Below are 162,326 nucleotides of genomic sequence, written 5' to 3' on the forward strand. Positions count from 1 at the left end.
GCCGCGACATCCCCGTCCTGGGCACCACCCACGCCGACACCTTCAACGGACCCATCCCCATCACCCGCGACCTCACCGCACCGGAGTGCGCCAAGGACTACGAGTACAACACCGGTGCCGTCATCGTCGACCTGCTGGACAGAGACGACCAGCGGGCCGCCGAGGTCCCCGCCGCCCTCGTGGCGGGCCACGGCCCCTTCACCTGGGGCAGCACCGCCCGCACCTCCCTGAACCACGCGATCATCTGCGAGGCCGTCGCCGACATCGCCCTGCACACCCTGTCCCTCAACCCCACCGCACCCCCACCCGCCCACCTCCTGGAACGCCACTACACCCGCAAACACGGACCCCACGCCTACTACGGCAACCCGGAAGCAGTACTCCCACAACCGTGACCGGGAGCACAGGGCGGCTCCGTCGGGATCACCCGATCACCGCCGCCCGCACGCACAGCACGTCCGGCAGATGCGAGGCCAACTGCCGCCAGCTGTCGCCGTCGTCGGCCGACGCGTACACCTCGCCGTTGCGGTTGCCGAAGTAGACGCCGGCCGGGTCCGCGTCGTCCGTGCACATCGCGTCCCGCAGCACCGTGCCGTAGTGGTCGTCCTGCGGCAGACCCGCGGTGAGCGGTTCCCAGCTCCTGCCCGCGTCCGCCGTGCGGAAGACCCGGCATCGGTGACCGGCCGGGACGCGGTCCGCGTCGGCGTTGATCGGGAAGACGTACGCCGTCTCACCGCGGTGGGGATGGGCGGCCGCCGCGAAGCCGAAGGTCGACGGCAGCCCCTCGCCGATGTCCGTCCAGTGCGCGCCCGCGTCGTCGCTTCTGTACACACCCCAGTGGTTCTGGAGGTACAGCCGGTCGGGATCGGCCGCGTCCCGGGCGGCCTTGTGCACGCACTGGCCGAACTCCGGGTTCGGGTCGGGCAGGAACACCGCGGAGACACCGGAATTGGACGGCTCCCAGCTCGCGCCGCCGTCCTTGGTGCGGAAGACCCCGGCCGTGGAGACGGCCACCGTCACCGCACGCGGGTCCCGCCGATCGGTCAGGACGGTGTGCAGACCCTCACCGCCGCCGCCCGGCACCCATTTCGAACGGGTCGGATGCTCCCACAGCGGCCGGACCAGCTCGAAACTCTCCCCGCGGTCCTCGGAGCGGTACAACGCGGCCGGTTCCGTGCCCGCGTACACCACGTCCGGCTCGGCCGCCGCCGGGTGCAGCTGCCAGACCCGCTCCAGGGAGGCGCCGGTGTCCTTCGGGAACTTCACGGCGGGCTGGGCCGGCTCCGTCCAGGTGCGGCCCAGGTCGTCGGAGTGGAACACCGAAGGACCCCAGTGCGCGCTGTCCCCGCCGACCAGCAGCCGCGGGCGCTCGGCCCGGGTGTCGATCGCGACCGAGTACACGGCCTGCGCGTTGAAATACGGGCTCTCGTCGAACTGCCAGGTGCCGCCTCGCTCGCGCCCGATGAACAGGCCCTTGCGGGTCCCCACGGCAAGCAGCTTCTCAGCCATACCGATCACCTCCGTGACGTCTTTGTCCCAGACACCGGCCAGTCTGCACCCCACCACTGACAGTCACCTCTGGAAAGGGCTTCATCGCAGGTCAGGGCGGGGATGGTAACCGGCTGAGGCGATTGGCGGGCGCCTTTCGGCAAGATGCCCGCGGCGGCGGGCGGCCGGTGGGACCGTCGTGACGGAGAACTCGTCGCGAGCCGTGAGCATCGAGGGGGGCTCTCCCGTATGGGAGGTCGGTCCGGCATGTTCGTGCGCCCGTCGCTCATGAGGAGGATGCCTTCGATGGCGTTCCGTGGTCCCAAGGTCTGGCTGTGGCGCTGGCGGCGCAATCCCCTCAGACGCCGTGCGGACGCCGTCGAGGCGTGGGTCGTGCTCGGTGCCTGGCTGCTCACGGTGGTGGCCGGGGTGTTCGCCGGTCTGGGGGTGAGCCGGGCGGTCGAGCACCAGCTGGCGCTGGAGCGCGTCGAGTGGCGGCCCGTCGTGGCCCGTCTCGCCGACCAGGCGCCCGGCACGGCCGACCCGGGCACGTCGAGCGGTGAACGGGTGTGGGGCGAGGTGGCCTGGACCGGGGCCGACGGCTCGGCCCACAAGGGCCAGGTACGCGTCGATCCCGGCAGCACCCAGGGCACCCCGGTCACCGTCTGGACCGACGCTCAGGGCCGCCTCATGACCCAGCCCGCCACCGAGGGTCAGGCCCGGATCCGTGCCGCGATGATCGGCGTCCTGGTCGGTCTCAGCACCGCGGCCGTCCCCTTCGTCGGTGGCCGGGTCCTCCGCGGCCGTATGGAACGCCGCCGCCTCGACCAGTGGGACACGGACTGGGCGCACTTCGGACCGTTGTGGGGCGGGAGGCGGGCGGACGGGAGGTAGTGCCGACGGTGTCGGCGGCCCGGTGTGCGGTACACGAGCGGCACCTCGCGAACCGCACCCGGGATCGCTCCTCGTGCTCCCTACCCGGCCGCCAGCACCTCTGCGCAAGCCCGCACCAACCGCTCGTCATCCAGCACGTCATGGCTGTCGTACCCGGTGGACGGTGACGCCAGATGCCGTCGCCGGGCCGTCAGTTCCGCACGAAGAAGGTCGTGGAGTGGCTCTCCGGCGTGACCCAGGGCGGCGAGGCAGGCGGTGATGGTCCGCCGGGTGTGTGGATTGTCCGCCCAGGCCGCCCGCAGGACCGGCGCGGCGAGCTCCCCGTCGCCGGAGATCCGCCACACCGCACACGCGGCGGTCACCCGCTGCCACAGATCCTCCGTCAGGACCATCCGACGCAACCCCGGCAGCGCCGCACCGGCCTTCGGCCCGAGTCGCGCCAGTGCCTCTGTGGCGGCTCGTCGTCGCGGCCTGCCGTCCGCCAACTCGCCGGTCAACACTGGCAGTACGGCCGACGCGTCCCCCTCCACGGACCACAGCGCCCCCGCGGCGACCGCCGCGTACTCCGTCTCCAGCAGCTCGCGCAGCACGGGTACGACCAGGGAGGGCGCCGCGTTCCCGAACGCCTCCAGAGCGCGAACAGCCGCCTCCACCACGGCGTCCGGTAATCGCAGCCGCACCGGAAGACCCCGCAGAAGCCGCAGCACCTCCGGTACGGCCTCCGCGTCGCCCAGCGCGGTGAGCGCCGACAGCAGCGGCACGGCCCGTTCGAAACTCCCGGCGGAGTCCGGCGAGACCTCGCTCAGCCGTCGACGCAGCGCGGGCGCGAGCGGGGCCGCCGCCTCAGGGCCCAGGTGGCCGATCACATGGCCCAGATCGTCGGGGACGACCGGACCGGCCAGCACCTCGGCCAGCGCCGGCGTCGCCCGCGAATCCCCGCTCCTGGCCAGGGCCTTGAGTGGGCCGCCCAGTGTCGGCGCCCCGCGCTCCCGGCGCCGTACCCACAGGTCGGGCCGGGAGGTGACCAGGGCGGCCAGGGCGTCGGCGGCGGGCGCGGCCAAGCCGAACAGGTCCTCCAGGACGGACACCGCGGCATCGCGCAACCTGCCCTCCTCGGACGCCAGTTGAGCGCCGATCAAGGCGACGGGCTCGGCCCAGTCGGCGCGCCACTCCCGGAACAGCGCCGCCGCCATCCACACGGCGTTGCACCGGTCCACGGCGTCCGGGCTGGTCAACTGCCCGTGCAGAAGGGCGGTGCGCTCGTCGAGCCGGTCGCCGAGCCCTCGGTGCAGGGTCCGCAGCAACTGCGAGCCCTCCTCGTCCGAGGGCCGCAGCCGTCGTATCCGGCTCGCAAGGGTGTCGGAGTGGGGGCAGTCGACGCCCCGGCGTCTGGTGGAACGCCGCGCGGACCGCTCTCTGAGCAGTCCGACGGCGACCCTCACCAGGTCGGGCGGGAGCCGGTCGGGGGCGCAGTCGGCGAGCTGGCCGAGGGCGGCGAGGCGCAGCCCGGGGTCGCGGGGCGCGGTGCACTGTGCCGTCAGCAGCTCCAGCGCCCCGGCCGCGTGCCCGGGATGCCGCCGTACGAAGAGGCCCAGGCTCTCGGTGAGGGCGTGCAGGACCCGGTCGTCCCGCTCCAACGCGCAGCGCTCCCGCAACAGGCCGAGCACGCGGACCGGTTCGTCCAGGAACCGCACAAGGGCCTCCGGCGCGGCCCGGCGGACGGAGGGGTCGGCGTCCCCGGCCAGCCGGACGAAGACCTCGGCGCCGACGCGGATCTCGCCCCCGGCCAGCGTGCGTGGTTCGCCCTCGACGCCGTCTTCCGGGCTCGCACTCTTCGCCCCGATGCTGACGAGGAGTTCGACGATGCCGGCCCTGTCCGCGACCTCCCCGCTCGCCACGAGCGCGAGCAGAAACGGAACGCAGGCCAGCGTCGAGTCGTACACGTCTCCCTGGTGGTGCACGGCGCCGTACATCCCGTCGAGAGCCGTCTCCCGCTCGACCGGGTCCGCGGAGGCGAGCCCCCGCAGCAGTCCGGGCACGTCCTCAGCACTGCCGTACCCATGCCGCAGCGAGGCCCAGTCGACCTCGTCGATCCCCGTGAACACGTTGTCCTCCCCAGGCGAAGTACCAACTGACCGGAGTCTGCACCACGGGGCCGACAACGAAGCGGAATCAGCGTGTGACTGTGAGCGATCCGGACAGGGAGGTGGTCCGGTTCTCGCCAGGTGGCCCGGGACCGGCCTCAGTCGGCGCCGGGCATTGCCCTCCCGAGGATGGCGTCCACGTCCGCGGCGTCGGGCAGCGTGCCGAAGGCGTGCCCCCAGTCGCCGTCGAGCCTGGTCGCGCAGAACGCGTCGGCGACCGCGGGCGGGGCGTGCCGGACCAGGAGCGAGGCCTGGAGTGTCAGGGCCATGTGCTCCACCAGCCGACGGGCACTCGCCTCGGACGCGGTGGCCAGCAGGTCCTCGAGGCGGGCGACGGCCCTGTCCAGGCGGGTGTCCGCCCCCTGCGCCAGGGCGAGTTCGCCGAACAGCGCCTGAGCGGTGTCCGGCTCACGGCGCAACGCCCGCAGGACGTCGAGGGCGTTGACGTTCCCGGAGCCCTCCCAGATCGACAGCAGGGGAGCCTCGCGGTAGTGCCGGGGCATGCCCGAGTCCTCCACGTAGCCGTTGCCGCCGAGGCACTCCAGGGCTTCCGCCGTGAAGGCCGGACCCCGCTTGGTGACCCAGTACTTGCCGACCGCGGTGGCGATACGGCGGAACGCCTGCTCGCCGGTGTCCCCGCGCACGGCCCGGTCGGCGGCGCCCGCCAGCCGTAGCGTGAGGGTGGTGGCGGCCTCGGACTCCAGCGCCAGGTCGGCCAGGACGTTGCGCATCAGCGGCTGGTCGATCAGCCGGGCGCCGAACGCACTGCGGTGCCGGGCATGGTGACCGGCCTCGACGAGCGTCCTGCGCATCAGGGTCGCCGACATCATCACGCAGTCCAGCCTGGTGCAGTTGACCATCTCGATGATCGTCTTGACGCCCTGTCCCTCGGGCCCGACCAGCCAGGCCACGGTCGCGTCGAACTCGGGCTCGGAGGAGGCGTTCGACCGGTTGCCGAGCTTGTCCTTGAGGCGCTGGATGCGGAAGGTGTTGCGGCTGCCGTCCGGCAGGATCCGAGGCACCAGGAAGCACGACAGCCCGCCGGGTGCCTGCGCCAGCACCAGGAACACATCGCACATCGGCGCCGACGTGAACCACTTGTGCCCGCGCAGCGTGTACACCCCGGACTCCGTGGTGGGCGTGGCCGTCGTGGTGTTCGTCCGGACGTCGGAGCCGCCCTGCTTCTCGGTCATCCCCATGCCCGCGAGCAGGCCCCGCTTCTCGGTGGGCACCCTGAGCTCCGGCTTGTACTCCCGGCCGGTCAGCAGGGGTTCGTAGACCTTCGCCAGCTCCGGCTCCCTGCGCAGCGCCGGGATCGCCGCGTACGTCATCGACGTGGGGCAGCCGTGCCCCGCGTCCGTGTGTCCCCACACCAGGCCGCCCGCCGTGCGCGCGACATGGGCGCCGGTACGGTCCTCCGCCCACGGTGTGCCGGCCAGGCCCTCGGCCACGGCGGTCCGCATCAGGTGATGCCAGCTCGGGTGGAAGTCCACCTCGTCGACCCGGTTGCCGTACCGGTCGTGCGTGCGCAGCACCGGCTCGTGCCGATTGGCCTGATCCGCCCACTCCTGGGCCTCGGCACTGCCGGCCCGCAGACCGAGCCGCCGCAGGCTCTCCTCGGCCCAGTCGGCGCCCTCGCGGCGCAACCCTTCCAGCAGGGCGGGGTCGTCGGAGGCGTCGTACGGCACCAGGGGAGGGGGCTGGTTGGTGACGGCGTGGGTGGCGGTCTGTTCGGGCGCGCCGAGGGAGTCCATGGAATCAATGTTGCACTTCGCCTTCGATCGTAGCAATAGTGCAATAGGAAGGGGGTCGTACAGTACGTGACCATGCGCAGGAACGTGTCGGAGCAGCCCGGTGAGGTCGACCTGCGGCCACTGTCCGCCCGGTCGGTCGTGCTGAGCCTGTTGCTCGGCGCGCATCCACCCCAGATGCCGGTGAAGGACCTGGTCCGCGCGGTGGAGCCGTTCGGGGTCGGCGGCTCCACGCTGCGTGCCGCGCTCAGCCGGATGGTGAGCGCCGGTGACCTGCGGCGCGCCGACACCGTCTACGGCCTCAGCGACCGGCTGCTCGCCCGTCAGCGCCGCCAGGACGATTCCGTGCACCCCCGCACGCGCGCGTGGAGCGGCGACTGGGAGATGGTCGTGATCACTGCGACGGGCCGCAACCCGGCCGAACGTGCCGAACTGCGCGCACGGCTGACCGCCCTCCGGCTCGCCGAACTGCGCGAAGGCGTCTGGCTGCGCCCGGCCAACCTGCTCCGGCCGCTCCCGGACGACCTCGACGGGGTCGCCCAGCACTACGCGGCCCGTCCCGCGGGTTCCGGCCCCGAGCTGGCCGCCGCCCTGTGGCCCCTGGACCGCTGGGCGGCCGACTCCCGGGCGCTGCTCGCGCATGTCTCCCGCGCTGACCGGCCCGCGGACCGGCTCACCGGTTTCGCGGCGGTCGTACGCCAACTGCTGACCGACCCGGTGCTGCCGCCCGAGCTCCTGCCGCCCGACTGGCCGGGCGTCGAACTACGCTCCGCGTACGCGGCCTACCAGGGCGAGCTCGCGGACACCGTCCCGCAGGACCGGGCCCGCACATGACACGGCGGCCGTGCGAAGCGCCGTGCGGGGACGCTTCGTACGGCCGCCTTCACCTGCCGAGCGGCTACCTGTAGGTGATGTCGGAGGTGGCGTACTTGCAGTAAGTACTGTCAGGTCCGGAACCGTTGGTGGTCGGCTCCTTGCCCGTGTTGTTCCCGATGTACTTCTGGCACGGGACGATCTTCTTGCCGGAGTCCCCGACGATCGTGATCTTCTTCAGGGTGGCGCTGTCGCCGTAGTTGGTGTTGATGCCGACGAGCTTGTTGCCCGAGTAGGTCGCCTCGATGGTGTTGAGGTTGATCGTCCGCTTGTACTGCGTCGAGCAGTTGCCGCAGGAGCGGACGAAGGTGCCGAAGTTCTGCACCGCGAAGTTCGAGACATTGAGCGTGCCGGCGCCGTTGAACTGGAACACCTTGTCGCTGGCCGACCGCGCGCCACCGCCGGAGACGGTGTACACGTTCGACGACGAGGAGCCGCGGAAGGTCGCCGCGTCCTCGCCGACGTCCTCCCACCACACGTTCTGCAGCGTGCAGCTGCCCGCGCAGTGGATGCCGTCGGCCGCGGGGGCGCCGATGATGACGTTCTTCAGGACGGTGCCGGCGGCCAGGTTCAGGATGGGCCCCTGGTCCTCGTCCTGGCTGTCGCTGCCCAGGTCGCCCGTGCCGTACAGGCGCTTCATCCCGTAGTCCTTGGTGCCGGACAGCTCGATGGTCGAGGAGACCGCCTGGCTGCCGTTGGCGGTCGGCCAGGTGGCCGCGCTCGCAACCGGTGCGTTGAGTGTCATGATCATGCCAACCGAGAGGCCGAGGGCGGCCGTGGCGCCGGTCAGTGCGCGGATACGCGCGCGTGGGCGTGCCGAAGAAGTCATGTCCCGAATCCTTCTTCCTTGTCGGGGGTTGGGGGTGGTCAGATCTTTCCGGCGCCCGCGCCGCCGGTCACCGAGGCGACGACGGAGGAGGCGGGCTCGGCGGTGTAGCTGTACGGAGCGGTGGTGAACGTGCCGACCTGGGAGACCTCGGTGGCGGCTCCGCCGAGGTCGTTGCCGCGCAGGTTGGCGTATCCGTCCACGTCACTGTTCCGGTTGGTGGTGACAGCGACTTCGGTGCTCCGGAAGACGTTGTTCTCCACGAGCATCTGGGCGCCCATGCGCGAATGCACGGCGGTCTCGGCGCCGACGACGTAGTTGTCGTAGAAGTGCCCGGTACCGAAGCGCAGACTGGGGATGCGCGAGTTGACGTTGTTGAACCAGTTGTGGTGGTACGTCACCTTCAGATGGCCGGTGTCCTGGCTCGCGTTGTTGTCGCTGTGGCCGACGAGAGAGCCCTTGAAGTGGTCCTTGAAGGTGTTCCAGGACACGGTGACGTTGTCCGAGCCGTGGTTGATGTCCAGCAGCCCGTCGTAGTAGTCCTTGTCGTGATCGCGGTCCGCCGAGAAGGAGTTGTGGTCGATCCACACCTTCGTCGAGGCCTGCACCTCGATGCCGTCGGCGGGCGCGAGGGGCTTGCTGATGTTCAGGTTGCGGACCACGACGTTGGTGACCTTCTTCAGTCGCAGCCCGCCGCCGGTGAACCCGGACGACGAACCGACGCCCAGCACTGTGGTGTTGGAGCCGACGTCGACCGTGCCGCTCAGCGAGATCAGGCCGTTGACCTTGACGACCTTCGCCGTACTGCCGGTGACGGCCGTCTTGAAGGCGCTCAGTGTGGAGACGGTGACCGCGGAAGCGCTGCCTCCGCCGGTGGTTCCGGCGCCGAAACCGATGGGGGAGGTCTCGGCGGCCCCGGCCGGCTGCGGGACGGCCAGGGCGGCCGCCGTCGCGAGCGCGGCCGCACCGGCGGCCAGAGCGGATCTTTGCGCGTGTGTACGTGGGGGGCGAGTACGCATGCGGGTGCGTCCCTTCGTGGGGGCTGCGTGGTGCCAGTCCGGACATGTACGTGAAGATTGTTCGCCATGTTGAACTATGGGTGCTGTGCGGCAGGGTTATGGGGACCCATGCGCCGCAGGGGTGGTTCACACTGCTGAACGGAAGGTAGAGGGTAAGCGCTTTCTGGTCAACGCTTTGCGCAGAAGACATTCGGCCACCCAGGTGGGGAGGTGGCGATGGCTGCGAGCGAATACTTTCGAGGTGTGGGAGCGCTTCCATGGCGGCCATGTGCATGCCACGATGCTCGCCGGACGCTTCCCTTCCGAGAGATACGTTCGGTGACAGCCCCGTGCTCACCTGGCCGCCCCGGGACTCACGACGCTCGCCCCGAACCGCGGCCGTGGGGGCCGGGGCGACCCGCTGCCGGACACTCTCGTGGCACCGCGCTGTCGACCCAGGCCAGTCCGACCCATCCTGCTGATCCTTCTAGAAGAGAGGGGCAAGGACGTGTCCACCACCCCCAGGAGACCACTGCGTTCGGTGCTGCTGGCCCTGCTGTCGTTACTCGCGGCGGCGCTCGTGGCCGCCCCGACCGCAGCCGCCCGCACGGAGGCCGCCCCCACGGCGACCCTCACCGAGATCACCGGATTCGGTTCGAATCCCAGCAATCTCCAGATGTACCTGTACGTGCCGGACAACGTGACCGCACACCCGGCGGTCGTCGTGGCCGTGCACTACTGCACCGGCTCGGGACCGGCCATGTACAACGGCACCGAGTGGGCCCGACTGGCCGACACCTACGGCTTCGTGGTGATCTACCCCTCGGTCACCCGCTCCAGCAAGTGTTTCGACGTGTCCTCGCCGCAGGCGCTGAAACGGGACGGCGGCAGCGACCCCGTCGGCATCAAGTCGATGATCGACTGGACGGTGAGGACCTACTCCGCCGACACCGGCAGGATCTACGCCACGGGCATCTCATCCGGCGCGATGATGACGAACGTTTTGCTCGGCGACTACCCGGACGTGTTCGCCGCGGGCGCGGCCTTCTCCGGCGTCCCGTTCGGCTGCTTCGCGACGACGGACGGCTCCGAGTGGAACAGCGCCTGCGCGGGCGGCACCATCACCCACACCCCGCAGCAGTGGGGCGACCTGGTGCGCGCCGCTTATCCCGGCTACACCGGCACCCGGCCGCGTATGCAGGTGTGGCACGGCACCGAGGACGACGTGCTGCGCTACCCGAACTTCGGTGAGGAGATCAAGGAGTGGACGAACGTCCTCGGTGTGAGCCAGACGCCGGCCGCCACGGACGCGCCCGTCCCGGGCTGGACCCGCACCCGCTACGGCGCCACCGGTGACCGGGCCCCCGTCGAGGCGATCAGCCTCCAGGGCGTGGGCCACAACCTCTACGCCTCCGGCATGGCCGCCCGTGCCCTCACCTTCTTCGGCCTCGACAGCTCGGGTCCGGCGCCCCAGCCCCAGCCGGGCGCCTGCAAGGTGACGGCGACGACGAACGCCTGGAGCACCGGCCTGACGGCATCGTTGACGGTCACCAACACCGGCACGACCGTGATCGACGGCTGGAAACTGGCCTTCACCCTCCCCGCCGGCCAGACCGTCACCAACGGCTGGGGCGCCACGTACACCCCGGCCTCCGGCGCGGTGACGGCGACGAACGCGACGTACAACGCCACGATCGCGCCGAACGCGAGCGTCAGCATCGGCTATCAGGCGAACCACACCGGGAACAGTGCGGCGCCGAGCGGCTTCACGCTCAACGGGACCGTCTGTACCACGAGTTGAGAGCACCGGCCATCGCGGTCCTCCGGCGGGACGTTCCGGCGCAGTGCGCGGGCGTCCCGCCGGACGGCGTGCCAGGTGGAGCGGACGCCGCGGGTCAGACCGACCGGTGGTACTGCTCCGGCACATGCACGTCCCCGCCCAGCTCCCGTGCCGCATGCCGTGCCCAGGACGGGTTCCGCAGCAGTTCGCGGCCCAGCAGCACCGCGTCCGCCTCGCCGTTGGAGAGGATCTTCTCGGCCTGTTCCGCCTCCGTGATGAGGCCGACCGCGGCGACGGGCAGGGCGGTCTCCGCCTTGACGCGGGCGGCGAAGGGGACCTGGTAGCCGGGGCCGACCGGGATGCGGACGCCCGACGCGTTGCCACCGGTGGAGACGTCCAGGAGGTCGATGCCGTGCGCCCGCAGGTCGTGGGCGAAGCGGACGGTGTCGTCCGGGGTCCAGCCGCCCTCCTCCAGCCAGTCGGTCGCCGAGATGCGGAAGAAGAGGGGCTTGTCGTCGGGCCAGACCTCACGTACCGCGTCGACGACCTCCAGCGCGAAGCGGGTGCGGTTCTCGTACGAGCCGCCGTACTCGTCGGTGCGGTGATTGCTGTGCGGGGAGAGGAAGTTGCCGATCAGGTAGCCGTGGGCGCCGTGGATCTCGGCGACTTCGAAACCGGCGGCGAGGGCGCGACGGGCCGCATCGGCGAACTGGCCGACCACCTCGGTGATGTGGGCGGCCGTCAGTTCCGTCGGCACCGGGTGGTCCTCGTTGTACGCCACCGCGCTCGGTCCCAGCGGCTGCCAGCCCCGCGCCTCCGGGGCGAGCGGCGCACCGCCCTTCCATGGCTGGTCGGTCGACGCCTTGCGGCCGGCGTGCGCGAGCTGGATTCCCGGGACCGTGCCCTGGGAGGCCAGGAAACGGGTGATGCGGCGGAACGCCTCGACCTGGGTGTCGTTCCAGATGCCGAGGTCGTTGGGGGAGGTGCGGCCCTCGGGGCTGACGCCGGTGGCCTCGACGATGATCAGGCCGGTGCCGCCGGCCGCGCGAGCCGCGTAGTGCGCGAAGTGCCAGTCGTTCGGGGCGCCGGCCTCGGGGCCGTCCGGAGCGGCCGAGTACTGGCACATCGGCGGCATCCACACCCGGTTCGGGATCGTCACGTCGCGAAGGGTGAAGGGCTCGAAGAGCGCGCTCACGGCGGACTCCATTCGTCACGGGACCGGTGGGGGGTCGACTTGTACGATAGGCACCGTAGTACGTCGGATGTCAAACTACGAGAGGTCTCGTACAATGGGGATCCCGAGGGCCGGTCCCCGAGTCCGCGGAGCCCCCGGGACACCTGCAGAAGTGGAGCCGTCGTGACCTCCCCCGCCGTCAGTATCCGTGCCCTTCCGCACCCGGAGCGCGGCGAGATCCGGCTGGAGGGCATCCTGCACGCCCTCTCCGACCCGCTGCGCCTGCGGATCGTGCGAGAGCTCGCCGCGGCCGGCGACGCGCTCTCCTGTTCGCGCTTCGACCTGCCCGTCACCAAGTCGACGACCACCCACCACTTCCGGGTGCTGCGCGAGAGCGGGGTGATCCGGCAGATCTACCGGGGCACGGCCAAGATGAACGGCCTGCGCCGGGACGACCTAGACGATCTCTTCCCGGGACTTCTCGACACCCTCCTCGACGCCGCCGACCGCCAGGCCGTCCGGTTCGGGAGTAGCTGAACGGGCTTTCGCGGGCAGGTGGTTGAAGAGCAGGTTCAGCACGATCGCCGTGAGACAGCCCGCGCTGATGCCGCTGTTCATCACCGTCTGGAACCAGTCGGGGAACTTCCCGTAGATCGTCGGCACGCCGACCGGCAGCACGCCCATGGCCACCGAGACGGCCACCACCGTCAGGTTGTTGTTGCCCTTGAAGTCCACCTGGGTGAGGGTCCTCAGGCCGCTTGCCGCGACCGTCCCGAACATCACCAGGCCCGCCCCGCCCAGGACCGGCGCCGGGATCGCCGCGACCACAGCGCCCAGCTTGGGCAGCAGCCCCAGCAGCACCAGGATGCCGCCCGCCGTGGCGACGACCCAGCGGCTGCGGACCCGGGTCATGCCGACGAGGCCGACGTTCTGCGCGTACGCCGTGTAGGGGAAGGTGTTGAAGACGCCGCCGAGCACGGTCGACAGGCCGTCGGCGCGCAGGCCGTCGGAGAGGGATCGCGGCTCGACCCCGCGGTCCGTCATCTCGCCGACCGCGATCAGGTCACCGGTCGTCTCCGTCATCGTCACCAGCGCCACGACCAGCATCGACACGATCGCCGAGAACTCGAAGGTCGGCGCCCCGAAGTGGAACGGCGTGCTGATCCCCACCCAGTCCGCGTCCGCCACCCCGCCGAAGTCCGTGAACCCGAAGGGGACGGCCACCACCAGACCCACCACGATGCCGATCAGCACCGCGATCCGGCTCAGGGACGCCGGTGCGAAGCGCTGCACGCCGAGCACCACCGCCAGTACGAACACGGCCAGCGCGATGTTCTTCGGCGCGCCGAAGTCCGCGGATCCGGCCCCGCCCGCCGCCCAGTTGCCCGCGACCGGCAGCAGCGAGATGCCGATGATCAGGATCACCGTGCCCGTGACCAGTGGCGGGAAGAAGCGCAGCAACCTGCCGAAGACCGGTGCGAGCAGCATGATCGCGAGGCCCGCGACGATGACCGAGCCGTAGATCGCCGGGAGCCCGCCGCCCGTCGTGCCGATCAGGACCATCGGGGACACGGCCGCGAAGGTGCAGCCCTGCATGATCGGAAGCCGTACGCCGAAGCGCCAGAAGCCGATGCACTGGATGAGCGTGGCGATGCCGCACACCAGCAGGTCGGCCGTGATCAGATACGCCAGGTCCGCGGGCGACAGCTTCATCGCACCGCCGACGATCAGGGGAACGGCCACGGCGCCCGCGTACATCGCGAGGACGTGTTGGAGGCCGAAGGCGGCGAGCTGCCGTACCGGGGGGACTTCGTCTACGGGGTGCACAGGGGCGGTTTGGGCCATGTCCGAGACCGTAGGGGTGTTGAACAGTTTGTTGATTTCGGGTGTGTTGCCGGTTCGTTGCCCGGTGCGGGTCCCCTCTGGCCGGCAGCGCAGTCGCCCGCGCCCCTAAGCTCCGTGAGCGGCGTCGAGAAGGGACTGCCAGTCGCGGAGTTTCACCACGCCCCGGCCCAAGGAGGCGCCGAGTGCGGCCTCGGCTCGCTCGATCGCCTGCCACCCGGGCCACTCGACGGGGTCGAGCCCCTGCGCCCGCAGCGCGTCCAGCGGATCGCCGGGCAGGTTCTTGTGTGCGAGAATCTCGGCGTCCTCGACCAGCGACGTCGCCGTCTCCTTCGCGCATGGCCGGTTCGTGCCGATCACACCCGTCGGACCGCGCTTGATCCAGCCGGCCACGTACTCGCCCGGCGACACCGTGCCCTCACGCAGCACCCGCCCGGCGAGATGCGGCACGGTTCCGGTCGCCGGGTCGAACGGCAGCCCCTCCAGCGGCACTCCGAGATAGCCCACCGAGCGCAACACCAACTGGGCCTCGATCTCGTGGAGTTCACCGGTTCCGCGCACACCGCCGCGCCCGTCCGGCACCGTTCTCTCGAAGCGCACCGCACCCACGCGGCCGCCGTCGGCGAGGAGTTCGACGGGACGCAGGAAGAACCGCAACGAGATCCTGCGGGATGACGGCCGTGACGGGCCGGCCGCCCAGCCGCGCAGCACCTCCACGTTCCGGCGCTGCGGTGCCGGCAGGGGAGCGGGGTCGAGGTAGGCCGGGTCCAGTGCCAACTCCTCCGCGTGTACGGCGACTTCCGTGTCCGGAAGCGAACCCAGCTCGCGCAGCTCCTTGGTGGTGAAGCGGGCCTGGGAAGGGCCCCGCCGCCCCACCATGTGCACCTCCGTCACCCCGCTGGCGGCCAGCGCGGTGAGCGCCGGATGCGGGATGTCCGTCGCGCTGAGCTCGGTCACCCCGCGCGCCAGCATCCGTGTCACGTCGACGGCGACGTTGCCCACACCGATGACCACCGCCGAGCGGGCGCCGGCCACGAAACCGTCGGCCGTGGAGTCGGGGTGCGCGCTGTACCAGGACACGAACTCCGTCGCCGACCAGCTGCCCGGCAGTTCCTCGCCCGGGATCCCCAGATGCCGGTCGGTGGCGGCGCCCACGCAGTACACGACGGCGTGGTACAGCTCGCGCAGCCGCGCGGTCGGCACTCCGCCGGGGCCGATCGCGACACCGCCCAGGAACCTCACCCGCTCGTGCTCCAGGATCGTCCGCAGATTGTTCTGGAGCGATTTGATCTTCTCGTGGTCCGGTGCCACCCCGTAGCGCACCAGGCCGTACGGGCACGGCAGCCGGTCCAGGACGTCGACGAGCACGCCGGGATCCTGCTGCACGAGGCTCTGGGCGGTGTAGCACCCGCTGGGCCCGGAGCCGACAACGGCGACACGCAGCACGGCGGAACTCCTTACGAGAGGAGTCGCTGACACCTCCAGGATCGCACCGCCGGTGCTGCTCCGACAGAGTGCCGGAGGCACCCGGACGTGCGTGTCCGTTCTTATGGAATGTGATCATGCGGTTACGTTGCGTGCGTGCTAGAAGCATCCTTTCTGAATCTTTCTGATCGTTGTCCGACGGACGGCAGCGTGTCCGTGTGGCCCGCGTGGGAAGTGCGGGAGGACGACGGCGCGACGACGTGGTACCACGTCCGGCTGGTCTTCCCCGACGGCGCCCGGGTCGACGCGCTCGCCGTGGTGGCCCAGCAGGGCGTCTCCCTGGAGGATGTACGGGCGATGCCCGGCCTGTTGCTGGACGACCTGGGCGAGCTCGCGGACTGGATCGAGGGGCCGCTCTTCGCGGCTTGTGGACGGGAGCCCGGGGCGCGGGCCGCGGAGACCGGAGCGCGCCGTGCCCGACCGGCCTGGCCGCTGGGCCTGGAGGGGCGGTGGCTGGTGGCGAAGGAGTACCGGGCCGCCCAGGAGGACGGCGCCGACCCGGTCCTCGCCGTGATGTGCGCGACCGGGCACAGCCGCCGCAAGTCGCTCCGGCTCATCTCACAGGCGCGTGACGCGGGCTTCCTGACACCACGTCACGCGCGGCGCTGAACCGGCCGGTCGGGGCGACCTTCCTGTTCAGAGCATGTCCCGCATCCGGTTGATCTCGCTCGTCTGCTGGGCCACCACGTCGTCCGCCATCTCCTCGATCCGCACGTTGTTGCCCTGCCCTTTCACATCCGTCGCCATGGTGATCGCCCCCTCGTGGTGAGTGATCATCAGCGTGAGGAAGAGCTCGTCGAAGGCCTTGCCCTTTGCCGCGCGCAACTTCTTCAGCTGTGCCTCGGTCGCCATGCCGGGCATCGCGGTGTGCACATGGTCATCACTCTTCTCGGACTGGCCGTACTCCTTCAGCCAGGCCCTCATCGCGGCGATCTCCGGCCCCTGCGCGGCCGAGATCCGTTCGGCGAGCGCCTTGAGTTTCACCGACTCGGCGCGCTGCGGGGCCAGTTGGGTCAGTACCAGGGCCTGGGCGTGGTGCGCGATCATCATCCGCACGTACATGACGTCAGCCGAGTTGGGGGAGTCGTCGTCGGCCCGCTGCTCCTCCGCGTCCTGAGCGGACAGCGTGCGGTTCGCCTCGCCGGGCCTGCCGGGCACCAGGACGGAAGGTCCGGTCGTGGAGGCGGACTTCGGGTCCGCGTCGGAGTCACAGCCCCCTAGGGTCAGGGCGATCAGTGCGGCCAGGGCAGCCGTCGCGTACGGCGCGCGACGGAGAAGCACAGTGGTCACCCATGGTCTCTTCATTACGAGTTCGTTGCCCCCTGTTGGTCTGTGCATGGTGAAGACGATACTGCGGTGACGCGTGCACCGTTCCACATGAACGGCACAGGGAGGAAAACAGTGATCCTGTTGAAAGAGTCCCGAACCCGGCACAGACGCCTGGGAGTTGCCGCGACCGCCGCGGGGCTCCTGGCCGCGCTGCTGACCGCGGCTCCCGCCGTCGCGACCCCCGACCCCGGGGACGGCCCGACGGCGGGCAAGGGTGTCTCCAAGAGCACCGAGGCCGAGGTGAAGGCGGCGATCGCCGACGGCGAGATACCCGGCCAGGACGAGATCGTCCACTCCGACAACATCGAGCACCTCGTCAACGTCCCCAAGGACGCACTGCCCGGCACCAATTCGGATCTCGCCTTCCAGGGCCGGTACGCCTTCTCCGGCAACTACGACGGCTTCCGCGTCTTCGACATCAGCAACCCGAAGGCCCCGAAGACGATCGCCCAGGTGCTCTGCCCCGGCTCGCAGAACGACATCTCCGTCTCCGGCAACCTGCTGTTCCTGTCCACCGACTCCTCGCGCAGCGACAGCAGTTGCAGCAGCACCACCCAGCCCGCGACCGAGAAGTCGTCGTGGGAGGGCATGAAGGTCTTCGACATCAGCGACAAGCGGAACCCCAAGTACGTCGCCGCCGTGGAGACCGCCTGCGGCTCGCACACCCACACGCTGGTGCCCGAGCGCAGGAACGTGTACATCTACGTCTCCTCGTACTCACCGAGCGCCACCTACCCCGACTGCCAGCCGCCCCACGACGGCATCTCCGTCATCAAGGTGCCGCGCGACGCTCCCGAGAAGGCGGCGGTCGTCGGCTTCCCGGTGCTCTTCCCCGGCGAGGGCCCCGACGGCGGTGGCAACCCCGGTCCGCCCACCAACCCGGGCGTCTTCAAGACCACCGGCTGCCACGACATCACGGTGCTCCCGGACAAGGACCTGGCGGCGGGCGCCTGCATGGGCGACGGCATCCTGTTCTCCATCAAGGACCCGGAGAACCCGAAGGTCATCGACCGGGTGCAGGACAACGTGAACTTCGCGTTCTGGCACTCGGCGACCTTCAACCAGAAGGCGAACAAGGTCGTCTTCACGGATGAGCTGGGCGGCGGCGGTGCGGCCACCTGCAACGCGGCGATCGGTCCGAACCGCGGCGCCGACGGCATCTACGACATCGTCGGCAAGGGCGACAAGCGCAAGCTCGTCCTCCGCAGCTACTTCAAGATCCCCCGCCACCAGGCGGACGTCGAGGTGTGCGTGGCCCACAACGGCTCGCTGATCCCGGTCAAGGGCAAGGACATCATGGTCCAGGCCTGGTACCAGGGCGGTGTCTCCGTGTGGGACTTCACGGACTCCTCGCGCCCGAAGGAGATCGGCTACTTCGAGCGCGGCCCGGTGAACACCGAGCGTCTGACCACCGCCGGCCCCTGGTCGGCGTACTACTACAACGGCTACATCTACTCCAACGACATCGCCAAGGGCTTCGACGTCCTGAAGCTCGACGACAAGCGGACGGACCCGGCCAGGAAGGTGCGGCTCGGCGAGCTCAACGTCCAGACGCAGCCGGACTACTTCGACTGATCCCCGGCCTCCGGGCCCGTCGCGAAGAAACGCGACAGATCCGTGTCGTACGTCCCGTCGGGTGCCTCGGTGCCCGGCGGGACGCCCTGCTCCCAGTCGAGCCGGTAGCGCGTGAAGAGCTCGGCGCGCAGGGTCGTGATCGGCATCGGGACGTTCGGTACGACCATCGCGTAGACCGCCCCCATGAGCTGCGAGCGCAGCATCGGGTAGTCGGTCTCGACCGTCTGCGAACCGTGCCGTTCCATCGTGTCCCGCAGCAGCTCGGCGAGGCGCTGCTGCTCCGGGCACTCCACGAACCCCTCGGCGTCCAGCAGGCCCGCCATGTGCTGGCGCATCAGCACCGTACGGTCCCGGGCCAGGCCCAGGACCGCGTCGATGGCCCGGGCCATCCGCTCGCGGCCGTCCTCGGTGTGCGGCTCGCGCTCCAGTGCCTCCTCCAGCGTGCGGTGCATGAGCCGGTGCACGGCGGACTGCACGAGCTGGCGTTTGCCGGGGAAGTAGTACGACACCAGTCCGCGCGCCGAACCGGCCCGGTCCGCGATGTCGCCGAGGGTGGTGGCCTCGTATCCGCGCTCGGAGACCAGTTCGAGTGCCGCCTGCAGGAGTCGCTCCCGGGAACGGCGGCGCAGCTCTTCATTGACCGAGGCGCTGCGCGGGGACATGCTGTAACTCCTGCGTTGACTGGCTATCAGCCAACTATACTCAACGCGTCCGGACCGGCCCGCTAAAGGCCTGGTCGGGGCTGCCGCCTGCTCTGGGCGACGCGGGGGATCGTCCAGGGTGGGTGAGCATACGCCCCAAAGGTGTCCTCAGGCGACCTTCTGGGCGGGGTGACCACCCGGTTTTCGGACAAGATTCCGGGGCCGGTTCGGGCGTCCGTCCCGGGTCTCAGCCGACCAGGTCGAGCACCGGCCGCAGCGCGTCGGGCCGCAGCGCCGCCGGCAGATGATCCACGAAGTGCACCCCGCAGCCCAGGGCCGCCGCGCCGCCGTCCGCCCGCCGGTCGTCGCCGACCATCAGGACGTCCCGGGGCTCGACGCCGAGCGCCGTGCAGGCGGCCTTGAACAGGCGGGGGTCCGGTTTCTGGATGCCGTGTTCGTACGACAGCACATACGCGTCCACGTACGGATCGAGCTCGTGTGCGCGGAAGACCGGGCGCAGGTCCCAGCCGATGTTGCTGACCACGCCCACCTTGATCCCGCGCCCACGCAGCGCGCGCAGCACCTCGGCGGCATCGGGATAGGGCTGCCAGGCGGCGGGGTGCATGTGCCGTTCGTACAGTGCGTCGTGCAGGGCGGGATCCGGCAGCGTGACGAGTCGCGAGAGCCCTGTGTAGGCGGCCCGGTGCAGCTCGGCGCTCTTGTCCCGCACTCCCCACACGGCGGCGAGCTCGTCCGGCATCGGCACCCGGGGTGCCACCCCACCGGGCAGCGCCCCCACGTTCTCCAGTTCTTGTGCGGCTCGCACCAACCCGTCCTCGGCGAGGGCGATTCCCGCCTCGTCGAGGACGGCCCGCAACCAGGACTCGGTGGACTCGATCCGGAAGAGGGTTCCCGAGAAGTCGAACAGCACGGCAGCCATACGATGATCTTACGGCCCGCGTTCCAGGCGACGGGGAGCTCGCCCTCGCAGCCCTCGGGACCGCCCAGCGGCCGGTGGCCGACGCGGACCCCATCTCACCGGCGGCGAGGACCTGTGCGGCGCCCGCGCAGGCCACGAGCCGCCGCAGGCCGTCGAGGGCGACGACGAGCGTAGGGCTACTGTCGGGCCGTGCCGCCGTCGAGTGCGACTCGGGCGGGCCCACATGGCCGTAGACCCGGATCGGGCCCTCGTTCACGGCCGGTACCGCTGGTGGACCGTCACCGCCAGGGTCACGAGCATCGCGCCCAGGAGCCAGCCGCCGAGCACGTCGGAGGGCCAGTGGACGCCGAGCCAGATGCGGGTCAGGCCGACGCCCACGACGGAGAGCACGGCGAGGGCCATGGCCGTGAACCACAGGGTGCGGCCCGCGCCGTAGTGGTGCAGGAGCCACAGGAGGAGGCCGCAGACGACGGTGGCCGTCAGGGCGTGGCCCGACGGGAAGGCCGCGAAGTGCGCGGTGTCGACGGGGTCGGGCCAGACGGGGCGTTCGCGGCCGACCGCGGCCTTCAGGACCTGCTGGACCAGTGTGCCCAGCGCACATGTGGCCACCAGCCAGAGGGCGGTCCAGCGGGCGTTGCGCCGCCACACCAGCCAGATCGCCGCGACCGCGGCCAGCAGACGCATCGCCCAGGGGTCCCAGATCCAGTCGGACAGGATCCGGAAGACGTGGGTGAGTCCCGGCTCGTCGACCGCCCAGCCGTGGGTGGTGTCGGCGATGTCGCCGTCCACGGTCAGCAGGGGATGCCATTCAGCCACGACCAGCACGAGCAGCAGCACCGAGCACAGCGCGAGGACACCGGTCGCGCGGGCGGCGGTCCGGTGCTCCGGCGGACGGGGCGGGGAGTCGACGGACGTGGTGTGCATGCTGCGATCCTGGCCGACCTGTGTGGCTTGAGGCGAATTCCGGGGCGTGGATGGGCTGGACGGTGCGTTGCCGAGTTCCCTGACATGCGCGGGTGATGCACCGGGGCATGGCAGGGGAGTCCGGCTGTCCAGGCCGCGAGCGCCGCCACGGTCGCCGGCCACGTCCGCGACGCGTGCACGGCCGGCACCGGACATGGAGCGCGTCGCCGCGCAGCGCACGTCAGAGCGTCAGGAGCATGGCCACCATCGCGATGCCCATCGACAACCGGCACGCGCGCGAGAGTTCGGGACGGTCGCCCCAGCCGACGGTGGCACCACCGGCGGTCACCGGTATCAGACGGGCGCCGGACAGCAGGACGTATCCCGCGAAGTAGAGGAGCAGCGCGCCCGTCACCGCGGGGACTCCCGCACCGCTGTGGTGTCCGGGGGAGGCCGCCATCGCCACCGCCATGTAGACCATGGCCACCGCCCCCACCAGGTGGTGCAGATGATGGGTGCCCGTGCGTGCCGCCCACAGCGCGCGCAGCGCGGCCCCGCCGAACACGCCCGTGTAGAGCGGCCAGGCCCACGCCGGGGGCGTGAACACGGCGGCCGGTACGGCCATCGCGGCCATCCCGAAGCCCATCAGCGCCTCACCGCCCGCGGTCCGGCGCTGTTCCTCGACGCTGCTGCGCATCCGCAGCAGGCAGTACGCCCCGGTCGCCGCGCAGAGCGCGACCAGCAGCCAGCCGGGCGAAGCCGGTCCGTGCACGCCCACCTCCCCGCTCGACGGTCGGTCAAGGAATGCCCGGGCCATGCGGCGCGCAATCGAGCGCAAGGGTGTACGCGGGGAGCGTGCGAGGAGCACAGCAGGTCAGGACGACGCGGCTATCATTTACAGGTAAAACACCTGCTAAAGTATCGGCTCATGAGCAGTGCGACCCCCTCCACCGACACTCCGCGCGTACGCCGTCTTCCGCTGGCCGGCGTGCTGCGCCTCGGCAGGCCCTCCGACATCTGGTTCAAGCCCGCCCTGAGCGTGGTGGTCGCGGTCGCCCCGCCCAACCTGACCCTGCTGGCCCTCGGCCGCCTCGACCTGGCGATGTACACCATGGCCGGGTCCCTGTGCGCGCTGTACGCCCACAACCGGCCCTACGCCGCCCGGGCCCGCGCCCTGGCCTGGGTGGTGCTCGGCATGGTCGCCGGCCTCGGCGTCGGCCTGGTCGCCGCCTCGCTCACCGGCAGCGCGGTGGTGCTGGTCACCGTCGGGGCGTTGGTGGCCGCCGTGCAGAAGACGCTCTGTGACGCGACCCGGATCGGCCCGCCCGGCCATGTGGTCCTCACCTTCATCAGCTCCGCCTCCCTGTTCGCCCCGCAGACCCTCGCCCAGGTCCCCGGCCACCTGGCCCTCGCTCTCGCGGCGGGCGTCTGGGCCTGGCTGGTGGGTATGGCACCCGGCCTTTTCAGGCCGCACGGTCCGGAGCGAAGGGCCACCGCCCGCGCCCTGGACGCGGCAGCCGCCTACGCGGAGAGCTCGCGCTCCCACGCGAGCGGAACCGCCCACACCGCCGTACAGGCCGCCTGGCAGACCCTCCTGTCGGCCGGAGCCCGCTCCGAGACCCGGCGGGCCCTCGAACGTCTCGTCGTCCGCGCCGAGATCGCCCTCGCCGCCCCGGCCGACGCCGCCCCGGACCGCCTCCGCGCCTGGGCCCGCGCACTGCGCGGCACGGCACCGGTCCCCCGGGCGCCGGACGACGACGAACTCCTCGGCGTGGAGATCGAACTCGCCACCCCCGCGCACCCGGTGTGGCGCATGCTCGCCCCGCTCGCCGTACGCACCGCTCTGGGCTGTGCCCTCGCCGGCTACGCCTCCCTCGCGCTCGGCGTCGGCCGCCCCTACTGGGCCCTGGTCACCGCGGCCTCCCTCTATCAGGCCAACGTCACCCTCACCTGGAGCCGCGGCGTCCAGCGGGTCGTCGGCAACCTCGTAGGGGTGCTGGTGTTCGCCGCCGTCGTCCCGCTCGCCCACCTCGGGTCCGCCGCGCTCGTCCTGTGCTGCCTCGCCCTCAACTTCGGCGCAGAGGCGCTCATCGCCCGCAACTACTGGCTCGGCAGCATCTGCGTGACCCCGATGGCCCTGCTCATCACCGAGTTCGCCGGATACCAGGAGCCCGGCCGGCTGATCACCGAGCGCGTCATGGACACCCTGGTCGGCGCGCTGGTCGGGTTCGTCGCCGCCGTAGCCGTCACCAACCGGCGTGCGGGCGATGGTGTCGAGCAGTCGCTGGCCGCCGTGGAGCGCGCCCGGGAACACACCGCCCGCCTGCTGGCCGAGCCGAACCTCGCGCCCGGTGCCCTGGACTCCGCTCGCCGCGCCCTCGCCGGCGCCCTGGTCGATCTCCGGGTCGGCGTCGAGGCCGCGTCCGGCGAATGGTGGCAGCGGGCCCTGCCCCAGGAGAGGGTCGTGCGCGCCGAGCAGGCCGCACACCGTACGCTCGCCGCGACGATCCGGCACCACACAGTGGAGGGCGTACGTCCATGACGGCACCGAACGGCCGACCGGCGGACCCGACGAGGCACGACACCGTCGCCGCCGTCGTCCGGCAGTGGCAGACCGTCCACCCCGGCCTCGACACCGGCCCCATGGAGATCATCGGCCGCGTCAACCGCTGCGCCGCCCTCCTCCAGCAGGCCGAGGACGCCCCCCTGCGCCGGGCAGGCCTCAGCCGCCCCGAGTTCGACCTGCTCGGCGCGCTGCGCCGCACCGGGCACGAGCTGACCCCCGGCGACCTGGCCCGCGAGACCTTCTCCTCCGGGGCCGCCGTCACCAAGCGCCTCAAGCAGCTGACCGAGCGGGGCCTGGTGGAGCGCCGGGGCGACACCCGCGACCGCCGCGTCGCCCACGTCCGGCTCACCGACGCCGGCCGTGAGCTGGTCGACGGGATCCTGCCCGAGCAACTCGCGTACGAGACGGCCGTGCTGTCCGTTCTGACCCCCGAGGCGCGGGACGAACTCGCCGCCCGGCTCGGAGAGCTGCTCGGCCGGCTGGAGGGCAGCCTGGGCGTGCTCCGCACCTGACACCTGCCGACCTGCGGTTTCGGAAGTTTCGAAGCCCGCTGCCTGTTGACGCGGTCCACCCGCGCTTCCTACGTTCGTCCAGGTCGGTGCGGATCATCGACCGCCGTACGGAATGTCGAACGAAGGATGGATGCCGTGGCAGCCGAAGGCCCCGCCCGCGAGAAGCTCACCATCGACCTCGGCACCGAGACCGGCCCCTTCCACGGAGGAGCGAGCGGCACACTCTACGGCCTCTACGGCGACGGCGTGCCCAGCCGCGTCGTGGTCGAGGGCATGTATCCGCGGACGGTGACGACCAAGGCCCAGGACGGCGCCCAGCACCCCGGCGGCGACGCCCTGGAGATCCTGCCACCGTTCGTCGCGGCGGGCGGCAAGGACGTCTACGTCTATCTGCCCGACTTCTACCGGGGGTTTCCGTACCAGTGGCCGGGTGCCACCGGTGAGGAGCGGCTCGCCGGACACCTGGAGGTGATCCGCCGCCAGGTCGAACACGTCCTCACCGCGGGGGAGTTGCGGTCCCACGTCGTGTACGTGCCGTTCAACGAGCCCGAGGGCAACATGTTCGGCGAGGGGGAGTGGAGCTACGACGGGGTGTCCTGGCGAACCGAGCCGGACCACTACTTCGCCGCCTGGGAAGCCGCCCACCGCCTCATCAAGGACCTCGACCCGGACGCCCGCGTGGCCGGACCCAACACCTGCGTCCTGTACCCCGAGGTCAGGGACTTCCTGGAGTTCGCGAAGGCGCACGACGTGCTGCCCGACATCGTCACCTGGCACGAGCTGTCCTCGCCCGCCGAGGTTCGCACCAACATCGCCAAGTACCGTGAACTGGAGCGCGAGTTGGGCATCGGTCCGCTCCCGGTCAACATCAACGAGTACGCGCACAACTACCACGTCTCCGTTCCCGGCCAGATGATCCAGTGGATCGCCGCGATCGAGGAGTCGAAGGTCGACGCCGACCTCGCCTACTGGAACATCGCCGGGAACCTCAACGACTCGGCGGTGGAGGCGAACAAGGCCAACGGCCAGTGGTGGCTGTACAACGCCTACGGACAGCTGACCGGGAACACCGTCAGGGTCCTCGCCCCGCACCCCAACGTGCAGTACACGCTCCAGGGCGTGGCCACCCTCGACCGCGACAAACGCCAGGCCAGGGTGCTGTTCGGGGGCGCGGGCGGTACGGCGGACGTCGTGTTCGAGGGCGTGGACGCGGAGGTGTTCGGCAGTGTGGTCCACGCGCGTCTCGTGGAGATTCCCTGGACGGGCCAAGTGGGTTCCAGCGCACAGCCGTTGCGACTGCGGGACGTTGAACTCCCGGTCGTGAGCGGGCAGGTGACGCTCGGCCTGTCCGACCTCGACGCGATGTCCGCCTACCAGGTGATCCTGTCGCCGGGGGGCAACGGGGCCGTGGCCCTGCCGCCCGCGGTGCGCTGGAGACGGACGTACGAGGCCGAGGACGCGACCTACACGGGCGGTGGCTATTCGAAGAACGGGCCCGAGGGATCCCCGTCCGCCGTCGATCGCTTCGCCACCTCCGGCGGCTACCACGTGGGCGGACTGCGCACCGGCTCCGACGGCGTGCTCGCCTTCGATGTCGAGGTCCCGGAGGACGGGGCCTACGACCTGGTCGTCTTCGCCAACTCCCACAACCTCGCCGACCTGGTGCGCGAGCAGGGCCCGACCAACGTGTTCCTGCGCGTGGACGGCCAGGACCCGCGCGAACTGCGGCTGCCGCTCGGCTACAAGCCGGCGGTGTGGGGACACACCGACACCCGAGTGGAGCTGACCGCCGGCCACCACCGGATCACCCTCGCGGCCCAGGACCCCGACCTCGGGGTCACCAAGGGCGACGCGGTCGTCGACAAGCTGGACGTCGTGCTGCGGGAGAAGGACGAAACCGCGCTGTACGACGCCGAGTTCGCGGACCTCGGCGGCGGGGCCCGGGTCAGCCACGCGCACCACGGCGCCTCGGGGCCCGGAGTCGCCGTGCTCCCGCGGGGCGGCACCGTCACCTTCTGGGCGCACGCGGCCGAGGACGGCGAGGCCTCCGTGACCGTCGACGTGCTGGGGCCCGGCGAGGGCGTGCTGAGCGTCAACGGCGAGGAGATCGGACGCGTCGAGCGCGGCGCCGTGCCGCTCTTCCTCGCCGGAGGCGTCAACAAGGTCACGGTCACCGGGACCTCGGAGCGTCTGATCGTCGACCGGCTGCGGATCGCCCCTTCGCGCGGACTGCTTCCCGTGACCGCGTACGCCGCCGAGGAAGGCGCCCTGACCGGAACGGCGAGGGTGACCGGGTACCCGTACGCCACGGGCGGCAAGGCGGTCGACGGCGTCGGAGCCGGGCCCGCGAACGCGCTCACCCTGACCGTCACGGCGGACCGCGCCGGACGCCACGCGCTGACGATCCGCTACTCCAACGGCGAGCAGCCCCCGTCCACCCACTACAACCCCGACCCCGTCTGCCGCCACGCCGATGTCGCCGTCAACGGCGCCCCCGCACACCGCGTCCTGTTCCCCACGACCTTCCACTTCAACAACTTCTGGAACCTGTCCGTGCCCGTCACCCTGCGCCCGGGCCTCAACACGCTCACCTTCACCGCCGATGAACTCCCCGACTTCGCCGGCGACACCAGGAACGAGTTCGGCCGGCGCTCCGCCCACGCTCCCGTCATCGACCAGGTGACCGTGACACCGCTCGCCCCCGTGGAGGCTGACCCGCGTCTCCCGTGAAGCACGCCGGTCGCGTTGCGCCGGGACTCACGCCCGCCCGGCCGGCGCCGCCAGCTTGCGCAACCGGCGCCAGTTCAGGCGGGGTTGGGACACCGGCACACCAGGCCGTTTCCGCGGGACACGGACGCGGAGCGCGCCGGGGGCGATACGGCAGTGGACCGGGGTGGGCAGGACCAAGGCCTCGCCGTCGACGCCGACCTCGATCTGCGGATGGTCGGCGGAGACGACCACCTCCCGCGCGGACAGCACCGCGAGACCCTCCGGATCGGGGTCGAGCAGAAGCGCCGCCGCCTCGGCCGCACTGTCCACCCTGACGCCGAGGATGCCGAGCAGCCCGGAGTCGAGCCGCTCGCGGCGGCCGAGGCCCACGGGATCGCCGGTGCGGTAGGCGTTGTTGCTCACCAGCACGGCCTGCGGGCCGTCGATCGTGGTGGCGTCGATGTGCGCGGTCAGATGCGGGCCGCGCTGACGGGTGAGCAGATCGGGCAGGAGCTCCAGGGTGGTGCCGATCTTGTCGTCACGGTAGGCGGGGCTCTGGACGACCGCCGCGTACGCGCCGAAAGAGGCGTTGTTGACGAAGGGACGGTCCGCCACGAAGCCGAGGTCGACCCGGAGTTCGACACCGTCGGTGAGCGCGTCGAGGCAGGTCGCGGGGTCGGTGCGGTCGAGTCCGAGGTCCATGGCGAAGTGGTTGCGGGTACCGGCGGAGATGACGAGGAACGGCAGGTCGTGTTCCGCGGCGACGGCGGCGACCAGCGCCTGGGTGCCGTCGCCGCCCGCGACGCCGAGCAGGTCCGCGCCCTCCGCCACGGCCGCCCGTGCCAGCGCGGTCACGTCCTGGTGCTCCTCCGGGTCGAGCAGCACGACCTGCGCGCCCAGGTGTTCGGCCTCCTCCCGAAGCCGGAACTGCTCGACCTTCCCGCCTCCGGAGCGGGGGTTCATGATCAGGAAGGGCCGCCGCACGGACCGCGCCCGGTGCTCCTTCATACGCTTGGGACGGGTGCCGGTGCTGCGCAGGGCGTAGCGCCCACTCCACACGGCCACGCTCCACAGCACCGGTGACAGCAGGAGCACCCACCCGAGGGTGACCACGAAGAGGACGAGGACGAGGGCGGGGACGACGAGCGCGAGCGCCGCCGCCAGCCAGCGTTCCGGGCCGCGTCGCGTCAGCGTCCACCACACCGCAGCCGCCGTGACGGCCGCGCCCGCGAGCCCGGCCGCCAGCAGCAGAACGCCGCCGAGACCGCCGTAGGCGAGGGGGAGCAGCACCGCGAGTGCGGCCGTCGCCAGGGAGCTCCTGGCCGCCCAACGCTGCCTTCGAAAGGCCGGGGCGTTCACGTCCACGCTCATGTGCTCCTCCACTGCTCGACGCCCTCGGGCCACGGCGGTCGGCGGAGCATATCCAAGTCGTCACGACGGCCGGCACCACGCGCGCGGCCGGCCGGTGGACGCGGGGCTCAGATTCCGGGCCGGTACCGGATCGGATGGTCGGCCGGCACCTCCACCAGCACGATCGGTGTGCCGTCCGGGTCCGCCACCCACATCTCGACCAGCCCCCACGGCTCCTTGACCGGCGGGCGCACGATCTCGACACCCTTGCTCAGCAGCTCCTCGTGTGCCGCGGTCACGTCCGGGACCTGGAGCCACAGTCGGACGTCCGCCGCCGACGGGGCCTCGGAGCGTCCCGACAGCTCCAGGAACCCACCGCCGAGGAAGTAGACGGTGCCCCGCTCCGGGCCCGTACCGAACTCGCGGTACACGGCGAGGCCCATCTGGTCGCCGTAGAAGACTCGGGAACGCTCCGGATCCGTGGGCCGCAGCAGGACGCGGCCGCTCAGTACGTGCACCATGCGGGCGAGCCTAGCGGGGGCGCTACTCTCGACCGTGCCCGACTCGTGCCCCTGAAGTGGAGATGCGCCCCATGGAGACCACCGCCGGCCTCACCTTCCGCGACGCCACCGACGCCGACGTGGACACGCTGGTCGAGCTGGTCGAGTCGGCGTACCGCGGGGACGACAGCCGGGCCGGGTGGACCACCGAGGCGGACATCCTCGAAGGGCAGCGGACGGACCCGGAGGGTGTGCTCGCGGTCATCAAGTCGCCCGAGAGCCGGCTGCTGACGGTGGAGCGGGACGGGCAGGTCGTCGCCTGCTGCCAGCTCGAACACCGGGGCACCTACGCGTACTTCGGGATGTTCGCGGTCAGCCCCACGCTCCAGGGCGGCGGCCTCGGCAAGGTGATCATCGCGGAGGCGGAGCGGATCGCCCGGGAGACCTGGGGCGTCACCGAGATGCACATGACCGTGATCTCCGTGCGCGAGGACCTCATCGCCTGGTACGAGCGGCGCGGCTACCGCCGTACGGGTCGGATGACGCCCTTCCCGTACGGCGACGAGCGCTTCGGCCTTCCGCAGCGCGACGACCTGCAGTTCGAGCTGCTGGTCAAACCGCTGGTGTGACGTTCCTGCCGTGCGGCCCGCGAGGCATGCGGCTCACGCCGTGAAGCGGCCGGTGCGCTTGATCTCCGGGTAGTCGGTCGTCGCGCCGTCCAGTTCCAGGGCCCGCACCAGGCGCAGATGGTCCTGGGTGTTCACCACCCAGCCGATGATCTTCAGGTCCGCCTTGCGGGCCGCCTCCACGACCTCGAGGGTCAGTCGGCGGATGTTCAGACAGACCGTCGCCGCACCGGCCTCGACGGCTCGGTCCACGATGTCGGGGCCGAAGCGGCTGCCGATCAGCGCGGTCCGCACACCGGGCACGAGCCGGCCGATCTCGGCGATCGCCTCGTCGTGGAACGAGGACACCTCGACCCGGGAGACCAGATCCCGCCGGACCATGACCTCGGCCAGTGCACGGGCCGCCGCGATGTCCTTGATCTCGGCCTGGATCGGCGAACGTACGGCGTCCAGGACCTCCTCGAACACCGGGACGCGTTCTCCGCGGCCCGCGTCCAGGGCGCGCAGCTCGGTGAGGGTCTTCTCGGCGATGGGGCCGGTTCCGTCGGTCGTGCGGTCCACGTCGGTGTCGTGCATGACGACGAGGGCGCCGTCCTTGCTCAGATGCAGATCGAGTTCGATGACGTCGAGGCCGGCCAGCTGGGCGGCCACGAAGGAACGGAGGGTGTTCTCGGGTTCGGTACCCATGACTCCGCGATGACCGATGGTAAGGAAGTTCAAGGTTCAACTCGCTTCCGTCGACGGCGGCTCGGTGCAGAGCCGCAGCCTAACGGCTACACCGTGTGATGGACCCGCGCGTACGCGAGGGATCGCCGCGACGGGTGGGAGAAAGTCATCCTCTACCCGGAATCGCTGTGTTCATGGCACTCGACAGGAAAAAGTTCGGTGACCATTGGGATGGGCAGGATAACTTCCCGTAACCGCTCTTGCTGGGCGGAAGCTCGTATGTATACGGTCTCCATACGCGAGCTTCTCCTGTGGAGGATGGGACATGACGGAAATTCTTGTGCAGGCGGCTTCGGGGGGCCAGGTTCCTCCCATGACCAGGGTGGTGGAGCACCCGGCATGGCCCGTGCTCAAGGATGCCGTGGAGCGGATCCGGCCATGGCAGTCCAAGGACGGGTCGATCGACTTCGAGGCCGAGAGCGCGCCCGCGCGCGGTGACGCCGAGGCCGCCGTACGGCGTGTCGTCGACGCGGTGCAGGAGCTGTCGCCCCTGCTGCCGCACGACGCCGACTACCACGCCGCCCTCGTCAAGGACCTCCAGCGCTGGTCGGAGGGCGGCTTCGAGGTGCCCGACTTCCTCGACTCCCTGCTGGCGTTCCAGCCCGCCGCGAATCGCGCGGACGGCCTCCAGCACCTGGTGGTCTTCCCGATGTACACGCAGAACGGCAACCCGGACCGCAACCTGGAGGCGGTCGTGCTGCGCATGGTCTGGCCCGAGTGGCTGGCCGAACTGGAGCGCACGCGCTACGACAACCCGCTGTTCTGCGGCATCAAGTTCGAGGACTTCACGGCCGGCTACGACACCAACTCCGCCGTCCTCTTCCCGGAGACCATCGCCGTGCGCGAGGCGCCGGAACGATTCTCCTGGGGTGGCATCTTCTGCGACCGCGAGGCCGCCCGCTTCCGCCGGGTCACCGACGCGGCCGTCGACATCCTGGGCCTGGAGCTGCCCGAGGACATCGCCGCCATGGTCCACGACCAGAAGCGCTGCGAGGAGGCCTTCGTCCTGTGGGACATGGTCCACGACCGCACCCACAGCCATGGCGACCTGCCCTTCGACCCGTTCATGATCAAGCAGCGTCAGCCGTTCTGGATGTACGGCCTGGAGGAGCTGCGCTGCGACCTCACCGCCTTCAGGGAGGCCGTGAAACTGGAGGCCGACGGCGTCCCGCAGGCCCGTGACGTGCAGTACGCGGTCCTCTTCGACCGCATGTTCCGTTTCCCGGTCACCGGCGAGCGGGTGCGCAACTACGACGGCCTCGGCGGCCAGCTCCTCTTCGCCTACCTGCACAAGCACGACGTCGTCCGCTGGACCGACAACAAGCTGTTCATCGACTGGCAGCGCGCCCCCGAGGTCACCAACCAGCTGTGCGCCGACATCGAGCAGCTCTACCGCGACGGCATCGACCGCCCCAAGCTCGTCCACTGGTTCGCCGGCTACGAGCTCGTCTCCACCTACCTCGCCCCGCACCCGGGCTCCAAGTGGGCCAAGGGTCCCGACGCCCTCGACCTGTCGCTGCCGCCGCGGAAACTCGTCGATGACGTGCTTCCGGACGAGTTTCCGCTGAGCATGTTCTATGAGGCCCTCTCCAAGAAGCTTCGGAATGTGATCGCCTCGACCCGGGGCATCACGGCCACAAGCGCCGAGCGGGTCGCCGCGTGACCGAGCGCGGCACCGGGAACACTGCACAGGCCGTTCAGGCGGCTGCACAGGCCGCTCCGGCGGCAGCTCAGGAGGCGAGGAACATGGCGGGGAACGGAGCTCTCAGCGGTGCGGTGATCGCGGTGGCGGGCGCGGGCGGTCCCGCGGGCCGCGCGACACTGCTGCGGCTGGCCGAGGCGGGCGCGACCGTCGTCGGCGCGGACAACGACCCGGAGCGGCTCGCGGAGGCCGTGGACGCGGCGAGCTACGCCTCGGGCGGCGCCACCGTGACCGGTGAACCGGTCGACCTGCTCGACCTGGACTCGACCCGTGACTGGGCCGCGCACATCGAGAAGGACTTCGGCCGTGTCGACGGCCTGGTCCACCTCGTCGGCGGCTGGCGCGGCAGCGAGACCTTCATCAAGTCGAGCCTGGACGACTGGGACTTTCTGGAACTGCTGCTCATCCGCACCGTGCAGCACACCTCCCTCGCCTTCTACGAGGGCCTGCAGCGCAGCGACCGCGGCCGCTACCTCCTGATCAGCGCCGCCGGCGCGACGAAGCCCTCGGCGGGCAACGCCTCGTACGCCGCCGCCAAGGCCGCGGCCGAGGCCTGGACGCTCGCTCTCGCCGACGCCTTCCACAAGGCCGGGGGCGCCGACGGGCCCACCTCCGCGGCTGCGATCCTGGTGGTGAAGGCACTGGTGCACGAGGCCATGCGCGCCGAGCGGCCCAACGCGAAGTTCGCGGGCTTCACGGATGTCAAGGAGCTGGCCGAGGCCATCGTCGGTGTCTGGGACAAGCCCGCCGCCGAAGTGAACGGAAACCGTCTGTGGCTCACCGAGAAGCCGTGAACCCCCCGAAGACCGACGCACGTCGCCATCACGACCCGGAGATCCGCGGCTTCGCCAGCGACAACTACGCCGGGGCCCACCCGGAGGTGCTCGCCGCCCTGGCCCTGGCCAACGGCGGGCACCAGGTCGCGTACGGCGAGGACGACTACACCGAGAACCTCCAGGGCGTCATCCGCAGCCACTTCGGGGCCACGGCGGAGGCGTTCCCGGTCTTCAACGGCACCGGCGCCAACGTCGTCGCGCTCCAGGCGGTCACCGACCGCTGGGGCGCGGTGATCTGCGCCGAGAGCGCGCACATCAACGTGGACGAGGGCGGCGCCCCGGAGCGGATGGGCGGCCTGAAGCTGCTCACCGTGCCCACCCCGGACGGCAAGCTCACGCCCGAACTGATCGACAAGCAGGCCTGGGGCTGGGACGACGAGCACCGCGCCATGCCGCAGGTCGTCTCGATCACCCAGTCCACTGAGCTCGGCACCCTCTACACGCCGGACGAGATCCGCGCGATCTGCGACCACGCCCACGCGCACGGTATGAAGGTCCACCTGGACGGTTCCCGCATAGCCAACGCGGCCGCCTCCCTCGACGTCCCGATGCGGACGTTCACCAACGCGGTCGGCGTCGACATCCTCTCCCTGGGCGGGACGAAGAACGGCGCCCTGTTCGGCGAGGCGGTCGTGGTGATCAACCAGGACGCGGTCTCCCACATGAAGCACCTGCGCAAGCTGTCCATGCAGCTGGCCTCCAAGATGCGTTTCGTGTCGGTGCAGTTGGAGGCCCTGCTCGCCAAGGACCTGTGGCTGCGCAACGCCCGCCACGCCAACGAGATGGCCCAGCGCCTGGCCGAGGGCGTCCGTGCCGTCCACGGCGTCGAGATCCTCTACCCGGTCCAGGCCAACGGCGTCTTCGCCAAGCTCCCGCACGACGTGAGCGAGCGCCTCCAGAAGCGCTTCCGCTTCTACTTCTGGGACGAGGGCGCGGGTGTCGTCCGCTGGATGTGCGCCTTCGACACCACCGAGGACGACGTGGACGCGTTCGTCGCGGCGCTGAAGGAGGAGATGGCGCGCTGAGCGTGGCCGGGGCTCCCTGTGCTTGCATGCCGGTGTGGACAGGACACAGCCCCGGGTCCGGCCGAGGACCGATGACGACGTCGAAGCATGCGTACGGGCACTGGCTCAGGTGCACCGCCGTGACGGTTATCCGGTGAACTGGCCTGCCCGGCCCGGTGATTGGCTGACGCAGGCCTCGGGGCTGGGCGGCTGGGTCGCCGATCTGGACGGACGGGTGGCGGGCCACGTCAGTCTCTCCCGCAGCACAGCAGGCGACCTGGCCCCGGTCCTCTGGGGCGAGCGCAACGGCACAGGCCCTCAACAGGCGGCGGTGGTCGGCCGGTTGTTCGTCGCCCCGCAGGCGAGAGGGCACGGAATCGGCGCACTGCTGATGGGCCGGGCGGTTCGGGAAGCACGGCACCGCGGCCTGCACCCGGTGCTCGACGTCGTCGCGTCCGACACCGCCGCGGCGGCCCTGTACGAACGACTGGGCTGGACCAGGCTCGCCACGGTCGAGCAGCGGTGGAGCGTGTCCCAGGTAGTGACCGTGCACTGCTACTCTGCATAAATATACTGGTCAATGTAAATTGATTGACGCTGAGGTGATCGTCTTCCTATGCTCTGCGGGCATGGAGCTGATCCAGAACACCCCTGACCTGTCCGCGTATTTGGCCGCCGACGAGGTCATCGACCATGGCCATCCGGTCGTCCGGGAGGCTGCCGCGCGTCTCGCCAAGGAATCGGTCGACTCGTATGCCTATGCGCGGCTGGCCTTCGAGTTCGTCCGCGACACCATCCCGCACTCCCAGGACTCCGGCGACCTCCGCGTCACCTGGCGGGCCTCCGACGTGCTGGAGCAGGGCACCGGTATCTGCTACGCCAAGGCCCACGCGCTGGCCGCGCTGCTGCGCGCCGAGGACATCCCGACCGCGCTCTGCTATCAGCAGTTCGACGTGGTGCACGGTCTGGTCGCCGTGCGGTTCGACGGCGCCTGGCACCGCCAGGATCCCCGGGGCAACAAGCCCGGTGTGGACGCCGAGTTCTCGCTGGACGGCGAGCGGCTGGCCTTCACGCCCGATCCGGAGTCCGGTGAGAGGGACCACCCGGTCCTGTACGCGGAACCGCACCCCGCTGTGCTGGGCGTCCTCAAGGCCGCCCCCGACCGGCCGTACCTCTGGAGGACGCTCCCCACCGGACTCTGAGGCTCCGAGTGTCCCTCACTGCCACCGTGTCCGACGAGGTGCGTGCCCTCATGCCCGGGTCTGCACGCACCTCGCTGACGGGGGCTGCGCGACCAGCCCCCGTGTACGCGCGGCCGAACGGCTACCGCGCCTCGGCTTCCCGTACCGCTTCCGGCGTAGGCGCGGTCCCCCCGAGATGCGCCGGCATCCACCACGTGTCGTCCGGCCCCTTGGGGCGCACCGGATACGCACGCTGCGCGGCCTCGAGGAGTTCGTTGACCCGCTCCCGGACCTGCCGGGTGATGGCACCGGCGTACTTGTCCCGGGAAGCCTCGATCGCCTCCCCGACCCGGATCGTGATCGGGGTGTGGCTGCGCTTGAAGTTGCGGGGGTGCCCCTTGGTCCAGATCCGCTGTGTACCCCACAGGGCCATCGGGATCAGGGGGACGCCCGCCTCCTGGGCCATCCGCGCCGCACCCGACTTGAAGCTCTTCAGCGTGAAGGACTGCGAGATCGTCGCCTCCGGGAAGACCCCGACGATCTCGCCCGACCGCAGTGACTCCAGAGCGTGGGCGTACGCCGTCTCGCCCTGCGTGCGGTCGACCGGGATGTGCTTCATCCCGCGCATCAGCGGACCCGAGACCTTGTGGCGGAAGACGGACTCCTTCGCCATGAAACGTACGAGACGTTTCTGCGGGAGCGCGGCCAGGCCGTTGAAGACGAAGTCCAGGTAGCTGATGTGGTTGCTCACCAGCACGGCGCCGCCCGAGCGCGGGATGTTCTCCGAACCCTTGCAGTCGATCTTGAGGTCCCAGGCCTTGAACAGCGCCTGGGCGAATCCGACGACGGGACGGTAGACAAGCTCTGCCATGGGCGGGGTGAGCCCTTCCTGCTTCGCCTGGGAAGCTCCCAGCATTAAGTTACGCAGCCGTAGGTTTACGGCATCTCGCAGATCGTGCCCGAAGAACGTGCGGCGAGCCAGTCCTGGTGCCCACCCAGGGAGAGATTCTCGTCACGTCGGCTCTGTGATCCGTCCTGCTGTTTTTCAACCGCCTTTACTCCGCGCGTACCGAGACCCGCCGTACGAGCAAGTACATCTCGCATCCCAGGCAGTAACCGAACGTGGCATTGAGGAACGCTGCCGCGAGAGCGGCTCCGGTGGCGGCGAGCCCGAGCCACGCCGGCCCGATCCCGTACCCCACGAGTGCGACGGCCGCGAAGGAGAGGCCCACCGCCTGCGCGAACCGTGGCGGTTCCGGTGCCTCGAACTCGGTGGGCGGCCCGATCCGCGGCCGTACGGCCTTCCGGAACAGCCAGCCGTACGGCGAGCGGCCCACCCCGCCCGCCGCGCCCAGCGCGAACGCCAGCGTCTGCCAGGCCAGCAGCCAGACGCTGCCCGTGATCAGGACGGCCGCCAGCACGACGGTCGTCACGGCCGCGCCGAAACGCGGCCCTCTTGCGTCGATGTCCATGAATCAAGCATTCCGCAACGGATGGACCTGCGGGGGGCGGGAATCTTTGCAGTCTCGTGAATGCTGGTGCAGGTGATGACCGGACTTGTGGTGTGCGTGGCGGTGCTCGCGACGGCGAGCGCCTTTGGGGTGCTGCAACGGCGGCGGAGCGGGAGGGTGAGGGTGCGCGGGCGCGACGACGGGAAGAGGCTCGGCGCGGCCGAGTTGGGCGAGAACCTCGGTGAACGCGCCACGCTGGTCCAGTTCTCCAGCGCCTTCTGCGCGCCGTGCCGGGCGACCCGGCGCGTCCTCGGCGAGGTCGCGGAGATGGTTCCGGGCGTGGCCCACGTCGAGATCGACGCCGAGAAGAACCTCGACCTGGTCCGCGAACTCGACATCCTCAAGACGCCGACCGTGCTGGTCCTCGACGCCGACGGCAGGGTCGTACGGCGCGCCACCGGTCAGCCGCGCAAGGCGGATGTCATAGCGGCGATCGGAGAGGCGGTCTGAGGCCGGGTGCGCGCACGGTGAGGCAGCTCCCATATGTCGGTGCCTACTTGACTGCGCACCACACCTATCGTCAACCTGACCGTATGGCTACGGAACTCCTTCTGTTCGGGCGGGTCCACGTCGACCTGGCCCGCACCGCGAGCGCGCGCTGTCCGGCCTGTTGAGCAGCCACGGTCCAGCTCGGCACCCCTCGCAGAAGGAACACCGCATGACGGCCACGTCCGACCTCGGCAGCCCCCGGCTCGCCTCTCCCGACCTCCTGCGCTCCGTCTTCAGGCGGCACGCCGCGGGAGTCGCCGTGATCACCGCGAGCGGTGACGCCGGCCCGGTGGGCTTCACCGCCACCTCGCTCGCCTCCGTCTCCGCCGAACCTCCCATGCTGTCCTTCGGGATCGGCACGGGCGCCTCCAGTTGGCCCGCGATCTCCCGGGCAGACCACGTCGGCGTGCACATACTCGGCGAGCACCAGGAGGAGTTGGCCGCCACCTTCGCCCGCAGTGGCGCCGACCGCTTCGGCGCGCCCACCGCCTGGCACGAGGGGCCCGAGGGTGTCCCCGTCCTCGACGACGTGCTCGCCTGGCTGGTGTGCCGGGTGCACGCACGCGTGCCCGCCGGCGATCACCGGATCGTGCTGGCCGAGGTGCGGCTCGGCGACCCCGCGGGCGCCGGCCGGCCGCTCCTCTACCACCAGGGCCGGTTCAACGGCCTGCGCGACTGATCGGCTCCTTCCGCTGGTGCGGGGCCGTCGAGTTCCGATTACGCTGCGTTGCACAGGTCACAGTTCAAAGCGCTTGCTTAGCGGGCAGGAACTGGATGTACTGGTGAGTAATATTGCGGTCGGAGCGCAGCCGCCCCGATCGGGATCGGCCGCTTGAGGCGCCTATGCTGCCTGCAAGAGGCAGCTGAGAAAATGACGATGCAGTAGGAGAGCCGGCGTGAGCTTGAGGATCGTTGTCACTGTGAAGTACGTGCCCGACGCCACCGGCGACCGGCACTTCGCCGATGACCTGACCGTCGACCGGGACGACGTGGACGGTCTGCTCTCCGAGCTCGACGAGTACGCGGTCGAGCAGGCGCTGCAGATCTCCGAGAACTCCGACGACGACGTCGAGGTCACGGTCCTGACCGTCGGCCCCGAGGACGCCAAGGACGCGCTCCGCAAGGCCCTGTCCATGGGCGCCGACAAGGCCATCCACGTCGAGGACGACGACCTGCACGGCACCGACGTCATCGGCACCTCCCTGGTGCTCGCCAAGGCCATCGAGAAGGCCGGTTACGACCTGGTCATCTCCGGCCTGGCCTCCACCGACGGCACCATGGGCGTCGTCCCGGCCCTGCTGGCCGAGCGCCTGGGCGTCCCGCAGATCACGCTGCTCTCCGAGGTCTCCGTCGAGGACGGCACCGTCAAGGGTCGCCGTGACGGCGATGCCGCCTCGGAGCAGCTGGAGGCCTCCCTGCCGGCCGTCGTCTCGGTCACCGACCAGTCGGGCGAGGCGCGTTACCCCTCCTTCAAGGGCATCATGGCGGCCAAGAAGAAGCCGGTGGAGTCCTGGGACCTGTCCGACCTGGACCTGGAGGCCGAGCAGGTCGGCCTGGAGGGCTCCTACACCACGGTCGACTCCGCCGCGGAGCGTCCGGCCCGCACGGCCGGCACGATCGTCAAGGACGAGGGCGAGGGCGGCAAGCAGCTCGCCGAGTTCCTCGCGAGCCAGAAGTTCATCTAAGGGTTCTGGCCCGCTGAGGCTCAACCCCCTTACCGCCCCTCAAGCCTTCGCAATCCGCAGGAGAGCATTCCCATGGCTGAAGTTCTCGTCTATGTCGACCACGTGGACGGTGCCGTCCGCAAGCCCACCCTGGAGCTGCTGACCCTGGCCCGCCGCATCGGCGAGCCCGTCGCCGTCGCGCTCGGTGCCGGTGCCGCCGACACCGCCGCCGTCCTGGGCGAGCACGGCGCCGTCAAGGTCCTCACCCACGACGCCTCCGAGTACGCCGACTACCTGGTCGTACCCAAGGTCGACGCCCTCCAGGCCGCCGTGGAGGCCGTCTCCCCGGCCGCCGTGCTGGTCCCGTCCTCCGCCGAGGGCAAGGAGGTCGCCGCCCGTCTGGCGCTGCGCATCGGCTCCGGCATCATCACCGACGCCGTCGACCTGGAGGCCGGCGACGAGGGCCCGGTGGCCACCCAGTCGGTGTTCGCCGCCTCCTTCACCACCAAGTCCCGTGTCTCCAAGGGCACCCCGGTCATCACCGTCAAGCCCAACTCCACCGCCGTCGAGGCCGCCCCGGCCGCCGGCGAGGTCTCGGAGCTGAGCGTGACCTTCTCCGCGCAGGCGACCGGCACCAAGGTGACCGGCCGTACCCCGCGTGAGTCGACCGGTCGTCCGGAGCTGACCGAGGCCGCGATCGTGGTCTCCGGCGGCCGCGGTGTCAACGGCGCCGAGAACTTCGCGATCATCGAGGCCCTCGCCGACTCCCTCGGTGCGGCCGTCGGCGCCTCGCGTGCCGCGGTGGACGCGGGCTGGTACCCGCACACCAACCAGGTGGGCCAGACCGGCAAGTCCGTCTCGCCGCAGCTGTACATTGCCAACGGCATCTCTGGCGCGATCCAGCACCGCGCCGGCATGCAGACCTCGAAGACGATCGTGGCGGTCAACAAGGACGCCGAGGCCCCGATCTTCGACCTCGTCGACTACGGCGTCGTCGGCGACCTCTTCGACGTCGTCCCCGCCCTCACCGAGGAGATCAACACCCGCAAGGGCTGATCCCCGCTCCGGGCGTACGAGGCCCCCGTGACCGCCGACGCGGTCGCGGGGGCCTCGGCTCATCCCAGGGTCAGCGTGGCCTGCACCGGCAGGTGGTCGCTCGGGAACTGCCCGTCCATCGCGAAGGTGTTGATGACGGCCCGGTGGACGGTCGTGCCCGGGGTGGCGAGGATCCAGTCGATGCGGTCGCCGTCGGGGACGAGGGGTTGGTAGCCGTGGAAGGTGGCGTACAGCCTGCTGCGTTCGGCGGCCGCGTCCCAGGTGTCGACGAGACCCGTGGCGAGCAGGGTGTCGTACGCCTGGTTGTCATGGGCCTCGGCGTTGAAGTCGCCGGTGACGAGGACCGGTAACGCCCGGTCGAACCCGGCGATCGTCTGGGCGAGGAACTGTGCGGAGCGCACGCGCGCGTACTGGCCGACGTGGTCGAAGTGGGTGTTGAGGACGTAGAACTCCCGTCCGCCGACGGCCCGGTCGTGAAAGCGGACCCAGGTGACGATCCGGGGCAGTGCGGCGCCCCAGGTGTTCGAGCCGATCAGCCTGGGAGTGTCGGAGAGCCAGAGCGTGTCGTGCTCGACGGGGGCCAGGCGCCGGGTGTCGTAGAAGACCGCCGTGGACTCGTCGTGGCTGCCGCCCTCGCGGCCGGTGCCGATCCAGTCGTAGTGCGGTCCCAGGTCGGCGTGGATGTCGAGCAGCTGCTGGTAGAGGCCTTCCTGGGTGCCCATCAGGGTGGGGGCCTCCTGGCGCAGCAGTTGGCGCATCACCGGGCGGCGGGCGGCCCAGCTGTTGGGTTCGGAGGTGCTGGCGAAGCGCAGATTGAACGTCATGACATCGAGTCGGCGGTTGGACGGCTTGGCGGCGGAGGCCGGCAGCGTGCCCATCAGCGGCACGGTGACGGCGGCGGCCACGGCGGTTCTGAGACCCATACGACGCGTCATTCTGTGGGTGTCCGACATGTTGTTTCCCTCCCGACGGGACAGGATGAATGTTCGAACCGGAGTGCGGTAGACGGCGTAGGGGTTCTCGGCACCTTGTATGAACGCGGTGGTTCAAGCCGTGGACGGGGTGTTGACCGTCGGGAAGCTTCGCGGATAACTTCGCTCTACGGATTGTTGATTCCGTAGAGCGGAAAACAGGAGGGTGTGGGATGGGTCAGGGCCAGCAGGAGCAGGTGGCGACGAGCCTCGCGGGTGCCGTCAGCGAGGAGATCAGCGCCTCCCTCGCGGCGGTCGACGCCGAACTGGAGCGCCGCTACCCCGGAGACCCCGGCACCCGCCAGCCCGTGCACACCGTCTACGTCCCCGGCGACGTCTTCGCCGCCGACACGATCCGCTCCTGGGGCGACAAAGCGCTCAAGGCCCTCGACCAGCACGCGCCGGACGCCGCGTCCTTCGCAGCCGTCCTCGGGCTGTCCGACGAACTCGCCGAGCCCGTCTACGCGCGCGTGCGGGCCAAGCTGGCGCACGAGCCGATCGAGGACCTGCGTGTCGACTTCGAGGACGGCTACGGCCCGCGCCCGGACGCCGAGGAGGACGAGACGGCGGCTCGCGCGGCCCGGCTGATCGCCGAGGCGTACGAGAACGGCACGGCGGCGCCGTACATGGGCATCCGCATGAAGTGCATGGAGGCCGCCGTCCGCGACCGTGGCATCCGGACCCTCGACGTCTTCCTCACCGGCCTGATGGCGGCTGGCGGCCTGCCGGAGGGGCTGGTGCTGACTCTGCCCAAGGTGACCTACGCCGAGCAGGTCAGCGCGTTCGTCCGGCTCCTGGAGGCCTTCGAGAAGGCGCACGGCCTGGACTCCGGACGGCTCGGCTTCGAGATCCAGATCGAGACCAGCCAGTCCATCCTGGCCACCGACGGCACCGCCACGGTCGCCCGTATGATCCAGGCCGCCGAGGGCCGCGCCACCGGACTGCACTACGGCACCTTCGACTACAGCGCCTGTCTCGGCGTCTCCGCCGCCTACCAGGCGAGCGACCACCCCGCCGCCGACCACGCCAAGGCGATCATGCAGGTCGCGGCCGCGGGCACCGGCGTACGGGTCTCGGACGGCTCCACCAACATCCTGCCGGTCGGCCCCACCGCGAAGGTCCACGACGCCTGGCGGCTGCACTACGGGCTGACCCGCCGGGCGCTCGCCCGCGCCTACTACCAGGGCTGGGACATGCACCCCGGCCACATCCCCACCCGGTACGCGGCCGTGTTCGCCTTCTACCGCGAGGGCTTCGAGCAGGCCGCCGGCCGACTCGCCCGGTACGCGGGCCGGGTCGGCGGTGACGTCATGGACGAACCCGCCACCGCCAAGGCGCTCAGCGGCTATCTGCTGCGCGGTCTCGACTGCGGCGCCCTCGACATCGGCGAGGTCGCCCGGCTGACCGGCCTGACCCGGGCCGACCTGGAGGGCTACGCGGCGCCCCGGCGAGGTGATCTGACCGTCTCCACGAAATAGTCTCCACGAAATGGTCTCCACGAAGGCGGGGAAGACGTAGCGGACCTGTCACAGTCGCAACCGCCGACTGGAGTTGTCACCCCTGCCCCGTAGTCTGTACCGCACGCATTGACGTGTCACAGGAACGGGGCAGCGGTGTCTTCGGGGGAGAGCAGCGGGAAGGGCCAGGACGACCTCGGTCGGCTTCTGGCCGGGCGTTATCGAGTCGTGGCCCAGCTCGGGCGCGGCGGTATGGGTGTGGTCTGGCGGGCCGTCGACGAGGTCCTCGGCCGCGAGGTCGCCGTCAAGGAACTACGCACGTACACCGACGCCGACGGCCCGGAACTCGCCGATTTGCGGCTGCGGATGCAGCGCGAGGCCCGCGCGGCGGCCCGGGTCCGCCATCCCGGAGTCGTCGCGGTGCACGACGTGGCCGAGGTCGACGGCCGCCCCCTGATCGTCATGGAGTTGGTCGAGGGCCCCTCCCTGGACCAGGTGCTGCGCAGGCAGGGCCCCCTCGACCCGCGGGAGGCGGCCGGGATCGGCGCCAAGGTCATGGACGCCCTGGCCGCCGCCCACGAAGCCGGCGTACTGCACCGGGACGTCAAGCCCGGCAACATCCTGCTCGACCGCTCCGGCCGCGTCCTGCTCACCGACTTCGGCATCGCCACCATGGAGGACCCCGGCGACGGTTCGGCCACCAGCCTCACCCGCACCGGCCATCTCGTCGGTTCCCTGGACTACATGGCCCCCGAGCGCGCCCAGGGCGCCGATCCAGGACCGGCCTCCGACGTATGGGCTCTCGGCGCCACGCTGTACGCGGCCGTCGAGGGGGCCTCACCGTTCCGCCGTACCTCCACGTTCTCCACGCTCACCGCGATCGTCGGTGAACCGCTTCCCGAGTCCCACCGTGCCGGCCCGCTCGGCCCCGTACTCCAGCGCCTGCTGGACAAGCGGCCCGAGGGCCGCCCGGGGGCCGAGGAGGCGCGCATGCTGCTGCAGGAGGTGGCGGACGGAGGCGGGTCCGGGGCGGACAGCCCCACGACGACCTTGCGGGATACGGCCGGACCGGCGGGGCAGGCCGAGAGCGTCCCCGACGTTCCGGAGCCGTCCGGTCCGGACGCGGCGCAAGGCGCTGCGCCGGTCCAGGGCCGGGGTGAACGCGAAACGGCCGGGACCGCACAGCCGACGGGACCCGCGGCGGCCTCAGTGCCGGGGACTTCCGGGCAGGGCACGCCGGGTGTCCCGGACACCGGTGCCGTCGAGCAGCACGGTCAGGGGCAGCCTGCCGCGGGTGCTACAGGGCAGGTCGAGGCCCCGGCGGCCTGGTGGGTGAGATCCGCCGCCCAGGGTGCCGAGGGACAGTCCGGCCCGCCGGAGCACGGCTTCGGTACCCCCTCTCAAGGCGGCGCTCCGGCACACGGCTCGGGGACGTCCGCCGCCCCTGCGCAACCTTCGGCGCACAGCTACGGGATGTCTCGTGACACCACCCCCATGGCCCCCTCCCGCACCCCCCGTCGCAACAGGCGCGCCCTGCTCGCCGCCGCGGCCGTCGCGGCCGTTCTCGCGGTGGCCGGCACGGCCGTCGCGCTGATGAACAACTCGGGCAAGGCCGAGGCCGACGCCCGGCCGATCGCGTCCGGCACGAGTGAGTCTGCCTCCGTCTCCGCGTCCGCCCGTACCGACGCCGACCCTTCGGGCAGCGCCGCGCTGACGGACGGGGACGCCGAGAAGACCCCGAGCGCCAAGGAGACACCGGGCAAGGACGGGGGCGCCGAACCCACGAGCCGTGCCTCCGCATCCTCCACGGCGAAGTCTTCCGGTGGCGGCTCGGGTGGCGACGACGCGGGCGGCAGCGGTTCCGGGGACGGCGGTACGACCGGGGACGGAGACTCCGGCACCCCGGCTCCGGCCCCGGCCTGCACCGCCATCGGCGGCGGCAAGTACAACTGCACCGTCTGGAAGACCGCCAAGTCCTACACCGCCTCCGGCGCCGAGGCCGGTGTCCTCAACGCGGGCACCAACTACTTCTACTGCCAGTCGAATCTGGGCCGCCGCGAGACGTCCGGCGGGTGGACCAACGTCTGGTGGGCGAAGACGGACGACGACAGCGGCAACACCGGCGTGTACGTCAGCGACGTCTACCTCAAGGGCGGCAACAACGACGAGCCGGTGCCGGGACTCCCGGTCTGCTGAACCCTCACGTACCGCTCCAGGCCGGACTCCGTGACCCGCTTCTCGTCGGCGAACAGCCGGGTCCCCGCCTCGCACAGGTGCCGGTCGGCGCGGGCCCGGGCCACGAACTCCTTCGGCGTGACGCCGAACAGCTCCCGCAACCGGGCCGATCCCACGAGGAGTTCGGTCAGCAGCTCCCGCTGGCCGGGATGGGTGCGCGGGGCGCCGGTGCCGTCGTGCAGGACGCCGTGGCGGTTGACGTACGAGTGGACGCCCGGCAGCGTGACGCCGCCGGGCAGCTCGACCCGCACCTCGGGGGCGGGCAGCCAGGCGCGCCCGTAGTTGCCGTGCGGCAGTGGCACGCCCTCGCTCGCGTCGATCACCGCGAGCTGCTCGGTGTCCAGCCAGATGACGAACAACTCCCGTACGGCGTCCGGGGCGTGGAAGGGAGACGCCGACACGTATCCCATGCGGCTCACGTGCGCGGACACGCCCACGTCGACGCCGGTTACCCGTGCCTTCACCATCGGGACCGGTGAGGTGATCGCGAACTCGGCCATCTTGTGCCGCAGTTGCCCCGGACTGGCGTTGGAGCCGACCGCGAGGACGGGAGCGCGGTCCTCGCGCCGCCACCGGTCCAGGGGCAACGGCCGGTCGAGGGGTACCAACCGGTCACCGTCGAGCAGCGCGGAGTCCGCCGGCCAGGCACCGGGATACCGCAGCGGGTGATCGCGAGGGGCCTCGGCCAGGCCGAGTGCCTTCAGAGTGAAGCCGTCCATCGGTCGCTCAGTCCGCCGGCGGCAGCTCGCCCGAGCCCCGGGTGATCAGTCGCGTCGGAAGTTCGATCCGCTCCGGCGTCAGCAGCGTGCCGTCCAGTTGGCGGAACAGCCGCTCAGCAGCCGTACGCCCCAGCGTCGCCGCGTCCTGGGCGACGACCGTGACGCCCGGCTGGAGCAGATCGGCGAGTTCGATGTCGTCGAAGCCGACGAGGGCGACGCGGCGGGTGTGTTCGGCGAGGACCCGGATCACGGTCACTGTCACCCGGTTGTTTCCGGTGAAGATCGCGGTGACGGGGGAGGGGCCCGAGAGCATGTCCTCGGCCGCCCGGCGCACCCGCTGGGGGTCGGTCACGCCCAGCGACGTCCAGGCGTCCGTCACCTCGATGCCGGCGTCCTCCATGGCGGCCCGGTATCCGCGCAGTCGCTCCGCGGCCGTGTGGATGCGGGGCATGTCACCGATGAAGCCGATCCGCCGGTGGCCGTGCGCGATGAGGTGGGCCACGGCGTCGCGGGCACCGCCGAAGTTGTCGGAGAGGACCACGTCGGCGTCGATCCGGCCCGCCGGACGGTCCACGAACACCGTGGCGACGCCCGCCTTCAGCTCGGGCTCCAGATAACGGTGGTCGTCACCGGCCGGGATGACCACCAGGCCGTCCACCCGCCGGGCGCACAGTGCCAGTACCAGTTCCTGCTCGCGGTCCGGGTCCTCGGCGCTGGAGCCGTTGATGAGCAGCGCGCCGTTGGCCCGGGCCACCTCTTCCACCGCGCGGCTGAGCGGGCCGTAGAACGGGTCGGCGAGGTCCTCCAGGACCAGGCCGATGCTGGCGGTACGGCCCTTGCGCAGCACACGCGCGCTGTCGTTGCGGCGGAAGCCGAGGGCCTCGATGGCCTCCCGGACCCGGTGTTCCGTCTCGGGTGTGACCCCCGGTTCGCCGTTGACCACGCGGGAGACCGTCTTGAGTCCGACGCCGGCTCGCGCGGCCACGTCCTTCATGGTCGGGCGGTTGCCGTACCGGGTCGTGGCGAGGCGGTCTGCTCGGCTGTGGATGTCGGGCACGATACGGCTTCCTGTCCTGTGGTCGACGGGGATGCGGCGGGCCATGATTTTGTATGAGGATGTGGCGTCGAGCATAGAGCCTGGACAACGTTGTCAGATGCGGGAGACACTGTCCACCGCAATCTGTCGGCCGGCGCCCCACCGCGAGACCGGCCTGTCCATTCCTCAAGGTTGACCGGGGAGAACTGACACTGATGCACACCGACCTCGTGGCTGCGCTCGACATCGGCGGCACCAAGATCGCCGGAGCGCTGGTGGACGGCCACGGCCGGATCCTGCTCCGCGCCCAGCGCGCCACGCCGGCGCAGGAGGACGGCGAGAGCGTGATGCGTGCCGTCGAGGAGACCCTCGGCGAGCTCACGGCCTCGCCGCTGTGGGGGCGCGCGGGCGCCCTCGGCATCGGCAGCGCGGGCCCGGTGGACGCCTCCACCGGCACCGTGAGCCCGGTGAACGTACCGGGCTGGCGCGACTTCCCGCTGGTCCGCAGGGTCCGGGAGGCGGCCGGTGGACTCCCCGTGGAGCTGATCGGCGACGGGGTGGCCATCACGGCGGCGGAACACTGGCAGGGGGCCGCCCGCGGGCACGACAACGCGCTGTGCATGGTCGTGTCGACCGGGGTCGGCGGCGGCCTGGTGCTGAACGGTCAACTGCACGCCGGGCCCACCGGCAACGCCGGTCACATCGGGCACATCAGCGTAGAGCTCGACGGTGACCTGTGCCCGTGCGGCGGGCGCGGCTGCGTGGAGCGCATAGCCAGCGGTCCGAACATCGCCCGGCGCGCGCTGGAGAACGGCTGGCGGCCCGGTCCCGACGGCGACACGTCCGCCGCCGCGGTGGCCGACGCGGCCCGGGGCGGCGACCCGGTCGCCGTGGCCTCCTTCGCGCGGGCGGCGCAGGCACTGGCCGCCGGCATCGCGGCCACGGCGACCCTCGTGGAGATCGACATCGCGGTCATCGGCGGCGGGGTCGGCAAAGCGGGTGACGTCCTGTTCGAACCCCTGCGCAAGGCGCTGGCCGACTACGCGACCCTGTCCTTCGTCCAGCGCCTGACGATCGTGCCCGCGCAGATGGGCACGGACGCCGGGCTGGTCGGGGCGGCCGCGGCGGCCCTGGCGAAGCGGACCGACACGGCCGCGGTGGCCTGACGACCCCGCCGACAGGTGCGAGAGAAACGTTCACGCGGCGGCCGGCGGAGCCGGGTCCGGCCGCCGCGTGTGTACGGCGGCTCTCAGCAGCTCAGCTGCGCGTCGCCCCAGTCGGCGTGGTCCGAGTCGATGCCGTCACCGCCGTCGGTGACGACCAGCCGGACCAGCCGGGCGCCGGTGACGTCCGCGGTGAGCGGCTGGGCCGGCATGGCGTTGGTCAGGACGCCGGTGGATGCCACCTTCGTGCCGTCCGCCCACACCTCGAAGGCGACGGTGCCGTTCGCGCCCTTCTCGTCGTCCACGCCGACCTGTGCGGTGACCGTCTCGCAGGCCGCGCCCGTGTAGTACTCGACGGAGCTCTCCGCGTGCACCCCGAGCCCCTTGGCGTACACCACCCCGCCGATCGTGATCGGATGTCCGTCTCCCGCGGCGCTCTCCCCGTTGCTGGTGTTGCGTTCGACGGGGCCGTAGCCGTTGGCGGCCGACAGCCACGGCAGATCACCGAGGCCGGAGGTGCCCGAGGGCGGCGGTACCACCACGGTCGCGCCGAAGGGCAGGGTGCTGTCGACCCGGACACCGGTCGGTGAGCGGTAACTCGCCCTGAGCGTCAGGTCGTACGACCCCGTCGGCGTCCCCGGGGGAGCGGTGAGCGACCACTTCGTGTGCAGCGAACGGCCCGTGGGCAGGGCCGCGGCGGAGGTCGGCGAGGCCGCCTTCACGGTCCAGCCCTCGGGGCCGGACAGCCGTACGGAGACCTGCCTGGCCGGGGTACGTCCCAGGTCGGTGACCGTGGTCGTCAGTGCGGCAGGTGTGCCCGCCTGGATCAACGGGCTTCCGTCCAGGCCGAGTTCGACAGCGGGCGGGTACTGCCGCCACCTGCGGTCGGCGGTGACCCGTACGAGAACCGTGCCGTGCGCGGGGACGGTCGCCGAGATCGTGCCCGCGGTGTTGTAGCTACGGTGCTGCCACAGGTCCCGCAGGGTGTACGCGTCGGCGCCGGGCAGGCCGACGGCCGCGGCGGTGGTGGCGATGCGCTGGGGGCTGCTCGACTCGTTGAACAGGGCGACCGTACGGCTGCCGTCCTCCATCTCCTTGGCGACGACCCAGCGCCCGCCCTCGGAGGAGACCACGGCGCCCTGCCTGCCCAGCGGGTCCTGGTCGACGGCGATGACCTCCTTGTTCGCGAGGATCTCGAAGGTCGCCGCGGAGGCCGAGCGCAGGTCGCTGCCGATGAGCAGGGGCGCGGCCATGACCGACCACATCGAGAAGTGCGAGCGGTACTCGGTGTCCGTCATGCCGCCGTTGCCGACTTCCAGCATGTCGGGGTCGTTCCAGTGGCCGGGGCCGGCGTGCGGCGCCAGCGGCAGGTTCTGCTTGAGGATCGACAGCATCGAGCCCCAGCTGTCGCTGATGTCGCCGGTGGTGCGCCACAGGTGGCCGACGTCCGAGGCCCACTCCCAGGGCTTGTTCTGGCCCCATTCGCAGATGCTGTAGACGATTGGTCTGCCGGTCGCCGCGAGGGCGTCGCGCATGGTCGTGTAGCGCTGCTTGGCGTCCACGCCCTGGTTGTTGCAGTTGTCGTACTTGAGGTAGTCGACGCCCCAGTCGGCGAACTGCTGGGCGTCGCTGTACTCGTGGCCCAGGGCGCCCGGGAAACCGACGCTGTCGCAGGTCTTGGTGCCCGCGCTGGTGTAGATGCCGAGTTTGAGCCCCTTGGAGTGCACATAGTCGGCGACGGCCTTGATCCCGTTGGGGAAGCGGGCCGGGTCCGGGACGAGTTTGCCGTCGGCGTCCCGGTTCGGCAGGGCCCAGCAGTCGTCGAGGTTGACGTACTGGTACCCGGCGTCCTTGAGGCCCTTGTCGACGAAGATGTCCGCGATCCCCTTGACCATGGACTCGTTGAACTCGGCACGGCAGTGGGTGGAGTTCCAGTTGTTGAAGCCCATGGGCGGGGTGAGGGCCAGACCGTCGGCCAGGGCGGGTGAGTCCGTGCTCTCCTCGCCCGCGACGGCGGGAGCCGCCCCGGGCACCGCGAACGCCAGCACCGTGAGTGCGGCGACCATCCTTCGGCGGGTCGTGCGGGTGTGAAGGTGACGCATCGTTACGTTCCTCCGAACCAGCGGAAGGTGCGATGACGGCATGTACGCGTCATCATGTGGGCGTTTACGTTAGGACGTGTTGGACTGTGGTGGAAGGGAGTGGCACGGCGAACGGCAGCGTGACCCAAACCGTCCGGTGCCGTTGATCAGGCCATGAAGAAGCGCAGCATGCTCGCCATCGCCTCCCTCGCCACCGGCTTCGTCGTCGCGGCGATCACTCCCTCGCACGCCCTGGCTGAGGACCTCGAGCGCCCCGACGTCGACAAGACCCTCAGCACCGTCGATCACACCGTCGCCGACGAGAGCCTGGAGGGCCTGGACGGGACCGCCCTCGGGCAGGGCGGCTGACGAGGACCGCACGACTCGGCGGCGGGGACTCGGCGGCGGTCGCCTCCAGCGAGGCGGCGTGCCGGGCCAGGGAGCCGGGATCCGCACGGCACCGGCGGCACCGGGGCCCCTCCGGCGAGGGGTCCCGGTGCCGCGTTCGTGCGCCCTCATCTGCGGCTGGTTTCCGTGGCAGGGTGGAACGGGCAAGCCACAGGGGGCCAAACAGAAGAGGGGGAGTCCGTGATCGTCTGGATCAACGGCGCGTTCGGTGCGGGGAAGACCACCACCGCACGGGAACTGATCGAACTGATCCCGAACAGCACGCTCTTCGACCCCGAGGACATCGGCGCGGCGGTCGTGCGTCTGCTGCCGCCCAAACACCTCACCGAGGTCGGCGACTTCCAGGACCTGCCGATCTGGCGACGCCTGGTGATCGACACGGCGGCCGCGATGCTCGCCGAACTGGGCGGGACCCTCGTGGTCCCCATGACCCTGCTGCGCCAGGAGTACCGCGACGAGATCTTCGGCGGCCTCGCCGCCCGCCGGATCAGTGTCCGGCACATTCTCCTCGCTCCGGCGGAAACGATCCTGCGAGAACGAATAGCCGGGCGGGAGACCCCGCCGACCCTTCCGCTCGGCGCGACGGGGCAGGGGCACTGGGCGTACGACCACATCGAGCCCTACCGGGCCGCCCTCGCCTCCTGGCTCACCGCCGACGCCCATCTGATCGACAGCAGCGCGCTCACCCCGTACGAGACGGCCGCCCGCATCGCCGAGGATCTCGGTACCGGGACGGTGCCCGCATGCGACATCGTGCAGACCCCTGAGCCCACCGCCGAGACGGTGGCTGCCGGGGTCCTCCTCTTCGACGAGCAGGACCGGGTGCTGCTCGTCGACCCCACCTACAAGGCCGGCTGGGAGTTCCCCGGCGGTGTGGTCGAACAGGGCGAGGCGCCCGCGCAGGCCGGGATGCGCGAGGTCGCCGAGGAGACCGGCATCCGGCTGGAGGACGTACCCCGGCTCCTGGTCGTCGACTGGGAACCGCCCGCGCCTCCCGGATACGGCGGACTGCGCCTCCTCTTCGACGGCGGCCGCCTCGACTCCACCGAGGCGCACCAGGTCCTGCTGCCCGGCCCCGAACTGCGCGGCTGGTGTTTCGCCAGCGAGGAGGAGGCCGCGGAGCTGCTGCCGCCGGTGCGCTACGAGCGGTTGAGGTGGGCGCTGCGGGCCCGGGAGCGAGGGGCGGCGCTGTACCTGGAAGCCGGGATTCCGACCGCCTGAGACCGGGAAGGCCCCGTCGGCATGCACGGCCGACGGGGCTTCGCCGTGTCCGAGGCTGTGCGAGGCATGTTCGAGTCAGGCAAGCGGAGTGCGAGAAGCCGCCAAGGGAATCGTCGCGGTACCTCCATGCCAGAACTAACGAAACTTCCCACCCTCGTCAACTCTTGGCAAGGAGCGCAAACAATCCCTTTTTCGGTCATTTTCCGCCTTGACCGGCCTCTCGGCCCGTTGCGACAGTCCGCTCAGTCTCACGGCGCCGACAACGGCCGGCGACCGAAGCCTTTCCCCCAGGGAACAGCCCCATGACGAGACCCCGTCCTCCGGCGACGGCCACAAACCCGCGTCGGCCCCGCACATACCCAGGACGTCCGCACGATGACGACGCAACAGCAGCCGATGCCCGCCGACACCGGCACCATGCGAGCCGGTGAACCGTCGCCGGACCCACGGAGCGACGGCACGGTCATCACCGGGCGCTCGCCCGCCCGGATGGCCTGGCGGCGCATCAGACGGGACAAGGTCACCATGGCCGCGTTCGTGATCACCGTGCTCTTCATCCTGATCGCGCTGCTGGCCCCGGTCCTGACGGCGATCACCGGCTGGGGGCCGATCACCCCCGACGGCAAGGCGATCGACCCGGACACCGGCAACTTCCCGCGCGGGGCGCTGGGCGGCATCAGCCTCACCCACCTGCTGGGGGTCGAACCGGGCACGGGCTACGACCTCTGCGCCCGGATCGTCCACGGCCTGCGCACCTCGCTGTTCGTCGGCTTCGCCTCGGCCGTCCTGTCCACCGTCGTGGGGGTCGTGGCCGGCCTCGCGGCGGGGTACTCCGGCGGCTGGGTCGACTCGGTGCTGTCGCGGATCATGGACGTGATGCTGGCCTTCCCGCAGCTGCTGTTCATCATCGCGCTGACCCCGGTCATCCAGAACGCGATGCAGACCGACAGCCACGGCGGCACCGACGAGAACCTCCGGCTGCTGGTCCTCGTGCTGAACATCGCGGTGTTCGCCTGGGCCTACACCGCCCGGCTGGTGCGCGGGCAGGTCCTGTCGCTGCGCGAGCGGGAGTTCGTCGACGCCGCGCGGATCATGAGCGCCGGGCGGTGGCACATCCTCTTCCGGCAACTGCTGCCGAACCTGTGGGCGCCGGTCCTGATCTCCTTCGCGCTGGCCGTCCCGCAGAACATCACCACCGAGGCGGCCCTGTCACGGTCGGAACGATCGTCGTGACACCGATGCGGCTCAACGGCATCAACCCGCCCCAGGGCCACAAGAAGCGGGCCCAGGAACTCCTGGAGACGGTCGGCCTCAACCCCGAGCACTACAACCGCTACCCGAACGAGTTCTCCGGCGGCCGGCGCCAGCGGATCGGCATCGCCCGCGCCCTCGCGCTGCGGCCCAAACTCATCGTGGCCGACGAGCCGGTGTCGGCGCTGGACGTGTCCATCCAGGCGCAGATCGTCAACCTGCTCCAGGACCTCCAGCGGGAGTTCGGCATCGCTTTCGTCTTCATCGCCCACGACCTCGCCGTCGTACGGCACTTCTGCGAGCGGGTCGCCGTGATGTACCTCGGCAAGATCGTCGAGGTCGCCGACCGGCAGACGCTGTACACGCGGCCACGGCACCCCTACACCCACGCGCTGCTGTCCGCGGTCCCCGAGGCCGACCCGGACGGCACCCGGCGCCGCGAACGTATCCGGCTCGCCGGGGACGTGCCCTCGCCGGTGGACCCGCCGTCCGGTTGCCGCTTCCGCACTCGCTGCTGGAAGGCCCAGGACAGGTGCGCGACCGAGGAACCCCCGTTGGTGCGGGTGGCGGGGAACGCGAAGGGTCACCTGACAGCCTGTCACTTCCCGGAGGAGCCGAGTGTCGAGGCCCGCGAGGAGGACATCGTGCTCGATCCGGCCCTGACCGCGCTGGAGGACAGTGCCTCGACGTCGTCGTGAGGGTACGGGGTGAGCCTGCTCTTCTGTTCCAGTCGCCGGTTGAAGTCGCCCACCACGACTGCCAGTCGGGCGTGCCGCGAGATGAGTGCGGCCGCCGCTGCGGGGATCTCCTCGGGGCGTCTGCCGTCGGCGCATGCGCGGATGAACTCCTCGCGCTCGTCCCGGCCGAGGCCGTACTGGTCGACGACCAGCCAGTGCACCAGATAGGAGAGGGCATAGGCCCGGTCGTAGCCCTGGTGGCGGTCGTGGAAGTCGCGTTCCTGCGGGTCGAGTTGGAAGCGGCTCGACAAGGACAGCCCGTAGTCGGTCAGGTAGAGCCGGTGTCCGTCGGTGAGGATGTTGCCGAAGTGGGCGTCGAAGTGGACGAGTTGCTGCTCCCGGAGAAATCCGGTGACGGCTTCGAGGCCCTGCTCCACGAGAGCGCAGGCCGACTCGGCGTCCTCCGTGCGCAGTTGGGCGGAGAACCAGTCGTGGAGGGTGTGCGGCACGTACTCCAGGAACAGGGTCAGGCTCGTGGGCGCCGTGCGCAGGGCCTCGACGCGCTCGCGGCCACCGCCCCAGTAGGCCACGCACCGCTCCACGTCGGCGAGTTCGCGGGGGAGTGGCTGTGGGAGGCCGGGCAGGACCCGCCAGTGGTGCAGCAGCGGGAAGCCCGGAAACTTGCCCGAGCGCACCCAGCCGGTCGTCATCTCGTGCACGGCCAGCTCACGCCAGGCGCCGAAGCCGGGGCTGCCGATCGCGCCGACGCCATAGTGGAAGTGGGGAGGCAGGTCGAAGAGGTTCACGGTGGAGCGGACGTGGTCCGGCTCGAGCTCGGTGGCGGTGAGTGGCACCTGCTTCACGAAGATCCGTACGCCGTCCACTTCCAGCAGGGTCGCCCGCCCGCCGATGCCGGTACCTGCCGGTGTGCCGGATGCCGCGAGGTCGGCGAGTGCGTGGTCGCTCAGGAGGGCGAGGGAGGTGGCGGTGTCGGCGTGGGCGTTGAGACGGGTGGGGGAGACCATGGCCCCATGATCGGTCCTCCGTGGCCGAACACGCGAGGTCCGGCTTGGACCCGGTCCGTTGAACACGCCGAGCATCACGTTCCCGTCGCCAGGCGAGACGGCGACGGCGTCCCGGTGAACAGCGCTTCGTGCTCGGGGAGATGGAGCGCTTCCAGGCGGCGATCGACGAGGCGGACTGGGCAGCGATCGACGCGGCGGATCCGGCCGGGGCGGCGTCGGTGTGGACTCGTCACCGTCGCGCCGGAGAGGGGACTGGCCCGCCGGGAAGCGCAGAAGGCCCCCGTCCCGCGGACGAGGGCCTTCCGCCGACAGCAGAGCCGTCGGATCAGCTCGCCGCGTAGTTGCGCAGGAACAGGGCCTCGGCCACCGACAGTCGCTCCAGCTCCTGAGGGGAGACACTCTCGTTCACCGCGTGGATCTGGGCCTCCGGCTCGCTCAGGCCGATGAGGAGGATCTCGGCGTGCGGGTAGAGCGACGCGAGGGTGTTGCACAGGGGGATGGAACCGCCCTGGCCGGCGTACTGCATCTCCTGGCCCGGGTAGGCCACCGCCATCGCGTCGGCCATCGCCGCGTACGCCGGGCTGGTGGTGTCCGCGCGGAACGGCTGGCCCTGGCCGATCTGCTCCGTGCGCACCCGCGCGCCCCACGGCGTGTGCCTCTCCAGGTGCGCCTGGAGCAGCTTGGTCGCCTCGGCCGCGTCGATGCCCGGTGGCACCCGCAGGCTGATCAGCGCGCGGGCGCTCGCCTGCACGGACGGGGTGGCGCCGACGACCGGCGGGCAGTCGATGCCGAGGACCGTCACGGCCGGGCGGGCCCAGATGCGGTCGGCGACCGTGCCGTCACCGATCAGCTCGACGCCGTCCAGGACCTTGGCGTCCGCCCGGAACAGCTCCTCGTCGTACTGGAGGCCGTCCCAGGACGCGTCCGGCGTGAGCCCGTCGATCGTGGTCGTGCCGTCCTTCCCGCGCAGCGAGTCCAGGACGCGGATCAGCGCGGCCAGCGCGTCGGGGGCGGCGCCGCCGAACTGGCCCGAGTGGAGGTTGCCCGCGAGGGTGTCGACCTGGACGCGCATCAGGGTCATGCCGCGCAGGGTGGCGGTGACCGTCGGGAGGCCGACGCGGAAGTTGCCCGCGTCGCCGATGACGATGGTGTCCGCCTCCAGGAGCGCGGGATGCGCCTCGGCGTACCGCTCCAGGCCGCCCGTGCCCTGCTCCTCCGAGCCCTCGGCGATGAACTTGACGTGGACCGGAACCCCGCCGTTCGCCTTCAGGGCGCGCAGCGCGAGCAGGTGCATGATCACACCGCCCTTGCAGTCGGCGGCCCCGCGCCCGTACCAGCGGCCGTCGCGTTCGGTGAGCTCGAAGGGCGGGGTGGTCCAGCCGGCCTCGTCCAGCGGAGGCTGCACGTCGTAGTGGGCGTACAGGAGGACGGTCTTCGCACCCTCCGGGCCGGGCAGGTAGCCGTACACCGACTGGGTGCCGTCCGGGGTGTCGAGCAGGGCCACGTCCTGGAATCCCTCGGCGGTGAGCGCGTCCGCGACCCAGTGGGCGGCGGCCTCGCTCTCGCTCTTCGGGAACTGGTCGAAGTCCGCCACCGACTTGAACGCCACCAGTTCGGTGAGCTCCGCCCGCGCCCTCGGCATCAGCGAGGCGACGGTCTCGGCGACCGGATTCGACGACATGGGCACGCTCCTTGTGGGTGCGACGTTGTACCTGTGAGTGCCGTAGATCCTCCCACAGTGGTCTGTGGGCGGGCCCGCCGTAGGATGCGGGAGACAGGTGCGGCAACGGCTTGATCGGGAGCAGCAGACCATCGTGAGCAGCGAGAACTCTTCGGCGGACGGCACTTCGGCGGACGACGCTTCGGCGGACGGCGGGCAGGACGACGCGCAGCGGGTGTGGGACGTCGTCGTGGTGGGCGCGGGACCCGCGGGCGCCTCGGCCGCGTACGCGGCGGCGGTCGCGGGGCGGCGTGTGCTGCTGCTGGAGAAGGCCGAGCTGCCGCGGTACAAGACGTGCGGCGGCGGCATCATCGGTCCCTCACGGGACGCGTTGCCGCCCGGCTTCGAGCTGCCCTTCCGGGACCGGGTGCACGCGGTCACCTTCTCGAACAACGGCCGCTTCACACGGACCCGGCGCTCCAAGCAGATGCTGTTCGGGCTGATCAACCGACCCGAGTTCGACCAGCAGCTCGTCGAGCACGCCCAGAAGGCGGGCGCCGAGCTGCGCACCGGCGTCACCGTGCAGCGGGTCGAGCAGCACGGCTCGGCGGTGCCGGACCGGCGCACGGTCGCCGTGCTCCTCCAGGGCGGCGAGACGGTGCTCGCGCGGGCGGTCGTCGGGGCCGACGGCAGCGCCAGCCGGATAGGCGCGCATGTGGGGGTGAAGCTCGACCAGGTGGACCTCGGCCTGGAGGCGGAGATCCCGGTGCCGGAGACCGTCGCCGAGGACTGGAAAGGGCGGGTGCTCATCGACTGGGGCCCGATGCCCGGCAGTTACGGCTGGGTCTTCCCGAAGGGCGACACCCTGACGGTCGGGGTGATCTCGGCGCGTGGTGAAGGCGCGGCCACCAAGCGGTACCTGGAGGACTTCATCGGGCGGCTCGGTCTCGCCGGGTTCGAACCGAGCATCTCCTCCGGCCACCTGACCCGCTGCCGTGCGGACGACTCGCCGCTCTCGCGCGGGCGGGTGCTGGTCTGCGGTGACGCGGCGGGGCTCCTTGAGCCGTGGACCCGCGAGGGCATCTCCTTCGCGCTGCGTTCAGGGCGGCTCGCGGGGGAGTGGGCGGTCCGGATCGCGGAGGCCCACGACGCGGTGGACACCCGGCGCCAGGCGCTGAACTACGCGTTTGCCGTCAAGGCGGGCCTCGGCGTCGAGATGAGCGTCGGCAAGCGGATGCTGACCGCGTTCGAGCGCCGGCCCGGCCTGTTCCACGCGGCGCTGACGGGTTTCCGGCCCGCGTGGAACGCGTTCAAGGACATCACCCAGGGCGCGACCTCCCTGGGCGAGCTCGTCCGCGGCCGGCCGATGGCCCAGCGGGCGCTGGCTGCGCTGGACCCGCGTCCGGCCGAGCGCGCCGCGGAGGGCGAGGCCACGTCCTGACCTGTGCCTTCCTTGCGGGTCACTTCTTGACCGTGATCCGGAAGACCGGGTGGTCCGTGGCGGCCGCGATGATCTCCTCGTCGGAGGACTTGGCGGTCACGCCCTGGAAGTACTGGTTGACCTCCCAGCCCCACTTCTCCAGGTAGGTCCGCAGGATCGGGAGCTTCTCCGCGTCGGGAAGCTCCACCGCGGTGAACTCCCGCACCTTGCGGCCGACCCGCAGTTCCCCGCCGCCCGCGGCACGCATGTTGCGCACCCACTGGGAGTGGCCGCGCGCCGAGACCAGGTACTGCCCGCCCTCGTACGTGTGCGGGTTGACCGGGATCCGCTGCATCTGCCCGCTCTTGCGGCCGCGCACCGACATCTCCGCCGTCCCCGCGAAACTGAAGCCGTGCCGGGCGAGCCAGCCGATGACGCTGTTGAGGCGGACGTTGAGCGGGCTGCCCTTGAGGTAGTAAGGCGACGACATGGTGACCCCCATCGGTTGAGAGAGCGGTGCTCTCGCTTTCGGTGGGATCAGTCTGCACGGTCCGGCGTCCCAAAGCAAGAGCAGTGCTCTCGATTGTGTGCACTGCTCTTGTTCTGTGCGAGACTGCTCCGTATGAGCACAGCACAAGGCGCCCGGGCCCGCGCCCGGATCGAAGTCACCGCCGCCATCAAGGACGAGGCGCGCCGGCAGCTCGCCGCGGAGGGCGCGGCGAAGCTCTCGCTACGGGCCGTGGCGCGTGAGCTGGGGATGGTCTCCTCGGCGCTGTACCGCTACTTCCCGAGCCGCGACGACCTGCTCACCGCGCTGATCATCGACGCGTACGACTCCCTGGGGGAGAGCGCGGAGCGAGCGCACGAGGCGGTCGCCCGGGCGGCCCCGCTGGAGCGCTGGGTCGCGGTGTGCGAGGCGGTCCGCCGCTGGTCGCTCGGCCATCCGCACGAGTACGCCCTGATCTACGGCTCTCCCGTCCCCGGCTACACCGCACCGCAGACCACCGTCCCGCCCGCGGCCCGTGTCGGCCTCCTCCTGATCGGCGTCGTCCGCGACGCCCACCACGGCCCCGGGGGCCTGGGGGAGCTGCCCCCGGTCCCCGAGGAGCTCCACGCCGAGGCCGACCGCATCGCCACCGACCTCGCCCCGGACCTCCCGCCCCGGGTGGCCCCGGCCCTGGTGGTGGCCTGGGCTCAGCTCTTCGGCTTGGTCGGCTTCGAACTCTTCGGCCAGTTCAACCGGGTGGTGGAGGAACGGGAGCCGTTCTTTCGGCACGCCGTGCGGCAGCTGGGGCGGGGGGTGGGGCTCCGCTAGGAGGGTGCGGCGAGGCCGTGCCGGGCCCCGCCGCCGTACTTCCCCGGGAGTACGCGTGATCACCACGCTCGGGTGACGTCCTGGTCGGGGCGGGGCGTCTAGCGTGGCTTGCATGGACGGTGAGCGGGGCGTGCGTGGGGGAGGGGCACCGCGGTGGTGGAGGCACGGGTCCTCGTGGTGGCGGGGCGTCGGGCAGGGCGCCCGGTGGCCGTGGGCGTCCACCCTGCTGGTCATGTTCTTCGTGCTCGGGGGATCGAACTACGCGGCACACCAGCAGGCCGGTGAGCGGGCAGCGCTCGATCCGTTCGCGCGTGCGCTGCTGGTGATCGGCTCAGGGCTGCTGTTGTGGCGGCACCGCCGGCCGGTGCTCGTCGTCTTCGGTACGGCGGCTGCCGCGATGCTGTACCTCGGGGCCGGGTATCCGTACGGGCCGGTGTTCCTCACGGTGGCCCTCGCCTGCTTCAGCGCCGTCGTGGCCGGACACCGCAAGGCCGCCTGGACCGCGCTCGGGATGCTCTGGGCCGGACACGTGCTGGTGGCCCACTGGCTCTACCAGTGGCTGCCGCCGTCCGGGGACTCGGCCGCCCCCTGGGGACAGGAGGGCGTGATCGCGGCCTGGGTCGTCGCCATCATCGCCGTCTCCGAGCTGGTGCGGACCCGCCGTGAACAGTGGGCCCGGGAGCGGGCCGAGCGTGCCCGGGCCGCACAGCGCCGCGCCGACGAGGAGCGGCTGCGGATCGCCCGCGAGCTGCACGACGTCCTCGCGCACAGCATCTCCGTCATCAACGTCCAGGCCGGTGTCGGCCTCGCCCTCCTCGACACCGACCCCGAGCAGGCCCGCACCGCGCTCACCACCATCAAGGCGGCCAGCAAGGAGGCGCTCGGCGAGGTCCGCCAGGTGCTCGACACCCTGCGCACACCCGGTGACGCGCCGCGCGCTCCCGCGCCGGGTCTCGACCGGCTGCCCGAGCTGGTCTCCCAGGCGGCCGGTGCGGGCCTCACGGTCGAGGTGGAGGGAACCGCCCCGGGGCTGCCGCCCGGCGCGGACCTCGCCGCCTTCCGGATCGTCCAGGAGGCCCTCACCAATGTCGTACGGCACTCCGGATCGCGGCACGCGCGCGTGCGGCTCGATCACGACGCCGGCGCGCTACGGCTCCGTATCGACGACGACGGACCCGCGACCGGCGCCGACGCGGGTGGCAGCGGCAACGGTCTGGCCGGAATGCGGGAGCGGGCCGCCGCACTCGGTGGCACCATCGAGGCCGGGCCGGGCCCCGAGGGAGGGTTCCGGGTGCTCGCCGTACTGCCGCTCACGGTGAAGGCCAGGGAGGACGACCGGTGATCCGCGTACTGCTCGCCGACGACCAGTCACTCGTGCGGGCCGGTTTCCGGGCCCTGCTCGATGCGCAGCCGGACATCGAGGTGGCCGGCGAGGCATCCGACGGTGAGGAGGCGGTGCGCAAGGTGCGTGAAGTGCGGCCGGACATCGTCCTGATGGACATCCGGATGCCGCTGCTCGACGGCCTCGCCGCGACCCGTCGCATCACCGAGGACACCGCACTGAAGGATGTGAAGGTGGTCATGCTCACCACCTTCGAGCTCGACGAGTACGTCTTCGAGGCGATCCGCTCCGGCGCCTCGGGCTTCCTGGTCAAGGACACCGAGCCGGAGGAACTCCTGCGCGCCGTACGGGCGGTGGTCGACGGTGACGCGCTCCTCTCGCCGGGCGTGACCCGTCGCCTCATCGCCGAGTTCGCGGCCCGTTCCAAGGAGCCCGCGGCCGTAGGCGCCCTCGCCGGGCTCACTGAGCGGGAACGGGAGGTGATGGCCCTGGTCGGCATCGGCCTGTCCAACGAGGAGATCGCCCGCCGCCTGGTCGTCAGCCCCCTCACCGCCAAGACCCACGTCAGCCGCACGATGGTCAAGCTCGGCGCCCGCGACCGGGCCCAACTGGTCGTGCTGGCCTACGAGTCGGGGTTGGTCCGGCCCGGCTGGCTGGGCTGAGGGCGCTCTCGCCGGAAACGCACCAGCACACTGATCACCCGCGCCACGAAGACCGCAGGTGCGATGGTGAGCCCGATGCGCAGCAGCAACTTCTCCGCCGTGACCGGGAGTTGGAACAGCAGCGCCGGTCCCGCCACCGCCCCGAACAGCACCGCCGCCGCGAACAGCGCACTGCACAGCGCGTATCCGATCTCCACGGTGATGGCATCCCGCTCCGCCTGGTTCCGGCGACCCCCGTACGTCTCCATCCTTCGAGTCTCACAGCCGTGTGCCCGGCGGAGCAAGCAGGCTCCGCCGGGCACACGGTGTCGGAGGCGTCCCCCTAGTCGCGTACGGCGACGCGCTCCGCCTCCCGCACAGTGGACTTGGCGACCACGACGGACTGCTGCGGCCGACGCGCGGTGCGCGCTCCCGGGAGGGTGATCAGCAGCCCGGCCGCGGCGATCGCCGTGACCACGATCAGTCCGGGGCGGTAGCTGTCGAGAACGGCCTGCGGGGTGGCGTTCTCGGGTGCGCCCGCGGTCACCACGGCGGTCACGACGGCCAGGAAGATCGCGCCGCCGACCTGGACCGAGGTGTTGAGCAACCCGGAGACCATGCCCTGCTCGTGGTCCTCGACGCCGTTGGTGGCCTGGATGTTGAGCGAGGGGAAGACCAGCGCGCAGGCGGCGCCGATGAACAGCATCGACGGCAGGATCGCGGCGGCGTACCCGGGGTTCAGGTCGACACCCAGGAACAGTGCGTATCCGACGACCATCAGTGCGAAGCCCGCCGGGATCAATCGCTGGGTGCCGAACCGGTCGACGATCGAGCCGACCTTCGTCGAGGACACCGCCACCAGCGCGCCCGCGGGCAGGAAGGCGAGCGCGGTGTGCAGCGCCGACCAGCCGAGCAGTGACTGCATGTACAGGGTCACGAGGAACTGGAAGCCGACGTACGAGCCGAAGAAGGCCATGGCGCCCAGTTGGGCACGGATCTGGGTGCCGGAGCGCAGCACGCCGAGCCGGATCAGCGGGCCCGGCGAGCGCCGCTCGACCAGGACGAACACGGTCAGCAGGACGGCCACGGCGAGGAAGGACAGCAGCGTGCGGGCCGAGGTCCAGCCGGACTCGGGAGCCTGGACGACGGTGAAGACGAGCAGCAGCATCGAGGCGGTGCCGAGGACGGCGCCGGGGACGTCGTAGCCGTTGTGGTCCTTCTCGCGGGCACTGCGCGGCAGCAGCTTGAGTCCGGCGACGAGCGCGATCAGGGCGATGGGCGCGGGCAGCAGCAGGGTCAGGCGCCAGCTGGCCTCGGTGAGCAGGCCGGACAGCACCAGGCCCATGGAGAAGCCGGTGGCGGCGCAGGTGGTGTAGACGGAGAGCGCACGGTTGCGCAGCGGGCCCTCCGGGAACGTCGTGGTGATGATCGACAGGCCCGCGGGCGCGGTGAAGGCAGCACTGAGCCCCTTGATGAAACGGCTGGCGATCAGCAGCGGACCCGAGTCGACGAGGCCGCCGAGGAGTGAGGCGACCGCGAAGACGCCGAGGGCCACCAGGAAGACCTGGCGCCGGCCCAGCAGGTCGGCGGCCCGGCCGCCCAGGAGCAGGAGGCCGCCGTAGCCGAGGATGTAGCCGCTGACGATCCATTGCAGCGTCGAGGTGGAAAGGCCCAGGTCGGCGCCGATGGACGGCAGCGCGACGCCGACCATCGACACGTCCAGCGCGTCCAGGAACATCGCGGCGCACAGCACCAGCAGGGTGCCCCAGAGCCTGGGTGTCCAGCGGACCGCTGAGGACGGGTCCGCGGGGGTGGTGAGCGGAGAGGTCATGCCGGAGACACTACATGCGCATGCATCGAATGCAAACGCATTTAATTCCGATGCAATAATTCGCTTTCTCTGCTACGGTGCCGCGCATGGTGGCGACGAAGCCCGAGCAGGCGCTGGCGGAGCAGTGGCGGGACATCCTGGCGCTGCACGCGCGCACGCAGTGCGAACTCGACCGTGTTCTTCAGCAACACGGCCTGTGCGGAAGCGACTTCGAGGTGCTGGACGTCCTGGCCGACGGCGGCTGCGCCTACCGTGTGCAGGAGATCTCCGAGCGGGTCCACCTGAGTCAGAGCGCGCTGTCGCGGCTGATCGCCCGGCTGGAGAAGGACGGGCTCGTCGAGCGCGGGATGTGCGCGGAGGACCGGCGGGGCGTACGCGTCTCGCTCACGTCCAAGGGGCGCGCGCTGCACCGCGACGCCCTGCCGGTGCAACGCGCGGTCCTCACCAGGATGCTGGAGCCCACCTCCTAGCCGACGGCGGACTTCTCCCGCCACAGCTCGGCGAGCGACGCGTCCCCGGTCACCCGCGGGAACGGCAGCCGGTTCCACAGCGCCAGATACAGCCGTGCGGCGGGCCCGGACACCTCGCAGTCGGCGTCCCCCGCCTCGCCGTACTCGGTCGCGGGCGGCTCCTCGGTCAGTCGTACGGTCCACACGGCGCCGTCGGTGTCGCTCGCCCGCACCCGCAGTACCCGGGGCTCGGCGCTGCGCACCCGGCTCCTCTCGCGGGCGTGGAAGCCGCGCAGCAACTCGTCGATGCCGTCGGCAGCGAAGTCCCGCCCGGGTTCCTCGGGGGTGCCCCCGCGCGCGGCCTCCGCGTCGAAGCGGTGCACGGCCGTCTCGTGCGCCTGCCGCCGGGCCCAGAAGGCCAGCGGTGAGGGGGCGGGAAGGAAGTGCCAGCAACGGACGTCGGGCGCGGCCGAGTCCAGCGTGTCGACCAGACGGCGGTGGCCGGCGCGGAACCAGGCCAGCAACTCCTCCCCGTCGAGGGCGGGTTCGTCGCCGAAGGGGACGAACCCGGTCTGCTCCTCGGCCACGAAAGCCGTCGCCCAGCGATGCACCGTGCCCGTGTGCCGCAGCAGGTCCCGCACCTGCCATTGCGGGCAGGTCGGCACCTTGGCGCCGGGTCCGGCCTGTTCGGCGGCCGACGCCAGCAACTGGCCCTCGTGGTCCAGGATCCGGATGAACTCGGCTGTCTCCATGGGAGGAGTGTGCCTGACGACCATGCTCCGCCGGTCACTGGTTTTCCCCGGACTACCAGTCGCGGGCAGCCTGCAGGAGGTGGTCGCGGACCAGCGCCACGTGCGGATTGCCGGAGGTGCCGGGCCGCTGCACCAGGAACGCCGTGTTGATGGGCGGGTCCTCGGGGTCCTGGAGCAGGACCAGTGCCCCCGACGCCAGCTCCTCGGCGCACAGATAGCGGGGGAGCACGGTGAATCCGGTGCCCCCGACGACCGCGGCCTTGACCGCGTTCAGGTCGGGCACGGTGAGAGCGGGCTGCCGTACCAGGCGCCGGCCGAAGACGTGCCGCCAGTAGCGGCGCACGATGGGCAGGTCCTCCGCGTAGGCGACGAGTGGGACGCCGTGCAGCGCGGCTGCGAGGTGTTCCGGTGCGCCGAGCCGCTCGGCCCAGGCGGGCGAGGCGACCAGCACGAACTCCTCGTCGTTGAGCGGCAGGGCCGTGAGCGTGCGGCCGCGCGGCCGGAACGTGGCGATCACCAGATCGTGGCGCCCCGCACGCAGGTCGTCCAGGAGCGGTTCGGTCAGGCCCGGTGTGATGCGCAGCCGTACCCCCTTGTCCACCAGGGGCGCGAGACCGGGCAGAACGCACCGGGACAGCAGCTCGGCCGGGCCGGCGAGATGCACCGGCTCGGCCAGGGCGTCCTCCGCGCTCCCGGCGGGCCCCGCCACCGCGGCGAGCGAGTCCAGGGGCTGCACGATCCGGGCGGCCAGCTCGTCCGCGTACGGTGCCGGGGTCACGCCCCGCGCCCGGCGCTCGAACAGCTCGCGGTCCAGCTGCCGCTCCAGGGTGCGGATCTGGGTGGTGACCGTGGGCTGGGACAGACCGAGGAGACGGGCCGCGGCGGTGAAGGAACCGGTGCGGTACACGGTCAGGAAGGTCCGCAGCAGGTTCAGGTCCAGCGGGGCACCGACGGTCTGCCCCGTATCCTCGGAGCCATTGGTGTTCCTATCCCTCATATGCGTGAGCCTATTGGATTTCTATGGCGTGACAGGGCTACGGTTTCACCATGTCGAAGATCCTCTTTGTGATGACCGGTGCCGACCACTGGACCCTGGCCGACGGCACCCAGCACCCGACGGGCTTCTGGGCCGAGGAGGCCGCCGCCCCGTACGAGGCCTTCAAGGCCGCGGGCCACGAGATCGTCGTGGCCACCCCGGGCGGTGTCGTGCCGACCGTGGACAAGAGCAGCCTGGCGGCCGAGGCCAACGGCGGGCAGGAGAACGCCGACCGCATCGCCGGAGTGCTCGCCGCGGCCACCGAACTGCAGAACCCGGTACGGCTGGACGAGGTGAACCTCGACGACTACGCGGCCGTCTTCTACCCCGGCGGCCACGGGCCCATGGAGGACCTCGCGGTCGACGCGGACTCCGGCCGACTGCTCACCCGCGCCCTGGAGAGCGGCAGGCCCCTCGGAGTCGTCTGCCACGCCCCCGCCGCAATGCTCGCCGCCACCGGCGCCGACGGCTCCAACACGTTCGCCGGGCGCCGCGTGGCCGCCTTCACCAACGCCGAGGAGACTCAGGCGGGCCTCGCCGACAAGGCGAAGTGGCTGCTCCAGGACCGGCTCACCGAGGCCGGTGTCCAGGTCGAGGTGGCCGAGCCGTGGGCTCCGCATGTGATCGTCGACGGCAACCTGGTGACCGGGCAGAACCCGGCGTCCTCCGCCCCGCTCGCCGCCGAACTGCTGAAGAAGCTGGGCTGAGCGATGCGCGGACCGCGTGACCTGGAGGCGGGGCCGAGCCTCTGAGGCTCCTCAAGTCGCTTGTCGGAGACGGAACATGACCGTCACGATGATCCGCATGCCGGGAATCGCGGGACTGAACAAGAAACACAACTTCGTGCTGCTCGTCCGGGACGCGGATGTCGTCGGAGCGGCCCTGCGCCAGGCGTTGGCCGAGGCCTCGCCCGAGGAGCGTCCCGGTCTGGAACGTGCTGTGGCGCTCGTCGAGTCCACCGCGGCCGCCACCGAGAGCGGGCTGCGGGCTCGCTGGGTCCGCTCCCGGCTGGCCGCCGTCGGCTTCACGGGTGACATCACCTCGGTCGCGGCGGTCCGGGCACTGCGCAGGGCGGAGCCGCAGCTGAGCCTGCTGGCGGCCGTGCAGTTGCAGAAGGAGGCGGTGGCTCATCCGGAGTGATCCGGGTGGGCCCCGTCGTGTGTGGAAACCGGGGACTGCGGGGTGATGGGCCGCGCCGGCGGTTGTTCCGGGTCGGCCTCGGTGCCGTTTCCGGGCTCAACTCGCAGGGCGTGAACCGTACTTCGCGCCCCGCGGCGATCGGAGCGCCCGGGCGGGTCCGGTACCCCGCGGCGGCATCGCCCACCGAGGGACGGACGGGGTGGAGGCGTGGTCAGACCGCCGCGGCGCGCCGGGTCAGCGCCGCGATGACCGCGGCGGTGGCGGCGAGTACCGCGACGCTGGTGAGAGCGGCGGGCAGGGAGAACCAGTCGGCCATGAAACCTATGGCCGGCGGGCCGAGCAGCATGCCGCCGTAGCCGAGGGTGGAGGCGATGGCGACCCCGTCGGGCCCGGCCAGCCTGCCCGCGCGCTCGACGGCGACCGGGAACAGGTTGGCGAGGCCGAGCCCGGTGATCATGAAGCCGAGCAGTGCCGCCCAGACCGAGGGCGCGAGGGCGCCGAGCAGCATGCCGAGCGCGGCGGTGGTGCCGCCGCCCACGAGCGTGCGGGTCTGGCCGAGGCGTTCGAGCAGCCTCGTGCCGGTCAGCCGGCCGATGGTCATGGCGAGCGCGAAACACGAGTAACCGACCGCCGCGACGCCGGGCGTGGCGTCCAGGTCGTGCTCCAGGTGCAGGGCGCTCCAGTCGGCCAGGGCGCCCTCGCCGTAGGCCGTGCACAGGGCGATCAGGCCGAAGGTGATGACGAGGCCGCGGGTTCGGGTGCGGGTGTCCGGGGGGCGGGCTGCGGACTGGTGCCGCGGTGTGTCGTGGGCGGGATTCGGCGGCTGGATGCGCAGTAGGGTCCGGCCCGCGACGGCGGTGACGAGCAGACCGATCACGGTGAGACCGAACAGGTGCCGCGTGGGCGACAGGGCTCCGGCGACCAGCCCGCCGAGCCCGGCCCCGAGCATTCCGCCCAGGCTGAAGGCCGCGTGGAAGCTGGGCATGATGGGCCGCCGCAGCGCGCCCACCAGATCGACCGCGGCGCTGTTGAACGCGACGTTGATGCTGCCGTACGCGGCGCCGAAGACGAGCAGTACGGCGCCGAGCGCCGGCGCGGAGTGGGTGAGCGGCGGCAGGGCGACGCTGAGTGAGAGCAGGACGGCGCAGACGACGGTGACCCGGTGGGTGCCGTAACGGCGGCACAGCCGTCCCGTGAGCACCATGGTGATCACCGCTCCGGCCGAGACACCGAGCAGGGCGAGGCCGAGGGCGCTGGCGGAGGCCCCGGTCTGTTGCTTGATCGCGGGGATGCGGACGACCCACCCGGCGAAGACGAAGCCGTCGAGGGCGAAGAAGACGGTGAGGGCGATACGGAGCCGGGTGAGGGAGTTGTCCGGTACGGCGATGCGTGTTCGCAGTTTGTTTATTGGCGGCACAAAGTCAGCGTAGGCGCGTGCTCGATTGTGGGCAAGGGTGTTCGGGTGAGCGGGAGGCCGGCCCTGTGTTCGTGCGACGAGACGAACGCGCCCCGCCTCCGGGCGCGCATCAGTGGCCACCCCCATCGGATCTGCACGCGTCTGCATGCCAACTTCACTCCCTTACCCGTGAGTCGGCCGCCCTGGCGTTGGATGCTGGATGTCACGGAGCTGTCAGGCGGTTGGCTCAGGGCGGCTCCTGCTGGGTGGGAGGAGCGCTCCAGGTGGTTCTTGGCGCACGTGATGGCACGGTGGGGACAGGCGCGGGTACCGTCGAGATCGCGCGGCTCGGTGGGCTGTGGCGGGTGACAAGGCCTTGGCATCCGGGGCTGCGGCCGTACTTACGCAGCTACGTCGGTTACTGGGAAGCGGTGACCACGCCGTACGAGGCCCGGCTGGTGCCGACCGGGAGTGCGACCCTGTTGATCAGTCTCGCGGAGCCGTTCTCGCAGGTGCGGCGGCTGGGCGTGCGAGGCGGGGCCAGTGGGCGTATCGGGTCGCTCGTGGTGGGGCTGGAGGACCGGCCCGCGATCTGTACGCATCCCGGCGGCCAGGAGGCGATCCGGGTGGAGTTCACGCCGCTGGGCGCGTATCGGCTGTTCGGCATGCCGATGAGCGAGTTGACGAACCTGGCCGTCGAGGTACGGGACGTTCTGGGGCCCGAGGCCGACGTGCTGGTGGAGCGGATGGCGGCCACACCGGACTGGGCCGCCAGGTTCGACCTGCTGGACGCCGCGCTGCTCACCCGGCTCGAGTACGGCCCGCGGCCCACGCCCGAGGTGGCGCAGGCCTGGCAGCTGCTCTCCGGGAGCGCGGGGGCGATTCCGATCGCCCGGATCGCCGCCGAAGTGGGCTGGAGCCAGGGATACTTGACCCGCCGGTTCACCCAGCAGGTCGGCCTCGCACCCAAGGCGTCGGCCCGGGTGCTGCGCTTTTGCCACGCCGTGGCGCTGCTCGGTCGCGGGGCCACGAGTCTGACCGAGGTCTCCACGACCTGCGGCTTCTACGACCAGGCGCACCTCAACCGCGAGTTCAGGGCCATCGCCGGAACCACGCCGGGACGGATGGTTGCCGCGCGCCGGGTGGAGGGGGCGATGGCTCTGTCCGGGAGTGCGAATTCTTCCAAGACCGGGACGACGGCGGGCCGATAGCGTCCCCGCTGGCACAACCGACGGCCGGTCGGATGGCGCGGGGGACCGTCCGACCGGCCCGGACATCCGTCGAGGCCGCAGCGAGTGCCGGCCACGGCCGGGAGTCTCCACTCGCTCGGGGACCGGATCTGCCGTCAACGGCGTGTCCCCGCACAGGAGTTCGTCCGCTCGGCGCCACGCTGCCTCTCCGGAGCAACAGGCCCATGACGAGAGGGCTGCCCGGGCCGCGGGGCGGGCGCACGGTCGTCCCGTCGAGCCCCTTCCGGTGCGGGACCGCATGAGCACCTCGCCCGGTCCCAGGGCGGCCCCGCCCTCACCCTCGGCCGTGAGCAGTGCCGCCGATCCGATCTCTGAGCGCATCTCCCGCGGTGCGGCCCCGGGGGACGCCCAGCGCCTCGGGGAGTCCGCGCGACCTCGCAGGCCGTTCGCCCCGGGCGGCCGGCGGTTTGAGCGCCACGACGGTACGGACCGCTGACTTGACCTCGGGTACGCCTGGGCGCTGCCGCATGGGCCGATCGTGAGGCGATTCCTTCAGACCCATTGACCGTGGGTGATCCATGCATCTAGCCTCCGTCCTCATATGTAGACGATGTCTTTGTATGAGGACAGGGTTCAGCGGAGTGACTTCAGGTGACTTCAAGGCTGCTCCGGCGACCTCTCCTCATCGCCCTGCCAGTTCAAGGGAGAACTGACACATGCCGCTTGTTGTGGTCGGGATCAGCGTCCTCGTCCTGCTCCTGCTGATGACGAAGCTGAGACTGAACGGCTTCGCCGCCCTCCTGCTGGTCGCCGTGGGGGTCGCCCTGGTACGGGGCATCGCGCTCGAGGAGATACCCGACGTCCTCTCCGAGGGCATCGGGGACCAGATCGGCGACACGATGCTCACCATCGGGCTCGGCGCCATGGTCGGCCGTGTGATGGGGGACTCCGGCGCGGCCCAACGGATCGCCGGCAAGCTCCTCGACGTGTGCGGACCGCGCTGGGTGCAGGTCGCCATGGTGCTGTCCGCGATGCTCATCGGCGTCACCATGTTCTACGAGGTCGCCTTCGTCATCATCGTGCCGGTCGCGTTCACCCTCGTCAGGGTCACCCGGGTCAACCTGCTCTGGGTGGGGCTGCCGATGTCGATCGCCCTGTCCACCATGCACAGCTTCCTGCCGCCCCACCCGGGCCCCACGGCCGTCGCGGCCACCTTCCACGCCTCCGTCGGACTCACGCTGTTCTACGGCCTGTTCATCGCCGTGCCGGTCGGCGCGTTCATCGCGCTGCTGTGGCCGCGCCTGCCGTTCGTCCGGCGGATGAACCCCGAGATCCCCAAGGGGCTGGTCAGTGAACGGGTCTTCGAGGAGGACGAGATGCCCGGCATGGGCTGGTCGCTGGCGGTCGCCCTGCTGCCCGTCGTGCTGATCGCGGGTGCCGCGGTGACCGACCTGGCCACCTCGGGGGACAGTGCCGGACTGCACTTCGTCGCGTTCATCGGCTCGGCGCCCATCGCCCTGCTGCTCACGCTGCTCGTCGCCGTGTGGGTGTTCGGGCCGCGGATGGGGCGCAGCCTGGCGGAGGTCAGCACCTCGTGCAGGGAGGCCGCTCAGGCCATGGCGATGATCCTGCTGGTCATCGGAGCGGGCGGCGCCTTCAAGAACGTACTCGTCGAGGGCGGGATATCCGACTACATCAAGGACGCGACCGACGGCTGGTCGATTTCCCCGATCATCCTGGCCTGGCTGATCGCGGCCATTCTCCGCATCGCCCTCGGCTCCGCGACCGTCGCCGTCGTCACCGCCTCGGGCGTGGCACTGCCGTTGCTCGCGGGCGGCGGGGTCCATGCCGAAGTCATGGTGCTCGCGGTCTCCTGCGGATCGATCGCCTTCTCGCACGTCAACGACCCGGGATTCTGGATGTTCAAGGAGTACTTCAACCTGTCCGTCATCGAGGCGATCAAAGCCCGCACCACGTACACGACGGTCCTCGCGATCCTGGGACTCGGCGGTGTACTGGTCCTCGAACAGGTGCTGGACGCCCTCAAGGTCTGACCTCCTGACCTCCCCCCCCCCGCCTCATCGGAAGGACACCGCCCCGCAATGAGCCAGCCCGTCGTCACGAAGTTCTCCGTCCACCCGGTGGCCGGACGGGACTCCATGCTCCTCAACCTCTCCGGCGCCCACGCCCCCTACTTCACCCGGAACGTCGTCGTGCTGGAGGACTCCGAGGGGCGCACCGGCCTCGGGGAGGTGCCGGGAGGCGACAGCATCACCCGGACCCTCCGTGACGCCGAGAGCCTGGTCGTCGGTGCCCGCGTCGGCGACTACAAGCGCGTCCTGCGCACGATCCACGACACCTTCGCCGACCGCGACTCGGGCGGCCGTGGCGCCCAGACCTTCGATCTCCGTACGACCGTGCACGCGGTCACCGCCGTCGAGTCGGCGCTTTTGGACCTGCTCGGACAGCATCTCGACGTCCCGGTCGCCGCCCTCCTCGGCGACGGCCAACAGCGCGCTGCCGTAAGGGTTCTGGGCTACCTCTTCTACGTCGGCGACCCGGATCGCACCGAGCTCGGCTACGTCCGTGAGCCCGGCGCGGACATCGACTGGTACCGCCTGAGGCGCGAGGAGGCGCTGACCCCCGAGGCGATCGTCCGCCAGGCGGAGGCCACCTACGACCACTACGGCTTCCGCGACTTCAAGCTCAAGGGCGGTGTCCTGCCCGGCAGTGAGGAGGTGAAGGCCGTACACGCGCTCAAGGAACGGTTCCCCGAGGCCAGGATCACCCTCGATCCGAACGGCGCCTGGTCCCTGCGCGAGGCGGTCGAGCTGTGCCGTCCGCTCGTCGGCACGCTCGCCTACGCCGAGGACCCCTGCGGTGCGGAAGGCGCTTACTCCGGCCGGGAGATCCTCGCGGAGTTCCGCCGGGCCACCGGGCTGCCCACCGCGACCAACATGATCGCCACCGACTGGCGGCAGCTCACCCACGCCCTCGCCCTGCAGTCGGTGTCCATCCCGCTCGCCGACCCGCACTTCTGGACCATGCAGGGCTCGGTCCGAGTCGCCCAGTTGTGCCACGAGATGGGCCTGACCTGGGGCTGTCACTCCAACAACCATTTCGACATCTCGCTGGCGATGATGACGCACTGCGGTGCCGCGGCCCCGGGCGAGTACAACGCCCTCGACACCCACTGGATCTGGCAGGAGGGCATGGAGCGGCTCACCGTCGAACCACCGCGGATCACCGGCGGCGAGGTTGCCGTCCCGGAGACGCCGGGCCTCGGGGTCCGGCTGGACCGCGACCGGCTCCGGGCCGCCGAGGAACTGCACGAGGAGGTGGCATCGGCGGGCCGTGACGATGCCGCCGGGATGCAGTACCTGATCAAGGGTTGGACCTTCGACGCGAGGCGTCCGTGCCTGGTGCGCTGAGTTCCGCGTGCGAAGACTGCCGCGCGCGCCGAAGTCGTTGACATGGTCAAGACATCTCACTAGCATCCGGGACACCTTGGAAAGCGCTTTCCAATTCATGCCTCGACTTCCCCCCACGGGATCCACCCCCCACAAGAGGACCCCACGTGAACCCGCGAAAGACCGCCGTGGCAGCAGCGCTCGCCGCCCTGCTCCTGGCCGGCCCCGGCGTCGCCCAGGCCGTCCCGCCCGCCGCGCCCCCACCCCACGAGCAGGTCGCGGCGGCCACCATCACCTGGACCCTGGAGCGGGCCGCCGACCCCACCGCGGACCAGCAGTCGGCGTACACCCGGATCACCTCGGCCATGAACGCCGCGGTGGCCCGCTACAACAACCTCAGCGACCTGGGGAAGTCCATCACCGTCCGCTACGACACGAGCGTGCCCACCGCGGACGGCAACATCAACGGGACCATCCGCTTCGGCAGCAACCGCAGTTACATGACTGAGCGCACCGCTCTGCACGAGATCGCCCACACCATCGGCGTGGGCACGAGCTCGGGCTGGTCCTCGCTCGGCGGCAGCGGCACCTGGACAGGTGCTCAGGCGACCGCCCTCGTGCGGCAGTACGACGGTTCCTCGGCCAAGTTGTCCACCGGCGGTGGCCACTTCTGGCCGTACGGCCTCAACTACGAGAACGAGTTCTCCAGTACGGCGGCCGACCGCCACGTGCGGATCGTCGAGGCGATGGTGCGTGACGGTCTGTGAGCTGACGGGTTGATGTCCGGGGGCGAAAAACCGCTCCTGGACACGGTGTTCGGGCGCAGGGCAGGCCCCTGAGGGGAAGGGCTCTTGTCGTCCGGCACCCCACCGCGCACTGGAGGCTCTCTTGGACGTCCACGGCACACCCGACACTTCCTGGCCCGGTCCGCTCTCCCGCCGCAGATTCCTCCAGGCCGCCGGCGTCACCGCCACCGCCGTCGCGGCCGTCGGTCCACCCGCCGCGGCCGCCCCCTCCCACCCGGCCACCCTCACCCTGACCGCCGCCACCGGCGGTTCCGCGACGCTCTCCCCGGCCGGTGACCGGCTGATCGCCGAAGTGCAGAACCTGCTCTGGTCGATCCCGCGCACCGGTGGCACCGCCGTCGCGCTCACCTCGCCCGGACTCGAACCCACCCGCCCGCAGTTCTCGCCCGACGGCAGCCGTCTCGTCGTGTGCGCCTACCGCGGCGGCGGGTTCCACCTGTGGACCCTGCGGCCCGACGGCAGCGACGTACGACAGCTCACCGACGGGCCCTGGGACGACCGTGGCCCCGCCTGGTCGCCGGACGGTACCCGGATCGCGTTCGCCTCCGAGCGCGGCGGCGACACCGTGACCGGCAGCCCCTACCGCGTCTGGGTCGTCGACGTACGCTCCGGAGCGCTGACCCGGCTCACCGGACACTCCGGACAGCAGGGCCCGGCGCAGGGCGGCGCCTGGGAGGACTTCGACCCCACCTGGTCGGCGGACGGTGAGCGCGTGCTGTTCGTGCGCGCGGCCGTCGCCGCCGCGGGCACCCTGCGCGCCGACACCGTTGCCTCCGTCGCCGCCGACGGCTCGGGACCGGTCACCGTCGAGCACACCGACGACTCCGGCGCGCAGCTGATGACCCCGACTGTCTCACCGCGCGGCCGCCTCGCGTATCTGCGCACCACGCCGGCGCCCACCGCCTCCTGCACCCTCGTCGTGGACGGCGCGCCCGTCACGGTCGACGGCGACGTCCTGCCCGCCCCGCCCCGCTGGACCGACGGCGAACGGCTCCTGCTCGCGGTGGACGGCCACTTCCGCCTGCTCGACCCCACGGCGCCCGCGGCGGGGGAGGAGATCCCGTTCACGGCGGCGATGCCCGTGGAACGGCCCCGCTACCGAGGCAAGGCGTACGACTTCGAGGGCACCGGCATCCGGCCCGTGCGGTCCCTGCACCTGCCCGCTCTGTCGCCCGACGGCCGCAGTGTCGTCTTCGCCGCGCTCAACTCCCTCTGGACAGCCGGGACTTCGGGCGGGCGCGCGCCCCGCAAGGTCCTTCAGGTCCCGCACACGCGCTATGTGCTGGGACCGACCTGGACACCCGACGGCACGGGTCTCCTCTACGCGGACGACCGGGACGGACTGTTCGCCGTGCGGCGCCGCGACCTCGACTCCGGCGAGGAGACCGTACTCGCCGACGGCGGCCGGGTCTTCCCCGCGCTCTCGCCCGACGGGACCCGGCTGGCCTGCCTGGACATGTCCGGCAACCTGGTCGTGCGCGAGCTGCCCGACGGCGGGGAACGCACCCTCGTCGCCCCGCTCGGAGCGGGCGGTCTGCCCGGCCGCCCCAGCTGGTCTCCCGACGGCCGGTACATCGCCCTGTGCGACCGTAACCGGCTCAACCAGCGCTTCCGTGAGGGCTACAACCTCATCCGGGTCGTCGACACCACGACCGGCACCGCCGCCCTGCACGCCCTCGCGCCGCACACCTCCCTGTCGGACCGCTACGACTCGGGGCCGGTGTGGTCGCCGGACGGCCGCTGGATGGCCGTCGTCGCCGAGTCCGCTCTGTGGCTGCTCCCGGTCCGCCCGGACGGCACCCCCGACGGGGAGCCGCGCCGCCTCACCACCGAGCCCGCCGACCACCCCTCCTGGTCCGCCGACTCCCGCACCCTGCTCTACCTCTCCGCGGGCGCCCTGCGCCTGATCGACGTCCGCAGCGGCAAGGCCCGTACGGTCAGGGTGCCGTTGGACTACCGGCGTCCCCGTCCCGCCGACACCCTCGTGCACGCCGGCCGGTTCTGGGACGGCACCGGGCCGGACGTCCGCGAGGACGTGGACCTCCTCATCCGTGACGGCCGTATCGGGGAGGTCTCCCCGCACCGCGCCGGGCGGCCGTCCGCCCGCCGCGTCGACGCGAGCGAGCGCACCGTGCTCCCGGGACTCTGGGACGCGCACACCCACCCCTGGCAGAGCACCTACGGCGGCCGCCAGACCGCGCTCCAGCTCGCCTACGGCATCACGACCGCCGTCTCCCTGGGCGGCTTCGCCTACGAGCAGGCCCGGATCCGCGAGGCGGTCGCCGCGGGCGCCCTCGCCGGGCCGCGACTGCTGGCCACCGGTGAACTGCTCGACGGCGCCCGGGTCGCCTACAGCATGGGTCGCGCGCACCGCACCCCCGAGGGGCTGAGGCGCTCGCTGGCGCGCGGGGCGGCGCTGGACTGGGATTTCGTGAAGACGTACGTCCGTGCCCCGGGCTGGGTGATGAAGGAGGCAGCGGACTTCGCGCACGAACGGCTCGGGGTGCGCAGCGGCAGCCACCTGCTCACGCCGGGCGTGCAGCTCGGGCAGGATCTGACGACCCATCTGCAGGCCACCCAGCGGCTGGAGTTCGGGCACGCGACCACCGCGACGGGCCGTGCCTACCAGGACGTCCAGGAGATCTACTCCGAGGCGGGCTTCCATCTGATCGCCACCCCGTTCACCGCGCTCGCCCTGCTGGGCGCCGACCCCGTGCTCGCCGAGGACCGCCGTGTCACCACGCTGATGCCGCCGTGGGACACCGCACTGGTCCGTCAGCAGGCCGGACAGCCGCCCACCGACGCCCAACTCACAACGCTTGAACTCGAGTTGGCGGTCTACCGACGGATCCTGGCCGACGGCGGGCTCGTCGCGCTCGGCACCGACCAGCCGCTCGTGCCGGTCGGACTGCATCTGCATCTCGCCTTGCGGGCGCTGCACCGTGGCGGGCTCTCGCCGGCCGAGACCCTGCGCACCGCCACGCTGCTGCCCGCCCGTGTGTTCGGCGCGGACACCGACCTGGGCACGCTGGAGGAGGGCAAGCTGGCCGATCTCACGGTCGTGGACGGTGATCCCTTCACCGACTTCGACAGCCTCATCCGTACGGTGGCGGTGCTGCGCGGGGGTGTGCTCTTCGAGCAGGCGGACCTCGTGGACGCCTTCGACTCCGCGCGGCGCTCCGGGGCGTCCTTCGGCCCGTCCTTCGGCGTGTCCTCCGATGCTCCGTCCGAGGCGGAATGGCTTGAGGTGAGCCGGCAACTGCGGCGGGAGGGGTGCTGCGATCCGGGGGCCGCGCTGTGAGAGACGCGGAGAGATACGGGCCTGACGCCTGGACGCCCACCGTCCCTGGATCTGACTTGTCCGATTCCTGTGTGGCGCGCACCCTGGGTCTGTGAGGCACCTCACCGCGCGAATAGAGCAAGAATGGCCACTTTTGATCAAGGGAACGGTCACAGCGGGTGGTCATCTGATGTCGCGACGGTCACCCTCGGCCTGGACGGCCTGGTCACAGGGTGGAGCGAGGGCGCTCGACGACTGTTGGGCCACCGCGCCCCGGAGGTCGTAGGGCGCCCCGCGACCGTTCTGCTCCTCGGTGAGGGAGCGCCCGAGGCGAGCGGGCTCTCCCTCACAGGCTCCCAGGAATGGCGGGGCATGGCGGCACTGCGGCATCGGGACGGCCACCGCGTCGAGACGACCCTGCACGCCCAGCCGTCGCTGGGCGCCGACGGCACGGCCCACGCCTTCGTCGTGGCCCTCTCTCCGGGCACCGACCGGTCCATGGTGCAGTGGGCATTCGACCAGGCCTCGATCGCGCTCTCCACCCACAGCGTGGCATCCGGCTCGTGGCGCCGGAACGCGGCGGCGCAGGGCGGGGAGGCATGGGCGGGCGGGGGTGGACCGGCTGTTCAACGAGCCGGGGGAGGGATGCCTCTCGAGGCCGGATACCAGCCGGCCGCCTCCGGCTCCGCCACCGCCACCGCCACCGGTTCCGCCACCGGTTCCGCCTCCGGTTCCGCCTCCGGTTCCGCCTCCGGCTCCGGTTCCGCCTCCGGCTCCGGTTCCGCCTCCGCCACCGCCTCCGTCGACGAAGGCTTCCTCCAGTGTGTGCGCCGCGTCGCCGAGGAACGCGCCCCGATGCGCTTTGAGTGCCTGGCCCCGGAGCCGTCCTGCGCCCCCGGCGCCGCCGTCCCGCGCGGCTCCGCCCACGACCGCGCCTGGGTGATCGAGCTCTGGCCGGTCCGCGACCCCGCCACCGGTGAGGTGGTCGGTGTGGGCACCGCCGCGTTCGACAGCAGCGACCAGCACGCGGCCCGGCAGCGGCTCGCCCTGCTGCAGGAGGCCGGCACCCGCATCGGCACCACCCTGAACGTGACCCGCACCGCCCAGGAGCTCGCCGACCTCGCCGTCCCGCGCCTCGCCGACTTCGTCAGCGTGGACCTGCTCGACTCAGTGCTGCGCGGGGACGAGCCGGTACCGGGGCCGGTCGACGCGGCCGTGGTGCTGCGCAGAGTCGCCCATCAGTCCACCGGCGAAGGGGAGGACGTGCCCGAGGCCGCCATCGACCTCGGCGGCATGGACACCTACCCGCCGTTCTCGCCGCCCGCCCGCTGCCTGGCCGACGGCAAACCGGTGCTCAGCGGCGTGGACGACCCCGACTTCGCCGTGTGGATCGCTGGGCACGAGACACGTACCGCGCGTGTGGCGGAGTACGGCATGCACTCCGTCATGGCCACCCCGCTGCGCGCCCGGGGCATCACCCTCGGGGTCGCGGTCTTCACCCGTGTCGCGGGTTCCCCACCCTTCGAACCGGACGACCTGATCCTCGCCGAGGAACTCGCCGGCCGGGCCGCGGTCGGTGTCGACAACGCCCGCCGCTACACCCGCGAACGCACCAACGCCCTCACCCTCCAGCGCAGCCTCCTGCCCCGGGACCTGCCCAGACAGGCGGCAGTCGAGGTGGCGTACCGCTATCTGCCCGCCGGAACCGGCGCGGGCGTGGGCGGCGACTGGTTCGACGTCGTGCCGCTGTCGGGCACCCGCGTGGCCCTGGTCGTCGGGGACGTCGTCGGCCACGGCATCCACGCCTCCGCCACCATGGGCCGGCTGCGCACCGCCGTCCGCACGCTCGCCGACGTGGACCTGCCCCCGGACGAACTCCTCACCCACCTCGACGACCTGGTCATGCACCTCGCCACGGACAAGGAGGACATCGACCCCGACGAGCCGTACTTCGTCAGCGGCGAGATCGGCGCGACCTGTCTGTACGCCGTCTACGACCCGGTGTCCCGCGTGTGCACCTTCGCCAGCGCCGGTCACGTCCCGCCCGTCGTGCTGCTCCCCGACGGCACGGCCCGTGTGGTCGAGCTGACCCCGGGTCCGCTGCTCGGCGTCGGCGGGCTGCCCTTCGAGTGCACCGAGCTGGAGCTGCCCGAGGGAAGTCTGCTGGCGTTCTGCACGGACGGCCTGGTCGAGGCGCGGGACCGTGACGTCGGCCTCGGTCTCGACCGGCTCTGCGAGGCCCTGGCCGGCCCCGTCACCTCGCTGGAAGCCACCTGCGACACCGTCCTGAGGGCCCTGCTGCCCGCGAGCCCCTCCGACGACGTGGCGCTGCTCCTCGCCCGCACCCGCGCCCTGCATGCCGACCAGGTCGCCGCCTGGGCGCTGCCCTCCGATCCCTCGATCGTGGCCGACGCACGGGCCCAGGCCACCCGCCAGCTCACCGCGTGGGGCCTGGAGGAGGCGGCGTTCGTCACCGAGCTGGTGGTGAGCGAGCTGGTCACCAACGCCATCCGCTACGGCGCCGTACCGATCGGCCTCAGGCTCATCCGCGACCGGACCTTGATCTGCGAGGTCTCCGACGCCAGCAATACCGCCCCGCATCTGCGCCGGGCCCGCACCTACGACGAGGGCGGTCGCGGGCTGCACATGGTCGCCCAGCTCACCCAGGGTTGGGGCACCCGCCAGACCCCCGTGGGCAAGACCATCTGGGCCGAACAACCCCTTCCGGACGGCTGACCCATGGCAGAGCGAACCGGAATCGACGACCCCGGCGGTGGCACGCACACGCTCGGGCTTCTCTACCCGCCCGCCGGCCGCCGACGCGAGTACACCACCATGCAGCTCGCCTTCGTCGGAGGGGTGGCCGAGGCCGCTGCCGAGCAGGGCTACGACCTGCTGCTCGCACCCGCGGGCGCCCACGACGACCCGTCATTTCCGCGGATGGTCGACGAGCGGCGGGTGGACGGCGTCATCGTCATGGAGATCCGCCGGGAGGACGACCGTGTCGAGTACCTGGCCGAGGCGGGCTTCCCCTTCGTGGCCATCGGCCGCAACCACCGGGCCGACGTGGCCGGCTGGGTCGACCTGGACTTCGCCGGTCTGGCCGGCGGCTGTGTCCAGCACCTCGCCGACCTCGGCCACCGCAGGATCGCCTTCGTCAACCGGTCCGAGCAGCTCTTCGACAGCGGCTACGGCTTCGCCCGGCTCGGGGACGAGGGCTACACCGAGACGATGAAGAAACTGCTGCTCACCCCGCACGCCTATCTGTGCGGCGACGACCTCGCGTCAGGAGAGGAGGTCGTGGAGCGCATCCTGAGCGACGACCCGGCGACGACATCGCTGGTCACCATGAACGAGGCGGCCCTGGAGGGTGTCTACCGCGCACTCACCCGCAACGGCCGCAGCGTGCCGCGCGACTTCTCCGTCGTCGGTGTGGCGGCGAGCCCCTGGGCCGAGCAGGTGAACCCGGCCCTCACCGCCGCGGAGATACCCGCCAAGGAGATGAGCCGGGTCGCCGTCGACCTGATGACGCGGCGGCTGCGCTCACCGGACTCGCCTCCCCGGCACGTCCTGCTGAAACCGCTGATCACCCTGCGCGGGAGCACGGGACGCTGCCCGTCGGTGCCGGGTTCGGAACCCGAGACCGAACTCCCCGATTTCCCCGATATCGACCTGGATTTCTGATACGTCGGTTTCTGTGCCCGATCATCGAACCAGTGGGAGCAGACCATGTCGTACCCCGTCGACCGTCGCGGTTTCCTGCGTGTCTCCGGCGTGGCGGCGGCCTCCGCCGCCCTCGGGCTGGCCTCCTGCAGCTCGGACAAGTCGGGCCCGGTGACCCTGAGCTGGTGGGACTACTTCACCCTGGACAACTTCCAGCCCGGAATGAACCGTCTGATCAAGGACATCGAGGCCGGTGTCCCGGACGTGCGGATCGAGCGGCGGAGCTTCCCGTTCGCCGAGCTGGAACGGCAGATCACCCTGGGCGCGATCTCCGGCGACCTGCCCGACCTCGCCATCGTCGACAACGTCTCCATGAACACCCTCGGCGGCAGCCGGTTGCTGGCCGACCTCACCTCCAGGGTCGAGAAATGGGGCCAGGCCGACGAGTACTACAAGGGCCCGTGGTCCGGCTGCCAGGTGGGTGGAAAGACCCTGGGCATCCCCAACAACAGCAACTGCCTCGCCCTCTACTGCAACACCCGCATGCTCAAGTCCGCCGGTGTCGAGCCCCCCACCACCTGGGACGAACTGGCCGTTGCCGCACAGAAGCTGACCAGCGGCGACCGCTACGGCCTGGCCCTGAGCGCGATCAAGACCGAGGAGGGTGTCTTCCAGTTCCTGCCGTTCCTCTGGCAGGCGGGCGGCGACCTGGACACCTTCCGTACGTACGGCGCCACCGCGCTCACCTTCCTCGACGAACTGATCGCCAAGGGTTCCCTGTCCGAACAGTGCGTGGGCTGGACCCAGCAGGACGTCAACACCCGCTTCCTCAACCAGCGTGCCGCGATGCAGATCAACGGCCCCTGGCAGATCCCCACGCTGAAGGAGGCCGACTTCGACTGGAAAGTCGTCGCCCTGCCCCGCGACAAGGTGGCGGCCACCTGCCTGGGCGGCGAGAACTGGGTCGTGATGGCGAACAGCAAGCACGTGGACAAGGCGTGGCAGGTCCTGCAGTACACCCAACGCCCCTCGGTCCTGGTTCCGTACCTGGTGTCCTTCGGTGAACTCCCCGCCCGCAAGGACCTCGCCGACCGGGGCAGCTGGGCCTCCGACCCGGCCCTGCGGCTCTTCCTCAGCCAGCTGCCCCTCGCCCGGCCACGCCAGTACGGCGCCCACTACGCCGAGGCCTCGCAGGCCGTCGCGGAGGCGGAGCAGGCCGTGCTCGCCGGATCCACGTCCCCGTCCGCCGCGGCCAGGACCGCGGCCGGAAAGATCGACAAAGCGCTGGGCGAGCAATGAGACAGCCCCTCTCGCTCTCCGCGCGCCGCAGCCGCACCGGCTACCTGTTCTGCCTGCCGGGCCTGACCTTCCTCGCCCTCTTCCTGGCCTACCCCATCCTCTACAACGTGTGGACCTCCGTCCACGACGTCGACCTGGGCCAACTCCTCGGCGGGGCCGAGCGGTTCACCGGACTGGACAACTACCGGACCGTGGCCGACGACCCGGCCTTCTGGCACTCGGTACGCCTCTCCCTGGTCTTCACCGGGGGCTCGCTGCTGCTCCAGTTCACGATCGGTTTCGCCCTGGCCCTGCTCTTCGCGCGCCCCTTTCCCCTCAACGGCCTGCTGCGCTCCCTCCTGCTGGTCGCCTGGCTGTTGCCCCCGGTGGTCAGCGGCACCCTCTTCCGCTGGATGCTGGACGCCGAGTCCGGCGCCTACAACGCCCTGTTGAAACCCGTCGGCCTGTCCCACGACTGGCTCACCGACCCCTCCACCTCGATGGCGGGGGTCGTCTTCGCCAACGTCTGGGTCGGCGTGCCCTTCAACATGCTGCTGCTCCTGGTCGGACTGCACACCATCGACCCCGAGCTTTACGAGGCCGCCGCCATCGACGGAGCGAACACCTGGCAGCGCTTCCGCCACCTCACCCTGCCGCTGATGCGGCCCGTCTCGGTGACCGTCCTCCTCCTCGGTCTCCTCTACACCTTCAAGGTCTTCGACCTCGTCTATGTGATGACCGGCGGCGGCCCGGTCGACGCCACCCGCGTGCTGTCCCTCTACGTCTACGAGGTGTTCTTCACGTTCTTCCGGTTCGGCCAGGGCGCTGCGGCGGCCCTGCTGCTGCTCGTCGTACCCCTGCTGGCGGGTGCCTGGTACGTACGCCGGCTGCGGCGCGAGGACGAGGCGCCGGCGGGGGGTGCGGTATGAGACGACCACGTCACCCCTGGCTGCTGACCGCGCTCGCCACGGCCGTCACCGCCGTCTTCCTGCTGCCGGTGTACTGGATGGTGAAGACCAGCCTCACCCGTCCGGACCATATCCAGACCCCCGGCCCGCAGTGGGCGCCCAGCCCCGTCACCGGCGAGAACTATTCGACGGCCCTGGGCTACGAGGGTCTGACCCGGGCCCTGCTCAACAGTCTCGTCATCTCCTGCGGGGTGGTCGCGCTCACCCTGCTGCTCGGCGTCCCGCTCGCCTACTCCCTCGCCCGGATCCGGATGCGCGGCTCGGGTGCGATGGTGCTCGCGCTCCTCGTCGCCCAGCTTCCGCCCGCCATCGTGCTGGCGGCCCCCCTGTTCATCCTCGAACGCCGGGCCGGTCTCACCGACACCTACCTGGGCCTGATCGCCGCCGACACCACACTCACGCTGCCCTTCACGGTGATCGTGCTGCGTCCCGTGATGCGCAGCGTTTCGCCCGAACTGGAGGAAGCGGCCCTGGTCGACGGCTGCGGACTGCCCGGTGTGCTGCTGCGGGTCGTCCTGCCGCTCATGGTGCCCGGTGTGGTCGCGGCGGCCGGGCTGTCCTTCCTGATCGGGTGGGGGGAGTTCCTGTTCGGGCTCACGCTTGCCGAGGGGCCCGGCGTCCAGCCCGTCACCGTCCTGCTGAACGCCTTCATCGGGCAGCACGGGACGTCGTGGGGCGCTTTGATGGCCACCGCCACCCTCATCAGCATCCCGGTGGTGTGCGTCTTCGCCGTCTTCCAGCGCTTCATCGTCGGCGGGCTCACCGCGGGCAGTGTGAGGGGCTGAACGCCATGCATCCGCGCGACAGCACCCCCTGGATCGCACCGCCCCCACCCCTGGTCCCGGCCCTGCTGGATCCGCTGGCCGGTGCGTCCGTCGCCTCGGTCGGCAAGGACGGCGTGACCCTCGACGTACGCACGGCGTACGGACGTACGGGCACGCTCCGCCTGCGCCCGGCGGCGGGCAACTGCCTGCGGATCACCTTGCGCTTGGACGGCGTGGCGACGACACCGCGGCTGTCCGTCGTCACCGCGACGACGGACAGCCGTTGCACGGTCGAGCAGTCACCGGACGCCCTCACCCTGCACCTTGAGTCACTCGGTCTCGAAGTCCATCTGACGCCCCTCACCATGGAGTTGACGAGCCACCACCTGCTGCAAGCGACCGACGTGAGCGACCCCAGCGACCGCAGGACCGTCCTGCCCCTCGGCGTCACCGAACTCGCCGACGGCCGACTCGCGTACCACGACAGCTGGTTCACCGAACCCGACGAGCACTTCTACGGCCTCGGTGAACGCTTCACCGGCCCCGACCTGCGCGGCCAACGGGTCGACTGCTGGGTCGAGGACGCCCAGGGCTCGACCGGCACCCGCTCCTACAAGGCGGTCCCGTTCCTGCTCTCCAGCCGCGGCTACGCCGTCCTCGTGGACACCACCTGTGCGGCCTCCTTCGATCTCGCCCACAGCAACACCGGCGCCTGGTCGCTGACCGTCCCCGACGAGGAACTCGACTACTACCTGATCACCGGCACCCCCGCCGAGTGCCTGCGCACCTACCGCGATCTGACCGGCCCCGCCCTGCTGCCTCCGGACTGGGCCTTCGGCCCCTGGATCTCGGGCGGCTTCCGCCGGGACAGCGCGGACGAGGTACGCGAGCGAGCCCGCCGTGTCCGCGAACTCGGCTTCCCCTGCGATGTGTTGCACATCGACACCTACTGGCAGCGACCCGGCTGCTGGTCGGACCTGGAGTGGGACACCGAGGCCTTCCCGGACCCCCACGGGCTGATGACCGACCTGGCCGGGCAGGGCTTCCACGTGTCCCTGTGGATGAACCCGTACATCAGTGTCGACAGCCCGCACTTCGCCGAGATCGACGACAACGGCTGGTTCCTGCACACCACTTCGGGCGGCACGTGGACCGGGCAGGTCTGGGGTGGCGCGCACCCGGACTCGGCCGTCCTCGACCTGACCCGTCCCGGCGCCGTCGACTGGTTCCGGAGCCGGGTCCGCCAGGTACTGGCCACCGGGGTGTCGGTCCTGAAGACCGACTTCGGCGAGGCGGTCCCCGTGGCAGCGGTGGCGTACAACGGCATGACCGGCGACCGACTGCACAACCTCTACCCCCTCCTCTTCAACGACCTGGTCGCCGAGGTCACCCGGGAGGTCGCGGGCCACGGCCTGACCTGGGGCCGCTCCACCTGGACCGGCGGCCAGCGGCACGGCGCCAAGTGGACCGGCGACTCCAACGCGAGCTGGCAGGACCTGGCCTCGACCCTGCGCGCGGGCCTCTCGCTCTCCTTCTCCGGCCATCCCTTCTGGAGCCACGACATCGGCGGCTTCCACGGCACCCCGGATCCCGAACTCTTCGTCCGCTGGGCGCAGTTCGGTCTACTGTCGCCCCTCAGCCGGTTCCACGGGATGACGTCCCGGCTGCCCTGGGACTTCGGCGAGGAGGCGTACGCGGCGGTCCTGCACGCGGCCCGGCTGCGCATGCGCCTGCTGCCCTACGTCCTCCGGGCCGCCGCCGACGCGGTCCGAACCGGCGAGCCGCTCGCCCGCCCCATGGCCCTGGACCACCCCGACCGCCCGGACGCCCACGCGGCCGACCTCCAGTACCTGCTGGGCCCGGACCTGCTGGTCGCCCCGCTGTCCGCACCGGGAGGGCGGCGGCAGGTGTGGTTCCCACCCGGGGAATGGCTGCCGTACGCGGGCTCAGGCGGCCCGATCACCGGCCCCGCCTGGCGTCGGGTCCGCATCCCCCTCACCGCCGCCCCCCTCTGGCTGCGGGCCGGGGCGCACGTTCTGTGAGCGGCGGGTCGCACACCGCCCCGGGACCGGGCGCCGACTGTTTGGGCCGCCTCAGAGGTGGGACTCTGGGACGGAAGAGGTATCCGCCGAGGGGACTCGGGAGGGCCCGATGGGACGTGACGTGCCGGCCCTGGTGTTCACGCGGGAGGACCGCCGACGGTACCGGGACAAGATGCACACCTGCCTCGACGTCCTCGCGCAGATGCTGCGCGAGTCCGGCTTCGAGAGCGAGCGGCCGCAGGTCGGGCTGGAGATCGAGCTCAACCTGGTGGGCGAGGACGGGCTCCCGGTGATGCGGAACACCGAGGTGCTCCAGGCGATCGCCGACCCCGCCTGGTCGAGCGAGCTGGGCCGTTTCAACCTGGAGATCAACGTCCCGCCCCGCCGCCTGCTGTCGGGCGGCCCCGGCTCCTGGGAGCAGGAGATCCGCGACGCCCTCAACCACGCCGAGGAACGTGCCTCGGCGGTCGGCGCGCACCTGATCATGGTGGGCATCCTGCCGACGCTGGGCGAGACGGACGTCGGCGAGACCGCCCTGTCCGGCGATCCGCGCTACCGGCTGCTCAACGAGCAGATCTTCGCGGCGCGCGGCGAGGACCTGCACATCAAGGTGGACGGTGTGGAGCGGCTCGCCCTGTACGCCGACGCGATCACCCCCGAGGCCGCCTGCACCAGCACGCAGTTCCATCTCCAGGTCGCGCCCAAGGAGTTCGCGGACTACTGGAACGCGGCACAGGCCGTCGCCGGCGTACAGATCGCCCTCGCGGCCAACTCACCCTTCCTCTTCGGCAGGGAGCTGTGGCGCGAGACCCGCATCCCCCTCTTCGAGCAGGCCACCGACACCCGGCCCCAGGAGATCAAGGCCCAAGGTGTCCGGCCCCGGGTGTGGTTCGGGGAGCGGTGGATCACCAGCGTCTTCGACCTGTTCGAGGAGAACGTGCGCTATTTCCCCGCGCTCCTGCCGATCTGCGACGACGAGGACCCGCAGGAGGCTCTGGACGGCGGCGGGGTCCCGGAACTCGGCGAACTGACCCTGCACAACGGCACGATCTACCGCTGGAACCGCCCGATCTACGCCGTCACCGACAGTGGCCCCCACCTGCGCATCGAGAACCGGGTGCTGCCCGCCGGGCCCACGGTGGCCGACATCATCGCCAACGGCGCCTTCTACTACGGCCTGACACGCGCCCTGGTCGACGAGGACCGGCCGGTGTGGACGCGGATGTCCTTCTCGGTCGCCGAGGAGAACCTGCACACCGCCGCCCGTGACGGCATCGACGCCCGCCTGTACTGGCCCGGGGTGGGCGAAGTGCCGGTCACGGAACTGGTGTTGCGGCGGCTGTTGCCCCTCGCCCACCGGGGCCTGGAACTGGCCGGGATGGACGCGGAATGGCGTGAGCCGCTGCTCGGTGTCATCGAGCAGCGGTGCGTCACCGCCCGCAACGGCGCCCTGTGGCAGGCGGAGACGGTCCACCATCTGGAGAAGGCGGGCTGCGACCGCCAGGAGGCGCTGCGCCGGATGACGATGACGTACATGGACTACATGCACCTCAACGCGCCCGCGCACACCTGGCCCGTGGACTGATCACCGCCACTTCTCCTCAGGCGTCAGCGGCACCGGCGCGGGCCGCTCCACCGACGTCGACAGCTCGATCCGCCGCCCCTCGGCCGACGAACGGAGCAGCGCCGTCATCGTCTCCAGTACGTGCAGGGCGAGTTCACCGCTCGCGCGCGGTGTCCGCCGTCCGTCGGCGGCGACGAAGTCGAGCAGACCGACGCCCCGGGCTGCCCCCACATAGCCGGCCGACGCCGGAAGCGTGCGCCATCCCTTCTCGGTCTCGCCGAGTTCGAGGAGCCGTACCTCGCCGTCGAAGTTGTTCGGGTCCGGGACCGTGAGGGTTCCCCTGTCGCCGTGGACCTCGATCGGCGCGGCCGTGGTCGAGACGCCGTCGAAGCTCGTCGTGAGCGTCGTGAGGGCCCCGCCCTCGTGTTCGAGGACCCCGGAGACATGGCTGTCCACCTCGACCGGGATCCGCTCGCCGGCGCGCGGGCCGGACCCGATGACCCGCTCGGTGCGGAGCCGGCTGGACGCCCCGATCACGGCACGCACCGGGCCCAGCAGATGCACCAGGGCGGACAGGTAGTACGGCCCCATGTCCAGCAGGGGGCCGCCACCGGCCGTGTAGTAGAAGTCCGGTTGGGGATGCCACCGTTCGTGGCCCGGGGTGACCATGACGGCCGACGCGAACAGCGGGCGGCCGACGGCTCCCGCCTCCACCGCCGCTCGTGCCGTCTGCACGCCGGTGCCCAGGACGGTGTCCGGCGCGCATCCCACGCCGACCGCCGCCTTCGCCGCGGCCTCCAGGACGGTGCGGGCATCCGGGAGTTCGGCGGCCAGCGGCTTCTCGCCGTAGACGTGCTTGCCCCGGGCGATGGCACCGAGGGCGATCTCGGCGTGCGCCGCGGGCACGGTGAGGTTCAGGACCGTGTCGACGTCCGGGCTGCTCAGCAGCTCCCTGACGGACAGTGCCTGTACGCCGGGCAGTCCGGCGGCAACGGTGGCCGACCTGGAGGCGTCCAGGTCGGCCACCGCGGTGACGCGCACCGCGGAGTGGCCGACGAGCGTGTCCAGGTAGGCGCGGGAGATGACGCCGAGACCTACAACGCCTATGCGGTGCGCGTCGCCCACAGCATGCCCCTCTCGATGACGGTACGGACATCGGGGTGCTCGAGAACGTCGAGGTTGTGCCCGGGAGTCGTCACCACGACCCGTCCGGCACCCCACTGCCGGGTCCAGACCGCCGGTGAGGTGACCGGCCGGTGCCAGGGCTGCCACGGCCGGGCGGGATGGGTGGTGGTGGCGAGGACGTCGATCAGGTCGTCGTGGAGCACCCAGTACTGCTCGGTGTGCAGCTCGAAATCCTCGATGCCCGCGGTGACGGGGTGTTCCCGGCCGAGATCGGTGAGGGTGACGGTGTACGGCAGGAAGTTGTCCTCCTCGCCGCCCTGCCGCTCGCACGGTTCCTTGCCCGGGTGGGTCGCGAACTGGCCGCCCACCAGATGGAGATAGTCGGAGGAGGCACGGAACGAGTCGGCGATCCCGCCGTGCCAGCCGGTGAGGCCGGTACCGGCCACGACGGCCGCGCTCAGTCCCGACACCTGCTCGGCGGTGATCTCCGACATGGTCACGCACTGCACCACGAGGTCGGTGGCGGCCATCTCGGCGCTGTCGGCGTAGACATCGGTCGACTCCTCGATCCGGACGTCGTAGCCGTTGCTCTCCAGGAAGGGCAGGAACAGCTCCGTGGCCTTGACCGGCTGATGTCCCTCCCAACCGCCTCGGACCACCAGGGCTTTCTTACGCGTCATTTTGTTCCTTCGTGAGACAGGAAAGGGCTCCTGGGGAGTTCCCCCGGACGGGCCCGAGGAAATCCACCTTCCGGTGGACGGGATTCCGACAACCTCGCTATTGGTATGGACCTGTCAACAGTGAAGGGCTAGTCTCTGCCGAGCCACACCACTGAGAGCGCTCTCAGAGAACTCTGCTGTTCCACCCCCACCTCGTTGGAACGACGAAGGGCAATCTCCATGAGACGCAGAATCATGCGCGCGGGCCTGGCGGTGCTGCTCCTGCTCGGCGCCGGCGCGACCGCGAGCACGGTCCCGGCCACCGCCGACGAGAAGCAGCCCGCCTCCGCCGGACTCCTCACGGCGATGCAGCGGGACCTCCACCTCACGAAGACCGAAGCCGTGGCGAGGCTCGCCGCCGAGCAGCGGGCCACGGCTCTGGAGCCCAAGGTCCGCCGAGCCGCGGGCAGTTCGTACGGCGGCTCCTGGTTCGACGCGGCCAAGGGCACGCTGACCGTCGCCGTCACCCCCGACGCCTCGGTCACCGCCCTCCGCGAGATACGCGCCACCGGCGCCACGGTCCGTACCGTCGCCCACAGCGCCCGCGAACTCTCCGCCACCCAGGTCCGGCTCGACGCACTGCCCGCACCGGACGCCGTCAGCAGCTGGCATGTCGACGCGAAGGCCGGCGCGGTGGTGGTGGACATCGTCAGCGGCCGACAGGGTGACAACGATGTCCAGCGGTTCCTCGCCCGCGCCCGTGAAGCAGGTCCCGTCACGGTGCGGGAAGTGGCCGCCGCACCGACCACCTTCGCCGCCGGAACCGTCGGTGGCGACCCCTACTACACCGGCAACGTCCGCTGCTCCATCGGCTTCTCGGTCTACGGCGGGTTCGTCACCGCCGGCCACTGCGACCAGCACACCGGCAGCGTCTACGGCTGGGACCGCAGCTACGTCGGCAACTTCCAGGGCTCGTCCTTCCCCGACAACGACTACGCCTGGGTCAACGTCGGCAGCGGCTGGTGGACCGTCCCGGTCGTGCTCGGCTGGGGCACCGTCTCCGACCAGCTCGTGCGCGGCTCGAACGTAGCGCCGGTCGGCTCCTCGATCTGCCGCTCGGGCTCGACCTCCCACTGGCACTGCGGCACGGTCCTCGCCATGAACGAGACCGTCAACTACAGCCAGGGCGCGGTGCACCAGATGACCAAGACCAGTGTCTGCGCCGAACCCGGGGACTCCGGCGGCTCCTTCATCAGCGGCGACCAGGCCCAGGGTGTCACCTCCGGCGGCTGGGGCAACTGCTCCAGCGGCGGCGAGACCTGGTTCCAGCCCGTCAACGAGATCCTCAACCGGTACGGCCTGACCCTGCACACCGCCTGATCGCCGGTGTGGGCCCGGCTCTCCCGACTCCGGGCCGGGCCCGCACTCGCGTCGCCGGTCCCCCGGCTCAGGTGGCGGCGGGTCAACGGTCAGGAGACCGGCCGAACCGACGGCATCAGGGTTCTCAGGGGGAACGCCCAGGGGCCGATTCCGGCACCTGGCCCTATTCTGAGGAGGCATGAAGGGGGCTCGGGGCGGGAGTGCGTTCGGTGAAGTACCGGAATCCGAGGGATCGTTCGGTCCGCTTGTCGTCGCCGGGCCGCCGATGTATCTGAGGGCCGCGCATGTCGACCTTCCCGCGGAGAACCCCGACCCGACCGTGCTGCCCACGATCACACTGCTGGGCCGCGGCTGGGGCCCCGGCGGCGACCCCGGGGAACTGCCCCTGCCTCCCGGGCAGTTGCTCGCGGGCCAGTACCGGTTGATCCGACCGCTCGGCTACGGCGGGATGGGCGAGGTGTATCTCGCGCTGGACACCAAGGTCGACAACCGCGAGGTCGCCATCAAGATGCTGCACCCCGATCAGGCGGCGGCCGCGGCGGGCGCCCTGGCCCGGGAACGGCGGGCCCTCGTCGACCTCGGCCACGACGACATCATCCGCGTCTTCAACTACGGCCATCACCCCGAGGTCGGCGACTTCCTCGTCCTCCAGTACGTGGACGGGCTCACGCTGGAGGAGGTGCGGGCACGGGCGAAGCTGAACCCGGGGGAGTTCGGCGACCACCGCTTCCACGAGTTCGTGCTCGCCTACGGTGTGCGGATCCTGTCCGCCCTCGCGTATCTGCACGCCGACCGGCCCGGCAAGGTCTACGGCGACCTGAAGCCGGACAACGTCATGCACGACGGCACCACGACGAAGATCATCGACGTGGGCAGCGTACGCCCGGCCGGAGCCCCCGGGATGACCACGGCCGGCTTCAGCGCCCCGACCGTGGGCCCGAACGGCGAGTCCAGGCACCAGGACGACCTCTTCAGCCTGGGCGAGACGCTGCGCCGCCTGAGCGGTCTAGGCACGTCGGCGGAGGACCTGGGGCGGCTGGGGGACCTTGGCACGTTGGGTGGGCCGACGGGGGAGGGCGGCGGTGGGCCGAGGGGGGAGAGGGGCGGCGTGGCGACGGGGGCGGACGTCGGACAGCCGTCGGCCGTGGAGGTCGGCGGGGCAGCGGTCTCGGCTGCCGAAGCGGTGTCGGCTGCCGAGGAGGCCCGGGCCGCCCGGGGTGCCCTGTCCGCCGCCGAAGAGGTACGGATCGTCGAGGAGGCCCTGACCGCGCGCGAGACTCCGGCCACCCGGAAGGCTCTGTCAGCCGGGGAGACGCCGGGCGGCGGGGAGACGTCGGATGGTGCACCGGGATCGACCGGCGAGGGGCCACTGAACCTCGGCGAGGTGCCGGGCGTCGGACAGGTGTCCGGCTCCGGAGAGGCCCATGCCGACCCGGAGGAACCGAGGCCCCCCGTTCTGTCGGTGGCCGGCGAAGCGCCCGCCAAGGAACCCTGGGTGCCCGGCGACGCCACCGCGCCCGTCCCCCGCGGGCTCGGTCTCCTCTCGCTCGCGCGTGTCCTGCACCGCGCCACGCTGAGCCGGCCCGCGGGGCGGTTCGCCGACGCGCGCGAGATGGAGCAGCAACTGCGGGGCGTGTTCCGTGAGTTGAGGTCGCTGCGTACCGGTGCCGAGACCTTCGAACCCTCGCCGCTCTTCCTCCAGTCGCCCTACGCCCTCGACGGCGCACTCGGCTCCGCGCCACCCCTCGGCCACTGGGCCGCCCCCGACGCGCCGTCCCCGTTCGCCCCGCCGTCGCCCGCCGAGGTCGCCCAGCGCCTCCCCGTCCCGCTGCCCGACCCCCACGACGAACATCACGCCGAGCTGAGCAGACTCGCCGACGCCGCCCCGGAGGCCCTGCTCCAGCACATCGGTGACTGGCGCGACTCCACGGAGGTCCATCTCCTGCGCTGCCGACTGCGGTTGCGGAACCCGGCCGACGGACCGGAAGCCGCCGAACGGGAACTGCGGGCGGCCGAGGCACGGATCGGCCCCCGCCGCGCCCCCTACGACTGGCGGCTGGACTGGCACCACGGGCTCCTGGCCCTCGCACGTGACCAAGTCCCCGCGGCCTGGCGGCACTTCGACCGGGTGTACGCGGCGATCCCGGGCGAATACGCGCCCAAGCTGGCCCTCGGACACTGCGCGGAGCGCCTCGGGCGCCCGCACCAGGCCCTGACCTTCTACGAGGCCGTCCGGCTGCGCAACCCGTCCCTGGGCAGCGCGGCCTTCGGCGCCGCACGGGCCCGCCTCTCGCTGGACGGCGAAAGGGCCCGCGAGGACGCCGTACGCGAACTGGACGCCGTACCGCAGCACTCGCGGCACCGGACCGCCGCGCGCACCGCGGCCGTGCGGATCGGCATCGAGTACGTACGCAGGGCCGGCCACGACGACGAGGTGCCGCAGCGGCTGCGCGAGCTGCTGGAGCGTCTCGCTCTGCTCTTCCACGCGCACGGCCTGACCGACGAGGAGGCCAGGGTCCGGATGACCGTCGAGGTCTGGGAGGCCGTACAGGGCGCCCTCGCCCGCGGTGCCCTCGACGCGGCGGCCCTCGCGGCCCTGTCCGCCGGCGCGGACCCCCGGCTCGGCCTCCCGCCCGATGAACACGGCCTGCGTGCGGACCTGTCCCGCCGCTATGTCACCCTCGCCCACCAGGCCGCCCGCTCCGCCGCCCCCGAGGACGCGGCCGTGGCCGAAATCCTCCTGGACCGCGCCTACGAGATCCGCCCGCTCGCCTTCCGACACCACAGGGACAGCCCATGGCTCGGCAAGAGAGTCGCCGACTGGCTCCGGACGGTCGCTTATGCGCCGTCACACAGAGCACCCTCCGCCTCACGCGGGCAGTCACCGCCGTAACCGCCGAACTCGCCCGCCGCGTCCACCGCTACGCCTGGCCCGCCACCGTCGGCCACCGCAACCGCGGCTACCTGCGGGACCGGCTCGTCGCGCTGCCGCTGCTCGCCATGGTGGCCTTCGGGGCGCTCGGCTGGGCCTACGCGGGCGTGCGCGGCGACTCGGCGTACATCCGGGAGAGCGCGGCGCCCGCGCTGGTCGACCTCGCGGACGCCCGGGCCTCGCTGCTCATCGCGCAGGGCGAGGCCGAGCGGAACCTCGCCGAGGGGCGGGCGGCCGAGCTCAGCGGGCTCAGCGAGCGGTACCGGACCCGGATCGCCCGCGCCACGCAGAGCCTGAACCAGGTCACCCGCAGCGGAGCTCTCACCGTCGCCGAGGAACAGGAACTGCGGGTCGTGTCCGCCCTGGTCGTCGACTACACCGGCTGGATCGGCCGGGCCCAGGGCCACGCCACCGACCCGGTCCTGCGCGACGCCGAACTCACCTACGCCCGCAGCATGCTCTGCTCGACGGCCGCCGCTGCGACCGGCGAGAACCCCTACCCGGCCTGCCCCGCCGCGACCGGCTCGGCCGCGACCTCGATCGTCGACCGGGTGAGCGGCCTGGAGAGGCGGCTGCGCGCACGCCTCGCCGACCGGGCCGACTGGGGCGCGGACACGATCACGGCGGCGGTGATCGCCGCGCTCGCCCTCGCCCTGCTCGCCGCCGGACTGTGGCGGACGGTGTCCTTCCTGCGCCGCCGCTTCCGGATCCGGCTGAGCATCCCCCTCGCTGCCGCCGCCCTGCCGTTGCTCGCCGTGCCGTTCCTGACGGTCGACGCCCTGCTCGCCCTGGACGCCCAGCACGAGACCGTCCCCGTCGCGGACGCGCTGGCCGAGCGGACCTCGCCCGGGACGGAGACGGTCGCCGAGGAGAAGCCTTTCGCCGGACCGGAGCCGCAAGCCATCGAGACGCTCGGGGCCGGCATCGACACGGGCCTGGCGGACGGGCGGCTGGCGTTCCTCGACGGCGTCGCCCCGTTCGTGTTCCCCACGGGCCTTGCCTGCGCGGCCGTGATCGCCGGCACCCTGCACGCCTACCGCCGCGAGTACCTCGTCGTCTCACGCCCGGGAGCCGTCGCATGAGCCGTGTCCCGCGTGTCCTCCTCCGGGGCCTGCTCGTGGCGTGTCTGCTGGCCCTCGTTCCCGGCTGCGGGTCCGACACCCGCGACCCGCTGGTCGTCCTCGGCCCCTGGACCGGTGAGGAGGGCAGGGCCTTCGAAGCCGTCCTCGACAAACTGGACGACGGGACGGGACGGACGTACACCTACGAGGGCACCCGCTCACTGCGCGAGACGCTCGTCTCACAGCTGGAGGCCGATGACCCGCCCGACGTGGCGGTCCTCAACAGCATCGGCGAACTCACCGAGTACGCCCGCCGCGACAAGCTGAAGCCGCTCGCCGCGGAGACCGCCCAGCGCGCCTACCCGCCCTGGGTGCCGGCTCTGATCGTGGACAACAAACTGCGCGCGTACTGGGTGCCGCTCAAGGCCGACCTCAAGAGCCTGGTGTGGAGCAGACGGGGCGCGCCCGGCGACAAGCCCGCATGGTGCGTGGGGCTCGCCTCCCAGGCCACCTCCGGCTGGCCCGGCACCGACTGGATCGAGGACCTCCTGCTCCACCAGGCCGGCCCCACCCTCTACGACGAGTGGGCCAGGGGCCGCCTCGACTGGCGCGACCCCGCCGTCGAACGCGCCTGGACCACCTGGGCGAAGCTGCTCGGCAAGCGCTCCCCGGAGTCGGTGGAACGGTCCCTGACCACGTCGTTCGAGGGCGCGTCGGGAGCCGACGGCAAGCCGCGCGGCCTGCTGCACTCACCCGGATTCGCCTGCTCGCACGAGCATCAGAGCGCCTTCATCCGGTACGTCTACACGGGCGACGACGTGAAGGTGGAGCCGTCGGCCCGGTATCTGGACGGACAGCCCGCATACCAGGACGCCTTCGAGGTCGCGGGCGACATGGCCGCCGTCTTCAGCGACGACCCGGACGCCCAGCAACTCGTGGAGCGGCTGTCGAGCCCGGCCGGGCGCAAGCTCTGGTGGGCGGAGGCGGAGCCGGCGGTACGGCCGCTGTTCCCGGACACGGCCGGGTTGTCGCCGCCGGCCTCCGCGACACCGGTCGAGCGGAAGATCGACTCCCTGCTCACCTCCGGCGCCCGCGTCCTGTGCTTCGACGCCTCCGACGTGATGCCGCCCGAACTCCGGGACGCCTTCCACCGGGCGGTCCTGGAGTTCTTCCGCGACCCGACACAGCGTCAACTCCACTCTTTGCTCCAGCAGTTGGAGACCGTACGAGTCCAGGTGAACAGGGACTCCGGTACCGACCGCACCTTCCGGCCGCCGCAGCACATCTGCGAGTGACCGTCGCGCACCCGGCTCCCTCCGCGTCGTGGCGGAGTACCTGGTCGACGGCCTGGCCTGACATGGTGGTGTCATGTGCTGGAGTGCGACAGCGGATCTCTTGGCGGGCGCGGCGATCACGTCCGTCGGGGCGGCCTGTGTGATCCGGACCCGCCGTGCCAGGGACCTGCCCCTCGCCGCGCTGCCCCTGCTGCTCGGCGCCCACCAGCTGGTCGAGGCACGGATCTGGCACACGGGAGGCGGGACCGGGGCGGCCGCCGTCGCCTGGGCCGTCATCGCCCTGCCCGTGCTCGCCGTGTGGGTGCCGGTGGGCGTGTGGTGCGCAGCCTCACGCCGAGCCGGACGCCGACTGGCGGCGGTCGTGGCGGTGGGAGCGCTGACCGCCGCCTTTCTCGCCCATGGTCTCGCCACCCGCCCCGTCCGCGCCGAGATCCGCGGCCACACCATGGCCTACGTCATCGGACTGCCCCGGGCGGAACTGCTCGTCGCGGGCTACCTGATCGCCACGGTCGGCGCACTGCTGCTCTCCGGTGACCGTTGGCTCACCAGGCTCGGTGTCCTGGCCGGGGCGGGCGCCCTGGTGTGCTGGCTGCTGTGGCGGCTGGAGTTCGTGTCGACCTGGTGCGCGTCGGCGGCGGTCTGCTCGGTGGTCCTGTACGGATGGGTGCGTGGGCGTCCCGCCCCGAAGCGGGCCCTCCCGGCGGACATCTACCGTTCGTAGACGTGCCGTTGCCGCCGCGAGGCTCTCGAGGAACTTTCTGCCGACGGTGCGGGCGCGCGCACCCGCCCCGAGTTCTCACGCACCCGACGGTTTCCGGTGCGCGGACTCCGTCAACGGGGCCGGTACGCCCTCGGCAACGGCATGCCCCGCTCGGCCATGATCTGCCGTACGCGGTTCGGGTAGTCGGTGATCACGCCGTCGACGCCCATGTCCATGAGCGCCTCCACGGTGGCCGGGTCGTCGCAGGTCCACGGGATGACCTTCAGGCCCCGGGCGTGGGCCTTCGCGACCATCGTCCGGTCGGCGTAGAAACGGAAGTCGGGGTCACCGACCTTGCCGCTCTGCGGGAAGCCGTAGTTGGGGGAGAGGGCTCTGACGCCGGGGACGGTGGCGGCGGCCCTGACGAAGTCGCCGCCGTAGTCGTCGGCGTCGATCCCGCCGAGCCACGGTGACGCGCCCGGCTTGCCGACCTGGAGGAAGTCGTAGTTGGTGAGGGCGACGAGCGGCCACTTCGGGGCCAGTGCGTGCATCGCCTTGAGCGCGCCCCAGTCGAAGGACTGGATGGTGACCTGGTCCTCGATGCCCGAGCGGTGGATCTCCTCGTAGACGCGCCGCACGAACAGCCCACGCGGCGCGGTCTGTTCGGGTGCGCCGGCCTCGACCTTCGTCTCGATGTTCAGCTTGACCCGCTTGGCGCGATAGCTCCGGACGAGGTTCAGCACGTCCTTCAGCTCGACCATCCGGAAGCCCTTGACCACCTCCTGCTCGGGAAAGCCGGGCAGTTGCCGGTAGCCGCAGTCCATGGTCTTGATCTGAGCCAGCGTCAGATCCTTGATGTACTTGCCGACATACGGGTACATCGGGTCGCCGGCCGTCACGGGCCCGGTGTCACGGCACTTGACCGCGCTGATCTGCCGGTCGTGGTTGACGACGACCTTCCGGTCCTTGGTGACATGGGTGTCCAGCTCCAGCGTGGACACTCCGAGGCGCATCGCCTTGCCGAAGCCCTCCAGGGACTCCTCGGTGGTCATGCCGATGCCGCCACGGTGGGCCTGGAGGTCGAAGTGCGGCTTGTGCCCGGCCGGTCGGGGGCCGTCGTACGCCGTCGCGGGCGTGGCGGCCGACAGTGCGAGCACCGGCACCAGCGCCAGGCCGACGAGGACATGTCTTGAGGACATCGGCACCTCACTCGTGTGGAGTCGGGACGCCCACAGACGCTAGCGAGGTCGCCGACCGGTTCAACCCCTCGGACGTGATCCCACCGTGAATGTCCGGGGAACGCCGTCCCTGTCGGCCGTCAGGGCGTGGGGATGCCGGCCGGGCGGGCCGGGCGGCCGAGGCGGACCGGGACACCGGGGGAGTAGAGGACGCTGACCGGGGGGCCGGTCGGGGCGGGCAGACCGGCCGCGGTGAGCAGGTCCTGTTCGCAGGTGAGCAGCTCGGCGCGGTGCAGGGGCCAGCGCGGATGGTCGTTGGGCAGGTAGGCCAGTGGCTCGGCGCCGCCGAGGAAGGCGTTGTGCATACCCCAGCGGGCGGTCAGGAAGTGTTCCAGGCCGGTCGGTTCCTCGATGCGTTCGCCGGTCCGTACCGTGATCAGGCTGCGGGCGCCGCGCGGGCCGGGCCATCGGCGGGAGCCGGCGTAGGTGACGGTGTCACCGGCCGTGCGGACGCTCATCCGGGACCAGAGGTACGGCAGCCGGAAGCCGACGCGTCCCATCACCACGGGAATCAGCCGGGAGGCGTCCATGGAGCGGAACACCACGCCACGCCGTCCGTGCGCGTCCACCGAGTACAGGCGCACATTGGTCTCCGGGAAGGTTCCGAGATACGGCACCCCCGGCAGCCCCAGCCAGCCGACCCGGTGCATCCGGAACGCGACCAGTCCGACGTACGTGAGTCCGCCGTGTGTGTCCGGGACCGTGCCGCGCGGCAACAGTCCCGCCACGACCGCCGGTTCCACGGCCCAGTGGATGAAGGTGAGGTCGAGCCACTGCTGGGTGAGCAGCGGGAGGCGTACACGGGATGGTGCGTCCGGGGTGACGGGAGTGGGGTTCGGCACAAGGTCCAGGGTGGCAGAGGCCGGGTGTGTCCGGCGCGGCGGTGGTGTGCCGGGGGACGAAAGACGGCGTCCGCCGGGCCGTGCGGCCCGGCGGACGCCGTCCTGTTCCGTCGGTGTCAGTTGCGGCGACCCGCCGGATCCTGCACCGCGGTGTCCCGGTCACCACCGGAGACCGGTGCGGGGACGGACGGTGTCTCCTTGGCCCGGTCCGCGTGCCCGGGCCACCAGGCGGCGTGGCCGATCAGGGCGGTGAGGCTGGGAGTGAAGAACATCGCCATGACGAAGGCGGCGACCGCGATGCCGAAGGAGACCGCGAAGCCCATCTCCGTGAGCAGCGCGTTTCCGGCCAGCATCATCGTGGCGAAGGTCGCCGCCAGGATGAAGCCGGCCGCGGCCACCGTGGGACCTGCGTGCCGAACTGCCATACCGGCTGCCTCGCGCGGTTCCCGGCCCTCGCGGGCCTCCTCCCTCAGCCGGGCGATCATGAGGATGTTGTAGTCGGTGCCGATGGCGACCACGAAGAGATACATGATCACCGGAAGCATGAACATCAGGCCCGAGTGTCCCTGGCCCTCCTGGAAGATCCAGACCGTGGCGCCGAGCGTCGCACCGAAGCCCAGACCCACCGACGCCATCAGGTACCAGGGGGCGACCACACTGCGCAGCAGCAGCCCCAGGATGAGCATGATCAGCGCGGCGGCGACGGGGAAGACCGTCCGGTAGTCGTGGTTGACCGCCGTGTCGATGTCCTTGAAGATCGAGGACATGCCGCCGACCAGGGCCTCGGTGCCGTCCGGGGCGTCGGAGTGCGCCACGTCGCGGACCCGGCCCACCGTCTCGATGGCCTTGTCCGTCGACGCCTCGTACTTGAGGGTGACGGTGAAGTCGGCGGTGCTGCCGTCCTTGCTCGACTGCGACAGACGGGCGTTCGCCACGCCGTCCACGGCCCCGAGCTTCTTCGCGTACGCGTCGAAGACCGTGGTGTCGATCGGCTTGCCGTCGGTGCTGGACAGGTAGACGTCGGTAGGTGCGGCGGCACCCGCCGAATACGCCTTCTGCATCTCGTCCTGGACGACCATCGACTCCTTGGTCTTGGGCATGGAGCCGGACGCCAGGTCGAACGTGGCGTTGTAGCCGAACGTGCCGAGCGACAGCGCCACCAGGATCAGACCGGAGAGCCCGGCGGTGAGCGCCGGACGGTTGCGCACCCCGCGGCCCAGGGCGGCGAACCGGGCGTTCTCCGGCTCGCGTTGCCAGGACTTGGACGGCCAGAACACCTTCGGGCCGATGAGCGAGACGACGGCCGGGATCAGCGTCAGGCCCGCGATCAGGGTGACGGTCACCGCGATCGCCAGTGCCGGACCCATCTGCTTGAGGAAGCCCAGCGTCGACAGGACCAGCGCGAGGAAGGCGATGATGACCGCGCCGGCGGCGGAGGCGATGGCCTCGCCCACCCGGTCGACCGCGTTGATCATGGCCTGCTTGGGTTCGTCGCCGAGGCGCAGACGTTCGCGGTAGCGGAACATCAGGAACAGGAAGTAGTCGGTGCCCACGCCGAACAGCACGACGATCAGGATCGACGAGATCGAGCTGTTGGCCTGGAGGCCGAAGAGCTTGGTGGCGTACGCGATCAGTCCGTTGGCGATCGCGGACACCAACCCGATGGTGATCAGGGGCAGGAACGCCAGGATCGGAGCCCGGAAGATGATCAGCAGGGTCACCAGGATGATGAGGAAGGTGCCGATGCCGATCAGAGCCTCGCCGCGCTTGGACGAGTCCTGTTGGTCGAGGGCCTGAGCGGCGGAGCCGCCGAGCTTGACGTCGAGGTTCGTGCCCTTGGCGAGTTGTTTGACGTCGTCGCGCAACACCTTGGCCGCGTCGGCCTGTTCGGGCTGGCCGGCGTTCTTGCTGTCCATCTGGACCAGGGTCAGGGTGTACCTGCCGTCCGAGGACGGCTGGCCGGGGACGACCTTCTGCACCTGGTCGATCTTCTTCTTGCCCAGCTCGGAGGTGATCCGGGCGACGTCCTTCTGGTCGGCGGCGGTGAGCTTGCCGCCGTCGGTGCGCTGGTACAGCGCGATCGCGGAGGGGGTGAAGGCGCTGGGGAACGCCTTCTCCTGGAGTTCCGCCGCTTTGATGGACTCGTAACTCTTGGGGAGAAAACTGCTCTCGTCACTGTTCGAGGGCAGGCTCGGAGCGGTGGCGACGATCGCCACGGCAGCGATCAACCACGCAACGATGGTCCAGACGGGATGTCTGACGACAGCGTTGCCAATACTTCGGAACATGCGGAAGGTCCTCCTGGGAAGGAAGATCACCGCAGCCCGGGGAGCGGTCCCTGGCATCGGCGACCCCCGGCGGTCCCTCAGGGTCCCCCCGTCGGACCGGCCGGAATGGTTGTCTTGAGCTCTCATCGTAGAGATCACGGATCAAGATCGCTTGACCGGGAGTCAGTTTGGCGGGTCGGCGGGTCGGCGGGTCGGCGGGTCGGCGGGTCGGCTCGGCTGCCGGGGCGCGGGGCGGGGCCTTTGCGGGGCCGTGGACTCACCGGCTTCCCGGCTGCGGGCCGTGGACCCACTGGCTTTCGGCTGCGAGCCGTGGACCCACCGGCCTTCGGCTGTGGGAGCCGAGGGTCCGCTGGCTCTCGGCCGACCAGGGTCTTCGCTCCGGCGGCTACTGGTCCACCGGGCCCCTGGCTGCGATCAGGCCGACATCGCGAGTGCCGCACCCTCCACTCCGGGCGGCGGCCGGCACCTTCGCGGCGCGGTGCACGACGGCGAGGGAGTTCGCCGTGGAGAGCCGGTGAGAGGAGGGGTCCGAGGACGGTTGTCCGGGCATCCCCCTGTGCTTCTTCGTGCTTCTTCTCACCCCGCCCCCACAATTTTACTAGGACGTCCTACTATTTTCTCAGCTCGCGTTCTTCGACGTGTCCCGGGAAGGCTCCGCCATGAGCGATCTGTATCGCCCCGTCCACCCCGTCCGCCTGGTCACCGCTTCGGCGCTGTTCGACGGGCATGACGCCTCGATCAACATCATGCGGCGGATCTTCCAGTCGCAGGGCGCCGAGGTCATCCACCTGGGCCACAACCGGTCCGTGCGGGAGGTCGTGGACGCGGCTCTCGAAGAGGACGCGCACGGCGTGGCGGTCTCGTCCTATCAGGGCGGGCACGTGGAGTACTTCGAGTACCTGGTGGCCTCGCTCCGCAAGCAGGGCGCGGAGCACATTCGGGTGGTGGGCGGTGGTGGCGGGGTGATCGTGCCGGAGGAGATCGCCCGGCTCCGGGAGAGCGGGGTGACGATCTTCTCGCCCGAGGACGGCCAGCGACTGGGTCTCGCGGGCATGGTGAACACGGTCGTCAAGGACTGCGACTTCGACCTGTGGGACGGCAAGCCGGCCGACCTCGCCGCGGTCCTGGCCGGAGACCGGTTCGCGATCGCCCGCGCCCTGACGGGGGCCGAACTCGGCAAGCTGTCCCCGGAGTTCCGGCAGGAGCTGCGGGCCACGGCGGCGGCGCGGCGCGTACCGGTGCTCGGCATCACCGGTACCGGCGGCTCCGGGAAGTCGTCGCTGACCGACGAGCTGGTGCGCCGGTTCCGGGTCGACCAGCGGGACGCCCTGCGCATCGCGGTGATCGCGGTCGATCCGACGCGTCGTCGCGGTGGCGGTGCGCTGCTGGGTGACCGGATCCGGATGAACTCCCTGGACGGCGAGCGGGTGTTCTTCCGCAGCCTCGCCACCCGCGGCAGCCGCGAACTGCCCGAGCACCTCTCCGACGTGATCGACGTCGTGAAGGCCGCCGGCTTCGACCTGGTGATCGTGGAGACGCCGGGCATCGGCCAGGGGGACGCGGCGATCGTGCCGTTCGTCGACGCCTCGCTGTACGTGATGACGCCGGAGTTCGGCGCGGCCTCGCAGTTGGAGAAGATCGACATGCTCGACTTCGCGGACGTCGTGGCGATCAACAAGTTCGAGCGGCGCGGCGCCAAGGACGCCCTGCGGGACGTGGGCCGCCAACTGGTCCGCAACCGCGAGGCGTTCGGGCAGCGGCCCGAGGACATGCCGGTGTACGGCACCTCCGCGGCCACCTTCAACGACGACGGCGTCACCGCGCTGCACCAGCACCTCACCTCCCTGCTCGCCGACAAGGGGCTGCCGCTGCCCGAGGGCGCGCTGGCGCGGGTCGACGTGCGTCATTCCTCCGGTATCCGGCAGGTGGTCCCACCCGAGCGGGTGCGTTACCTCGCCGAGATCACCGACACCGTCCGCGGTTATCACGCGGACACCGAGCGGCTGACCGAAGCAGCGCGGCGGGTGCAGCGGCTGGAGCTGGTCGGGGCCGAGCTCGCGGAAGCCGGCTCCAACGCCGCGAACGTCCACGCACTGCTGGAGGACGCCCGCACGCGCCTCCCGCAAGGCATCGTGCGCCAGATCGAGACGTGGCCCTCCGTCATCGCCTCCTACTCCGGTGACGAGCAGGTCGTGAAGGTCCGCGACCGCGAGATCCGCACCAAGCTGACCCGTGAGTCCCTGTCGGGCAACAAGATCCCCCGCGTCGCCCTGCCCCGCTTCACCGACCACGGCGAACTCGTACGGTTCTGGCGGAACGAGAACCTGCCCGGCCACTTCCCCTTCACGGCCGGGGTGTTCCCGTTCAAGCGCGACGGCGAGGACCCGGCGCGGATGTTCGCCGGCGAGGGCGACCCGTTCCGCACCAACCGCCGCTTCAAGCTCCTCTCCGAGGGCCAGCCGGCGACGCGCCTGTCCACGGCGTTCGACTCGGTGACCTTGTACGGCCGGGACCCCGACGAGCGCCCCGACATCTACGGCAAGGTCGGCACCTCCGGCGTCTCGGTGGCCACCCTGGAGGACATGAAGGCGCTCTACGACGGCTTCGACCTGGTGGCGCCCACCACCTCCGTCTCCATGACGATCAACGGACCGGCGCCGGCAGTCCTGGCGTTCTTCCTCAACACCGCGATCGACCAGCAGACCGAGCGGTTCCGCGACCAGGAGGGCCGTGACCCCTCGCCCGAGGAGGCGGCCCACCTGCGCGCCCACGCGCTGGCGAACGTGCGCGGCACCGTGCAGGCGGACATCCTCAAGGAGGACCAGGGCCAGAACACCTGCCTGTTCTCCACCGAGTTCTCCCTGCGGATGATGGCCGACATCCAGGAGTGGTTCATCGCGCACCAGGTCCGCAACTTCTACTCGGTGTCCATCTCCGGCTACCACATCGCCGAAGCCGGCGCGAACCCCATCAGCCAGCTCGCCTTCACCCTGGCCAACGGCTTCACCTATGTCGAGGCCTACCTCGCCCGCGGCATGCGCGTCGACGACTTCGCCCCGAACCTGTCGTTCTTCTTCTCCAACGGCATGGACCCCGAATACTCCGTGCTCGGCCGGGTCGCCCGCCGTATCTGGGCCGTCGCGATGAAGGAGAAGTACGGGGCCGGGGAGCGCAGCCAGAAGCTGAAGTACCACGTCCAGACCTCCGGACGCTCCCTGCACGCCCAGGAGATGGACTTCAACGACATCCGCACCACGCTCCAGGCACTGATCGCCATCTACGACAACTGCAACAGCCTGCACACCAACGCCTACGACGAGGCGGTGACCACCCCCACCGAGGAGTCGGTGCGCCGGGCCCTGGCCATCCAGCTGATCATCAACCGGGAGTGGGGCCTCGCGATGAACGAGAACCCCCTCCAGGGGTCGTTCATCATCGACGAACTCACCGACCTGGTAGAGGAGGCCGTCCTCCAGGAGTTCGAGCGGATCAGTGAACGCGGCGGTGTGCTCGGCGCGATGGAGACCGGCTACCAGCGCGGCCGTATCCAGGACGAGTCGATGCTCTACGAACAGCGCAAGCACGACGGCACCCTGCCCCTGATCGGCGTCAACACCTTCCGCAACCCGCACGCCGACACCGCCGAGCCCGGCCTCGTCGAACTCGCCCGCGCCACCGAGGAGGAGAAGCAGTCCCAGCTGGAACGCGTCCGCACCTTCCACGCCCGCCACCACGACCAGGCCCGGGCCGCCCTGGACACCCTCAAGGACGCGGCCGTACGCGGCGACAACGTGTTCGCCGTCCTCATGGACGCCACCCGTGTCTGCTCCCTCCAGCAGATCACCGAGGCCTTCTTCGAGGTCGGCGGCCAGTACCGCCGCAACGTCTGACCCTCGCTGGTATGACAGTCGTTATAGGGAGGGGTAGGGTTGCCCCCGCTGCGGGCAGAGTGCCGTGGGCGGACCGAGGGACAGGGCGGCAACTCGCAGAGATGGACCGCCGGCAGTTTCTGACGCCACCTCACCGACCGTCGCGCACGCGCAGCGGCCCGACGTCGACCAGCGCCCGTTTCCCTCGCTCCAGGAAGCGATGCTGCGGGCTCCCCCCCTCGGGGCATGGTCAACCGATGTGGGCGAGCACCTGGTCGGCCAGTTCCCGCGGGGTCGACCCGCCGTCGAGGAACACGGTGTCACCGGGCAGGGTGTCGACCGCAGCCGTGCACGCCTCGATGCGGGCCTTGCACCAGGCCCGCACCCGTTCCTCGCGGGCCGGGTCGTCGGGGAAGAAGCTCCGATCGTCGATCCGGCGTACCAGGACCTCGGGCGCGACCTTGAGGAAGAAGTGATGGACGACGATGTCCGCGTCCTTCAGGGCGCCGAAGATCTCCTCCAGATAGCCCGGGTTCACCAGCGTCATGGGGACCAGAAGCGGACGCTGGTACTCCGCGACCAGGCCGACGGCCAGGTTCGCGACCTGCCGCCGCCACAGCGGCAGGTCCTGGAAGTCGCCGGTCGGCACGTCCACGATCTCCCGCAGCACGTAGCCGACCATCTCCGGGTCGAGGACCAGCGCCTGGGGCCACCGCGGTCGCAGTTCCTCCACGAGCGTCGTCTTGCCGCTGCCGAAAGCCCCGTTGACCCAGACGATCACAGTCGTCCTCCACGTTCGGCGTGCGTGGCGTGATGGGGTGGGGCCGTGCTCCCTCTCACGACCAGGCTGGTCGGCACCAGATCGGTACCGGGCTGTCCGCCCCCGCCGGCGCGGATCTGCTGAAGCACCTTCTGGACGCAGCGGTGCCCCACCTCCGCGAAGTCCTGGTGGACGGTGGTGAGCGGCGGCACGAAGTACGCCGCGTCGGGGAAGTCGTCGAAACCGACCACGCTGACGTCGTACGGCACGGACAGCCCCCGCTCGTGGAACGCCCGCAGCAGCCCCAGCGCCATCTGGTCGTTGGCGGCGAACACGGCCGTGCAGTCAGGTGGGTCGGCGAGCACGAGTCCGGCCGCGTAGCCGGACTCGGCCGACCAGTCCCCGTACAGCGCGGGCGGCACCGGCCGTCCCGCCTCCCGGAGCACCGCACGCCAGGCCTGGGCCCGGCGCTGCCCCGCGAAGGACGCCTGCGGACCGGTCACGTGCCAGACGGTCCGATGGCCCAGGTCGAGCAGATGCTGTACGGCCTTCCGCGCGCCGTCCGCCTGATCGGTGTCGACCACGCTGTAGCGGTCGCCCGCGTCGGAGTCGACCACGACGACATGCACCCCGGGCGGCAGCTGCACCGTCCCGGCGTCGAGGAGATGGATCTCCATGATGACGATGACGGCGTCGACGGCCAGCTCGCCCATGCGCGTGAAGGCGCCCAGGACGTTGTCCTGCGTGGGGACGTCGATGGGGATCAGGGTGATCGCGTACCCCTCGGCCGCCGCGTGCGTGGCGATCGCCTCCACCGTGCGGCTGTTGCCCGTGGAGGACAGGCTGAACAGGATCACGCCGATGGTGTTGAACTGGCCGTACCGCAGCGCCCGCGCGGCACTGTTGGGCCGGTAACCCAGTTCCCGCATCGCCGCCAGGACCTGCTCGCGCGTCGAACTGATCACCCCCGGGTGACCGTTGGAGACCCGCGAGACGGTCTGCGAGGAGACGCCCGCGAGCCTGGCCACGTCGGCCATGGACACGCGCTGCTTGCGTCTGCCTCCGGGGACACCGGATCCTCCCCGCTCCACCACTGCTGCCTCCTCCGTCCACACACGACCGTGTTGCGTGTCGCACCGGATGTTACGTGTGGGAAACCTTGACGGTCGCCGAGGCGGATGCCACGATTCCGGCGCCGCCATGTTTACGTAAACATGCTGTCATTCCGAAAGGGTTTGGTCGATGCGCAAGACCCCCGTCAGCACCCGTCGCGCCCCGAGGCTGCGTGCCTCGCTCGTCGCCGTCGCGATCGCCGCGATCAGCGGCGCCACCCTCACCGGCAGCCCCGCCTCCGCCGCCGCGCCGACCACCGACACGACCCAGTTCAAGGGCGTCAACTGGGCCGACCCGCGCGACAACTTCGCCGACGACGAGCTCCAGCTGTCGGGCCTGTCGACCTCCGACACCTACGCCCAGACGTACACCAAGGCGAGCCGCATCATCTCGGCGTTCCGCGCCAACCTCGGCGCCAACACCGTCCGGCTGCCGATCAACCCGTACACCGTCAACGGCTCCTACTGGAAGTCGTACAAGGGCGTCATAGACGCCGCGACGGCCCACGGCTTCAAGGTCATCGTGTCGTACTGGGAGGGCACAGGCGACCGCAAGGACGGCTACATCGACGACGAGGCCACCTACTGGCCGATGTGGAACACCGTCGTCAAGGCCTACAAGGGCAACTCCCGGGTCTACTTCGAGCCGATGAACGAGCCGCACGGCTACACCGACACGCAGTGGGCCGACATCGCCGCGAAGTGGCTGGACACCTACAAGTCCGTGCCCCGCAACCGCGTCTTCGTCAGCGGCGCCGGCTACAACGACCACGTCACCACGGTGTGCGCCGACCCGCGCCTGAAGGGCACCTACCTGTCGCTGCACCACTACGGCTTCTGGAAGTCGTACGCCACCTACGACGAGTGGGTGGCCGACCTGAAGGTCCGCATCGGCGACTGCGCCAACCGGACCGTGGCGGACGAGTTCGGCGCGCCGATGACGACCGGTCTGAACTACAACGTGAAGACCCCGGACGACAACTACGTCAACTTCATCCAGGCCGTCACCGACACCTTCCGCGAGCTGAAGATGGGCTCGGTGTACTGGCCGGGCCTGCGCACCGACGACATCTACTCGGTGCAGAAGCTCGTCGGTCCGGCGAGCCGTCCGTGGCTGGAGACCACCAACCAGACCGGCGCCGACCGCCTCGCCTGGGCCTGGGGACGCGGCAAGCCCGTCCAGGGCTGATCCCGCCCACTCTGTTCGGCCGCGGTGCCTTCCGGTACCGCGGCCGACCGCTGTCCACGGCAACCGTTCGGACATGGCCGACTCACGCCCTACCCACGCCTCCCTGAACTGCCCAGACTCCAGGACAGGTACATGGACAGGGACACGGACAGGCACCGGGGGAGGTCGCCATGGCCAGGCGTCGACGGGGTACGGCCGCTCGCAGAAGGCGGGCGTCGAGGATCAGGTGGGGTGCAGGAGCGGGCGCGGTGGCGCTTGCCCTTCTGGTGGTGTTCTGGACGAGCGTGTGGCCGTATCTGTTGGGTTTCCTGCTGGTCGGTGGCGCGGGGGCGATCGGATGGCGGCTGTGGCGCACGGACCGGCTGCTGCGCGGCCGGGACCGTCGTTGGCGCGAGGAGGACGCGGTCCAGGCCGGCCGACGGACCCTCGCCGAGGTGGACGTCATGACGGGCACCGAGTTCGAGGAACTGGTCGCGGGGCTGTGCCGGCGTGACGGGTGCTCGGAGGTCCGGCGGGTGGGCGGCGCGGGCGACAACGGCGCCGACGTCCTCGGGCGGCTGCCGGACGGGCGGACCATGGTCGTCCAGTGCAAGCGGTACGCACCGAGCCGGGCGATCCCGAACCGCGAACTGCGCGATCTGCTGGGCGCCCGGGTGCACTTCCGCGCCGACGTGGCCGTGTTCGTGACGACCTCACGCTTCACCGGCCCCTCCGAGAGGTTCGCGGTGGAGCACGACATCCTCGCCGTGCACCGCGACCTGCTCGGCCTGTGGAACAACGGGGCCTCCCTCATGTCGCTGACCGGGGTCAACGGCCGCGGCCAGGGCGACGCCCGGCACCGGACCCGCTGGAAGCAGGCGTACGGCGGCTGAGACACCGGTTGAGGGAGACCCAGGTCACATTCTGACGTGTCACAAACCGCCGGGCCCAACAGTCATAGGTGTGTAGCCAACGACAACAGCCGAAGGAGCACACCATGGAAGCCCGACTCAACGTCTTCACCAGCCCGCTGGCCGGCAAGCTGCTGAAGCACTTCGCCTCCGCGGGCAAGGTGGTCACGGACTCGGGACTGCCGATGACCACCCAGGAACTGGTGAAGATCCGCGCCAGCCAGATCAACGGCTGCGGGTTCTGCCTCGACATGCACACCAAGGAGGCCGCCGCGGCGGGCGAGACCGCGCAGCGCCTCCACATGGTCGCCGCGTGGCGTGAGGCCAAGGTCTTCACCGAGGCCGAGCGGGCCGCGCTGGAGCTGGCGGAGCAGGGCACCCGCATCGCGGACGGGACCGGCGTCTCGGACGAGGTCTGGGAGAACGCGGCCAAGCACTACGACGAGGAGCAGCTCCTCGCCCTGGTCTCCCTGATCGCCGTCATCAACGCCTTCAACCGGCTGAACGTCATGACCCAGCAGCCGGCCGGCGACTACGTGGTCGGTCAGTTCGGCTGAGCCTGACGGACCGGCCGGCCGGACCCGGGGGCTGCAGACCCCGGGCCCGACCGCGCAGCCTCAGCCGGCCAGCGGGTAGTGGCAGGCCACCTGACGGCCGGAGGCCTGCGGTGTGAGCCGCGCGCGTTCCACCGCACACAGGTCCCGGGCGTACGGGCAGCGGGTGCGGAAGGGGCACCCCGTCGGCTTGTCCGCCGGACTGGGCACCTCTCCCGTCAGCACGATGCGCTCCCGGGGCGGGCCGTCCTCCGCGAACGTCCCGTCGTCGATGTCCGGTACCGCCGACAGCAGGGCCTGCGTGTACGGATGGGCCGGGTCCGAGTACAACGCCTCCGTGCCGGCGAGCTCGACGATCTCACCGAGATACATGACGGCGATCCGGTCCGACACATGACGGACCACACCGAGATCGTGCGCGATGAAGACGTACGTGAGACCGAATTCCTCCTGAAGATCGGCGAAGAGGTTCAGCACCTGCGCCTGGATCGACACATCCAGCGCGGACACCGGTTCGTCGGCCACGATCAGCTTCGGATTCGTCGCCAAGGCGCGTGCGATACCGATGCGTTGGCGCTGACCGCCGGAGAACTCGTGCGGATAGCGGTCCAGATGGGCCGCCGCCAGTCCCACGACGTCGAAGAGTTCCCGGACCCTGCGGCGGACCGCGGACGCGTTGCCGTACCGGTGCACGAGCAGCGGCTCGGCCACGATGTCCCCGGCGCGACGACGGGGGTTGAGCGAGGCATGCGGGTCCTGGAAGACCAGTTGCATGCCCGGCCGTACCGGACGCAGCCGTCGCGCGGACAGCGTGGAGATGTCCTGACCGTCGAACTCCACGCGTCCGCCCGTGAGTTCGGTGAGCCGGACCAGACACCGGCCGAGGGTGGACTTGCCGCAGCCGGACTCCCCGACGACGCCGAGGGTCTCGCCGCCGCGCACCTCCAGGGAGACCCCGTCGACGGCGCGCAGCACCTGGCGTCTTCCGCGCACGGGGTAGTGCTTGGCGACGTCCGTGGCACGCAACAGGACCTCGCCGGGGGGTGCCGCCGCGTCCACTGTCACGATCTCCTGTGCTGTCACGACGCCGCCTCCGTGTTCACGTCTTCGTCGGCCGTCAGCCGCAGTCCCGCACGGTCGTCGGGCGGCAGCCAGCACGCGTCCAGATGGGCGGCGTCACCACCACCCGCCGACAGTGCGGGCCGCTCCTCGCAGAGGTCGTGGCGCAGCCGGCAACGCGGGGCGAACGCGCACCCGTCCGAAACGTCACCCGGTGCGACCGGCACACCCGCGATGGTGGGCAGTCGCCGCAGCCGGGGACCGCCCACCCGGGGCACCGAGTCGAGCAGACCCCAGGTGTACGGGTGTCGCGGGCCGTGGAACACCGCCCGCCGCGGGCCCTCCTCGACCGCCCTGCCGCCGTACATGACCAGGACCCGGTCGGCGATCTGGGAGACCACGCCCATGTCGTGGGTGATGAGCACCATCGCGGAGCCCCCTGCGTTGAGTTCCCGCATCAGATCGAGGATCTGCGCCTGGACCGTGACGTCCAGTGCCGTCGTCGGCTCGTCGGCGATCAGCAGCGAGGGGCTGCAGGAGAGCGCCATCGCGATGACCGCGCGTTGACGCATCCCGCCGGAGAACTCGTGCGGATAGGCGTTCACCCGCGTGGCCGCGTCGGGGATGCCGACGTCGGAGAGCAGCCGGACGGCACGCGCGTGTGCTTCCTTGCGGGAGACCTGTTCGTGCGCCCGGATCGCCTCGGCGATCTGCCAGCCCACGGTGTAGACCGGGGTCAGGGCGGTCATCGGGTCCTGGAAGACCATCGCGATCTCCCGGCCGCGCACCGCACGCATCTCCTTGTCGGGCAGGGTGAGCAAGTCGCGTCCGCGGAAGAGGACTTCACCCGTCACGGTCACGTTCGGGTTGGTCAGCAGGCGCAGCACAGCGAGCATGGACACACTTTTGCCGGAGCCCGACTCGCCCACCACGCCCAGGACTTCGCCGGGAGCGACGGAGAAGGAGAGACCGTCGACGGCGGTGACGAGCCCCTGGCGGGTGCGGAAGCGCACGCGCAGGTCACGTACGTCCAGCAGCGGTTCAGGCATGGCGGGCCCTCGGATCGAGTCGCGCGTACAGGATGTCCACCAGGGCGTTGGCGAGGACCACGAAGAACGCCGCGTACAGAACCGTGCCCATGATCACGGGCAGATCCAGGTTCTGCAGGGCGTCGAAGGTGAGCTTGCCGATGCCGGGCAGGCCGAAGACCACCTCGGTGAGGAGCGCGGCCCCGCCGACGAGCGCGCCGAAGTCCAGGCCGAACAGCGACACGATCGGGATCAGCGAGCAGCGCAGGGCGTGCCGGAGCAGGATCCGCCGCTCCGACAGCCCCTTGGCGCGGGCCGTACGGACGTAGTCCTCGTTCAGTGCGGTGACGACCTCGCCGCGCAGCAGCCGGGCGTAGATCCCGGCGTACAGCAGGGCGAGGGTCAGCCAGGGGAAGAGCATGTGCAGCGCCCACTGGCCGGGGTCCCGGCCGAGACCGACGTAGCCGGGCGGGGGCACCCAGGAGAAGAGCGAGTCGTGCAGCTGCTTCTGGGTGAGGAGGTTGACGACCTCGCCGAGCCAGTAGGCCGGGAGCGAGACGCCGACCACGCCTACCAGCATGATCAGCGGGTCGGCGGCCCGGCCGCGCAGGGTCGCCGCGGCCGTGCCCATGAGAATGCCGGCCGTCATCCAGATCAGGGCAGCGCCGATGACCAGGGACAGCGTCACGGGGGTGGCCTGGATGATCTGCGGGATGACCCGGGAGCCGCGGTTGACGAACGACTCCAGATCCCGGTCGACCAGCAGGTGACGCATCATCAGCAGATAGCGGATCGGCATCGGCCGGTCCAGGCCGAAGGAGTGCCGCACCTGGGCGAGGGTGGCCGGGTCGGCGTTGCGGCCCGCGATGCGTGCCGCCGGGTCGACTCCCGGGGTGGCGAAGAAGATCAGGAACACCAGCACGCTGATCGCGAACATCACCAGCAGGGCCGAGGCGAAGCGCTTGAGGGCGAAGACGAGCATGCTCACACCCCTCCGCGCAGCCGGGCGCCCGGGTCGAGCGCGTCGCGCACCCCGTCGCCGAGGACGTTGAGCGCGGCCGTGGTCAGGGCGATCAGGAGACCGGGCGCGATCGTCACGGCGGGCCGGGTGTACAGGAGCCCCAGACCGTCCTCGATGATCGTTCCCCAGCTGGCGTCGGGTGGCTGGACCCCGACGGACAGGAAGGACAGCGCGGACTCCGTGAGCATGGCCAGCGCGGTCATCAGCGGGACGAACACGATCGCCGTCGGCACCACGTTCGGCAGCACCTCCCGGCGCAGGATGCGTGGGGTGGGGGCGCCGGAGCCGATGGCCGCCTGGATGTACTCCTTGTTGCGCAGCACCAGCACCTGACCGCGCAACGGCCGGGCGATGTACGGCACATAGATCGCCGCGATGATCGTGACGGGCAGCCAGAGACTTCCCGCGTCGACCGTGACAGGGCCCAGCTTCAGACCGTTGGTGAGCAGTACCACCGACAGACAGATGGCCAGCAGATAGACCGGGAACGCCCACACGACGTCCAGGACCCGCGAGATGACGGCGTCCACGACCCCGCCCGCGTACCCGGCGACGACCCCGACGGCCGTACCGACGACGCAGGTGAGCAGCGCCGCCGTGAACCCGATGAACAGGCTCGTACGGCCGCCGTACAGCAGGCGGGCCAGCACGTCCCGGCCCTGGTTGTCCGCGCCGAGGAAGTAGTGCGCGGGGTCCCAGGTCGGGCCGATCGGGGTGACGCCGAGGCCGAGGCCGGTGCTGCTCGGGGTGAGCACCGGCACGGTCTTGCCGTCCACGACAGTGGTACCGGAGACATGGGACTGGAAAGGGTCGGTGTGGGCGATGTGGTCCGCGTAGAGCGGGGCGCACAGGGTCGCCAGCACGACGAGGAGCAGGACCGCGGCGGCGGCCAGCGCCGTCCTGTTGCGCAGCAGGTCGCCGGCGGCGGTCCGCCAGGGGCCCGGCGAGCGCCGGGCCCCTGCCGACGGGGACAGGGTCACTTCACCCACAACTGCCCGACCAGCATGTAGAACTGCTTGCTGAACCGGTAGTTGCCGACCCGCGTCGACGTGAAGTCGATCATCTTCGGGTTGATCAGCGGTACCACCGGCGACTGGGCCATCACCGCCTGGTCCACGGCACCCCACTGCTTGTCGGCGCTCGCCTTGTCGGTCCCCGAGGTCTTCAGCGCCGCCTGCATCTTCGCGTCGACACCCTTGTCGCAGAACCCGGAGATGTTGATGCTGGAGTCGCTGCCGGGGTGGTAACTCGCACAGGACAGCAGCACGTTGAGGAAGTCGGAGGCCGCGGGATAGTCCTGGTACCAGGACGTCAGGGCGAGTTGCACCTTGTTCTTGGTGTTCTGGATGTAGGTGAACTGGATGTTCCCCGACAGCGGCTTGAGCGTCGCCTTGTAGCCGAGCTGGGTGAGCAGGCTCTGCAGGTACTGGCCGATTGACTTGTTGACGTCGTCGTCCTGGACGACGATGCCGACCTCCTGCCCCGCCGTACCGGACTGCTTCACGAGCTCCTTGGCCTTGGCGAGGTCCGCGGCCTTCCAGGTCGTACCGCCGCCCTTGGTGTAGTCGCACGACTCGACGTGCCCGGGGAAGCCGGGGGGCAGGACCGTGCACGCGGGAGAGGCGAGGTTGGTGCCTCCGTACAGCCGCACCACGGCGGACCGGTCCACGGCCCAGTTGATCGCCTGACGCGCCAGCTTGTTGTTGAAGGGAGCCATGTTGACGTTGAGCGTCGCGTACCAGAACGCCGTCAGCGGGTTCACATGCGCCTGCGAGGCGTACTTGGTGCCGATCTCGTTGAGGCGGTCGGCGGGCGGCGGATCGTACATCCAGTCGGCCTGGCCGTTCTCGACGGCGGTCACCTCGGACTCCACGGTCTGGCCGAAGGTGTAGTCGACGGCGTCCGGATAGCCCTGCGGCTCGGCCTCGCGCGACCACTCCTTGAAGTGCGGGTTGCGGACCAGCTTGAGCGCCCGGTTGGGGTCGTACGACGCCGCCATGTACGGCCCGGTCGAGGGCAGCGGCTTGGTCCCGGCATCCTTCGTCGGTGAGTCCTTCGGTACGACGACGGCGTGCGGGACGGCCAGCTTGTACTCGAACTCCGGATCCGCGGCCGTCAGGTTGATGGTGATCGTGCCGGCCTTGGCGTCACCGATCACACCCTTGGACAGGGTGCAGGAGGCCGGCGTCTTCAGACAGGCGTCGGCGCCGACGATGCCGTTGTAGAAGGTCCCCGCGGTGGGGCTGGACACCTTGAAGATCCGCTGGAAGGACGCCACCACGTCGTCGGTGGTCAGGGCCTTGCCGTTGGAGAAGCTGACGCCCTTGCGGAGCGTGAAGGTGTAGGTCTTGCCGCCGTTGGTCACCTTCGGCATGGCCGTGGCCAGGTCGGGGACGACGGTGAAGGACTCCTGCCCGCCCACCTTCTTGAAGGCGAGCAGCCCGTCGTACATCGACTGGAACAACTGCCAGTACTGGAGCGTGTAGTTGACCTGCGGGTCGAAGCTGCCCGCGGCGGCGTGGGCGACGAGCTTCAGGGTGCCGCCCTTGTGCTGGGACTGGAAGGCGGAGGAGCTGGAGGAGGAGGCGTCGGGGCCGGAGGAGGAGCCCGAGTCGGAGGAGGACGAACAGGCGGCCGCGGTGAGCGTGAGGGCGACGGTGGCGGCGGCGAACGCGCCCCGTCTGGTATTGCGGGACATGGCTGGGAACTCCCGGGGTCAGTCGGTGGAGTCGAGGAACTCGCCGACGACCCGGAGGTACAGCTGCTCCTCCTCGACGTGCGGCATGTGGCTCGAATGCTCGAACATGTGCCAGCGCACATCGGGGATGCGGTCGGCGAAGGGGCGGACGGTCTCGGGGGTCGCCTCGTCGAAGCGCCCGGACACCAGCAGCGTCGGCACGTCGATCAGATGCAGCCGGTCGATGACCGACCAGTCCTTGAGGGTGCCGACCACATGGAACTCATTGGGGCCGTTCATCGTGTGGTACACGGTCGGATCGGCCGCGATGTTGTCCCAAGTGGCCTGTACCTCGGGCGGGTTGGGCGTCAGACGGCACACATGGCGGTCGTTGAAGACCTGTTCGGCCGCCCGGTAGTCGGGGTGGTCCGTGGTCCCGGCCACCTCATGGGCGTGCAGGGTGCGCTGGATCTCCTCGGGGAGTCCGGCGCGCAGTTCGGCCGCGGCCTCGAGCCACAGCCGCATGGACGCGGGGGAGTTGGCGATGACCAGTCCGCGCAGTCCGGGCGGGCGGCGGACCGCGTGCTCGGCGGCGAGCATGCCGCCCCAGGACTGACCGAGGATGTGGTAGCCGTCGGCGATGCCCAATTCCTTGAGCAGGTTGTCCAGTTCGTCGAGAAAGAGCTGGACGGTCCAGAAATCGGCGCCCTTGTCGGGCAGATGGGTGGAGAACCCGGTGCCGAGCTGGTCGTAGTGGATCACGGGGCGGCCCTGCTCGGAGATGCCCGCGATGCTGAGCGTGTAGTGGTGGCCGGCACCGGGGCCGCCGTGCAGGACCACCAGAGGTGTCCTGCCCGGTTCGCCCGTGATCCGGTACCAGGTGGAATGGCCGTTGAAGTCGACGGTTCCGGTGTGGTTCGGTTCGGGGATCGCCACGGGGAAGCCTCCCAGACCGGTCGGTACCAGCCGACCGCTGTCTGAAAATCGTTGGGATGTGACGGATGCATGCGATAGTGAGGGGGCAAAAGGTCAGTCCACAAGACCTTTTAGCGGGGTGAGGGAAAGACGTAACAGCGGGTTCACGTGGCCCGTGCGCGTTTACAGAAACGGCGACTCACAGGAGGACAACTGACATCCGCACCTGAACCCGGTGACGAGTTCTCGCGCGTTCTCGATCGGGTCCTGCTCGGCGACGGTCCGTCGTCCTCGCTGCGTCCGGTCCGGGTGAACTCGGCGGTCGACGAGGTCGCCGACCGGCTGCTCACGGCGATCGCCGTCGGAGACTTCCTGCCGGGCGAGCGGCTGCCTGCCGAACGCGAGCTCACCGCGCTTCTGCACGTCAGCCGGCCCACCGTGCGCGAGGCGGTCGCACGCCTCCTGGCGCTGGGGGTCATCGAGATCCGCCGGGGCCGCAACGGCGGAGCGTTCGTCCGCGACAGCTGGACCGAGTCCTCCGGCGCCGCGGTCCGCCGCACGCTGTTGCCCCGCTGGGAGGAGTTCGAGCAACTCTTCGATCTGCGCGGGCTGGTGGAGGGCATGGTTGCCGCGACGGCTGCCCGGCGCCGGCGCCCCGAGGACCTGGAGCCGATGCGTGAGGCGCTGGAGGCACACCTCTGCGCGAGCACACCCCGCGAGGAGCAGGCCGCCGACAGCGCGTTCCACCGGGCGATCTGCGCGGCCACCCACAATCCGCAGATCGCCCAGCTCAGCCGGGACCTGCTGACCCGGATCAGTCTGGGCTTCCCGATCGAGCCGTGGGGGAAGGGCGAGCGCTCCCACCATGAACAGGCCGGTCACGGGCACAGGTCGCTCTACGAGGCCGTCGCGGCGGGCGAGCCGGAGCGCGCGGAGGGGATCGCCCGGGAACACTTCATGATCAGCGCCGAGATGATCCGGGGCGTCCTGGCCCGGGTACGGGCGGCCGAGGCCCCCTGACCTGGGCTACACCTCCCGGTGCTCGATCCCCAGCAGACTCGCCGCGGCCCCGAAGTCGGCGCCGTGGCGACCCACCGCCAGCGACCAGTGGTGCCCGACCCCCGTCGCGCTCCACGCGTCCACCCACTCGCCGGGATCCCGGCCGAAGTCGACCCTGCTCGTGGTGTTGCCGATCTCCAGCAGCGGACCCGGCACGACCGTGCCCTCCGACGTGATGAACGACAGGCTGCCGTCGGCGTCCTGGCCCAGCCCGAGCAGGGTCACGGGCCCGTGCCGCACGTCGAACTCCACGCTGACACCCCAGCCGCGCTTGCCGTGGTAGACACCGAGGCCGCGCAGCAACGGATCGCGGGCGCTGAGCGCGAGATGGGCGGGCCCGTCGTGCCCCATCTCCACCACGCCGTCCTCGAAGTTCAGCGCCTGGATCTCGGTGAAGGAACCCCCGGCACCGACACTCTGCGAGGCCAATTGGGCGAGGCTGGTGCGCAGTTCGAACTCACCGGCCGCGGGCACCCCCCTGGCGGTGAGCAGGGAGGCGCCCAGGATCATGCCGGCGCCCAGCCGCTCGTGCTGCTCGCCGTCGAGCCCGCGGTGGTAGTAGGCGAGGGTGTCGAGACCGAAGTCGTCCACCAGCCGGTCGAGCGCCACCGACACGGTCGCCCCCCAGGCGAAGTCCTCGTCGACCACGCTTTCGTCGACGGTGAAGATCCGCCGGGCGAGCTCCACCCGCTCCCGGGTCTCCGCCTCCGTCACCTTCTCCACCCGGTGCCGCAGATCGTCGAACTCCAGCACCTCGACGTGCGAGCCGAACGTCGCCGACAGCAGCGTCGGATCGGTCTGCACATCGAGCATCCCGGGATACACGTGCCCCATGAGCCCGTGCCGGGCGTGCCGGAGCGCGGCCCGGACGTGCGCCGCCCGCACCCACCGCTCGATGCGCCGCCACGCCGACTCCTGCCGCAGCCACCCCGACACCGACCGGAAGGGGATGCCGGCCCGGCGGAAGACATTGCCGACCTCCGGCACCGAGCACTGCGAGCAGTACGCCAGCCAGTCGCCCGTGTCGAAGGAGGCGTGGTCCATCCGCTCGGACGGCTGGAGGTCGACGACCAGCACCGGGGTGTTCGTGCGCTGCGCGATCGGCAGCACCATCGACGAGGTCAGATAGGTCGTCAGGAACAGCACGATCAGATCGCAGTCCACCCGCCGCAGTCGCTCGGCGGCCGCCGCGCCCTCCTGCGCGTCGGAGACGAACCCGGCGTCGGTCACCTCCGCGTCCAACTGCCCCAGCCGGTCGGCGACATAGGCCGCCGACTCCTTCAACTGCGGCAGCAGACCGGGGAACTGCGGCCAGTAGGTGCCGAGGCCGCCGGAGACCAGCCCGATCCGCGGGCGGCGCCGGGTCACGGGCGGGAGCAACTCGCCCAGTCCTGCTTCCCGTTCACCGGCGTACGTCGGGGTGGATTCGGTCGTCGCCATGGTCGGCGCTCCTTCGGGATTCGGTTCAGGTCTGCGCGACCTTGAGGTCCGCCGGAGCGGTGGCGGCCGGGGACGCGCGGGGAACGAGGACACGCACGATGTAGACGCCCGCGACCGCCGACAGTGCCATGCAGCCGGTGATCACCCAGAGCAACAGGCTGGGACTCCGGTCGAGCAGCGCGGGCGTGACGAACGCGACGCCCGCGAAGACCCCTCGCGAGATGGCGTAGGTGATCCCCTGCGTGGTGCCCCGGGTGTCCGCGGGCAGCGTCAGCTGCGACCACACCTTGTAGTTGGCCTCACCCGCGAAGGGATAGCACAGCTGGTAGAGGAGGTAGAAGACGAGGAAGCCCACGATGGAGCCCACGGTGAGCGCGGCGATGGCGAAGGCAGCGATCTGCAGCACCGTGGTGACGTAGAACATCCGGTCGCGCCGCGGGCCGTCGGCGATCCGGACGAAGGCGAAGGTCAGCAGCAGGCCGATCGGCAGACAGGCGAGGTTGATGCCGGTCGCCACGCTCTGTGAGGCACCACTGACGGTGACCAGCAGATACGTCGTGAACTGGCCCATCGTGTTGGCGCCCAGACCCCAGGTGACGTAGAAGGCGAAGGTCGCGAGCATGGGCACCAGGGCGGCCCGGCTCCAGACGTTCCTCAGCGCGACACCCTGCTCCGCGGCCGGCTTCTCGACCGCGACCTGGTCCTGCTCCGGGTCCGGGCCGGTGGCCAGTTCCAGTTTGGAGCGCAGATGCCAGGTGACCAGGGCGGCGACCGCCAGATGGCCGGTGATGAGGCGGGCCCCGAGCATGCCGGTGTCCGAGAGGGCGAAGCCGACGAAGACCACGACGATGATGCCCATCATCCACATGACCTGCGTGAACGCGATGAGCCGCCCTCGGGCGTGATCGGGAGCCGCGTCCGAGACCACGGCCAGGGACGTCGGCAGGTCGGCACCGGCCGCGAGACCGGCGAGCAGGACACCGACCAGAAGGGTGATGTCGTCGGGCGCCAGGGTGATGACGATCGCCCCGAGGGCGTAGCAGAGGATGTCCAGGTTGTAGAGGCGGCGTCGGCCGAAGACGTCGGCGAGCCGTCCGCCGACCAGGGAGCCGACGGCGATGCAGATGGTGACGATCGCGCTGATCGCCCCCGCCATCCAGACGCCCATGTCAAAGGCGTCCCGGTAGATGGCCAGGTTGACGCCGATGCTGACTATCAGGGCGGCATCGAGATAGGACGCCATGCCGGAGAGGGCCGCGACCTTCCACAGGCGCTTCTCGATGGGCGGTTCCGGCTGGTCGGAGGCAGGCGAGGTTCGGGCCATGATGCGGCTCCGTCTGGGGAGAGGGGGTCCGAGCGGAGGGGGACGTCGCTGTTCTCGGCCGATGTCCAGCGACTATAGGAGCGTAAAAACGTTCCAACAAGACGTCATGCGGCCATCCGTGGAGACGGCCTGACGGCCCCGCAGCTCTGGTGGGTGTCGTTGAGGTGTCCTACGGTGAGGTGGACGTAAAACGTTTTTGATCCGTGAGAGTGTCCGGGCCGTAGTCGGAAGGACCCATCCGTGATCTCTCCAGCCCTGCGACAGATGTTCGACGATCCGCCCCGGGACTTCGGTCCCACCCCGCTGTGGTGGTGGTCCGGCGCGAAGGTCACCCGGGACCGGCTGGCCTGGCAGCTGCGCCGGTTCGCGGAGGGCGGCGTCCACAACCTCGTGGTGATCAACCTGGCACCGGCCGGTCCGACCTTCGGCGCCCGCACCGACGACCCGGTGTGGTTCGGCGAGGAGTGGTGGGCCCGCTTCACGGACACCTGTGAGCTCGCCGGGGACCTGGGCATGCGCCTGTGGTTCTACGACCAGATCGGCTTCTCCGGCGCCAACGTCCAGGGGAGCATCACCCGACGGCACCCCGAGGCGGCGGGCCGTGGCCTGCGCTCGCGCCGGGCGGTGGTCTCGGGCGGCACGGTCGGGCTACAGGGCATGGAGACACTGCTGGCGGCCTACGACAGCTCGGGCGCACGCCTGCCGGTCACCGGCCCGGCGCGGATCGAGGCCCCCGACGGCACCGAGGTGCGCCTGGTTTTCGCCGTCCCCACGGCCTTCGACTATCTGAACCCCGCGGCCGTCGGCCTCCTGTTCGACGCCATCCACCGCGAGTACGACAGACGCGTACCCGAGTACCTGGGCAATGTCATCGCGGGCAGCTTCCAGGACGAGCTGCCCGCCACCAACTCCTGGACCGGCCGCTTCCCCGAGGAGTTCCGGACCCGGCGCGGCTACGACCTCCTCGACCACCTCCCCGCCCTGTTCCGCGAGAGCGGGCGCGACACCACCCGGGCCCGGAAGATCCGAGCCGACTACTACGCCGTCCGTGCCGAACTCACCGAAGAAGCCCTGTTCCGCCCCCTCGCCGCCTGGCACGAGGAGCGCGGTCTGCTGCTCGGCTGCGACCAGAGCCACCCCGCCCGCTCCGGCTTCCCGGCCCAGTCGACGCAGCTCTACACGGACTACTTCCGCACCCACCGCTGGTACAGCGCCGCCGGCAGCGACCACCACGGCGACGCCAAGGTCCATTCCTCGATGGCCCACCTCTACGGCCACGAGCGCGTGTGGATCGAGTCGTTCCACTCCTCCGGCTGGGGCGGCACCCTGGAGGAGACCTACGACTGGCTGCTGCCGTTCCTGCGCAGCGGCGCCAACCTCTACAACCCGCACGCCAGTTACTTCGGCACCGCGGGCGGCTGGTTCGAGTGGGCGCCGCCGTCCACCGACTGGCGCCAGCCCTACTGGCGGCAGTACGCCGCCTTCTCCCGGGCCGTCGCCCGGATCTGCTCGATCCTGTCCTGGGGCACCTACAGCGCCGACGTCGCGGTCCTGCACCCCACCGCCACCATGCAGTCCCTCATCCCCCTGGACGTACCCGTCCAGCACTTCGGCGACGGCGGCCTCGGCGAGGCCCACGCCGACGTCGACGAGACTCAGCGCCACTACCTGGAGCTGTGCGGCACCAACAACTGGCTCCGGCCCGCTGTCGGCGCCCTCGACCGCCACCGTGTCTCCTTCGACGTCATCGACGACGCCTCCGTGCAGGGAGCCAAGGCCGGCGACGGGGCCCTGCGCATCAGGGACCTGGCGTACTCCGCGGTCCTGCTGCCCTCGGCGAGCGTTCTGGAACACGAGACGGCCCGCCGACTGGCCGAACTCCTCGACGCCGGAGGACGGGTCGTGGTCGTCGGCCGGCCGCCGACACAGGCGGCCGGGCTCGCCGGTGACGACGCCGTCGTAGCCGCACTGCTGGACCATCCCCGACTGGAGCGGGTGACCGATGCCGAGGCCGGTGCGGCGGCGGTGGCCGACGCCGCCGGATACGCGACGGGTGAGGTACCGCTGCTCGTCAGGAGGAAGGGCGACGAGGCGGTCGCACTGGTCACGGGGGCATTCCCCGACGCCCGTACGCATCCGCCCAGGGGCCACCACGAGATCGACCCCGCGCGCTACGCCCGCACCTCCTCCGTCACCGTGCGGGCCCAGGTCGGCGAGGCCGAGATCTGGAACCCGGCGACCGGCACCCGCCGCCCGGCGCGGGTCACCGTCACCGACGGCGTCTCGACCGTCGAGGTGCCCCTGGAGGGTGCCCCGGCCGCGCTCGTCGTATGGCGCGAAGGCCCGCCGGCAGACGCTGTACCCCCGTCACCCACGGAGCCGACCGAGTCGATCGACCTGTCGACCGGCTGGGAAGGACGCCTCGCGCCGACCCTGGACAACACCTGGGGCGACCTCGCCCTGCCCGCCGGAGCCCCTCTCGCCGAACCGCAGATCTGGACCATGCGGTGGACCGAGACCGAGGACGCCTGGGAGCCGGTACGGGCGACCTACGGCAACCGCGTCCGCGTCCTTGAGCCCGTGCCCTCCGCACAGGTCCCGACGCCTCTGGACCGCGCCGCTGTCGAACAAGTCCTGTCGGGTGAGCGGGAGTTGGCCCCCACGGACTGGGGCGTCTCGCTGTACTCGTCCAGTCGTGGCATCCCGGATCCCGACGGTCTGCTCGGCAACAAGGGCCTGGTGCCGGAGGAGTTCGTACGAGTGGCGGTGCCCGTGAGCGGGACGGTCGCCCGGGTCAGGGCCGTCGTGGAGACCGACCACCGAGGGCCCGCCGACCTGCATGTCGGCGCGGCTGCGGTCAAACGCGTGTGGTGGAACGGCAGTCTGCTGGAGACGGGCGGCGGCTATCTGGCGTCGGCCAGGGTGGAGGTCGAGCAGGCCCGCAACGTGCTGGAGTACGAGCTCTCCGACGCACTCGACCGCCCGCAGATCATCTCGGGTGCCGCCGGCACCCCGCTGGGCAGCTACTTCTGCCTGTCCCGCCCGGACGCCTTCACCCGGCGCCCGCAGTTCATGCGCCTGCCCGACGGCGTACGACCGGACGGCAGCGTGACCTACCGCGGCCGGATCGGCGTCCCGGGCCGGGGAGCGACGGCGGTCCTCGTCGTGGGCGCCGCGGTCGGCGTGTCCGTGCTGCTCGACGGAGCCGTCGTCGCACGGCAGGAGAAGGCCGAGTACTACGAGTCCGACTGGGGCGCGGTACCGATGTTCTTCCGGCACGAACTGACGCTGGACGGCGGCGATCACCTCCTCGACGTCGTGGCCGACAGCGTCGACGCGCGGGACGGGATCTACGTCGACCTCGTGGCGGATACGACCGCCCTGGTCAGCGGTCCGGGTTGGGAGGCCCGGACGGGGGAGTGGCACGGGCCGACTGTCGAACACACGGGCCGCTGGGGGGAGTTGCAGCACTGCGGCGCCGCCGTACGGCCGCACCCGCTGCCCGGGGCCGAATGGCTGGCCGGCGCCCCGGAGTTCGGCTCCCCCGTACTGCCGCTGCGGTCCACCGACGATCTCCGGGAGGCCGGGCAGCGCTTCCGGTTCACCGTGCCGGCGGGGACCGTGTCACTCGACCTGCCCCTGGAGCTTCCCGCCCGGGTGAGGATCGACGGCGGCCCGGAACGGGCCCTCGAAGGGCATGAGTTGACACTGGACCAACCACTCCACAAGGCGGCTGAGTGCGAGGTTGTCACCGCCCCCACTGCCGTCCTGCGCGGTGGCTCCGCCTGGCGGGGACCGGTACGGGTGCGCACGGTACCGGCGCCCCTGCCGCTGGGGGAGTGGGGTGAGCTGGGCCTGGGCGGCTGGAGCGGCGGCGTGACCTACGCGCGGACCCTGGAGGTGCCGGCCGGGCCTGATCCGGTGCTGGATCTGGGACGGGTGCGCGGCAGCGTCGAGGTGTGTGTCGACGGCGAGCTGGTCGGCGAGGCGTTCTGCGCGCCGTACCGCTTCGAACTGCGCGGCACCGCCGGACGTACCGTCCGGCTCGACGTGACCGTCCACAACACCCTGGCCCCGTATCTCGCCGAGGCCACGCCGACCGCCTGGGCCTTCCCCTCCCAGCTTCCATCGGGACTGCTGGGGCCGGTGAGGCTAGAAAGGCGCGTCTGAGGAAGTCCGGGTGGAGTCCCGCAGGACCAGCCCCGGCGCGAACACCCTTGCCTCATGGGCGTGTTCCGCGCGGGCCTCCACCTCGTCCAGCAGCATCTCCACGGCTGCCCGGCCGAGCTCCTCGACCGGCTGACGGACCGTCGTCAGCGTCGTGCCCACGAAGCTCGCGATGTCCAGGTCGCCGTACCCGACCACCTGCACGTCCTCCGGGACCTTCACACCGCGCTCGCCCAGCGCCCGGCACAGCCCCGCCGCGAGGAAGTCGTTGGTGCAGAACACCCCGTCGGGCAACTCGTCGAGGCTGTGGGCGATCTCGCTGCCGTACGCCACCGTCATCTCCTCGGCGACGACCTGGCCGAGGCGGGCCTCCCGCCGGGTGCGCACGGCCTGGCGGGCGCCCTGGTAGCGGTCGGCGCACTGCCGGATCGTGCGCTCACCGTTCACCACCAGGATGTCGCGTGCCCCCCGGTCCAGGAGGTGCTGCACGGCGATGCGGCCGCCGGCGATGTCGTCGACGGAGACCGAGCAGCCCTCCTGGGCAGGCATCGCACGGTCCGCCAGTACGAGCGGGATGCCGCGCTCGCGCAGCCGCGACAGCCGGGTGGGGTCGGCGCTGAGCGGGACCACCACCGCGCCGACCGCCCGCTGTTCGATGAGCATGGTGAAGTAGCCCTGCTCCCGCTCCGGCGCGTCGCCGCTGTCGCACAGGACGAGGGAGTAGCCGTGTTCGTACGCCGCGTCCGCGGCGCCGCGCGCGATGCGTGAGTAGAAGGAGTTGGCGACGTCCGGCAGCACCAGGCCGATCGACGACGAGTGCCCGGTGCGCAGACCGGCGGCTCCCGGATGGGGGACGTAGTCCAGTGCGGCCACCGCGTCGCGGACCCGCTCGGCCGTGCGGGCGTTGACCCGCTCGGGCCGGTTCAGGACGTTCGACACCGTGGAGACCGAGACCCCGGCGGCTGCCGCGACGTCCTGGATTCGGGCGGGGCGAAGCGAAATGGCGTCCACCCCCTCGCTGTTGCAGCGGTACGACCAGGCATGACCTGGTCCTCGGGCGCTGATCCCCTCGGGCGACGCAAGTCTACCCCGGCGGCGGATAAAACGTTTTCCGCACCGGAGGCAGAGGAGTCCTGGAAGTTCACCGACGTCGACTTCGGCTGAGCCGCATCGAAAAACCGGCGAACCTGCACAGCGTTCACTGCTCGGTCACGCGGAAACTGAACGGTGGTCATGGCCGCACCGGGGCGGGGCTCTTTGGTGGTGAAGTGTCCGTCTTCGGAAACGCACCGCGACGAAGGGTCAGGCGCCATGGCAGCACATCCTGTGAAGGAGCACCGTGGGGCGCCGCCGGCCGACTGGCCGTGTCCATGCACAGCGTGCTTCCATCCGGTGTCCCTCCCCTCCTTGAGGATTGCTCATGCGAAAGGAACCGCGCGCCATGAACGTCGCACCCCACATCGAGGCCACCGAGCTCGACGACGCCGACCTGGACAACGTCTCCGGTGGCGTCGCCGCCGCGACCACCGCCGGTCTCCACCTCCAGGTGGCGCACCTCGAGGTCTGCGCCGACGCCGGTGCCTCCGTCTCCGCCGCGGGTCTCGCGCTCGGCGCCGACGCCCACGTCGGCGTGAACTGACCGAACACCTGCCACGGGCCCCGGATCTGACGATCCGGGGCCCGTCGTGTGTCCTCGACAGCGTCAGTGGGCGAGGGAACCAGAACGCGTCCGTGCCTCCGTGCGTCCGGCGGCAACCTGGATGAGCTGCGTCGTTGGTGGGAACGGGCACGCGCACGACGAGTCCGTCGGTGAGCATGGTGGCGACCGGCCCGCCGCCAACGGGACCGTCCAGGACCTGTCCGCCTCACCGGCCGGCTCCTGACCGGCGAACCGGGTTTCGACGGCACGGTAGATGACATGCTGGCGGTCCCGGAGCGTTTCAGGAGGCCCTCATGCACGAGCAGCCGTCCCTTCTCGCCGCGCTGGTGTCCGCACTGCGGGCCGGTTCGATCGAGGTCGTCGATCTCACCTCGCCGCTGTCCTCGTCCACACCGGTGATCCAGCTCCCGCCGCAGTTCGGCCAGACGGCGATCTTCGAGCTGGAGGAGATCAGCCGGTACGACGACCGTGGACCGGCCTGGTACTGGAACAACTTCCGCAGCGGCGAGCACACCGGCACCCACTTCGACGCCCCGAACCACTGGGTCACCGGAAAGGACCTCGCCGACGTGGCGTCCGTCCCGCCGCAGCGGCTGATCGCCCCCGCCGCCGTACTGGACTTCACCGCCGAGGCGGCCAAGGACCCCGACTTCCTTGTGGAGGTGGACCACATCAAGGCATGGGAGGAGCGCAACGAACCGCTGCCGGACGGGGGTTGGCTGTTCCTGCGCACCGGCTGGGAGACCCGCTCGCACTCCCAGGAGGCCTTCCTGAACGCCGACGAGAACGGCCCGCACACGCCGGGTCTGTCGCCGGAGTGCGCCCGCTGGGTGGCCGAGGAGTCCCCCGTGATCGGCCTCGGTGTGGAGACGGTCGGTACGGACGCCGGGCGCGGGCACTCCTTCGAGCCCCCCTTCCCCTGCCACTCCTTCCTGATGGGCAGCGACAAGTACGGCCTGACCCAGCTCCAGAACCTCGCCGCACTGCCCGCCACCGGCAGCGTCGTCATCGCGGGACCGCTGCCCATCGTCGCGGGCTCCGGCTCACCCGCGCGCGTGCTGGCGCTCGTGGAGCGGTCATGAAGGTCGCTGAGGCCGTCGGACGGGCCCTGCACGCGGCGGGGGTCGAGCAGGTCTTCGGCGTCGTCGGATCCGGGAACTTCCATCTGACCAACGCCCTGGTCGCGGCGGGTGCCCGCTTCGTCGCCGCGCGCCACGAGGGCGGTGCGGCGACGATGGCCGACGCGTACGCGCGCGTGAGCGGCACGGTGGCCGCCCTCAGCGTCCACCAGGGGCCCGGGCTGACCAACGCGATGACCGGGATCGCCGAGGCGGCCAAGAGCCGCACACCGCTCGTGGTGCTCGCGGCCGAGGTCACCCGGCCGACCTCCAACTTCTACGTCGACCAGGACGCGCTGGCGGTGGCGGTGGGCGCGGTGCCGCTGCGGATCACCTCGGCCGAGGACGCCGTGGAACAGGCGTGCGCGGCGGTGCGGCGTGCTCTGCACGAGCGGCGCACGGTGCTCCTCAACCTCCCCCTGGAAGTACAGGCGTTGGACGCCCCCGACGGGGCCCTCGCCCAGGCGGCACCCCCGCCGCCGCGACCGGCCGTCGAACCGGCCGCGTCCGAAGTGGCGGCTCTGACCCGGGTGTTGGAACAGTCCCGGCGCCCGGTCTTCGTGGCCGGCCGCGGCGCACGCTCACCCGCCGCCCGGGACGCCCTCGAAGCCCTCGCCGAGCGCTGCGGCGCGCTGTTGGCGACCTCGGCCGTGGCACGCGGCCTGTTCCACGACAACCGCTGGTCGCTCGACGTGTCCGGCGGCTTCGCGTCCCCTCTGGCGGCCGAACTCATCGGCGGCGCCGACGCGATCGTCGGCTGGGGCTGCGCACTGAACATGTGGACCATGCGGCACGGCGCCCTCATCGGCGTCGGCACGACCGTGGTGCAGGTCGACGACGACCCTTCGGCGCTCGGCGCGCACCGGGAGCTGCATCTCGGCGTCACCGGCGACGTCGAACTCACCGCGCGACACGTCCTGGCGGCCTCGGGCGGGAAACGTCAGGGCCTGCGGACCCCCGACATCGCCCAGGCCCTCGCCACACGCCTGCGCTGGCGGGACGTGCCCTACGAGGACACGGGCACCCGCGACCGGATCGACCCCCGCACCCTCAGCATCGCGCTCGACGACATCCTCCCCGCGGAGCGGGTGATCGGCGTCGACTCCGGCAACTTCATGGGCCATCCGAGCATGTTCCTGTCGGTGCCCGACCAGGACGGGTTCTGCTTCACCCAGGCCTACCAGTCGATCGGCCTCGGCCTCGCCACCGCGATCGGCGCCGCCCTGGCCCGTCCGGACCGGCTGCCGGTGGCCGCGCTCGGCGACGGGGGCGCGCTGATGGGCGCCGCCGACCTCGACACCGTACGGCGGCTCGGGCTCCCGATGGTCGTCGTCGTGTACAACGACGACGGTTACGGGGCCGAGGTGCACCACTTCGGCCCCGACGGACACCCGCTCGACACGGTCGAGTTCCCGCCGACCGACATCGCGGCCGTGGCCCGCGGCTACGGCTTCGAGGCGGTGACCGTGCACACGCGGACGGATCTGAAGGCGGTGCAGGACTGGGTCGCCGGCCCGCGATCCGCGCCCCTGCTGATCGACGCCAAGGTGGTCCGGGACCGCGGGGCATGGTGGTTGGAGGAGGCGTTCCGCGGGCACTAGGGCGGCGGCGAAGGCCGAGGAAATGCAGGAGCGGGGCGCCCCGCGGTGTGCCAGCCTGGCGCACCGGACGACCCAGGGGAGCACCGATGACCGCAGGACCTCGACTCGCCCCGCTGCTGGACCAGTTCGACTGGTCCTGCGAGCGCCTGGCCGGCCGCCTCGCCGGGCCGGTCATGGACAGCGGCGACGGCTCACGGACCCCGGTCGGCGCGATGACCGACGACGAGTACCTCTGGGAGCCGGTGCCGGACTGCTGGTCCGTCCGCCGGCGTACGGACGGGCCCGGGGCGCGGGCCACCTTCCTGGCCGGGACCGGCGACTGGGGCAGGGACGCGGCGCCCCATCCGCATCCCGTTCCGCCGCCGTTCACGACCCTCGCGTGGCGCCTGAGCCATCTCGGCGAGATGCTCCTCCTGCGCGCCGACCACACGGCGGGCACCCACAGCCTCACCCGTGACGACCACCGCGTCAGCGGCACCGCCGCCGACGCGATCGCCGCCTTCGACGCGGCCGCCGACGCCTGGCGCACCGCGCTGCGCACCACCGACGACACCGACCTCGACATCGTCGGCCGCTGCACCTATCCGCACGGCAGCGATGCCGAGGAACCCTTCCTGGACATCGTGTGGTGGGTCAACCAGGAAGTCCTGCACCACGGCGCCGAGATCGCCCTGCTGCGCGACCTGTACCGGGAGCGGCACCGCCGCCCGGCCCCTTGGGGCAGCGGGGATCAGACCGCGGGCGCCGGATAGGTCGGGTACTCCACCCCGGTCACGTGCTGTACGACCCGGACCACCTGGCAGGAGTAGCCGAACTCGTTGTCGTACCAGAGGTAGAGGATCGCGTTGTCGCCGTCGACCTTGGTGGCACCGGCGTCGACGATCGAGGAGTGGCGCGAGCCGATGAAGTCGCTGGAGACCGCGTCGGGGGCCGTGGTGAAGTCGATCTGGCGCTTGAGCGGGGAGGTCAGCGAGACGTCCCGCAGGTGGTCGAGGACCTCCTCGCGGGTGGTCTCACGGCCCAGGCGCAGGCTGAGGATCGCGATGGAGACGTCCGGCACCGGCACCCGGATCGAGCTGCCGGTGATCGGGGCCTTCAGGTCGGGCAGCGCCTTGGCGACGGCGGAGGCGGCGCCCGTCTCCGTGATCACCATGTTGAGCGGCGCGGAGCGGCCCCGGCGGTCGGCCTTGTGGTAGTTGTCCAGCAGGTTCTGGTCGTTGGTGAACGAGTGGACCGTCTCCACGTGGCCGCGCAACACGCCGTACTCGTCGGCCATCGCCTTCAGCGGCGGCACGATCGCGTTGGTGGTGCAGGACGCGCAGGACAGGATCTGCTCGTCCGGCTTGATCGTGTCGTGGTTGACGCCGTGCACGATGTTGGGGACGTCGCCCTTGCCCGGCGCGGTCAGCACGACCTTGTCGATGCCGGGACGCAGATGCTGCGAGAGGCCCTCGCGGTCGCGCCACTTGCCGGTGTTGTCGATGAGGATGGCGTTCTTGATGCCGTACGCCGTGTAGTCGACCTCGGACGGGTCGTTCGCGTAGATCACCTTGATGGTGTTGCCGTTCGCGATGATCGCGCTCTCGGCCTCGTCGACGGTGATCGTGCCCTGGAACTGGCCGTGGATGGAGTCCCGGCGAAGCAGCGAGGCCCGCTTGACGAGATCCTCGGCGGCCCGCCCGCCACCGCCCCGGACGACGATCGCGCGCAGCCTGAGTCCGTTGCCGGAGCCCGCCTTCTCGATCAGCAGCCGGGCCACCAGGCGGCCGATGCGGCCGAAGCCGTAGAGGACGACGTCCCGCGGCTCCCGGCGGTCGATCTTGTTGCCGCCCGTCGCGCCGGCCACCGCCTCGGCGGTGAACTCGGCGACCGAAAGACCGCGGTCGTCGGCCTGGTAGATCTCGGCCAGCCGGCCGATGTCGATCTGCGAGGGGCCGAGGTCCAGCGCGGTGAGGGCCTGGACGAAGGGCAGGGTGTCGGTGACGGAGAGCTCCTCGCCGGCGATCTGCCGGGCGAACCGATGGGTCTTGAGGATGCTGACCACCGACTTGTTCACCAGGGAACGGCTGTGCAGGAGAACCGTTACATCACGCTCCCGGTGCAGCCTCCCGATCATCGGGATCATCGATTCCGCGATCTCCTCGCGGTTCTTCCAGTCGGTGAACGAGTCGTCCTTGACAGTCACAGAATTCTCTTTCGAGCTAGGCGGCGCTCATATGCTAACCCCCTGATGTTTTGATCGATCGCCGGGGTGTCACAGTTCACTGCCCCAGCAGCCGGGGCGGTGTGGCGTCCGGTACCGGCCGCAGCAGCGCGGGGTGCGCGTCGGCCACCCGCTCCTTCGTGAACGCGGCCATGATCCTGCGGGCCAGCAGGGGATCGGCCGGGAGCGCGTGCGCGGCGAACCAGCGGGCGGGCGCCGGGTCGGGGGAGGGCTCGACGAACTCCGCGCCCGCGTAGTCGTCCAGCGGCGGGTCGTAGAGGTATCCGCACACCACGTCGTGCCGCACCAGCCGCTGTACGAGTGCGTCGCGGTCGTGGACCAGGAGCGGCACCCGGAACAGCGGGAGGGGGCCGTCGTGCGCCGTACGGTCGCGCAGCGCCGGCGAGGCCCACGGGGTGCCCGCCAGCAGCGCGACCCCGGCCCTGCGCCGGGCCAGGTCCTCGTCGAGCCGGGCCATCCGCAGTCCCAACTGACCGCGGACCAGCGCGCCGTGCCGGGAGCGGTAGCCGTGCAGGTCGACACGGATCCACCGCTCGTAGGCGGTCAGGCTCGGGGCCTCCCGGGCGGAGGCGGCGAGCCGCGGCGCGTGCAGGGCCATCCGGAACGCGTCGCGCTCCATCAGCCCGAGGCGCTCCATGGTCCGCCACACCGGGCGCACCAGGTGGAGCGACCGGACGGCGGACCGGGCCAGCGGGCGCAGGGTGGTGGTCAGGTCCTCACGCAGCCGGCCGGGCGTCAGGAGGTCGTCCCGCAGCAGCTCCAGCTCCCGGCGCGTGCGCGCGTCCTCGACGGCGAGAAAGCCGCCCGCCATCCCCGCCACGTGCTTGGACAGGCTGAACGCCGCCGCCTTCCCGAAGGTCCCGACCGGCTGCCCGCCCATATGGCTGCCGATCGCGTGCGCCGCGTCCTCGAACAACGGAATCCCCAACTGCGCGCAGCGGCGCCCCAGTTCGAGAACCCGGTCGGGCACGCCGTAGAGGTTGGTGGTCAGGACCGCGTCCACGTCGCGCCAGGTGGACTCCGGCACGGCGGCCGGGTCGATGTTGCCGTCCCACACGGACACGGGGGCCATCACGGGGCGCAGCCCGGCCGCGAGGACCACGAACAGGATCACGTCGTCGTTCACCGGTGACATCAGCACCCGCGCGCCCGGCCGGCACCAGCGCCGGAGCGCCAGGTACAGGGCCAGCCGGGCCGAGGGCGTGTAGACGCACTCGCGTCCCAGTCGTCGGGTCATCGTCGCGGCCAGCCGCGAGCCGTACGGCATCGGCACCCCTTGTGTCGACGGGCCAGGGAAGGGCCATGGAGGAGGACACGCGTCGGCGTCCCCCACGGGAGGCGGGGGAACGGGCTCGCGTCAGCTCGCCAGCGGTCCCGCGCTGTCGGATTCCGGGCGGTGCCGGGACGTGCGCAGGGTGCCGACCGTCTTCAGGAGGCGGTCGGCGGGCTCACGCAGGGCCGGGTGGGCGTTGACCGTGTTGCGCAGTCCCCGCACCGGCCGGCGCCACAGACGGTGTGTCGTCGCGACCGGATGGGGACGGGTGGCGAATCCTTCCGCCACGCGCAGCTCACGGGTCTTGAGCCAGTCCTTCCACTCCTTGTCGCCGCGCCCCATGTCCATCAGCCGGGCTCCGCGCCGGCCCGCCGCCTCGGCCATCCGCAGGTGCATGATCAGGCCGGGGGAGTAGTAGCGCAGCTCGGGGTCGTACGCGGTGAACCAAGGGGCGAACACCGTGCGCGAGGTCGGCCCGAAGTGGGCGGCCACGGGGCGGTCACCGGCGTACACCACCGAGAGCAGACCGGTGAAGTGCTCCTCGCGGACCTGGAAGAGGTCCTCCACCAGATTCACGATCCAGGGCCGCGCGAAGCGGTCCATCCGGCCCGTCCTGCGGTACTGGGCCGACTTCCATCGCATCAGCGTGCGCAGCGCGCTCGGGTCTCGCTCGTCGAACACGAACCGCATCTCGCCCAGGTCGCGGGTGAGCCGGCGCTCCTTCTTGAGGGTTGTCTTGGCGAGCCCGGGATACGCGCCACGCAGCCACTCCGGGTAGCTGTCGCTGCCGACCTTGAGATCGATCACCGGGGAGGCGAAGGTGCCCGTGACGTAGGGGGCGAAGGGTCGCTGTTCCTCGACGAGGTGGTCGAACTCGAACACCGAGAGCCGGCACGCCTTCAGCAGCGCCTGGGTGTCCCAGGTGACCCCGGGGAGGTGCACCAGGCCCTGGCAGTCGGACAGGCCGAGCCCGATGGCCCGGCCGACGCCGAAGGAGCCGCGTTCGTACGGGAGGAAGCCCACGGCCTCGCCGCGCTGGTGCAGGACCGCCACCCGGGCGCCGCCGCGGTGTCTGCCGATCCCGGCCGCGAACTCCGGTGCCAGGAACGGGTTGGCGTAGTCGGGCGTCTCGTCCATCGCCCGGTGCCAGGCCCCCCGAAGCGAGGCACCGAGTTCCCCGGGTCTGTGGATGGTGATGTCCGTGTCACTGCTCATCGATCGCATGGGCGATCGCACCCCCCAATTCCCCCATTGCCGATCGAACTGTCGGCAAGGATCAAACGTCGCGAAACAGTACGCACGCTGTCAAGGGTGTCTGCCGTAACGGAACAACGCGGAACGCATACATATGGTTCCCGCGGGCGGTCACGGCAACAGCCGCCGTTCCTTGGCGACGGCCACCGCTCCCGCCCGCGTCTCGACGCCCAACTTGCCGTAGATCCGCCCCAGATGGGTCTTGACCGTCGCCTCGCTGATGAACAGGGCCCGGGCGATCTCCCGGTTGCCGAGGCCACGGGCGAGTTGCGCGAGGATCTCGTGCTCGCGGGTGGACAGGGCGGGGCGGGGGCTGCGCAGCCGGGTCAGCAGCCGGTCGGCCACCGGGGCGGACAGCGCGCCGCGGCCCGAGGCCGCGTCACGGATGGCCGAGAACAACTCCTCGGGCTGTTCCGCCTTGAGGAGATAACCGGCGGCGCCCGCCTCGATCGCGCGCGTGATGTCGGCGTCGGTGTCGAACATGGTGAGCACCAGCACCCGCGGGCCCCGCTCGCCCGCGGCCGTCAACTGCCGGGTGGCGGTCACCCCGTCCATGCCACCGTCGAGTTGCAGATCCATCAGTACGACCTCGGGGTGCAGGTGGGCGGCCATGGCGAGCGCCTCCTCCCCGGTCGCGGCCTCCCCGACCACGTCGATGCCGTCCGCGCTGGCCAGCAGGGCGCGCAGCCCGGCGCGTACGACGGCGTGGTCGTCGCAGATCAGGAGCCGGACGGGGGAGGAGGGCGGTGGCGTACTCACTGGGCGGGCTCCTTGACGGCGAGCGGGACGGCGGCCGACACCACGGTGCCCTCTCCCGGTGTGGACTCCACGGTGAGCGTGCCGCCGGCCTGGCGGGCCCGGATCCGCATGGCGGGCAGCCCGTGCCCCCGCGTCGACGACTCGGGCGCCCGGGTCCCGGCCTGTTCGAAGCCCCGCCCGTTGTCGGCGACGTCCAGTGAGACCTGGTCGTCCAGCCAGGTCAGGGTGAGCGCGGCCCGGGTCGCCGCCGCGTGCTCGCGTACGTTGGCCAGCGCGCCCTGGGCGATCCGCAGCAGCGCCGCCGCGACCCGCTCCGGCAGCGGTCCCTGTTCCCCGTCGAGCCGGAACTCCACGGTCAGTCCCGGTCCGCTCTCCCTCCGGGCGAGTTCACCGAGGGCCTCGGCGAGGGAGCGCTCCGCGAGGTCGGCCGGGGCCAGGTCGTGCACGAAACGGCGCGCCTCGGCAAGGCCGCGCGAGGTGATCTCCGCCGCCGCCCGGACGTGCCCCCGGGCCGCGTTCTGGTCCGTCCTCCACACCCGCTCGGCGGCCTGGAGCAGCATCCGCTGGCTGGACAGCTCCTGCGCGAGGGTGTCGTGGATCTCCGCGGCCAGCCGCTGCCGCTCGGCCAGGACACCGGCCCGCCGCTCGGTGGCGGCGAGTTCGTGCCGGGTCCGCACCAGATCCGCGATCAGCACGCGCTGCCGGGCGCCCTGCCGTTGCAGATGTACGAGTACGGCGGTGGCGACCGCGGCGACGGCCGGTGGGGCCACGACCATGTTCGGGTTGAGCGGCCCGTCGGCCACCCGTATCTCGGAGAGCACGACCAGCGCTGTCAGCACGGCCGCCGCCGGTACCGCGATCCTCGGCGGCAGCGCGTGCAACCCGGCGAACAGCAGGGGCATCACACACCACGTGGCGCTCGGCGCGAGCACGAGCAGGACGACCCAGACGGCGGTGACCGAGCCCAGCCACACCAGATGGCGCCGGGTGGGCGGAAGTCCCGGGCGGGGCGGTGGGGCCAGCAGATGCCCGAGGACGTACAGCAGACAGAAGAAGGCGAACAGCGCCACCACCGAGCCGGTGCGCGCCCCGCCCTGGTCGCGGCTCAGGAAGCGGGCGAACGACGAGCCGAGCAGCAGGAAGAACGCGCCGTGCACGATCGCGCCCAACCAGCGCTCGTCCGGATCGGTGTGGTTCATGCTCCGTGTCTAACGTGCCGGACACGGGACCGCATCAACCGATCGGCTGACATGGCGGTCGCCCGAACCTCCCCGGGGCTCGCGCCGGTTGACCGAGCCGGACCCACGGCCGCCGCACCGAGGCTGGGCAGCAGAGCGAAGACCTCCGAAAGGCCTCCCGATGCCCGCCAGGAACCTCACCGCCAACCGTGCCGCCCTCGGCCACCGTGTCGGCTACGCCCTGCGCCACCCGGACCGCGTGCCCCGCCATGCGGTCCGCGCCGCCCGCGACCTGTGGCTGCGCCGTCGTCACCCGGACCACGTCTCCTACTACCGCGCCGTGATGCGCTCCGACACCCGCACCGACCCGGACGCGGCCGTCGGCAGCCGCAGCCGGGAGCGCTGGCTGGCGCTGGGGGCGATGCAGTTCGACTACCTGCTCGGCCACGGTCTGCGCCCCGAGCACCGCATGCTGGAGATCGGCTGCGGCAACCTGCGCGGCGGCTGGCGCTTCATCCGCCACCTGGAGCCGGGCAACTACCACGGGATCGACATCTCGCCCGACATCCTCCTCGCCGCACAGGACACGATCGTCGAGATGTCCCTCCAGAAGCGGCTGCCGAACCTGACCCCGGTCCGCGACCTGACACTGCGCTTCCTGCCGGACGCCCACTTCGACGTCGTCCACGCGCACAGCGTCTTCTCGCACTCGCCGCTGCCGGTGATCGAGGAGTGCCTGGCCCATGTCGGCCGGGTGCTCGCCCCGGGCGGCTGGTTCGACTTCACCTTCGACCGCACCGAGGGCGAGGAACACCATGTGCTGCGGGAGGACTTCTACTACCGGGTGGAGACGCTCGTGGCCCTGGCCGAGAAGCACGGGCTGCGCGCCCGTTTCATGGACGACTGGGAGGAACTCCCGCACGGCCAGTCCAAGATCCGGGTGACGCACGGCGAGGCGAGCCGGTGACCCCGGCGGAAATTGCGTGTCGCCGGGTCCACTGAGGGCACAGACTCGTCCCATGGCTGACATGGGGGAGTTCCGGGACGCGGTCACGGCGTGGGCGGCCGGAGGTCCCGGCGACCAGGCACGCGAACTGGCCGCACGGGTGTCCGTCCGGACCGTCGTCCTGCTCGAAGGGCCGAGCGACGTGGCGGCGGTCGACGCGCTGGCCGAGAGCCGGGGCCGGGACCTGGCCGCCGAGGGACTCTGCGTCCTGGCGATGGGCGGGGCGATGAGCGTCGGCCGCTTCGCCGGCCTCCTCGGCCCGTCCGGCCTGGGCCTGCGTCTGACGGGACTGTGCGACGAGCGGGAGCAGCCCTTCTACGCCCGGGGCTGGGAGCGGGCCGGTGCGGCACCGGACGGGTACTTCGTCTGCGCGGCGGACCTGGAGGACGAGCTCATCCGCGCGCTGGGGGTGCCACGGGTGCAGGAGCTCGTGCGCGAGGAGGGCGAGCTGCGGCAGCTCCAGACCTTCCTGTCCCAGCCCGCACAGCGGGGCCGCACCGCTCAGCAGCAGTTGCGGCGCTTCCTCGGCACGAAGAAGGGGCGCAAGATCCACTACGGCCGTGTCCTCGTCGAGGCCCTCGCCCCGGACCGGGTGCCCGCCCCGCTCGACGACCTGTTCGCCGCACTCTCCTGAGTCAGGCAGGTGGGCGAACGGTGTGCGTGGCGTGTTCACCGATATCACCGCCCGGGGTCTTGTTAGGACAATCGCCGGGCATCTAGGGTCGCCCTCGGGAGAGCAAGCGCTTTCCCCGCACGTCAGCGTCCCCTTGCCGGACGTCCCAGGAGGACCGTATGCCCCGTCCAGCCCGCCGCCGCGTAGCCGTGGTCGGCACCGGCGCCATCGTCAGCGGCAGCCATCTGTCCGCGCTCAGGGCCCACGCCGAGCGCACAGAACTGGTCGCCGCCGTCGACGTGGACCAGGGCAGACTCGACGCCTTCCGCGAGCTCGCGGGCGGCGAGGTCGCCGGGTACACCTCGATGGCCGCGATGCTGGACGCCGTACGTCCCGACCTGGTCCTCATCGGCACCCCGCCGTCGCTGCACCGGGAGCAGACGGTGGCCGCGCTCAAGGCGGGCGCCTGGGTGCTGTGCGAGAAGCCGCTGACGCTGTCGCTCGCCGAGTACGACGAGATCGCGGCGGCCGAGGAGGCGTCCGGCGCCTACGCCTCCGTGGTCTTCCAGCACCGCTACGGCTCCGGCGCCGTCCACGCGCGCGAGCTCATCGCCGGCGGCGAGCTGGGCGCCCCCCGGGTCGCGCACTGCCAGACCACCTGGCACCGGGACGCCGCCTACTACGCCGTACCGTGGCGCGGGACCTGGGCCAGTGAGGGCGGCGGCCCCACCATGGGCCACGGCATCCACCAGTACGACCTCCTCCTGCACCTGCTCGGCCCCTGGGCGGAGATCCGCGCCATGGCCGCCCGGCTGGTCCACGACACCGAGAGCGAGGACGTCTCCACCGCCCTCGTCCGGTTCGAGAGCGGCGCCCTCGCCACCGTCGTCAACAGCGTGCTGTCCCCCGACGAGGTGAGCCGCATCCGCATCGACTGCGCCGACGCGACCGTCGAGCTCACCCACCTCTACGGCCACCGCAACGAGGACTGGACCTACACGCCCGCCCCCCATGTGGCCGCTGACCGGGCCGACGCCTGGCGCACCCCCGCCGCGGACGTGCCCAGCTCGCACACGGCCCAGCTCGCCACGCTCCTCGATGCGTACGACAACGGTGTCAGGCCGCCCGGAAGCGGCGCCGACGCGCGTGCCACCCTCGAGTTCGCCGCCGCGCTCTACAAGTCCGCGTTCACCGGGCAGCCCGTGCACGCGGGCGAGATCGCACCGGGCGACCCCTTCTACCCGGCCATGCACGGCGACCACCCCCACTGGGCCCCCAAGGAGCGCGCATGAGCATCCGCGTCAGCCACGTCCACGGCGAGCACATCGCCGTCGAGGCGGCGAACGGCACGGAGATCCTCCGCTACGTCTACCGCCCCGACCCCGAGGCCTTCGAGGCCCAGAAGCCCTACGCCCACCCGGTGCGCACCCTCGGCGGCCGCACGGTGACCGGCTACCGTCCCAACGACCACCGCTGGCACAAGGGCCTGCAGATGACGGCGAGTCATCTGTCGGGGCAGAACTTCTGGGGCGGCAACTGCTATGTCCACGGCCAGGGTTACCTGCCCCTGCCGGAACGCGTCGGCTCCATGCGGCACGACGGCTTCACCGCGTTCGCCGTCTCCGAGGCCCGGCTGGACGTCACCGAGGCGCTGACCTGGGTGGAGAACGGCGGCGAGGAGTGGGCCCGGGAAGAGCGGGGCCTGGCCGTCCACTCGGTCGACGAGACCGCAGGGTCCTGGGCGCTCGACTGGTCGATCCGGCTCACCAATCTGCGCGCCGAGCCCCTGGCCTTCGGTTCCCCCACCACCGCGGGCCGTGAGATGGCCGGTTACACCGGGCTCCAGTGGCGCGGTCCCCGTGACTTCACCGGCGGGGCCGTCTTCGCCCCGGACATCGACGGCGACGCGGACAAGCTGATGGGCAGCCAGAGCCCCTGGCTCGCCTTCACCACCGAACACGACGACGTGGACGCCCATTCCACGCTCGTCTTCGCGCACGCCCCCGAGAACCTCGACGCGGGGACCGCGATCCACGAGTCGCACTGGTTCGTGCGCTCCGAGCCCTTCCCGACGGTCGCGTTCTCCTGGGCGTTCTTCGAGGAGTTCGAGCTGCCGCCGGGGGAGTCCTTCGAGTACCGCTACCGGCTGGTCGTCGCCGACGGCGCCTGGGATTCCGAACGGGTGGGTGAGCACCTGAAGGGGCTGCCGTGGTGAGCGGCGGCCAGGGCCAGGGCGAACCGCACCCGACGGACCCGGCCTGGCCCGTGCCATGGGAACAGCAGCCCGGTGCCGTCGGCGGGTCCGCGCTGCCGCGGCCGCTGCCCGGCGTTGGCAGGGGGCCCGCGCTGCCGGGCGCTGTCGGGAGGCCCGCGTTGCCGCACCCGCTGCCCGGGGCCGTCGGGCTCTCCCACCTGAGCGCCTACGACTGGGAGGCCGCCGACGGCGTCTGCGGCGGCAGCCCGCATCTGCACCTGGTGTGCACCGAGGCGTACGTCGTCACCGGCGGCCGGGGCGCCGTGCAGACACTGAGCCCCGACGGCTACCGCGAGATCCCCCTGGAGCCCGGCTCGATCGCCTGGTTCACCCCGGGCACCGTGCACCGTATGGTTCAGGGCGGTGACCTGCGCATCACCGTGCTGATGCAGAACAGCGGCCTTCCCGAGGCCGGGGACGCCGTCTTCACCTTCCCGCCGGAGGTGCTCGCCGACCCCGAGCGGTACGCGTCTGCGGCACAGCTGCCGCCCGGCACCGGGCCGGAGACGGCCACCGCCGCCCGGCGCCGCAGGGACCTCGCCGTCGAGGGCTACCTCGTGCTGCGCGAGGCCCTGACCGACGGCGACACCGGCCCGTACCTGGAGTTCCAGCGGGCCGCCGCCCGGCTGGTGCGGGACAAGGTGCCCCACTGGCGCGAGCTGTGGCGGGCCGGGGCCCTGGCCACCGCCGAGCGCACCGGCGCCCAACTGGACGCGCTGGCGTCCGGCGAGCCGTCGTATCTGGGCGAGGCGACCGCGCACGAGGCCGCGCCGACCCGGCTCGGCGGCTTCGGGATGTGCGGCAGACGCGACGAGTACAACCTGCCGGGCACGACACTGCCGTACGGCGGCGAGTAACACCGGCCGTTCTGGGGGGAGTTCCGAGGGGGGCCGTAGAAAGTCCGAGGAAGGGATGAGGTGACCTCGGCATGCCCGGACACAGGACAAAGGGGTTCTGCGCTTCGGCCGTCGCACTCGCGCTCTGCGCGCTGGCGGCCGGCTGCGGGGGATCCGGCGAAACGGTCGGCGGCGGCAAGGCTGTGCTCCGCTACACGTGGTGGGGCAACCCCGACCGCGCGGAGCGCACCGAACAGGCCGTCGCGCTGTTCGAGAAACAGCACCCGAACATATCCGTACAGACATCGTTCTCGGGTTACGACGCCTACAAGCAGAAGCTCGCCGTCCAGGCCACGGGCGGCGACGCACCCGACGTGATGCAGCTCGACTACCGCCAGATCGACCAGTACGCCTCCGGCGGGGTCCTCCTCGACCTGGCGAAGCAGAAGGCCGTCCTGCGCACCTCCGAGATCGACTCCGGGCTGCTCGCCACCGGCCGCGTGGACGACACCCAGTACGCGATCCCGCAGGGCCGGGGCACCGAGACCGTCGTCTACGACGTCAAGGCCTGGAAGGACTCCGGAGTACCGCTCCCGCGCGCGGGCTGGACCTGGTCCCAATGGGCCGCGTCCGTCCGGGAGTTGGCCGACATGGCCGGGAAACCCGGCGCCACCGACCCCGGCCAGAGCGAGGACGCCTTCGAGGTCTGGCTGCGCGGCCGGGGCAAGGCCCTCTACAGCAGGAGCGGCCGACCGGGCTTCACCGCCGCCGACCTCACCGAGTGGTGGACCTTCACCGACGAGCTGCGGCGCGAAGGGGCGGTCTCCCCGGCCGAACAGACCACCCAGCTCGACGGCTCCGTGGAGAACACCCCGCTCGGCCGCGGCAAGGCGGTCTCCGACACCAACTGGGACGCCCCGTCGAGCGGTTACCTCGCGATCGTTCCGACGGGGATCGCCCTGGCACCCATGCCGTCCGGCTCCGACGGCACACCCGGCCAGTACTTCAAGCCGTCGATGTTCCTCGGCGTCTCCGCCCACACCGGCCACGCTAAGGAAGCTGCCCAGCTTGTCGACTTCCTCCTCAACGACCAGGGGGCGGCGAAGATCCTCGGAGCCACCCGGGGCATCCCCGTCAACGAGACCGTCCGCAAGGAGACGGCACCCCTGCTAAAGGACTTCGACAAGACGGTCGCCGACTACCAGGCCTCCCTGGAAGGGAAGTTGAAGGATCCGCCGCAGGCCCCGCCCTCCGGCGACAACGCCCTGCAGACCACCTTCCAGCGAGACTACGACCAGGTGTCCTACGAGCGCATGACGCCCCGTGAGGCGGCCGAGAACTACGTCACCGAGGCGAGGGCGGAGCTGAGGTCATGACCACCACCGCGATCCCGACGGCACGAAAGAGCGCCGAGGCCACCACCCCGAAGCGCCGCCCCAAGCGTGAACGCGAGGGCGCCGCCTGGGTGTTCCTCTCCCCATGGGTACTCGGCGCGAGCGTCCTCACCCTGCTCCCGATGGCCGTGTCGCTGTACCTGTCCTTCACCGACTACAACCTCTTCGACCCGCCCCACTGGGTGGGCCTGCGCAACTACACCCAGATGTTCACCGAGGACCCGCGCTACTGGCGTTCGGTCCTCACCACGGTGACGTACGTCGTCATAGCCGTGCCCCTGCAGCTGGCGCTCGCCCTGGTCGTCGCGCTCGCCCTGCAGTCCCTGAAGCGCGGCAAGGCCTTCTACCGGTCCGCGTTCTACGCCCCCTCGCTGCTCGGCGCCTCCATGTCGATCGCGCTGGTCTGGCGGGCGGTCTTCAACGACGGCGGCACCGTGGACAACCTGCTCGGCACCGGCGGCTGGGTCAACAAGCCCGGCTGGGCGCTGCTCGCCGTGGCACTGCTGACGGTGTGGCAGTTCGGCGCGCCGATGGTCATCTTCCTGGCGGGTCTGCAGCAGATACCCGCCGAGCTGTACGAGGCGGCGGCCGTGGACGGGGCGGGCCGGTGGCGGCAGTTCCTGTCCGTCACCGTGCCCATGCTGTCCCCGGTGCTCTTCTTCAACCTGGTCCTCCAGACCATCCAGGCCTTCCAGGTCTTCACGCCCGCCTTCGCGGTGAGCGCCGGCAAGGGCGGCCCCGCCGACTCCACCCTCGTCTACACGATGTACCTCTACGACCGCGGCTTCGTCGCCTCCCACATGGGCTATGCCTCCGCCATGGCCTGGGTGCTGCTGCTGGTCATCGGCGTCGTCACGGCGGTGCTGTTCCGCACCTCGCGTTCCTGGGTCTTCTACGCGTCCGAGGGGGACCGATGACCTCCATGTCAACTGCCGCCGCCCGCAAGCCCGTTCGCCGGAGCCGCGTCGCGCTGCACCTGGGCTGTCTGGCCGCCCTGCTCGTGATGCTCTACCCGCTGGCCTGGCTGCTGGCCACCTCACTCAAGCCCGCGAACGAGGTCATCGCCAGCCTCGACCTGCTGCCCAGCCACTTGGAGTGGTCCAACTACCGGACCGCCTTCGAGGGCGTCAACGACGTCTCCATCTGGCGGCTGCTGTCCAACTCCCTGCTGATCGCGGGCGGCGCGGTCCTCGGCAACGTCATCAGTTGCTCGCTCGCCGCCTACGCCTTCGCAAGGCTGCGCTTCCGCTTCCGCGGGCCGCTGTTCGCCTTCATGATCGCCACGATCATGCTGCCGCACCACGCGATCCTGATCCCGCAGTACATCATCTTCAACAAGCTCGGCCTGGTGAACACCTACTGGCCGCTGATCCTGCCCAAGTTCCTCGCCACGGAGGCGTTCTTCGTCTTCCTCATCGTGCAGTTCATGCGCGGTCTGCCGCGTGAGCTGGAGGAGGCCGCCCGTATCGACGGCTGCGGACCCTTCCGCAGCTTCTTCCAGATCGTGCTGCCGCTGACCAGGCCCGCGCTGATCACCACGGCGATCTTCACCTTCATCTGGACCTGGAACGACTTCTTCACCCAGCTCATCTACCTCTTCGACCCGGACAAGTTCACGCTCACCCTCGCCCTGCGGTCCTTCGTGGACGCCTCCAGCCAGTCGGCGTTCGGCCCGATGTTCGCGATGTCGGTGATCGCGCTGCTGCCGATCGTGCTGTTCTTCCTCGCCTTCCAGCGGTTCCTGGTGGAGGGCATGGCCAGTTCGGGACTCAAGGGGTGAGCGGGATGCGTGCTCGTGAGGCGGGCGAGGTCTTCGGCCCCAGGATGACCCTGTTCGCCGACATGCTGAGCGTCGGACTGGCAACGGCGTCGGTCTGCCTGCCGGTTGTGACGATCCCGGCCGCGCTGTCGACCGCGTGCGCGGTGCTGCGGGGTGCGGGGGAGGGGAAACCCGCCACCGCGGGACGGTACTTCGCGGTCCTGCGGCGACGGCTGCGGGTCGGAGACCTCGCGGCGGGAGCGGTCGCCGCGGCCGGTGCGCTGCTGTTCCTGGCGGACCTCGCACTGGCCGGCGCCGGGCTGCCGGGGGCACCGCTGTTCGCCGTGCCGGCCGTCGGCATCGGCATGGCGGCCTTGGTGGTGGGCCTGCGGGCCTGCGCGCGCCCCGGGTCGCTCACCGACTGGCCGGCCGCCGTGCGCGAGGCCGCCCGGGACACCGTACGGGACGTCGGCGGGAGCGCCCTGGTGCTGCTGGCGGTGGCCACGGCGGCCCTGTGCGCCTGGATGCTGGTGCCGCTGGCCTTCCTGGTTCCGGGGCCGCTGGCGCTGGCGCTGACCGCCGTTGACGTCCGGCTCACGGTCGCCCGTGTGTGAGGACGTTCGGCCGAGGTTCGGGGAGTCACTCGCGGCGAACCGGGCGGTCAGGGTCTCCTGGGTCCGGAACCCCTGACCGCCGGGTCAGGCGGCTCGGAACGACCGCAGCCGCAGTGAGTTGCCGACCACGAACACCGACGAGAACGCCATCGCGGCTCCCGCGAGCATGGGGTTGAGCAGTCCGGCCGCCGCGAGCGGCAGCGCGGCCACGTTGTAGGCGAAGGCCCAGAAGAGGTTGGACCGGATCGTCCCGAGGGTGCGGCGGGCGAGCCGGATGGCGTCCGCCGCGGAGCGCAGGTCGCCCCGGACGAGGGTCAGGTCGCCCGCCTCGATCGCGGCGTCCGTGCCGGTACCCATCGCCAGGCCCAGGTCGGCCTGGGCCAGCGCGGCCGCGTCGTTGACGCCGTCGCCGACCATCGCGACCGAACGGCCCTGCGCCTGCAGCCGCTTGACGACGTCGACCTTGTCCTGCGGCAGTACTTCGGCGATCACCTGAGCGGGGTCGATGCCGACCTCGCGGGCCACGGACCCGGCCACGGCCCGGTTGTCGCCGGTCAGCAGGATCGGGGTGAGCCCGAGGGCGCGCAGGCGGGTGACGGCCTCACGGCTGCTGTCCTTGACGGCGTCGGCGACTTCGAGAAGGGCCCGTACCTCGCCGTCCCAGGCGACCGCGATGACGGTACGGCCGGCCGACTCCGCGGTGGCCTTCTTGAGCCGTAGCTCCTCGGGCAGCGCCATCGCCCAGTCGGCGAGCAGGCGCTCGCGTCCGACGACGACGGCATGGCCGTCGACGATGCCCTGCACTCCGAGTCCCGGAACGTTCGCGAAGTCCTCGGGCGTGGGCAGCGACCCCAGCTTCTCCAGCGCCCCGTCGGCCACCGCCCGTGCCACCGGATGCTCCGACGCGTGCTCCAAGGCTCCCGCCAGCCGCAGGACTTCGGCCTCGTCGGTGCCGCGGGCCGCGTGCACGGCCAGCAGCGTCATCCGCCCGGTGGTGACGGTGCCGGTCTTGTCCAGGACCACGGTGTCGACCCTGCGGGTGGACTCCAGGACCTCAGGTCCCTTGATGAGGATGCCGAGTTGAGCGCCCCGCCCGGTGCCGACCAGCAGCGCGGTCGGCGTGGCGAGGCCCAGGGCGCACGGGCAGGCGATGATCAGGACGGCGACCGCGGCGGTGAACGCGGCGGCCGTACCGCCGCCGTTGCCGAGCCAGAAGCCCAGGGTGCCCAGGGCCAGGGCGATCACGACCGGGACGAACACGCCGGAGATCCCGTCCGCCAGCCGCTGCGCCGCCGCCTTGCCGTTCTGCGCGTCCTCCACCAGCTTGGCCATCCGGGCCAGTTGGGTGTCGGCGCCGACCCGGCTCGCCTCGACGACCAGCCGTCCGCCCGCGTTGAGGGTGGCGCCGGTGACGGAATCACCTGGTGTGACCTCGACCGGCACGGATTCACCGGTGAGCATCGAGGCGTCCACGGCGGAGGAGCCTTCGACGACGGTCCCGTCGGTGGCGATTTTTTCGCCGGGACGGACGACGAAGAGGTCTCCCGCCTTCAACTCCGTGACAGGGACAGTCTGTTCACGACCGTCCGGGTGCAGCACCGTCACGTCCTTCGCGCCCAGCTCCAGCAGCGCCCTCAGGGCCGCACCCGCCTTGCGCTTGGAGCGGGCCTCGAAGTACCGCCCGGCCAGGATGAACGCGGTGACCCCGGCCGCGGCCTCCAGATACAGGTTGCCGGCGCCGTCACCGCGGGCGATCGTCAGCTCGAAGGGGTGCTTCATGCCCGGCGTTCCGGCGGTCCCCAGGAACAGCGCCCACAGTGACCAGCCGAAGGCGGCCGTCGTACCGACCGAGATCAGCGTGTCCATAGTGGCCGCGCCATGCCGGGCGTTGGTCAAGGCCGCCTTGTGGAAGGGCCATCCGGCGTACGTCACCACGGGCGCCGCCAGCGTCAGCGACAGCCACTGCCAGTACTCGAACTGCAGCGCCGGCACCATCGCCATCGCGACGACCGGCACCGCCAGCACCACGGCGGTCACCAACCGCGCGCGCAGGGAACGCAGTTCGTCGGACTCCGGTTCGTCGGGGGCGGCGGGCTCGGGAGGCGCCGGTTCCTGGGCCGTGTACCCGGTCTTCTCCACGGTCGCTATGAGCTCCTGGACCGAGACGCCGACGGGGTGGGTGACCCTCGCCTTCTCGGTGGCGTAGTTGACGGTGGCGGTGACGCCGTCCATCCGGTTGAGCTTCTTCTCGATACGCGCCGCGCAGGAGGCGCAGGTCATGCCGCCGATGGCGAGCTCGGTCTCGGCTGCTGCGGTGGTGGTCATCGGCGCTCCTCGCGATACCGGGTAGGGGTATTCTGTGACGCGTCTCCTGTATACCCCCGGTAGGTATAGAGGGCAAGCGGTGGACCGACTTGACTTGATACCCCCCAGGGGTATGGTGAAGTGCATCGGGAACCTCGAAGGGCTGAAGGAGCCGGTCATGCACGCTGGACTGAAGATCACCGCGTTCGCCGCCGCGCTGGCCGCGACATTCGGTACCGCCTACGGCGTGGGCCAGGGCATCGGTCCCGTCATCGACGACGAGCCGCCCGCCCGCCATGACGCGCACATGGGGGGCACCGGCTCAGGGCCATCGGGGGACTCCGGGCACTCGGGCCACGAGTCGCCGCCGGCCGGCGGGCTCCAGATCTCCGAGCAGGGCTACACCCTCGATCTGCGGACCCCGCGCGTCACAGCGGGCCGTACGGCCGACCTCCGCTTCGTCGTCCGGGGTGACGACGGCCGAGCGGTCACCGCCTTCCGGCGGGAGCACGACAAGGAACTCCACTTGATCGTCGCCTCACGCGACCTGACCACCTACCGTCATCTGCATCCCACCCGGGCCGCCGACGGAACCTGGAGCATCCCGGTGTCCCTGCCCAGGGCGGGCGGCTACCGGGTCTTCGCCGACTTCACCCCCGAGAAGGAGGGTGCCGGGAAGCAGGGGGCCGAGAATCTCACCCTCGGCGCGGATCTGGCCGTGTCGGGCACCTACGCCCCGCGGGACCTTCCGGCACCGGACACCCTCGCCGCCACCGACGGCTACGAGGTGAAGCTCGGCGGAGCTCTGCGCCCCGGAGCCGCCCGCGAACTGAAGCTGACGGTGTCCCGGGGCGGCCGGCCGGTCACCGACCTCCAGCCCTACCTCGGCGCCTACGGCCACCTGGTCGCCCTGCGCTCCGGCGACCTCGCCTACCTCCACGTCCATCCGAACGGCGAGCCCGGTGACGGCACCACCGCAGCCGGCCCGGACATCTCCTTCACGGCCACGGCACCCAGCAGCGGCACCTACCGGCTCTTCCTCGACTTCAAGCACGAGGGCGAGGTGCACACCGCGGCGTTCACGGTCCGGGCGGGCGCAGCGGTCGCCGGGCCGCCGGACAAGGCTCCCCACGAGTCGTCCGGCGAGCACGGCCACTGACCCTCAGCCGATGCGAGCCCCCGCGCCCCCGACCCGGACCCGCGGGTCGCCCGCGCGCAGGGTCACCGTGAGCTCACCGGGGCGGCCCAGGTCCTCGCCCTGGAGCAGGGTGAGGACGGCGTCCTCGGGGACCAGGCCGAGATCACGGGCGTACGCACCGAACGCCGCGGCCGCGGCACCGGTCGCCGGGTCCTCGACGACACCGCCGACGGGGAACGGATCACGGACATGGAAGACGGTGGCCGACTCCCGCCACACCAACTGGACCGTGGTCAGGTCCAGTCGGTGCATCAGGGCTTCGAGGCGGGCGAAGTCGTACGCCAGGTCCGCGAGGCGCGCGCGGGTCGCCGCCGCCAGGACGAGGTGGCGGGCACCGGCGAAAGCGATGCGGGGCGGGAACGCCGGGTCGAGATCGCCGGCCGGCCAGTCGAGCGCGGCCAGCGACTCCGCGAGGTCGGCGTCCGAGACCTCCTCGACATGCGGTGCGACGCTGGTGAGCGTGGCCCTGACCGTCCCGCCTTCCTTGGCCACCGACACCGGCACGGTCCCGGCAGGGGTGGCGAACACCAGCTCACCCGGGCCGATCCGCTCCGCCAGCGCGACGGCGGTCGCGACGGTGGCGTGCCCGCAGAACGGCACCTCGGCCTTGGGGCTGAAGTACCGGATGGTGAACGCCCGTCCCTTCGGCCCGTCCAGTCCCTCGGGGGGCGCGGTCAGGAAGGCGGACTCCGAGTAGCCGAGTTCTGCGGCGATGGCCAGCATCTCGCCGTCGTCCAGGGTCGAGGCATCCAGTACGACGCCGGCGGGGTTGCCGCCCTCGGGGCTGCTGGAGAAGGCGGTGTATCGCAGGACCTCGGGGCGCGGCGCGTTCGTCGTCATGTCGCGGCAACGTGAGACCGCGCGTCCGCTATTCCGGGCCACGTCGAGTGGCGGGTCCTCAGCCGAGCGCCCGGTCCAGGTTGAACGCCGCGCTGATCAGGGCGAGGTGGGTGAACGCCTGCGGAAAGTTGCCCTGTTGCTCCCCGGTGTTGCTGATCTCCTCGGCGTACAGACCCAGATGGTTGGCGTAGGTGAGCATCTTCTCGAAGGCCAGGCGTGCCTCGTCGATCCGCCCGGCGTGCACCATGGCCTCGACGTACCAGAACGAGCAGATCGAGAAGGTGCCCTCGTCGCCGCGCAGGCCGTCGGGGCTCGCCGTCGGGTCGTAGCGGTAGACGAGGGAGTCCGACACCAGCTCCTCGGTCAGTGCGTCCAGCGTGGACAGCCACTTGGGGTCGGTCGGCGCGATGAACTTGGTCAGCGGCATCATCAGGACGGCGGCGTCGAGGACGTCGCCGTCCTCGTGCTGGACGAACGCCTGCCGGGTCTCCGACCAGCCGTGGTCCATGATCCGCCGGTAGATCGTGTCGCGGCACTCCCGCCAGCGGTTGAGGTCGGCGGGCAGGCCGCGCCGGTTGGCCATGCGGATCGCCCGCTCGATCGCCACCCAGCACATCAGACGCGAGTACAGGAAGTTCTTGCGGCCGCCGCGGGTCTCCCAGATGCCCTCGTCGGGCTGGTCCCAGTACTCGCACACCCACTCCACCAGCGTGCACACGTCGTCCCACTGGTCGCTGGAGATCGGCTTGGCCCACTTGTCGTAGAGGTAGATCGAGTCGATCAGGGCGCCGTAGATGTCGAGTTGGAGCTGGTCGGCGGCCGCGTTGCCGACCCGGACCGGCGCGGAGCCCCGATGCCCCTCCAGATGCGGCACTTCACGCTCCGTCAGATCGGTGCGGCCGTCGATGCCGTACATGATCTGGAGCGGTCCCGAGGGGCCGTGTTCGACCGGGTTGACGTGCCGGATGAGGAAGTCCATGAACTGCTCGGCCTCGCTGGTGAAGCCGAGCCGCAGCAGGGCGTACACACAGAAGGCGGCATCGCGCACCCACACGTACCGGTAGTCCCAGTTGCGCTCGCCGCCGAGCTGCTCGGGCAGGCTCGTGGTCGGCGCGGCCACGATGGCGCCGGTGGGCGCGTAGGTGAGCAGCTTCAGGGTGAGGGCGGAGCGGTGCACCATCTCCCGCCAGCGGCCCCGGTACTTGGAGGCCGACAGCCAGCGCCGCCAATAGGCGACCGTGCTGCTGAACTGCTCCTCGGCCTCGGTGTGCGCGCACCGGCGCGGCGTCACCTCGCCGCCCACCTGGTCCAGCGCGAAGACCGCCGACTCGCCCTCGGCGAGCTTGAAGTCGGCGCGCACGTCCGCCCCTTCGGTCTCCAGCGGCACGGTCGCGGTCAGCCCCAGCGACAGTTTGGGGGACTCGAAGACCGCGACGTCACCGACCATGCGCAGGGTGTGCGGCTGGGCGCCGTAGTCGAAGCGCGGCGCCACGCGCGTGCGGAACGGGATCGAACCGCGCACACACACCACCCGCCGGATCAGCCGGTGCCGCTCGGTCTCCACCATGTCACCGTCGACCGGCATGAAGTCCTGGACCTCGCCCACGCCGTCCTCGGTGTAGAACCGGGTGATCAGGACGTTGGTGTCGGGGAAGTAGAACTGTTTGGTCCGGGCAGGCACGGTCGCCGCCAGCTCGAAACGACCGCCGCGCTCCGCGTCCAAAATCGACGCGAAGACGCTCGGCGCGTCGAAGGACGGACAGCAGTACCAGTCGATCGTGCCGTCGGTCCCGACCAGCGCGACACTTCGCAGGTCGCCGATCAGACCGTGCTCGGCGATCGGCAGGTAGCCCATGTGATCCCTGGCTGATCCGCTCATCGCAGCCTCCTGCGGATCAGCCTAGGCAGGTTCGGCCACAGGTGTCAGGGGAACGGCCGTCACGCCGCGCGGACCCGCGACCCCACCTCTTCGAACCGCCGGTCAGCCTCATCTCCTTGCATGTGAATGCTTGATTATGCTCGAAAACTCGCGGTATCTTGCAAGAACAAGCAAAGCTACGGAGGGGTACGGCATGACCCATGTCGAGGACGAGCTGACCAGCCAGCCCGAGTGCTGGACCCGGGCCGCGACCGAGGCCGCACGCCACTCCGCCGCGCTGCCGGCAGCCGGGGAGCGGGTCGCGATCGTCGGATGCGGCACGTCGTACTTCATGGCGCAGGCGGTGGCGGCGCTGCGGGAGGACGCGGGCCAGGGTGAGACGGACGCCTTCGCCGCGTCGGAGTTCCCGCGCGGCCGCTCGTACGACCGTGTCCTCGCCCTCACCCGCTCGGGTACGACGACCGAAGTCCTCGACCTGCTCAGCCAGTTGAAGGGGCGCACCCGCACGACGGCACTCACCGCCGACCCCGACACCCCCGTCATGGCCGCCGCCGACGAGGTCGTCGTCCTCGACTTCGCCGACGAACGCTCCGTCGTCCAGACGAGGTTCGCGACCACCGCCCTCACCCTGCTCCGCGCCCACCTGGGCCTGCACACCGACACCGTCGTCGCCGACGCCCGCACCGCACTCGCGACGCCCCTGCCCGAAAGCCTCGTCGACTGCGCGCAGTTCACCTTCCTCGGCCGGGGCTGGACGGTGGGACTGGCCAACGAGGCCGGACTGAAGATGCGCGAGGCCTCGCTCGCCTGGACCGAGGCCTACCCGGCGATGGAGTACCGGCACGGCCCCATCAGCATCACCACCCATGGCACCGCCACCTGGATGCTCGGCGAGGCGCCCGAGGGGCTGGCCGAACAGGTGCGGGAGACCGGCGGACTGTGGGTGCCGGGCACCCTCGACCCCCTCGCCGAACTGGTCCGCGTGCAGCGCCTCGCGGTGGCCGTCGCCGCGGCCCGCGGCCTCGACCCGGACCGGCCCCGTCACCTGACCCGCTCCGTGATCCTCGCCCGCCCCTAGGAGACGTCGTGCCCCTGGTCACCACCGGCGAGCTCGTCGCCCGCGCCGCCACCGCCCGCTCCGCCGTCGCCGCCTTCAACATCATCACCCTGGAACACGTCGAGGCCGTCATCACCGGCGCCGAGTCCCTGGACGCCCCCGTCGTCCTCCAAGTCAGCGAGAACGCCGTCAAGTTCCGCTACGGCCGCCTCCTCCCGCTCGCCCGCGCCGCCGTCACCGCCGCCGAACGCGCCGCCGTACCCGTCGCGTTGCACCTCGACCACGTCCAGAGCGACGACCTCCTCCGCCAGGCGCCCGACGCCGGCTTCGGCTCCGTGATGTACGACGCGGCCCACCTGCCCTACGCCGAGAACCTCGCCGCGACCCGGGCCGCCGCAGACTGGGCGCACTCCCAAGGGCTGTGGATCGAGGCGGAGTTGGGGGAGGTGGGCGGCAAGCCCGGCCGGCCCCCGCTGGACGCCCACGCCCCTGGCGCCCGCACCGACCCCGACGAGGCCCGCGCCTTCGTCACCGACTCCGGTGTGGACGCCCTCGCCGTGGCCATCGGCAGCGCCCACGCGATGACCGAGCGCACCGCCACCCTCGACCACGACCTCCTCAAACGCCTCTCCACCACCCTGGACGTCCCCCTCGTCCTGCACGGCTCCTCCGGAGTCCGCGACGAGGAACTCACCGCCGCCGTCGCGGGCGGCATCGCGAAGGTCAACGTCGGCACCGCGCTGAACATCGCCATGACCGGCGCGATCCGGGAGTTCCTGGCGGCTCACCCCGAGGCGGTGGACTCCCGCACCTATCTGAGTGTCGGGCGGGACGCCATGGCCGAGGCGGCCCGGCGGATCATCCAGCTGCTCGGGCGGTGAGGACGGGCTGGTAGAAGCCGCCGGCGGCCGGATCGTGCCAGCGCACGCCGACGAAACCGGCCGCCGTCACGAACTCCGTCAGCTGTGCGCGGGTCAGCGCCCAGGAGGTCGTACGACGGACCCGGACGGCCCAGTCGTCCCCGCCGCCGGAGCTCAGCTGGAAGTACTCCTGGTCGTAGCGCTCGCCGTCCTCGTGCCAGTGCCACAGCTGGAAGGTGATCATCCGGCCGCCGGAGCTCTCGGAGACCTGCGGAGGCGCGGCCCCGGGCCTGGTCCGGCGGATCTCGTCGTAGTCCCTGAGGGTGAGCAGCAGCAGACCCCCGTCCCGCAGTACCCGCCGCATGTCTGCCAGCGCGGTCGCCACATCGGAGGCCGTCAGCAGATGCGCCAGCGAGTTGTCGGCGCAGACGACCACGTCGAACACGGACGACACGAACGGCAGCCGTCGCATGTCCGCGGCGGCCGCCGGCAGCCGGGCGCCGCGCGCCGTCGCCTCGGCAGCGGCACGCCTGGCCGCGACGGGACTGAGATCGCTGCCGACGACCTGGTGCCCGGCCAGCGCCAGCCCGATCGCCTGGGTCCCGATCCCGCACGAGCAGTCCAGGACCCGGTGGGCCCCCGGGCCGAGGAGAGCACCCAGCGCCGCCGCCTGACGGGCCATGCTCGCGTCCCAGTCCGCGAAGATCCGGTGGTAGTCCGGAGCCAGCGAGTCGTAGAAGTCCCGCGTCGAGGAATCAGTCACTCGACCTTTTTACCGCCTTGAGCACCACGAACTTCGGGTCACTGGCGACCAGTTGGCTGTTCCCGAACAGCTTGCGCAGCTTCACGTGGTACCCGAGATGCCGGTTCCCGACGACCCACAGCTCGCCACCGGCCCGCAGTGTCCTGTGTGCATCGGTGAACATCCGCCAGGCCGTCGCGTCGGTCGTCGCCTGGTGGGAGTGGAAGGGCGGGTTGTTCAGGACGAGGTCGACGCTGCCCGCCGGGACCCCCGACAGACCGTCTCCGACGCGGAACTCCGCATGCGCCGGCACGCCGTTCGCCTTGTACGTCCCCTCCGCCGAGGCCACGGCCTGGAAGGACTCGTCGACGAACAGCACCTCGGCCTCGGGGTTGGCCAGGGCCACGGCCGTACCGACGATTCCGTTGCCGCAGCCCAGGTCCACGATCCGCTGGGAGCCGCGGCTGTCCGGGAGGTGCTGGAGGAAGAACCGGGTGCCGATGTCGAGCCGGTCCGCGCAGAAGACGCCCGCGTGGTTGACGACGGTCCGTCCGGAGGCGGCACCGATGCCGTCCGGGAGGGCATAGCCGTACGGCCACGGGTTTGCGGGCGGCCGTACCAGCGAGGGCTTCGGAGTGCAGAAGATCAGCCGGGCCTTCTTCTCGGCGAGCGAGGTGCGGGTCGGCCCGAGGATCCGCTCGAAGAGCCGGAGCGTAGAGGTGTGGATCTCCTTCACCATGCCGGTGCCGACCACGACCGTGCCCTCGTGCACCGCGGGCGCCAGCCGCAGCAGCTGGTCCTCCAGCAGGGCCAGGCTCTTCGGCACGCGCACGAGCAGGACGTCGACGCGTCCGGGCGGCGGGTCCTGCGTGGTGAGCAGCCGCACGCTGCCCGGCTCGACGCCTGCGCGTCCGAGGTTCGCCCGGGTCGCCTCCTGGCTGAGGAAGGAGTCGGTGATCTGCACCGGCCGGTGCGCCGCCAGCGCGGTGACCAGGGCACCCCAGCGGTCCCCGACCACGACTACGGTCCCGGACAGCGCCACCCCCTCGTCCGCGAGATGCCTCAGCAGATACTCGTCGGAGGCGTCCCAGGCGCGCAGCTGGTCGCGCGGGTCCTCGGGGAAACGGGTGAGGGCGAGCTCGCCCCAGGGCGTCGTCATTCGGTCGTCCATCGTGCGTCCAGGCTATCGGAGCCGCAGCTCAGGCCCCTCGGGCAGGATGGAACCCATGGAAGCCGAGCTGTTCCCCCGAGCCCGTACGGAGGTCGCGCCGGGTGCGGTGCACGTGCCGGACTGGCTGGCCCCGGCGCGGCAGCGGGAGCTGCTGGCGGCCTGCCGGGAGTGGGCGCGGCCACCGGCCGGACTGCGCACGGTACGCACCCCGGGCGGCGGCACGATGACCGCACGCCAGGTCTGCCTGGGCCGGCACTGGTATCCGTACGCCTACGCCCGCACGGTCGTCGACGGCGACGGGGCACCGGTGAAGCCCTTCCCGCCCTGGCTGGGCGAGCTGGGCCGGGAAGCCGTGCGCGACGCCCTGGACACCGACGCCTCCGGATACGACATCGCGCTGATCAACTTCTACGACGGTGACGCCCGCATGGGCATGCACCGCGACAGCGACGAGAAGTCGGACGCGCCCGTGGTCTCCCTGAGCCTCGGCGACACCTGCGTCTTCCGGTTCGGCAACCCCGAGACCCGGACCAGGCCGTACACGGACGTCGAGCTGCGCAGCGGCGACCTGTTCGTGTTCGGCGGCCCGTCGCGGCTCGCGTACCACGGGGTGCCCCGTGTGCATCCGGGCACCGCGCCGCCCGAGTTGGGGCTGACGGGGCGGCTGAACATCACGCTGCGGGTCAGCGGCCTCTAGGCCGGGCCGGCGTACGGATCATGGGAGACTCGCCCTCATGAGCGGCAAGGCGGACCCCCGGCCGGCGGGGGAAGGGACCACCTCGAGGGCGCGGCTGGACCGGGGGCGCGGTGCGCTCGGGCCCGCGCTGGAGCTCGTACACACCGGGCGTGCGCCCACCCGGGCCGTGCTCACCGCCGAACTCGGGGTGACGCGGGCGACGGCCGGTGCGGTCGCCGCGGAGCTGGAGGCGCTCGGGCTGATCCGGGTCGACGCCCGGCCCACCGCGGCCGCCGGTTCGCAGGGCAGGCCCTCGCACCGGCTCGCGGTCGCCGAGGACGGTCCGGTCGTGCTGGCCGCCCAGGTGCACGCGGACGGCTTCCGGGCCGCGCTGGTCGGTCTGGGCGGCCGTATCGTCGCCACCGCTCCCGGCTGCGAGACCGTCGACGCGGACCCGGCGAAGGTCCTCGGGTCCGTCGTGGAGGCGGGCGCCGACCTGTTGCGCACGACCGGCAGGCGCTGCGTGGGCGCCGGACTCGCCGTGCCGTCCGCGGTCGCCGAACCCGACGGCCTCGCCCTCAACCCGCTGCACCTGGCCTGGCCCGCGGGCGCCCCCGTCCGCCGCATCTTCGGCGAGTGCGTGCGCGCCGCCGGCATCACCGGACCGGCCTTCGCGGGCAACGACGTCAACCTGGCCGCGCTCGCCGAGCACCGGCACGGCGCGGGCCGCGGCGCCCGGGACCTGCTGTGCGTGGCGACCGGCCACCGGGGCGTGGGCGGGGCGCTGGTGCTCGACGGGCGTCTGCACACCGGGAGTTCGGGCCTGGCCCTGGAAGTCGGCCATCTCACCGTGAACCCAGAGGGCCGCCCCTGTTACTGCGGCAGCCGGGGCTGTCTGGACGTCGAGGCCGACCCGCTGGCCCTGCTCACGGCCGCCGGACTCGACCCCGGCCCCGAACAGTCCCTGCTCCGGCAGGCCGACGACCTCGTCCGCGACCACTACGACGACCCCGCCGTCCGCGGGGCGGCCGAGTCGCTGATCGACCGCCTTGGCCTGGGCCTCGCCGGTCTGGTCAACATCCTCAACCCGGACCGGATCATCCTCGGCGGCCTCCACCGCACCCTCCTGGACGCCGACCCGGGGCGCCTGCGGGCCGTCGTGGCCGACCGCAGCCTGTGGGGCCAGAGCGGCGGCGTCCCCATCCTGGCCTGCACCCTGGACCACAACAGCCTTGTCGGAGCGGCCGAGTTGGCGTGGCAGCCGGTGCTGGACGATCCGCTGGGGGCACTGACCCGTGGTTGAACTGCTGGAGGCCGAGGGGCTGCGCCTGGTCGAGGTGGCACCCCCGGTGGTCCCGGCCGAGGCCCGGACGGCCATGGACCGCGTGTGGGACGAGGCGGTCCTGGCCAACCCCGCTCTCTTCGACGGTCCGGTGGCGGTCTGCGCGGGGCTCTCGCGGCAGGCCCCGGACGATCTGCTCATCTCCTGGTCCCGCGTCACCTATCGCTACTTCGTCCTGCGCCGTGTCCCGGGCGCCACGGCCGTGCGGTCCCTCTTCGTGAGCGTGGTGCAGCCGACCGAGGACGGACGCCTGCTCGTGGGCCGTATGTCCTCGGCCACCGCCGCGCCCGGCCGCTGGCAGTTCCCCGGCGGATCGGTGGAACCACCCACCGGCGACGAGCCGCTGGACGAGTACGCGCTGCGCCGCCACGCGGCCGTGGAGCTGGCCGAGGAAACGGGCCTCGACGTCCCGGCCGGTGACCTCACCCGCTGTCTGGTCACCCACTGCGAGGACGGACAGGTCGGTGTCCATTACCTGGCACCGCCGGTGCCCGCCGCCCTTCTCGAGGAACGCTTCATGGCTCTGGTCGCCGCGGAGACGGCCCGCGGGCGCGCCCCGGAGCTCGACCGGATCGCGCTGGTCGGTTCACCGGCCGAACTGCCGGACCTCACCGGTCCGCACGTCACCTACCTCGAACCCGTCGTCCGATGGGCGAACCGCCCAGTAGGCTCATGACATGCGGATCTCCGTCTCCTCGGACATGGACGAACCAGTCGCGCGCACCCTCCTCGACGAACTTCGCGCGCGGGGCCACGAAGTCGTCGCGTACGGCGCCCTGAACCCCGGAGCCGACCCGCAGTGGGCCGTCTGCTCCGAGGCCGCGGCCCGTGAGGTGACCGCGGGGACGGCCGACCAGGCCATCGTGTGCTGCTGGACCGGCACCGGAGCCTCCATCGCCGCGAACAAGGTCCCGGGCGTACGGGCCGCCCTGTGCACGGACGCCTACACCGCGGACGGCGCCCGCCGCTGGAACGACGCCAACGTTCTCGCGCTCAGCCTCCGCCTCACCTCCGAGCCGCTCCTCAAGGAGATCCTCGACGCCTGGTTCACCGCGGTGGTGAGCGAGGACGCCGAGGACCGGGAGAACGTGGCCCGGGTGGTACGCCTGGACGCCGGCCGGGCCTAGCAGCGCGCGCCAGGTCAGGCGCTGAGCGCGCCCGCCACCTTCAGCTGCTCGTCGTCGATCAGCCGGCGCACCGACTCCAGTACGGCGGTCTCCGGTTCGTAGCGCGGGGCGTAGCCGAGGAGGGTCCTGGCCTTCTCGATGGTGAAGCACTGGCTGCGGTGAAGATGCTCCCAGCTCGCCTCGGCGTGTTCCGGGGCCGTGGTCCTGCGGAACTCTTCCCAGGTCACCGGCTCCAGCGTCGCGGTCCGACCGAACCAGCCGGCGGCGATACGGGCGTACCCGCGGACGTTCAGCGCGGTGGGGGCCACGATGGTGAAGTCCTCGCCCGCCGCCGCGTCCCGCTGCTCGATCGCTCGCTCGAAGGCCTGCGCCACGTCGTCCGCGTGCACATGGTGCATCAGCTCCACACCGCTGCCGGGGATCCGCAGCGGCTGTCCCGCCGAGAGCGTGTACCAGACAGCGGGGTCGAGGCTCCCCAGCGGGCCGATCGGGTGCCAGCCGGGACCGACGATGTGCCCGGGGTGCAAGGACGTGGTCACCAGGCCCCCGGAAGCGGTCTCCTCCTTCAGCATCCGGGCGATCCGGTCCTTCTGGACGCCGTACTCCCCGACGGGCGGCGTGCCGGTCGTCTCGGAGATCGGCAGCTTGTCGGCGGGACCGTGGCGCCACACGCTGCCGCAGTGCAACAGGTGCCCGACCTCGCCGCGCAGCCCCTCGACCAGCGCGGCGGCCGAGTCCAGGGTGAAGCAGACCAGGTCGACGACGACATCCGGGCCCAGCCCGGCCACCCGGCCCCCGAAGGTCCCCTCGCCGTCCTCCTGCTCCCGGTCGGCGACCACCTGACGCACGTGTTGCCATTCGGGAGCCTCGGCGTAGGCGGTGCGTGTGCCACGGCTGATGTTGATCACTTCGTGGCCGGCCCGCACCAGACGGGGGACGAGGAAGGTGCCGATGTGGCCGCTTCCGCCGATGACGACGACTCGCATGCTGTTCCCATCAGTCTCAGGCAGGCAGTGCCAGGCAGGTCAGTGTCAGGTAGGAGTATCCGACGGCACCGGAAGACGTTCGCGCCGGGGGACCACGCCCGTGCCGTAGCCACGGGTGAGCGGCGTCAAGGCCCGTTCCACTCCACGGCCAGGGCTCGACCGGGGTTGTCGGTGAGGATGCGTCGCACCATTTCCTCGCCCAGCTCGACCGCAAGCCGCGGACGCACCCGGCGCAGCAGATACGGCATCCCGGGGCCCCCGTCGACGGACCGCGCGGCCGCGGTGGTGGTGTCGCCGCCGAGGAGCAGACGGTCTCCGTGGCCCGCCTCGGCGAGGTGCCGTACGGCGTCCGGCATCCGCCAGTCCGTGGCGTGGTTGGCACGCGACGGCCCGTCGAAGGCGAGGTAGCAGCCCGAGGCCGCGGCCTGGCGGTGCACGGTGAAGTCGGGGGAGCGGTTGAGGTGCCCGAGGATCACCCGTTGCGGCGGCACCCCCAACTCCCCGCACAGCAGGTCGAGTACGTCCAGCGCACCGGTCCCCAGCTCCAGGTGGACGGCGATCGGCGCCCCCGTAGCGTGGTGGGCCTCGGCCGCCGCGGACATGGTCCAGCGGGCGTGCGCGTCCAGGGCGTGGAAACCGCCCGCCACCTTGATCAGCCCCGCGCGGACCCCCGACACCCCGATGCCCTCGGTCAGTTCGGCGACGAACACCTCGGCCAGCCTGCCGCGCAACCCGGCGAGCGTGGCGTCGTCGTAGTGGACGGCCTGGTGCAGCCCGGTCGCGGCGACGATCCGCACCCCGGTCTCCCGCGACAGCGGCGGCAGATCCGCGGCCCGCCGCCCCAGCCCGTACGGCGTCCACTGCACCACGGCGGCACCGCCCTGCGCGGCGAACGCCGTCAGCTCGGCCCGCGCCGCGGACAGGCTCCGCAGTTCCTGCCCGGGCAGTCGGGGACTGGCGAAGAACAGATGGTCGTGAGCGTCGCACACCCCGAGCCGCTCGGCGGGGACATCGCCGGCCACCGTGCGGACCGCGGCCGCCCTCACCACTGCCGTCCCCGCGGCAGCAGCCCCCGCTCCGGCTCCGACACGTGCAGCACCTCGAACACCTCGCCGTCCGCCTCGGGTGACTCCTGCGTCCACAGCGAGAAGTGGACGAGCTCCCAGCGGGCGGTGTCCACGGCCGCCGCCGCCGACACCGCGCCGTCCTTCCCGGCCAGCCGCTCCGTCTCGCCCACCGCCTCCGCCATCACCTCGGCCAACTCCACGCCCTCGGCCACCGGTTGACGCCGTCGCACGGCCAACCGGGCGGGAGAACCCGCGGCGCCGCCCTCCTCGTACGACAGCCCCGTCCACTGGCGCACCGACGGCCGCCCGAAGTCGTCGCTGAGCCCCTGGAAAGCGCCTCCCCACAGGAAGGTGTTCATGCCCTCCATGGTGTTCCAGAGGTAGAAGGGGGCGTACTGGTTGACGGGCGAGCCGTTCACCCCGCGCTCGCGCATCAGGTACGTCTTGAAGCCGAGCCCGTCCCAGTCGTCCAGCAGATGCCCGATCCGGGCCACGCGGGCGCGGACGACGTCCATGTCGTAGTCGGACGGCAGGGTGAGCTCGTACTGCATCGCGTGCATCCGGCGCCTCCTCAGGCGGGGTGGTCCTCGGGGGCGACATGCGTGCCCCAGTCGGTCGTCGTGCCGTCCTCGGCGGCCTCGACGACCGCGAGATGGGTCATGAAGGTGCGTGGCCCGGCCCCGTGCCAGTGCCACTCGCCCGGCTCGATCCACACCGTGTCGCCCGCGCGGATCGGCTCGACGGCACCGCCCCTGCGCTGCACCAGCCCCTTGCCCTCCAGGACATGCAGCACCTGGCCGTGCGGATGCCGGTGCCACGCGGTGTGCGCGCCGGGCGCGAAGTGGACGTTGAACATCCGCAGCCGGGACGGGGCGGGCGGCGCGGCGACCTCGTCGAACCACACCGCCCCGGTGAAGTTCTCCGCCGCTCCCCGGCGGGTCTCGGGGCGTTGCCGGGTGATCTGCACGTGGATGAACTCCCTTACTTCGACGGGGGCGTGAGCAGTGACAGCAGACCGCGCACGCCCGTGTCGAACGCGGCGGGCGAGCCTGAGGCGCGGGCGAGGACATAGCCGCCCTGGACCGTCGCGAGCACGGTCGCCGCGATCTCCTCGCCGTCCAGCGAGGCCGCGAACTGGCCCTGTTCCTTGCCCTCTTCGACGATCCCGGCGATGCGCTCCCGGATCCGGTCGATCGTCTCGTCGACCGGCGCGCGCAGTTCGTCGCTGGCGACGACGTCCGGGTCCATGGTGAGCCGGCCGATCGGACACCCGCGCAGCACGTCCCGCTCGCGCCGCAGATACGCCTCGATGCGCTCGTACGGTGTGCCGGGGCCGCCGAGTGCCTCCTCCGCGGTGGCGCGCAGCTCTTCGGCGGTCCTTCGGATTGCGGCCAGGGCGAGGTCGGGCTTGCCCTTGAAGTGGTGGTACATGCTGCCCTGTCCGGCGCCGGCGCGCTCCAGGATGGCCTTGGGGCTGGTCCCGACGTAGCCGCGCTCCCACAGCAGCTCACGCGTGGACTCGATCAAGCGGTCCGAGGTGCTCATACCCGCACTGTACATACTAGTAGTTACAGAAGTCGAGACCCGCGAGGAGCAGCCGGAACAGGCCCGCGTACTCCCCGCGATGTACACGGACTGCCGCTGGCCGTACGACGACCCGACCCCCTCCCCGGAGCCAGTCTCGAAGCATCACCGAACGACAGCTTCAGGAACTCTGGGAGATGAACCGACATGCAGACTCTCGCGAACTGGGACGGCGGCCCGGGCCCGTGGATCCTCTTCTTCCCGCTGATCTGGGCGGCCGTCGTGCTCGGCGTCGTCACCGTCCTGCGCCGCACCGCCTGGCGCGGCCGCCGCGGACCGTGGCGCGCCATGGCCGACACCGGTCCCTCCGGTGACTCGCCGATCGCCGTGCTCGGCCGCCGCTTCGCCTCCGGCGAGATCGACGAGGACGAGTACTGGCGCCGGCTGTCCGTCCTGGACGAGCAGTTCGGGCGCACGTCGGGCAAGGGCGGTGCGGCATGACCGCCACGGCCACCACGACCGTTCCGCCGAGCACGCCGTCGGCCGCCCGCGTGGTCGACGCCGTGAAGGTGTACGGCAGCGGTGACACCGGTGTGAGGGCCCTGGACGGGGTGAGCGTCGACTTCCCGGTCGGCCGCTTCACCGCGATCATGGGGCCCTCGGGCTCCGGCAAGTCCACGCTCATGCACTGCGCGGCCGGCCTCGACACGCTCACCGAGGGATCCTCCTACATCGGCGACACGGATCTCGGCTCCCTGGACGACCGTCGCCTGACCCTTCTGCGCCGGGACCGCGTCGGCTTCGTCTTCCAGGCGTTCAACCTGGTGCCGACGCTGACCGTCGAGGAGAACATCCGGCTGCCGCTGGACCTCGCGGGCGGCAGGGGCGACCCTGAGTGGATCGACGCCCTGATCGACGTCGTCGGCCTGCGGGACCGGCTCCGTCACCGGCCCGCCGAACTCTCCGGCGGGCAGCAGCAACGCGTCGCGGTGGCCCGGGCGTTCGCCGGCCGGCCCGACGTCGTCTTCGCCGACGAGCCCACCGGAAACCTCGACTCCCGCTCCGGCGGCGAGGTCCTCGGCCTCCTCGGCAGGACCGTGCGCCGGACGGCCCGCACAGTCGTCATGGTCACCCACGACCCGGTCGCCGCGGCCCACGCCGACGAGGTCGTCTTCCTCGCCGACGGACGCCTGGTGGACCGTATGGAAGCCCCGACCGCCGAGAGGGTCCTAGACCGCATGAAGGCCTTCGACGCGCCGCGACGGACAGATTCGCCGCAACGGACAGAGGCGCCCTCCCGAGCAGGGGCGCCCTCGCGAGGGCAGGCCCTCTCGGAGCCGAAGCCGCCCTCGCGCACCCGGACGGAGCGGCCCTCATGAACGCCGCCCTCCGCCTGAGCGCGTCCTCCCTGCGGGCCCACCAGCGGCGCTTCGCCGGAACCTTCCTCGCCGTGTTCCTCGGTGTCGCCTTCCTCGCCGGAACGCTCGTCATGGGCGACACCCTCCGCGCCGGCTTCGACACCATGTTCGGCAACGCGACCGGCGGTACCGACGCCGTGGTCCGCAGCGCCGGGGCCATCACCACGCCGGGGGAGAGCGAGGGGGTGCGGGAGCCGGTCGCCACCGATCTGCTCAGGACCGTCGAGCAGGTCCCCGGCGTCGCGGCCGCCGCCCCCGACATCCAGGGCGCCGGGCAGCTGGTCGGCGCTAACGGCAAGCCCATCGGCGGCAAGGGCCCGCCCACCATCGCCGGCAACTGGATCGACGATCCGAAGCTCAACCCGTATCGACTCGCCGAGGGCCGCGCGCCGGAGAAGACCGGCGAGGTCGTCGTCAACCGCGGCACCGCCGAAAAGGGCGACCTGAAGATCGGCGACACGACGATCCTGCGTACCCCCGACCCGGTCCAGGTGACCATCGTCGGCCTCGCGACCTTCGGCGGCGAGGACGGCATGGCCCAGGTGACCTTCACCGGCATGACCCGGGCCGACGCCGAGAAATACCTCACGGCCAGGCCCGGCGAGGCATCGAGCATCCAGGTGCGGGCCGGTCCCGGCGTCAGCCAGCGGGAACTCGTCCAACGGCTGACTCGCGTACTGCCCAAAGGTGTTGAGGCGATCACCGGTCAGGAGTCGACCGAGGAGAACACCGACATGATCTCGAGCCGGTTCCTGGGCGTCTTCACGACCCTGCTGCTGGTGTTCTCGGGCGTGGCCCTCCTGGTCGCCACCTTCTCCATCCACAACACCTTCGCGATCGTCGTCGCCCAACGCACCCGCGAGAACGCCCTGTTGCGGGCCCTCGGTGCCTCCCGTCGCCAGGTCACCGTGTTGACCCTGACCGAGGCGAGCGTCGTGGCCGTGACCGCCTCCGCCGCGGGTCTCGCGGGCGGCATCGGGATCGCCGCCGGCCTCCAGGCGCTGTTCCCGGCGATCGGATTCCCCTTCCCCGAGGGCGACCTGGTGATCAGCGCCCTGTCGATGCTGCTGCCGCTTGCGGTCGGCGTCGTGGTCTGTCTGGGCTCCGCGCTCCTGCCCGCCGTACGCGCGGGCCGTACCGCACCTCTGGCCGCACTGCGGGAGACGGCCGTCGACCAGTCGGGCGCCTCCCGGGTCCGGACGGTCACCGGCGGGGGACTGGCGGCACTCGCGCTGGCGGTCACCCTCACCGGAGTCCTGGTCTCGCCGTCCATCTGGCTCGCGGGAACCGGAGCGGTCCTGGCCCTCGCCGCGTTCGTGGTCCTCGGCCCGGTCGCCTCCACGGCAGCCGTACGGGTCCTCGGCGGCCCCCTCGACCGGCTCCGTGGCGTCACCGGGTCCCTCGCCCGGCGCAACGCGCTGCGCAGCCCCAGGCGGACGGCCGCCACCGCGAGCGCGCTGATGATCGGCGTGGCCGTGGTCTCGCTGTTCACGGTGTTCGGGGCGTCCCTGAAGGCCACCATGGACCAGACCGTGTCCCGGTCCTTCGCGGGCGACGTCGCTGTCAGCACCCCGTCGTTCGGCGCTGGCGGCAGTGGCCTGAGCCCGCGGCTCGCCGGAGCCGTCCAGCAACTGCCCGAGGTGGACACGGCCGTGGGCCTCGGGCGAGGTGTCGCCGAAGTCGACGGCGAGGGGAGGGCGTTGACCGTCACGGACCCGCTCGCACTGGAGCGCACCTTCGACCTCGGCAAGGTGCGGGGCTCCCTGGGTGACCTCGGCACCGACGGCATCGCCATCACCTCGACGGAGGCCGAGAAGCAGGGCCTCAAGACCGGCGACAAGACCCGACTCACCTTCACCGACGGCGAGAAGGACACCTTCACGGTCCGCGCGGTCTACGGGCGGTCCGAGCTGGCGGGCGACTACGTCATCACCCGCGCGGCCTGGGCCCCGCACCGCACGCAGGACTCCGACACGCTGGTCGCGGTCTCCTTCCGGGGCGGCGTGAGCACCGGCGCGGGCAAGGCGGCGGTGGAGAAGGTGGCGGCGCGTTACGGCCATCCCGAGGTGCAGACCCGCGACGAGTACGCGCAGTCCTCGGCCGGCGGCATCGACATGATGCTCACGCTGGTCTACGCGCTGCTCGCCCTGGCGGTCCTCATCGCGCTGCTGGGCATCGCCAACACGCTGACCCTTGCCATCCACGAGCGCACTCGTGAACTGGGTCTGCTGAGGGCCGTGGGCCAGACCCGTTCCCAGCTCCGTGCCATGGTCCGCTGGGAGTCGGTCCTGGTCGCCGCCTTCGGCACGGTCGGTGGACTCGCCCTCGGCGCCTTCCTGGGCTGGGTCCTGGTCAAGGCCTCGGACGGCACCAGCGACAGCACCTTCGCCTTCGCGATGCCGCCCCTACAACTCGCGGTGGTCGCCCTCGTGGGCCTCGCCGCGGGAGCCCTCGCGGGCCTACGCCCGGCCCGGCGCGCCGCACGCCTCGACGTATTGCGTGCGATCGCTACCGAGTGAGTCGGGCAGGAGCCCAGCCGGTCGCTGGGCCGGGGCTGGGTCGGCGGGGGCGCGTCGGTGTCGGGACGTCGCATGTACGGGAACCTTGCGGGCCTGTGCCCGGCCTTCCGCGCCGTACGCCTCGACGTGTTCATGCCGGGCTGCAGGTAGCCGCCGGAGTCGTAGGACCCCGGCTTGAACCCGTACCAGCTGGTGAACAGGGGGTCGTTGTATCCGCGGGCGG

140 protein-coding genes and 2 pseudogenes are annotated in these 162,326 nt (G+C 71.2%); 80 read left to right on the plus strand and 62 right to left on the minus strand.

The annotated features are described in order from the left end of the window. Nucleotides 1-395, plus strand: a 395-nt coding sequence (locus ABZT93_RS24700) for a class II aldolase/adducin family protein (protein WP_356108153.1), incomplete at its 5' end; no start/stop codon positions are given. A 28-nt stretch (nucleotides 396-423) separates the two neighbouring features. Here ABZT93_RS24700 and ABZT93_RS24705 read toward each other — a convergent pair. Beyond that, entirely contained in the window at nucleotides 424-1,566 is a 1,143-nt protein-coding gene (locus ABZT93_RS24705; RefSeq protein WP_356108156.1) for an exo-alpha-sialidase, read from the minus strand. A gap of 228 nt (nucleotides 1,567-1,794) precedes the next feature. On the opposite strand from ABZT93_RS24705, the gene ABZT93_RS24710 reads away from it, so the two are divergent. Further along, nucleotides 1,795-2,382, plus strand: coding sequence for a hypothetical protein (locus ABZT93_RS24710; RefSeq protein WP_356108159.1), 588 nt, complete (start codon nucleotides 1,795-1,797; stop codon nucleotides 2,380-2,382). 80 nt (nucleotides 2,383-2,462) lie between these two features. Here the strand turns inward: ABZT93_RS24710 and ABZT93_RS24715 are convergent, their stop codons facing one another. Together ABZT93_RS24715 and ABZT93_RS24720 are read right to left on the minus strand one after the other, a co-directional pair. Further along, entirely contained in the window at nucleotides 2,463-4,487 is a 2,025-nt protein-coding gene (locus ABZT93_RS24715) for a HEAT repeat domain-containing protein (protein WP_356108161.1), read from the minus strand. 137 nt (nucleotides 4,488-4,624) lie between these two features. Beyond that, nucleotides 4,625-6,280: an acyl-CoA dehydrogenase family protein gene (locus ABZT93_RS24720; protein WP_356108164.1), complete on the minus strand. Its 1,656-nt coding sequence runs from the start codon at nucleotides 6,278-6,280 to the stop codon at nucleotides 4,625-4,627. A gap of 72 nt (nucleotides 6,281-6,352) precedes the next feature. Here ABZT93_RS24720 and ABZT93_RS24725 point away from each other — a divergent pair, with 72 nt between their 5' ends. Then, entirely contained in the window at nucleotides 6,353-7,111 is a 759-nt protein-coding gene (locus ABZT93_RS24725) for a PaaX family transcriptional regulator C-terminal domain-containing protein (RefSeq protein ID WP_356108167.1), read from the plus strand. A 64-nt stretch (nucleotides 7,112-7,175) separates the two neighbouring features. Here ABZT93_RS24725 and ABZT93_RS24730 read toward each other — a convergent pair whose 3' ends face one another. Together ABZT93_RS24730 and ABZT93_RS24735 are read right to left on the minus strand one after the other, a co-directional pair. Continuing rightward, nucleotides 7,176-7,979 (minus strand): pectate lyase, encoded by an 804-nt coding sequence (locus ABZT93_RS24730; RefSeq protein ID WP_356108170.1) that lies wholly within the window; start codon nucleotides 7,977-7,979, stop codon nucleotides 7,176-7,178. A 38-nt stretch (nucleotides 7,980-8,017) separates the two neighbouring features. After that, entirely contained in the window at nucleotides 8,018-8,995 is a 978-nt protein-coding gene (locus ABZT93_RS24735; protein WP_356108173.1) for a polysaccharide lyase family 1 protein, read from the minus strand. 487 nt (nucleotides 8,996-9,482) lie between these two features. On the opposite strand from ABZT93_RS24735, the gene ABZT93_RS24740 reads away from it, so the two are divergent. Continuing rightward, nucleotides 9,483-10,775, plus strand: coding sequence for a PHB depolymerase family esterase (locus tag ABZT93_RS24740; RefSeq protein ID WP_356108175.1), 1,293 nt, complete (start codon nucleotides 9,483-9,485; stop codon nucleotides 10,773-10,775). Between the two features lie 94 nt (nucleotides 10,776-10,869). Here ABZT93_RS24740 and ABZT93_RS24745 read toward each other — a convergent pair whose 3' ends face one another. Then, nucleotides 10,870-11,949 (minus strand): NADH:flavin oxidoreductase/NADH oxidase, encoded by a 1,080-nt coding sequence (locus ABZT93_RS24745; protein ID WP_356108178.1) that lies wholly within the window; start codon nucleotides 11,947-11,949, stop codon nucleotides 10,870-10,872. Nucleotides 11,950-12,111: 162 nt separating this feature from the next. Here ABZT93_RS24745 and ABZT93_RS24750 point away from each other — a divergent pair, with 162 nt between their 5' ends. Continuing rightward, complete coding sequence (locus tag ABZT93_RS24750) at nucleotides 12,112-12,465, plus strand: helix-turn-helix transcriptional regulator (RefSeq protein WP_356108180.1); 354 nt, start codon at nucleotides 12,112-12,114, stop codon at nucleotides 12,463-12,465. Here ABZT93_RS24750 and ABZT93_RS24755 read toward each other — a convergent pair. Together ABZT93_RS24755 and ABZT93_RS24760 are read right to left on the minus strand one after the other, a co-directional pair. After that, nucleotides 12,385-13,773, minus strand: a complete 1,389-nt coding sequence (locus tag ABZT93_RS24755) for a nucleobase:cation symporter-2 family protein (protein WP_356108183.1) — start codon at nucleotides 13,771-13,773, stop codon at nucleotides 12,385-12,387. The two genes, ABZT93_RS24750 and ABZT93_RS24755, sit on opposite strands and share 81 nt — an antisense overlap. A gap of 105 nt (nucleotides 13,774-13,878) precedes the next feature. Continuing rightward, nucleotides 13,879-15,216, minus strand: coding sequence for an FAD-dependent oxidoreductase (locus ABZT93_RS24760; RefSeq protein WP_356108186.1), 1,338 nt, complete (start codon nucleotides 15,214-15,216; stop codon nucleotides 13,879-13,881). A 189-nt stretch (nucleotides 15,217-15,405) separates the two neighbouring features. Between ABZT93_RS24760 and ABZT93_RS24765 the strand changes: the two genes are divergently transcribed. Further along, the gene (locus ABZT93_RS24765; RefSeq protein WP_356108189.1) at nucleotides 15,406-15,864 is read left to right on the plus strand and encodes a DUF6214 family protein; all 459 of its coding nucleotides are present in this window, start codon (nucleotides 15,406-15,408) and stop codon (nucleotides 15,862-15,864) included. A gap of 27 nt (nucleotides 15,865-15,891) precedes the next feature. On the opposite strand, the gene ABZT93_RS24770 is transcribed toward ABZT93_RS24765, so the two are convergent. Further along, entirely contained in the window at nucleotides 15,892-16,560 is a 669-nt protein-coding gene (locus ABZT93_RS24770; RefSeq protein ID WP_356108192.1) for a DUF305 domain-containing protein, read from the minus strand. Between the two features lie 96 nt (nucleotides 16,561-16,656). Here ABZT93_RS24770 and ABZT93_RS24775 point away from each other — a divergent pair, with 96 nt between their 5' ends. After that, the gene (locus ABZT93_RS24775) at nucleotides 16,657-18,159 is read left to right on the plus strand and encodes a hypothetical protein (protein ID WP_356108194.1); all 1,503 of its coding nucleotides are present in this window, start codon (nucleotides 16,657-16,659) and stop codon (nucleotides 18,157-18,159) included. On the opposite strand, the gene ABZT93_RS24780 is transcribed toward ABZT93_RS24775, so the two are convergent. From ABZT93_RS24780 to ABZT93_RS24795, 4 genes are all read right to left on the minus strand, one after another. Beyond that, nucleotides 18,147-18,821, minus strand: coding sequence for a helix-turn-helix domain-containing protein (locus tag ABZT93_RS24780; RefSeq protein WP_356108196.1), 675 nt, complete (start codon nucleotides 18,819-18,821; stop codon nucleotides 18,147-18,149). The two genes, ABZT93_RS24775 and ABZT93_RS24780, sit on opposite strands and share 13 nt — an antisense overlap. 226 nt (nucleotides 18,822-19,047) lie before the next feature. After that, a complete protein-coding gene (locus ABZT93_RS24785; protein WP_356108199.1) occupies nucleotides 19,048-19,740 on the minus strand; it encodes an HAD-IA family hydrolase in 693 nt (230 codons plus the stop codon). A 252-nt stretch (nucleotides 19,741-19,992) separates the two neighbouring features. Continuing rightward, on the minus strand, nucleotides 19,993-20,664 hold the full coding sequence (locus ABZT93_RS24790) for a phosphatase PAP2 family protein (RefSeq protein ID WP_356108201.1): 672 nt from the start codon (nucleotides 20,662-20,664) through the stop codon (nucleotides 19,993-19,995). A 220-nt stretch (nucleotides 20,665-20,884) separates the two neighbouring features. Beyond that, complete coding sequence (locus ABZT93_RS24795; RefSeq protein ID WP_356108203.1) at nucleotides 20,885-21,415, minus strand: DUF5134 domain-containing protein; 531 nt, start codon at nucleotides 21,413-21,415, stop codon at nucleotides 20,885-20,887. Nucleotides 21,416-21,571: 156 nt separating this feature from the next. Between ABZT93_RS24795 and ABZT93_RS24800 the strand changes: the two genes are divergently transcribed. From ABZT93_RS24800 to ABZT93_RS24810, 3 genes are all read left to right on the plus strand, one after another. Next, nucleotides 21,572-23,185 (plus strand): FUSC family protein, encoded by a 1,614-nt coding sequence (locus ABZT93_RS24800; protein WP_356108206.1) that lies wholly within the window; start codon nucleotides 21,572-21,574, stop codon nucleotides 23,183-23,185. Next, a complete protein-coding gene (locus ABZT93_RS24805) occupies nucleotides 23,182-23,721 on the plus strand; it encodes a MarR family transcriptional regulator (protein ID WP_356108207.1) in 540 nt (179 codons plus the stop codon). The genes ABZT93_RS24800 and ABZT93_RS24805 overlap by 4 nt, the downstream gene beginning before the upstream one ends. A gap of 126 nt (nucleotides 23,722-23,847) precedes the next feature. Next, complete coding sequence (locus ABZT93_RS24810) at nucleotides 23,848-26,451, plus strand: cellulosome protein (protein ID WP_356108209.1); 2,604 nt, start codon at nucleotides 23,848-23,850, stop codon at nucleotides 26,449-26,451. Between the two features lie 27 nt (nucleotides 26,452-26,478). Here the strand turns inward: ABZT93_RS24810 and ABZT93_RS24815 are convergent, their stop codons facing one another. Both ABZT93_RS24815 and ABZT93_RS24820 read right to left on the minus strand, forming a co-directional pair. Then, nucleotides 26,479-27,801, minus strand: a complete 1,323-nt coding sequence (locus ABZT93_RS24815; RefSeq protein ID WP_356108211.1) for a diacylglycerol kinase family protein — start codon at nucleotides 27,799-27,801, stop codon at nucleotides 26,479-26,481. Between the two features lie 107 nt (nucleotides 27,802-27,908). Next, complete coding sequence (locus ABZT93_RS24820) at nucleotides 27,909-28,301, minus strand: VOC family protein (protein WP_356108212.1); 393 nt, start codon at nucleotides 28,299-28,301, stop codon at nucleotides 27,909-27,911. Nucleotides 28,302-28,372: 71 nt separating this feature from the next. Here ABZT93_RS24820 and ABZT93_RS24825 point away from each other — a divergent pair, with 71 nt between their 5' ends. Then, entirely contained in the window at nucleotides 28,373-28,909 is a 537-nt protein-coding gene (locus ABZT93_RS24825; RefSeq protein ID WP_356108214.1) for a GNAT family N-acetyltransferase, read from the plus strand. 33 nt (nucleotides 28,910-28,942) lie between these two features. Here ABZT93_RS24825 and ABZT93_RS24830 read toward each other — a convergent pair whose 3' ends face one another. After that, complete coding sequence (locus ABZT93_RS24830; RefSeq protein WP_356108216.1) at nucleotides 28,943-29,626, minus strand: glycerophosphodiester phosphodiesterase family protein; 684 nt, start codon at nucleotides 29,624-29,626, stop codon at nucleotides 28,943-28,945. 271 nt (nucleotides 29,627-29,897) lie between these two features. Between ABZT93_RS24830 and ABZT93_RS24835 the strand changes: the two genes are divergently transcribed. From ABZT93_RS24835 to ABZT93_RS24855, 5 genes are all read left to right on the plus strand, one after another. Continuing rightward, nucleotides 29,898-31,295, plus strand: coding sequence for a DUF6421 family protein (locus tag ABZT93_RS24835; RefSeq protein ID WP_356108218.1), 1,398 nt, complete (start codon nucleotides 29,898-29,900; stop codon nucleotides 31,293-31,295). Nucleotides 31,296-31,378: 83 nt separating this feature from the next. Next, nucleotides 31,379-32,128 (plus strand): SDR family oxidoreductase, encoded by a 750-nt coding sequence (locus tag ABZT93_RS24840; RefSeq protein ID WP_356108220.1) that lies wholly within the window; start codon nucleotides 31,379-31,381, stop codon nucleotides 32,126-32,128. Beyond that, nucleotides 32,125-33,195 (plus strand): low specificity L-threonine aldolase, encoded by a 1,071-nt coding sequence (locus ABZT93_RS24845; protein ID WP_356108222.1) that lies wholly within the window; start codon nucleotides 32,125-32,127, stop codon nucleotides 33,193-33,195. The genes ABZT93_RS24840 and ABZT93_RS24845 overlap by 4 nt, the downstream gene beginning before the upstream one ends. A gap of 34 nt (nucleotides 33,196-33,229) precedes the next feature. Further along, nucleotides 33,230-33,742 (plus strand): GNAT family N-acetyltransferase, encoded by a 513-nt coding sequence (locus ABZT93_RS24850; protein ID WP_356108224.1) that lies wholly within the window; start codon nucleotides 33,230-33,232, stop codon nucleotides 33,740-33,742. 61 nt (nucleotides 33,743-33,803) lie between these two features. Continuing rightward, nucleotides 33,804-34,376 (plus strand): transglutaminase domain-containing protein, encoded by a 573-nt coding sequence (locus ABZT93_RS24855; protein ID WP_356108226.1) that lies wholly within the window; start codon nucleotides 33,804-33,806, stop codon nucleotides 34,374-34,376. Between the two features lie 121 nt (nucleotides 34,377-34,497). Here ABZT93_RS24855 and ABZT93_RS24860 read toward each other — a convergent pair whose 3' ends face one another. Together ABZT93_RS24860 and ABZT93_RS24865 are read right to left on the minus strand one after the other, a co-directional pair. Beyond that, complete coding sequence (locus tag ABZT93_RS24860) at nucleotides 34,498-35,226, minus strand: lysophospholipid acyltransferase family protein (protein WP_356108228.1); 729 nt, start codon at nucleotides 35,224-35,226, stop codon at nucleotides 34,498-34,500. 184 nt (nucleotides 35,227-35,410) lie between these two features. Continuing rightward, nucleotides 35,411-35,827, minus strand: a complete 417-nt coding sequence (locus tag ABZT93_RS24865; protein WP_356108229.1) for a DUF4395 domain-containing protein — start codon at nucleotides 35,825-35,827, stop codon at nucleotides 35,411-35,413. Between the two features lie 75 nt (nucleotides 35,828-35,902). Between ABZT93_RS24865 and ABZT93_RS24870 the strand changes: the two genes are divergently transcribed. The 4 genes from ABZT93_RS24870 (at nucleotide 35,903) to ABZT93_RS24885 (ending at nucleotide 39,075) form a co-directional block, all read left to right on the plus strand. Beyond that, on the plus strand, nucleotides 35,903-36,316 hold the full coding sequence (locus ABZT93_RS24870; RefSeq protein ID WP_356108512.1) for a thioredoxin family protein: 414 nt from the start codon (nucleotides 35,903-35,905) through the stop codon (nucleotides 36,314-36,316). 208 nt (nucleotides 36,317-36,524) lie between these two features. After that, nucleotides 36,525-37,034 (plus strand): flavin reductase family protein, encoded by a 510-nt coding sequence (locus ABZT93_RS24875; RefSeq protein ID WP_356108231.1) that lies wholly within the window; start codon nucleotides 36,525-36,527, stop codon nucleotides 37,032-37,034. A gap of 217 nt (nucleotides 37,035-37,251) precedes the next feature. Then, the gene (locus tag ABZT93_RS24880; protein ID WP_356108234.1) at nucleotides 37,252-38,040 is read left to right on the plus strand and encodes an electron transfer flavoprotein subunit beta/FixA family protein; all 789 of its coding nucleotides are present in this window, start codon (nucleotides 37,252-37,254) and stop codon (nucleotides 38,038-38,040) included. Between the two features lie 72 nt (nucleotides 38,041-38,112). Further along, nucleotides 38,113-39,075 carry an electron transfer flavoprotein subunit alpha/FixB family protein gene (locus ABZT93_RS24885; protein ID WP_356108236.1) on the plus strand — a complete coding sequence of 321 codons (963 nt, stop codon included), beginning with the start codon at nucleotides 38,113-38,115 and terminating at the stop codon, nucleotides 39,073-39,075. 59 nt (nucleotides 39,076-39,134) lie between these two features. Here the strand turns inward: ABZT93_RS24885 and ABZT93_RS24890 are convergent, their stop codons facing one another. Further along, complete coding sequence (locus ABZT93_RS24890) at nucleotides 39,135-40,028, minus strand: endonuclease/exonuclease/phosphatase family protein (RefSeq protein WP_356108239.1); 894 nt, start codon at nucleotides 40,026-40,028, stop codon at nucleotides 39,135-39,137. Between the two features lie 191 nt (nucleotides 40,029-40,219). Here ABZT93_RS24890 and ABZT93_RS24895 point away from each other — a divergent pair, with 191 nt between their 5' ends. After that, complete coding sequence (locus tag ABZT93_RS24895; protein WP_356108242.1) at nucleotides 40,220-41,524, plus strand: aldolase; 1,305 nt, start codon at nucleotides 40,220-40,222, stop codon at nucleotides 41,522-41,524. A gap of 135 nt (nucleotides 41,525-41,659) precedes the next feature. Continuing rightward, on the plus strand, nucleotides 41,660-43,699 hold the full coding sequence (locus ABZT93_RS24900) for a protein kinase (RefSeq protein WP_356108245.1): 2,040 nt from the start codon (nucleotides 41,660-41,662) through the stop codon (nucleotides 43,697-43,699). Here the strand turns inward: ABZT93_RS24900 and ABZT93_RS24905 are convergent. Together ABZT93_RS24905 and ABZT93_RS24910 are read right to left on the minus strand one after the other, a co-directional pair. Then, nucleotides 43,645-44,457 carry a hypothetical protein gene (locus ABZT93_RS24905; protein WP_356108247.1) on the minus strand — a complete coding sequence of 271 codons (813 nt, stop codon included), beginning with the start codon at nucleotides 44,455-44,457 and terminating at the stop codon, nucleotides 43,645-43,647. The two genes, ABZT93_RS24900 and ABZT93_RS24905, sit on opposite strands and share 55 nt — an antisense overlap. 7 nt (nucleotides 44,458-44,464) lie before the next feature. Continuing rightward, nucleotides 44,465-45,514, minus strand: a complete 1,050-nt coding sequence (locus tag ABZT93_RS24910) for a LacI family DNA-binding transcriptional regulator (RefSeq protein WP_356108249.1) — start codon at nucleotides 45,512-45,514, stop codon at nucleotides 44,465-44,467. A gap of 194 nt (nucleotides 45,515-45,708) precedes the next feature. Here ABZT93_RS24910 and ABZT93_RS24915 point away from each other — a divergent pair, with 194 nt between their 5' ends. Beyond that, nucleotides 45,709-46,659, plus strand: a complete 951-nt coding sequence (locus ABZT93_RS24915; RefSeq protein ID WP_356108252.1) for an ROK family protein — start codon at nucleotides 45,709-45,711, stop codon at nucleotides 46,657-46,659. Nucleotides 46,660-46,742: 83 nt separating this feature from the next. Here the strand turns inward: ABZT93_RS24915 and ABZT93_RS24920 are convergent, their stop codons facing one another. After that, entirely contained in the window at nucleotides 46,743-48,758 is a 2,016-nt protein-coding gene (locus ABZT93_RS24920; RefSeq protein ID WP_356108255.1) for an NPCBM/NEW2 domain-containing protein, read from the minus strand. A gap of 153 nt (nucleotides 48,759-48,911) precedes the next feature. On the opposite strand from ABZT93_RS24920, the gene ABZT93_RS24925 reads away from it, so the two are divergent. The 4 genes and pseudogenes from ABZT93_RS24925 to ABZT93_RS24940 all read left to right on the plus strand — a co-directional run. Beyond that, nucleotides 48,912-49,106 (plus strand): hypothetical protein, encoded by a 195-nt coding sequence (locus ABZT93_RS24925; protein ID WP_356108258.1) that lies wholly within the window; start codon nucleotides 48,912-48,914, stop codon nucleotides 49,104-49,106. A gap of 219 nt (nucleotides 49,107-49,325) precedes the next feature. Beyond that, entirely contained in the window at nucleotides 49,326-50,366 is a 1,041-nt protein-coding gene (locus tag ABZT93_RS24930; RefSeq protein ID WP_356108260.1) for an NUDIX domain-containing protein, read from the plus strand. A 489-nt stretch (nucleotides 50,367-50,855) separates the two neighbouring features. Beyond that, nucleotides 50,856-51,599 carry an ABC transporter permease gene (locus ABZT93_RS24935; protein WP_356108515.1) on the plus strand — a complete coding sequence of 248 codons (744 nt, stop codon included), beginning with the start codon at nucleotides 50,856-50,858 and terminating at the stop codon, nucleotides 51,597-51,599. Next, nucleotides 51,578-52,315, plus strand: a pseudogene (locus tag ABZT93_RS24940) (ABC transporter ATP-binding protein); the annotation flags it as partial. The gene ABZT93_RS24935 and the pseudogene ABZT93_RS24940, both read left to right, overlap by 22 nt. Here the strand turns inward: ABZT93_RS24940 and ABZT93_RS24945 are convergent. Next, on the minus strand, nucleotides 52,216-53,319 hold the full coding sequence (locus tag ABZT93_RS24945; RefSeq protein ID WP_356108262.1) for a protein kinase family protein: 1,104 nt from the start codon (nucleotides 53,317-53,319) through the stop codon (nucleotides 52,216-52,218). The pseudogene ABZT93_RS24940 and the gene ABZT93_RS24945 sit on opposite strands and share 100 nt — an antisense overlap. A 325-nt stretch (nucleotides 53,320-53,644) precedes the next feature. Continuing rightward, the gene (locus tag ABZT93_RS24950; RefSeq protein WP_356108264.1) at nucleotides 53,645-55,000 is read right to left on the minus strand and encodes a dipeptidase; all 1,356 of its coding nucleotides are present in this window, start codon (nucleotides 54,998-55,000) and stop codon (nucleotides 53,645-53,647) included. Between the two features lie 214 nt (nucleotides 55,001-55,214). On the opposite strand from ABZT93_RS24950, the gene ABZT93_RS24955 reads away from it, so the two are divergent. Further along, complete coding sequence (locus ABZT93_RS24955; protein ID WP_356108518.1) at nucleotides 55,215-56,420, plus strand: geranylgeranyl reductase family protein; 1,206 nt, start codon at nucleotides 55,215-55,217, stop codon at nucleotides 56,418-56,420. A gap of 19 nt (nucleotides 56,421-56,439) precedes the next feature. Here the strand turns inward: ABZT93_RS24955 and ABZT93_RS24960 are convergent, their stop codons facing one another. Further along, complete coding sequence (locus ABZT93_RS24960; protein WP_356108267.1) at nucleotides 56,440-56,889, minus strand: nitroreductase family deazaflavin-dependent oxidoreductase; 450 nt, start codon at nucleotides 56,887-56,889, stop codon at nucleotides 56,440-56,442. Between the two features lie 132 nt (nucleotides 56,890-57,021). Between ABZT93_RS24960 and ABZT93_RS24965 the strand changes: the two genes are divergently transcribed. The 3 genes from ABZT93_RS24965 (at nucleotide 57,022) to ABZT93_RS24975 (ending at nucleotide 59,718) form a co-directional block, all read left to right on the plus strand. Further along, nucleotides 57,022-57,714 (plus strand): TetR/AcrR family transcriptional regulator, encoded by a 693-nt coding sequence (locus ABZT93_RS24965; RefSeq protein WP_356108269.1) that lies wholly within the window; start codon nucleotides 57,022-57,024, stop codon nucleotides 57,712-57,714. A gap of 112 nt (nucleotides 57,715-57,826) precedes the next feature. Beyond that, the gene (locus ABZT93_RS24970; protein WP_356108272.1) at nucleotides 57,827-59,056 is read left to right on the plus strand and encodes a sensor histidine kinase; all 1,230 of its coding nucleotides are present in this window, start codon (nucleotides 57,827-57,829) and stop codon (nucleotides 59,054-59,056) included. Next, a complete protein-coding gene (locus tag ABZT93_RS24975; RefSeq protein ID WP_356108274.1) occupies nucleotides 59,053-59,718 on the plus strand; it encodes a response regulator transcription factor in 666 nt (221 codons plus the stop codon). Before ABZT93_RS24970 ends, ABZT93_RS24975 begins: the two co-directional genes overlap by 4 nt. Here the strand turns inward: ABZT93_RS24975 and ABZT93_RS24980 are convergent. Both ABZT93_RS24980 and ABZT93_RS24985 read right to left on the minus strand, forming a co-directional pair. Further along, on the minus strand, nucleotides 59,679-59,966 hold the full coding sequence (locus ABZT93_RS24980; RefSeq protein ID WP_356108277.1) for a DUF6332 family protein: 288 nt from the start codon (nucleotides 59,964-59,966) through the stop codon (nucleotides 59,679-59,681). The two genes, ABZT93_RS24975 and ABZT93_RS24980, sit on opposite strands and share 40 nt — an antisense overlap. Before the next feature lie 74 nt (nucleotides 59,967-60,040). Continuing rightward, entirely contained in the window at nucleotides 60,041-61,528 is a 1,488-nt protein-coding gene (locus tag ABZT93_RS24985) for an MFS transporter (RefSeq protein WP_356108280.1), read from the minus strand. Nucleotides 61,529-61,614: 86 nt separating this feature from the next. Here ABZT93_RS24985 and ABZT93_RS24990 point away from each other — a divergent pair, with 86 nt between their 5' ends. Continuing rightward, nucleotides 61,615-61,998 (plus strand): MarR family transcriptional regulator, encoded by a 384-nt coding sequence (locus tag ABZT93_RS24990; RefSeq protein WP_356108282.1) that lies wholly within the window; start codon nucleotides 61,615-61,617, stop codon nucleotides 61,996-61,998. On the opposite strand, the gene ABZT93_RS24995 is transcribed toward ABZT93_RS24990, so the two are convergent. Together ABZT93_RS24995 and ABZT93_RS25000 are read right to left on the minus strand one after the other, a co-directional pair. Then, nucleotides 61,995-62,729, minus strand: coding sequence for a maleylpyruvate isomerase family mycothiol-dependent enzyme (locus ABZT93_RS24995; protein ID WP_356108285.1), 735 nt, complete (start codon nucleotides 62,727-62,729; stop codon nucleotides 61,995-61,997). The two genes, ABZT93_RS24990 and ABZT93_RS24995, sit on opposite strands and share 4 nt — an antisense overlap. Nucleotides 62,730-62,781: 52 nt before the next feature. Next, a complete protein-coding gene (locus ABZT93_RS25000) occupies nucleotides 62,782-63,726 on the minus strand; it encodes a LysR family transcriptional regulator (RefSeq protein WP_356108287.1) in 945 nt (314 codons plus the stop codon). 50 nt (nucleotides 63,727-63,776) lie between these two features. On the opposite strand from ABZT93_RS25000, the gene ABZT93_RS25005 reads away from it, so the two are divergent. Both ABZT93_RS25005 and ABZT93_RS25010 read left to right on the plus strand, forming a co-directional pair. After that, a complete protein-coding gene (locus ABZT93_RS25005) occupies nucleotides 63,777-64,472 on the plus strand; it encodes a type 1 glutamine amidotransferase domain-containing protein (protein ID WP_356108289.1) in 696 nt (231 codons plus the stop codon). 76 nt (nucleotides 64,473-64,548) lie between these two features. Then, nucleotides 64,549-64,905, plus strand: coding sequence for a hypothetical protein (locus tag ABZT93_RS25010; protein ID WP_356108292.1), 357 nt, complete (start codon nucleotides 64,549-64,551; stop codon nucleotides 64,903-64,905). A 211-nt stretch (nucleotides 64,906-65,116) separates the two neighbouring features. Here ABZT93_RS25010 and ABZT93_RS25015 read toward each other — a convergent pair whose 3' ends face one another. Then, nucleotides 65,117-66,322, minus strand: a complete 1,206-nt coding sequence (locus ABZT93_RS25015; RefSeq protein WP_356108295.1) for an MFS transporter — start codon at nucleotides 66,320-66,322, stop codon at nucleotides 65,117-65,119. A gap of 344 nt (nucleotides 66,323-66,666) precedes the next feature. Here ABZT93_RS25015 and ABZT93_RS25020 point away from each other — a divergent pair, with 344 nt between their 5' ends. After that, nucleotides 66,667-67,512 carry an AraC family transcriptional regulator gene (locus ABZT93_RS25020; protein ID WP_356108521.1) on the plus strand — a complete coding sequence of 282 codons (846 nt, stop codon included), beginning with the start codon at nucleotides 66,667-66,669 and terminating at the stop codon, nucleotides 67,510-67,512. A gap of 376 nt (nucleotides 67,513-67,888) precedes the next feature. Here ABZT93_RS25020 and ABZT93_RS25025 read toward each other — a convergent pair. Beyond that, nucleotides 67,889-68,020: pseudogene (locus ABZT93_RS25025) on the minus strand (IclR family transcriptional regulator); the annotation flags it as partial. Between the two features lie 187 nt (nucleotides 68,021-68,207). Here ABZT93_RS25025 and ABZT93_RS25030 point away from each other — a divergent pair. The 11 genes from ABZT93_RS25030 to ABZT93_RS25080 all read left to right on the plus strand — a co-directional run bounded on the left by ABZT93_RS25030 (nucleotide 68,208) and on the right by ABZT93_RS25080 (nucleotide 85,287). Beyond that, nucleotides 68,208-69,545, plus strand: coding sequence for a gluconate:H+ symporter (locus ABZT93_RS25030; protein ID WP_356108298.1), 1,338 nt, complete (start codon nucleotides 68,208-68,210; stop codon nucleotides 69,543-69,545). A 48-nt stretch (nucleotides 69,546-69,593) separates the two neighbouring features. Continuing rightward, nucleotides 69,594-70,922 (plus strand): enolase C-terminal domain-like protein, encoded by a 1,329-nt coding sequence (locus ABZT93_RS25035; protein WP_356108301.1) that lies wholly within the window; start codon nucleotides 69,594-69,596, stop codon nucleotides 70,920-70,922. Nucleotides 70,923-71,068: 146 nt separating this feature from the next. Beyond that, nucleotides 71,069-71,668, plus strand: a complete 600-nt coding sequence (locus tag ABZT93_RS25040) for a hypothetical protein (RefSeq protein ID WP_356108304.1) — start codon at nucleotides 71,069-71,071, stop codon at nucleotides 71,666-71,668. A gap of 121 nt (nucleotides 71,669-71,789) precedes the next feature. After that, nucleotides 71,790-75,008, plus strand: a complete 3,219-nt coding sequence (locus ABZT93_RS25045) for an amidohydrolase family protein (RefSeq protein ID WP_356108307.1) — start codon at nucleotides 71,790-71,792, stop codon at nucleotides 75,006-75,008. Between the two features lie 123 nt (nucleotides 75,009-75,131). Continuing rightward, nucleotides 75,132-77,723: a SpoIIE family protein phosphatase gene (locus ABZT93_RS25050; protein ID WP_356108310.1), complete on the plus strand. Its 2,592-nt coding sequence runs from the start codon at nucleotides 75,132-75,134 to the stop codon at nucleotides 77,721-77,723. A gap of 3 nt (nucleotides 77,724-77,726) precedes the next feature. Next, nucleotides 77,727-78,671: a substrate-binding domain-containing protein gene (locus ABZT93_RS25055; RefSeq protein WP_356108313.1), complete on the plus strand. Its 945-nt coding sequence runs from the start codon at nucleotides 77,727-77,729 to the stop codon at nucleotides 78,669-78,671. A gap of 45 nt (nucleotides 78,672-78,716) precedes the next feature. Continuing rightward, nucleotides 78,717-79,949, plus strand: coding sequence for a sugar ABC transporter substrate-binding protein (locus ABZT93_RS25060; protein WP_356108316.1), 1,233 nt, complete (start codon nucleotides 78,717-78,719; stop codon nucleotides 79,947-79,949). Further along, nucleotides 79,946-80,857 (plus strand): sugar ABC transporter permease, encoded by a 912-nt coding sequence (locus tag ABZT93_RS25065; RefSeq protein WP_356108318.1) that lies wholly within the window; start codon nucleotides 79,946-79,948, stop codon nucleotides 80,855-80,857. The genes ABZT93_RS25060 and ABZT93_RS25065 overlap by 4 nt, the downstream gene beginning before the upstream one ends. Further along, nucleotides 80,854-81,681 carry a carbohydrate ABC transporter permease gene (locus ABZT93_RS25070; RefSeq protein ID WP_356108321.1) on the plus strand — a complete coding sequence of 276 codons (828 nt, stop codon included), beginning with the start codon at nucleotides 80,854-80,856 and terminating at the stop codon, nucleotides 81,679-81,681. The genes ABZT93_RS25065 and ABZT93_RS25070 overlap by 4 nt, the downstream gene beginning before the upstream one ends. A 5-nt stretch (nucleotides 81,682-81,686) precedes the next feature. Next, nucleotides 81,687-83,702 carry a TIM-barrel domain-containing protein gene (locus tag ABZT93_RS25075; protein ID WP_356108323.1) on the plus strand — a complete coding sequence of 672 codons (2,016 nt, stop codon included), beginning with the start codon at nucleotides 81,687-81,689 and terminating at the stop codon, nucleotides 83,700-83,702. 109 nt (nucleotides 83,703-83,811) lie between these two features. Beyond that, nucleotides 83,812-85,287 (plus strand): glutamate--cysteine ligase, encoded by a 1,476-nt coding sequence (locus tag ABZT93_RS25080; protein WP_356108325.1) that lies wholly within the window; start codon nucleotides 83,812-83,814, stop codon nucleotides 85,285-85,287. Here the strand turns inward: ABZT93_RS25080 and ABZT93_RS25085 are convergent, their stop codons facing one another. Together ABZT93_RS25085 and ABZT93_RS25090 are read right to left on the minus strand one after the other, a co-directional pair. After that, nucleotides 85,288-86,391, minus strand: coding sequence for a Gfo/Idh/MocA family oxidoreductase (locus ABZT93_RS25085; RefSeq protein WP_356108326.1), 1,104 nt, complete (start codon nucleotides 86,389-86,391; stop codon nucleotides 85,288-85,290). Then, nucleotides 86,370-87,071 carry a ThuA domain-containing protein gene (locus ABZT93_RS25090; RefSeq protein WP_356108329.1) on the minus strand — a complete coding sequence of 234 codons (702 nt, stop codon included), beginning with the start codon at nucleotides 87,069-87,071 and terminating at the stop codon, nucleotides 86,370-86,372. Before ABZT93_RS25090 ends, ABZT93_RS25085 begins: the two co-directional genes overlap by 22 nt. Nucleotides 87,072-87,290: 219 nt before the next feature. Between ABZT93_RS25090 and ABZT93_RS25095 the strand changes: the two genes are divergently transcribed. The 5 genes from ABZT93_RS25095 (at nucleotide 87,291) to ABZT93_RS25115 (ending at nucleotide 94,439) form a co-directional block, all read left to right on the plus strand. Next, the gene (locus ABZT93_RS25095; protein WP_356108332.1) at nucleotides 87,291-88,430 is read left to right on the plus strand and encodes a S1 family peptidase; all 1,140 of its coding nucleotides are present in this window, start codon (nucleotides 87,291-87,293) and stop codon (nucleotides 88,428-88,430) included. 178 nt (nucleotides 88,431-88,608) lie between these two features. Continuing rightward, the gene (locus ABZT93_RS25100; RefSeq protein WP_356108335.1) at nucleotides 88,609-91,323 is read left to right on the plus strand and encodes a tetratricopeptide repeat protein; all 2,715 of its coding nucleotides are present in this window, start codon (nucleotides 88,609-88,611) and stop codon (nucleotides 91,321-91,323) included. Then, nucleotides 91,227-92,444 carry a hypothetical protein gene (locus ABZT93_RS25105; protein WP_356108338.1) on the plus strand — a complete coding sequence of 406 codons (1,218 nt, stop codon included), beginning with the start codon at nucleotides 91,227-91,229 and terminating at the stop codon, nucleotides 92,442-92,444. Before ABZT93_RS25100 ends, ABZT93_RS25105 begins: the two co-directional genes overlap by 97 nt. Beyond that, the gene (locus ABZT93_RS25110; protein ID WP_356108343.1) at nucleotides 92,441-93,718 is read left to right on the plus strand and encodes an extracellular solute-binding protein; all 1,278 of its coding nucleotides are present in this window, start codon (nucleotides 92,441-92,443) and stop codon (nucleotides 93,716-93,718) included. The genes ABZT93_RS25105 and ABZT93_RS25110 overlap by 4 nt, the downstream gene beginning before the upstream one ends. Before the next feature lie 73 nt (nucleotides 93,719-93,791). Continuing rightward, a complete protein-coding gene (locus ABZT93_RS25115) occupies nucleotides 93,792-94,439 on the plus strand; it encodes a DUF6629 family protein (protein ID WP_356108346.1) in 648 nt (215 codons plus the stop codon). 110 nt (nucleotides 94,440-94,549) lie between these two features. Here the strand turns inward: ABZT93_RS25115 and ABZT93_RS25120 are convergent, their stop codons facing one another. The 3 genes from ABZT93_RS25120 to ABZT93_RS25130 all read right to left on the minus strand — a co-directional run bounded on the left by ABZT93_RS25120 (nucleotide 94,550) and on the right by ABZT93_RS25130 (nucleotide 98,786). Further along, nucleotides 94,550-95,617 (minus strand): glycerophosphodiester phosphodiesterase family protein, encoded by a 1,068-nt coding sequence (locus ABZT93_RS25120; protein WP_356108349.1) that lies wholly within the window; start codon nucleotides 95,615-95,617, stop codon nucleotides 94,550-94,552. A 119-nt stretch (nucleotides 95,618-95,736) separates the two neighbouring features. Next, a complete protein-coding gene (locus tag ABZT93_RS25125) occupies nucleotides 95,737-96,498 on the minus strand; it encodes a DUF2071 domain-containing protein (RefSeq protein ID WP_356108350.1) in 762 nt (253 codons plus the stop codon). Between the two features lie 116 nt (nucleotides 96,499-96,614). Further along, on the minus strand, nucleotides 96,615-98,786 hold the full coding sequence (locus ABZT93_RS25130; protein WP_356108352.1) for an MMPL family transporter: 2,172 nt from the start codon (nucleotides 98,784-98,786) through the stop codon (nucleotides 96,615-96,617). Nucleotides 98,787-99,445: 659 nt separating this feature from the next. On the opposite strand from ABZT93_RS25130, the gene icmF reads away from it, so the two are divergent. Then, nucleotides 99,446-102,676: a fused isobutyryl-CoA mutase/GTPase IcmF gene (gene icmF / locus ABZT93_RS25135; protein ID WP_356108355.1), complete on the plus strand. Its 3,231-nt coding sequence runs from the start codon at nucleotides 99,446-99,448 to the stop codon at nucleotides 102,674-102,676. Nucleotides 102,677-102,905: 229 nt separating this feature from the next. Here the strand turns inward: icmF and ABZT93_RS25140 are convergent, their stop codons facing one another. After that, nucleotides 102,906-103,436, minus strand: a complete 531-nt coding sequence (locus ABZT93_RS25140; RefSeq protein WP_356108358.1) for an AAA family ATPase — start codon at nucleotides 103,434-103,436, stop codon at nucleotides 102,906-102,908. Next, on the minus strand, nucleotides 103,433-104,509 hold the full coding sequence (locus tag ABZT93_RS25145) for a LacI family DNA-binding transcriptional regulator (protein WP_356108361.1): 1,077 nt from the start codon (nucleotides 104,507-104,509) through the stop codon (nucleotides 103,433-103,435). Before ABZT93_RS25145 ends, ABZT93_RS25140 begins: the two co-directional genes overlap by 4 nt. Before the next feature lie 148 nt (nucleotides 104,510-104,657). On the opposite strand from ABZT93_RS25145, the gene ABZT93_RS25150 reads away from it, so the two are divergent. The 3 genes from ABZT93_RS25150 (at nucleotide 104,658) to ABZT93_RS25160 (ending at nucleotide 107,163) form a co-directional block, all read left to right on the plus strand. Beyond that, nucleotides 104,658-105,716, plus strand: a complete 1,059-nt coding sequence (locus ABZT93_RS25150; RefSeq protein ID WP_356108364.1) for a cellulase family glycosylhydrolase — start codon at nucleotides 104,658-104,660, stop codon at nucleotides 105,714-105,716. Between the two features lie 248 nt (nucleotides 105,717-105,964). Further along, on the plus strand, nucleotides 105,965-106,588 hold the full coding sequence (locus ABZT93_RS25155) for a restriction endonuclease (protein ID WP_356108367.1): 624 nt from the start codon (nucleotides 105,965-105,967) through the stop codon (nucleotides 106,586-106,588). A 104-nt stretch (nucleotides 106,589-106,692) separates the two neighbouring features. Then, a complete protein-coding gene (locus ABZT93_RS25160) occupies nucleotides 106,693-107,163 on the plus strand; it encodes a carboxymuconolactone decarboxylase family protein (protein WP_356108371.1) in 471 nt (156 codons plus the stop codon). Nucleotides 107,164-107,223: 60 nt separating this feature from the next. On the opposite strand, the gene ABZT93_RS25165 is transcribed toward ABZT93_RS25160, so the two are convergent. From ABZT93_RS25165 to ABZT93_RS25190, 6 genes are read right to left on the minus strand one after another with little or no spacing between them, the layout of a single operon-like run. After that, nucleotides 107,224-108,243 (minus strand): oligopeptide/dipeptide ABC transporter ATP-binding protein, encoded by a 1,020-nt coding sequence (locus ABZT93_RS25165; RefSeq protein ID WP_356108374.1) that lies wholly within the window; start codon nucleotides 108,241-108,243, stop codon nucleotides 107,224-107,226. After that, nucleotides 108,240-109,268 carry an ABC transporter ATP-binding protein gene (locus ABZT93_RS25170; RefSeq protein ID WP_356108377.1) on the minus strand — a complete coding sequence of 343 codons (1,029 nt, stop codon included), beginning with the start codon at nucleotides 109,266-109,268 and terminating at the stop codon, nucleotides 108,240-108,242. The genes ABZT93_RS25165 and ABZT93_RS25170 overlap by 4 nt, the downstream gene beginning before the upstream one ends. Continuing rightward, nucleotides 109,261-110,229, minus strand: a complete 969-nt coding sequence (locus tag ABZT93_RS25175) for an ABC transporter permease (RefSeq protein WP_356108380.1) — start codon at nucleotides 110,227-110,229, stop codon at nucleotides 109,261-109,263. Before ABZT93_RS25175 ends, ABZT93_RS25170 begins: the two co-directional genes overlap by 8 nt. 2 nt (nucleotides 110,230-110,231) lie before the next feature. Next, the gene (locus tag ABZT93_RS25180) at nucleotides 110,232-111,257 is read right to left on the minus strand and encodes an ABC transporter permease (RefSeq protein ID WP_356108382.1); all 1,026 of its coding nucleotides are present in this window, start codon (nucleotides 111,255-111,257) and stop codon (nucleotides 110,232-110,234) included. Further along, nucleotides 111,245-112,966: an ABC transporter substrate-binding protein gene (locus ABZT93_RS25185; protein ID WP_356108385.1), complete on the minus strand. Its 1,722-nt coding sequence runs from the start codon at nucleotides 112,964-112,966 to the stop codon at nucleotides 111,245-111,247. The genes ABZT93_RS25180 and ABZT93_RS25185 overlap by 13 nt, the downstream gene beginning before the upstream one ends. An 18-nt stretch (nucleotides 112,967-112,984) precedes the next feature. After that, nucleotides 112,985-113,881, minus strand: a complete 897-nt coding sequence (locus tag ABZT93_RS25190; RefSeq protein WP_356108387.1) for a proline iminopeptidase-family hydrolase — start codon at nucleotides 113,879-113,881, stop codon at nucleotides 112,985-112,987. A 288-nt stretch (nucleotides 113,882-114,169) separates the two neighbouring features. Between ABZT93_RS25190 and ABZT93_RS25195 the strand changes: the two genes are divergently transcribed. Next, nucleotides 114,170-114,880, plus strand: coding sequence for an FCD domain-containing protein (locus ABZT93_RS25195; RefSeq protein WP_356108390.1), 711 nt, complete (start codon nucleotides 114,170-114,172; stop codon nucleotides 114,878-114,880). Nucleotides 114,881-114,886: 6 nt separating this feature from the next. On the opposite strand, the gene ABZT93_RS25200 is transcribed toward ABZT93_RS25195, so the two are convergent. After that, nucleotides 114,887-116,359 carry an L-fucose/L-arabinose isomerase family protein gene (locus tag ABZT93_RS25200; RefSeq protein WP_356108393.1) on the minus strand — a complete coding sequence of 491 codons (1,473 nt, stop codon included), beginning with the start codon at nucleotides 116,357-116,359 and terminating at the stop codon, nucleotides 114,887-114,889. A 25-nt stretch (nucleotides 116,360-116,384) separates the two neighbouring features. Continuing rightward, nucleotides 116,385-117,683: an MFS transporter gene (locus ABZT93_RS25205; protein WP_356108396.1), complete on the minus strand. Its 1,299-nt coding sequence runs from the start codon at nucleotides 117,681-117,683 to the stop codon at nucleotides 116,385-116,387. Between the two features lie 240 nt (nucleotides 117,684-117,923). Here ABZT93_RS25205 and ABZT93_RS25210 point away from each other — a divergent pair, with 240 nt between their 5' ends. After that, nucleotides 117,924-121,853 carry a glycosyl hydrolase gene (locus tag ABZT93_RS25210; protein WP_356108399.1) on the plus strand — a complete coding sequence of 1,310 codons (3,930 nt, stop codon included), beginning with the start codon at nucleotides 117,924-117,926 and terminating at the stop codon, nucleotides 121,851-121,853. Here the strand turns inward: ABZT93_RS25210 and ABZT93_RS25215 are convergent. Then, nucleotides 121,836-122,861 carry a LacI family DNA-binding transcriptional regulator gene (locus ABZT93_RS25215; protein WP_356108402.1) on the minus strand — a complete coding sequence of 342 codons (1,026 nt, stop codon included), beginning with the start codon at nucleotides 122,859-122,861 and terminating at the stop codon, nucleotides 121,836-121,838. The two genes, ABZT93_RS25210 and ABZT93_RS25215, sit on opposite strands and share 18 nt — an antisense overlap. Before the next feature lie 430 nt (nucleotides 122,862-123,291). On the opposite strand from ABZT93_RS25215, the gene ABZT93_RS25220 reads away from it, so the two are divergent. The 4 genes from ABZT93_RS25220 to ABZT93_RS25235 all read left to right on the plus strand — a co-directional run bounded on the left by ABZT93_RS25220 (nucleotide 123,292) and on the right by ABZT93_RS25235 (nucleotide 126,981). Further along, nucleotides 123,292-123,489 carry a hypothetical protein gene (locus tag ABZT93_RS25220; RefSeq protein WP_356108405.1) on the plus strand — a complete coding sequence of 66 codons (198 nt, stop codon included), beginning with the start codon at nucleotides 123,292-123,294 and terminating at the stop codon, nucleotides 123,487-123,489. 314 nt (nucleotides 123,490-123,803) lie between these two features. Next, complete coding sequence (locus ABZT93_RS25225) at nucleotides 123,804-124,592, plus strand: cyclase family protein (RefSeq protein ID WP_356108408.1); 789 nt, start codon at nucleotides 123,804-123,806, stop codon at nucleotides 124,590-124,592. Continuing rightward, nucleotides 124,589-126,229 carry a thiamine pyrophosphate-binding protein gene (locus ABZT93_RS25230; RefSeq protein WP_356108411.1) on the plus strand — a complete coding sequence of 547 codons (1,641 nt, stop codon included), beginning with the start codon at nucleotides 124,589-124,591 and terminating at the stop codon, nucleotides 126,227-126,229. Before ABZT93_RS25225 ends, ABZT93_RS25230 begins: the two co-directional genes overlap by 4 nt. Before the next feature lie 86 nt (nucleotides 126,230-126,315). Then, nucleotides 126,316-126,981: a DinB family protein gene (locus ABZT93_RS25235; RefSeq protein WP_356108414.1), complete on the plus strand. Its 666-nt coding sequence runs from the start codon at nucleotides 126,316-126,318 to the stop codon at nucleotides 126,979-126,981. On the opposite strand, the gene ABZT93_RS25240 is transcribed toward ABZT93_RS25235, so the two are convergent. From ABZT93_RS25240 to ABZT93_RS25260, 5 genes are all read right to left on the minus strand, one after another. Further along, nucleotides 126,960-128,414: a glyceraldehyde-3-phosphate dehydrogenase gene (locus ABZT93_RS25240; protein ID WP_356108417.1), complete on the minus strand. Its 1,455-nt coding sequence runs from the start codon at nucleotides 128,412-128,414 to the stop codon at nucleotides 126,960-126,962. The genes ABZT93_RS25235 and ABZT93_RS25240 overlap by 22 nt on opposite strands. Nucleotides 128,415-128,490: 76 nt before the next feature. Next, nucleotides 128,491-129,720: a DegT/DnrJ/EryC1/StrS family aminotransferase gene (locus ABZT93_RS25245; RefSeq protein ID WP_356108420.1), complete on the minus strand. Its 1,230-nt coding sequence runs from the start codon at nucleotides 129,718-129,720 to the stop codon at nucleotides 128,491-128,493. A 90-nt stretch (nucleotides 129,721-129,810) separates the two neighbouring features. Beyond that, complete coding sequence (locus tag ABZT93_RS25250) at nucleotides 129,811-130,950, minus strand: GNAT family N-acetyltransferase (RefSeq protein WP_356108423.1); 1,140 nt, start codon at nucleotides 130,948-130,950, stop codon at nucleotides 129,811-129,813. A gap of 141 nt (nucleotides 130,951-131,091) precedes the next feature. Next, nucleotides 131,092-131,739 carry a response regulator transcription factor gene (locus ABZT93_RS25255; protein ID WP_356108426.1) on the minus strand — a complete coding sequence of 216 codons (648 nt, stop codon included), beginning with the start codon at nucleotides 131,737-131,739 and terminating at the stop codon, nucleotides 131,092-131,094. After that, nucleotides 131,736-132,938, minus strand: coding sequence for a sensor histidine kinase (locus tag ABZT93_RS25260; protein WP_356108429.1), 1,203 nt, complete (start codon nucleotides 132,936-132,938; stop codon nucleotides 131,736-131,738). The genes ABZT93_RS25255 and ABZT93_RS25260 overlap by 4 nt, the downstream gene beginning before the upstream one ends. Nucleotides 132,939-133,098: 160 nt before the next feature. Between ABZT93_RS25260 and ABZT93_RS25265 the strand changes: the two genes are divergently transcribed. The 9 genes from ABZT93_RS25265 to ABZT93_RS25305 all read left to right on the plus strand — a co-directional run bounded on the left by ABZT93_RS25265 (nucleotide 133,099) and on the right by ABZT93_RS25305 (nucleotide 141,393). Further along, on the plus strand, nucleotides 133,099-133,884 hold the full coding sequence (locus tag ABZT93_RS25265; protein ID WP_356108433.1) for a class I SAM-dependent methyltransferase: 786 nt from the start codon (nucleotides 133,099-133,101) through the stop codon (nucleotides 133,882-133,884). A gap of 52 nt (nucleotides 133,885-133,936) precedes the next feature. Then, nucleotides 133,937-134,557, plus strand: a complete 621-nt coding sequence (locus ABZT93_RS25270) for a TOPRIM nucleotidyl transferase/hydrolase domain-containing protein (protein ID WP_356108436.1) — start codon at nucleotides 133,937-133,939, stop codon at nucleotides 134,555-134,557. Between the two features lie 158 nt (nucleotides 134,558-134,715). Beyond that, nucleotides 134,716-135,828 (plus strand): Gfo/Idh/MocA family oxidoreductase, encoded by a 1,113-nt coding sequence (locus tag ABZT93_RS25275; RefSeq protein ID WP_356108439.1) that lies wholly within the window; start codon nucleotides 134,716-134,718, stop codon nucleotides 135,826-135,828. Continuing rightward, nucleotides 135,825-136,751, plus strand: a complete 927-nt coding sequence (locus tag ABZT93_RS25280) for a PmoA family protein (RefSeq protein WP_356108441.1) — start codon at nucleotides 135,825-135,827, stop codon at nucleotides 136,749-136,751. The genes ABZT93_RS25275 and ABZT93_RS25280 overlap by 4 nt, the downstream gene beginning before the upstream one ends. Nucleotides 136,752-136,882: 131 nt before the next feature. Then, nucleotides 136,883-137,647 (plus strand): cupin, encoded by a 765-nt coding sequence (locus ABZT93_RS25285; protein WP_356108523.1) that lies wholly within the window; start codon nucleotides 136,883-136,885, stop codon nucleotides 137,645-137,647. A gap of 71 nt (nucleotides 137,648-137,718) precedes the next feature. Beyond that, nucleotides 137,719-139,002, plus strand: a complete 1,284-nt coding sequence (locus tag ABZT93_RS25290; RefSeq protein ID WP_356108444.1) for an ABC transporter substrate-binding protein — start codon at nucleotides 137,719-137,721, stop codon at nucleotides 139,000-139,002. Further along, entirely contained in the window at nucleotides 138,999-139,937 is a 939-nt protein-coding gene (locus ABZT93_RS25295) for a sugar ABC transporter permease (protein WP_356108447.1), read from the plus strand. Before ABZT93_RS25290 ends, ABZT93_RS25295 begins: the two co-directional genes overlap by 4 nt. After that, nucleotides 139,934-140,800, plus strand: coding sequence for a carbohydrate ABC transporter permease (locus ABZT93_RS25300; RefSeq protein ID WP_356108450.1), 867 nt, complete (start codon nucleotides 139,934-139,936; stop codon nucleotides 140,798-140,800). The genes ABZT93_RS25295 and ABZT93_RS25300 overlap by 4 nt, the downstream gene beginning before the upstream one ends. A gap of 5 nt (nucleotides 140,801-140,805) precedes the next feature. Continuing rightward, nucleotides 140,806-141,393, plus strand: coding sequence for a hypothetical protein (locus ABZT93_RS25305; protein ID WP_356108455.1), 588 nt, complete (start codon nucleotides 140,806-140,808; stop codon nucleotides 141,391-141,393). Nucleotides 141,394-141,477: 84 nt separating this feature from the next. On the opposite strand, the gene ABZT93_RS25310 is transcribed toward ABZT93_RS25305, so the two are convergent. After that, on the minus strand, nucleotides 141,478-143,718 hold the full coding sequence (locus ABZT93_RS25310) for a heavy metal translocating P-type ATPase (protein WP_356108458.1): 2,241 nt from the start codon (nucleotides 143,716-143,718) through the stop codon (nucleotides 141,478-141,480). 157 nt (nucleotides 143,719-143,875) lie between these two features. Between ABZT93_RS25310 and ABZT93_RS25315 the strand changes: the two genes are divergently transcribed. Continuing rightward, nucleotides 143,876-144,856, plus strand: a complete 981-nt coding sequence (locus ABZT93_RS25315) for a hypothetical protein (protein ID WP_356108461.1) — start codon at nucleotides 143,876-143,878, stop codon at nucleotides 144,854-144,856. 3 nt (nucleotides 144,857-144,859) lie between these two features. On the opposite strand, the gene ABZT93_RS25320 is transcribed toward ABZT93_RS25315, so the two are convergent. Together ABZT93_RS25320 and ABZT93_RS25325 are read right to left on the minus strand one after the other, a co-directional pair. Next, complete coding sequence (locus ABZT93_RS25320) at nucleotides 144,860-145,735, minus strand: PhzF family phenazine biosynthesis isomerase (protein ID WP_356108464.1); 876 nt, start codon at nucleotides 145,733-145,735, stop codon at nucleotides 144,860-144,862. A 58-nt stretch (nucleotides 145,736-145,793) separates the two neighbouring features. Then, entirely contained in the window at nucleotides 145,794-147,614 is a 1,821-nt protein-coding gene (locus ABZT93_RS25325) for a glycoside hydrolase family 15 protein (RefSeq protein WP_356108466.1), read from the minus strand. Nucleotides 147,615-147,807: 193 nt separating this feature from the next. Between ABZT93_RS25325 and ABZT93_RS25330 the strand changes: the two genes are divergently transcribed. Together ABZT93_RS25330 and ABZT93_RS25335 are read left to right on the plus strand one after the other, a co-directional pair. Beyond that, nucleotides 147,808-148,692, plus strand: coding sequence for an SIS domain-containing protein (locus ABZT93_RS25330; RefSeq protein WP_356108468.1), 885 nt, complete (start codon nucleotides 147,808-147,810; stop codon nucleotides 148,690-148,692). A gap of 8 nt (nucleotides 148,693-148,700) precedes the next feature. Further along, nucleotides 148,701-149,552: a class II fructose-bisphosphate aldolase gene (locus tag ABZT93_RS25335; RefSeq protein WP_356108471.1), complete on the plus strand. Its 852-nt coding sequence runs from the start codon at nucleotides 148,701-148,703 to the stop codon at nucleotides 149,550-149,552. On the opposite strand, the gene ABZT93_RS25340 is transcribed toward ABZT93_RS25335, so the two are convergent. Together ABZT93_RS25340 and ABZT93_RS25345 are read right to left on the minus strand one after the other, a co-directional pair. Further along, entirely contained in the window at nucleotides 149,530-150,294 is a 765-nt protein-coding gene (locus ABZT93_RS25340; protein ID WP_356108473.1) for a class I SAM-dependent methyltransferase, read from the minus strand. The two genes, ABZT93_RS25335 and ABZT93_RS25340, sit on opposite strands and share 23 nt — an antisense overlap. Then, complete coding sequence (locus ABZT93_RS25345; RefSeq protein WP_356108476.1) at nucleotides 150,287-151,432, minus strand: methyltransferase; 1,146 nt, start codon at nucleotides 151,430-151,432, stop codon at nucleotides 150,287-150,289. The genes ABZT93_RS25340 and ABZT93_RS25345 overlap by 8 nt, the downstream gene beginning before the upstream one ends. Nucleotides 151,433-151,499: 67 nt before the next feature. Between ABZT93_RS25345 and ABZT93_RS25350 the strand changes: the two genes are divergently transcribed. Genes ABZT93_RS25350 through ABZT93_RS25365 form a run of 4 tightly spaced genes read left to right on the plus strand, consistent with a single transcriptional unit; the run spans nucleotide 151,500 to nucleotide 154,589 of the window. After that, on the plus strand, nucleotides 151,500-152,141 hold the full coding sequence (locus ABZT93_RS25350) for an alpha-ketoglutarate-dependent dioxygenase AlkB (protein ID WP_356108479.1): 642 nt from the start codon (nucleotides 151,500-151,502) through the stop codon (nucleotides 152,139-152,141). 37 nt (nucleotides 152,142-152,178) lie between these two features. After that, the gene (locus tag ABZT93_RS25355) at nucleotides 152,179-153,423 is read left to right on the plus strand and encodes an ROK family protein (protein ID WP_356108482.1); all 1,245 of its coding nucleotides are present in this window, start codon (nucleotides 152,179-152,181) and stop codon (nucleotides 153,421-153,423) included. Then, nucleotides 153,416-154,138 carry an NUDIX hydrolase gene (locus ABZT93_RS25360; RefSeq protein WP_356108485.1) on the plus strand — a complete coding sequence of 241 codons (723 nt, stop codon included), beginning with the start codon at nucleotides 153,416-153,418 and terminating at the stop codon, nucleotides 154,136-154,138. Before ABZT93_RS25355 ends, ABZT93_RS25360 begins: the two co-directional genes overlap by 8 nt. Nucleotide 154,139: 1 nt before the next feature. Next, nucleotides 154,140-154,589, plus strand: coding sequence for an RpiB/LacA/LacB family sugar-phosphate isomerase (locus tag ABZT93_RS25365; protein ID WP_356108488.1), 450 nt, complete (start codon nucleotides 154,140-154,142; stop codon nucleotides 154,587-154,589). 14 nt (nucleotides 154,590-154,603) lie between these two features. Here the strand turns inward: ABZT93_RS25365 and ABZT93_RS25370 are convergent, their stop codons facing one another. From ABZT93_RS25370 to ABZT93_RS25390, 5 genes are all read right to left on the minus strand, one after another. After that, nucleotides 154,604-155,575 (minus strand): NAD(P)-dependent oxidoreductase, encoded by a 972-nt coding sequence (locus ABZT93_RS25370; RefSeq protein ID WP_356108491.1) that lies wholly within the window; start codon nucleotides 155,573-155,575, stop codon nucleotides 154,604-154,606. Between the two features lie 125 nt (nucleotides 155,576-155,700). Further along, on the minus strand, nucleotides 155,701-156,624 hold the full coding sequence (locus tag ABZT93_RS25375; protein WP_356108494.1) for a phosphotriesterase: 924 nt from the start codon (nucleotides 156,622-156,624) through the stop codon (nucleotides 155,701-155,703). Then, nucleotides 156,618-157,202 (minus strand): DUF4865 family protein, encoded by a 585-nt coding sequence (locus tag ABZT93_RS25380; RefSeq protein ID WP_356108495.1) that lies wholly within the window; start codon nucleotides 157,200-157,202, stop codon nucleotides 156,618-156,620. The genes ABZT93_RS25375 and ABZT93_RS25380 overlap by 7 nt, the downstream gene beginning before the upstream one ends. An 11-nt stretch (nucleotides 157,203-157,213) precedes the next feature. Then, on the minus strand, nucleotides 157,214-157,609 hold the full coding sequence (locus ABZT93_RS25385) for a cupin domain-containing protein (protein WP_356108498.1): 396 nt from the start codon (nucleotides 157,607-157,609) through the stop codon (nucleotides 157,214-157,216). A gap of 14 nt (nucleotides 157,610-157,623) precedes the next feature. Continuing rightward, nucleotides 157,624-158,187 carry a TetR/AcrR family transcriptional regulator gene (locus tag ABZT93_RS25390; RefSeq protein WP_356108500.1) on the minus strand — a complete coding sequence of 188 codons (564 nt, stop codon included), beginning with the start codon at nucleotides 158,185-158,187 and terminating at the stop codon, nucleotides 157,624-157,626. 186 nt (nucleotides 158,188-158,373) lie between these two features. On the opposite strand from ABZT93_RS25390, the gene ABZT93_RS25395 reads away from it, so the two are divergent. From ABZT93_RS25395 to ABZT93_RS25405, 3 genes are read left to right on the plus strand one after another with little or no spacing between them, the layout of a single operon-like run. Further along, on the plus strand, nucleotides 158,374-158,667 hold the full coding sequence (locus ABZT93_RS25395; RefSeq protein ID WP_356108503.1) for an SHOCT domain-containing protein: 294 nt from the start codon (nucleotides 158,374-158,376) through the stop codon (nucleotides 158,665-158,667). Continuing rightward, nucleotides 158,664-159,545 (plus strand): ABC transporter ATP-binding protein, encoded by an 882-nt coding sequence (locus ABZT93_RS25400; protein WP_356108506.1) that lies wholly within the window; start codon nucleotides 158,664-158,666, stop codon nucleotides 159,543-159,545. Before ABZT93_RS25395 ends, ABZT93_RS25400 begins: the two co-directional genes overlap by 4 nt. After that, entirely contained in the window at nucleotides 159,542-162,103 is a 2,562-nt protein-coding gene (locus ABZT93_RS25405; protein WP_356108509.1) for an FtsX-like permease family protein, read from the plus strand. The genes ABZT93_RS25400 and ABZT93_RS25405 overlap by 4 nt, the downstream gene beginning before the upstream one ends. Nucleotides 162,104-162,326 lie beyond the last annotated feature (223 nt).

It is taken from the genome of Streptomyces sp. NPDC005303, from assembly GCF_040607335.1.
GTDB lineage: Bacteria > Actinomycetota > Actinomycetes > Streptomycetales > Streptomycetaceae > Streptomyces.

Bases quoted from the DNA above. Each gene is read 5' to 3' on its own strand.
- ABZT93_RS25205 (WP_356108396.1), bottom strand. From the start codon at position 117,683: ATGGCCCGAACCTCGCCTGCCTCCGACCAGCCGGAACCGCCCATCGAG.
- ABZT93_RS25235 (WP_356108414.1), top strand. From the start codon at position 126,316: ATGACCGCAGGACCTCGACTCGCCCCGCTGCTGGACCAGTTCGACTGG.
- ABZT93_RS25035 (WP_356108301.1), top strand. From the start codon at position 69,594: ATGAGCCAGCCCGTCGTCACGAAGTTCTCCGTCCACCCGGTGGCCGGA.
- ABZT93_RS25070 (WP_356108321.1), top strand. From the start codon at position 80,854: ATGAGACGACCACGTCACCCCTGGCTGCTGACCGCGCTCGCCACGGCC.
- ABZT93_RS25400 (WP_356108506.1), top strand. From the start codon at position 158,664: ATGACCGCCACGGCCACCACGACCGTTCCGCCGAGCACGCCGTCGGCC.
- ABZT93_RS25005 (WP_356108289.1), top strand. From the start codon at position 63,777: ATGTCGAAGATCCTCTTTGTGATGACCGGTGCCGACCACTGGACCCTG.
- ABZT93_RS25110 (WP_356108343.1), top strand. From the start codon at position 92,441: ATGAGCCGTGTCCCGCGTGTCCTCCTCCGGGGCCTGCTCGTGGCGTGT.
- ABZT93_RS25105 (WP_356108338.1), top strand. From the start codon at position 91,227: ATGGCTCGGCAAGAGAGTCGCCGACTGGCTCCGGACGGTCGCTTATGC.
- ABZT93_RS24725 (WP_356108167.1), top strand. From the start codon at position 6,353: ATGCGCAGGAACGTGTCGGAGCAGCCCGGTGAGGTCGACCTGCGGCCA.
- ABZT93_RS25320 (WP_356108464.1), bottom strand. From the start codon at position 145,735: ATGACGACGAACGCGCCGCGCCCCGAGGTCCTGCGATACACCGCCTTC.
- ABZT93_RS25390 (WP_356108500.1), bottom strand. From the start codon at position 158,187: ATGAGCACCTCGGACCGCTTGATCGAGTCCACGCGTGAGCTGCTGTGG.
- ABZT93_RS25250 (WP_356108423.1), bottom strand. From the start codon at position 130,950: ATGCGATCGATGAGCAGTGACACGGACATCACCATCCACAGACCCGGG.
- ABZT93_RS25350 (WP_356108479.1), top strand. From the start codon at position 151,500: ATGGAAGCCGAGCTGTTCCCCCGAGCCCGTACGGAGGTCGCGCCGGGT.
- ABZT93_RS24730 (WP_356108170.1), bottom strand. From the start codon at position 7,979: ATGACTTCTTCGGCACGCCCACGCGCGCGTATCCGCGCACTGACCGGC.
- ABZT93_RS25310 (WP_356108458.1), bottom strand. From the start codon at position 143,718: ATGACCACCACCGCAGCAGCCGAGACCGAGCTCGCCATCGGCGGCATG.
- ABZT93_RS25150 (WP_356108364.1), top strand. From the start codon at position 104,658: ATGCGCAAGACCCCCGTCAGCACCCGTCGCGCCCCGAGGCTGCGTGCC.
- ABZT93_RS24825 (WP_356108214.1), top strand. From the start codon at position 28,373: ATGGAGACCACCGCCGGCCTCACCTTCCGCGACGCCACCGACGCCGAC.
- ABZT93_RS25115 (WP_356108346.1), top strand. From the start codon at position 93,792: ATGTGCTGGAGTGCGACAGCGGATCTCTTGGCGGGCGCGGCGATCACG.
- ABZT93_RS24815 (WP_356108211.1), bottom strand. From the start codon at position 27,801: ATGAGCGTGGACGTGAACGCCCCGGCCTTTCGAAGGCAGCGTTGGGCG.
- ABZT93_RS24875 (WP_356108231.1), top strand. From the start codon at position 36,525: ATGACGGCCACGTCCGACCTCGGCAGCCCCCGGCTCGCCTCTCCCGAC.
- ABZT93_RS25055 (WP_356108313.1), top strand. From the start codon at position 77,727: ATGGCAGAGCGAACCGGAATCGACGACCCCGGCGGTGGCACGCACACG.
- ABZT93_RS25265 (WP_356108433.1), top strand. From the start codon at position 133,099: ATGCCCGCCAGGAACCTCACCGCCAACCGTGCCGCCCTCGGCCACCGT.
- ABZT93_RS24950 (WP_356108264.1), bottom strand. From the start codon at position 55,000: ATGTCGTCGAATCCGGTCGCCGAGACCGTCGCCTCGCTGATGCCGAGG.
- ABZT93_RS25295 (WP_356108447.1), top strand. From the start codon at position 138,999: ATGACCACCACCGCGATCCCGACGGCACGAAAGAGCGCCGAGGCCACC.
- ABZT93_RS25260 (WP_356108429.1), bottom strand. From the start codon at position 132,938: ATGAACCACACCGATCCGGACGAGCGCTGGTTGGGCGCGATCGTGCAC.
- ABZT93_RS24835 (WP_356108218.1), top strand. From the start codon at position 29,898: ATGACGGAAATTCTTGTGCAGGCGGCTTCGGGGGGCCAGGTTCCTCCC.
- ABZT93_RS24885 (WP_356108236.1), top strand. From the start codon at position 38,113: ATGGCTGAAGTTCTCGTCTATGTCGACCACGTGGACGGTGCCGTCCGC.
- ABZT93_RS25065 (WP_356108318.1), top strand. From the start codon at position 79,946: ATGAGACAGCCCCTCTCGCTCTCCGCGCGCCGCAGCCGCACCGGCTAC.
- ABZT93_RS24780 (WP_356108196.1), bottom strand. From the start codon at position 18,821: ATGTCCCCGCGCAGCGCCTCGGTCAATGAAGAGCTGCGCCGCCGTTCC.
- ABZT93_RS24895 (WP_356108242.1), top strand. From the start codon at position 40,220: ATGGGTCAGGGCCAGCAGGAGCAGGTGGCGACGAGCCTCGCGGGTGCC.
- ABZT93_RS25325 (WP_356108466.1), bottom strand. From the start codon at position 147,614: ATGAGCGGATCAGCCAGGGATCACATGGGCTACCTGCCGATCGCCGAG.
- ABZT93_RS25395 (WP_356108503.1), top strand. From the start codon at position 158,374: ATGCAGACTCTCGCGAACTGGGACGGCGGCCCGGGCCCGTGGATCCTC.
- ABZT93_RS24855 (WP_356108226.1), top strand. From the start codon at position 33,804: ATGGAGCTGATCCAGAACACCCCTGACCTGTCCGCGTATTTGGCCGCC.
- ABZT93_RS24935 (WP_356108515.1), top strand. From the start codon at position 50,856: ATGGCCTGGCGGCGCATCAGACGGGACAAGGTCACCATGGCCGCGTTC.
- ABZT93_RS25245 (WP_356108420.1), bottom strand. From the start codon at position 129,720: ATGCCGTACGGCTCGCGGCTGGCCGCGACGATGACCCGACGACTGGGA.
- icmF (WP_356108355.1), top strand. From the start codon at position 99,446: ATGAGCGATCTGTATCGCCCCGTCCACCCCGTCCGCCTGGTCACCGCT.
- ABZT93_RS25290 (WP_356108444.1), top strand. From the start codon at position 137,719: ATGCCCGGACACAGGACAAAGGGGTTCTGCGCTTCGGCCGTCGCACTC.
- ABZT93_RS25280 (WP_356108441.1), top strand. From the start codon at position 135,825: ATGAGCATCCGCGTCAGCCACGTCCACGGCGAGCACATCGCCGTCGAG.
- ABZT93_RS24800 (WP_356108206.1), top strand. From the start codon at position 21,572: ATGAGCAGTGCGACCCCCTCCACCGACACTCCGCGCGTACGCCGTCTT.
- ABZT93_RS25275 (WP_356108439.1), top strand. From the start codon at position 134,716: ATGCCCCGTCCAGCCCGCCGCCGCGTAGCCGTGGTCGGCACCGGCGCC.
- ABZT93_RS25185 (WP_356108385.1), bottom strand. From the start codon at position 112,966: ATGTCCCGCAATACCAGACGGGGCGCGTTCGCCGCCGCCACCGTCGCC.
- ABZT93_RS25075 (WP_356108323.1), top strand. From the start codon at position 81,687: ATGCATCCGCGCGACAGCACCCCCTGGATCGCACCGCCCCCACCCCTG.
- ABZT93_RS24890 (WP_356108239.1), bottom strand. From the start codon at position 40,028: ATGTCGGACACCCACAGAATGACGCGTCGTATGGGTCTCAGAACCGCC.
- ABZT93_RS25220 (WP_356108405.1), top strand. From the start codon at position 123,292: ATGAACGTCGCACCCCACATCGAGGCCACCGAGCTCGACGACGCCGAC.
- ABZT93_RS25370 (WP_356108491.1), bottom strand. From the start codon at position 155,575: ATGCGAGTCGTCGTCATCGGCGGAAGCGGCCACATCGGCACCTTCCTC.
- ABZT93_RS25200 (WP_356108393.1), bottom strand. From the start codon at position 116,359: ATGGCGACGACCGAATCCACCCCGACGTACGCCGGTGAACGGGAAGCA.
- ABZT93_RS24985 (WP_356108280.1), bottom strand. From the start codon at position 61,528: ATGACCTCTCCGCTCACCACCCCCGCGGACCCGTCCTCAGCGGTCCGC.
- ABZT93_RS25010 (WP_356108292.1), top strand. From the start codon at position 64,549: ATGACCGTCACGATGATCCGCATGCCGGGAATCGCGGGACTGAACAAG.
- ABZT93_RS24865 (WP_356108229.1), bottom strand. From the start codon at position 35,827: ATGGACATCGACGCAAGAGGGCCGCGTTTCGGCGCGGCCGTGACGACC.
- ABZT93_RS25300 (WP_356108450.1), top strand. From the start codon at position 139,934: ATGACCTCCATGTCAACTGCCGCCGCCCGCAAGCCCGTTCGCCGGAGC.
- ABZT93_RS24785 (WP_356108199.1), bottom strand. From the start codon at position 19,740: ATGGCTGCCGTGCTGTTCGACTTCTCGGGAACCCTCTTCCGGATCGAG.
- ABZT93_RS24960 (WP_356108267.1), bottom strand. From the start codon at position 56,889: ATGTCGTCGCCTTACTACCTCAAGGGCAGCCCGCTCAACGTCCGCCTC.
- ABZT93_RS25305 (WP_356108455.1), top strand. From the start codon at position 140,806: ATGCGTGCTCGTGAGGCGGGCGAGGTCTTCGGCCCCAGGATGACCCTG.
- ABZT93_RS25080 (WP_356108325.1), top strand. From the start codon at position 83,812: ATGGGACGTGACGTGCCGGCCCTGGTGTTCACGCGGGAGGACCGCCGA.
- ABZT93_RS25000 (WP_356108287.1), bottom strand. From the start codon at position 63,726: ATGAGGGATAGGAACACCAATGGCTCCGAGGATACGGGGCAGACCGTC.
- ABZT93_RS25230 (WP_356108411.1), top strand. From the start codon at position 124,589: ATGAAGGTCGCTGAGGCCGTCGGACGGGCCCTGCACGCGGCGGGGGTC.
- ABZT93_RS25060 (WP_356108316.1), top strand. From the start codon at position 78,717: ATGTCGTACCCCGTCGACCGTCGCGGTTTCCTGCGTGTCTCCGGCGTG.
- ABZT93_RS25090 (WP_356108329.1), bottom strand. From the start codon at position 87,071: ATGACGCGTAAGAAAGCCCTGGTGGTCCGAGGCGGTTGGGAGGGACAT.
- ABZT93_RS24720 (WP_356108164.1), bottom strand. From the start codon at position 6,280: ATGGACTCCCTCGGCGCGCCCGAACAGACCGCCACCCACGCCGTCACC.
- ABZT93_RS24905 (WP_356108247.1), bottom strand. From the start codon at position 44,457: ATGGACGGCTTCACTCTGAAGGCACTCGGCCTGGCCGAGGCCCCTCGC.
- ABZT93_RS25365 (WP_356108488.1), top strand. From the start codon at position 154,140: ATGCGGATCTCCGTCTCCTCGGACATGGACGAACCAGTCGCGCGCACC.
- ABZT93_RS25170 (WP_356108377.1), bottom strand. From the start codon at position 109,268: ATGCCTGAACCGCTGCTGGACGTACGTGACCTGCGCGTGCGCTTCCGC.
- ABZT93_RS24980 (WP_356108277.1), bottom strand. From the start codon at position 59,966: ATGGAGACGTACGGGGGTCGCCGGAACCAGGCGGAGCGGGATGCCATC.
- ABZT93_RS25270 (WP_356108436.1), top strand. From the start codon at position 133,937: ATGGCTGACATGGGGGAGTTCCGGGACGCGGTCACGGCGTGGGCGGCC.
- ABZT93_RS25345 (WP_356108476.1), bottom strand. From the start codon at position 151,432: ATGACGACGCCCTGGGGCGAGCTCGCCCTCACCCGTTTCCCCGAGGAC.
- ABZT93_RS24965 (WP_356108269.1), top strand. From the start codon at position 57,022: ATGAGCACAGCACAAGGCGCCCGGGCCCGCGCCCGGATCGAAGTCACC.
- ABZT93_RS24735 (WP_356108173.1), bottom strand. From the start codon at position 8,995: ATGCGTACTCGCCCCCCACGTACACACGCGCAAAGATCCGCTCTGGCC.
- ABZT93_RS25120 (WP_356108349.1), bottom strand. From the start codon at position 95,617: ATGTCCTCAAGACATGTCCTCGTCGGCCTGGCGCTGGTGCCGGTGCTC.
- ABZT93_RS24820 (WP_356108212.1), bottom strand. From the start codon at position 28,301: ATGGTGCACGTACTGAGCGGCCGCGTCCTGCTGCGGCCCACGGATCCG.
- ABZT93_RS24810 (WP_356108209.1), top strand. From the start codon at position 23,848: ATGGATGCCGTGGCAGCCGAAGGCCCCGCCCGCGAGAAGCTCACCATC.
- ABZT93_RS25175 (WP_356108380.1), bottom strand. From the start codon at position 110,229: ATGCTCGTCTTCGCCCTCAAGCGCTTCGCCTCGGCCCTGCTGGTGATG.
- ABZT93_RS24755 (WP_356108183.1), bottom strand. From the start codon at position 13,773: ATGGCCCAAACCGCCCCTGTGCACCCCGTAGACGAAGTCCCCCCGGTA.
- ABZT93_RS24920 (WP_356108255.1), bottom strand. From the start codon at position 48,758: ATGCGTCACCTTCACACCCGCACGACCCGCCGAAGGATGGTCGCCGCA.
- ABZT93_RS25225 (WP_356108408.1), top strand. From the start codon at position 123,804: ATGCACGAGCAGCCGTCCCTTCTCGCCGCGCTGGTGTCCGCACTGCGG.
- ABZT93_RS24995 (WP_356108285.1), bottom strand. From the start codon at position 62,729: ATGGAGACAGCCGAGTTCATCCGGATCCTGGACCACGAGGGCCAGTTG.
- ABZT93_RS25380 (WP_356108495.1), bottom strand. From the start codon at position 157,202: ATGCACGCGATGCAGTACGAGCTCACCCTGCCGTCCGACTACGACATG.
- ABZT93_RS25095 (WP_356108332.1), top strand. From the start codon at position 87,291: ATGAGACGCAGAATCATGCGCGCGGGCCTGGCGGTGCTGCTCCTGCTC.
- ABZT93_RS24770 (WP_356108192.1), bottom strand. From the start codon at position 16,560: ATGAAGAGACCATGGGTGACCACTGTGCTTCTCCGTCGCGCGCCGTAC.
- ABZT93_RS25160 (WP_356108371.1), top strand. From the start codon at position 106,693: ATGGAAGCCCGACTCAACGTCTTCACCAGCCCGCTGGCCGGCAAGCTG.
- ABZT93_RS24870 (WP_356108512.1), top strand. From the start codon at position 35,903: ATGACCGGACTTGTGGTGTGCGTGGCGGTGCTCGCGACGGCGAGCGCC.
- ABZT93_RS25100 (WP_356108335.1), top strand. From the start codon at position 88,609: ATGAAGGGGGCTCGGGGCGGGAGTGCGTTCGGTGAAGTACCGGAATCC.
- ABZT93_RS24915 (WP_356108252.1), top strand. From the start codon at position 45,709: ATGCACACCGACCTCGTGGCTGCGCTCGACATCGGCGGCACCAAGATC.
- ABZT93_RS24945 (WP_356108262.1), bottom strand. From the start codon at position 53,319: ATGGTCTCCCCCACCCGTCTCAACGCCCACGCCGACACCGCCACCTCC.
- ABZT93_RS25030 (WP_356108298.1), top strand. From the start codon at position 68,208: ATGCCGCTTGTTGTGGTCGGGATCAGCGTCCTCGTCCTGCTCCTGCTG.
- ABZT93_RS24970 (WP_356108272.1), top strand. From the start codon at position 57,827: ATGGACGGTGAGCGGGGCGTGCGTGGGGGAGGGGCACCGCGGTGGTGG.
- ABZT93_RS24860 (WP_356108228.1), bottom strand. From the start codon at position 35,226: ATGGCAGAGCTTGTCTACCGTCCCGTCGTCGGATTCGCCCAGGCGCTG.
- ABZT93_RS25405 (WP_356108509.1), top strand. From the start codon at position 159,542: ATGAACGCCGCCCTCCGCCTGAGCGCGTCCTCCCTGCGGGCCCACCAG.
- ABZT93_RS24840 (WP_356108220.1), top strand. From the start codon at position 31,379: ATGGCGGGGAACGGAGCTCTCAGCGGTGCGGTGATCGCGGTGGCGGGC.
- ABZT93_RS25050 (WP_356108310.1), top strand. From the start codon at position 75,132: ATGGCCACTTTTGATCAAGGGAACGGTCACAGCGGGTGGTCATCTGAT.
- ABZT93_RS24790 (WP_356108201.1), bottom strand. From the start codon at position 20,664: ATGCACACCACGTCCGTCGACTCCCCGCCCCGTCCGCCGGAGCACCGG.
- ABZT93_RS24805 (WP_356108207.1), top strand. From the start codon at position 23,182: ATGACGGCACCGAACGGCCGACCGGCGGACCCGACGAGGCACGACACC.
- ABZT93_RS24990 (WP_356108282.1), top strand. From the start codon at position 61,615: ATGGTGGCGACGAAGCCCGAGCAGGCGCTGGCGGAGCAGTGGCGGGAC.
- ABZT93_RS25315 (WP_356108461.1), top strand. From the start codon at position 143,876: ATGCACGCTGGACTGAAGATCACCGCGTTCGCCGCCGCGCTGGCCGCG.
- ABZT93_RS24710 (WP_356108159.1), top strand. From the start codon at position 1,795: ATGGCGTTCCGTGGTCCCAAGGTCTGGCTGTGGCGCTGGCGGCGCAAT.
- ABZT93_RS25355 (WP_356108482.1), top strand. From the start codon at position 152,179: ATGAGCGGCAAGGCGGACCCCCGGCCGGCGGGGGAAGGGACCACCTCG.
- ABZT93_RS25130 (WP_356108352.1), bottom strand. From the start codon at position 98,786: ATGTTCCGAAGTATTGGCAACGCTGTCGTCAGACATCCCGTCTGGACC.
- ABZT93_RS24925 (WP_356108258.1), top strand. From the start codon at position 48,912: ATGAAGAAGCGCAGCATGCTCGCCATCGCCTCCCTCGCCACCGGCTTC.
- ABZT93_RS25330 (WP_356108468.1), top strand. From the start codon at position 147,808: ATGACCCATGTCGAGGACGAGCTGACCAGCCAGCCCGAGTGCTGGACC.